This window comes from Hymenobacter metallicola (genome assembly GCF_004745645.1).
Classification (GTDB): Bacteria; Bacteroidota; Bacteroidia; order Cytophagales; family Hymenobacteraceae; genus Hymenobacter; species Hymenobacter metallicola.
In genome coordinates this window covers 1,376,490-1,607,175 of record NZ_SRMB01000001.1, presented here as the reverse complement: position 1 = coordinate 1,607,175, position 230,686 = coordinate 1,376,490, and the positions used below count along the sequence as shown (strand labels likewise).

The 230,686-nt window shown below is 60.1% G+C and carries 183 protein-coding genes, 3 tRNA genes, 2 other RNA genes and 1 riboswitch (2 of these 189 only partly in view); of the genes, 89 read left to right on the top strand and 99 right to left on the bottom strand.

What is annotated here, in order from left to right:
• Nucleotides 1-672, bottom strand: the start of a protein-coding gene (tkt, locus tag E5K02_RS06795) for a transketolase (RefSeq protein WP_262709835.1). The gene continues 1,380 nt to the left of window position 1, outside the view; the window shows 672 of its 2,052 coding nt (coding positions 1-672); it begins with the start codon at nucleotides 670-672; its stop codon lies off the left edge, out of view.
• Between the two features lie 141 nt (nucleotides 673-813).
• Nucleotides 814-1,797 (bottom strand): arabinan endo-1,5-alpha-L-arabinosidase, encoded by a 984-nt coding sequence (locus tag E5K02_RS06790; RefSeq protein WP_135393327.1) that lies wholly within the window; start codon nucleotides 1,795-1,797, stop codon nucleotides 814-816.
• Nucleotides 1,798-2,097: 300 nt separating this feature from the next.
• On the opposite strand from E5K02_RS06790, the gene E5K02_RS06785 reads away from it, so the two are divergent.
• Nucleotides 2,098-2,970 carry an RICIN domain-containing protein gene (locus E5K02_RS06785; RefSeq protein ID WP_135393325.1) on the top strand — a complete coding sequence of 291 codons (873 nt, stop codon included), beginning with the start codon at nucleotides 2,098-2,100 and terminating at the stop codon, nucleotides 2,968-2,970.
• Between the two features lie 88 nt (nucleotides 2,971-3,058).
• Here the strand turns inward: E5K02_RS06785 and E5K02_RS06780 are convergent, their stop codons facing one another.
• The 3 genes from E5K02_RS06780 to E5K02_RS06770 form a co-directional block, all read right to left on the bottom strand.
• The gene (locus tag E5K02_RS06780) at nucleotides 3,059-5,215 is read right to left on the bottom strand and encodes an alpha-galactosidase (protein WP_135393323.1); all 2,157 of its coding nucleotides are present in this window, start codon (nucleotides 5,213-5,215) and stop codon (nucleotides 3,059-3,061) included.
• Between the two features lie 96 nt (nucleotides 5,216-5,311).
• The gene (locus E5K02_RS06775) at nucleotides 5,312-6,304 is read right to left on the bottom strand and encodes a glycoside hydrolase family 43 protein (RefSeq protein ID WP_135393321.1); all 993 of its coding nucleotides are present in this window, start codon (nucleotides 6,302-6,304) and stop codon (nucleotides 5,312-5,314) included.
• Between the two features lie 18 nt (nucleotides 6,305-6,322).
• Complete coding sequence (locus E5K02_RS06770) at nucleotides 6,323-8,434, bottom strand: alpha-L-arabinofuranosidase C-terminal domain-containing protein (protein ID WP_135393319.1); 2,112 nt, start codon at nucleotides 8,432-8,434, stop codon at nucleotides 6,323-6,325.
• Between the two features lie 333 nt (nucleotides 8,435-8,767).
• Here E5K02_RS06770 and E5K02_RS06765 point away from each other — a divergent pair, with 333 nt between their 5' ends.
• Together E5K02_RS06765 and E5K02_RS06760 are read left to right on the top strand one after the other, a co-directional pair.
• On the top strand, nucleotides 8,768-9,871 hold the full coding sequence (locus E5K02_RS06765; RefSeq protein ID WP_135393317.1) for a LacI family DNA-binding transcriptional regulator: 1,104 nt from the start codon (nucleotides 8,768-8,770) through the stop codon (nucleotides 9,869-9,871).
• 230 nt (nucleotides 9,872-10,101) lie between these two features.
• Nucleotides 10,102-11,607, top strand: coding sequence for an NCS1 family nucleobase:cation symporter-1 (locus E5K02_RS06760; protein WP_240737174.1), 1,506 nt, complete (start codon nucleotides 10,102-10,104; stop codon nucleotides 11,605-11,607).
• Nucleotides 11,608-13,161: 1,554 nt separating this feature from the next.
• Here E5K02_RS06760 and E5K02_RS26225 read toward each other — a convergent pair.
• The gene (locus E5K02_RS26225; RefSeq protein WP_135393313.1) at nucleotides 13,162-13,401 is read right to left on the bottom strand and encodes a DUF551 domain-containing protein; all 240 of its coding nucleotides are present in this window, start codon (nucleotides 13,399-13,401) and stop codon (nucleotides 13,162-13,164) included.
• Nucleotides 13,402-14,148: 747 nt separating this feature from the next.
• Between E5K02_RS26225 and E5K02_RS06750 the strand changes: the two genes are divergently transcribed.
• From E5K02_RS06750 to E5K02_RS06695, 12 genes are all read left to right on the top strand, one after another.
• Entirely contained in the window at nucleotides 14,149-14,544 is a 396-nt protein-coding gene (locus E5K02_RS06750; protein WP_135393311.1) for a hypothetical protein, read from the top strand.
• Nucleotides 14,545-14,869: 325 nt separating this feature from the next.
• Nucleotides 14,870-17,179: a TonB-dependent receptor gene (locus E5K02_RS06745; RefSeq protein ID WP_167856308.1), complete on the top strand. Its 2,310-nt coding sequence runs from the start codon at nucleotides 14,870-14,872 to the stop codon at nucleotides 17,177-17,179.
• A 144-nt stretch (nucleotides 17,180-17,323) separates the two neighbouring features.
• Complete coding sequence (locus tag E5K02_RS06740; RefSeq protein WP_135393307.1) at nucleotides 17,324-18,208, top strand: heme/hemin ABC transporter substrate-binding protein; 885 nt, start codon at nucleotides 17,324-17,326, stop codon at nucleotides 18,206-18,208.
• Nucleotides 18,205-19,281, top strand: a complete 1,077-nt coding sequence (locus tag E5K02_RS06735) for a FecCD family ABC transporter permease (protein WP_135393305.1) — start codon at nucleotides 18,205-18,207, stop codon at nucleotides 19,279-19,281. The genes E5K02_RS06740 and E5K02_RS06735 overlap by 4 nt, the downstream gene beginning before the upstream one ends.
• Nucleotides 19,274-20,068: a heme ABC transporter ATP-binding protein gene (locus tag E5K02_RS06730; protein ID WP_135393303.1), complete on the top strand. Its 795-nt coding sequence runs from the start codon at nucleotides 19,274-19,276 to the stop codon at nucleotides 20,066-20,068. Before E5K02_RS06735 ends, E5K02_RS06730 begins: the two co-directional genes overlap by 8 nt.
• Nucleotides 20,069-20,364: 296 nt before the next feature.
• Nucleotides 20,365-21,000: a (2Fe-2S)-binding protein gene (locus E5K02_RS06725; RefSeq protein WP_135393301.1), complete on the top strand. Its 636-nt coding sequence runs from the start codon at nucleotides 20,365-20,367 to the stop codon at nucleotides 20,998-21,000.
• 114 nt (nucleotides 21,001-21,114) lie between these two features.
• Entirely contained in the window at nucleotides 21,115-22,098 is a 984-nt protein-coding gene (locus E5K02_RS06720; protein ID WP_135393299.1) for an FAD binding domain-containing protein, read from the top strand.
• Between the two features lie 108 nt (nucleotides 22,099-22,206).
• The gene (locus E5K02_RS06715; protein ID WP_135393297.1) at nucleotides 22,207-24,543 is read left to right on the top strand and encodes a xanthine dehydrogenase family protein molybdopterin-binding subunit; all 2,337 of its coding nucleotides are present in this window, start codon (nucleotides 22,207-22,209) and stop codon (nucleotides 24,541-24,543) included.
• A 293-nt stretch (nucleotides 24,544-24,836) separates the two neighbouring features.
• A complete protein-coding gene (locus E5K02_RS06710) occupies nucleotides 24,837-26,024 on the top strand; it encodes an XdhC family protein (RefSeq protein WP_135393295.1) in 1,188 nt (395 codons plus the stop codon).
• Complete coding sequence (locus E5K02_RS06705; protein WP_135393293.1) at nucleotides 26,024-26,647, top strand: nucleotidyltransferase family protein; 624 nt, start codon at nucleotides 26,024-26,026, stop codon at nucleotides 26,645-26,647. The genes E5K02_RS06710 and E5K02_RS06705 overlap by 1 nt, the downstream gene beginning before the upstream one ends.
• A gap of 229 nt (nucleotides 26,648-26,876) precedes the next feature.
• Nucleotides 26,877-28,313: an MFS transporter gene (locus E5K02_RS06700; RefSeq protein ID WP_135393291.1), complete on the top strand. Its 1,437-nt coding sequence runs from the start codon at nucleotides 26,877-26,879 to the stop codon at nucleotides 28,311-28,313.
• Nucleotides 28,314-28,443: 130 nt separating this feature from the next.
• Entirely contained in the window at nucleotides 28,444-28,965 is a 522-nt protein-coding gene (locus E5K02_RS06695; protein ID WP_135393289.1) for a DinB family protein, read from the top strand.
• Between the two features lie 315 nt (nucleotides 28,966-29,280).
• Here E5K02_RS06695 and E5K02_RS06690 read toward each other — a convergent pair whose 3' ends face one another.
• The 3 genes from E5K02_RS06690 to E5K02_RS06680 all read right to left on the bottom strand — a co-directional run bounded on the left by E5K02_RS06690 (nucleotide 29,281) and on the right by E5K02_RS06680 (nucleotide 32,325).
• On the bottom strand, nucleotides 29,281-30,930 hold the full coding sequence (locus tag E5K02_RS06690) for an amidohydrolase (RefSeq protein ID WP_135393287.1): 1,650 nt from the start codon (nucleotides 30,928-30,930) through the stop codon (nucleotides 29,281-29,283).
• 40 nt (nucleotides 30,931-30,970) lie between these two features.
• Nucleotides 30,971-31,402, bottom strand: coding sequence for a hypothetical protein (locus E5K02_RS06685; protein ID WP_135393285.1), 432 nt, complete (start codon nucleotides 31,400-31,402; stop codon nucleotides 30,971-30,973).
• A gap of 149 nt (nucleotides 31,403-31,551) precedes the next feature.
• Nucleotides 31,552-32,325: an AMP nucleosidase gene (locus E5K02_RS06680; RefSeq protein ID WP_100335335.1), complete on the bottom strand. Its 774-nt coding sequence runs from the start codon at nucleotides 32,323-32,325 to the stop codon at nucleotides 31,552-31,554.
• A 185-nt stretch (nucleotides 32,326-32,510) separates the two neighbouring features.
• Between E5K02_RS06680 and E5K02_RS06675 the strand changes: the two genes are divergently transcribed.
• Complete coding sequence (locus E5K02_RS06675; RefSeq protein WP_135393283.1) at nucleotides 32,511-32,990, top strand: type I restriction enzyme HsdR N-terminal domain-containing protein; 480 nt, start codon at nucleotides 32,511-32,513, stop codon at nucleotides 32,988-32,990.
• A 32-nt stretch (nucleotides 32,991-33,022) separates the two neighbouring features.
• Here E5K02_RS06675 and E5K02_RS06670 read toward each other — a convergent pair whose 3' ends face one another.
• From E5K02_RS06670 to E5K02_RS06655, 4 genes are all read right to left on the bottom strand, one after another.
• The gene (locus tag E5K02_RS06670; protein WP_135393281.1) at nucleotides 33,023-34,936 is read right to left on the bottom strand and encodes an LTA synthase family protein; all 1,914 of its coding nucleotides are present in this window, start codon (nucleotides 34,934-34,936) and stop codon (nucleotides 33,023-33,025) included.
• Nucleotides 34,937-34,939: 3 nt separating this feature from the next.
• Nucleotides 34,940-35,542: an SMI1/KNR4 family protein gene (locus tag E5K02_RS06665; RefSeq protein WP_135393280.1), complete on the bottom strand. Its 603-nt coding sequence runs from the start codon at nucleotides 35,540-35,542 to the stop codon at nucleotides 34,940-34,942.
• A 67-nt stretch (nucleotides 35,543-35,609) separates the two neighbouring features.
• Complete coding sequence (gene ald / locus E5K02_RS06660) at nucleotides 35,610-36,737, bottom strand: alanine dehydrogenase (protein ID WP_135393279.1); 1,128 nt, start codon at nucleotides 36,735-36,737, stop codon at nucleotides 35,610-35,612.
• A gap of 343 nt (nucleotides 36,738-37,080) precedes the next feature.
• Nucleotides 37,081-37,863 (bottom strand): DUF1573 domain-containing protein, encoded by a 783-nt coding sequence (locus E5K02_RS06655; RefSeq protein ID WP_135393278.1) that lies wholly within the window; start codon nucleotides 37,861-37,863, stop codon nucleotides 37,081-37,083.
• A gap of 212 nt (nucleotides 37,864-38,075) precedes the next feature.
• Here E5K02_RS06655 and E5K02_RS06650 point away from each other — a divergent pair, with 212 nt between their 5' ends.
• The gene (locus E5K02_RS06650; protein WP_135393276.1) at nucleotides 38,076-40,490 is read left to right on the top strand and encodes an alpha-ketoacid dehydrogenase subunit alpha/beta; all 2,415 of its coding nucleotides are present in this window, start codon (nucleotides 38,076-38,078) and stop codon (nucleotides 40,488-40,490) included.
• Between the two features lie 80 nt (nucleotides 40,491-40,570).
• Here the strand turns inward: E5K02_RS06650 and E5K02_RS06645 are convergent, their stop codons facing one another.
• Complete coding sequence (locus tag E5K02_RS06645; RefSeq protein WP_135393274.1) at nucleotides 40,571-41,146, bottom strand: hypothetical protein; 576 nt, start codon at nucleotides 41,144-41,146, stop codon at nucleotides 40,571-40,573.
• 115 nt (nucleotides 41,147-41,261) lie between these two features.
• On the opposite strand from E5K02_RS06645, the gene E5K02_RS06640 reads away from it, so the two are divergent.
• On the top strand, nucleotides 41,262-42,269 hold the full coding sequence (locus E5K02_RS06640; RefSeq protein WP_135393272.1) for a long-chain-fatty-acid--protein ligase: 1,008 nt from the start codon (nucleotides 41,262-41,264) through the stop codon (nucleotides 42,267-42,269).
• Nucleotides 42,270-42,505: 236 nt separating this feature from the next.
• On the opposite strand, the gene E5K02_RS06635 is transcribed toward E5K02_RS06640, so the two are convergent.
• Nucleotides 42,506-43,663, bottom strand: a complete 1,158-nt coding sequence (locus E5K02_RS06635; protein ID WP_135393270.1) for a sigma-54-dependent transcriptional regulator — start codon at nucleotides 43,661-43,663, stop codon at nucleotides 42,506-42,508.
• Between the two features lie 273 nt (nucleotides 43,664-43,936).
• An RNA gene (gene rnpB, locus E5K02_RS06630) (RNase P RNA component class A) lies at nucleotides 43,937-44,339 on the bottom strand.
• A 519-nt stretch (nucleotides 44,340-44,858) separates the two neighbouring features.
• On the opposite strand from rnpB, the gene E5K02_RS06625 reads away from it, so the two are divergent.
• A complete protein-coding gene (locus tag E5K02_RS06625; protein WP_135393268.1) occupies nucleotides 44,859-46,082 on the top strand; it encodes a S8 family serine peptidase in 1,224 nt (407 codons plus the stop codon).
• Between the two features lie 79 nt (nucleotides 46,083-46,161).
• On the opposite strand, the gene E5K02_RS06620 is transcribed toward E5K02_RS06625, so the two are convergent.
• The 5 genes from E5K02_RS06620 to E5K02_RS06600 form a co-directional block, all read right to left on the bottom strand.
• Nucleotides 46,162-48,027, bottom strand: a complete 1,866-nt coding sequence (locus E5K02_RS06620; RefSeq protein ID WP_167856307.1) for a M1 family metallopeptidase — start codon at nucleotides 48,025-48,027, stop codon at nucleotides 46,162-46,164.
• Nucleotides 48,028-48,225: 198 nt separating this feature from the next.
• Nucleotides 48,226-49,140 carry a metallophosphoesterase gene (locus tag E5K02_RS06615; protein ID WP_135393266.1) on the bottom strand — a complete coding sequence of 305 codons (915 nt, stop codon included), beginning with the start codon at nucleotides 49,138-49,140 and terminating at the stop codon, nucleotides 48,226-48,228.
• A 242-nt stretch (nucleotides 49,141-49,382) separates the two neighbouring features.
• Nucleotides 49,383-50,273 carry an alpha/beta fold hydrolase gene (locus E5K02_RS06610; RefSeq protein ID WP_135393264.1) on the bottom strand — a complete coding sequence of 297 codons (891 nt, stop codon included), beginning with the start codon at nucleotides 50,271-50,273 and terminating at the stop codon, nucleotides 49,383-49,385.
• 81 nt (nucleotides 50,274-50,354) lie between these two features.
• A complete protein-coding gene (locus E5K02_RS06605; protein ID WP_135393262.1) occupies nucleotides 50,355-51,467 on the bottom strand; it encodes a Smr/MutS family protein in 1,113 nt (370 codons plus the stop codon).
• A 188-nt stretch (nucleotides 51,468-51,655) separates the two neighbouring features.
• Nucleotides 51,656-52,639, bottom strand: a complete 984-nt coding sequence (locus E5K02_RS06600; RefSeq protein WP_135393260.1) for a DUF2279 domain-containing protein — start codon at nucleotides 52,637-52,639, stop codon at nucleotides 51,656-51,658.
• A 187-nt stretch (nucleotides 52,640-52,826) separates the two neighbouring features.
• Here E5K02_RS06600 and E5K02_RS06595 point away from each other — a divergent pair, with 187 nt between their 5' ends.
• A complete protein-coding gene (locus E5K02_RS06595; RefSeq protein ID WP_135393258.1) occupies nucleotides 52,827-55,649 on the top strand; it encodes a DUF4961 domain-containing protein in 2,823 nt (940 codons plus the stop codon).
• Between the two features lie 147 nt (nucleotides 55,650-55,796).
• On the opposite strand, the gene E5K02_RS06590 is transcribed toward E5K02_RS06595, so the two are convergent.
• From E5K02_RS06590 to E5K02_RS06575, 4 genes are all read right to left on the bottom strand, one after another.
• Nucleotides 55,797-56,648 carry an N-acetylglucosamine kinase gene (locus E5K02_RS06590; RefSeq protein ID WP_135393256.1) on the bottom strand — a complete coding sequence of 284 codons (852 nt, stop codon included), beginning with the start codon at nucleotides 56,646-56,648 and terminating at the stop codon, nucleotides 55,797-55,799.
• A gap of 500 nt (nucleotides 56,649-57,148) precedes the next feature.
• Nucleotides 57,149-57,919, bottom strand: coding sequence for a SusE domain-containing protein (locus E5K02_RS06585; protein ID WP_135393254.1), 771 nt, complete (start codon nucleotides 57,917-57,919; stop codon nucleotides 57,149-57,151).
• Nucleotides 57,920-58,004: 85 nt separating this feature from the next.
• Complete coding sequence (locus E5K02_RS06580) at nucleotides 58,005-59,618, bottom strand: RagB/SusD family nutrient uptake outer membrane protein (RefSeq protein ID WP_135393252.1); 1,614 nt, start codon at nucleotides 59,616-59,618, stop codon at nucleotides 58,005-58,007.
• Nucleotides 59,619-59,641: 23 nt separating this feature from the next.
• Nucleotides 59,642-62,614 (bottom strand): SusC/RagA family TonB-linked outer membrane protein, encoded by a 2,973-nt coding sequence (locus E5K02_RS06575; protein ID WP_135393250.1) that lies wholly within the window; start codon nucleotides 62,612-62,614, stop codon nucleotides 59,642-59,644.
• 632 nt (nucleotides 62,615-63,246) lie between these two features.
• Between E5K02_RS06575 and E5K02_RS06570 the strand changes: the two genes are divergently transcribed.
• From E5K02_RS06570 to E5K02_RS06510, 13 genes are all read left to right on the top strand, one after another.
• Complete coding sequence (locus E5K02_RS06570; RefSeq protein WP_135393248.1) at nucleotides 63,247-64,662, top strand: alpha/beta hydrolase-fold protein; 1,416 nt, start codon at nucleotides 63,247-63,249, stop codon at nucleotides 64,660-64,662.
• A 377-nt stretch (nucleotides 64,663-65,039) separates the two neighbouring features.
• Nucleotides 65,040-66,479, top strand: coding sequence for an anthranilate synthase component I family protein (locus E5K02_RS06565; protein WP_135393246.1), 1,440 nt, complete (start codon nucleotides 65,040-65,042; stop codon nucleotides 66,477-66,479).
• A gap of 21 nt (nucleotides 66,480-66,500) precedes the next feature.
• Nucleotides 66,501-67,073 carry an anthranilate synthase component II gene (locus E5K02_RS06560; protein ID WP_135393244.1) on the top strand — a complete coding sequence of 191 codons (573 nt, stop codon included), beginning with the start codon at nucleotides 66,501-66,503 and terminating at the stop codon, nucleotides 67,071-67,073.
• A 166-nt stretch (nucleotides 67,074-67,239) separates the two neighbouring features.
• Complete coding sequence (gene trpD, locus E5K02_RS06555) at nucleotides 67,240-68,226, top strand: anthranilate phosphoribosyltransferase (protein ID WP_135393242.1); 987 nt, start codon at nucleotides 67,240-67,242, stop codon at nucleotides 68,224-68,226.
• Nucleotides 68,227-68,385: 159 nt separating this feature from the next.
• On the top strand, nucleotides 68,386-69,219 hold the full coding sequence (gene trpC / locus E5K02_RS06550; RefSeq protein ID WP_135393240.1) for an indole-3-glycerol phosphate synthase TrpC: 834 nt from the start codon (nucleotides 68,386-68,388) through the stop codon (nucleotides 69,217-69,219).
• 64 nt (nucleotides 69,220-69,283) lie between these two features.
• Entirely contained in the window at nucleotides 69,284-69,946 is a 663-nt protein-coding gene (locus E5K02_RS06545; protein WP_135393238.1) for a phosphoribosylanthranilate isomerase, read from the top strand.
• A 56-nt stretch (nucleotides 69,947-70,002) separates the two neighbouring features.
• Nucleotides 70,003-71,208 carry a tryptophan synthase subunit beta gene (trpB, locus tag E5K02_RS06540; protein WP_135393236.1) on the top strand — a complete coding sequence of 402 codons (1,206 nt, stop codon included), beginning with the start codon at nucleotides 70,003-70,005 and terminating at the stop codon, nucleotides 71,206-71,208.
• A 2-nt stretch (nucleotides 71,209-71,210) separates the two neighbouring features.
• Nucleotides 71,211-71,993 carry a tryptophan synthase subunit alpha gene (trpA, locus tag E5K02_RS06535; RefSeq protein ID WP_135393234.1) on the top strand — a complete coding sequence of 261 codons (783 nt, stop codon included), beginning with the start codon at nucleotides 71,211-71,213 and terminating at the stop codon, nucleotides 71,991-71,993.
• 75 nt (nucleotides 71,994-72,068) lie between these two features.
• Entirely contained in the window at nucleotides 72,069-73,082 is a 1,014-nt protein-coding gene (gene aroF / locus E5K02_RS06530; protein ID WP_135393232.1) for a 3-deoxy-7-phosphoheptulonate synthase, read from the top strand.
• A 159-nt stretch (nucleotides 73,083-73,241) separates the two neighbouring features.
• Nucleotides 73,242-74,543 carry a helix-turn-helix domain-containing protein gene (locus tag E5K02_RS06525; protein WP_135393230.1) on the top strand — a complete coding sequence of 434 codons (1,302 nt, stop codon included), beginning with the start codon at nucleotides 73,242-73,244 and terminating at the stop codon, nucleotides 74,541-74,543.
• A gap of 114 nt (nucleotides 74,544-74,657) precedes the next feature.
• Complete coding sequence (locus E5K02_RS06520; protein WP_135393228.1) at nucleotides 74,658-75,047, top strand: hypothetical protein; 390 nt, start codon at nucleotides 74,658-74,660, stop codon at nucleotides 75,045-75,047.
• A 514-nt stretch (nucleotides 75,048-75,561) separates the two neighbouring features.
• Nucleotides 75,562-75,876 carry a hypothetical protein gene (locus tag E5K02_RS06515; protein ID WP_135393226.1) on the top strand — a complete coding sequence of 105 codons (315 nt, stop codon included), beginning with the start codon at nucleotides 75,562-75,564 and terminating at the stop codon, nucleotides 75,874-75,876.
• Nucleotides 75,877-76,477: 601 nt separating this feature from the next.
• The gene (locus tag E5K02_RS06510; protein ID WP_240737173.1) at nucleotides 76,478-77,209 is read left to right on the top strand and encodes a phenylalanine 4-monooxygenase; all 732 of its coding nucleotides are present in this window, start codon (nucleotides 76,478-76,480) and stop codon (nucleotides 77,207-77,209) included.
• 103 nt (nucleotides 77,210-77,312) lie between these two features.
• On the opposite strand, the gene E5K02_RS06505 is transcribed toward E5K02_RS06510, so the two are convergent.
• The 6 genes from E5K02_RS06505 to E5K02_RS06480 form a co-directional block, all read right to left on the bottom strand.
• Nucleotides 77,313-80,564 carry a T9SS type A sorting domain-containing protein gene (locus E5K02_RS06505; protein ID WP_135393222.1) on the bottom strand — a complete coding sequence of 1,084 codons (3,252 nt, stop codon included), beginning with the start codon at nucleotides 80,562-80,564 and terminating at the stop codon, nucleotides 77,313-77,315.
• Nucleotides 80,565-81,057: 493 nt separating this feature from the next.
• The gene (locus E5K02_RS06500; RefSeq protein ID WP_135393220.1) at nucleotides 81,058-81,939 is read right to left on the bottom strand and encodes a dienelactone hydrolase family protein; all 882 of its coding nucleotides are present in this window, start codon (nucleotides 81,937-81,939) and stop codon (nucleotides 81,058-81,060) included.
• A gap of 111 nt (nucleotides 81,940-82,050) precedes the next feature.
• A complete protein-coding gene (locus E5K02_RS06495; protein WP_240737172.1) occupies nucleotides 82,051-83,412 on the bottom strand; it encodes an ABC1 kinase family protein in 1,362 nt (453 codons plus the stop codon).
• Nucleotides 83,412-84,044, bottom strand: a complete 633-nt coding sequence (locus tag E5K02_RS06490) for a TetR/AcrR family transcriptional regulator (protein WP_135393218.1) — start codon at nucleotides 84,042-84,044, stop codon at nucleotides 83,412-83,414. The genes E5K02_RS06495 and E5K02_RS06490 overlap by 1 nt, the downstream gene beginning before the upstream one ends.
• Nucleotides 84,045-84,113: 69 nt before the next feature.
• The gene (locus tag E5K02_RS06485) at nucleotides 84,114-85,433 is read right to left on the bottom strand and encodes a cryptochrome/photolyase family protein (RefSeq protein WP_135393216.1); all 1,320 of its coding nucleotides are present in this window, start codon (nucleotides 85,431-85,433) and stop codon (nucleotides 84,114-84,116) included.
• Nucleotides 85,434-85,522: 89 nt separating this feature from the next.
• Nucleotides 85,523-86,239, bottom strand: a complete 717-nt coding sequence (locus E5K02_RS06480) for an SDR family NAD(P)-dependent oxidoreductase (RefSeq protein ID WP_135393214.1) — start codon at nucleotides 86,237-86,239, stop codon at nucleotides 85,523-85,525.
• Nucleotides 86,240-86,450: 211 nt separating this feature from the next.
• On the opposite strand from E5K02_RS06480, the gene E5K02_RS06475 reads away from it, so the two are divergent.
• Nucleotides 86,451-89,900 carry a pyruvate carboxylase gene (locus E5K02_RS06475; protein ID WP_135393212.1) on the top strand — a complete coding sequence of 1,150 codons (3,450 nt, stop codon included), beginning with the start codon at nucleotides 86,451-86,453 and terminating at the stop codon, nucleotides 89,898-89,900.
• 78 nt (nucleotides 89,901-89,978) lie between these two features.
• Here the strand turns inward: E5K02_RS06475 and E5K02_RS06470 are convergent, their stop codons facing one another.
• A complete protein-coding gene (locus tag E5K02_RS06470; protein WP_135393210.1) occupies nucleotides 89,979-90,455 on the bottom strand; it encodes an META domain-containing protein in 477 nt (158 codons plus the stop codon).
• Nucleotides 90,456-90,561: 106 nt separating this feature from the next.
• Here E5K02_RS06470 and E5K02_RS06465 point away from each other — a divergent pair, with 106 nt between their 5' ends.
• Together E5K02_RS06465 and E5K02_RS06460 are read left to right on the top strand one after the other, a co-directional pair.
• A complete protein-coding gene (locus E5K02_RS06465) occupies nucleotides 90,562-91,908 on the top strand; it encodes a M20/M25/M40 family metallo-hydrolase (protein WP_135393208.1) in 1,347 nt (448 codons plus the stop codon).
• A gap of 334 nt (nucleotides 91,909-92,242) precedes the next feature.
• Nucleotides 92,243-92,764 carry a hypothetical protein gene (locus E5K02_RS06460; protein ID WP_167856306.1) on the top strand — a complete coding sequence of 174 codons (522 nt, stop codon included), beginning with the start codon at nucleotides 92,243-92,245 and terminating at the stop codon, nucleotides 92,762-92,764.
• A 201-nt stretch (nucleotides 92,765-92,965) separates the two neighbouring features.
• On the opposite strand, the gene E5K02_RS06455 is transcribed toward E5K02_RS06460, so the two are convergent.
• The 3 genes from E5K02_RS06455 to E5K02_RS06445 all read right to left on the bottom strand — a co-directional run bounded on the left by E5K02_RS06455 (nucleotide 92,966) and on the right by E5K02_RS06445 (nucleotide 94,873).
• A complete protein-coding gene (locus tag E5K02_RS06455) occupies nucleotides 92,966-93,295 on the bottom strand; it encodes a hypothetical protein (protein WP_135393204.1) in 330 nt (109 codons plus the stop codon).
• Between the two features lie 119 nt (nucleotides 93,296-93,414).
• Nucleotides 93,415-94,257 (bottom strand): transporter, encoded by an 843-nt coding sequence (locus E5K02_RS06450; protein ID WP_135393202.1) that lies wholly within the window; start codon nucleotides 94,255-94,257, stop codon nucleotides 93,415-93,417.
• 277 nt (nucleotides 94,258-94,534) lie between these two features.
• A complete protein-coding gene (locus E5K02_RS06445; RefSeq protein ID WP_135393200.1) occupies nucleotides 94,535-94,873 on the bottom strand; it encodes a tetratricopeptide repeat protein in 339 nt (112 codons plus the stop codon).
• A gap of 78 nt (nucleotides 94,874-94,951) precedes the next feature.
• Here E5K02_RS06445 and E5K02_RS06440 point away from each other — a divergent pair, with 78 nt between their 5' ends.
• From E5K02_RS06440 to E5K02_RS06425, 4 genes are all read left to right on the top strand, one after another.
• Nucleotides 94,952-95,692, top strand: coding sequence for an electron transfer flavoprotein subunit beta/FixA family protein (locus E5K02_RS06440; RefSeq protein ID WP_135393198.1), 741 nt, complete (start codon nucleotides 94,952-94,954; stop codon nucleotides 95,690-95,692).
• Between the two features lie 106 nt (nucleotides 95,693-95,798).
• Nucleotides 95,799-96,776, top strand: a complete 978-nt coding sequence (locus E5K02_RS06435) for an electron transfer flavoprotein subunit alpha/FixB family protein (protein ID WP_135393196.1) — start codon at nucleotides 95,799-95,801, stop codon at nucleotides 96,774-96,776.
• A gap of 99 nt (nucleotides 96,777-96,875) precedes the next feature.
• Entirely contained in the window at nucleotides 96,876-97,496 is a 621-nt protein-coding gene (locus E5K02_RS06430; RefSeq protein WP_135393194.1) for a bifunctional nuclease family protein, read from the top strand.
• A gap of 612 nt (nucleotides 97,497-98,108) precedes the next feature.
• Entirely contained in the window at nucleotides 98,109-98,660 is a 552-nt protein-coding gene (locus E5K02_RS06425) for a YfiT family bacillithiol transferase (protein ID WP_135393192.1), read from the top strand.
• A gap of 72 nt (nucleotides 98,661-98,732) precedes the next feature.
• Here E5K02_RS06425 and E5K02_RS06420 read toward each other — a convergent pair whose 3' ends face one another.
• Both E5K02_RS06420 and E5K02_RS06415 read right to left on the bottom strand, forming a co-directional pair.
• Complete coding sequence (locus tag E5K02_RS06420) at nucleotides 98,733-99,542, bottom strand: ABC transporter ATP-binding protein (RefSeq protein WP_135393190.1); 810 nt, start codon at nucleotides 99,540-99,542, stop codon at nucleotides 98,733-98,735.
• Between the two features lie 118 nt (nucleotides 99,543-99,660).
• The gene (locus tag E5K02_RS06415) at nucleotides 99,661-100,392 is read right to left on the bottom strand and encodes an MlaE family ABC transporter permease (protein ID WP_135393188.1); all 732 of its coding nucleotides are present in this window, start codon (nucleotides 100,390-100,392) and stop codon (nucleotides 99,661-99,663) included.
• A gap of 116 nt (nucleotides 100,393-100,508) precedes the next feature.
• Between E5K02_RS06415 and E5K02_RS06410 the strand changes: the two genes are divergently transcribed.
• Nucleotides 100,509-101,222: an SDR family oxidoreductase gene (locus E5K02_RS06410; protein ID WP_135393186.1), complete on the top strand. Its 714-nt coding sequence runs from the start codon at nucleotides 100,509-100,511 to the stop codon at nucleotides 101,220-101,222.
• On the opposite strand, the gene E5K02_RS06405 is transcribed toward E5K02_RS06410, so the two are convergent.
• On the bottom strand, nucleotides 101,217-101,669 hold the full coding sequence (locus tag E5K02_RS06405; protein WP_135393184.1) for a hypothetical protein: 453 nt from the start codon (nucleotides 101,667-101,669) through the stop codon (nucleotides 101,217-101,219). The genes E5K02_RS06410 and E5K02_RS06405 overlap by 6 nt on opposite strands.
• 9 nt (nucleotides 101,670-101,678) lie before the next feature.
• Entirely contained in the window at nucleotides 101,679-102,461 is a 783-nt protein-coding gene (locus E5K02_RS06400) for a head GIN domain-containing protein (RefSeq protein WP_135393182.1), read from the bottom strand.
• Between the two features lie 9 nt (nucleotides 102,462-102,470).
• Between E5K02_RS06400 and E5K02_RS06395 the strand changes: the two genes are divergently transcribed.
• The 5 genes from E5K02_RS06395 to gldG all read left to right on the top strand — a co-directional run bounded on the left by E5K02_RS06395 (nucleotide 102,471) and on the right by gldG (nucleotide 107,197).
• Nucleotides 102,471-103,166: an SDR family oxidoreductase gene (locus tag E5K02_RS06395; RefSeq protein ID WP_135393180.1), complete on the top strand. Its 696-nt coding sequence runs from the start codon at nucleotides 102,471-102,473 to the stop codon at nucleotides 103,164-103,166.
• 165 nt (nucleotides 103,167-103,331) lie between these two features.
• Entirely contained in the window at nucleotides 103,332-104,240 is a 909-nt protein-coding gene (gene gldA, locus E5K02_RS06390) for a gliding motility-associated ABC transporter ATP-binding subunit GldA (protein WP_135393178.1), read from the top strand.
• Between the two features lie 6 nt (nucleotides 104,241-104,246).
• Complete coding sequence (locus E5K02_RS06385) at nucleotides 104,247-104,555, top strand: hypothetical protein (RefSeq protein WP_135393176.1); 309 nt, start codon at nucleotides 104,247-104,249, stop codon at nucleotides 104,553-104,555.
• Between the two features lie 13 nt (nucleotides 104,556-104,568).
• A complete protein-coding gene (gldF, locus tag E5K02_RS06380) occupies nucleotides 104,569-105,294 on the top strand; it encodes a gliding motility-associated ABC transporter permease subunit GldF (protein ID WP_135393174.1) in 726 nt (241 codons plus the stop codon).
• 178 nt (nucleotides 105,295-105,472) lie between these two features.
• On the top strand, nucleotides 105,473-107,197 hold the full coding sequence (gene gldG / locus E5K02_RS06375) for a gliding motility-associated ABC transporter substrate-binding protein GldG (protein ID WP_135393172.1): 1,725 nt from the start codon (nucleotides 105,473-105,475) through the stop codon (nucleotides 107,195-107,197).
• Nucleotides 107,198-107,285: 88 nt separating this feature from the next.
• Here the strand turns inward: gldG and E5K02_RS06370 are convergent, their stop codons facing one another.
• Nucleotides 107,286-108,152, bottom strand: a complete 867-nt coding sequence (locus tag E5K02_RS06370; protein ID WP_135393170.1) for a DUF7003 family protein — start codon at nucleotides 108,150-108,152, stop codon at nucleotides 107,286-107,288.
• 87 nt (nucleotides 108,153-108,239) lie between these two features.
• Nucleotides 108,240-108,809, bottom strand: a complete 570-nt coding sequence (locus tag E5K02_RS06365) for a hypothetical protein (protein ID WP_135393168.1) — start codon at nucleotides 108,807-108,809, stop codon at nucleotides 108,240-108,242.
• 145 nt (nucleotides 108,810-108,954) lie between these two features.
• Between E5K02_RS06365 and E5K02_RS06360 the strand changes: the two genes are divergently transcribed.
• From E5K02_RS06360 to E5K02_RS06350, 3 genes are all read left to right on the top strand, one after another.
• Nucleotides 108,955-110,070 carry a radical SAM family protein gene (locus E5K02_RS06360; RefSeq protein ID WP_135393166.1) on the top strand — a complete coding sequence of 372 codons (1,116 nt, stop codon included), beginning with the start codon at nucleotides 108,955-108,957 and terminating at the stop codon, nucleotides 110,068-110,070.
• Nucleotides 110,067-110,552: a hypothetical protein gene (locus tag E5K02_RS06355; protein WP_135393164.1), complete on the top strand. Its 486-nt coding sequence runs from the start codon at nucleotides 110,067-110,069 to the stop codon at nucleotides 110,550-110,552. The genes E5K02_RS06360 and E5K02_RS06355 overlap by 4 nt, the downstream gene beginning before the upstream one ends.
• Nucleotides 110,553-110,647: 95 nt before the next feature.
• The gene (locus E5K02_RS06350) at nucleotides 110,648-112,165 is read left to right on the top strand and encodes an FAD-binding oxidoreductase (protein WP_135393162.1); all 1,518 of its coding nucleotides are present in this window, start codon (nucleotides 110,648-110,650) and stop codon (nucleotides 112,163-112,165) included.
• Here the strand turns inward: E5K02_RS06350 and E5K02_RS06345 are convergent.
• A complete protein-coding gene (locus E5K02_RS06345) occupies nucleotides 112,162-112,605 on the bottom strand; it encodes a BLUF domain-containing protein (protein ID WP_167856305.1) in 444 nt (147 codons plus the stop codon). The two genes, E5K02_RS06350 and E5K02_RS06345, sit on opposite strands and share 4 nt — an antisense overlap.
• A gap of 107 nt (nucleotides 112,606-112,712) precedes the next feature.
• Entirely contained in the window at nucleotides 112,713-113,165 is a 453-nt protein-coding gene (locus E5K02_RS06340; protein ID WP_135393158.1) for a BLUF domain-containing protein, read from the bottom strand.
• Nucleotides 113,166-113,381: 216 nt separating this feature from the next.
• Between E5K02_RS06340 and dnaN the strand changes: the two genes are divergently transcribed.
• Together dnaN and gldC are read left to right on the top strand one after the other, a co-directional pair.
• On the top strand, nucleotides 113,382-114,506 hold the full coding sequence (gene dnaN, locus E5K02_RS06335; protein ID WP_135393156.1) for a DNA polymerase III subunit beta: 1,125 nt from the start codon (nucleotides 113,382-113,384) through the stop codon (nucleotides 114,504-114,506).
• Nucleotides 114,507-114,679: 173 nt separating this feature from the next.
• On the top strand, nucleotides 114,680-115,018 hold the full coding sequence (gene gldC / locus E5K02_RS06330; RefSeq protein ID WP_135393154.1) for a gliding motility protein GldC: 339 nt from the start codon (nucleotides 114,680-114,682) through the stop codon (nucleotides 115,016-115,018).
• Nucleotides 115,019-115,181: 163 nt separating this feature from the next.
• Here the strand turns inward: gldC and E5K02_RS06325 are convergent, their stop codons facing one another.
• The 5 genes from E5K02_RS06325 to E5K02_RS06305 form a co-directional block, all read right to left on the bottom strand.
• Entirely contained in the window at nucleotides 115,182-115,694 is a 513-nt protein-coding gene (locus E5K02_RS06325; RefSeq protein ID WP_135393152.1) for a hypothetical protein, read from the bottom strand.
• 368 nt (nucleotides 115,695-116,062) lie between these two features.
• Nucleotides 116,063-116,602 carry a dCTP deaminase gene (gene dcd, locus E5K02_RS06320; protein WP_135393150.1) on the bottom strand — a complete coding sequence of 180 codons (540 nt, stop codon included), beginning with the start codon at nucleotides 116,600-116,602 and terminating at the stop codon, nucleotides 116,063-116,065.
• Nucleotides 116,603-116,701: 99 nt separating this feature from the next.
• Nucleotides 116,702-117,565: a hypothetical protein gene (locus tag E5K02_RS06315; RefSeq protein ID WP_135393148.1), complete on the bottom strand. Its 864-nt coding sequence runs from the start codon at nucleotides 117,563-117,565 to the stop codon at nucleotides 116,702-116,704.
• Nucleotides 117,566-117,978: 413 nt separating this feature from the next.
• Nucleotides 117,979-119,301 (bottom strand): glutamate-1-semialdehyde 2,1-aminomutase, encoded by a 1,323-nt coding sequence (gene hemL, locus E5K02_RS06310; RefSeq protein ID WP_135393146.1) that lies wholly within the window; start codon nucleotides 119,299-119,301, stop codon nucleotides 117,979-117,981.
• Nucleotides 119,302-119,373: 72 nt separating this feature from the next.
• Complete coding sequence (locus tag E5K02_RS06305) at nucleotides 119,374-121,311, bottom strand: ABC transporter substrate-binding protein (RefSeq protein WP_135393144.1); 1,938 nt, start codon at nucleotides 121,309-121,311, stop codon at nucleotides 119,374-119,376.
• Between the two features lie 339 nt (nucleotides 121,312-121,650).
• Here E5K02_RS06305 and E5K02_RS06300 point away from each other — a divergent pair, with 339 nt between their 5' ends.
• The 6 genes from E5K02_RS06300 (at nucleotide 121,651) to dgt (ending at nucleotide 129,388) form a co-directional block, all read left to right on the top strand.
• A complete protein-coding gene (locus E5K02_RS06300) occupies nucleotides 121,651-122,325 on the top strand; it encodes a TetR/AcrR family transcriptional regulator (protein WP_135393142.1) in 675 nt (224 codons plus the stop codon).
• Nucleotides 122,326-122,418: 93 nt separating this feature from the next.
• On the top strand, nucleotides 122,419-124,146 hold the full coding sequence (locus tag E5K02_RS06295; protein ID WP_135393140.1) for a peptidase domain-containing ABC transporter: 1,728 nt from the start codon (nucleotides 122,419-122,421) through the stop codon (nucleotides 124,144-124,146).
• Between the two features lie 55 nt (nucleotides 124,147-124,201).
• Nucleotides 124,202-125,614, top strand: coding sequence for an HlyD family secretion protein (locus E5K02_RS06290; protein WP_135393138.1), 1,413 nt, complete (start codon nucleotides 124,202-124,204; stop codon nucleotides 125,612-125,614).
• On the top strand, nucleotides 125,611-127,083 hold the full coding sequence (locus tag E5K02_RS06285) for a TolC family protein (protein WP_135393136.1): 1,473 nt from the start codon (nucleotides 125,611-125,613) through the stop codon (nucleotides 127,081-127,083). The genes E5K02_RS06290 and E5K02_RS06285 overlap by 4 nt, the downstream gene beginning before the upstream one ends.
• Nucleotides 127,084-127,196: 113 nt before the next feature.
• Nucleotides 127,197-127,889: a DUF1361 domain-containing protein gene (locus tag E5K02_RS06280; protein ID WP_135393134.1), complete on the top strand. Its 693-nt coding sequence runs from the start codon at nucleotides 127,197-127,199 to the stop codon at nucleotides 127,887-127,889.
• 83 nt (nucleotides 127,890-127,972) lie between these two features.
• Complete coding sequence (dgt, locus tag E5K02_RS06275) at nucleotides 127,973-129,388, top strand: dGTP triphosphohydrolase (protein ID WP_240737171.1); 1,416 nt, start codon at nucleotides 127,973-127,975, stop codon at nucleotides 129,386-129,388.
• Here dgt and E5K02_RS06270 read toward each other — a convergent pair.
• Nucleotides 129,382-130,092, bottom strand: coding sequence for a type 1 glutamine amidotransferase (locus E5K02_RS06270; RefSeq protein ID WP_135393132.1), 711 nt, complete (start codon nucleotides 130,090-130,092; stop codon nucleotides 129,382-129,384). The two genes, dgt and E5K02_RS06270, sit on opposite strands and share 7 nt — an antisense overlap.
• A 2-nt stretch (nucleotides 130,093-130,094) precedes the next feature.
• A complete protein-coding gene (locus tag E5K02_RS06265; protein ID WP_135393130.1) occupies nucleotides 130,095-130,796 on the bottom strand; it encodes a hypothetical protein in 702 nt (233 codons plus the stop codon).
• A gap of 214 nt (nucleotides 130,797-131,010) precedes the next feature.
• Between E5K02_RS06265 and E5K02_RS06260 the strand changes: the two genes are divergently transcribed.
• Nucleotides 131,011-132,909, top strand: coding sequence for a DUF4153 domain-containing protein (locus tag E5K02_RS06260; RefSeq protein ID WP_135393128.1), 1,899 nt, complete (start codon nucleotides 131,011-131,013; stop codon nucleotides 132,907-132,909).
• Between the two features lie 59 nt (nucleotides 132,910-132,968).
• Here E5K02_RS06260 and E5K02_RS06255 read toward each other — a convergent pair whose 3' ends face one another.
• Together E5K02_RS06255 and guaA are read right to left on the bottom strand one after the other, a co-directional pair.
• Nucleotides 132,969-133,151, bottom strand: coding sequence for a hypothetical protein (locus tag E5K02_RS06255; RefSeq protein ID WP_135393126.1), 183 nt, complete (start codon nucleotides 133,149-133,151; stop codon nucleotides 132,969-132,971).
• Between the two features lie 163 nt (nucleotides 133,152-133,314).
• Nucleotides 133,315-134,847, bottom strand: a complete 1,533-nt coding sequence (gene guaA / locus E5K02_RS06250; RefSeq protein ID WP_135393124.1) for a glutamine-hydrolyzing GMP synthase — start codon at nucleotides 134,845-134,847, stop codon at nucleotides 133,315-133,317.
• 274 nt (nucleotides 134,848-135,121) lie between these two features.
• On the opposite strand from guaA, the gene E5K02_RS06245 reads away from it, so the two are divergent.
• The 7 genes from E5K02_RS06245 (at nucleotide 135,122) to E5K02_RS06215 (ending at nucleotide 139,342) form a co-directional block, all read left to right on the top strand.
• Nucleotides 135,122-135,616 carry a carboxypeptidase-like regulatory domain-containing protein gene (locus E5K02_RS06245; RefSeq protein WP_135393122.1) on the top strand — a complete coding sequence of 165 codons (495 nt, stop codon included), beginning with the start codon at nucleotides 135,122-135,124 and terminating at the stop codon, nucleotides 135,614-135,616.
• A gap of 240 nt (nucleotides 135,617-135,856) precedes the next feature.
• Nucleotides 135,857-136,333: a carboxypeptidase-like regulatory domain-containing protein gene (locus E5K02_RS06240; RefSeq protein ID WP_135393120.1), complete on the top strand. Its 477-nt coding sequence runs from the start codon at nucleotides 135,857-135,859 to the stop codon at nucleotides 136,331-136,333.
• Between the two features lie 112 nt (nucleotides 136,334-136,445).
• Nucleotides 136,446-136,542, top strand: an RNA gene (gene ffs / locus E5K02_RS06235) — signal recognition particle sRNA small type.
• Nucleotides 136,543-136,627: 85 nt separating this feature from the next.
• Complete coding sequence (gene fsa, locus E5K02_RS06230; RefSeq protein WP_135393118.1) at nucleotides 136,628-137,284, top strand: fructose-6-phosphate aldolase; 657 nt, start codon at nucleotides 136,628-136,630, stop codon at nucleotides 137,282-137,284.
• A gap of 138 nt (nucleotides 137,285-137,422) precedes the next feature.
• On the top strand, nucleotides 137,423-137,629 hold the full coding sequence (locus E5K02_RS06225; RefSeq protein WP_135393116.1) for a fructose-6-phosphate aldolase: 207 nt from the start codon (nucleotides 137,423-137,425) through the stop codon (nucleotides 137,627-137,629).
• 93 nt (nucleotides 137,630-137,722) lie between these two features.
• Nucleotides 137,723-138,427, top strand: coding sequence for a cell division ATP-binding protein FtsE (locus E5K02_RS06220; protein ID WP_135393114.1), 705 nt, complete (start codon nucleotides 137,723-137,725; stop codon nucleotides 138,425-138,427).
• A gap of 3 nt (nucleotides 138,428-138,430) precedes the next feature.
• On the top strand, nucleotides 138,431-139,342 hold the full coding sequence (locus E5K02_RS06215; RefSeq protein ID WP_135393112.1) for a glycosyltransferase: 912 nt from the start codon (nucleotides 138,431-138,433) through the stop codon (nucleotides 139,340-139,342).
• 58 nt (nucleotides 139,343-139,400) lie between these two features.
• Here the strand turns inward: E5K02_RS06215 and E5K02_RS06210 are convergent, their stop codons facing one another.
• Complete coding sequence (locus E5K02_RS06210) at nucleotides 139,401-140,309, bottom strand: hypothetical protein (RefSeq protein ID WP_135393110.1); 909 nt, start codon at nucleotides 140,307-140,309, stop codon at nucleotides 139,401-139,403.
• A gap of 159 nt (nucleotides 140,310-140,468) precedes the next feature.
• On the opposite strand from E5K02_RS06210, the gene E5K02_RS06205 reads away from it, so the two are divergent.
• The 3 genes from E5K02_RS06205 to E5K02_RS25465 all read left to right on the top strand — a co-directional run bounded on the left by E5K02_RS06205 (nucleotide 140,469) and on the right by E5K02_RS25465 (nucleotide 143,250).
• Nucleotides 140,469-141,632 (top strand): DegT/DnrJ/EryC1/StrS family aminotransferase, encoded by a 1,164-nt coding sequence (locus E5K02_RS06205; RefSeq protein WP_240737170.1) that lies wholly within the window; start codon nucleotides 140,469-140,471, stop codon nucleotides 141,630-141,632.
• A 360-nt stretch (nucleotides 141,633-141,992) separates the two neighbouring features.
• The gene (locus tag E5K02_RS06200) at nucleotides 141,993-143,018 is read left to right on the top strand and encodes a Gfo/Idh/MocA family protein (RefSeq protein WP_135393108.1); all 1,026 of its coding nucleotides are present in this window, start codon (nucleotides 141,993-141,995) and stop codon (nucleotides 143,016-143,018) included.
• Nucleotides 143,019-143,073: 55 nt separating this feature from the next.
• Nucleotides 143,074-143,250, top strand: a complete 177-nt coding sequence (locus tag E5K02_RS25465; protein ID WP_167856303.1) for a hypothetical protein — start codon at nucleotides 143,074-143,076, stop codon at nucleotides 143,248-143,250.
• Nucleotides 143,251-143,337: 87 nt separating this feature from the next.
• Here the strand turns inward: E5K02_RS25465 and E5K02_RS06195 are convergent, their stop codons facing one another.
• Nucleotides 143,338-144,930, bottom strand: a complete 1,593-nt coding sequence (locus E5K02_RS06195) for a serine aminopeptidase domain-containing protein (protein ID WP_135393106.1) — start codon at nucleotides 144,928-144,930, stop codon at nucleotides 143,338-143,340.
• A 163-nt stretch (nucleotides 144,931-145,093) separates the two neighbouring features.
• Nucleotides 145,094-146,104, bottom strand: coding sequence for a fasciclin domain-containing protein (locus E5K02_RS06190; protein WP_135393105.1), 1,011 nt, complete (start codon nucleotides 146,102-146,104; stop codon nucleotides 145,094-145,096).
• A 252-nt stretch (nucleotides 146,105-146,356) separates the two neighbouring features.
• On the opposite strand from E5K02_RS06190, the gene E5K02_RS06185 reads away from it, so the two are divergent.
• Together E5K02_RS06185 and E5K02_RS06180 are read left to right on the top strand one after the other, a co-directional pair.
• Complete coding sequence (locus tag E5K02_RS06185) at nucleotides 146,357-147,235, top strand: hypothetical protein (RefSeq protein ID WP_135393103.1); 879 nt, start codon at nucleotides 146,357-146,359, stop codon at nucleotides 147,233-147,235.
• A 53-nt stretch (nucleotides 147,236-147,288) separates the two neighbouring features.
• Complete coding sequence (locus tag E5K02_RS06180; protein ID WP_135393101.1) at nucleotides 147,289-148,017, top strand: EcsC family protein; 729 nt, start codon at nucleotides 147,289-147,291, stop codon at nucleotides 148,015-148,017.
• Here E5K02_RS06180 and E5K02_RS06175 read toward each other — a convergent pair.
• Entirely contained in the window at nucleotides 147,981-148,754 is a 774-nt protein-coding gene (locus E5K02_RS06175) for a TIGR02117 family protein (protein WP_135393099.1), read from the bottom strand. The genes E5K02_RS06180 and E5K02_RS06175 overlap by 37 nt on opposite strands.
• Nucleotides 148,755-148,812: 58 nt before the next feature.
• On the bottom strand, nucleotides 148,813-150,654 hold the full coding sequence (locus E5K02_RS06170; RefSeq protein ID WP_135393097.1) for a glycoside hydrolase family 13 protein: 1,842 nt from the start codon (nucleotides 150,652-150,654) through the stop codon (nucleotides 148,813-148,815).
• A 193-nt stretch (nucleotides 150,655-150,847) separates the two neighbouring features.
• Nucleotides 150,848-150,941, top strand: a riboswitch (SAM riboswitch).
• Between the two features lie 326 nt (nucleotides 150,942-151,267).
• Here E5K02_RS06170 and E5K02_RS06165 point away from each other — a divergent pair.
• Nucleotides 151,268-152,737 (top strand): amino acid permease, encoded by a 1,470-nt coding sequence (locus E5K02_RS06165; RefSeq protein ID WP_135393095.1) that lies wholly within the window; start codon nucleotides 151,268-151,270, stop codon nucleotides 152,735-152,737.
• 77 nt (nucleotides 152,738-152,814) lie between these two features.
• On the opposite strand, the gene E5K02_RS06160 is transcribed toward E5K02_RS06165, so the two are convergent.
• Genes E5K02_RS06160 through pseC form a run of 8 tightly spaced genes read right to left on the bottom strand, consistent with a single transcriptional unit; the run spans nucleotide 152,815 to nucleotide 161,717 of the window.
• Complete coding sequence (locus E5K02_RS06160; protein ID WP_167856302.1) at nucleotides 152,815-154,293, bottom strand: lipopolysaccharide biosynthesis protein; 1,479 nt, start codon at nucleotides 154,291-154,293, stop codon at nucleotides 152,815-152,817.
• Nucleotides 154,294-154,345: 52 nt separating this feature from the next.
• Complete coding sequence (locus tag E5K02_RS06155; RefSeq protein WP_135393091.1) at nucleotides 154,346-155,707, bottom strand: DUF7033 domain-containing protein; 1,362 nt, start codon at nucleotides 155,705-155,707, stop codon at nucleotides 154,346-154,348.
• A 58-nt stretch (nucleotides 155,708-155,765) separates the two neighbouring features.
• Nucleotides 155,766-157,073: a glycosyltransferase family protein gene (locus tag E5K02_RS06150; protein WP_240737169.1), complete on the bottom strand. Its 1,308-nt coding sequence runs from the start codon at nucleotides 157,071-157,073 to the stop codon at nucleotides 155,766-155,768.
• A gap of 10 nt (nucleotides 157,074-157,083) precedes the next feature.
• On the bottom strand, nucleotides 157,084-158,127 hold the full coding sequence (pseI, locus tag E5K02_RS06145; RefSeq protein ID WP_135393089.1) for a pseudaminic acid synthase: 1,044 nt from the start codon (nucleotides 158,125-158,127) through the stop codon (nucleotides 157,084-157,086).
• Nucleotides 158,128-158,153: 26 nt separating this feature from the next.
• Nucleotides 158,154-158,726, bottom strand: coding sequence for a GNAT family N-acetyltransferase (locus E5K02_RS06140; protein WP_135393087.1), 573 nt, complete (start codon nucleotides 158,724-158,726; stop codon nucleotides 158,154-158,156).
• Nucleotides 158,727-158,752: 26 nt separating this feature from the next.
• On the bottom strand, nucleotides 158,753-159,781 hold the full coding sequence (gene pseG / locus E5K02_RS06135; protein ID WP_135393085.1) for a UDP-2,4-diacetamido-2,4,6-trideoxy-beta-L-altropyranose hydrolase: 1,029 nt from the start codon (nucleotides 159,779-159,781) through the stop codon (nucleotides 158,753-158,755).
• A 38-nt stretch (nucleotides 159,782-159,819) separates the two neighbouring features.
• Nucleotides 159,820-160,557 (bottom strand): cytidylyltransferase domain-containing protein, encoded by a 738-nt coding sequence (locus E5K02_RS06130; protein ID WP_135393083.1) that lies wholly within the window; start codon nucleotides 160,555-160,557, stop codon nucleotides 159,820-159,822.
• A complete protein-coding gene (pseC, locus tag E5K02_RS06125) occupies nucleotides 160,554-161,717 on the bottom strand; it encodes a UDP-4-amino-4,6-dideoxy-N-acetyl-beta-L-altrosamine transaminase (RefSeq protein WP_135393081.1) in 1,164 nt (387 codons plus the stop codon). The genes E5K02_RS06130 and pseC overlap by 4 nt, the downstream gene beginning before the upstream one ends.
• A gap of 371 nt (nucleotides 161,718-162,088) precedes the next feature.
• Between pseC and E5K02_RS06120 the strand changes: the two genes are divergently transcribed.
• Entirely contained in the window at nucleotides 162,089-164,941 is a 2,853-nt protein-coding gene (locus E5K02_RS06120) for a T9SS type A sorting domain-containing protein (protein WP_167856301.1), read from the top strand.
• Between the two features lie 85 nt (nucleotides 164,942-165,026).
• Here E5K02_RS06120 and pseB read toward each other — a convergent pair whose 3' ends face one another.
• The gene (pseB, locus tag E5K02_RS06115; protein ID WP_135393077.1) at nucleotides 165,027-166,046 is read right to left on the bottom strand and encodes a UDP-N-acetylglucosamine 4,6-dehydratase (inverting); all 1,020 of its coding nucleotides are present in this window, start codon (nucleotides 166,044-166,046) and stop codon (nucleotides 165,027-165,029) included.
• A gap of 210 nt (nucleotides 166,047-166,256) precedes the next feature.
• On the opposite strand from pseB, the gene E5K02_RS06110 reads away from it, so the two are divergent.
• Nucleotides 166,257-168,101, top strand: coding sequence for a hypothetical protein (locus tag E5K02_RS06110; protein ID WP_135393075.1), 1,845 nt, complete (start codon nucleotides 166,257-166,259; stop codon nucleotides 168,099-168,101).
• Between the two features lie 28 nt (nucleotides 168,102-168,129).
• Here the strand turns inward: E5K02_RS06110 and E5K02_RS06105 are convergent, their stop codons facing one another.
• Complete coding sequence (locus E5K02_RS06105; protein WP_240737167.1) at nucleotides 168,130-169,428, bottom strand: glycosyltransferase family 4 protein; 1,299 nt, start codon at nucleotides 169,426-169,428, stop codon at nucleotides 168,130-168,132.
• Between the two features lie 281 nt (nucleotides 169,429-169,709).
• Between E5K02_RS06105 and ffh the strand changes: the two genes are divergently transcribed.
• The gene (gene ffh / locus E5K02_RS06100; RefSeq protein ID WP_135393073.1) at nucleotides 169,710-171,053 is read left to right on the top strand and encodes a signal recognition particle protein; all 1,344 of its coding nucleotides are present in this window, start codon (nucleotides 169,710-169,712) and stop codon (nucleotides 171,051-171,053) included.
• 80 nt (nucleotides 171,054-171,133) lie between these two features.
• On the opposite strand, the gene E5K02_RS06095 is transcribed toward ffh, so the two are convergent.
• The 6 genes from E5K02_RS06095 to E5K02_RS06070 form a co-directional block, all read right to left on the bottom strand.
• Nucleotides 171,134-173,995: a heparinase II/III domain-containing protein gene (locus E5K02_RS06095; RefSeq protein WP_135393071.1), complete on the bottom strand. Its 2,862-nt coding sequence runs from the start codon at nucleotides 173,993-173,995 to the stop codon at nucleotides 171,134-171,136.
• 296 nt (nucleotides 173,996-174,291) lie between these two features.
• Nucleotides 174,292-174,594, bottom strand: a complete 303-nt coding sequence (locus E5K02_RS06090; RefSeq protein WP_135393069.1) for a hypothetical protein — start codon at nucleotides 174,592-174,594, stop codon at nucleotides 174,292-174,294.
• 78 nt (nucleotides 174,595-174,672) lie between these two features.
• Entirely contained in the window at nucleotides 174,673-175,149 is a 477-nt protein-coding gene (locus tag E5K02_RS06085; RefSeq protein WP_135393067.1) for a nucleoside deaminase, read from the bottom strand.
• 642 nt (nucleotides 175,150-175,791) lie between these two features.
• On the bottom strand, nucleotides 175,792-176,328 hold the full coding sequence (locus E5K02_RS06080) for a GNAT family N-acetyltransferase (protein ID WP_135393057.1): 537 nt from the start codon (nucleotides 176,326-176,328) through the stop codon (nucleotides 175,792-175,794).
• Nucleotides 176,329-176,475: 147 nt separating this feature from the next.
• Nucleotides 176,476-178,200: an ArnT family glycosyltransferase gene (locus E5K02_RS06075; protein ID WP_135393055.1), complete on the bottom strand. Its 1,725-nt coding sequence runs from the start codon at nucleotides 178,198-178,200 to the stop codon at nucleotides 176,476-176,478.
• Nucleotides 178,201-178,279: 79 nt separating this feature from the next.
• Nucleotides 178,280-179,029, bottom strand: coding sequence for a glycosyltransferase (locus E5K02_RS06070; RefSeq protein WP_135393053.1), 750 nt, complete (start codon nucleotides 179,027-179,029; stop codon nucleotides 178,280-178,282).
• A 243-nt stretch (nucleotides 179,030-179,272) separates the two neighbouring features.
• On the opposite strand from E5K02_RS06070, the gene E5K02_RS06065 reads away from it, so the two are divergent.
• Nucleotides 179,273-180,253: a GDP-mannose 4,6-dehydratase gene (locus E5K02_RS06065; RefSeq protein WP_135393051.1), complete on the top strand. Its 981-nt coding sequence runs from the start codon at nucleotides 179,273-179,275 to the stop codon at nucleotides 180,251-180,253.
• Between the two features lie 79 nt (nucleotides 180,254-180,332).
• On the opposite strand, the gene E5K02_RS06060 is transcribed toward E5K02_RS06065, so the two are convergent.
• Together E5K02_RS06060 and E5K02_RS06055 are read right to left on the bottom strand one after the other, a co-directional pair.
• Nucleotides 180,333-182,477 carry a glycoside hydrolase family 97 protein gene (locus E5K02_RS06060; RefSeq protein WP_135393049.1) on the bottom strand — a complete coding sequence of 715 codons (2,145 nt, stop codon included), beginning with the start codon at nucleotides 182,475-182,477 and terminating at the stop codon, nucleotides 180,333-180,335.
• 169 nt (nucleotides 182,478-182,646) lie between these two features.
• Nucleotides 182,647-183,045 (bottom strand): hypothetical protein, encoded by a 399-nt coding sequence (locus E5K02_RS06055; protein ID WP_135393047.1) that lies wholly within the window; start codon nucleotides 183,043-183,045, stop codon nucleotides 182,647-182,649.
• A 162-nt stretch (nucleotides 183,046-183,207) separates the two neighbouring features.
• On the opposite strand from E5K02_RS06055, the gene E5K02_RS06050 reads away from it, so the two are divergent.
• Both E5K02_RS06050 and E5K02_RS06045 read left to right on the top strand, forming a co-directional pair.
• A complete protein-coding gene (locus tag E5K02_RS06050) occupies nucleotides 183,208-183,951 on the top strand; it encodes a class I SAM-dependent methyltransferase (RefSeq protein WP_135393045.1) in 744 nt (247 codons plus the stop codon).
• Nucleotides 183,952-183,965: 14 nt separating this feature from the next.
• On the top strand, nucleotides 183,966-184,412 hold the full coding sequence (locus E5K02_RS06045) for a thioesterase family protein (RefSeq protein WP_135393043.1): 447 nt from the start codon (nucleotides 183,966-183,968) through the stop codon (nucleotides 184,410-184,412).
• A 251-nt stretch (nucleotides 184,413-184,663) separates the two neighbouring features.
• Here the strand turns inward: E5K02_RS06045 and E5K02_RS06040 are convergent, their stop codons facing one another.
• Nucleotides 184,664-185,203: a DinB family protein gene (locus E5K02_RS06040; protein WP_135393041.1), complete on the bottom strand. Its 540-nt coding sequence runs from the start codon at nucleotides 185,201-185,203 to the stop codon at nucleotides 184,664-184,666.
• Between the two features lie 218 nt (nucleotides 185,204-185,421).
• Here E5K02_RS06040 and E5K02_RS06035 point away from each other — a divergent pair, with 218 nt between their 5' ends.
• A complete protein-coding gene (locus E5K02_RS06035) occupies nucleotides 185,422-186,855 on the top strand; it encodes a hypothetical protein (protein WP_135393039.1) in 1,434 nt (477 codons plus the stop codon).
• Between the two features lie 53 nt (nucleotides 186,856-186,908).
• On the opposite strand, the gene E5K02_RS06030 is transcribed toward E5K02_RS06035, so the two are convergent.
• The 4 genes from E5K02_RS06030 to E5K02_RS06015 form a co-directional block, all read right to left on the bottom strand.
• Nucleotides 186,909-187,892 (bottom strand): pyruvate dehydrogenase complex E1 component subunit beta, encoded by a 984-nt coding sequence (locus tag E5K02_RS06030; protein WP_135393037.1) that lies wholly within the window; start codon nucleotides 187,890-187,892, stop codon nucleotides 186,909-186,911.
• Nucleotides 187,893-187,987: 95 nt separating this feature from the next.
• A complete protein-coding gene (locus E5K02_RS06025; protein ID WP_135393035.1) occupies nucleotides 187,988-188,416 on the bottom strand; it encodes a hypothetical protein in 429 nt (142 codons plus the stop codon).
• A 249-nt stretch (nucleotides 188,417-188,665) separates the two neighbouring features.
• The gene (locus E5K02_RS06020) at nucleotides 188,666-188,974 is read right to left on the bottom strand and encodes a hypothetical protein (RefSeq protein WP_135393033.1); all 309 of its coding nucleotides are present in this window, start codon (nucleotides 188,972-188,974) and stop codon (nucleotides 188,666-188,668) included.
• Nucleotides 188,975-189,021: 47 nt separating this feature from the next.
• Nucleotides 189,022-190,830: a tetratricopeptide repeat protein gene (locus E5K02_RS06015; RefSeq protein ID WP_135393031.1), complete on the bottom strand. Its 1,809-nt coding sequence runs from the start codon at nucleotides 190,828-190,830 to the stop codon at nucleotides 189,022-189,024.
• Between the two features lie 173 nt (nucleotides 190,831-191,003).
• Between E5K02_RS06015 and E5K02_RS06010 the strand changes: the two genes are divergently transcribed.
• Nucleotides 191,004-191,222, top strand: a complete 219-nt coding sequence (locus E5K02_RS06010; RefSeq protein ID WP_135393029.1) for a PspC domain-containing protein — start codon at nucleotides 191,004-191,006, stop codon at nucleotides 191,220-191,222.
• A gap of 13 nt (nucleotides 191,223-191,235) precedes the next feature.
• On the opposite strand, the gene E5K02_RS06005 is transcribed toward E5K02_RS06010, so the two are convergent.
• The 3 genes from E5K02_RS06005 to E5K02_RS05995 all read right to left on the bottom strand — a co-directional run bounded on the left by E5K02_RS06005 (nucleotide 191,236) and on the right by E5K02_RS05995 (nucleotide 197,451).
• The gene (locus tag E5K02_RS06005) at nucleotides 191,236-192,378 is read right to left on the bottom strand and encodes a glycosyltransferase family 2 protein (RefSeq protein ID WP_240737164.1); all 1,143 of its coding nucleotides are present in this window, start codon (nucleotides 192,376-192,378) and stop codon (nucleotides 191,236-191,238) included.
• The gene (locus E5K02_RS06000; RefSeq protein ID WP_135393026.1) at nucleotides 192,368-192,703 is read right to left on the bottom strand and encodes a YbaB/EbfC family nucleoid-associated protein; all 336 of its coding nucleotides are present in this window, start codon (nucleotides 192,701-192,703) and stop codon (nucleotides 192,368-192,370) included. The genes E5K02_RS06005 and E5K02_RS06000 overlap by 11 nt, the downstream gene beginning before the upstream one ends.
• Nucleotides 192,704-192,993: 290 nt before the next feature.
• Nucleotides 192,994-197,451, bottom strand: coding sequence for a DUF7619 domain-containing protein (locus tag E5K02_RS05995; RefSeq protein WP_135393024.1), 4,458 nt, complete (start codon nucleotides 197,449-197,451; stop codon nucleotides 192,994-192,996).
• 155 nt (nucleotides 197,452-197,606) lie between these two features.
• Between E5K02_RS05995 and pta the strand changes: the two genes are divergently transcribed.
• Together pta and E5K02_RS05985 are read left to right on the top strand one after the other, a co-directional pair.
• Nucleotides 197,607-199,697, top strand: a complete 2,091-nt coding sequence (pta, locus tag E5K02_RS05990; protein WP_135393022.1) for a phosphate acetyltransferase — start codon at nucleotides 197,607-197,609, stop codon at nucleotides 199,695-199,697.
• A gap of 86 nt (nucleotides 199,698-199,783) precedes the next feature.
• Nucleotides 199,784-200,992 (top strand): acetate/propionate family kinase, encoded by a 1,209-nt coding sequence (locus E5K02_RS05985; protein ID WP_135393020.1) that lies wholly within the window; start codon nucleotides 199,784-199,786, stop codon nucleotides 200,990-200,992.
• Nucleotides 200,993-201,082: 90 nt separating this feature from the next.
• Here the strand turns inward: E5K02_RS05985 and mgrA are convergent, their stop codons facing one another.
• Nucleotides 201,083-202,084 (bottom strand): L-glyceraldehyde 3-phosphate reductase, encoded by a 1,002-nt coding sequence (gene mgrA, locus E5K02_RS05980; protein WP_135393018.1) that lies wholly within the window; start codon nucleotides 202,082-202,084, stop codon nucleotides 201,083-201,085.
• A gap of 286 nt (nucleotides 202,085-202,370) precedes the next feature.
• Between mgrA and E5K02_RS05975 the strand changes: the two genes are divergently transcribed.
• Nucleotides 202,371-203,522, top strand: a complete 1,152-nt coding sequence (locus E5K02_RS05975; RefSeq protein WP_135393016.1) for a glycoside hydrolase family 88/105 protein — start codon at nucleotides 202,371-202,373, stop codon at nucleotides 203,520-203,522.
• A gap of 396 nt (nucleotides 203,523-203,918) precedes the next feature.
• Here the strand turns inward: E5K02_RS05975 and E5K02_RS05970 are convergent, their stop codons facing one another.
• From E5K02_RS05970 to E5K02_RS05905, 14 genes are all read right to left on the bottom strand, one after another.
• A complete protein-coding gene (locus E5K02_RS05970) occupies nucleotides 203,919-205,892 on the bottom strand; it encodes a T9SS type B sorting domain-containing protein (RefSeq protein WP_135393014.1) in 1,974 nt (657 codons plus the stop codon).
• A gap of 70 nt (nucleotides 205,893-205,962) precedes the next feature.
• Nucleotides 205,963-207,462, bottom strand: coding sequence for a histidine ammonia-lyase (gene hutH / locus E5K02_RS05965; protein WP_135393012.1), 1,500 nt, complete (start codon nucleotides 207,460-207,462; stop codon nucleotides 205,963-205,965).
• Between the two features lie 220 nt (nucleotides 207,463-207,682).
• The gene (gene hisS / locus E5K02_RS05960; RefSeq protein WP_135393010.1) at nucleotides 207,683-209,086 is read right to left on the bottom strand and encodes a histidine--tRNA ligase; all 1,404 of its coding nucleotides are present in this window, start codon (nucleotides 209,084-209,086) and stop codon (nucleotides 207,683-207,685) included.
• 112 nt (nucleotides 209,087-209,198) lie between these two features.
• Nucleotides 209,199-209,564: a hypothetical protein gene (locus E5K02_RS05955; protein ID WP_135393008.1), complete on the bottom strand. Its 366-nt coding sequence runs from the start codon at nucleotides 209,562-209,564 to the stop codon at nucleotides 209,199-209,201.
• A 125-nt stretch (nucleotides 209,565-209,689) separates the two neighbouring features.
• Nucleotides 209,690-210,355, bottom strand: coding sequence for a TIGR02117 family protein (locus tag E5K02_RS05950; RefSeq protein WP_135393006.1), 666 nt, complete (start codon nucleotides 210,353-210,355; stop codon nucleotides 209,690-209,692).
• Between the two features lie 70 nt (nucleotides 210,356-210,425).
• A complete protein-coding gene (locus E5K02_RS05945) occupies nucleotides 210,426-211,562 on the bottom strand; it encodes a PHB depolymerase family esterase (RefSeq protein ID WP_167856300.1) in 1,137 nt (378 codons plus the stop codon).
• A 51-nt stretch (nucleotides 211,563-211,613) separates the two neighbouring features.
• Nucleotides 211,614-213,095, bottom strand: a complete 1,482-nt coding sequence (locus tag E5K02_RS05940; RefSeq protein WP_135393002.1) for a serine hydrolase — start codon at nucleotides 213,093-213,095, stop codon at nucleotides 211,614-211,616.
• Nucleotides 213,096-213,235: 140 nt separating this feature from the next.
• A complete protein-coding gene (locus E5K02_RS05935) occupies nucleotides 213,236-215,695 on the bottom strand; it encodes an outer membrane beta-barrel family protein (RefSeq protein WP_135393000.1) in 2,460 nt (819 codons plus the stop codon).
• Between the two features lie 496 nt (nucleotides 215,696-216,191).
• A complete protein-coding gene (locus E5K02_RS05930) occupies nucleotides 216,192-216,569 on the bottom strand; it encodes a hypothetical protein (RefSeq protein ID WP_135392998.1) in 378 nt (125 codons plus the stop codon).
• Nucleotides 216,570-216,665: 96 nt separating this feature from the next.
• Complete coding sequence (locus tag E5K02_RS05925; RefSeq protein WP_135392996.1) at nucleotides 216,666-217,058, bottom strand: carboxypeptidase-like regulatory domain-containing protein; 393 nt, start codon at nucleotides 217,056-217,058, stop codon at nucleotides 216,666-216,668.
• A 574-nt stretch (nucleotides 217,059-217,632) separates the two neighbouring features.
• Nucleotides 217,633-219,054 (bottom strand): toxin-antitoxin system YwqK family antitoxin, encoded by a 1,422-nt coding sequence (locus tag E5K02_RS05920; protein WP_167856299.1) that lies wholly within the window; start codon nucleotides 219,052-219,054, stop codon nucleotides 217,633-217,635.
• A gap of 192 nt (nucleotides 219,055-219,246) precedes the next feature.
• Nucleotides 219,247-220,428, bottom strand: coding sequence for an acetyl-CoA C-acyltransferase (locus E5K02_RS05915; protein WP_135392992.1), 1,182 nt, complete (start codon nucleotides 220,426-220,428; stop codon nucleotides 219,247-219,249).
• 151 nt (nucleotides 220,429-220,579) lie between these two features.
• On the bottom strand, nucleotides 220,580-221,554 hold the full coding sequence (locus tag E5K02_RS05910; RefSeq protein WP_135392990.1) for a tetratricopeptide repeat protein: 975 nt from the start codon (nucleotides 221,552-221,554) through the stop codon (nucleotides 220,580-220,582).
• On the bottom strand, nucleotides 221,551-222,360 hold the full coding sequence (locus tag E5K02_RS05905) for a VWA domain-containing protein (protein ID WP_167856298.1): 810 nt from the start codon (nucleotides 222,358-222,360) through the stop codon (nucleotides 221,551-221,553). Before E5K02_RS05905 ends, E5K02_RS05910 begins: the two co-directional genes overlap by 4 nt.
• Before the next feature lie 358 nt (nucleotides 222,361-222,718).
• On the opposite strand from E5K02_RS05905, the gene E5K02_RS05900 reads away from it, so the two are divergent.
• The 7 genes from E5K02_RS05900 to ppk1 all read left to right on the top strand — a co-directional run bounded on the left by E5K02_RS05900 (nucleotide 222,719) and on the right by ppk1 (nucleotide 230,523).
• Nucleotides 222,719-222,809 (top strand) — tRNA-Ser (locus tag E5K02_RS05900).
• Between the two features lie 88 nt (nucleotides 222,810-222,897).
• Nucleotides 222,898-222,971, top strand: a tRNA-Pro gene (locus E5K02_RS05895).
• 115 nt (nucleotides 222,972-223,086) lie between these two features.
• Nucleotides 223,087-223,160: transfer RNA gene (locus E5K02_RS05890), tRNA-Arg, on the top strand.
• A gap of 675 nt (nucleotides 223,161-223,835) precedes the next feature.
• Nucleotides 223,836-225,206, top strand: coding sequence for a T9SS type A sorting domain-containing protein (locus E5K02_RS05885; RefSeq protein ID WP_135392987.1), 1,371 nt, complete (start codon nucleotides 223,836-223,838; stop codon nucleotides 225,204-225,206).
• 352 nt (nucleotides 225,207-225,558) lie between these two features.
• A complete protein-coding gene (gyrB, locus tag E5K02_RS05880) occupies nucleotides 225,559-227,535 on the top strand; it encodes a DNA topoisomerase (ATP-hydrolyzing) subunit B (RefSeq protein ID WP_135392985.1) in 1,977 nt (658 codons plus the stop codon).
• 213 nt (nucleotides 227,536-227,748) lie between these two features.
• Nucleotides 227,749-228,132: a RidA family protein gene (locus E5K02_RS05875; RefSeq protein ID WP_135392983.1), complete on the top strand. Its 384-nt coding sequence runs from the start codon at nucleotides 227,749-227,751 to the stop codon at nucleotides 228,130-228,132.
• Between the two features lie 54 nt (nucleotides 228,133-228,186).
• Nucleotides 228,187-230,523: a polyphosphate kinase 1 gene (ppk1, locus tag E5K02_RS05870; RefSeq protein WP_240737162.1), complete on the top strand. Its 2,337-nt coding sequence runs from the start codon at nucleotides 228,187-228,189 to the stop codon at nucleotides 230,521-230,523.
• Between the two features lie 55 nt (nucleotides 230,524-230,578).
• On the opposite strand, the gene E5K02_RS05865 is transcribed toward ppk1, so the two are convergent.
• On the bottom strand, nucleotides 230,579-230,686 hold the 3' portion of the coding sequence (locus E5K02_RS05865; protein ID WP_206025924.1) for a Ppx/GppA phosphatase family protein. Its footprint extends 879 nt past the window's final position; the window shows 108 of its 987 coding nt (coding positions 880-987); its start codon lies off the right edge, out of view — the gene reads right to left on this strand; its stop codon occupies nucleotides 230,579-230,581.

The following is a 230,686-nucleotide window of genomic DNA, read 5'->3' as shown; positions in this document are numbered from 1 at the left end:
GTTGCCGTCGGCCACGCGCTGGGTGTGCCAGCCGTAGGCCTTGAAACGGGCCAGGGCATCTTCCGTGTAGGAAAGGTTGGTGGGCCCGTCGAGGCTGATGTCGTTGTCGTCGTAGAGATAGATGAGCTTGCCCAGCTTCAGGTGCCCAGCCAGCGAAGCGGCTTCGGCCGCAATGCCCTCCATCAGGTCGCCGTCGCTGACAATGGCGTAGGTGTAGTGGTCCTGCAGTACGTGGCCTTCTTTGTTGTAAACGGCAGCCAGGTGCGCTTCGGCCATGGCCATGCCTACGCCGTTGGCAAAGCCCTGCCCGAGCGGGCCCGTGGTTACTTCCACGCCAGGCGTCAGGTTCGATTCGGGGTGGCCGGGCGTCTTAGAGTGCATCTGGCGAAACGCCTTCAGATCGTCGAGCGACACGTCGTAGCCGTAGAGGTGAAGCAGGCTGTAGAGCAGGGCCGAGCCGTGGCCGGCCGACAGCACGAACCGGTCCCGGTTGGGCCACTTGGGGTCCTGGGGATTAAAGCGCAGAAAGCGCGAAAACAGCACGTAGGCCATCGGCGCGGCGCCCAGGGGCAGGCCGGGGTGGCCGGAGTTGGCTGCCTGCACCATGTCTACCGAGAGCAGGCGAATGGTGTTGACACTGAGTTCGGCGGGGGCAGTGGTTGGCGTGTTCACAGAATAGGAGGAAAGGTGAAAGGAAAGACGTCTTGAAAAGGAAGCTACGCAGGGCGCAGGAAAGTATCTGAGTAGGAGGGCCGGCTGCCTGAGAAAAAGGCGGCTCTTCGTTGCCGCGCTAAGCAACTTGCTCCTAACTGCTTAAGGCTGTACTACGGGCCAGCCGGCCGGGTTCCAGCTGAGCTTTTCCAGGCGCAGCTTGGAGTGGCCCTTGTCGGCGGCGTCGTAGCCGTGGAAGACCAGGTAATCCTGGTTGTCGAAGGTGTAGACGGAGTTGTGGCCCAGGCCAAACCAGTTTTTGTCGCCGGCCAGCACCAGGGTGCCGCCGCCCTGGTCGAGGGGTACGCCGGCCTGGTCGAGGTAGGGGCCCGTCACGGTTTTGGCCCGGCCCACCATGATTTTATAGGTGCTTTGGGGGCCCCGGCAGCAGTAGTCAAACGAGGTAAACAGATAATAGTAAGCGCCTTTGCGAAAAATAAAGGGGGCTTCAATGGCGCCGTCGCCGGGCAGCGAATCGTTGAGCTTCGGGTCGCGGGGGCGCCGGGCCAGGGTACGCCAGTGTTCGGGCTGGGCCGGGGCCGTCAGGTCGGCACGCAGCTTGACCAGCTTGATGCCGTCCCAGAACGAGCCGAACGACAGCCAGGGCGTGCCGGCCTCGTCCCGAATCAGATTGGGGTCAATGGCATTCCACATGTCGCGCCCCGGCACCGACTGCACCACCCGGCCGTGGTCGACCCACTTATAGTTCGGCGACTTGGGATTCAGGGTTGTATTGGTAGCCAGCCCGATGCAGGAGGTGTTTTTGCCAAAGGCCGACACTGAATAAAACAAGGAGTATACCCCGTTGTGGTAGGAGATATCGGGGGCCCAGATGTGGTTTTTGAAGCCCGGAACCGCCTGCGTGGCCCAGGCCGGGGCGGTAGCAAACACGGGCTTCTCCCGGGTCCACGTCTGCCGGTCCTTCGACGACCACACTGCAATGCCCGGGCCGGTGCAATACATATAATACGTGCCATCCTGCCGCATCATGACCGGGTCGTGGGCGGCAATAAGGGCTGGGGCAGTCTGGGCCCGGAGCAACAGCGGCCAGCTGGCCAGCAGCAGAACAAGCGTACAGATCTTCATGCGATGCAAATGCGTAAACGATTGTGTATTCATAGTGTCAGATTGCAACGGAGTCTACCCTAGCTATAGAGGCCAACACTGCCTGCGAAGGCGGGTATACCACTTCCCACAGCCCATTAGGGAGCTGTAGCTGAAAGCAATTAAGCGTGTTCCGAGAAATAAAGTTAGCACAATCGTTTGTGTTAATTGCAAATTACTTTATCATTACTCAACAAATCTGTTGGGCCCCGGCCCCCGGCTCTTCGTCTCCAGAGCCGATCCTAATCATACGCTTCATTCACACTCATCCCAACAATTCCCATGCAAAAACCACTACTCACCCGATTCGCCACTGCTCTTGGCTTACTGGGCCTCAGCCTGGGCGCCCACGCCCAAGGGCCCATCACCAACGGAGGCACCTACAAAATAACCCACTACGGGGTCGTGGCCGATAATTCGGCCGAGGCTTTCGGGGTACCAGCCGGCACGCCCTTGTGCCTGGATGTCAACTTGAATTCTCCCGACGCTGGCGCCACGGTGGGCCAGTGGGGCGACAATGGGTTGGATGCCCAGCGCTTTATTTTCGAGCTGCAAGCCGACGGTTCCTACAAGCTGCGCCACAAAGGCACGGTGATGTACCTGCAGCCGGTGGGGCTGAGCAAAGTAGCCGGCACCCGCATCGAGCAAAACGTGCTGCTGGCGGCCAACGACGACGCCCAGCGGTGGTTTATTACCGACCCCAACAGCAATGGGCGCTACAAGTTCACGCTTAAGAATTCGGCCAATGCGCAGGGCGTTTCGCAGGTGCTGGAAGTTGGCTTTGGCAGCCCCGCCCCGGGTGCGCCGGTCAACTTATGGGACGACAACGGCTTTGAGCCCGCCCAGCGCTGGGTGTTGTCGCGCATTGTGCTGTCGAACAAAAACAAGGCGGAGACGGAGCTGTGGCTAAGGGCTTTCCCGAACCCCGTAGCCCAGGGCCAGCAGGTGAGCCTGCAGGTAGAAGCCCAGCACCGCGGGCCCGCCCAGGTGCAGCTGCTCGATATGCTGGGCCGGCCGGTGCACAGCCAGGCGGCGGAACTGGCCGCGGGCGGCAACCCATTGACGCTGAACACGGCCGCCCTGGCCCCGGGCCTCTACCTGGTGCGCCTCACGCAGGGCGAGATGGTGCAGCAAACCCGGGTGGTGGTGCACTAAACCACGGAACAATGTTACGGGTAACCAAAAAAGCCTGCTCAACTAGAGCAGGCTTTTTTGGTGGTAACTTTCAACCTGTAGCAGGCTTTTACTCAGCCGTCAGCTCCAGCATATGACTGGTCAGGGCCGGGGCATTATAGCGGCCCACGGCAATACCGACCTGCATCAGGTAGTCGCCGGAATACGTGTGCCCGTTGGCGGCCAGTTCGGATTTGGTATCCGGCATCAGACCTATTTCCGTTACCCGGTAACGCCGGGCCGGGTCGAGCCCCTGCAGGCGGACGGGCAGGACTTGCTCGTTGCTGCGGGTGTGCAGGTTGTAGCCGAACAGGACGGCCTTGGCTTTGGCTTCATCTACGTAGAGCACCGCGGCCTGATTGCCTTCGTACGGGGAGCGGAGGCGGTACTGGTCGCCCTGCCAGATAACCGGGCTCAGGCGCTTGTAGTCCCGCACGGCCTGCTGGCTGTAGAGCAGTTCCTGGGGCGTCATTTTGCTGACCTCAAGGTCGTAGCCCAGCTTGCCCATCATGGCCACATCGGTGCGGAACTTGATGGAGTGCTGCCGGTTCCAGTTGGTCACGTGGCTGGCCAGTGTGTTGGCGGGGAAGAAGTTGGAAAAGCCCCACTGGATATAGATTCGCTCCACGGCGTCGGTGTTGTCGGAAGGCCAGAACTCGGTGAAGTACCGAAGGCCGCCGTAGTCGGCCCGGGCCCCGCCGCCCGAACAAAGCATCATGGGCACATGGGGGTACTTCTGGCGCACCCGATCCAATACTTGGTAGAGCCCCAGCACGTAGTCGATGTAGAGGTGGGACTGGTCTTTGCCCAGGTACTTGGAATACCCGTTGGTAATCATGCGGTTACAGTCCCACTTAATATAAGCCACGTTCTGCCGGAGCTGCTCATCTACCACCGAAAAGACAAAGTCCTGCACGCGGGGGTTGGTCAGGTCCAGCACGAGCTGCTGGCGGCTGTAGTCCTCGGGCCGGTTGGGCAGCTTCAGAATCCAGTCGGGGTGCTTTTCATACAGCTCACTCTTCGGGTTCACCATTTCGGGCTCTATCCAGAGGCCAAACTGGATGCCTTCTTTGCCGGCCGTTTGCACCAGGTGACCCACGCCGTTGGGTAGCTTGCTGTGGGTCGGCTGCCAGTCGCCCAGGCCCTGGGTATCGTCTTTGCGCGGGTACTTATTGCCAAACCAGCCGTCGTCGAGTAGAAATAAGTCTACGCCCAGCTTGGCCGCGTCGCCCATGAGGCGGTCCAGCTTGGCCTCGTCGAAATCGAAGTACGTGGCCTCCCAGTTGTTGAGCAGCGTCAGGCGGGGTTGGGTGCCGTCGAGCACGCCGTAGCGGCGGGCCCAGCGGTGCAGGTTCCGTGAGGCTTGCCCTTTGCCCTGGGTGCTGTAGGTGTAAATAAACGCGGGCGTGGTAAAGGTCTGCTTGGCGGGCAGCGTGTACTCGGAAGCGTAGGGGTTGATGCCCGCCGACAGGCGCAGGGTATTGACGGAGCTCACCTCAAAAGCAAACCGGAAATTGCCCGTCCAGGCCAGGGTGCCGGCCAGTACCTCGCCGCTGGTTTCAGTAGCCGGCCGGTTGAGACCCAGAAAGAAAACGGGCGTTTGGGTCCAGGCGGCGCGGGTGCCCAGCTTGGTATCCATCACCTTGATGCCGCTGGTGAGCTGACTTTCCTCCTGGCCGGCTTCCCGGGTCCAGTCGCCCGCAAACTGGGTGAGCCAGTACTGCCGGGCATTCAGGTGCAGCATAGACGAGGCGTAGGCCGTTAGCACCACGGGCTTTTTTTCCTGGTGCCGGATTTCCGTCCAGGTCTTCAGAACATCTTCCTCGTAGTAGGCCGCCACGTGCAGCAGCACTTCCACGGGGTACTGCGGGTCGCGCAGCCGAACCACGGTTTCGGTAACGTCGGCGCTGATTTTAGCGGATTGTTGCTCGACAAACGCCAGGCTCAGGGACGGGTTTCCGTCGGCGTGGACGACCCGCAGGGCGGGCTCCAGCAGGTTGTCGGTACCCGCCGGCACGTAGGCCTCGTTGCGCTGCGGCAGCTGCTGGTACTCCTGGGCATTGGCCAGCCGGGTACCCAAATACGTCTGGTACAGCCGCTGATTATTGCCCACGGCCAGCACCAGGCTCACGTGCTGCGTCTCGATGACGATGGGAGCAGGCTGCTGGCCCATAACCGGCGCCAGGATGCCCAGGAGCAGTGCGCAACTGAGGGCGAATTTTAACATGAGGAAGGGAAACAAAGTAAGAGTACCCGCAAAAATAGAGCGTCGCGCTTCAGCACTGCTGCGCACGACGCTCTATTTTCTGCTGGCCCTAGCTGGCTACCTGGCGGCTTTCACGCCTTCGGTGGTCATCACGACGCGCTTCATGGTGCCGTCCTTGTTGTACTCGAGCTTGTCGATGCACACCGAGCGGCGGAACGAGCCCCCGTCGGTCGGTATGCTGCCGTTGTGGTAGATGAAGTAGCTCTGGCCTTTGAAGTCGATAATGGACTGGTGGTTGGTGTTGGAATTGCCGGCCACCTCGTTCAGAATGCCCTTGAACTCCCACGGCCCCTCGATGCTGCGGCTCATGGCGTAGGCAATCTTCTCGGGAAACTGATACGCGTAGCTCAGGTAATACCAGTTGCCCCGCTTGTGCACCCAGGGCGCCTCCGTGAACCGCGGCAGGGTGGTCACCTTGTTGATGGGCCCGTCCAGCTCGGTCATGTTGGCCTTGAGCTTGGCCCAGTAGCAGATCGTGTTGCCCCAGTAGAGGTAGGCCTGGCCCTTGTCGTCCACAATAACCGTTGGGTCGATGTCGTCCCAGCTGATTTTGGCCTCGGTGGTCATGTCGTTGGTAATCAGGGCCGAGCCCCGGGCATCGACGAAGGGGCCGGTGGGGCTGTCGGATACGGCCACGCCAATGGCTTTGCCCGGAATACTGCCGTGCTCCACGGCCGCGTACCAGTAGAACTTGCCGCCCCGCTCCACCACCTGCGAGGCCCAGGCGTCGTCCTTGGCCCAGGCAAAGGCCTTCACGTGCAGCGGTGAGGGGTGTTCTTGCCAATGCACCATGTCCTGGGAAGAGTAGCACAGCCAGTCGTGCATCACGTAGCGGTCCTGCCGGGCCGGGGCTTCGTCGTGGCCGGTGTAGAGGTACACGGTGCCCTTGTGCACCAGGGCAGCCGGGTCGGCCGTGTACTTGTCTTTAATAATAGGGTTGCCCGCCACGGGTTCGGGCAAGGCCTGGGCCACCGCCCCGAAGGGCACCAGCAGCAGGGTAGTGGCGGCCAGCCGGCGCAGGCTGGCCGCAGATGGTAGTACGGTTTTCATACAAACGAAGCCCATAGCTTAGCGCTTGCCCGGAATGCGCAGCACCGTGAAAGAGTGCGGGGCCAGGGTATACGTCACGTTGGCCGCGCCTACCTTGAACGACTCCTCCTTGGGCGCCACGTTCAGGGGCTGGTCCAGGGAGTTGACGGCGTTCAGGTCATTGCTGGTCAGCACGGTGGCTTTGCCGGTTTTGCCCAGCTTCTTGGCGCCCTGCAGGTTGATGGCCACGGGGCGGGCGGTAGGGGAGTAGTTGACCAGCTTCACCACGATTTCGCCGGTCTTGTCGTCGGCCACGGCACTGCTGAACAGGTTGTCCTGACCATTTTTGCCGTTGTCGGCGCGCTGCACGGGCAGCATGGTGGTGCCTTTGTTCAGGGCGTAGAGCTTTTGCACGTAGTAGTTGGGCGTGCCGTAGGAGCGCAGGTTGTCAAACCAAATCATGTTGGGCGTCCACTGCCAGGCATCTACGTGGGCCAGCATGGGCGCGTAGGAGGCCATGACCACCTTGTCGGCGTTGCGCTCCAGCCCGGTCATGAAGGCGGCTTCGGAAATGGCCGTGTCCCAGCTGTTCTTGTTGTCGGGGCTGGCAATGCCCACCGTCTGGGCGGCATACTCGCCCGCAAAAATCTTGGAGCCCGTGGTTGGGTAGTTGTCGTAGCGGCCCGCGTTGTTGCGGAACCACTCCGGGCTGGCGTAATAGTGCTCGTCGATTACCTCGGCCTTGAGTTCGCGCAGGCGGTTGGTGGCTTTGTCGAACAAGTCGCCCTCGGGGGCCGGTCCGGCGCTGCTCACGATGTTGATACCCGGGTATTTGGCTTTCACGGCCTTGGCGAAGGGCTCGTAACGCTCCAGGTACTGGGGGCCCCACTGCTCGTTGCCGATGCCAATGTACTTCAGGTTGAACGGCGCGGGGTGGCCCATAGCCACGCGCTTAGCGCCCCAGGGGCTGCTGGCCGGGCCGTTGGCAAATTCCACCAGGTCCAGCGCGTCCTGAATAAAGGTTTCCAGCGTGGGGTCGTCGGCGTGGTTGTGGCCCGTGGCCTCACTGGCACTGGGGCCGCCGGCGGCCGTGGTCAGCGGGGCCAATTCCGAGGAGTTGAACTGGCAGGCCATGCCCACGTTCAGAATCGGTACGGGCTCGGCGCCGATGTCTTCCGAAAGCTGGAAGTACTCGAAGAAGCCCAGGCCGAACGACTGGTAGTAGTCGGGGGTCGAGCGGTGGCGGAACTCCATGTTCCAGCGGTTGATCAGCGGTACGCGCGAGTTTACCTCCCCGATGGTTTCCTTCCACTGGTAGCGCTCCGCGAGGGTGCGGCCCTCCACAATGCAGCCCCCGGGAAAGCGTAAAAAGCCCGGCTGCATATCCTTGAGCAGCTGAACCAGGTCGGTGCGCAGCCCGTTCGCGCGCTTGTTCCAGGTGTCTTTCGGAAACAAGGACACCACGTCGATATCCACGGTGCCCGTGCCGTTCACGGTCAGCTTCAGGCGGGCTTTATTCGCCATGCCCGACGACTTGAGCACGGCCGTATACTTTTTCCATTCCCCGGTGAGGCCCGTAAGCTGGGTCTGGGCCAGCATGCGGCCCGAGGAGCCGACTTCCGGACCCGGGCCGCGCGGGCCTTCCTCTTCCAGAGTCACGGTCAGTCCGCTTACATTGCCCGCGCCGCGCCGCAGGTACACCGAGAAAGTATACTCCGCATCCTGCTTCACGCCCATGCCGCGGAAACCCTCGTTGGTAATGCCCGCGTCGGGGCTGGCCGTGGCCACTGTCAGGCGGGCAAAATGATTATTGGTCGCGCTGATGGGCTTGTCGCTGCTGACGGTGTAGGCCTGCAGGGCCGCCGCGCCGCGAATAGCGTTCCAGCCAATGAAGTGCTGGCCCTGAATTTCAAACGACTTGTTCTTAACCAGCTCGGGGTAGAGGCCTCCGTCAGCGGCAAAGTTGATGTCCTCGAAAAACAGCCCGTACATGTTCTTAGATACGGGTGCGCCGGGCTTGTTTACCTGCACGGTAAGGGTATTGGCCGCCGTGGGCTTGGTTTGGGCCAGGGCCGAAGTCAGCCCCAGCGTGCTGCATAGGGCGAGGCCGGAGGCCAGCTGTACCAATCGGGTGGGAGAAGTTGGGAGCATACGGGTAGATGAAATGAAAAGGCAGAACAGGTAGGAATCGTGGCTGAGGAGGGCCAAAACCCCAAAACGGTTTCGTTGCTACCGTAAAGTGGCGGGGAAATCAGTTTACAAGTGGCACAATCGATTGTGTAAAGTAATAAGAAAAACTCAACATGCTCAGCTTGTCAAGTAAAATTTCCTTGTATTCGCCGGGAGTAGCCCCGTTGAGTAGCCGTTGCGCCAGCGGGTTTTAAAATCCTCAACAGCCACTAAATAATACTTATTCGGGCAAAATCATCAGAAATACGATATCCTGCTATCTTTACACAAAGCATTGTGTAGTCTATCCCCTCTATGGCTCCCCGAAAAAAGCAAGTCCCGGCCCAACTTACTACTACTCCCGTTTCTATGGCCGACCTGGCCCGGGAGCTGGGCGTGTCGATGACGACTATCTCCCGGGCTCTGAGTGACCATCATAGCATCGGGCCGGCCATGAAGCAGAAAGTGTTGAAGCTGGCCAAAAAATACAATTACCAGCCCAACCGCCTGGCCTCTGCCTTGCGCAAAGGCAAAAGCCAGCTAATTGGCATTATTGTGCCCTACATTGAGGGGCGCTTTTTCCCCTCCGTCGTGCACGGCATTGAAACTGCGGCCAGCAAGGCCGGCTACAATGTGATTATTTGCCAGTCGAACGAGGACGTGGCCCAGGAGCGGCGCAACCTGGAAATTCTGCTGAGCGCCCAGGTAGCGGGCATTCTGGTGTCGTTGTCGCGCACTACGCTCGATGTGCGCCACTTCGAGAAGGTCCGTAGCCGGGGCCTGCCCCTGGTGTTTTTCGACCGGATTGTGGAAGGCGACAATGTGAATGCCGTGGTCCTCAACGACCAGGAAGGCGGCTACGTGTCTACCCGCCACCTGCTCGGGCAGGGCTGCCGCCGCATTGCCCACCTAGCGGGGCCGCAGCACCTGAATATTTATAAGAACCGCCGGCAAGGCTACCTCGATGCCCTGCGCGAGGCCGGCCTCGCCGAAGATGAGTCCTTGGTCATCTACACCGACATGAGTCAGGACCAGGGGGTAGCGGCCATGCGCCAGCTGCTGGCGTTGCCCGAGCCCCCCGACGCCGTGTTTGCCGCCGGCGACTACAGCGCCCTGGGAGCTATGCAGGAGGCCCGGCGCCAAGGCCTGCAGGTGCCCAACGATATGGCCGTCAGCGGGTTCAGCAACGAGGCCTTTACCGTTATTACCGAACCTGCCATGACGACCATCGACCAGCGCTGCGAGGAAATGGGGCAGGCGGCCGTACGCCTGCTGCTGGAAGTAATAGATGCCGACGGCGCGCCCTTCACGCCCCGGCAGGTGGCCTTGCGCCCCGAGCTGCTGGTGCGCAATTCCTCGGTGCGGCAGGCCGAAACCGAGTTGTCGAGTGCAAATCTGGTGCGCTCCTTCGTGCCTTAACAGGGAGCGGGCACAGGGTAGATGGCTGCACGCCGGCCACTGGGAGTACCGCAGAAATTACGAGCCTGAGGTGGAGCGCAACTGCTGAATTCTTCTAGCTTTAAGGAACAAATAGAGGCGTCGGCCCCTCGATAACCCGTTGGGTCGATGCGCTTTTGAGGAAGCAGTGCGCTGCCTGCTCCTGCAGCACCCGCCGTTTCCTCTCGTCACGTTCTTCGAAAAGCCCGAATATGACTGCGCCCCTGCCCCCCGCAATGCCCCCCGCCGACCCTGGTCTGAGCAGTGACGATCTGGCCCCGATTGCGCCGGCCCAGCGCACCTGGGGCACGGGCAACTACGCCGCCCTCTGGATCAGCATGAGTTTGTGCATCCCGACCTACATGCTGGCCAGCTCCCTGATTGAGGGTGGCATGAACTGGTGGCAGGCGCTGCTGACTATTTTTCTGGGCAACAGTATCGTGCTCATTCCCATGCTGCTCAACGGGCGGGCCGGGGCTAAATACGGAATTCCGTTTCCGGTGCTGGCCCGGGCTAGCTTTGGGGTGCGCGGGGCCAATATTCCGGCCTTGCTGCGCGCCCTGATTGCCTGCGGCTGGTTTGGTATTCAAACCTGGATTGGGGGCTATGCCCTTTACCAGATGGCCGTGCTCTGGCTGCCGGGCCTAGCTACGCTACCCGCCGTGTTTCCCGCTTCCTGGGCGCTGGCAACGGGCCCGGCCATTACTTTTCTACTGTTCTGGGTGCTCAATATGTACGTGGTGCACCTGGGCGTAGAAAGTATTCGGAAGCTATTAGTCTTCAAAGCTTTTTTCCTGCCCGTGGCCGCCCTGGCGCTGTTGTGGTGGGCCATTTCGGCCGGTAACGGCCTGGGTCCGATTCTGGCCCAGCCGTCCAAGTTCACCAGTAGCGCAGCGTTCTGGTCCTTCTTTTTCCCATCTCTCACCGGCATGGTGGGTTTTTGGGCCACGCTCTCGCTCAATATCCCCGACTTCACCCGTTACGCTACCAGCCAGCGGGCCCAGCTGATGGGGCAGGCCCTGGGGCTGCCCTCCTCGATGACGGTATTTTCGTTTGTTGGGGTGGTGGTCACCTCCGCTACATTCGTGATTTACGGCAAAACCATCTGGGACCCAGTGGTGCTGGCCGGCAAGTTCGACAGCAAGCTGCTGGTAAGCGTCGCCATGCTGGCCGTGGCCCTCTCGACGCTGGCTACCAATATTGCGGCCAATATCGTGAGTCCGGCCAACGACTTTGCCAACGTGGCGCCGGAGCGCATTTCGTTTAAAACGGGCGGCTACATTACCGGCGTATTGGGGCTGCTGATCTTTCCCTGGAAGCTCATTGCCGACCCTTCGGGCTATATTTTTACCTGGCTGGTAGGCTACTCGGGGTTGCTGGGCCCCATTGGTGGCATCATGCTGGCCGACTATTACCTGCTTCGCAAAGAATACCTCGACGTGCCCGAACTCTACCAGTACCAGGGACGCTACGCCTACCGCCAAGGCTACAACCTGCGGGCTGTTGTAGCTCTCATCTTCGGAATACTGCCCAACGTGCCCGGCTTTCTGGCCGCCATCGGCTTGCTCGACCAACAAACGCTGTGGCCGGCTCTGGTAGCCCTTTACGATTACGCTTGGTTTGTCGGCTTCTTCGTTTCCGGCGGAATTTACTTGCTGCTAATGGCACAAGAACAGCGGGTACCTGCGTGGGAAAGTAGCCAGATGGTGCGGCATTAACGCGCTGAGAAGCTACTATCCTAGCTGTGCCTGGGCGAGACGTAAGCCGAAGCCAGCCGTCCGCTGAAATGCGCAGAGTGCCCTAAATCAGAAAGTTCTTTCCTACACGCCGGCAGGGAGGAGGCTTTCTAGTAAATGGGCATTTACCAGAAAGCAAGGACGAATGGCACACTTCGCTTGTACTGACAAGCTGAAGAACTTCCTCCCAGAAGGCATTCCTCCTTGCCAACGTCGAAGTTTGTTTCTCGCATTCCTTCTCTATTAGCATGGCGGTACATTATGACAACTGCCGCCCCGACGTATGAATAGTGCCTGCGGGAGAGGCGTTGCGAAAGATTTTCGCAAGATGTTTAAGCACGGGGCTCTGGCTTTGCAACTCAGCGCTACCTAGTATAATTGGTATACGGCAAGTGTTTGCCATGCCGGATTACTTCTTCTGATTAATAGCTGACGCTAGCTAGGAGAAGGAGGTTGTGCCTTGAGGAACGTGAGTAGGCACTGTTTTTCATCCTGTTTAAACAGATCAGCCAGTCCGCAGGCATTCTTGGAAAGAATGCTCCCTACATACTGTAGCATTCATTACTAAATAAAGCACCTTGCCATGGCATTATTTGATGACAGATAGTAATTATCTGTAAATCAAGAAGCTGAACAAAAGGTGAGTAAGGACTTACTAAAAATTTTCAGGAGTATAGTGTCGGTATAAAATCCATTTCTTAATATTGTCTCAGTAATCAGTCGGCTAATCCCCCCGGCCGACTGATTACTACTAAAATTCCCACATCCCGCTGACCAGATGAACCCCACCCCATCTGGAGTACTACTGAGAAATCAACCGGCTCTCCCACTCAGCATGTTGACGTATCGGTATCCCAAAATCTAAAGTCGGCCGAACTGGTACCTCCCAGTTCGGCCGGTTTGTTTTCAGGCAGTTCTTGCTTGCGGCTTACTTTCTGCCGCCCCGTTCTTGGGTATTAGCATCCGATGATGCGGTACCGGTCGTACAACCGGGTTTGGGCGCAACTTTCTTCCCTGCAGATGCGTGGGCCTTAGCTGAGTAAGAGCCAAAGCAGGAGGGAAGTTCTGGAGTAGGGACCAACAAAAAAGGCGCCCCACCCGGAACGCCCTTTCAATGAATCGTGACCGGCGAAAATTCCCACCCAACGCCGGACCGATTCTTTATCATATACCTGCTGCTACGGTTACAACACCCGTTAAAGCAAGGTTTTTACTTTTCAAATCTTGCTAAGTAGCGGCTTCGACTAAGCCTAGCTGCGCAGCAAGTTTACTTGCTAGAAGGAGAGCTTTTCTGTGCCTCATTCTATAATACTAAGGTAGAGGCTGCCAGAGCTATATTCCACTACTATTTTTACCAGTTCTGATACTATATTGACTATGTTGGGAAAGTGCGCTGGCAGTATCTTGATATCGTAGTATTGGTTGTTGGTAAAAGTTTAATTCTCTATTCAATCCGTTGTCGCCGGCTTGCCAACCCAATAGGCCGTTAGGCCATCGGGCGCAGTAAGAGAGAAGCCACTAACGGCATCGGGTGACCTAAAAAAACTCGGGTGGACTTGGCAAGGGCATCCAATGCGTAACTCCTTTCACGTAACGATCAACGCCGTGCGGATCGGGGCTAACAAACATGTGGACTGATTTTGCCGCGTTCGAAGGTTTGTAGGTGGCAACGGTTATTTCGAGCCAGGAAGAAGGAACGTATACCAGAACCTGCTGATTTGGCTGAGGCAGTTGCTGCGCACGGGCAATCCAGATAGAGCTACCAGCAGTTGACATAAGATTTCTGAAAAGATGAGCTGCAAATTAGCTAAGCTCCCGCAGAATCGGGCCCTTTAGGAGCATACATCAAGATCATATTCCCTGTACCAAGGAATGCCACGCTTAAGTTGGGCAATCAATAAGCCAGGACGCGTCCTGCACTACTTCATGCCCGGCCGCGCGGAAGCAAAGTGGTTACTCACTTAATAGAGGGTGCTTAAAACCGGTCGTCGTCCAGGCAAAAGAGCCAGTATTACCCAGGAGCCAGTAAGGCAGCGAGGATAATATAGTATCAGAGGCCGGTAAAGAGTTTGGTTTGCCGTTGCGTTACGTTTGCAGTGTGTAGTCACTTTCGGGGCTAGCTGACGCAGCAGATTGGTCTAAAGGCTTGCTTAGGATTGACTGCTTTTAACCGGCAACTGCTTTAAGCAACATGGGCTGATAGAGCCTGTAGGTGCAACTCGCTTAGCTAGGGCTGGGATGCAACCTCGTAAGAAGGCAGGTAGCTTCAATCAGACCGACACTGATATATTAAAATAAGGTTAAAAACGCTAGGTTGAGAGCCTGGTTTTGCGGTATTTTTGCTTTGCACCCTGCCGTATCAGCTCCTTGAAGCAGCTTACTTCTTTTCTTCTCCTTCTTTTGTTTCTCTACAATCTGGTGGGATATTACCCAACCTATACGTGGCGGCAACAGCACTTTCGGAAAGAAGCGGAGAAAAAGCGCCGGGCCCAGTTGCCCGATGGAGCCCTTATCCGAGTCAGGATGGCTCGTACCCAGCGCGCGGCAGAAGCCCTGCAATGGCAGGATAGCCAGGAATTCCGCTGGCACGGCCGCCTCTACGACGTAGTGCGCCAGCAAGCCACGGCCGACAGCATCACGTATTTCTGCTGGCACGACCAAGGCGAGGAAAAGCTTCTGGCGGGTTTGCAGGAACACCTGGAGCAGTTGTCGCACCCCGATCCTGAGGCCGGCAAAGCAGCTAAGAAGCTGCTCGACCATCTGGCCAAGCTGACGTGGCTAGGAGCGGCTCCCGGTGAACCGGCAGGCGTGGTGAAGGCGCCCCGGCGGCAGTACGTGCTGCTGGCATTGCGGGCCTGGGCCCCGGTAGCCGGAATAGTAAGTCAGCCTCCGCCCGAAGCAGCGCAGGCAACAACCTGAGCCTTGGATTTTGTGCATGCTGCCGGGCCCTGCCACTCAGTAGGCCAAGTACTCGGCTGCACCTAAAATGGTTCTGGACGGCGGCCATGTGCCCAGGCGTTAGTCGGCTTACCGCTCCGGCCAGTACCACCGGTAAATCCAGCGGACGGGTGCCGTTGCCACGGCCCCAGTACTCTTCTTCCTTCCAAAATTCACGCTGATGCCTCCTGGGCAAAAATCAGCGCGGGGCAATGTGTTGCCTCTTCTTCCCAAAAAACTACCCGCCGGCTTGGGCCGGACTGGGGGCTACCTCATAGGCCTACGGGCTCTAACCGCATTGCATTTCATGAAATTACTTGTATTCCGAGTGCTCCTTTGCTGGAGTTTACTCCTTGTGTGCACCGGCGCTTATGCCCAGTACACCACTTCTGGTATTGTCGTAGACCAGCAGACGCGCCAGCCGCTGGTTGGGGCGGTGGTAGCGGCCAATACGGCTACTGCCGCCACGACCGACAAGGATGGCCGCTTTCAGCTTTCTTCCAGCGAGGAACTGCGCACTCTGAAGGTGCAGTACCTGGGCTATGTAGCGCAGAACGTAACGATTAAGGCCACTACTGCCGCGGCCCTGACTATTGCCCTGGAGCCTTCCAATACCGGTCTGAGCGAGGTGCAGGTGGTAGGCTATGCCACCGAGAAAAAGCTGCTCGAAACCCCCGTGGCCCTGAGCATTGTGACGGAAAAAGACCTGCAGCGCAACAACACCATCTTTCTGCAAAACACCCTGAACCAGGTGCCGGGCGTGCGCATGAATGTCCGGAGCGCGGCTTCGCAGTCGAATCTGGTGCTACGCGGTATCGGCAGCACCTACGGGCGCTTCAGCATCCGCGGCATCAAGCTCTACCAGAACGGCATTCCGCTGTCGGAAGCCGATGGCACGACCTCGCTCGACGATCTGGATTACACCACCATTGGCCGTATCGACGTGATTAAAGGCCCGGCTTCGAGTATTTACGGGGCGACGCTGGGCGGCGTGGTGTCTTTCCAGACCCGCAAGGCCGCGCCCGGCACCAGCGTGCTGCTGGGCACTACCGTGGGCAAATACGGCTTGTTCCGCACCAACACCGGCATTGGCATCGGCACCGATAAAGTGAACTTGCTGGTCAACTACGGCCACCAGGAAACCCGCGGCTTCCGCGACGCCCACTCCAACAGTCGTAAGGATTTTGTGACCGTGGCCGGCGACTTTTACGTGAGCGAGAAGCAAACTGTGAGCGTGCTGGGCACCTACACCAACCAGCACGACAACTACGCCGGCGAACTGGATAGCACCGATTTCTTCACGAGCTACACCAAAACGGCCCCGGCCTATGTGCTGAAGGACGTGGGCGTGGATGCCGAAATCACCCGCCTGGGCCTGACGCACACCTACCGCTTTACCGGCAACCTGGTGAATACCACGAGCTTGTTCACGGGGTCGTCGTACTCGCTGAGCCCCGTGGAGCCCAACTTTGCCCACACCCAGCGCAGCAAGCGCGGCGTGCGCAGCGTCTTTACGTATGCGCCCGCGCTGGGCAGCGTGCAGACGCGCTTTGCCCTGGGCACCGAGTATCTTTCGAACCAGGATAACAACAAGCGCTACGGCATCACAGCCAACGGCGCTTCGACGGCCATTACTTCCGATCAGGAAATCCGCTCAACCCAGGTAAACGTGTTTGCCCAGGCCGAAGCCTCCATTACCGAGCACACAACCCTGACCCTGGGCGCCAGCTACAACGTGGTGAGCTACGATATTCAGGACCTGATTCCCAAGACGGCCCCGGCCCTGAGCCTGACCGGCTACCGGCAGTTTGACCCGGCTATTACCCCGCGCGTGGCCCTGCTGCATACTTTCAACGACCATGTTTCGGTGTACGCCCAGTACAGCAAAGGTTTCTCGCCGCCCGTGAGCAGCCAGATTTCCTTATCGACCGGCCCGATAAACCCCGACCTAGACCCCGAAACCAACGACAACTTCGAGCTGGGCTCCCGTGGTACCATCCTGGGCACCAAGCTCAACTACGACGTGACAGGCTTCTGGATGAATGTCAAAAACGGCCTGATCTCGCAAACCAACGCCGACAGAGTGACCTATTTCGTGAACAGCGGGGCCTCGGAGTACAAGGGCGTGGAAGTGGCCGTGTCGGGCAACCTCGTGGATACCGAAAAAGACGGGCTACTGACCCAGGTGCGGCCTTTCGTGAGCTACAGCTACACCGATGCCGAATTTAAGTCCTACCAGCTGGGCACAAACGATTACAGCGGCCAGCAAGTGACGGGCTCGTTCAAGAACCTCTTTACCGGTGGCCTCGACGTGGAAACCCGCCTGGGGCTGTACCTGAATTTGACCTCCCAGTTCACGGACCGCACACCGATGTCGGATAACAACAAGCGTTTTGCGGCGTCATACTGGCTGTTTAACAGCAAGGTAGGGGCCCGCGGTAACATTGCCGGCCACCTGGGCTACGACGTGTTTGCCGGCCTCGACAATATCACCGACCAGCGCTATGCGGCCTCTATTGCCCTGAATCAGGCTACGCCGGTAAAGGCCCCCACCTTTTACAACCCCGGCATGCCCCGCAACTGGTACGCCGGCGCCAACCTGAGCTACACATTTTAGCCCTGAGGCTGTAGCACGTCCTGCTGAGCTGGCCGAAGCATCTCTCCGCTTCGGCCAGCTCAGCAGGACAATACTCTTGCCCCGTCAGCCCGCGAGGGGGGCCCTTGCTGCTCGACAGGACGTTCTACCAATCTCCAGCAAACCATGAAAAAAATCCTGTACGCAACCCTGTTGCTGGCCTGTGTGGCCTGTAACCGGTTTCGCAACGAAGATAAAACGGCCAACGCCGCGCCCGGCCAGGAGCGGATTGTGTCGGTATCCAAACAGCTTACCGAAATGATTTTCGCCCTCGGCGCGGGCCATAAGCTCGTGGGCGTCGACCTGAGTAGCACCTATCCGGCCGCGGCCAAAAAGCTGCCCACCGTGGGCTACCACCGCCTGCTCAACTCCGAAGGCATCGTGTCGTTGAAGCCCACCGTGGTGTATTCGGACGGCAACGTGGCGCCCGTAGCCGTCATGACCCAGCTGCAACAGGTAGGCATTCCGGTAAAGGAGTTCAAGCAGACCAAGACCATTGAGGAGGCGTGCCAACTGCTCCAGCAGCTCGGCGACGGGTTTGGCAAGCGCCCACAGGCCGACAGCCTGGCCCGGCAACTCACGGCCGACATGGCTACGGCCGCCGAAAAGCGCCAGCAGTTTGGCGGCAAGCCCGTGAAGGTGGTTATCATTCACTACGGCCTGCAAAAGAACATCTACCTGGCGATGGGCCAGAAAAGCACCGGCACCCAGATGCTGGAATGGGCCGGGGGCGTGAACTCCCTTGACGCCACCGAAGGCATGAAGCCCATCAGCCCCGAGCTGATTGCCGCCGCCCAGCCCGACGTCATTCTGGCCACCGACTTTGGGTACGACCGGATGGGCGGGCTGGAAAAGTTCAAGACCCTGCCCGGGGTGGCCCTCACGCCCGCGGCCAAAAACAACCGCATCTACCGGGTCGAGGAGCACGACATGGTGTACCTGGGGCCCCGCACGGGGCAAAACGTGCTCAAGCTGATGGAACTGATCCACCAAGCGGGGCCTAAGTCGTGAGGCTGACGACGGGCCGGGTGCGGCTGTATTTTGGTCTCTTGCTGGCCGCCCTGCTCGTCAGTATCATCGTCTCGGCCCGGCTGGGGGCGGTGGTGCTGACCTTCGGAGAAATCGGGGGCTACGTGGCGCAGCGCCTGGGCTTGGCGGCCCTCAGCCCCGACCCGGTAGCCAGGCTGCACGAGGGCGTGTTTTTCCAGATTCGGCTGCCGCGGGTGCTGCTCTGCGCCGTGGTAGGAGCCGCCTTGTCGGTGTCGGGCACATTGATGCAGGCCCTGTTCCGCAACCCTATTGTGGAGCCAGGGCTGATTGGTACCTCGGCCGGGGCAGCCTTGGGCGCGGCCTGCATCTTTGTGCTGGGCGCTTCCATGAGCTGGGTGAATTCCACTTTTCTGGGCGCTTTCGTGCTGCCGGCGGCGGCCTTTGTGGGGGCCCTTGCGGCTACCGGGCTGGTATATCGGCTCTCGAGAGTGCAGGGACGCGTGACGGTGGCGTCGATGCTGCTGGCGGGTATTGCCGTCAATGCGTTGGCCGCCGGCGGTACGGGCTTTCTGGCCTACATTGCCCGCGACCCGCAGGCCCGTTCCATTACTTTCTGGAGCCTGGGTAGCTTTTCCAGCGCCGACTGGCCTTCGTTCTACCTGGTGCTCACCGTCACGGTAGTGGGCGTGGGGCTGGCGCTGCGCTTTGCCAAGGCCCTGAATGCCCTGCAGCTGGGCGAAGATGAGGCCCACTACCTGGGCGTGAACACCCGGCAGCTGCAAACCCGTATCCTGCTGCTCAATACCCTGCTGGTGGCCGTGGCCACGGCCACGGTGGGCGTTATTGGCTTTGTGGGCCTGGTGGTGCCGCACGTGCTGCGGCTGCTGCGCCTGGCCGACAACCGCCTGCTGATTCTGGGCTCTAGCCTGCTGGGCGCCATGCTGATGATACTTTCCGACACCGTGGCCCGCACCATCATTGCCCCGGCCGAGCTGCCCATTGGGGTGCTCACGGCTTTTATCGGGGCGCCGGTGTTTCTGTGGATGTTGTCGCGCTACCAGCAACTCAATCAGCGGGGCGGTTTTTATGCTTAGAGCCGAGAATGTCAGCTTCCGGGTGGCGGGCAAAACCCTGTTGCACTCTGCCTCGGTGACCTGCCGGCCCGGCGAGTTTACGGTGCTGATGGGACCCAACGGGGCCGGCAAAACCACGCTGCTGCGGTTGCTGGCCGGCCTGTACCAGCCCGCCGAAGGACAGGTGTATTACGACGAAAAGCCGCTGACCAAGATTCCAGTGGCTGAGCTGGCCAAAACCCGGGCCGTGTTGTCGCAGCAAACTCAGCTGGCGTTTCCGCTGAGCGTGGCCGATGTGGTGCTCATGGGCCGCTACCCGCACTTTCAGCGCAGCCCCACGGCCCAGGACCGCGCCATTGCCCAGCGCACCCTGGCCCAGCTGGGCATGAGCGACTTTGCCGACCGGGACTATTCCACCTTATCGGGCGGCGAGGCCCAGAAAGTGCAGATGGCCCGGGTGCTGGCCCAAATCTGGGAGGCCCCGGCCCAGGGTACGCGCGTGCTGCTGCTCGACGAGCCCGTATCCAGCCTCGATTTGCGCTACCAGCACCAGCTGCTGCACATAGCCCGCGACTTTGCCCGGCAGCACACCATCGTGGTGGCCGTGCTGCACGACATCAACCTGGCCCTGACCTATGCCGACAACCTCGTGTTTATCCGGCAGGGCCGGGTGAACTGCGCCTTGCAGCACCCCACTGCGCTGCAGGAGCAAACCCTGGAAGAAGTATTTGATGTGCCCCTGCGCATCATGGCCAACCCGCTGACTGGGAAGCCCTTGGTGATGTATGCCGGGCAGGGCCTAGGGTAGCGGACCTATCCGCAGCGGATGGGCAACCAAGGGACGTGGCTTTGCGCTGCGTCCCTTTTTTGGTGTTTGCTGGGGGTGTTACGGTTCAGCCGGCAACCTCCACCGTAGCCACTCGTAGAGCTTACGCTACGGTAGCGGCAGCTTATAAAATTTGGGCTAGGCATAACCTGAAGCAGTGTGGCCGGTTAGTGTGTTGTAGCCTAGGTTGTGGTGAGCCGTTGATTATGAGTGTCTTGCTCGGGCATGGCCCTGGCCGCACCGCTGTGTTTCGTTGGTTGATTGTAAGTATTCCCGCTATGAATTTAGATACAAAGGGCGATGCCGCCGGCACCCCGCACAACTCGGCTCCGGAAGACGGCACCCGCCGCTCCTTCATCAAGCAAGCCGGCGGCATTCTGGGGTTGGCCCTGGCCCCGCCCCTGATCAGCCAGGCCGAGCGGCTGACGGCCTTCTCCAAAACAGTGGAAGGCGTGAGCACCATGACCCTGAAGGTGAACGGCACCGCCCGGACGATTCAGGCCGAGCCCCGGGTCAGCCTGCTCGATGCCCTGCGCGAGTACCTCGACCTGACCGGCACCAAGAAAGGCTGTGACCATGGGCAGTGCGGGGCCTGTACGGTGTTGGTCGAGGGCCGGCGCATCAATTCCTGCCTCACGCTGGCCGTCATGAACCAGGGCAAGGAAATAACCACCATCGAAGGCCTGGCGAAAGGGGAGGAGCTGCACCCCATGCAGCAAGCCTTTCTCAAGCACGACGGGTTGCAGTGCGGCTACTGCACCCCGGGTCAGATCCTGTCGGGCGTGGCCTGCGTGCAGGAGGGCCACGCCACCACCGACGACCAGGTGCGCGAATGGATGAGCGGCAACCTCTGTCGCTGCGGCGCCTACCCCAACATTGTAGCCGCCGTGCGGGAAGTAGCCGGCAAAGCGTAGGTGCTCAGGTGAGAGGGTAGACGGGGAGTTGTCGTGCACGTTGCGCGAAACAGCACCACCCCGACACCCCGCTCACTGGCTCACCATCTCACCATCTCACCACCCACTACCGGGATGAACAATTTCAGCTACACACCGGCCGCCACGGCCAAAGAAGCCCTTGGCCTGCGCAAGGATACAAAGGAGGCGGCCTTTATTGCTGGCGGCACCACGCTGCTGGATCTGATGAAAGCCAACGTGGAAGCGCATCCGCAGTTGATTGATATCAACCAGCTACCCTTCAAGGGAATTCAGGAAACCGCCGACGGATTGCGCATCGGGGCCCTGGAGCGCATGAGCGACGTGGGCGAAAACGCGCTGGTGATGCAGCAGTACCCGGTTATTGCCGAGGCCTTGCTGCTGAGCGCCTCGCCCCAGCTGCGCAACATGGCCAGCATTGGGGGCAACCTGCTGCAGCGCACCCGCTGCGGCTACTTCCGCGACCCGGCCTTTCCCTGCAACAAGCGCAACCCCGGCTCGGGCTGCCCGGCCCAGGTGGGCGACAACCGCAACCTGGCCATTCTGGGCACCAGTGAAGCCTGCATTGCCACCAACCCCGGCGACCTGGCCGTGGCCCTGGTAGCTCTGGATGCGGTAGTGGTGCTGGAAAACGCCAAGGGCAAGCAGCGCCGCGTGCCGCTGCTCGACTTTCACCTGCTGCCCGGCACCACGCCCCAGCGTGAAACTATTCTGGAGCCCGATGAGCTGATTGTGGCCGTGACGGTACCGGCCGCAGCCCACGCCCGCAAGTCGCACTACGTGAAGGTGCGCGACCGGGCTTCCTATGCCTTTGCTCTGGTATCGGCAGCGGTGGGCCTGGAAGTGCAGGGCGGGCAGATTCGCTCGGCCCGCCTTGCCCTGGGCGGCGTGGGCACCAAGCCCTGGCGGGCCCTGGAAGCTGAAAAGATGCTGGTAGGCCGAGCTGCTACGGAGGAAACTTTCCGGACCGCCGCGGCAGCGGCCGTGCGCGGGGCCCAGCCCCGGGAGCACAACCGCTTTAAAGTAGAAATGGCGCAGAAAACCCTGGTGCAGGCCTTGCAGGAGCTAATGGCCAGCTAAAGACACTTGCAGAGGTGCGCCATTAAATAGTCCGCCGCCGCATTGAACCCGGTTGGCAACAGCAGCAAGAAGTAAGACGCGAATACGCGCTTCTATTATACCCTACTTATGGATAACGAACCCGCTTTCTTCGAAACCAACGGCCCTGGCACGGGCGGCATAGTCGGGCAGCCCCTCGACCGGGTCGATGGCTTTGCCAAAGTAACCGGGCAGGCTAAATACTCGGCCGAGTACAAGCTGCCCGGGCTGACGTATGGCGTGTTGCGAACCAGCGAAATTGCCCGGGGCAAAATTCAGAGTATCGATACGTCGGTAGCAGCGAAGGAGCCTGGCGTCCTGGCCATTCTGACCCACCTGAACCTGCCCAAGCTAGCCAAAACGCCCAACGACCCCGACAGCAAAAAGGCCATCGGCGCGCCCATGGGCTTCTTGCCGCTCACCTCCGACCAAGTGCACTATGCCGGCCAGCCGGTGGCCCTGGTCGTGGCCGACACCTACGACCGGGCTGTGCACGCCGCCTCGCTGGTCAAGGTGAATTATGCCGTGGAAAAGCCCGTGGTGTCGTTTCTGGACCCCAAGGCCCAGGTGTTTGACCCCGAAAAGGTGCAGGATGGCAAAACGCCCGGCCACACCCGGCGCGGCAACCCCCAGGAAGCCTTTGCCGCTTCGCCCATTCAGCTCACGGCTACCTACGAGCACGCCATCAACCACCACAACCCTATGGAGCCCGGGGCTACCACGGCCGTGTGGGAAGGGCCCGACCGGGTGACGGTCTACGAGTCGACCCAGGGCGTGACGCGCACCCAAAAGGCGTTGTCGGCCATGCTGGGGCTGCCTACCGAACAGGTGCGGGTCGTGACCAAGTACCTGGGCGGGGGCTTTGGCTGCAAGGGCTCGACTTGGCCCCACACCATTCTGACGGTGCAGGCGGCCAAAGCCGTGGGCCGGCCCGTGCGCCTGTCGCTCACCCGGCCCCAGCAGTTTACCAGCATGGGCCACCGCGAAGACCAGCACCAGACCCTGAAGCTGGGCGCTACCCGGGAAGGCAGGCTCACGGCCCTGATTCACGAGAAAACTTCCACCACCTCGCCCTGGGACAACTACGCCGAGCCCAACAGCCGCATCATCAACCTGCTCTACAACTGTCCCGCGTTCGAATCGACCTACCAGCTGGGCCGGGCCAACGTGATGACGTCCACCTTTACCCGGGCCCCCGGCGAGGCGCCCGGCTCGTTCGCCATTGAGTGCAGCATGGACGATTTGGCCGCCCAGCTCGGCATCGACCCGCTACAGATCCGGTTGCTGAACTACGCCGACAAGGACCCTACCAACGGCAAACCCTGGAGCAGCAAGAGCCTGAAGCAATGCTACGCCCGCGGGGCCGAGCTCTTTGGCTGGAGCAAGCGTAATCCCAAGAACGGGGCTACCCGCCAGGGGCGCTACCTGATGGGCATGGGCATGGCCACGGCTTCTTACCCGGTGCACAACAACCAGGGTACGGCCCGCATCCGCCTCTACGCCGACGGCCACGCCCTGGTGCAGACCGGCGCCACCGACCTCGGAACCGGTACTTACACCGTAATGACGCAGGTAGCGGCCGATTCGCTGGGCATCGCGCCCGATAAAGTGCGCTTCGAGCTGGGCGACACCCGCCTGCCCACGGCCCCCAACTCGGGCGGCTCGGTGGCGGCCGGCACCGTGTCGTCGTCTATCTACATGGCGGCCCAGGATGTGTGGCAAAAGCTGACCAAGCTGGCTATTCAGGATAAAAAGTCGCCCCTGTACCGGGCCAAGGCGGCCGACGTGGTGGCTGAGAAAGGCCGGCTGGTGCTCAAAACCGACAAAACGAAAGGGGAAGACTTCATGGCTCTGATGAAGCGGGCCGACATGCCCGACATCGAGGGCAGCGGCCAGGGCAAGTACGGGGCCGGCTACGAAACCGGCCGCGCCCCCGGCCCCGCCGACTCGGGCCACGAGGACGATAAGGGCGGCCACTCCATGCACTCGTTCGGGGTGCACTTCTGCGAGGTGCGCGTCGACCCGGAGGTAGGCACCGTGCGCGTCACGCGCTGGGTGAGCGTACACGGGGCCGGCCGCATCCTGAACGCCAAAACGGCCCGCTCCCAGATTATCGGCGGCAGCATCTTCGGCATTGGCAATGCTCTGATGGAGGAAACCTTCCGGGACCCCAACCTGGCCCGCTACACCAACGCCAGCCTGGGCGAGTACCACATTCCCGTCAACGCCGACATTCCCGACATGACCGTGGAATTCATCGACGAGCACGACCCCTACATCAATGCAATGGGCGTGAAAGGCATTGGAGAAATCTCGATGGTGGGTGTAGCGGCGGCGGTGGCTAACGCTGTATTTCATGCCACCGGCAAGCGAATTCGCAGCCTGCCCATTACGCCCGATAAAGTGATGAACAGCCTAGCCGTGTAGCTCAGAACAGTACCTGGAAAGGAGGCCATGTTGAGCGCAGGGCGGCATCTCGCGTGCTGAAGCAGTTGTAAAAAAGTCCTGCTGAGCATCGCCAGCGCATCTCTGCCGCTTGGCCTGCCGTCGTTGGCCCGGTACCCGACGCAGGTCAGTGGGCTGTCGGCTGCTGGACGCTGTAAAACGACTTTAACAACCCTTTCCGGCCTTTTTTGTCCCCAAGTCCGTAACTGCAAGCGGCCAAAACCTGTTATAAAAAGCCAACCCACTGCCCCGCAGAGCTTAGGAGTACGAGTAAGATGACTGAATTACAACGCCTTATCATTGCCTACGACGAACACCGCACCGCGGGCCGGGCTTGCGCTCTGGCCTCGGTGGTCGACGTGGCCGGCTCGGCCTACCGCCGGCCCGGGGCCCGCATGCTCGTCACGGTTGAAGGCCAGCTTACCGGAGCCATCAGCGGCGGCTGCCTCGAGGGCGACGCCCGCCGCCGGGCCCGCCAAACCATCTTGCAGGGGCGCCCCACCGTGGTGACCTACGACTCGACCGACCCGGACGATGATCTGCAGTTTGGCGCAGCTCTGGGCTGCCAGGGTGTCGTCCAGATTCTGCTCGAACCCCTGGATTTTCACAACCCCGATAATCCCCTGGAGCTGCTGCGGCGCTGGGCGGGTGGGGTAGAGGCCCTGGCCGTGGTAGCCACCGTATTCGGTATGGCCGGCACGGGTGCGGCGGCCCAGATGGGGCAGCGGCTGCTACTAACGGCCGACGGCAACACCCAGGGCAACTTGCTGGCCGGTACTGAGCTCTACCGCGCTATTCTGACCGATGCCCACGCCGCCCTAGCGGCCGGGCAGCCGGCGACGCGCCACTACGCCGCCGGCAGTAGCACGGTGCGGGTGTGTCTGGAGTTGCTGCGGCCCCCGGTGCGCCTGACCGTGTATGGGGCCGGCAACGACGTGCAGCCCGTGGTGCGCTTGGCGGCCGGTTTGGGCTGGCGGGTGCAGGTGGTGGACGGGCGCCCGGCTCAAGCCCAGGCCCAGCGGTTTCCCGAGGCCGAAGCGGTGCGCGTACTGCCCCTGGGCCAAGTGGAGCAGGAGCCGCACGACCGTAGCTTTGCCCTGCTCATGACCCACAACTACTACTACGACCTGGCCGTGCTGCGTCACCTGTTGGCGGCGCCTACCCGCTATATTGGGCTGCTGGGGCCGCGCAAAAAGTACGAGCGGCTGCTGGCCGATTTGCAGCAGGAAGTACCCGAGGCAGCCCAGCAGCTCGAAGGCCGGCTCTACAGCCCGATTGGCCTGAACCTGGGCGGCGAAACCCCCGAGGAAATTGCCCTGTCTATTGTGGCTGAAATACAGGCGGTGCTGGCCGGCCGGCCCGCGGGCTTTCTGCGCGACTCGCCCCACCCGATTCATCCGCCCCTGCATTCCAACGGGGCATTGGTCGTGGAAGGTCAGGCCGACGCGGCCTGCAGTCTGTAATGCGGCCGGTAGGACCCGGGCCTGCTGTTCTCTTGCTGGCCGCTGGCTCATCGTCCCGTTTAGGCCAACCCAAACAGCTGTTGATGTACCAGGGCCAGACCTTGCTGCGGCGCGCGGCGGAAACAGCGGTAGCGGCGGCGGGCGGCGGGGCTATTGTTGTCGTAACCGGGGCCCTGCACGATGAGCTGCTGCCCGAGCTAACCGGGCTGCCGCTGCAAACGGTGCGCTGCCCGGAATGGGCGCGGGGCATGGGTGCTTCGCTGAAATGGGGCCTACGTGCCCTCGAGGCCACCGGCCCGTTGTCAGCACTTACTATTATGCTCTGCGACCAACCCTACGTGACGCCCGCCCTGCTGCGCCAGCTCCACGAAACCCAAGCCACTACCGGCCGGCCCATCGTGGCCAGTGAGTACGACGGCGTGCGGGGTGTGCCGGTGCTGTTCGCGGCCAAGGCCTTGGGCTTGCTGCGGGCGCTGCCCGATGCGGCCGGGGCAGCCCTGGTACTGCGCCAGCATCCGGAACTGGTAGCAGCCATACCCTTCGCCGGCGGGGCGGTAGATGTAGATACGCCCGCGCAGTACCAGCAGCTCATAGCCAGCCAGCCCGATACCGAAACGGCCTAGAGGCGCGTATCCGCGTTGCATGGCTGATTCTATTTTACAGAATATAGAGCAGTCCTTTCTTGCCGGTAGGGCAACCAGTATTCAATGTGAAAGGCGTTTTGCTTGCTGGACTGCTTACCACGACCGAGCATTTCTGCGAACTCCCAGCCCGGTAAGCCTACAAGCTCGGCAACGGCAACGCGGAAATCCCGTTATCTTGCCCAGCACCACACTGCCAACCTCTGCCTCCATGACCACCGCCTCTTCTGCTCCAGCCGCCGCGCCGGATGCTTCTTTCAGTGATATCCCCAAGGACGACAAGCGCATTACCCGCGGCTGGACGTTCTACGACTGGGCCAATTCGGTGTATCCGCTGGTAATCACCAGCTCCATTTTTCCGATTTACTGGGGGGCAATGGTGAAGCAAGTAACCCAGACCGACAGCGGCAAAAGCCCGGTCGACTTTCTGGGCTTCCAGGTGCCGGGCTCGTCGCTGCTAACCTACGCCATATCGGCTGCCTTCCTGCTTATTGCCTTGATTAGCCCCTTCCTGACCTCGCTGGCCGACTTTTCGGGCCGCAAGAAGCTGTTCATGCAGATCTTCTGCTACCTGGGGGCCCTTTCCTGCGCCGCCTTGTTCTTTTTTACCCCCGATACCTTTACGGCCAGCACCTTTATTTTCATTTCGGCTACGGTGGGCTTCTCGGGTTCCATCGTGTTTTACAACTCCTACCTACCCCTGATTTCCTCCGAGGAAAAGTACGACTCCCTCTCGGCAAGGGGCTTTTCCATGGGCTACATCGGCTCGGTGCTCTTGCTCGTTATCTGCCTGGGCCTGATTATGGGGCACGACAAGCTTGGTCTGGAAGAGGGGTTTGCCACCCGCCTGGCCTTTTTGCTGACCGGCATCTGGTGGGCCGGGTTTGCCCAGATTCCTTTCCTAACTCTGCCCGCCGACCCGGGCCGGGCCGCCAGCAGCTCCGACGACTCAGGCTGGCTGCTCAACGGTTTCCGCGAACTAGGCAAGGTCTGGAATCAACTCAAGCACCTACCCAACCTGAAACGCTTTCTGCTGGCTTACTTCACCTACAATATGGGTGTACAGACGGTGATGTACGTGGCCACGATTTTTGGTGATGAGGAGCTGAAACTCGAAAGCTCGGCCCTGATTCTGACTATCCTACTCTTGCAACTGGTGGGTATTCTGGGGGCCTGGCTGTTTTCCAAGCTCTCGGAGCGTATCGGCAACACGCGGGCCCTGAGTTGGTCGGTGTTTATCTGGATGCTGATCTGCGTAGCGGGCTACTACGTGCAGGCCGGTTGGAGCTTCTATGCCCTGGCTTCGGTTATTGGCCTGACTATGGGCGCTATTCAAAGCCTGTCGCGTAGTACCTACTCTAAGATTATGCCCGAAAATACGCCGAATACGGCGGCTTTCTTTAGCTTTTTCGACGTAACCGAGAAATTGAGCATTGTAATCGGCACGGCCGTGTTCGGCGTTATTGCCCAGATTACGGGCTCCATGCGCAACAGCATTTTGTCGCTCATCGTGTTTTTTGTGCTGGGCCTGCTGTTTCTGCTCACGCTACGCGGCAAGAAGCTGCGCGACGAGCCGACTCCCAGCAATGCCGCTGTCGGGCCGCCGCCCGCTACGCCCAATGTGGGCATGCCAGCTTCCGTGAAATAAGACGAAGTACTTACCCCAAAAGCCCTGCTCACGAGCGGGGCTTTTGGGTATTTCTGGCCGCCGACGAACATTTTGGAAGTGGGCTGCTTGTCACTCTGTTCCGGCCTCCTTCACTTTTCTTTTTTGTTCTATGTCGACAGCTACCACCCAATCTTCCCTGCAAACAGCGCTGAGCCAAGAGCTCAAGCGTGAATTGATGCTTACCCGCCGAATGCTGGAGCGGGTACCGACCGAACAGTTCAGCTGGCAGCCCCACACGAAGTCGATGAAGCTGGGGACGCTGGCTTCGCACATGGCCAACCTGGTAGGTTTTCTGGAAATGTCGTTGCAAGGCCCCGAAACCGACATGGCCGTGCTGAAAATGCCGGACTCGCCCACGACGACCGACGAAGTGCTGCGCCGCTTCGACATCAACGCCGAGAACATCCACAAGGCGCTGGCCGGCGTCGACGATGCCACCTTTCACGCCCTCTGGACCATGCGCCGTGGCGAACAGGTTATCATGAGCGTGCCCCGGGCCACCGTGGCCCGCACCCTGGTCCTCAACCACCTGATTCATCACCGCGGCCAGCTGAGCGTCTACCTGCGTCTGCTCGATATTCCCGTGCCCGCCATCTACGGCGGCTCCGCCGACGAAGCACCCGTGCGGTAGACGGTGTCCTTGCGAGGCGGAAGGCCGAAGCCATCCGTTCCCTCCGCAGTAGCCCCGGCCTTTCACTAGAAAGCCTTTCAGTGTTGCCCGCTGTAGAGACACGTAGTAGCATCTCCTTGTCAGCGCCGCACCAACGGTTGTTGTTCAACGACAAGACGCGAGTATGCGTCTCTACAGCCAATTGAAAAGCCCTGACGTTTGCTAACGTCAGGGCTTTTCAATAAAGGAAGCTCAGCACATTGCAGCGGACGGATGGCTTCTTGCCTCGCAAGGACACGTGCTGCTTAAGGTTTCAGCACATGCCCCTCCTTTACCTTAACGCTTGTAGACCTGCTCGCCGGCAATCCAGGTCTGCTGCACCTGGGCTCCGCGCAACTCGGCGGCGGGGGCTTTGAGCAAATCTTTGTTGAGCACTACGAAGTCGGCGGCCATACCGGGCTTGATGCTGCCTTTCTGCTGGTCCTCGAAAGCAGCGTGGGCGGCCCAGGTGGTCATGCCGCGCAGGGCGTCGGGGCGGCTCAGGGCATTTTCCATCTGGAAGCCGCCGTTAGGGTAGTTCTTGGCGTCCTGCCGGGCCACGGCCGAGTGGAAGCCAAACATGGGGTTGATATCCTCCACCGGGAAATCGGAACCAATAGCTACCTGGCCGTATTGCTTGCGCAGCTCTTCGTAGGCATAAGCCGTTTTCAGACGCTGGGCTCCCAGCCGCTCGCCGGCCCAGTACATATCGGAGGTGGCGTGGGTGGGCTGCACGGAAGGTACGATGCCGAACTGCCCGAACTTGGGCATGTCGGCGGGGGTAATAACCTGGGCGTGCTCAATGCGCCAGCGCCGGTCTTTCTGCCCTTGCAAGGCCTCGCCGTAGATGTTGAGAATGATGCGGTTGGCCGAGTCGCCGATGGCGTGGGTGTTCATCTGAAACTTGCTGGCCGCAATTTCCTTAGCCAGCTGTCGGTATTCCTTCTCGGTCGAGAGCAGGAAGCCGGTTTCCTTGGGCCGGTCGTGGTAGGGCTCCACTAAACACGCGCCGCGGGAGCCCAGGGCGCCGTCGGCATATACTTTAAAGGAAGAAACCGTCAGCCGGTCCTGGAACACGGGGCCGTTCTTGAAATAGAAGTCCTTGTTGGCCGCCGTCGGGTTGAGCATGGCGTAGAGGCGCAGCTTGAGCTTGTTCTGCTTTTGCAGGGCTGCCATCCGGTCGATGTTCGCCTTATCGAGGCCCGCGTCGGCGAGGCTGGTCAGGCCTACGGCCAGGCACAGCTGCTGAGCCTGCAAGAGCAGGGTGTTGGCCTCGGTGGCCGTTGGCTCGGGTATCTTCACCGATACCAAATCCACGGCATTGTCGACCAGCAGCCCCGTGAGCCGGCCCTGGGCATCGCGCGTAATGGTGCCCCCGCTAATCGGGGTGCGGGCCGTGACGCCCGCCAAATCCAGGGCCTTCTGGTTGACCAACGCCGCATGCCCATCGACCCGGATAATAAATACCGGCACGTCGGGAAAGCGCTTATCGAGTTCCTCCTTGGTCGGAAACTGCTTACTGTCCCAGTCGTTCTGGTCCCAGCCCCGGCCCGTGAGCCAGGCGGCTTGCGGATACTGCTCGCGGTGCTGCTGCAGCTTTTGCAGCACGGCCTCCCAGGAGGTAGTGCCCACCAGGTCGGCGTCGCGCAGGCCCAGGGCGTAGCGGTAGAAGTGGCAGTGGGCATCGTAGAAGCCCGGATACACAAATTGGCCCTGCGCATCTACTTCCTGCTTGGCCTCAAACTTCTGGCGCAGCTCAGCGGCCGAGCCCACGGCCACAAACTTGCCGTCCTGCACGGCAAAGGCCTGGGCCTGGGAGAAGGTGGAATCTACGGTGTACACCGTGGCATTGTAGACGAGCAGGTCGGCGGGCTGGCGGGAAGAAGAAGTACACGCCGCAAAGCCCAGCAGGGGCAGTAACAGGAAGGGACGTAAGGTCGAGGTCATGGGGCGAAGGTACGCACCGGCGCCCGTTCCCCGGTAGTGGTTAGCGCGCTACCGTTTCGAGCTGCTGGCAGTGCTGCAGCCACGCCAGGGCCGCTTCTGTATCCGTGAACCGCTCGTTGCGGTAGGGCCGCTCATCGTAGTAGGTAGAGTCGGGTACTTTGCCGTCGGCCAGGTCGCCGGCCAGGTGGTGGGGCGCCATCAAAAAAGCCAGGTAGGTCGTGCGCTTTAGGCGGGGCTGCACCAGGGGCAAGAACTCGTTCAGCGTCCAGAGCACATCGGAGGAGTCGATGCAGGCGCGGCGCCGGATGTCGAGCAGCCAAAAGCGGCAGTCGTATACCACTGCCTGGTCGAGCAGGGCGTGATAGCCCCGGTGCAGCTCGAAGGGCATGACGCCGCGAAGCCATTTGGCCGTGAGAATCTGGAGTTGGGCGTCGTGGTAGATTTCCAGATAAGGAGTAGAAAACACAGGCATAGTAGAAAGAATAGGAGGCGGTTGCGAAAGGACGGAATTCAGGTTTGAAGCCGCAGATTACGAAAAATCCCCGGCACCACAGAAAGGAGCCGGGGATTTTTACTGGGGGTCAGAACCGGCTGTCTGGCGGTAGCTGAACCGTAGAGGTACTACTCGAAGCGCATGTGTTTTACCGATTCGCCCGAGTTCTGCAGCTCAATCAGCGAGTCGATGCCGATTTGCAGGTGAGAGGTCACGTAGTCGGAGGTTACCTTTTTGTCGCTCTCCGAAGTTTTCACACCTTCGGGCGTCATGGGGTTGTCGCTGACCAGCAGCAGGGCGCCGTGCGGAATCTCATTCACAAAGCCCACGGTGAAGATGGTCGCCGTTTCCATGTCCACGGCCATGGCCCGGATCTGGCGCAGATAATCCTTGAAGTTTTCGTCGTGCTCCCACACGCGGCGGTTGGTCGTGTACACCGTGCCGGTCCAGTAGTCTTTCTCGTGCTTCTTAATCATCGACGACACAGCCCGCTGCAGGCGGAAGGAGGGCAGGGCCGGAATCTCGGCTGGCAGGTAGTCGTCGGAAGTACCTTCGCCGCGAATGGCGGCGATGGGCAGAATCAAATCCCCGAGCTTGGTCTTGTTTTTCAGGCCGCCGCACTTGCCCAAAAACAGCGCCGCCTTGGGCTTAATGGCTCCCAGCAGGTCCATCACCGTGGCCGCCATGGGGGAACCCATGCCGAAGTTGATAATGGTGATGTTATTGGCCGTAGCCGTTTGCATGGGCTTGTCGATACCCCGGATTTCGACGCCGAACTGCTCGGCGAACATGGTGACGTAGTTGATAAAGTTGGTCAGCAGAATGTACTGGCCAAACTCGTTCAGCGGCACGCCGGTGTAGCGGGGCAGCCAGTTCTCGACAATGTCGGCTTTGGTTTTCATACGGTGGAATAGTGAAATGGAGAGATGGTGAGTTGTCGTTCGGAATGCGCGGATGGAATAGGAAACTCACCATTTCACTATTTCACCACCTCACCGCCCGGGTACAAAAAAACCGTCGAACAAGTGTACGACGGTACCCGGATGAAAAGCTGTAGCAGAGGCTCCGGGCCGTACCTTTGTAGGTGATGCAAGAACTGAGTCTGCCGCCTTTCGACTACAAAGTTACCCAATCCGGCGAAAATTTGCTAATCTGGGATATTCTGCGCCGCAAACAAGTGGTGCTCACGCCCGAGGAGTGGGTGCGCCAGCACGTGGTGCACTACCTGATTGACCACCTGGGCTATCCTAAAAGTTTGCTTAGCCTGGAGCGGGGCCACGCCTACAACAAGCGCCAGAAGCGCACCGACCTTTGCGCCTTCGATGCCGCCGGCAAACCCCTGCTGCTGGTGGAGTGCAAGCGGCCGTCGGTACCCCTGACCTCGGCCGTGGCCATGCAGATTGGCACGTACAACCAAACCATCGGCGCGCCGCTGCTGCTCGTGACCAACGGCGTGCAGCACTTCTGCTGGCGGGTGCATACCCTGAGCCGTACCAACCAAGCTCTGTCGTTTATCCCGACTTACGCCGAGGCCCTGGAGCTGCTGGCCGTAGCCCGCCCCGAGTAGAGAACGTCCGCCGGGTAAGCCGGGCTTGACAACTAGCGCGGGTACAGGGAATTGTCGAGCAGGCCGTTGGTGAAAAACTGCAGGCAGGCCTTCAGCTCGTCGCCGTACTGCTGCAGCTTCTGCGGGTCCGGGTTCGGGAGCGGCTCGGCCGGCATGTTGTGGGTCTGGTAGGGGTAGAGCCGCACCTGGTTGGTGGCCGTTAGCTCCGTCACAAAGTCGCGGTGCACCAGAAAGTGGGAGTTGTCGCGCAGGAAAATTGCCCGACCGGTAGTTGTGGAGTCAAACACCGAGTAGCCGAAGGGCAGCAGCTGCTGGTCGGCCCGGATGCCCAGGTAGTCGATAACCGAAGGCGTCACGTCGGCCTGCTGGGTGATGCGGTGCACGTCGGCGGCGGGCAGCTGGCCGCCGGGGTGGTAGAGCAGCAAGGGCGTTTTAAAGGAGCCCAGCACGTTCTGGTATTCGGGCCGCAACGTCTGGGAGGTGTGGTCGGCCAGCAGGATGAACAGAGTATTCGCAAACCAGGGCTGCCGGGCCGCTTCCTTGAAAAACTGGCGCAGAGCAAAGTCGGTGTAGCCGATGGAGGCGTGGATAGGCAGCTCGCCGGGCGCAAATTTGCCCTTGTACTTGGCCGGCACCGGAAATGGCTCGTGCGAGGTCAGGGTGAAGACCGTCGACAGAAAGGGTTGGGGCTGCTTGCTTAGTTCCCGGGCAAAATACTGCAGATAAGGTTCGTCGAAGATGCCCCAGTGGCCGTCGTAGTCGGGACTTTGGGCGCCCCCGGGGTACTCGTGCAGGCCGTAGTAGCGCTGCATGCCCGCAATACCGCTGAAGGTGTTAAAGCCCATCGTGCCGTTTTCGGCCCCGTGAAACACCGACGTAGCGTAGCCGTGGCGGCCCAGCAGTTCGCCCAGGCCGTGCAGCTCGTCGGTCTGAAAGTTGGAGGTAATAAAGGGGCTTTCCATCAGGCCCGGCAGGCCCGCCAGCACCGCCGGCAACGACTCGATGGAGCGGCGGCCATTGGCGTAATGCTCCCGGAAAAACAGCCCCTTCGTAGCCAGCGAATCAAAGAACGGGGTGTAACCCTTGCCGCCGTTTTCGATGCCGTTGTACTCGGAGGCAAAGCTTTCAAGGAGCAGAATGACCACGTTGTCGCGCCGGGCCCCGGGCCGGGGAGCGGGCTTGTGCACGGCCAGGGCTTGCTGCAACGCCTGGGGCGAGCTAAAATATTGGCGCCGCTCGATGGGTTGGTAGCCGAAGCTTTTCTGGAAGGTAAAGGTGCTGTTCAGCGTAACGTGGCCCAGAATCGGCGGGGTCGTCATGAAGGCGTGGCCCGTGCGCAGGGGCTTGAGCTGCAGCCCGCCCCGAATGCCGAGCACAGTCAGAGCGGCCAGCACCACTACTTCCAGGGCGGGGCGGGCAAAGCGCCGGATGGTGCGGGTCTCCCGGGCGTAGTACTCGGCGTCGGGAGCGGTGGGCAGGGGGTAGAAATACCACAGCAAGCCGAAGAGCAGGCAAAACGGAATCAGCAGAAACCAGTAGTGGCCCACGAGTTGCCCGGCCTGCCGCTGAATGTCGCCGGTGATGGTGAACAGCTCGTTGCTGGTGCGCCGCCCGATGAACTTGAAATAGATGCTGTCAATCAGGTTGATGGCCAGCCCCAGGGCATTGAGCACCAGATACACCCCGCGCAGGCCCCGTTGCCAGCCCCGGCTGAAATTCGGCACCAGGGAGAGCAGCAGAAAGGGAATATTCAGCAGTAGAATGGCCGAAATATCGAACCGGAAGCCGTGCAGAAACGCCCACAGAACCTGGGTGGTGCTGGCTTCCCGGAAAGCGGCGTGGTTGGCCAGATAAAAGCCCAGGCGCAGCAACAGGTAAGCGCCCATCAGCAGCCACAGGCGGCGCGCCAGCAAACGCATCAGCGGGGGAATCAGGCGGGCAAACACGGGCTAGTCCTGGCTGGGCTTGAGGTGAATCCGCTGGCCGCTGGGGAGGTCCTTGATCTGCCGGTAGAAGTCGGCCAGCCACGCCAGGCGCTCGGCCGCCGGCAGGGGCTTCAGGCGCGACTTATTCTCGGCCGAGGCAATGCACACGGGCGGGTAGAGACTTAGCAGCTGGCCCGGCTGCAAGGCCCCGCCGCGCTGCTGAAACCCCCGCAGGGGCTCCATGCCCAGGGCATCGAGCGGAAACTTCTCGACCCCGAACAAAAAGTGTTTGAAGTCGACTTCCAGGTCGGCCAGTTCCCCGGTTTCGGTGTCCAGAAACAGCACCGCGTCGCCGCGCAGCAGAAACTGGTTGCCCACGCAGTCCTGGGCGAAGGGAATGTCAGTTTCAAGCACCGCGTCGTAGGTGCGCCAGAAAGCCCCATCACTGTGCCAGGCCGTGTGTAGCGAATGCCAAGCGGGTTCGGCCACGCAGCCCCGGATGTGCAGCCCGCCGAAGTAGGCCACCACGCCGTTTTGCTCGCGCAGAAAAGCCTGCAGGTAGGAGGGTAGGCGGGCAAAGCTCACGAGGTCGGTCAGCTCGCCGCCGGTATACAGAATTCCTTTCATGGAGTACGTTACAAAAAAGCCTTCCCGACGGCTACGTCAGGAAGGCTTTTTTTAGCTAAAAAGAGGCTTAGGCAGTAGCACCTTCCAGCACGGAATCCACGCTTACCAGCGGCAGGTTCCAGGCTTCGGCTACGCCGGGGTATACCACTTCGCCGTGCACCACGTTCAGGCCCAGGCGCAGCGAGGCGTCGCGGCGGCAGGCTTCCTGCCAGCCCAGGTTGGCCAGCTTCACGGCGTAGGGCAGCGTCGCATTGGTCAGGGCCAGGGTCGAGGTGTAGGGCACCGCGCCGGGCATGTTGGCCACGCAGTAGTGCACCACGTCGTCGATGATGAAGGTCGGGTTTTCGTGGGTCGTGGGCTTGCAGGTCTCGATGCAGCCACCCTGGTCCACGGCTACGTCAACGACCACCGTGCCGGGGCGCATGGTCTTGAGCATGTCGCGGGTGATGAGGTGGGGCGCCTTGGCCCCGGGAATCAGCACCGCGCCCACAATCAGGTCGGCCGTTTTGATGGCTTCGCGGATGTTGTATTCGTTCGAGTACTGGGTTACCACGTTCTTGGGCATGAAGTCGTCCAGCTCCCGCAGACGGTTCAGGCTGATGTCCATAATAGTTACCTGAGCACCGAGGCCGGCGGCTACTTTAGCCGCCTGCGTGCCCACGATGCCACCACCCAGAACGAGCACATGGGCGGGCTTTACGCCGGGTACGCCGCCGAGCAGAATGCCGCGGCCTTTCAGGGGTTTCTCCAGATACTTAGCGCCTTCCTGGGGTGCCATGCGGCCGGCTACTTCGCTCATTGGAATGAGCAGGGGCAGGGCGCGGGAAGGCAACTCCACGGTTTCGTAGGCCAGGCACACGGCCTTGCGCTCAATCATGGCGTGGGTCAGCTCCTCGCCCGAGGCAAAGTGGAAGTAGGTGAACAGCAGCTGGCCTTCCTTAATCAGGTTGTATTCCTCTTGGATCGGCTCTTTTACCTTCACAATCATTTCGGCCTTTTCGTAGACAGCCGCAATGGTGGGCAGAATAGTCGCGCCGGCCTGCTCATACTCAGCGTCCTGAAAACCGCTGCCTTCACCGGCCGAGGCTTGTACATACACGTCGTGGCCGTGCTTGCGGAATTCAGCCACGCCAGCTGGGGTGAGGCCGACGCGGTTTTCGTTGTTTTTGATTTCTTTCGGTACGCCGATGATCATGGCAGGAGCTGAAGAGTGGGTGGTGGAGAAATACTGTCTGAAAACGGCCGCAAAGATAGGAAAGAAGCCGGCTTCGTGGGTGTAAAATGCGGCTATTGACAAGGAAGGTTCCGCCGGGTTGCATTTGTGGCAAACCAGCCCCGCATCGGAAGCTCCAAACCGCAGAGGGCAGCCTTAAGCAGATTCGCGCTTGCCAACGCTTTTTTCTCCTGACGCCAGGCCGATTCCTGACTAAAGCAAAAAGCCCTTGCCAGTAATTGGTAAGGGCTTTTTGCTTTGGGGTGTTGCGCCAATGCTAGAACGAATGTGGCCCTGCTACCGGCCACTGGAGGCTGCCCAGGGCTTACTTAAACGGCACCGCCACGCCGCTTTCCTTCACCATGCTGGCACCGTTCAGGTCACGCACCACGTTGGCCGTCAGCGTGAGCTTGGTGTCGCCGTGCAGGTCGTTGGAGCCGATGGTTACCGCGTCGCTCATCTTGCCCACCGTACGCTGGGCGTAAATCAACTCGACCGTCGCGCTCTGGCCGGGCTTGATGGGGGCAGGCGACGCCTTATAGCCTACGCAGTTACACGACGAGCTGAGCGTGCCCAGCACCAGATCCTGCTTGCCGGTGTTTTTCACCGTGAAGCGCGCCACGGGCTGCTGCCCGGCTTCCATCTTGCCGAAGTCGTGGGTGGCGCGGTCCAGCACCAGGCGCGGCGACTGGGCCAGCTGGGCCGGCGTCAGGGTGGCCTTCACCTCGTCCTTGCTCAGTACGTTGCCCTTAATGGTGAGCACCGAGCTGGGCGTGGTGGCGTTGCTGGTTACGGTTACGGTTTTGTTAAAAATTCCGGGCCGGCCGGCGCTGCTGTACATGGCTTTGATAATGCCGCTTTTGCCGGGCAATACCGGGGTTTTGGTCCAGTCCGGGGTGGTGCAGCCGCAGGACGCCTGCACGTTGGCAATGATAATGGGCTGGTTGCCGGTGTTTTTGAATTTGAACTCGTGGGTTGCCATGGTGCCCTCCGCCACGTTGCCGAAGTCGTGCAGTTCCTTCTCAAACGTCATAACGCCCTGGGCGCGGGCGCCGAATTGGAGCAGGCCCAGAGCCAGAGCCAGAAACAGGGAGGCAAGGTTTTTCATAGTCGGTAGATACGTAAGAGTCAAGACAGAAACGGCAGCCTGGCCGGCCGCTCTACCCCAAAGATAGACAAAAACCTCCCTCCTGCGTAGGGGTGGCAAATGCTTGGCTCGTGAAAGCTCGCGCCCAAATCCGTACTTTTGGGCGTCTGCTTCGGCGGGCCTCAGTTCCCACCCTGATTTTTTGCCCTCCATTCCCGCCACTTCCTGTTGATATGCCCACTGCTGAACCCCTCGTAGCGGCCGCTGCCGCCCTAAGCAAAGAAGAATTGCTCCGCGACTACCGGCTGGCCTGGGAAAGTCGCCAGGCCTCGCTGGCCGGCCGCAAGGAAGTATTCATGGGCAAAGCCAAGTTCGGCATCTTCGGCGACGGCAAAGAGCTGCCCCAGCTGGCCATGGCCCGCGCCTTCCAGCCCGGCGACTTCCGCTCCGGCTACTACCGCGACCAGACCTTCATGCTGGCCGCCGGCGAGCTGACCCTGCAGCAGTATTTTGCCCAGCTCTACGCCACCCCCGACGCCGAAGCCGAGCCCGCCACCGCCGGCCGCGCCATGAACGGCCACTTCGCCACCCGCCTGCTCGACGAAGACGGCAACTTCAAAAACCTGGCGGAGCGCAAAAACTCCTCGGCCGATATTTCGCCCACGGCCGGTCAGATGCCCCGCCTCGTGGGCCTGGCCTACGCCTCCAAGCTCTACCGCCAAAACCCCGAGCTGCGCGAGCTGACGCAGTTTTCGGTGAACGGCAACGAAGTAGCCTTCGGCACCATCGGCAACGCCAGTACCTCGGAAGGCATGTTCTTCGAGGCCATCAATGCCGCCGGCGTCCTGCAGATTCCGATGCTGATTTCGGTCTGGGACGACCACTACGGCATCTCGGTGCCCGCCGAATACCAGACCACCAAGCAAAGCATCAGCGAGATTCTGGCCGGCTTCCAGCGCAATGCGCCGGGCGAGCAGGGCTTCGAGATTTTCGTGGTAAAGGGCTGGGATTACCCGGCCCTGGTCGATACTTACCTCCGGGCCGCCGAGGTGTGCCGCCGCGAGCATGTGCCCGTGCTGATTCACGTCACGGAAGTAACCCAGCCCCAGGGGCACTCTACTTCCGGCTCCCACGAGCGGTATAAGAGCAAGGACCGCCTGAGCTGGGAAGAAGAGCACGACTGCCTGCGCAAAATGCGCGAGTGGATGCTCAGCGAAGGCCACGCCACCGCCGAGGAACTCGACCGGATCGAGAACGAAGCCAAAGACGTGGTGAAAAAAGCCCGCGTGGCGGCCTGGGACGCTTTCTTTAACCCCATCAAGCAGGAGCGCGACGAAGCTGTGGCCCTGCTCGAAAAGCTGGTAGCCGAAACCGGTAAGGAAAACAGCCTGCACGACATGGTGGAGCTGTTGCGCCATAACCCGACGCCCATCCGGGCCGACATCGTGCGCACCGTGAAGCGGGCCCTGCGTCTGGTACGCGAGACGCGCAGTGGTGCCCGCCGCAACCTGCAGAACTACCTGGAGCAGGCCCTGGCCGAAAACGCCGACCGCTACAACTCCTACCTCTACAGCCAGAGCGAGCAAGCCGCCCTCAATATTGAGGTGGTGCCCGCCGAGTTTGCGCCCAATACTCCCCAGGTTGATGCCCGGGAGGTATTGCAGGCTTGCTTTGAGGCCAACTTCCGCCGCGACCCGACCATCTTTGCCATCGGCGAGGACGTGGGTAAAATCGGGGATGTAAACCAGGCCTTTGCCGGCCTGCAGGATAAATTCGGCGAGTTGCGCGTGACCGACACCGGAATTCGGGAGTGCACCATCGTGGGGCAGGGCATCGGGGCGGCTTTGCGCGGTCTGCGGCCCATTACCGAAATTCAGTACCTGGATTACCTGCTCTACGCCATCCAGATCCTGAGTGATGATGTGGCCTGCTTACAGTACCGGACCAAGGGTGGGCAGAAAGCTCCCCTGATTGTGCGCACCCGCGGCCACCGCCTGGAAGGCATCTGGCACTCGGGTTCCCCCATCGGCATGATTCTGAGCAGCATCCGGGGCATGCACGTGCTCGTGCCCCGCGACATGACCCAGGCCGCCGGCTTCTATAACACCTTGCTGCGCTCCGACGAGCCAGCCCTGGTCATTGAGTGCCTGAACGGCTACCGTCTCAAGGAGCGGATTCCCCGGAACGTGGGCGAATTCACCGTGCCCCTGGGCGTGCCCGAAATTCTGCAGCAAGGCTCCGACGTCACCGTCGTGACCTACGGCTCGATGTGCCGCATTGTGCAGGACGCCGCCCGGCAGCTGGCCGAAGTTGGTATTTCGGTGGAAATCATCGACGTTCAGTCGCTGCTGCCCTTCGATATCGACCACGTCATTGTCGACAGCCTGCAGAAAACCAACCGGGTGCTGTTTGCCGACGAGGACGTACCCGGCGGCGCCACGGCCTACATGATGCAGCACGTGCTCGACGAGCAGCAGGGCTACCGCTTCCTCGACTCCCAGCCCCGCTGCCTCTCGGCCCAGGCCCACCGCCCGCCCTACGGCTCCGACGGCGACTATTTCTCCAAGCCCAACGCCGAAGATGTGTTCGACGCCGTGTACGAACTCATGCACGAGGCTGACCCCAAGCGTTTCCCGGCCATCTACTAGGCGGCAGAAAGGCAAAAGCCGGCCGGATGTCAGGGCATCCGGCCGGCTTTTTCGTGAAGGTCTGTCTGGAAAGCCGGCTGCTACGGTTTCTCTACGATGTAGCTGGATGTGGTGATTTTGTTGCTCTCGTTCAGGGCCCGGTCCATGATGGTGACTTCAAACCGCACCTCGTCGCCGGGGCGGAAGGGCGTACCCAGAAAGAAGGGTGTAGTCAGCGTCAGGGTGCCTTTCAGCGGGCCCGGCTTGGCATCGGCACTGAACAGGGGGGGAAAGCGGCTGTTGTATTCCCCGGTGCTGCTGGTGGCCACGGCTTCAAACGGCGAGTTGGGGTTGGTACGCTTATAGGGAGTTATAAAATAGTTGTGCGTGGTGCGGTTGTAGGTTCCGTCCGGCTTGGTGGGGTTGTAGGGTGCTTCCTGGTCGCCGGTAATGGAGAGGCCCAGGTCACCGTCGCCGTCGGTAAAGTCGATGGTCAACCGCACCGAATCAACCGGGGTGTAGCCAATGCCGAAGTTGTAACGGTCTACCTTCAGTTCCTTAAAATTAATCTGGGGCGCTGTAGGATAGTCCGGGGCCTGCAGGCAGGAAGTCAGCAGCCCGGCGGTAGCCGCCAAGGCAGTAGTAATTCCGATTTTCAGCGTACGAAACATGGTCATAGAAAGCAGCAATAGAGGTCGTAAGAAAGGGCTGCACCCAGAGTCGGAAGGTACAACTTCTCAACGAAGTGCCGCCGCAATTGTTATACTAATTCGCTAACCACGCCGCTTGCCAATGAGTTTCCGCGCCGAGTTTCTGTCCGAGCTTTTCAGCGTTTCCGCCGCCACCTTCGAGCCCCTGGCCTTGCGCCTGTTTCGCCACCAGGCCCGGCATTGCCCGCCCTACCGGCAGTGGCTGCAGCTACTGGGCTGCCCGCCCGAATCAGTTACCCGCCTAACGGACATTCCCTTTCTGCCCATCGAGTTCTTCAAAACCCACGAGGTGCGCACCGACCCCGAAGCCTGGCAGCCCCAGGAGGTGTTTTTGAGCAGCGGGACCACCCAGCAGCAGCGCAGCCGCCACCTGATCCGGGACCCGCAGCTCTACCGCCAGAATGCCGCCCGCATCTTCGAGCAGGTCTACGGCAGCTCACTCCGCGAGTGGACCTTCCTGGCCTTGTTGCCTTCTTACCTGGAGCAGGGCCAGTCGTCGTTGGTTGCTATGGTCGATTATTTCGTCCGGGAATCGGGGCAGGAGCAGTCGGCTTTTTTCCTGCACGACCACGCCGCGCTGTTGCAGGCCCTACGCCAAGCCAAGCAGGACCCGGCGCGGCGCGTCATGCTCATTGGGGTGTCGTATGCCCTGCTGGATGTGGTGGCTGAGTACGGCCCGGCCCCGGAGCTGCAGAACCTGACGGTGCTCGAAACCGGGGGCATGAAAGGGCGGCGGCGCGAAATGATTCGCGAAGAGCTGCACGCCGAATTGCAACAGGCCTTCGGGCCGGCCGGCATTCACTCCGAATACGGCATGACCGAGCTGCTGTCCCAGGCCTATAGCCTCGGCGACGGCCGTTTTCACTGCCCCGCCCCGCTACGGGTGCTGCTGCGCGACCCCGCCGACCCGTTCTCGGTATCAACTTCGCGCCCCGACGGCGCTATCAACATCATCGACCTGGCCAACATCGACTCCTGTGCCTTCATCGAAACCAAGGACCTGGCCCGTATGCATCCCGACGGCTCTTTCGAAGTGCTGGGAAGAATGGATAATTCGGATGTGCGCGGCTGTAATCAGATGGCGGGGTAGGGGCTTTCTGTTAAAGGCAAGCGTTCCAAATCCCGTGTCCTTGCCAGGAGGCACGACAAAGCCATCCGTCCTCTGCGTAGGTAGTCACGACCTTTTACCACAAAGCCCTTTCCCGTACGCAACGAGAAAGGGCTTTTCATTTTAGAGGGCTCGGCCTATTTCAGCGGACGGGTTGCGTCGTCCGGCGTCCTGGCAAGGACAGGGGTATTGCGAGGACTCTTGGCTAGAACAATGGCTTACTTGCCGGCAAAGGCCCGGGCGTCGGCTTCGGTAATCGTGTCGTCGCTCATGATGATGAGGCGCTCCACCACGTTGCGCAGCTCCCGGATGTTGCCACGCCAGTCCAGACTGCGCAGGTAGTCGAGGGCGGCCTGGTCGATTTTCTTGGGCTTGTCGCCGTAGTCGCGGGCAATATCCTGCAGGAAGCGCTGCACGAGGTCGGCGATATCGTCGCGGCGGTCGTTCAGGGCCGGCACTTTGATCAGGATAACCGAGAGGCGGTGGTAGAGGTCTTCGCGGAAGTTGCGGTCGGCAATTTCCTGCTGCAGGTCCTTGTTGGTGGCCGCAATAACGCGCACGTTCACGGAAATCTCCTTTTCGCCGCCCACGCGGGTAATCTTGTTTTCCTGCAGGGCCCGCAGCACCTTGGCCTGGGCCGAGAGGCTCATATCGCCGATTTCGTCCAGAAACAGGGTGCCGCCATCGGCCTGCTCAAACTTGCCGATGCGCTGCTTCACGGCCGAAGTAAACGAGCCCTTCTCGTGCCCAAACAACTCGGATTCAATCAGCTCGGAGGGAATAGCGGCGCAGTTTACTTCCACCATGGGCCCGTTGGCGCGGTTGCTAAGCTCATGCAGGTTGCGGGCTACCATTTCCTTACCGGCCCCGTTAGGGCCCGTAATCAGCACGCGGGCATCGGTAGGCGCTACTTTGGCAATCTGCTTGCGCACGGCTTCGAGCTCAGGCGAAGAGCCAATCATTTCCGAGCTCTTGGCAATCTTCTTCTTGAGCGTCTTAGTCTCGGTTACCAGCTTGGTGCGGTCCAGGGCGTTGCGCACCGTTACGAGCAAGCGGTTTAGGTCTGGCGGCTTCTGGATGAAGTCGAACGCGCCTTTCTTGGTGGCATCCACGGCCGTATCGATGTTGCCGTGGGCCGACACCATGATGAAGGCCGCGTCGGGGGCCGCAATCTGGGCGCGCTCCAGCACCTCAATGCCATCCATCTTGGGCATCTTGATGTCGCAAAGCACCACGTCGTACTTGTTCTTGATGAGCATGTCGAGGCCGGTGGGGCCATCCTCGGCCTGGTCGACGGTGTAGCTCTCGTACTCCAGAATCTCCTTCAGGGTGTTCCGGATGGCTTTCTCGTCGTCAATTATCAGAATTCTGGGCATACGGTTGAAAGGGGTGTGGGCAGCGAATGTAACGAAAAGAGTGAGCCGCGCAGTGCAGGTCCCCGCGAAAAACGCGCGGGGCGCCGTAGCTGCCTGCCGTTGAGAGCTGTATCCGCGTCGGGCGCAATGCTCGCCAGTACGCTACGGCTCAACGACACGACCAAGCCTTTCGATACATCTTGTCTCCAAGCAGGGATTCAGCAGCAGGGCTACCGGCAGTAGCCTCAGGCTAAAACGGCCGCCGCACCCGAAGCTGCGGCGGCCGTTTTGCGTGCCGGTGATGAGTCTGTAAGCCGGGTTTTGTCCGTGTTGCCACGGCCCCACCATTTATCTAGGCCAGTCCTCGCGGAAAGGCTCCATCAACCTACCCGCTGGCGCCGGACGAGCCGCCCGGTGCAGGGCCTTGCGGCCTTGCCTACCAGCTTATTTGGTCTTTCAACCCCTGAGGTTTACCCAGCCGGCGTGGTTGCCCAGCCGCTGGTGCGCTCTTACCGCACCTTTTCACCCTTACCGGCCGCCCAAAGGCGACGTAGGCGGTAATTTTCTGTGGCACTGGCTGTCCTGGTTCACTTTACGCTTGCCAGTCCTTCCCGTTAGGAAGCAGGGTGCTCTGCGTTGCCCGGACTTTCCTCGTCGCCGGAGTTGCCTCCCTTGCCGCGGTGGGGCGACCCATCACTGCGGGCAAAGGTAGGGCTTCTCGGGCTGGTAGCCTAACTCCGGCGCCGACTCGGTTGCGTAGAGCAGCGACCGGCAAGTGCTGGGGAGCGTTGGGAGTGTAGGGTACTACGGCATGGCGCATAAATGCGTGGCCTCTTGAATTGACTCCCAAGTGCTGGACACGAGCTGATAAGCAGTAGGACTAAGCCGTGGTGTTATGTGACATGTTCAAGGAGTATATTGTATTATAATATATAATTAAACCTATTAGCATAATTCTATACAAATAACCCTTGCGCTGCCTTTATACCAGGTTATCAGTGTTTTTATTGATATGTGTACCTACTTATGTGGTTATTCATTGAAGTTATTTCAATAACAGAAGGAATTCTTTGTGACGAAAACAAGTTGGCTCCGTACACAGCACAAGCAGTCGGCGCGAAGAGGGAATTGAACTTCCCGGAGTTGTGCCTGCCAGCTGCACAGCTTGACTGTAACAGCTTCACCTTCTTTCTTTTTCACCATTACCCCCAGTAGAATGCAGAAGAAACAACACAATGCCCGGTTTGCTTGGTTATTGAGTGCTTCGGCAATTGCGGCCAGCACCCTGTTCACCGCTTGCTCACAAGAGAATGTGCAGCCAGCCGAGCCGGGGGTAACCCAGAGTAGCAGCGACGCTAAGTCGGAAGAAGGCACAATTCCCGGGCAGTACATTGTCGTGCTCAAGGATGGCGCCGTGGAACTGAGCGCCGGTGAAGCCTACTCGGAAAAAGTAAAGAAGGTAAAAGAAGTAGGCCAGGGCATTCTGAAGTCGCGGGGCGCCCGTGCCGAAGCCCTGGGTCATGCCTACGGCCACGCGCTGAAAGGCTTCTCGGCGGCCCTAACGGCGGCCGAAGCCAACGACCTGCGGACCGATGCCCGGGTAGCGTACGTGGAGCAGGACCGGATTATTTCACTGGGCAAGCCCGGCGGCGGTAGCGGCACGGCGCAGCCCGCCCAGGTGACTCCCTACGGCATTACCCGCGTAGGCTCGGCCGACGGTACCGGCCGCACGGCCTGGGTTATTGATACCGGCATCGACTTGACCCACCCCGACCTGAACGTGGACGCGGGCCGTAGCAAGTCGTTCCTGACGAGCGGCGCCAACTACGCTTCACCCAACGACGGCAATGGGCACGGCACCCACGTAGCGGGCACCATTGCCGCCAAAAACAACACCATTGGAGTTGTAGGCGTAGCCGCCAATGCTACGGTAGTAGCGGTGCGCGTACTGGACTCCCGGGGCAGTGGCTCCAACTCGGGCGTTATTGCCGGGGTAGACTACGTAGGCGCCAATGGCAAGGCCGGCGACGTGGCTAATATGAGCCTGGGCGGCGGCGTGTCGCAGGCCCTGGATGATGCCGTGCTGCGGGCTTCGGCCGGGGGCGTACTTTTCGCCCTGGCTGCCGGCAACGAAACCGACGATGCCAACAACCACTCGCCGGCCCGGGTGAATGGTGCCAACATCTATACCATTTCGGCCATGAACAACACCGACAGCTGGGCATCCTTCTCCAACTTCGGTACTCCGGTAGATTACTGCATGCCCGGCGTCAGCATTCAGTCGACTTGGCTGAGCGGGGGCTACAACACCATTAGCGGCACCTCCATGGCCACGCCCCACATGGCCGGTGTCCTGCTGCTCAAAGGCAAAGCCTTTACCACGAGCGGCACCGTGAAAAACGACCCGGATGGCAAAGCCGACCTCATTGCTCATCTGTAAGCGGTAAGTGACTCAACAGAAAAGGCCCGCCGGATATCCGGCGGGCCTTTTTGGGTCTGGATTTATTGCCCAGCAAGGCTTACTTGGCCTCCCATACATTATTTCCCTTGCTGTTATCGGGCGTGTAAAGATGACCCAGCACCACTTTCTTCACGGCTTTTTTACCATCGAGCGGCACCGTGACGGTTTTGCTGCCGTCCTGCCACACGGCAATGGTGCGGTGCAGCTTCTGGGTCGAGTTGTCGGCGTAGGTCACGGTCAGGTCTACGGGCATGGGCTTGGTTCCCTTCGACTCCACGATGATGCTTTGCTGGGTTACGCTTTGCAGGGCCTGGTCGGGGTAGCCGCCGTCGATAAACCAGCGCTGCCAGAACCAGTTCAGGTTTTGGCCGGCGCCCTCGTTCATCGAGTTGAAGAAGTCGTAGGGCATGGGGTGCTTGCCGTTCCAGTTGCGGATGTAGGTGTGCAGGGCCTTGGTGAACAGCTCGTCACCGAGCAGGTCGCGCACGTAGTAGTAGCCCATAGCGGGCTTGGGGTAGGAGTTCAGGAAGAAAGGCGTGCCGTTCTGCTGGGTGGTGAGGGTAATGATGGGCAGGTCGTTTTCCGAGTCGGCGGCGCGGGCGTAGGGCTCCACGCCGTAGTCGTCCTGGAGCTTGGGGTCGATGATGTTGCTGATGATCCACTCGCCGATGGTGGCCCAGCCCTCATCCATCCAGGCGTACTTGGTTTCGTTCACGCCCATGTAGAACGGGAACATGGTGTGGAAAATCTCGTGGTCGGTGAGCGTAATGGCGTCCTCGCGGGTGGCCACGGGGTTGTCGTTCACCATCATCGGGTATTCCATCTGGTCGAGGCCGTCGAAGATGGTTTCGTGGGCGTAGGGGAAGGGCCACTTGGGGAAAGTGTAGCTCATGGCCTCCACCGTACGGCGGGCAAAGTGCACCACCTCCTTGTAATCGGCGTGCTTGGTATTGTAGACGGCATCCACGCGGGTGCGGCGCTTGGTGGCGGGGTCGACGACCAGGCTGGTGGATTCCCACACGTAGTGGTCGGCGGTGGCGAAGACGAAGTCCGTCACGTTCTGGGCCTCGAAGCGCCAGGTATTCTGGGCGTTGGCGGCGGTAATATCCTGGCGCTTCAGGTCACTTTCGTCGATGATGTGCACCACAGCATCGTTCTTTTCGGCGTCGGCCAGGCGCTTGGCGTACTTTTTCGTGAGTACTTGGTCGGCATTCTTCAAGTCGCCGGTGGCCCACACCACAAAGTTGCGGGGCACGGTGATGGCCGCCTTGAAGTTGCAGAAGTCGTTGTAGAACTCCTGCGAGCCGTTGTAGACAAAGCGGTTCCAGCCGTCGATGTCGTCGTAGACGGCAATGCGGGGGAAAAAGTAGGCCACAAAATCGGCGCCGGGCTCAATTTCGCCGGTGCGCATGTGGGAGCCTTTGTTCAGGGTGTAGGCGTAGGTAACAACGACTTTGGCCGTCTGCTTGGGCCCAATGGCCTTCACGGGCACCGGCATATTGGTGGCATCGATGCGGAGCTTCTTCACGTCCAGCACCTGCCCGTTGATGCTCATGGCCGAAATCTTGACTCCGTCGTGAATGTCTTCGGGCGAGAAGGTGGAGGAGCGGGGGGCACCCTTCTGGTAGAGGTTGGGGTAGAGCTTAAACCAGAGCTGCCGCAGCGAGTCGGGGCTGTTGTTGAGGTAGCTGATGCTGACGGTGCCGGCCACGAGGCGGGTTTTGGGGTCGAAGCTGACCTTGAGGTCGTAGTCGGCCGTATTCTGCCAGTACTTGGGGCCGGGCTGCCCGTTCTGGGCGCGGGTACCCTGGGCGTAGGTCTTTTGCAGACTCAGCGGAACGGGCAAGGTGGTTTGGGCCGCGGCGAAGGTGTAGACTAAAAACAAGCAGGCCGTAGCCAGGAAGCGGGGAAAGGTGGGGGGCATATACAAGCAATAGGTTACTGCAAAGTAACGAGGTTCGGGCCGGGGCTGCGTACGGCCCCAAGAAAGGCCGTGCTTTCCGGCCCTATTCCAGTCAGTAAAGGGGGCGCGTCGGCCAGAAGCCGCGGACCTGGTAACAAAGCAGTGGAGAGAAGGTAAGGGTAATGGGGTTACTGCTGGCTGACACTGACAAGCAAGCTCTCAGGTCGTTACCAGATTTTCGGCCCGCAACTCCTGTTCGCCGCTCCAGCGGTAAGCCACCAGCTCCCCGCCGCGGGCCACGCTGTAGTCGAGGCAGACGGCGTGGGGGCGCAGAATCTGGGGGGTGCCGCGCAGCCAGTAGTGCCCAAAGAAAACGGGCGTTTCCTCGGCGTAGTGGTAGGCGTCAGGCAGGCTGGCGTGGTCGACGGGCAGCGGGTCGAGGTCCGGAATGCTTTCCAGGTAGTAGTCGGCGTAGGTACAGCTTTGGGGGTTGCACCACCAGCGGATGCGCATTTTGGTGCGCTCATTCCGGTCCTTGTCGTAGAAGCTCAGCCCCGGGGGCAGGGTAATTTCCTTGCCTTTCAGGGTTTCTTCAATGGCGTGGTACTCGGGGGTGCTGCGGTCGGTGGCGCGCAGCAGCACCGCGTCCGTCAGGCAGTCATTGGTCAGCACCGAGCGGAGGAACTCAATGTGGCGTGGGTCCCAGCAGGCGTGCACGACGCGCAGCTGGCCCAGATCCAGGAACAGGGGCAGGGTTTTGAACCACTGAATGTAGCCCTGCCACTCCTCGAATAATTCGCGGCTGTTGAACTCCTCGATGGTGCGCAGGTGCTGCAGAATGTTGCGCGGCATGTGGGGCCGCAGGTGGCCGCCGCGGGGGTGCTTTTCATGAAACGCAACGGCGTTATACTCGTGGTTGCCCATCACGGCCCGGGCCGCGCCCCCGTCCACCATAGCCCGCACGATGTGCAGGGTTTCCCGGATTTTGGGGCCGCGGTCCACAAAGTCGCCCAGGAAAATAACCTGGCGGGTCGGGTGGCGGTACACGCCGTGTTGCTCGGTATAGTCTAGCTTGAAAAGCAGCTGGCGCAGCTCGTCGGCATGGCCGTGAATGTCGCCGATAAGGTCGTACATGGGCAAGGGTAATGGGGCTAAATAAACGTCAGGTCGAGCACCGCGAGGCAGTTCGCGTGCAATAGTAAGGCTCCCGCGTAATCTGACGGCCGCGCAGCCAATGGCATTGCTGCGTGCTCTGGCATAGGAGTACCATTGCCGTAGAGCCAATTCGACCCGCTCAGCAGGAGGTTCTTTTGCCAACCGAGTCAGCACGCGTGATTCCGTGGCAGGCTCGGCACGAGGTTCTGCTGTGCCGCTTTTCAATCACCCATTTCCTGGCTCACCTGTTCCAGAATCTGCCGCCAGTACTTCAGAAACAGCATATGGCCTTCGCCGGGCAGCATGCGCAGCGTGGCGTGGGGCAGACGGGAGCCCAGGTAGTAAATGGGCGCCGGATGCCAGATAAAGTCGTCGGTGCCGTGCCAAATGGTGGTCGGGGCCTGAATGGCCGACAGGTGAAACCGGGGCGGCCGGCACAGGGCCCGGCCGTCGTCATACACGCCCTGGCCGCGGTGGCTGAAGCCGTGCTGGGCCGCGTCGCGCAGCACAATGCGCGACACGGGGTTGCCCGCTTCTTCCTGTTCGGCCGGGCCCAGCAGGTTCATAAACCGGTCGATCATGCGGTCCGGTTCCCGGGTCCACTGCCGGCTGAGGCGCAGGAACAGCGGGCGGGCCAGCGGGGCGGTGTAGTCGTTGAGAAACTTGATGGTTTTCCAGCGGGGCGGCAGGTGGCGGTAGGTGGCGGGCTCCCCCAGCGGCAGGCAGGTGCTGAGCAGGTGCAGGGTAGTTGTTTGGGCCGAATACAAAGCCGCCTGGGCCTGGGCATACAGTCCACCCGCCGACCAGCCCAGCAAACCCACCGGCCCCGCAATCAGCAGCGCCTCCAGGCCAAACAGAACATCGTCCGCAAACGACTCCAGCGTCAGGGCCGTGTGCACATCGGAGAGGCCGACACCGGGCCGGTTGGGCGCCAGAATCTGGAGCTGGAGCTGTTCCAGCAGCTCGGCGTGGGGCGGTATGCTCAGGCCCGAAGAAGCGTAGCCGTGGTGAAACACCACCGGCCGGTGCGTCGGGTTACCGTAGCGGATTATTTCCAAGCGGCGCTGGTCGGGCAACGTGACGAGCGTGGATTGGGCAAAAACGCTGGGCATTGGAAAGCGGGAAAGAACTGGCCGTCATTCCGTGCGAAGGCGCAGAATGACGGCCGGATAGTGAAAACTACAGGGTGAAAACTACTTCAGCCGAACCAGCGTGGCGCCGTAGCCGAACTTCTCCTTCTGAGAGTCTTCGAAGAACTTGATGTCCTTGTTGCGGCTCAGCAGCTTGTGCAGCTCCTTGCGCAGGGTGCCGTTGCCCGAGCCGTGGATGTAGATGATTTCGTGCATGTTGGTAGCCAGAGCCCGGCTCAGCGTATCCTCGAAGGCTTCGAGCTGCAGCTTGAGAATGGCCGTGTTGCTGAGCGGGGGCTCGGCTTTGGCAGCTTCGGGGTCCAGGGCTTCCAGGTGCAGGTCTACCTCGTGGGGCGGGGCTACCAGGGCCTTGGCCGGCTCGGGGGCCGGGGCTACGGCGGCCGGTTTGGCCGGGGCATTGCCGCTGAGCTGCTGCTGCAGGGTTTCGGCCAGCTTCTCGGGGGCTACGGCCACGGGAGCGGCGGGCTTCTCGTCGAGCTGGAACAAATAGGCCTCGCGCTGCAGCACCGGCACGTTGGCCTGCCGGCTGGTGTAGAAGCTGTTGGCTTTGAACTGCACCCGCTTGGTGAGCAGCTCGTAGGCCGTGGCGTCGTTCAGCAGGTGGGGCAGCAGCTGAATCACCGGGGCGGGCCACTTGTCGAAGTCCCTCAGGTGCCAGTGGCCCAGGGCCTGGCTCACCGACTTGGCCTTGAGCTTGTCGGCGGCCAGGGCCCGGTACTGGCCCTGCAGCTCCTCGCCGTAGGTGAAGAGCACGTCGCGGTCGGTGTGGTTGATGATGTGCAGGGCCAGCAGCTCCGGCGACTGGTGCACCAGGGCCAGGTACAGGCCTTTCTGCACCGGAGCAGCTTTGGCGGCCGGCGGCCCCGCCGGTCCTTCCGACTTGCCGGCGGTTGGTACGGCTGGGGCAGATACGCCCGCGGCCTTGGCGGCCCGGGAGGCGCCGCTGGAGGCCGCCTTCTTTTCAGCGGCTACGGCGCTGGCACTTTGCCCGAAGGCTTTGGTTTCTTCGGCGGCTACGACCACTACTTCGCGGCGTAGCACCGGAATGGTAAAGTCATTGTCGATGGCTACTTCTACCAGCTCGTTGTCGAGCAAGCGGGTGATGATGCCTTCTTCGCGGCCGGTAAGTAAACGGACCCGGTCTCCTACGTTCATATCGGAAAGGTTGAGTGCTAGGTGTTGAGGGCAGAATCAGGCCGGTGTTGAGCTAGTAGTAGCCGCTACAGCCGGGGTATTCTGCCGGAGCAGGGGCGCAAGGTACGCAGAATTGCCCCGCAGCCTTGTACGGCGGTAAGGGCCGGGCAGGCAAACCAGAGCAACAAACACCAGCCAGCTAGCAGTTCCTAATAGTAGAGCCCGTGCATCACCAGGCCGCGGCGGGAGTTGTATTCCAGGGCCGGGGCCGGCAAATGGAAAATACTGGCCACGTAGAATACTTTCTTCAGCAGCTTGCTGCGGGTCGGGATGCGGCGCAGGTTCACATCCAGGCTCAGGTAGTACTGGCGGTAGGAGCGCAGGCCCAGGGCGGCGTTGGCATCGGGGTCGTTGAAGACCATTTCCTGGGCCCCGTAGCCCACGGCCGGCTGCAGCCACTTGGGCCACTTGCTTTCGGGTTTCAGCCAGGCGGCCACATCGGCGCAAAGCCAGTAGGTCTGGCCGTTGTAGTCCTTCAAATGCTGCTCGGCCAAGGACTTGCCCAGCACGTTGGGCCGCAGCGGGGCATAGCGGGTGGTGTGAAACGAGTACTTGGGCATGAGGCGCACTTCGTTCCAGGCCAGCTGCTGCCCCATGAGGGCAGCCGAGCCCAGAAAGTTGGCCGCCAAGTCGGTGGCCGAAGCCCCGTAGGCCGGGTCGCGCCCGTCGAGCAGCTCAATGGGGCTTTGCAGCAGAAACCCCACGAAGCCCCCGTACCAGGTGGCCGTGCGGTCGGGCAGGCCCGCCCAGCGTAGCATGTCCACCGCGCCCCGGCTTTCGTGAAACGCGCCCCAGAAATGCCCGGCTTTGTCCATCTGCCGCCACTCCGATGCATCATCAAACCAGTGAAAGGCGCTGCGCTGCCCCGTGTACCAGCCCTGGCTCAGCAGATACAGGGCCCCGGTATAGCTCACGACCAAGCCCCCGGCCAGAATAGGCAGCCGGCGCCCCGGGCGAGTAGAATCGGGCGGGGCCGCCAGCGGCAGGGAAGTGGGCCGAGGCCGGGCCGGACGGGCAATGGTATCGGGCCGGCTGGCGGGCTGGGCACGGGCAGCCAGTCCGCCCAGGAGCAAGCTGCCCGCCAGCAGGGCAGAGCGAACAAGACCAGCACGCGAGCAAAGCAAAAACGTCATTCGGAAGGGGAGGGCGGCGCGAAAAGCAAGGCGTCAAAGCTACGGATAAATGCGGCGGCCGGATGGTTGGCCCTGGACGTCAGGGTATAATTTTTACCCGCTTTGCCCGCATCATTATCCTGTTTAACTTGCGTAATATTTTCATGTTTGCCCGACTCTCCATCTTTCACCAATTCCCACATTTTCAATGAGAAAACTTCGACTGTTGTTGGGGCTTCTGTTGCTGCTGGCTGGCGTCGTTTCGACGGCTCAAGCCCAGGTCGTGACCACCCAGCCTACCTTCTTCCGCGACACCGACCCGGTTACGCTCACCTTCGATGCCACCCAGGGCAATGCCGCCCTGGCGGGCTTCACCGGCCCGGTGTACATCTGGACCGGCGTGATTACCGATAAGAGCACCAGCAACTCCGACTGGAAGTACGTGAAGAGCTCCTCGTTCAGCCAGCCCGACCCGGCCGCTCTGATGACGCGCAGCACCACCAACCCCAACCTGTACACTATCAGCTTCACGCCCCGCACGTTCTACAATGTGCCCGCGGCCGACAAGATTCTGAAGCTGGCCATGATTTTCAAAAGCGGCGACGGCTCGGTGGTAGGCCGGGGCGCGGGTGGCAGCGACATTTTCGTGGACGTGGCCCAGGGGGCCTTATCGGTCCGCATCACGGCTCCGGTGGCTCCCGGCGGCAACAACCCGCTCTTCGTCAACGCCAACACCCAGATCAGCGTGAGCGGCACGGCGTCGTCGGCGGCTACGCTGGCTCTGTATCTGAACAAAAACCTGGTGACCCAGCAAGCCAATGCTACCACGCTCAGCGGCACGGTAACGGCCACCCAGCCCGGCCGCAACGTTATCAAGCTGACGGCTACCAGCGGGACTACTTCCGTATCCGACTCCATCGTGTTTGTCATTCGGCCCGCGGTAACCGTAGCGGCCCTGCCCGCCGGTGCCAAAGACGGGATTACCTACCTGAACGGCGGCACTTCGGTGATTCTGAAGCTGACGGCCCCGGGCAAGCAGTTTGCCTACGTGCTGGGCGAGTTCAACAACTTCCAGCCCACCGACGCGGGCTACATGAACAAGACGCCCGACGGCAACGACTGGTGGATTCAGCTCAACGGCCTGACCCCCGGCCGGGAATATGCCTACCAGTATCTGGTCGACGGCAACCTGCGCGTGGCCGACCCCTACTCGGAAAAGGTGCTGGACCCCAACAACGACCGGTTTATTCCGGCCGCTACCTACCCCAACCTGAAAGCCTACCCCACGGGCCTGACCACGGGCATCGTGTCGGTGCTGCAAACCAACCAGCAGGCCTACCAGTGGCAGACTACCTCGTTCAGCCGGCCGGCCCGCACCGACATGGTGATTTACGAGCTGCACCTGCGCGACTTCCTGCGCGACCACGACTACAAAAACCTGCGCGATACGCTCAACTACCTGAACCGCCTGGGCGTAAATACCATCGAGCTGATGCCCATCAACGAGTTTGAGGGCAACGAAAGCTGGGGCTATAACCCCTCGTTTTACTTCGCGCCCGACAAGTACTACGGCACGAAAGACGAACTCAAGCGCCTCATCGACGAGTGCCACCGCCGCGGTATTGCCGTCGTAATCGACATGGTACTGAACCACTCGTTTGGCCAGTCGCCGATGGTGCAGCTCTACTTCCAGGGCGACAAGCCCGCCGCCAACAGCCCCTGGTTTAACCCCGACGCTACCCACCCCTTCAACGTAGGCTACGACTTCAACCACGAAAGCCCCTTCACCAAGTACTTCTCGAAGCGGGTAATGGAGTTCTGGCTGCAGGAATACAAGATTGACGGCTACCGCTTCGACTTGTCCAAGGGCTTTACCCAGCGCAACAACCCGACGAACGTGGGCGCCTGGGGCAACTACGACCAGTCGCGCATCGACATCTGGAAAGACTACTACGACTTCATGAAGACCGTAGACCCGAATGTGTACTGCATCCTGGAGCACTTCGCTGATAACTCCGAAGAGAAAGTGCTGGCCGACTACGGCATGATGCTGTGGGGCAACCTGAACCACGCCTACAACGAGGCCACCATGGGCTACGTGAGCAGCTCCAACTTCAGCGGCGGCTACTTCGGGGCCCGCAACTGGAACAGCCCCAACCTGGTAACCTACATGGAAAGCCACGACGAGGAGCGCCTCATGTTTAAGAACCTCACCTACGGCAACCAGGCCAACCCCGCCCACAACGTGCGCGACCTGAACACGGCCCTGGCCCGTAACGAAGCCGCTGCGGCCTTCTTCTTCACCGTGCCCGGCCCCAAGATGATCTGGCAGTTTGGCGAAGTAGGCTACGACGTGAGCATCGATGAAAACGGCCGCGTGGGCAACAAGCCGATTCGCTGGGAGTACTACCAGAACGCGAACCGCCGCAAGCTCTACAACACCTACCGGGAGCTGATTGCCCTGAAGAAAACCCAGCCCGTGTTCAAAACCGGGACCTACACCCAGCAGCTGGCCGGCGCTACCAAGTCCATTCACCTTTCGGATGCCAACCTGAAAGTGACGGTTATCGGCAACTTCGACGTGACGGCCCAGCCCATCAACCCCGAATTCCAGCAAACCGGCAAGTGGTACAACTATATGACCGGCGACTCCATCACCGTGACCAACGCCTCGGCGCCCCTCACGCTGCAGCCCGGCCAGTACGCCGTATATACCTCGCGCCTGCTCAAGAAAGCCACCGTGCTAAGCAACAAGCTGCGCACCACCGACGCGCTACGCCTGACGGCCGCCCCGAACCCGGCTGCTAGCAGCGCCCAGCTGCGCTACGAACTGACCACCCCGGCTGCGGTAACTGTTACGGTACAGAACCTGCTGGGCGCTACCGTGCGCACCGTGAAGTCGGGTACGAAGCAGCCCGCCGGGGCCTACCAGCTCGGTCTGCCCGTACAGGATCTGGCCAACGGAGTATACCTCGTGCGCCTGAGCACCGGCGAACAGGTGCAAACTACCCGCCTGGTGGTACAGCACTAGAGAGTAGCGTTTAGAACTCAGAAATTAGAGCTCAGAACTGAGCCTGAGTTCGTAAAATAAAAAAGGGCCGATTCTCTTCAGAATCGGCCTTTTTTTATAACCTAAGCCTAAAGGCTCAACATACTTCTAAGCTCTAAGCTCTAAGCGCTAAGCTTTCATGGCTTCCTCGTGGTAGCTTACCAGGTCGTCGATAGGGGAGCGGATGATTTTACCGACTTCCATACCGTGCTTGCGGGCTACCTGCGTCAAGGCGTCGCGGAAGTTGTAGGCCACCGAGCCCACGCAGTTGAAGGTGTAGTCCTGGTAGTTGGGGTAGTGCAACACGATGTTCTCGAAGAACGTCTCGAAGCCCTGCAGCACAATCTCGCGGCAGTAGCTGATGTTGTTGTGGTCGTAGGCAAACTTGCCGAAGCTGGCCAGAAACCGGTTGGGCAGGGGCTGGTTGTAGAGCCGGTCCAGAATGTCTTCGCGGGTGAGGTTGAACTCGGCGCGGAAAATGTCTTGCAGGCCGTCGGGCAGCAGGCCGCGTAGGTAGTCGCGCATCAGGCGCTTGCCGATGAAGGAACCACTGCCTTCGTCGCCCAGGAAATAGCCCAGGGAATCGACGTTGTAGATGATTTTCTCGCCATCGTAGAGGCAGGAGTTGGTACCAGTACCCAAAATGGCCGCAAAGCCCGGCTTACGGCCCAGCAGGGCCCGGGCCGAGGCCAGCAGGTCGTGGTCGACGGTGACGTTGGCGTTGGGGAAAATCTGCCGCATGGCCTGGGCAATAACGTCGGCTTTCTTCGAGGACGACACGCCCGCGCCGTAGTAGAATACTTCCCGAACTTCTTCCCGCGCCAGGGTTTCCGGCAGGTTTTTGTCGAGCGAAGCGGCTACGGCCGGCGTCTGCATGAAGTCAGGGTTATAGCCCTCAGTGTTGAAGTACACCCGGTTGCCAGTCTCGTCGAGCTGACACCAGCTGCTCTTGGTTGAGCCGCCGTCGGCAATGAGAATCATACGGTGAAGTATAAGTAGTGAAAGGACAGGTCGAAAGCCGGCCCCAGCTCCGATGCCGTCCGCAAGGATTGCACCGGGGCTAATACGGCCGGTTCTCAACGCACAGCCCGCCCGAAGCGCAGCTATTTGGTTGCGAAGCTAGCAGGTTCCCCGAAACGAAGTGCATTGGAACCCTACTTTGTAGCCCTTTTCACTGACTCAATTAAGCTAAAGGGTAGCTTGTAGAGTAAATAAAGGGCTGTTAGCTAAGTTGTTATTGGTGTTTGGGCTGATTGTAGCGCATGACAGTAAGTAGTAACTCACCGAGAGCTGGTTTTATAAGTTGCGTAGTTTATTTCTGCCAAAGTATCTATACCTGCGCCCGGTGCTGTCGGATTCAGCAGCTCGGGGGTATGCCTTCTAAAGTCGCTTTGCTATCCGGCCGGCAAGCCACTAAAAGTAAAAGGGCCGCTGAACTTCAGCGGCCCTTTTGGGTAGGGGAGGAGCTTGGTAGCAAGGCCCTAGTTTTTCTTCAGGGTGTACACCGGCTTGGGGCTGGCGTTTGTATCGAGGGTGACGGTGTAGTTGCCCGCTTCCGCAATTTTCAAGTTAGCACCGTCCTGCTTCAGCGAACCATCCGTACCATCGGCGCCCAGGTTGTTGGTCCAGGCTTTATTGGCCCGGAACTTAAACTCGTCGGCTTTCAGGTTGGTCGTCACCGTCCACACTTTCTTGTCGAAGTCGTAATTCATATCCAGGTCGCTGTCCCAGCTGTTGCCGGCCGGGCCGATGATGCGCCATACCAACGCGGGCAAGTCACGCGACTCGTAGGGCGTGCCGCTCAGCGAGGTCAGGGCCGTCAGGTAGGGGTCTACGTTGGCAGAGTACGACGACTTCAGGCGCACATCCAGTTGGCCGGGCTGCCCTACGGCTATTCCCAAGTCTTTAAACAGGGTGTTCACCTCAGCTACAGTGAAAGTTTTTTTGCCGGTCGTACCGCCGTCCACTTCCTTCATTGCTGCGAAGTTGGTGCCTTTTTTGGCAAACTGCAGCGTGTAGGAGCCCGTCACGGGGTAGCCCGATTCGCTGAAGCTCAGCGAAACCGGCGTCCAGGTATAGGTTACGCCTTCTTTGTCAGCATTTGCACGCTGCAAATCCACGGCCGTAGCGGAGGCCGTCAGCACAGGAGCCGCGCCGGGCTGGGCCGTGATTTTGGTCTCATCCTTCTCGCAGGAAGTCATGAGCATCACGGCAGCACACATCCCGATGATTCGGGTAAGCCAGTTTTTCATGGGAATTTTTTTGTGGAGTGAATGTCCGGGGCGGAAGCCACAGCAACCAAAGACTTCCGTGCCCTCCGCCCGTAGACAGCTTGATTTAATAACCAGGATTTTGCTTCAGGCCGGGGTTGGCTACCAGGTCCGTCGACGGAATCGGGAATACATTCAGGTTGTCCGATACCGCGCGTCCTTCCTTCACGCCACCTTTCCAGGGCCACAGGTACGATGCGGTCGTAAACTTCTTGAAGCGGATCAGGTCAGTACGGCGGTGACCTTCCCAGTGCAGCTCACGGCCCCGCTCATCCAGGATAAAATCCAGGGTCAGCTGCGAGGCGCTGATGTTGCCAGCAGTGGAATTGCCGTAAGCCCGGGTCCGGAGTTCATTCACGTAAGTCAGGGCCTGGCCGGCGTTGCCACCCGTGCCACCGCGCAGCACTGCTTCCGCGTAGGTCAGATAGGCATCCGACAAACGGAACATGGGGAAGTCAGTATCCGGGAACGTCAGGTTCTTGCCAGCGGCCCCGGTCGACGTGATGTTCTTAAACTTCACTACACCCAGGCCATTGGTAGCCTCGGTCAGGTTGTCGATTTCCAGGGTCTGGCCCTTGGTGTAGAAACGACCCCGCCGGTCAGCTGCCGTATCGGGGAACAGCTTAAAGAAGGCGCTTGTGGTACGCGTACCGCCCCAGCCACCGTCCATGCCGAAGGCTGCAGCGGGCATGGAGCCCACGATACCGGCGTGAATGATGAAGGTCGTGCCGCCGTAGCCTTTGGTGAACTCACCGTCGAAAGCTACCGGGAAAATAACCTCGGGAGAAGTATTGTTATCGGCCAGGAAGTTGCGGCCGTAAGCTGACGAAACGGGCGTAGCCGTTTTCTGCAGCATATAGCCGGCGTTGATAACCTTGCTGGAGTACGTAATTGCGTCGGTGTAGCGGGGCGTGCCCGTGTACACTTCGGCGTTCAGGTACATCTTGGAGAGCAGCATCCAGGCCGCCGCTTTGTCGGCGCGGGCGTACTGGTTGGCGCGGGCATCCACCAGGTCATTCTCAATAGCCTTGAGCTCTGACTCGATATAGCTGAACAACTCGGCGCGGGGAATCTGGCGGGGCTGGAACGAGCCAACTTGGTCATTTTCGGTGGCGAACGGCGGGTTGCCAAACAGGTCCATCGAGTGGAAGTAGCTCAACGCACGCAGGAAGCGGGCTTCGGCGCGGTATTTCCGGATGTTATCGGCATTGACACCCGTGATGCCACGGCCGCTGAGCTTCTCGTCGGTTGATTCCCGGATGAACTCGTTGCAGGCCGAAATCTGGTAGGCAATGCGGTTGTACATAGCCCGGATGAAGGGGTTGTTCGACGTCCAGTTCATCAGGTGGTAGTCCTGCAGGCCGTCGTCGCCCCAGGCAATAACGGCCTCGTCGGTGGGCAGCTCCTGAATCGACCAGTACTGCCGTACATAGTTCGAAAAGCCTTCATCCACCCCGGACAGGTCGGGCTTGCCCGAGGGGCCGGTCTGCCCGCTCAGGGCCAGGCCGGCGTAGAGCTTGGCCAATACCATCTTGTAGTTCGCCGGGTCGGCGTACACTACGTCAGAGGTTACTTCATTAAAGGGCTCACGGTCGAGGTCTCCTACGCAGGAGGTGGCTGCGGTGAGTAGAGAGGCGGCCACCGACAGGGTAGCAAAGCCTCGTACAAACGTCTTTTTCATGTTTTGCAGTACCTACGTACGATTTAGAAACCTAGATTTAGACCCAGCGTGAACGTGCGCGGACGGGGGTAGAAGTTGTTGTCGATACCGCTCGAAATCTCTGGGTCGAGACCCGAGTACTTCGTGATGGTAAACACATTCTGAACCGCGGCCGTTACCCGGATGTTCGATTTGTTTTCAGCAAACGTGCGCAGGTTGTAACCTACCGTAATGTTGTCCATGCGCAGGAACGAGGCATTCTCCACGTAGTAGTCGGAGAACAGCTGGTAGCCGCGGAAATTGGTGTTATAGAAATCAGGCGTCAGGTTCTGCAGGAAGCCGTTGGTCGAGATGCCCGACAGGGCGGCCTGCTGCGAATTGATGTTGTTGTACACGTAGTTGCCCAGGTTGGCACGCATCGTGAAAGCCAGATCAATTTTCTTGTAAGTAGCATTCGAACCGAAGCCCAGTGTCACCTTCGGAACGGGCGACTTGTAGCGGTACCGGTCGTCGATGGTGCTCTTGCCGTCGCCGTTCAGGTCAGCGTACAGGCCCTCGATTGGCCGGCCGTTGGCGTCGTATACCTGCTTCTGCACGTAGAACGAGTTGGCCGTGTAGCCTACCGAGTTCACCTGGATGTTGCTGCCCACACCGCCACCAATACCACCGACAGCGTAGCCCTGGAAGTCAGGCAGGGTGTTACCCAGGCTGGTGATTTTGTTTTCGTTGTAGGTGGCGTTGAAGTTCAGGTTCAGGTTCAGGTCGTTGGTCCGCACGGGGTTGGTGTTCAGCGAGAATTCAATCCCCTTGTTTTCAAGGCTACCGATGTTGGTGATAATCTCGTTGGTCAGGTTCGTCAGGGCCTGGGGCGCTACTTTCGCCAGCAGGTCGTCGGTGCGACGCACGTACACGTCGATAGCACCGCTGATGCGGCCGTCAAGGAAGCCGTAGTCCAGACCGGCGTTGTAGGTCGTGGTTTCTTCCCACTTCAGGCCAGTATTGTAGCCTTCCGAACGCAGGGTCATCACGTATTCGTTACCGAACTGGTACGAAGCCGAAGCTTCGCCGTAGGTGTAGCGGGCCAGGAAGGGATAGTTGCCAGCGGCCCCTTCAATGTCCTGCTGACCCGTAACACCGTAGCCTACGCGCAGTTTCAGGTCGGAAAGCAGGTTGGTGTTCTTCAGGAAGGATTCTTCCTTCACGCGCCAGGCCAAGCCAACGGCTGGAAACAAGCCAAACTTGTTGCCGGTCGGGAAGCGCGACGAACCATCGTTCCGCAGGGTAGCCGTCAGCGAGTAGCGGTCCTTGAAGTTGTAGGTCGTCCGGCCGAAGAAAGATACCAGGGTGTTCTGGGTCTTGAAGGGGAAAGCGGCCTTAATAATGGTTCCGTCTGCCGAAGCCTGGTACGAATCCAGGGGCTGGTCGCGGATAAAGTCCTGGTAGGAGTAGCCGCCCAGAACCGTGAAGCGGTGCTCGCCCACCTGCTTGGCGTACTCCAAGTAGAAGTCCAGCAGCTTGTTGTCTTTCTTCTGCGAGTAGATGTTGTTGGCGCCCCGGTTCGAGAATTCGATGGCGGCAAAGGCCGGAACGGCCGTTGTACCGTTGCTGCGCAACAGGTCGTAGCCCAGGTTCAGGTTGGCCCGCAGCTCGGGCAGGAAGTGGAATTTGTAGTCGAACTGAATGTTACCGATGGCCCGCTTGGCGGTGCTGCGGTCACGCTTCTGGTTCAGCTGAGCCAGGGGGTTGCGGGTGCCGTTCACGTTCAGGGTCCGGTCGCCGTTCAGCCACTCGTAGTAGCCGCCGAAACGGGCGTCGTCGCCGGTGAAGATGGGCTGGGTCGGGTCGAAGCGAGCAGCGTTGCCGATGGCGCCGGCGTCGGCGAAGGTGTTGTCGACCCAGCTGCCTTTGGCGTTAATGTCGATGCGCAGGTGGTTGTCAAGCAGCATCGGGTTGATGCTGATCGAGCCGGTGTTACGAACCAGCTTGTTGGTCAGCAGGATACCTTGCTGGGACGTGTTGCCCACCGAGGCCCGAATCGGCAGCTTGCCCACCGAGCCAATCAGGCTCAGGTTGTTGTCGAAAGTGTAGGCTTTGCGGAAGATTTCTTCCTGCCAGTTGGTGTTGCTGGTGCCCAGCAGAGCCTTCTGCGAGGCGTTGCCGTAGCTGTTTACCACGCTGCGGTACTCATCGGCCGACAATACCTTGATGGTTTTGGTCTTCTCCGAAATCGACGCCTGGGAGTTCAGCGTCACGCGCAGCTTCTCGCCCGACAGTCCCTTTTTGGTGGTAATGAGAATAACGCCGTTCGAAGCGCGCGAACCGTAGATGGCGGTGGCCGAAGCGTCCTTCAGGACGGTGAAGGTCTCAATGTCGTTAGGGTTCACCAGCGTCAGGGGGTTGGAAACGCCCTTGTTCTCGGAGTTGTCAACCGGTACGCCGTCGATTACGATCAGCGGGTCATTGTTGGCGTTCAGCGAGGAGCCGCCGCGGATGCGGATCTGGGAGGCAGATCCGGGAGCACCACCACCAGAGGTGATTTGCACCCCGGCTACCTTGCCCTGAATCAGCTGCTCGGGGTTGATTACCTGCCCCTGCACAAACTGCTTTTCCGATACAGTAGCAATGGAGCCCGTCACGTCTTGCCGACGCTGGGTGCCGTAACCGACCACTACCGCTTCACTTAGCAAGGTTGTATTTTCAGCCAGGGAAATGTCGGGCAGCGCGGTGGTCTGACCGGCCGTTACCGTGACGGGCTGGCGCTTGGCGTTGTATCCCACAAAGGAGGTAACCAGCGTTTGCGCACCGGCCGGTACATTCTGAATCAGATACGTACCATCGGCATTGGTCGAGCTACCCAGCGTCGTGCCTTCAATTAGCACAGTAGCACCTGGTACCCCTTGGCTCTTTTCGTCCAGGACCCGGCCACTCACAGCGCCGGTTTGGGCGAATGCGCTGGTGAATCCAGCACAAACGAACAGTAGCAGAAACAGTAGTTTCGCTAGGTAAGTGTGTTTCATTGAAAATGGGTTAGGAGAGGGAATTTTTTAACTGGGCAAGCCAGCGGCGGGATGAGGCAGTGCAAGGAAGGGAGAGTAGAAGCTCGTGCCTGTACAACACGGTTTCGTCTACTTTTATCTCTGCACAACATCATCCTTCTCGTTAATAAACTACGCAAGATAAAGTTTTGAAAACTATAAATACAAGGCACACTCACCTCCCATAAAAAATAGTTTTCACCCTATTTTCAGTGCAAAGGTTTGCACAGACCTAAAACCCTTCTTTAAACAAGGTTTTAGGTCCCCAATTGGGCGGAATCAGGGTAATTCTTTTTGCTTGGACCTGAAAAAAAGCTGAGTCTCAGTGAGTGCGTATTCACCAACTGCCTGAGTACAGCTCAATTTAAGATAATCAATTGTCTTAGATTTGTTATAAAAACTGCTGGCCTTCATTGGGATGTGCAAGCACCTATTGAGTAGTCGGCTTTCACTCTTTGCCTGAAAAGGGTGAATCCAATTCAGTGGTCATAAGTTCTGCGTCTTTTATTGTAACCCTCTATTTACTAAGAAGAAGGCATGCTTAGTTGGCTGCTGGCAGGGCATGGAGACATCCTAAAACTGGTTTGGGGCAGGAATTCTGATACTTTTAGACGATGAAACATACGCTTTCCCTCCTTCTGCTGCTGGCAACTTTGGGGGCCCATGCTCAGGTAACGCTCAAGCTTGCCAGCGTACCCGCTAACACCCCGGCTACGGCGACTCTCTACGTGGCAGGCTCTTTCAACAGTTGGAACCCCGGCAGTGCGGCGCACGCGCTTACCAAAAATGCTGACGGAAGCTACCAGATCACGCTGCCCCACAGCACTGGCACCATCGAGTACAAGTTTACCCGGGGGGCCTGGGCTTCGGTTGAAACCAATGCTGCTAACGGCTCGGTGCCCAACCGCAGTTATACCTTTGGCGCCGGGCCCGCCACGGTGGCGCACACCGTGCTGAACTGGGAAGACCTGGCCGGGGGGAGCAGCTGCACTTCGTCGGCGCTAAACCCCAACGTGCGGGTAATGGCCACCGCGTTCCAGATTCCGCAGCTGGGTCGTACTAGGCGGGTGTGGCTGTACTTGCCCAACGACTACGCTACCAATACCGCCAAGCGCTACCCCGTGCTCTACCTGCACGACGGGCAGAACGTGTTCGACAACTGCACCAGCTTTTCGGGGGAGTGGGGCGTGGATGAAACCCTGAGCCAGCTCCAGCAGCAGGGCCTCGACGCTACGGGCAGCATCGTAGTTGCCGTCGACAATGACGGGCAGCAGCGGCTAAACGAGTATTCGCCCTGGAACAACCCGCAGTACGGCGGCGGGCAAGGCGACCAGTACGTGGATTTCCTGGTTCAGACCCTGAAGCCCTACATCGACTCGAACTACCGCACCCTGACCGGGCGGGAGTACACCGGTATTGCCGGCTCCAGCATGGGCGGGCTGATTTCGGTGTATGCTGCCCTGAAATATCCCCAGGTGTACAGCAAGGTAGGCGTGTTTTCGCCGGCCTTCTGGTTTGCCGAGCAGCCTTTATTTCAGTATGTGCAGCAACACCCGGCCAACCCGGCCACCCGGTTTTATTTTGTGAGCGGCACCCAGGAAAGCCAAACGATGGTACCGCTGATGCAGCAGATGCGTGACGCGCTACAGAGTGGGGGAGTGCCCGCCGCCAACCTGAGCTTCCAGGCCCGGCCCGACGGGCAACACGCCGAGTGGTTCTGGAAGCGGGAGTTCGGAGCTGCCTACCAATGGCTTTCAGCCCCGGCTACCGTAACCGCAGCTAGCCCAGCCCAAACGGCCCTGGCGTTTAGTGTGTACCCAGTGCCCGCCCGAGATGCCGTGACGGTGCAGCTGCCCGAAACAGTAAAGGAAGCCCGGCTGGAAGTACTGGATTCGACGGGCCGGATCATGCTGAAAAGTAAAGTCCGCAGCGGGCAGGCCGTGGACGTGCGCAAGCTGAGCAAGGGAGCCTATTTCCTGCGGCTGACGGCGGGCAAGCAAGCTGGCAGTCAGGCCCTGATCAAGGAGTAAACATTGTAAGAACTAGCTTGCTTTGCTGCAGATTTGGCGTAGGAGTAGCAAAAGAATTACTGATTCTCTAAGAGAAAAAGCAAAAACTTATTGCGCAAGTCCCGGTTGTAGGTCTATATTTGCGGCATCAACAGCCCTCCGACTGGGCCAGTACTCTGACAATGACCTTTCACGTAACCCAGCAAGCATGGTGGTGGCCTCTCCGAAACTCCGGACGGGAAAACCTGTGCGTGCGGTAAGGTCGTAGTCAACTCAACCTCGCATCAAGCATATCAAAGGAAAGCCCGGCCACCCGCCGGGCTTTTTTTATTTCCGCCCCGCGTCAGCCGCTTCTGTTTTACTTCTCAAACCCAGCCCGCCCCGAGCGGGAACCGCTGATGAAACCAGTTCACCTCAAAACCCGCCACGTCCGCCTGCTTGCCGATACCGTGACGCCCGTGGGCCTGTATCTGCGCCTGCGCGACCAGTACACCAACTGCCTGCTGCTGGAAAGCTCCGACTACCATGGCCAGCAGAACGCCTTCAGCTACCTGGCCTTCGAGCCCCTGGCCCGCTTCGAGGTGAGCCGCGGCGAGCTGCGCCAGACCCTGGTGGATGGCTCGGTGACCACCGAAACCCTGGCCCAGCCCCGCCTGGCGCTGACCCGCCTGCAGGAGTTTGCCGACTCGTTTCAGGCCGAGAAGCTGGAGTTCGACTTCATCACCGGCGGCCTGTTTGGCTACATCGGCTACGAGGGCGTGCAGTACTTCGAGGATCTGACCCTGAACGAGGAGAAAGTAGCCGCCGGCCAGATTCCGGACATCATCTACGGCACCTACCGCTACGTCATTGCCATCAACCACTTCCGCAACGAGCTGTTCGTCTTCGAGCACACGCTCGCCGGGGAGCCCACCGACCACGACGGCCTGACTAAGCTGGTGAATCTGATCCGCAACCCTAGTTTGCCCGAGTTTGGCTTCGGGCTGGTGGGCGCGGAGCAAACGAACCAGACGGACGAGGAATTTCTAACCCGGCTGGCGGCCGGCCAGCAGCACTGCCGCCGCGGCGACGTGTTCCAGATTGTGTTGTCGCGCCGCTTCCAGCAGGGTTTTGTGGGCGACGAGTTCAACGTGTACCGCGCTTTGCGCTCGGTAAATCCTTCGCCTTATTTATTCTACTTCGATTACGGCAACTTCAAGATCTTCGGCTCCTCGCCCGAAACCCAGCTTCTGATTAAAGGGCGCCAGGCCAGCCTGTTTCCCATTGCCGGCACCTTCCGCCGCACCGGCCACGATGCCCAGGATGCCGAGCTGGCCCAGAAGCTGGCCGCCGACCCCAAGGAAAACGCCGAACACGTGATGCTGGTCGACCTGGCCCGCAACGACCTGGCCCGCCACGGCGACGAGGTGAAAGTGAAGGTGTTCCGCGAAATCCAGTTCTACTCCCACGTTATTCACTTGGTGAGTGAGGTCAACGCCAAGCTGGCGCCCAACGCGGCGTCGCTGCAAGTGGTGGCCGATACCTTCCCGGCCGGCACGCTCTCCGGGGCACCCAAGCACCGGGCCATGCAGCTCATCGACCAGCTCGAACCCACCGGCCGGGGCTACTACGGCGGCTGCCTGGGTCACCTGGGCTTCAACGGCGACTTCAACCACGCCATCATGATTCGCTCCTTCCTGAGCACCGGCAACCAGCTCTACTACCAGGCTGGGGCCGGCGTGGTGGCCGCTTCCGATATCAACTCCGAACTCAACGAGGTGCACCACAAGCTGGCCGCCCTGCGCAAAGCCCTGGAAGCCGCCGAAGCAGTAGGAGAGAAGCTTACGGCCACGGTTTAATCGACACAACAGCAGAACGCCATGAAAATCCTGGTTCTCGATAACTACGACTCCTTTACCTACAACCTCGTGCAGCTATTGCGCGAGCTGGGCTACGGGGACAGCACCGACGTGGTGCGCAACGACAAAATCAACCTCGACGACATCGAGCAGTACGACGCCATCATGTTGTCGCCGGGGCCGGGGGTGCCTTCGGAAGCGGGACTGATGCCGGAGGTAATTCGGCGCTATGCTTCCACGAAGCGGATGCTGGGCGTGTGCCTGGGGCACCAGGGCATTGCCGAATCCTTTGGGGGGCAGCTCTACAACCTGCCGGCCGTGCTCCACGGCATTGCCACCGACGCCGACATCGTGGCGGGCGAAGACCGGTTGTTCAACGGTCTGCCCGAGCGGTTCAAAGTGGGCCGCTACCACTCCTGGGTCGTGACGCCGGAGGGTTTTCCCGAAGAGCTGGAAATAACGGCCCGCGACACCAACGGCCAGATTCTGGCTTTTCGCCACCGGCAGTACGACGTGCGCGGCGTGCAGTTCCACCCCGAGTCTATCTTGACCGAGCACGGCCACCAGATGCTCAAAAACTGGCTCGAAGGGTAGAACGTTAATTTCCCTCCTCAGATGAGGAGGGGTGCCCGAAGGGCGGGGTGGTTGATTCGTTGTTTATCCAGAACGCCCGACAAACAACATCAGCAACAAGTCAACCACCCCCAACCCCTCCTCATCTAAGGAGGGGAGTTGCCCCACTTCATTCAAAATTTCTCCCTTGAAAAAGTTTCTCACCACCCTGTTCGAGCAGCAGACCCTGAGCCGGGACGAAGCCCACGAGGCCTTGTCGCAGCTGGGGCAGGGGGCCGCCAACCCCGCCGAAACCGCGGCCTTCATGACCGTGTACCGCATGCGGCCCATTACGGTGCCCGAGCTGGCCGGCTTCCGCGACGCGTTGCTCGACCTCTGCCGCGACCCGCAGCTGGGTACCCGCGAGGTGCTCGACATCGTGGGCACCGGCGGCGACGGCAAGGACACGTTCAACATCTCCACGCTGGCCTGTTTTGTGGTGGCTGGGGCTGGCTACAAGGTGGCCAAGCACGGCAACATCGGCGTGTCGAGCATCTGCGGCTCGTCCAACATTCTGGCCCACTTCGGCTATGATTTCGACGCTTCGTCTGATACCTTACGGCGGCAGCTGGAGGAAGCTAACATCTGCTTTCTGCACGCCCCGGCCTTTCACCCGGCCATGCGCCACGCCGGACCGGTGCGCCGGGAGCTGGGCGTCCGCACCTTCTTTAATATTCTGGGCCCGCTGGTAAACCCGGCCCGGCCCGCGGCCCAGCTGGCGGGCGTATTCAGCCTGGAGCTGCTGCGCCTCTACAATTATCTGTTTCAGCAGACCGGCACCAGCTACGCCGTGGTCCACGCCCTGGACGGCTACGACGAGCTTAGCCTAACTGGCGCCGCCAAGCTGAGCTCGGTCCGCGGGGAGCAGTTTGTGACAGCTGAAGACCTGGGCCTGAACACCTACGACCCGCGCGAATTGGCCGGCGGCCGTACCGTTGCCGAGTCGGCGGCGCTGTTCCGGGGTATCCTCGAAGGCCAAGCCACCAGCGCCCAGCGCGACGTGGTGACGGCCAACGCCGCCCTGGGCATTCAGTGCCTGCGGCCCGAACTTACGTTTGCTGATGCCCTGGCGGCGGCCCGCGAGTCATTGGATTCGGGCCGCGCCCGGCAGGCGTTTGGCCAGCTGCTGGGGTGAGCCGGAGTGCGAACCATAACCCAAGATCGGCCTAGCCAACATTCGAGTTACAGTCAAAACCATTAAACCACTGCCGCCGGGTACCTTTTTACCTGCTCAGCGGTTCTACTTCCTCTGATTCACTTTTGGCCGCGTAATCATCGGCGCCCTTCATCTAATATGAGTACTTCCCCCACGACCGGTACCATTCTCGACAAAATTGTGGCCCACAAGCGCCGCGAGGTGGCTGAGCGCCAAAGCCTGGTGCCTGCCACACTGCTCGAGCGCAGCGTCTACTTCCCCAACCAGCCCGTGTCGCTGCGTAAATACCTGCTGCGCGACGACCTGAGCGGCATTATCGCCGAGTTCAAGCGCAAGTCGCCGAGCAAGGGCTGGATCAACCAGCACGCGCCGGTGGAACGCACCACGCTGGGCTACATGCAGGCCGGCGCCTCGGCCTTGTCGGTACTGACGGACGCGGAGTTTTTCGGCGGCAAAAATGAGGACCTGACCATAGCCCGGCGCTTCAACTACTGCCCCATTCTGCGCAAGGATTTTGTGGTCGACGAGTATCAGATTCTGGAAGCCAAGAGCATCGGCGCCGATGCCATTCTGCTGATTGCGGCCGTGCTGACGGCGGAGGAAGTGCTGCGCTTTGGGCAGCTGGCCCGCAGCCTGGGCCTGGAAGTGCTGCTCGAAGTGCACAACGCCGAGGAGCTGGCCCGCACCCTGCACCCCGACGCGGTGAGCCTGGTGGGCGTGAACAACCGCAACCTGCACGACTTCAGCCTCAGCCTCGACACCTCCCGGGAGCTAGCCGAGCAGATTCCCAATGAGTTTGTGAAAGTCACGGAAAGCGGCCTGCACTCGGCCGCCGATATTCAGATGCTGCGCGCGGCCGGCTACCGGGGCTTCCTCATCGGCGAAGCTTTTATGCGCAGCAGCCGCCCCGAAAAAGCCTGCTATAGCTTGGTGCAGGAGCTGCATGCCACCGAGCCAATTACGCTGATTTAAGTTGTACCGCGAAGGTTCACTGCACGCCCCGTCCGCGCCGCCGCAACGAGTATCGTTCCACGCTATGAGCCACTCCCCAACCTCATCCGAAACTACCACGGCGCTGCGCATCAAGGTGTGCGGCATGCGGGAGGCGGCCAACGTGGCAGCCGTGGCGGCGCTGCACCCAGACTTTCTGGGCTTTATCTTTTACCCAAAGTCGAAGCGCTTCGTAGCCGATACCCTGGATGCGGAGTTGCTTGGGCAGCTGCCTGAAGGCTGCCAGAAAGTGGGCGTGTTCGTGGATGAAGGTACGGCGGTAATTCAGCAGCAGGTAGCCCGCTACGGCCTAGATTTGGTGCAGCTGCACGGCCACGAAACGCCGGCGCAATGTGCTGAACTGCAAGCCGCCGGCGTACCCGTTGTCAAGGCGTTTGCCTTTGAGGCGGGCTTTGACTTCGATACGCTCCGGCCCTACGCGCCCTACTGCGCCTACTTTCTCTTCGATACGAAAGGGGAGCAGCCGGGCGGCAACGGCACCACGTTTGATTGGCAGCTGCTGCAAGGCTACCCGCTCGAGGTGCCCTACTTCCTGGCCGGTGGCCTCGACGAGCAGCATGCCGCCACCTTAGCCAAGCTGCAGCTGCCCGGCCTCTACGCCGTGGACTTAAACAGCCGGTTTGAGCTGCAGCCCGGCCTGAAAGACGACTCCAAGCTGGCCCGCATGTTCACTAGCCTGCGTGCCTGACCTTTTCTCCTTAGTCTCACCGGCAGCCCAATAGCTGCCCGATACCGCGAAATCCTGTGAGTACATCCACCACTTCTGCTTTTCAACCCAACGCCCGGGGCTACTACGGCGAGTTCGGCGGGGCTTTTATTCCCGAAATGCTCTACCCCAACGTGGAGGAGCTGCGCGAACAATACCTGCAGATCCTGGCCGAGCCCGAGTTTCAGGCCGAGTACCAGCTGCTGCTGCGCGACTACGTAGGCCGGCCCACACCCCTATTTGAGGCCAAACGGCTGTCGGCACGCTACAACACGCGCATCTACCTCAAGCGCGAGGACCTCTGCCACACCGGCGCCCACAAGGTGAATAACACCGTGGGGCAGATTTTGCTGGCCAAGCGTTTGGGCAAGACCCGCATCATTGCCGAAACCGGGGCCGGGCAGCACGGCGTGGCCACGGCTACCGTTTGCGCCCTGATGGGCCTGGAGTGCATCGTGTACATGGGCAAAACCGACACCGAGCGGCAAAAGCCGAACGTGGAGCGCATGCGCCTGCTGGGCGCCAAAGTCGTGGCCGTGACCAGTGGCAGCCAAACCCTGAAAGACGCTACCAACGAGGCCATCCGCGACTGGATCAGCAACCCCGTGGACACGCACTACATCATCGGCTCGGTGGTGGGCCCGCACCCGTACCCCGACCTGGTGGCCCGGCTGCAGTCGGTTATCAGCGAGGAGATGCGCAAGCAGCTGCTGGAGAAAGTCGGCCGGGAGCTGCCCGACTACGTGGTAGCCTGCGTGGGCGGGGGCTCCAACGCGGCCGGGGCCTTTTACCACTTCCTCGATGAGCCCTCGGTGCAACTGGTGGCCGTGGAAGCGGCCGGCCACGGCATTCACTCGGGCCATTCGGCGGCTACGTCGGTGCTGGGTACGCCGGGCATTATTCACGGCTCCCGCACCTTGCTGATGCAGGATGAGCACGGGCAGATTACCGAGCCCTACTCCATTTCCGCCGGCCTCGATTATCCCGGTATCGGACCCCTGCACGCCTACCTGGGTTCTTCCGGGCGGGCCCGGTTTATCAGCATCGAGGACGAGGATGCGCTGACGGCCGTGGCCGAGTGCAGCCGGTTGGAAGGCATCATTCCGGCCCTGGAAACCGCCCACGCCCTGGCCGCCCTGGGGCAGCTCGGCGCCGGCCCCGAAGACGTGGTAGTCATCAACCTTTCCGGCCGCGGCGACAAAGACCTGGAAACCTACATGAAGTACGCCGATAAGCTTAAGTAATCATGCCCAACCGTATCCAAGAAGCTTTTGCCAAGAAAGGCCAGAACCTGCTCAACGTCTACTTCACGGCGGGCTACCCCAAGCTGCACGACACCATTCCGCTGATTGAAGCCCTGACCGAAGCCGGCGCCGACCTTATCGAAATCGGCATGCCCTTCTCCGACCCGCTGGCCGATGGCCCCGTGATTCAGCAAAGTAGTTCGGTGGCGTTGGCCAACGGCATGAACCTTTATGTGCTGTTTGAGCAGCTCCAGGAAGTACGGGCCAAAGTACCTGATACCCCCTTGCTGCTGATGGGCTACCTGAACCCGATTATGCAGTTCGGCATGGAGAAATTCTGCCAGGCTGCGGCCGAAGCCGGCGTGGATGGTCTTATCCTGCCCGACCTGCCGCTGGTGGAGTACGAGGAGGAGTATCAGGCCATTTTCAAGAAGTACAACCTGCAGCCCGTCTTTCTGATTACGCCCCAGACCGCGCCGGAGCGAATTCGGCACATGGACACGCTCACCGATGCCTTTCTATACTTGGTATCGGGCCCCGGCACCACGGGTGGGGCCAACACCCAGGCTGAAGGCGTGCAGGAAGCCTACTTCGAGCGAATTGCGGACATGAAGCTGCGCAACCCCCGCCTCATCGGTTTCGGCATCGGCGACAAAGCTTCCTTTCAGCGGGCGGCCAGCCACGCCCACGGCGCCATCATCGGCTCGGCCTTTATCCGGGCCCTAGAAGATACGCCCGACGCGCCAGCCGCCGCCAAGCGCTTCGTTTCCTCTATTCTCAACTGATTTTTCCCATCCACACATTCCGTCTGTTCTCCCGAGCGTGCGAAGGATGACAGGATAAAAGCAGGGCAGCCCCTCATGATAATTCAACTCGAAAAGAACATTTCGGCCGAGCAGAAAGCCGACATCATTGCCCGCGTTAAAGACGCCAAGTTTAAAGTCACGGAAGTCGACACCCAGCGCGCCAGCTACCTGGTGGGCACCGGCAAGGCCGAGGTCGACCTGCGCACGTTGGGCCAGCTGCCCGGCATTCTGGATATTCACCGCGTATCGGATGAGTACAAGCTGGTGAGCCGCAAGTGGCGGGTGCGCCCCACCGTGCTCGACCTCGGCGACGGAGTCCGCATCGGGGAGGGCAACCTGAGCATTGCCGCCGGCCCTTGCAGCATCGAGAGCGAGGCCCAGATGGAGAAAATCATGCAGCACCTCGTCGACAATGACGTGCGCCTGATGCGCGGCGGAGTGTTTAAGCCCCGCTCGTCGCCCTACTCGTTTCGCGGCCTGGGCATGGACGGCCTGAAGCTGTTTCACCAGATGGCCCGGGCCCGCGGCATCAAAATCGTGACCGAGGTCATGCAGGTGTCGCAGGTGGAGGAGATGCACGACTACGTGGACGTGTTCCAGGTAGGCGCACGCAATACCCAGAACTTCAACCTGCTCGATGCCCTAGGCGGCGTGGATAAGCCCGTGCTCATCAAGCGCGGCATCTCGGGCACGATTGAGGAGCTCTTGTCGTCGGCCGAGTACGTGTTTTCGGGCGGCAACGAGAAGCTGATTCTCTGCGAGCGGGGCATCCGCACGTTCGAAACAGCCTCGCGCAATACGCTTGACCTCAACGCTGTACCGATTCTGAAGGAGAAAACCCACCTGCCGGTGGTAGTCGACCCCTCGCACGGCATCGGCATCCGCGACTATGTGCCCACTATGGCTCTGGCCGGCGTGATGGCCGGGGCCGACGGCATCCTCTACGAAGCCCACGAGAAGCCCGAAGAAGCCGCCTCCGACGGGGCCCAAACCCTGAACTTCCAGGAGTCGGAGCGTCTGATCCGCAATTTGCGCAAAGTCTACGCCCTGCGCCAGGAGCTCGAGTAGGGTTAGTTGTTCGTGGTCAGGTGTATAGGTGTGGGGGTGTACTTAGATGCTTTCCTGCCTTCTTTGCATAGCTGACGGAAGTGCCTGGAGCCGCTACCTTTGGTACGCGGCTCCAGTGCTTTCTGACAACTGACAACCAATAACGAACAACTAGCTTCCATGCCCTTCACCTTCAGCGTCTACAGTAGCTTGCTGCTGCCGTTTTTCGTGCAGGGCCTAGTAGTAAGTGCGGTGCTGCTGGAGCGCCGCCGCCGCTACGGCAGCACGGCCGACAGTTGGCTGGCCCTGCTGCTGGTGCTGCACACCCTGCGACTGGCCCAGTGGATGCTGGGCTTCGCGGGCTGGTACGACTCGCACGACGCCTTTTCGACCTTCATGTTCTACTTCCCGTTCAGCAACTGGCTGGCGGTGGGGCCGGCGCTGTATTTCTATTTCCGCAGCCTGACCAACCAGGAGTTCCGGTTTGGGCGGCGGCACTGGTGGCACCTGGCGCCGGCCGTAGCCTACCTGGGTTTCCGGCTCGGCGTGTTTGTCTACGATATAGGGTGGTGGCACGGCCTGCGGGGCCAGCCGCTGCCAGCGCACTTCGGCACCAAAGGCCCGCTGGCCCAGCAGCTCGACGAAATGCCGCTGGAGTATGTTCTCGGCGTTGTTACCTACCTGCTACTCGGTGGCTATGCCCTGCGGACGCTGCGCGAGTACCGCGCTTACGCCCACTACCTCAACGACAACTTCTCCGACACCGACCAGATTCGATTCCGCTGGCTGCGCAACGTGTTGGTGGCCGTGCTGGTCGGTAGCGGCGTGACCTTGGTCTTTGGAATTATCAACAGCTTCGTAACTCCACTGAGCTATTATGAGGCCTGGTACGACTATTTCTTCACCGGCCTGCTGATTTATTACCTGAGCATAGCCGGCCTGCTGACGGGCCACCAGCTGGCCGGCCTGCGGTTTCAGCCTGCTGCCGAAAGCTTGCCGGAAGAACTGCTGCCGGAGCTCAAATCAGAACCGGCCGCCGAGTCAGGGCTGATTTCAGGGCCCGCTCTTCTGACCCACGGCGCGCCCCAACAAGCCGAACCAGCTACTGTTACCAGCGCATCCGTTGCTCCGGAAACCGATACCGAGCTGGCGCGCTGGACGACCCGCCTGCTGGCGCACATGGCAGCCGCCCAGCCGTATCTGGCGCCCGAGCTGACGCTTGGCGAACTGGCCGCCCAACTGCGTACCAACACTTCCTGGTTGTCGCGGGTAATAAATGCGGGCTGCGGCCAGAATTTCAACGACTTCATTAACGAGTACCGGGTGCGGGAGGCCGAAACTCGGCTGCAGGACCCGCGCTTCCGGCATTATACCCTGCTGGCCGTGGCCCTGGAAGCCGGGTTCAACTCGAAGTCGACCTTTAACCGTGTCTTTAAGAAGCTGCGCGGCATTACCCCGGGCGAAGTGGGGCGGCCGCAGTAGCGCAGTAGGGGGTGCCAAACTATGTATTGGGACGTCCCAAGCCGTAAATCGGGGCGTTTGGGGCCGATAAGGCAGGTTGTTTTGGAACATCGTTTCACCTCAACCCCCCCGACTATGCGTCTTTCTCTTATCCCGCGGCCCCTGCCGGTACTGGTTCTGCTCCTCGCCTTGAGTAGCGCTTTCTCCCTGTGCTGGGCCAGCCTCAACTCCGACTTATTTATTCAGCCCGGCAAACAATTCGTCCTGGGTGGCGGGCAGCCCGGGGCCTTTCGAGTAGCGGCTCGCAATGTGGGCAAGGTGGCCGTCGAGTTCAAGGAGCGGCCCCGCGGTGGTGGCATCTTCGGACGAGCCACCCTGCAGCCCGGGCAAGCCGCCACTCTGCGCTACATGGCCGGGTCTACCGCCGTGCTGCTCAATGGGTCGGCCCAAACTGCTAATGTGAAGCTGCGCGTCACCGGCGACACCAACCTGCGCATGAACTACGAGCCCAACGGCCAGCAGTAACTCATTAAGCTATCTTGGTATGAAAATGCTCCTGTTTGGTACGTCAGCCTTGCCCACGCGCGCCGCTGATACGGTTTGGCTTTTGTTGCGGGTCCATCTGGGTTTATCTATTGCTATTGGTGCCGGCTAGTCAAAATGGGTAGATTTATACACCACCGAGGGCGCTAAGCTCGCCGCCGCGGCCGTGGCTACTCCCACCTGGTTTGTGCAACAAGTAGCCGGCCTGGGCTTTACCTTTCCTTCGCCCTACTTCTGGGCTACGCTGGCTGTGTGGGGGGAGTTTTGGGGGCGGCCTGCTATTGGCGCTAGGGCTGCTAACCCGGCTGACCGCCCTGCAGCTAGCCTTCCAGTTTTTCGTGGTGGCCTTCCTCTGGTACGACACGCCCGAGCCCTTACTAGGGATGTATTACCAACAGCTTTTGTTCTGGGCCTTTCTTTTGGTAACAGCCATTGGGGGCGGCCGCTATTCCCTGGATTATGGTCTGGCCCGGTTTGCCCAGCACCGCGGCCTTGGATGGCCCCTGGCTACCACAGCCCTAACTACCAGGTTGGTCCTGGCCACTTGCTGCCCCGTATCGGCGCAGGGCCCGCCTCCGACACCGTAATGTGGGCCCACCTACAGCCCTTCACCCGCGCCCCCTGGCAGGGCACTCTGACCTACCTCGACTACCGCTCCCAGCAGCCCGTCACGCTCGTTACCAAGCTGAGCGGCCGCGAATCAGCTCCATTGGCCCTTATTCTTGACTTCACCTACCCGGAACCCAATGGCCAGCAGGTGCGAAGCTCCGAGAAGCTGCTGTTGACGGCCGACGGGCAGACGCTTACCTAGGACGCGTTGGTAGTGCGGGGACGGCAGAATATTGTCCTACCCAATCAAAGTCGGCAGTTGGTGATGGAGGCGCTGGGGCAAGATGACGGCAAAAACTGCCTGATTCGCAAAATTCTGGTGGTAAGTAATAAGCAACCCCCTGTTAAGAAAGAAGTTAAGTTTCAGGATGAAGAAACCCTTGTGACCAGTTTTGAATCAAAAGCAACAACCCCTTGCAGCAAAGGCTATGAGTTAGCCTGAGTTACTACGTGTAGTTGATATGGGTGTTATTTTTAGGGTGTGTATTCTAAAATTTTATTATTATCTGGCGTATAGACCTAAAAATTTATGGGGGTAGTCAAAGGAGCTGACGTAGCTTAGTAAAAATGGGTTGAAAAATTATAGGGTGTTTTATGTACAAGTTATTTTCATTCTTCTATATATTTGCATTCAGTATGATGAACCAAACCGCGAAATGCTTCTGCCTAAATATTCGTCCCGTGGTGGACGAAGTCGGGCCATTTTGCCGGTACGGAAGCTAGAAGCTCATGCTACTAACCCTCTGAAAATCGCAAAAGCCCGACTCCGCCCCAGGAGCCGGGCTTTTTTTATGCCTCTTGTCATGGTAACACAGCACTACGACCAGTACACCACCCAAGACCACCTGGTTTGGAAGGTATTGTTTGACCGCCAAACGGCTCTGCTGCACAAGCGCGCCGCCAAGGTGTTCGAGCAGGGCCTAAGCAAAGCTGGGCTGCACCGCTCGGCCTTGCCCCGGTTCGAGGAAGTAAGTAAGCGACTGCAGAAGGCCACGGGCTGGCAACTCGAGCCAGTCAACGGTATGCTCGACGATGCGACCTTCTTTGGGTTACTGGCCGAGCGGAAGTTTCCGGCCACGGTCTGGATTCGCTCCATGGCGCAGTTCGACTTTGTGCAGGAGCCCGATCTGTTCCACGGGGTCTTCGGCCACGTGCCCCTGCTGATGGACCAGGCCTTCGCCGATTTTCTGCACTTCTTGGGCCGGGTAGCCGCCCAGCACCTGCACGACCCCGTGGCCCTGACCCGCCTGGAGCGCCTGTATGGGTTCACGGTGCAGTTTGGCTTGGTGCTCGAAGATGGAGCTACCCGCATGTACGGAGCGGGCTTGTTGTCTTCTTCCGGTGAAATTCATCATTGCATTGCCGACGAGAGCAACCGTCGCGCTTTCGATCTGGCCACCGTGCTGCATACGCCCTATAGCGAGGCGCAACTGCAGGAACACTACTTCGTGCTCAACAGGTGGGACCAGCTGACGGAAAGCGTAGCCGAGTTGGCGGCTATCCTCTCGAGTGGCTGGGAATTGCAGCCGGTCTAGGGCTGGGCAGCTGGCTTCGTGTATCGGAGTTTGTAACTGCTATAAGAGCATAAAAAAGCCCGCCTACCACACTGGTAGGCGGGCTTTTTTTGTATAAGGGTTCTTAACGAATAACTACTTGATGGGTAGACACTTGCTGGCCATTCGTCAGGCGCAACGTGTAAACCCCCGAGCTCAGATCCTGGGTCGGCAGGCTGCCGTCTACGGCTCCCGCCTGGCTGGTGTACGCCTGCTGGCGTACGACCTGCCCCAGCGTGTTGTAAAGCTGGACATGCACTTTCTGCGCAGCCGAGGGTAATCCGCTGACCTGAATCTGCAACTGACCATTCGTTACCGGGTTGGGATAGAGGCTAACCGTTGCGGCGCCGAGCCCTTTCTGGCTGCCCAGCACCCGGTTTTGACCGAAGTGCAGCACAAATCGGGAGTTGAGTGTGGTATTAGCCGTCGGGGTGGTAAAGGAGTAGGAAGGCTGTTGACGCAGATCCTGCCAGGTGCCGGTTGCCTTGTCTTCCAAGAGCACGGGCGTTGCCGGGTCGAAGTTCAGCAACTGGCCGGCCGAGAACGTATACGTACCGGCTGTGCTAGTCGAAAGCGTAAGGGCTACGCTGCTGCCTTGACTGGTAAGCAGGGGCAAGCCATTGATAGCCAGTTTATCGGCGCCGGCCACGGTGCTAAGCTGGGCTGGGCCAGTGCCGGGCAGCTTGTAGGCGTCAAACTGGGCATCGGTCAGGGCTGTGGCGCCTTGTTGGAAGTACACGTACGCGGCATCCGCAGGCTGGCTCTGGCCGGGGGCCGTCACGTCGAGGCGCAGGAGGGGCCGGCTTTCGGCAGCAGGGCGGAAGAAAGCCGGATCCGCGTAGATAGTCAGGCGGGCGGCGTTGGTAAACTGCAGCGTCACGCTCGGAGCCGTAGCCCGCACGAAGAAGCCCTGCATGGCGGGAATGATGTTGCTCGGGCCGACGCCATTCACGTAGCTCACGTACGAGCCGGTGTAGTCGCCTGTGCTACGGAAGACGTAGGCAGCTCCGCTCATGCCGGTCGGAATAGTTACCAGATTCCAGTCGATGGGCGCGGGATAGGGGTTGCCCACGAAGTTCCAACCCGACTCGTTCTGGCTGCCCGCCGTGAGCGTACGCGAAATCGTACCGTTGTTCAGCGTGCCCACAAAGGTGATAGGCGAGGCGCCACCGGGAAAGGAATACGTGTTCAGTGTATAGCCTTTGCCTACCTCCAACGCATCAGCGGGCACCTGCCAGCCCTGGTCAAAGGAGTTGGGAGCCGTTACCCGGGCTTCGTTGTATTCGAAGATGTTGGGGAAGGGCGACACAGTACCCGGGTCAGCAGCCGTGTTGTAGGCCTCGTTGCGCACGGGCACAAAGCCGTTGTAGGCCAGGGTGCTGAATTTGGCGTTGCTCACGGGAGAAGAGTAATGCCGGTAACCCTGCCCCAGATTGAACAGCGGACTCACGCTGCGTTCCACCGTTACGGTACCATTTACGACGGCCGAAGGCGCGTTGTTGACAACCATGGCGGTGCCCGTGCTGCCCGACGACATGAGGCGGAGCGTCTGGCCGTTCGTAGCCAAGGAGCCGTTCAGGATCAGGCGCTGGGTAATCTTCAGTGGACCGGCTAGTTGGGCCCCAGCCGGGCCAATGTCGAGGGTAGCCGTGCGCGACTCGCTGGCGCCGCCGCCGGCAATGCGCTGTACGCTCGTGCCGCGGGTGCGCAGCAGGCCCTCACCGACCACTAGGCCGTTGAGGGTTACGCTACCCATCGTGGTCAGCGTGCCGGCGGCGGCCAGGGTGAGCGTAGCCCCTTCTTCCACCGTGAGGTTGCGGCCACTGGCGGCCGTGCTCAGGGTGGGGTAGCGGGTGGCCGCCTTGGGAATCAGGATGTTGACCGTGTCGCTGGGCAGCAGGTTATTGCTCCAGTTCTGGGCGTTGTCAAAAGCGGTGCTCACACTGCCATTCCACACCCCATTGGGCAAGTTGTTAGAAACCACGGCCGCGTAGCGGGCCAAGGCAAACATGGTGGAGCTGTTCGAGTTGTCAGTGATGCTTTTCTGGCGACTAACGCTACCACCAGCCACGATTTTACCATCGGCCTGAATTAGTACCGATCTAACCCCAGCAACAAAGTAGTTCGCGTTAGGAGTAGGGGTGGAAAAGTCCGTCGCGATGCTCTGGTCGAAGTTGCTGCCGAATGAGCTGTCCTTGGTGCCGTCCGTATTGATGCGCAGCAGCCCAAACCGGGTGCCGTTAAAGCCACCTACTACAATTTTGCCGTCGGCCTGTAAGGCTAGCTCACCATTGTTATACCCCCCGGCAACATGGTAAGGGCCATCGTATCGGGAAGCGTTGTCGTGTTGAAACGTAGCAACTCCGTTCACGCCAAACGAGGTGTCAAGGGCACCGGAAGGCAGGAACCGGCCGAAGGTGCCGTTAAAGTCGCCGTTCATGTTTACCACAAACTTGCCGGAGGGCAACAGCAGGATTTGGCTGCTCATTAGCCTGCAGTCGAGGCCCGTATACAGGCGCCCCGCCGTGCCAAAAGAATTGTCGGGGCTGCCGTCGGCCAACAAGCGAACGAAGGCTAGCTTCGACGCACTTTGTTGAAGAGTAGCCCGGGCTGAGACCAGCAGTTTGCCATCGGGCTGGATAGCTAGGCCGTAGCCATCCGTGTCATCATAACCAAACGTACTGATAACAAAAGCTGTGGTGTATTCCATATCCGGCGTACCGTCGCTGTTGTAGCGCTTCACCAACAGGTAGTTATAAACGCGCGTGCCGGTGACGGCCCGCTGGTAGCGGGTGCCCACTGCCACTATCTTGCCATCGGGCTGCAGTTGGGCCGTGCGGAACGTGCTGCTCGTCTCATTGGTAGCGGTGGGCCGCACCAGCAAGCCATTGGAGCCAAAGCCCGAGTCGATGGTCCCATCGGCATTGAAGCGCAGCAGGGCGCCCTGGGAGCCGGAAACCCCCACGGCCAGCAGCTTGCCGTCGGGCAGCAGCTGGAGCTGGTTCAGGGTGAAGGTGGTGCCGGGCCGCTGCGTGGCCAGATCGTAGCCAATTACGCCGTTGGTGCCGTAGGAGGTATCCACGGAGCCATCGGTGTTGTAGCGTACGGTTACCCACCCGCCCAGGCGGCTGCGACCCAGGGCAATAATTTTGCCGTCGGCCTGCGGGTAGATCTTGGTCAGGTTGTCGTTGGACGAAGGCGGGGTAAGCTCGGTGGTAACCTTGCCATCCGAGTCAAAGGAGGCGTCCAGCTCGAAGCGTTGGGCCTGCGCCGTGAAAATGGTACCCGTAGAGAGTAGCAGCCCGAGTGCAAAGGGCCAATAGTAATGATGTTGCATGCAGGGTAAAATAGGAGTGTGAGAAATAAAACGGCAAACTGTTCAGGTCCGGGCCTGACCGAGGTTCGTAACGGCACTTATAGACAGGAAGTTGACGAATCAGCATTCAACTTTTTCTGGGTTTGCTAAGCTCAGCAGTATTCTGGAAAAAATCGGTAGGTAGCACGTAAAAAAAGTGAGCGAATGTAGCTGGTAAAGCGTTTTTGCAAATGACCGTAAAGCCGCCCCCATAGGGCATGCTGATGAACCCGCGAAGTAGGAGGCCGTGGTCACCCAAAAGGTTGCATTCGTCGTTGGCGAAGTAAATCTAATTGAAAACGATATTAGAATAATGAAATTGTTACCAATGACTATATATGCTTGCCCGGGGCGCACTTATATGGCTAACCTTGGATCGGTGTAAGCTGGATACAGCAGAACTTCAAAACAAAAAGCTACCCTAGACAGGGTAGCTTTTCTGAGCAGAAGATCGGCAAGACGGCCTCCGGTCAGGCTACCCTTTCAACTTAAAGTTCTTGCGTAGGTACTCCACGGCCACGGCGTGAGCCTGAGCGGCAAACTCCTTGCTATACTTCGGATTAGAGGGGTTGGCAAAGGCATGGTCAGCATCATAGCTCTTGATGGTCACTTTTTTCTTCGCCGCGGCCATGTCTTTCTGAAACTGGGCCGCTACTTCAGGATTGATCCACTTGTCCTGGCTGGCAAAAATGGCCAGCACGTCGGTGTTCAGGGTTTTGAGCTTGGCCACGTTTTTCTCGGGCATGCCGTAGTACATCACACAGCCCACGGCCTTGGGGCCGGCCAGCAGGGCCGTCTGCAACGACCAGCCCCCGCCGAAGCACCAGCCAATAGACGATACCTTGGCCATAGGACCGGCGTAGAGCAGGGCGCCTTTGATAATGGCCTCGGCCCGCTCGGTTGTAACGCCTTGCATCAGCTTGCCGGCGTCCTCGGCCGTAGTGGCCACCTGCCCGTCGTAGAGGTCAAGGGCAATAACATTGACGCCTTTCAACTCGTTGGCGTAGGTAGCGGCTTCCTTTTTGATATAGTCGTTCAGGCCCCACCACTCGTGAATTACGAACAGGTACTTGTCGGAGCGTACGTTGCTCTTGATTTCGAAGGCTTTGGCGGTCTGGCCATCGGTGGTTTTGAACTCAATGATTTCCCCCTGACCCTCGTAGGTGTAGGGCAGGGGCGCGTCGTGGCCGCCGGAGAAATCTTCGTTGGTGGCCAGCATGGCAAAGGCTTCGGTGGCATTGGTGCCAGTCGTAGGCCGCGCGCAGCACGTAAGCTTAGCCGGGCTGGTGCCCACCTGAGCCGAGGCCACGGATGCTACGCTGAGCAAGGCAGCGCACAGGGTCCATAGTTTTTTCATGGAGCGGAACGGTAGAGAAAGTGTGGAGAATAAAAAACGACTTCCCGGCAGATGCAGGCCGAAAAGTCGTGTTGGGAGCTAAGAACTACGGAGTCGGCGAATGGTTTGGGTCTACCCAAAAGAGCCCGAGGCGGTGCGTACGGAGGCCCGCAGTTCGGTAAGCAAAGCATAGAGACCCACGTAAGTACGGTTCAGGTAGATAAAATGCGCTGAGCCCCGGGGCTCCCGCTGCTGGCGCAGCTCAGGCTGCTGCATCAGCTCGTCGCCGAGTTGGTATAACGCGGCCATGTACTGCGGGTCGCCGAAGTCGAAAGTCGGTTGGCGGAAGGGGCGGCCTACCAGTTCCAAAGAAGCCTGCATGGTTTGCAGGTAAAACGTCCGCCGAGACGGCGCATCTTCGGGGCGCAACACGCCGGCCTGGGTTAGCAAATCGGCCAAGCGGGCTTCGTCGGCCAGCGTTTCGGGTGTGAGCAGGGCCGTAAACAAGGCATACACATCGGCCGGAATTTCCTTGACGCAGCCAAAGTCCAGTACGCCCACCATGCCGCCGTGGTCGGCCCGCAGCAGGAAGTTGCCGGGGTGGGGGTCGGCGTGGACGCGGTGCAGGGTATGGAGTTGGAAGGCGTAGAAGTCCCACAGGGCCTGGCCGAGCTGGTTGCGCACCTCTTGGCTGGGGTTCGTCGCCAAAAATTCCTTAAGGTGCTCACCGGCCAGCCAGTCCATGGTCAGCACCCGGTTAGTCGACAGCGCGGGATAATAGCGCGGAAACTCCAGGTGCGGCACATGGGCACACTCGGCGGCTATTTCGGTGCCACGCTGCAACTCCAGCGCGTAGTTGGTTTCCTCCAGCAGCCGGGTTTCCACCTCTTCCAGATAAGGCCGCACCTGGGCTTCGTCGAGGCCCAACACCCGCAGGGCAATGGGCTTCACCAGCCGGATATCCGAGCGGATGCTGTCGGCCACGCCCGGGTATTGCACCTTTACGGCCAGCGTGAGGCCATCCTTGCGGGCCCGGTGCACCTGCCCGATGCTAGCCGCCTGCCGGGCATTGATGTCAAACTCGTCGAATACCTCAAAGGGTGAGCGGCCGAAAGCGTCGCGCAGCACCTTGGTTACCAGCGGCCCCGATAAGGGTGGGCTCTGGTACTGGGCTTGGGCAAACAGGTCGGAATAGGCCGTGGGGAGCATGTTTTTCTCCATGGCCAGCATCTGAGCCACCTTCAGCACCGAGCCTTTCATCTCGCTCAATGCCCCGTAGAGCTCAGCCGCGTTGGCCGCGTGCAGGTCCTCGGTTTCACTCGTGACGCCCGCTGCCCGCTTGGCGTAGTGTTTAACATAATTGGCTCCCACTTTCAGGCCGGTTTTAGCAAAGCGGGCAGCCCGGGCCACTTTCGTGGTGGGAAGGGAGGCCAGCTGCCGGGCATCGGGCGCGTCGGGTGTACCCGATTCGGGCATCACAGTGTCGTCACTCATCAGCGGCGGGTTACCAGAAAACGGGCCAGATCCAGGGCCGAGTCCAGGGTGTTGCGGCCTACCAAGTCGAAGCTCAGGGTCACGGCTTTTTCGATGGCCGCGTCGGTGCGCTCAAAGTTCAGGGAGTCATCTTTGGCGAAGAAGCCCAGCACGAACAGGGCCTGCTGCCAGAACAGGCGCGGGTACTGATCCTGCACCAAGGGCCGCACGGCTACTTCCTCGGTGCGCTTGCCTTCCTGCAGCAGGTCCTGCACGAATTGCTCGAAATCCTGGCGGAAGTCGTCGAGCACCCGTGGCGTCAGGCCGGGCATGCGGTGCAAGGAGCGGTGCAGCGAATTCAGGGCGTAGCTACGGTTCTGCTTCAGAATTTCCAGCAGAGTGTAATAAAACCCCAGCAGCTTTTCGCGGGCTCCGTACTGCTCCCACACCGGCTCAGTGGCCGCGCGCTGCCGGGCCTGGCGGGCAAAGTCGGCCCAGATTTCCCGGTCAATGGCGTCGAAATTGGCGTAGTAACGGTAGAAGTCGGCCTCTGGAATGCCCAGCTTGCTGGTGAGCTTGTACACCGATGCGGGCGGCGTGCCCTTGCGGAGCACATAGTCGAGGTAAGCCTGTTTGATGCGGTCCTTATCCATGTTCTTATAACCGGTTCCAAGCCGGTAAGTTGCTTTTGTCGAGGATTAATTGCCCGGTTTCAGGTGCCGCTACTCCTTGGCCTGATACGCCGCCCGAAACGTGGCAATAGCCCGCTCCCGGGCAAACTTATGCTCGACCATTGGCTTGGGATACTCGCAGGTGCCGAACTCGGGAACCCACTGCCAGACGTACGCAAACGTGGGGTCGTACTGCTCCTGCTGACTCTGGGGGCTGTAGACCCTGAACCAAGGGGCGGCCACGGCCCCGGTGCCGGCCATCCACTGCCAGTTGCCCACGTTCTGGGCCATGTCGTAGTCGAGCAGCTTGTCGGCAAAGTACCGGTCGCCCCAGCGCCAGTCGATGAGCAGGTGCTTGACCAGAAAGCCCGCCGCCGCAATTCGGGCGCGGTTGGGCATATAACCCGTCTGGTTCAGCTCCCGCATACCGGCGTCCACGAGCGGGTAGCCGGTGCGGCCCTCGCACCAGGCCTTAAATTCGTCTTCATTGTTGCGGTAGGGCACCTGGCGCAGGCGTGGGTCGTAGCTCTCGGTGGCCGTGTAGGGGAAGTGCCAGAGCAGCATCATGAAAAAGTCCCGCCAGATCAGTTCATTCAGCAGCTTGGGATTCAGGGCCCGGGCCTGCCGCATCAGCTCCCGCACGCTCAGCGTCCCGAAGCGCAGATGCACCGAGCGGCGGGTGCTGCTGTTCACCAGGCCGGGTTTGTCGCGGGTGTTGTGGTAGTTGCGCACCAGCTCCTCGGCCGGCAATTCGGCGGCGGGCACCTCTTGCTCCAGCCGCTCGAAGTTCATCTGTTCCAGCGTCGGGCGCGGTGCGGCCTTGGGCAGCTGGGTTAGATTGGCCGCGGTAAACAGCTCCCGGGAAGGGTAGGGGGCCAGGTGTTCGTCGCGCAAGGCCGCCAACCAGGCTTTGCTGTAGGCCCCAAACACCTTGGGCGGCGTCCCGGACTTGCTCAGGATTTCGTTTTTGGCAAAGATGACCTGGTCCTTATAGGCTCGCAACTCTGCCCCGGCCTGGTGCAGGAGCCCCGCTACGGCCGCGTCGCGCACCGTGGCATAGGGCTCGTAGTCCTCGTTGGTGTAGACGGCCGCTACTTCATATTGCTGCACGAGTTGAGCAAAAACCTCCAGCGGCTTGCCGTAAAATGCCAGAAACGTGCCGCCGGCTTGCTCGGTCTGCCGAGCCAGGCGCTCCACCTCGTCGTAAATAAAGGTCACGCGGGCGTCGCGGCGGCTGGGCAGCAAATCCAGGATTTCCCGGTCGTAGATAAAGAGCGGCACCACCGGATAGCCGCTTTGCAGGGCTGCCGCCAAGCCCGCATTATCGTGCTGCCGCAAGTCGCGCCGGTGCCAGAACAGAACAATTTTCATCTAGTTGTTAGTTGGTCGTTGTCCGTTGTTAGTTCGTTCTGCTGCCGGCTGCTGCTAGCAACGGACAACGACCAACTAACAACTAAAGATTACTTGAGCCGGCCCAGGCCGCCATCTACGGGCATGACCTGCCCGGTGATGAAACTGCTGTGGTCGGAGAGCAGGAAGGAGGCCATGTAGGCCAAATCCTCGGGCTCCCCAACGCGCTGCAAGGGGTGGCGCTTGGCTCCGGCTTCGGCTTTTTCGGGCGTGTTCAGCAGCGGGGCGGCCAGGGGCGTGTTGGTCAGGGACGGGGCAATGGCGTTGACGCGGATGTTGCTGCCGGCATACTCGGCGGCCAGGGCCCGGGTCAGGCCTTCCACGGCGGCTTTGGCCGTGGCAATGCTGGTGTGGAAGCTCATGCCGGTGGTGGCTGCCACCGTGCTAAAGAGCACCACCGACGCGCCTTCGGCCTTTTTTAGCTTCTTCATCGTGGCCTGCAGCACTTGCACCGCGCCCAGCACATTGAGCTCGAAGTCGGAGCGGAAGTCGTCCAGCGGAATTCGCTCGAAGGGCCGGAGCTTAATGCTGCCGGGGCAATACAGGACGCCGTGCAGGGTTTCCGGTAGCTGGGCCAGCAGCTCGGCTGCAAGCGGCAAAGTGGCATCGGCCTCCAGGTGAGTCGTGCCCAGCTCGGCCAGCTCGGGCGAAAGGTGGCGGGAAATAGTAAAGAGCTTAGCTTCAAGCGTGTGCAGAAGTTGAGCGGTAGCTAAGCCAATGCCAGAAGAGGCACCGACGAGCAGGATATTCTTTTCGGAGAAGTTCATGGGTGGAGCAGTGTCGAGGTTGTGGTTTGACAACTGAGCCGGCTGCCCAAGGTTTATATCTTGTAACCTTAGTGCAGAAAATAACGAATGTTTGTTTGCGAATTATTGCATTTAGCAAAAATTCGCTGCAAAATTCTGGGTTTCGTCTGCCTTTTTCCTAGCTTTCCGACCTCAACGCTCTTTCCACTGCCAAATACGTCTACCGTAGTCTATGAACATCCGCAAACTGCTGGTCGCCAACCGGGGCGAAATTGCCATTCGTGTGTTACGGGCCGCCACCGAGCTGGGCATTCCCACCGTGGCCATCTACACCTACGAGGACCGCTACTCCCTGCACCGCTACAAAGCCGATGAAGCCTACCAGATTGGCCGCGACGACGACCCATTGAAGCCGTATCTGGACATCGAAGGCATTTTGCGCATCGCCAAAGCCAACGGTGTCGACGCCATTCACCCTGGCTACGGCTTCCTGTCGGAAAATGCCACCCTGGCCCGGCGCTGCGGGGAGGAAGGCATCATCTTCGTCGGCCCCCGCCCGGAAGTCATGGAAGCCCTCGGCGACAAGGTAGCGGCCAAGCGCGTGGCCGTGCAGTGCCAGGTGCCCATTATCGAAAGCAGCCAGGAGGACCTCAACGACTTCGAAACCGCTCAGCGCGAGGCGGGCCGCATCGGCTACCCGGTGATGCTGAAAGCGGCCAGCGGCGGTGGCGGCCGGGGCATGCGCGTCATCCGCGACGACGAGCAATTGGAGCGCGGCTTTTTCGAGGCCCGCAACGAGGCCCTGAAAGCTTTCGGCGACGACACCGTATTTCTGGAAAAGTTCGTCGAGAACCCCAAGCACATCGAGGTGCAGCTCGTGGCCGACACCCACGGCAACATCGTGCACCTCTACGAGCGGGACTGCTCGGTGCAGCGCCGCTACCAGAAAGTGGTAGAAGTAGCGCCCTCGCTCAATTTGCCCGACCACATGCGCCACTTATTATATGAGTACGCGCTGCGCCTGGGCCGGGCCGTGAACTACAACAACGTGGGCACCGTCGAATTTCTGGTCAACCCGGAAATGGACCGGATTTACTTTATCGAGGTCAACCCCCGCATCCAGGTCGAGCACACCGTCACGGAAATGATAACCGGCATCGACCTGATTAAAACCCAGATCTACATTGCCGACGGCGCCAAGCTCTCCGACCCCGAAATTGGGCTGGAAGTGGGTGGCAAGCCCATGAAAAACGGCTACGCCATTCAGTGCCGCATCACCACCGAAGACCCCGAAAACGACTTCAAGCCCGACTACGGCACCATCGTGGCCTACCGCTCGGCCGGCGGCTTCGGCATTCGTCTGGACCAGGGTTCGGTGTACCAAGGGGCCAAGATTTCGCCCTTCTTCGACTCGCTGCTGGTGAAAGTATCGGCCCACGCGCCCACGCTGGAAGGGGCCGCCTCCAAGATGGCCCGCACCCTGGACGAGTTCCGCATCCGCGGGGTGCGCACCAACATCCAGTTCCTGCAAAACATCATTGCCAACCCGACCTTCGTCAGCGGGCAGGCCAATGTAGACTTCATCAAAGACCACCAGGAGCTTTTCAAGTTCAAGCCCCGGCAGGACCGCGGCACCAAGATTCTAGGCTTCGTCGGCGACATTATCGTCAACGGCAACCCCGACGTGAAAGGGCTGATTGACCCCAAGAAGGAGCTGCGCAAGCCCCTGCTACCCAAGGTCGAGCCCGACGCGGCCTACCAGCCCGGCACCAAAGACAAGCTCACCGAGCTGGGCCCCGAAGGCTTTGCTAAATGGCTGCGCGAAGACCCGCTGGTGCACTACACCGACACCACCTTCCGCGACGCCCACCAGAGCCTGCTGGCCACCCGCATGCGCACCTTCGACATGCTCAAGGTGGCTGAGCGCTACGCCAAACTGCACCCCCAGACGTTTTCGATGGAAGTCTGGGGCGGGGCGACGTTCGACGTGGCCCTACGCTTTCTGCACGAAGACCCCTGGGAACGGCTGGCTAAAATCCGGGAGGCCGTGCCCAACATCCTGCTCCAGATGCTGATCCGCGGGGCCAACGGTGTAGGTTACAAGGCCTATCCGGATAACCTGACCGAGCGGTTTGTACAGCAGGCCTGGGAAACCGGCGTCGACGTGTTCCGCATCTTCGACTCGCTCAACTGGATGCCGGGCATGGAGTCCTGCATCAACTTTGTGCGCAAGAAAACCAAGGGCCTGGCCGAAGCCGCTATCTGCTACACCGGCGACATTCTGGACCCCAAGCGCAACCAGAAATACTCCCTGGATTACTACCTGCGCCTGGCCAAGCAGATTGAGGACGCCGGGGCTCACATCCTCTGCATCAAGGACATGGCCGGCCTGCTCAAGCCCTACGCGGCCACCGAGCTCATTACGGCCCTGCGCGACACGGTCCAGATTCCGATTCACCTCCACACCCACGACACCTCGTCGTTGCAGCCCGCCACCTACCTCAAGGCCGTCGAAGCCGGCGTCGACGTTATCGACGTGGCCATGGGCTCCTTGTCGGGCCTCACGTCCCAGCCCAACTTCAACTCGGTGGTGGAAATGTTCCGCGGCACGCCGCGCCACCGCGAATTCGACCAGGACAGCCTCAACGACTTCTCCAACTACTGGGAAACCGTGCGCGAATACTATTATCCGTTCGAGTCGGGCCTCAAGGCTGGTACTTCGGAAGTGTTCCAGCACGAAATTCCCGGCGGGCAGTATTCCAACCTGCGCCCCCAGGCCGCGGCCCTGGGTTTGGGCGACAAGTTCGAGCAGGTGAAAAAGACCTTCGCCGAGGTCAACGAGCTGTTCGGCGACATCGTGAAGGTGACGCCCTCCTCGAAGGTGGTCGGCGACATGGCCCTGTTCCTGGTGTCGAACAACCTGACTACTAACGATGTGCTCGAAAAAGGTCACTCATTGAGCTTCCCCGAGTCGGTGCAGAGCTTGTTCCGCGGTGACATCGGGCAACCCGAGGGTGGCTGGCCCCAGGAGCTGCAAAAGGTGATTCTCAAGGACGAAAAGCCCTTCACCGACCGGCCCAACGAGCACCTCAAGCCCATCGACTTCAAAAAGGAGTGGAAGAAGTTTGAGGAGAAGTTCGGGGAAGGCGGCAAGTTCACCGACCTGCTCAGCTACCTGCTCTACCCCAAGGTGTTCGAGCAGTACTGGGCCCACTACCAGCAGTACGGCGACGTGTCGCTGGTGCCCACGCGGGTGTTTTTCTACGGCCTCAAGCCCGGCGAGGAAACCATCATCGACATTGCCCGCGGCAAGTCGGTCATTGTCAAGCTTCGCTCGGTCGGGGAGGTCAACGACGAGGGATGCCGCACGGTGTTCTTCTCCTTCAACGGCCAGACCCGCAACCTGGAAGTGCGCGACAAGTCGGTGGAGGTCAAAACGGTGCGCAATCAGAAAATCGACAAGGGCAACCCCCGGCAAGTGGGCGCCCCGCTGCAAGGCATGCTCTCCAAAGTGCTGGTTGAAAGCGGACAGCAGGTCAAGCGCAACACCCCATTGTTCATCATCGAGGCCATGAAGATGGAAACTACCATCACCGCCCCCGAGGATACCACGGTGCAGGGCGTGCAGCTCCCGGAAGGCACCCTGGTCAACGCCGACGACTTGGTACTGACGTTGGGGTAAAGCCCACGCAACAAAGCACAAAGGCCCGAATGAGCAGCATTCGGGCCTTTGTGCTTTATAAAGTTTACCAATGATGAATCAACGCAGATACACGGCGTGCAATAGAGCAAGGGGCTGAGCGGCCTGGTCGGCATACAGCCGGAGCGTATCACCCTGAACCCGGTAGGTGCGGGTAGCGGCCAGGGCCGCTAGAAACGTTGTTTCGGTGTTCGTTCCGGCCGAATCCGGGCAAGCCATGCGCGTCGTAAGCAAGGGGCCAAACTGCAGCCCGTTGGCGGCGGGTTGCGAAAAAGTGCCGCGAAACCGGTTGCAGCCGGCGTAGCCTTCCGCCCGGAAATCCTCCTGTCGCAGCAGGAGGTAGATTTCCCCACCGGCCGGCGTCGATATGGCACGATTGTGTAAGGAGCGCACCACCCAGCGCGTGTTGCGTAGGCTGGCATCGGAAACCGCAGGATGGCTCTCAGGCGCTGGGCCATGACCGGCCTGCTGCGGAGTTGCCCGACAAGACGCGAGCAGTAGGGCAGTGCCTAAAGTCACCAAAAAGGCGCGAATCATAAAAGAAAGAAATTGAACTGGAAGGAAAGCTGCCAGATCGGTGGAAAAATTACCTGAACACTAACAAAAGCTTACTCAAGACTGCCCAAAAGGCTTAATTTGCGTTATGCAAAAATTCCCTCCCATCGTCTTATTTTTCATTCTGGTTTCTTCCGGGTTGTTTGCCCAGAAAAAAGCGGCCCCAACAACTACCACGCCAGCCGTTTCGGCCGCTACGGTAGAGCGGGTGGCCCGGGCGCTGGCTTCGGATGATATGCAGGGCCGGGCTTCCACCCAGCCGGGTGGCCTCAAGGCAGCCCAGTTTCTGGCCGCCGAGTTTCAGCGCATCGGCCTGCAGCCCTTGCCTGGGCTAACCAGCTACGAGCAGGTTTTTCCGGTTTACGAAACCAAAACGGCGGCCTTGTACGTCACCATCAACGGTACTACCGTTCCCCAAGACAAATCGTTGCTGGTATCGGGCCAGTCCCATTTAAACTGGACTGATACGGACGAGCCGGCGGCGCGCGTGATGGTTATTGGCCCTCAGACGCTGCCCAACCAAATCTACCGCCAGATTCTGGAGCCAACCGAGAACCTAATCGTTATCCTGGATCCGGCGCATGCCGAGGCGTTTCAGCGGCTGGCTAACCGTACCAAAAAAGGGAAAATTCAGGTCGAAAAGCCCGGCCCCTTTTCCTGCGTCGTGGTGCTTACTCCCACTCCCAACGGCGCCATTAAGTATCAGGTAGCCGCTAATACTACCGTGCGGCCCATTGATATTCGGAACGTAGTGGGCGTATTACCCGGGCAAGATAACGCCAAAGCTGCCGAAATGGTGGTCTTTTCGGCGCATTACGACCATCTGGGGCAAATTGAGCCTGTGGCTGGCGACAACATTGCCAACGGTGCCGACGACGATGCCAGTGGAACTACGGCCGTGGTAGCCCTGGCCGAGTATTTCAAGCAGAAGAATGACAACGCCCGGACCCTAGTATTTGCCGCCTTCACCGCCGAGGAAATAGGGGGCTTCGGCTCTCAGCACTTTTCGCGTCAGCTCGATGCCAAGCAGATCATGGCCATGTTCAATATCGAGATGATCGGCAAGCAGGCTAAGTTTGGGCCAAACACGGCCTTTATCACGGGCTTCGATAAATCGGACTTCGGTAAGCTGTTACAACGCAACCTCACGGGCTCGTCCTTCCGCTTCGAGCCCGACCCGTATCCTGAACAAAATCTGTTCTACCGTTCCGACAACGCCACTCTGGCGCGCTTGGGGGTGCCCGCTCACACCATCAGCACCGACCAGATTCCTACTGACAAGCGCTACCACAGCGTCGATGACGAAATTGAAAGCCTGGACCTGGCCAATATGACGGCCGTTATCAATGCTATAGCCCGCAGTTCGGCTGGCATCGTGTCGGGCCAGCAGACCCCCACACGAATCAATCCCGAAGCGGTTGGTCAGCGGCCCTAAACCTCGGCTAAATCACCAGCCGTTCCGTGGCCGGCATATCTGCTGATAATTTGGCGCTGACGTTGCGTTGGGCTACCTTCCAAAAACCTCCTGATCAACACAAAACTTTCTCATCTGTCATATGCTAACCCGCATCAGCGCCCTGCTTTTCTTTTCAACGGCTAGTTTTATGGCTCTCGCGCAGCAGGCGCCACTGGAGCAAAACGGGGCGGCAGCTCGGGCCAACCTCAATGCCCTGGTTAACGGCGCGGCTACGGTAGTGCCCCGAGGATCGGCTGAGACGACCAAAGGCTCTCTCTATGCCGATCCTCGGTGGCTTCCAGCCAAGCTGCAAATGACTAACAAAGTGCCTTTAGCAGCAGTGCCGTTGAAGTATGATGTACTAAATCGCCGGTTGCTGATGCGGCCCGTAAGCCGGCCGAATGACTCCCTGCAACTGGATGATAAACTGGTTGCCGGTTTTGAGATTGAAGAGCCTGCGGATGGTCTGTCTCCCGCCCGGCGCCGGCTGTTCCGGCGGTTCAGCGAGGCGGCTACACCCGCTCAACGCGCTGATTACGTAGAGGTGTTGCACGAGGGGAATTATGTGCTGCTAAAGCATTATGATAAGACGTTACGTAAGGCTAATTTCCAGGGAGCTTATAGCAGCGGGCAACGCTACGACGAGATAGAGGATAAACTGACCTACTACCTGCGACGGCCTGATGGCTCCCTGACTCCGGTTAAATTGGTGGCCAAAGCTATGCAGACAGCTGCTCCAGCTCTGGCCGCTACGCTAAAAAGTACTCCGGACGCTGAGAAAGCCAAGACGGAAGCCGATTGGGTGAAGCTATGGGCCACAATAGATAAGAAGTAGATGAATGCCTGTTTCAAACCAAGAAGGAGGTACCTGATATAGGTACCTCCTTCTTGGTTTGAAACAGGGTAGTAAAGTACTTAAAATAGAAATCAAGTAATTGTATTACAGGATATTAAGGACTTGCGACAGGGTGCGGAGCAGGTTCATTGGTGGGAGCAGGCCCCGCAGAAAGCAGGGATGCAACCAGTGATATTCAGCCTAAAGCTTGCGAATCGATAAGGTAGAATTGGGCAGCGGGCGAGCGGGTGGGGGCCCAACTGAGCGCACTAAGCGTTCTAGTGTCTGCAAGCGGTCAGTTTGCAGGTTATGCTGCTCAACTAGCCGGCTGTAGGCTTCAGTCAGGGCCTGCACCTGTTCTTTTAGCTCCCCGACCTCTACAGCCCCAGCGTAGCGGGGATCAGGCAGTTCCGGGTCACTCAGGCCCTGTACCGGCCGGTACTGCACCGTCACTGCCGACTGGGCCAGCGCTTCAGTGCCGCTGGCAGCAACTGCGGCAAAGGCAAAAAAGAGCGTATAGTAGTTTTTCATGATCCAGATACTAAAGTTTTTTTATAGAACAAGTATAAATAATTCTTGCATAAGTACCAAATAAAAAACTAGGTGCTCATTCACTGAGCACCTGGTTTTTTATTTGGTTCAGAAGGTAGTTAGCGAGGCAACCGTAGGCTCAGGCCAGCACCCACAGTAGAACCACTGGTGACCCCCGAAAAGGTTCGCCCCGCGGTTACGTCAAGCCGTAGCCCGGACCAGGGCCGCCAGTACAGGCCCGAAGTAAGCCCCGGGGCCAGCTTCGCTTGCTGCTGCCAGGTAGCGTAGGTTTCGGCGAAAAAGCCGAAAGAATTGCCTAAGGGACCGTTCAAAGCCAGCGTGCCCAGGTAGGTGCCTAGCTTCGTGTCGGCCGCCTTAAAGCCGCGCTGGCGGAAACCCAGGTTGGCTTCCAACCCAAACCGCTCCCCAAGCTGCTGAGAAATCAGCAAGCGGGCCGCCGGTTCGTATACCTGATTTTGAAACGATTTGTCGCCATTGCGCAGCGTCATTTCGGCCAGCACCACTACCTGAGAACGAGCGTTGGGAGTAGTGGAAGCCAGAAACTTGGCGCCAACCGTCATCGGCGTACGCCCAAAAGGCACGGCCACTCCACTGCCGGGCTCAGCCGCGGCGGTGCTGGTGGGTAGGGGAGAAAGGTAGCCCTGCGAAACACGCAGCTCTATATTGTTGAAAAAGCCTACCCGAAGTAAACCAGTAGTCAGGCGCCGGTTGGCTGTACTACCCGGGGTAAACGGGTCGGGCTGACTCAGGCCAGCTTCTAGCTGAAACTGGCCGGGGTTGAGCATGTTGGTGGTGATGGTCTGCCCGGGCCGGTCGGGGCGAATATTGCGCACAAAAGGCGTGTTTTCGTTCCCGAGGTTTGGGTCAGTGGTCTGGGCCAGGGTGCGGGCGGAGCCGACGAGCAGTAGCCCGGCGGTAGTCAGCAGAGTGGTCTTACGCATGCCTTCTGACACGAGCCTACAACTTATAGTTCGGCCAGAAGTGCAAAAGCCTAGTTTAAACGCAATTTCTCTTTACAGGTTGCAATTTATTTTACATTTCGCTTGAAAAATACTCGGCATGCAGCGTATTTTGCAAGACGTTTGGTGGCGGTCAGCCTTGCAAAAGCTGACCGTGGCCGAGCGGCTTCTTTTGTTTCCCACCAGCTTCGCTTACTCCGCCTTCAATGTCCAACACCGTTCCCTGAGAGTTTTTTTCCGGTGTCCGGCCGTGCTGGGCTTACTCGTCTTCGTAGTCGAGGCCCAGCAGTTGATTCAGGGCCTGCTGGATTTCGCTGGCCGCGTGCATCTGCCCGGCCCGGCGGCTTACCTGCAGCCCGCGGCGGTAAACTTTTTCCGCTTCTTCCGGATTTTGTAAGTGCTCCAGCATCTTGCCCGCGTGGTAATACGTACCCACGTAATCAGGGTGTTCATCCAAGAGCTTTTGATAGTACTCCATTGCCCGTTGGGGCTCCGTCGTCCGATATTCAGTGGCTAGGGCGTAGATGATGAACGGGTCGTTCGGGTCTTCGTTGTAAAAGGTCAGCAGCTGCTGCAGGCGGGTCGGCGTGGTATCCATCGGGAGGGAGTTTTCTGTATCTTCGCCCGAAATTAGGGGCTTTCCCGTAGTTTATCTCCCATCCACAAGCAGCCGTAGATGAAGTTTCTCGTTTGCATCAGCAACGTTCCCGACACGACCACCAAAATCACCTTCACGCCCGATAACAAGGAGTTCAACAAGGCCGGGGTGCAGTTCGTGATTAATCCCTGGGACGAATATGCCCTGACCCGCGCCATTGAGCTCAAAGAAGCCCAGGGCAGCGGTACCGTAACCGTCCTCAACGTTGGCGAAGCCGACACCGAGCCCAACATTCGTAAAGCCCTGGCCATCGGCGCCGATGACGCTATCCGCGTCAACGCCGCGCCCAAGGATGCCTACTTCGTGGCCGAGCAAATTGCCGCTATTGCCAAGGAAGGCGCCTACGACGTGATTCTGATGGGCAAGGAAAGCATTGACTACAACGGCTTCCAGGTGCATGGCATGGTGGGCGAACTGCTCGGCATCCCGACCGTAGCCCCGGCTATGAAGCTGGATATGAGCGGTAATACCGCTACGCTGGAGCGCGAAATCGAAGGCGGCAAGGAAATCGTGGAGGTGAATACGCCTTTCGTGGCTTCCTGCCAGCAGCCCATGTGCGAGCCCCGCATCCCGAACATGCGCGGCATTATGACGGCCCGTACCAAGCCGCTGAAAGTGGTAGAACCCACTGGCGAAGGGGCCCGCACTTCGGTAGCCGAGTACGCACTGCCCCCCAAGAAGCAGGGCGTGAAGCTAATTCCTGCCGAGTCGGCCGGTGAATTGATCAAGCTGCTCCGCAACGAAGCCAAGGTGATTTAATTGGTTTTTGGTTGTTGGTTTTTTGTTTTTGGCTTAAGCCGAATTAGCAAGAAACCAGCTCGTTGAACACCAAAAAACCAAAAACCAAACTCAAAAAACCAAAGAAATGTCCGTTCTAGTAGTAGTTGAATGTGATGGCGGCGAGGTGAAAAAATCGTCGTTGGAAGTGGCTTCCTACGGGAGCCAGGTAGCCCAGATGCTCGGCACCACGGCCACAGCCGTAGCCGTAGGTGAGGCTACCGAAGCCAACTTGGCCCAGCTCGGCGAGCAGGGTATCAGCAAGGTGCTCTACGACGCCGAGCCCCGCCTGAAGGACTTCGTCAACGGCGCGTATACCAAGCTGATTGCCGCCGCCGCCGAGAAGGAAGGTGCTCAGGTAATCGTGCTGGCTAACTCCAACATCGGCGCCGCCGTGGGCTCGCGCCTGTCGGTGCGCCTCAAGGCCAGCCTGGCGACCAACGTGGTGGAGCTGCCCAAGAATGAAGGTGGCAGCTTCACGGTGAAGCGCGGCGCCTTCTCGGGCAAAGCCTTTGCCGACGTGGTGCTGACCGGCGACCGGAAGATTCTGGCCGTCAAGAAAAACTCGATTGAAGCCCTGCACGAGGCTGGCAAAACCGCTACGGTAGAGTCGTTCTCGGCCAGCCTCTCGGATGCTGACTTTGCTGATGCGCCCAAGCAGGTGGTGATGCAGGATCAGGCTGGCGGCGTACTGCTGCCCGAAGCCGACCGCGTCGTATCGGGTGGCCGCGGCATGAAAGGCCCGGAGAACTGGCACCTAATTGAGGACTTGGCCAAGGCGCTGGGTGCGGCTACGGCCTGCTCCAAGCCCGTGTCGGACGTCGACTGGCGCCCGCACCACGAACACGTGGGGCAAACCGGCATCACCGTATCGCCAAACCTGTATATTGCCTGCGGTATTTCGGGCGCTATTCAGCACTTGGCGGGGGTGAACTCGTCGAAAGTTATTGTCGTAATCAACAAAGATCCGGAAGCGCCGTTCTTCAAGGCTGCTGATTATGGCATCGTAGGCGACGTGTTCGAAATTCTGCCCAAGCTCACCCAGGCCGTTAAGGAATTGAATTAGGGTCTTGGGGTCTTGGGTTTCAGAAACGGGAAAGCCTAGCTTTGCCGCCCTGATGCGTCCAAGACCCCAAGCTCCCAAGACCCTAAGCTCCTAAATACCTTGAAAAAAATACAGCTCGAAATTCTGGGCCTCTCGTCCAGCCAGTCACAGTCCGGCTCTTTTGCTCTGATTCTGGGCGAAAAGACTGGTAATCGTCGTTTGCCCATTATCATCGGCATGTTTGAAGCCCAGAGCATTGCCATTCAGATTGAGAAAATCAATCCGAACCGGCCGCTCACCCACGACTTATTCAAGTCGTTTGCCGAACATGTGCACGTGGCCGTACTGGAAGTATTGATTTCCGATCTGAAGGAAGGCGTGTTCTACTCCAAAATCGTGTGTACCGACGGGGCCACGACGTTTGAACTGGATGCCCGCCCCAGCGACGCCATTGCCATTGGTCTGCGCTTTGGCGTTCCAATTTTCACCGTAGAAAGCGTGCTGAGCGAGGCCGGTATCATCCTCAGTGATTTGGATGAAAACGCCGATGATGACGCCGACGAGGATGACGAGGACGAGGATGATGATACCGGCGGAACGAAGCCTGAGCCTACCCCCCGCGACCCCAGCGGACAGGTTTCGTTGGAGGAGCTGGGCAAGATGCTGAGCCAAGCCCTGCTGAATGAAGACTACGAGAAAGCAGCCAAAATCCGGGACGAGTTGAATAAGCGCAACGGATAAAGCGGCTTACTGCCCTAACAAACGGCTTCTCTGCGTAAGGGAAGCCGTTTTTGTTGTGTAAGATGTCCAGACAAGCTGCTTGGCGGAAAGAGCCCAAGACAAGCTACCTGATCCTAGTCCGTGTTTTTTGCCGAGCCGTTTATGAACGGCCTGCTCACATCCGTTTTCACCGCGACGGTTGCGTAATTGTAGCAGAACCATTCCAGTAAATACGCATTTTAGCTATTCAGAGACGGTTTTTTTGTCCGAGGTTGAGGCGGATGCGTTTGAATATTCTACCAGATCTTCCACCCAAGCTGATCGGGCCTTATTCCTTTCCACCTTAATTGAACTGTCTTATGAAAGCCCAAAACACTGCCCGGCCGACCGGGTCCCACCTGGATGCCAACGCTGGGGAACGGACGAAGTATAATAACTTCTCGATTGAAAATAACCCGCTGCCTGGCGAGCAAAATCAGGACTATTTGCCCGTACGCCCGCACGGACCAGGACCTCAGCGGCCGCTGCCTTTCGATAGATTAAGGGGGTGAGGTAGGGTTGAGAACAGGGTGTAAGGATGGTGGTTGAGCCCCGGCTTTTAGTACCTTGCCGGCCTCAACCAATCATTCCTCTATGCAAGCTCAAGCTACATCTGCCCCCGACCTCCGCTACCCCATTGGCCCCGCCGTGCTGCCGGAGCAACCACTGAACTCGGGCAAGCGGTTGGGGCTGATAGCCAACATTGCGGTACTACCCGACCAGTTGCGGGCAGCTGTAACGGGGCTGATCCCTGCGCAGTTGGACACGCCCTACCGCCCCGGAGGATGGACCGTGCGCCAGGTAATTCACCACTTACCCGATTCGCATTTGAATTCTTACTCGCGAATGCGGCTGGCGCTGACTGATGAAAACCCCACCATCAGCCCCTACGACGAAGAAGCCTGGGCTGAGCTGCCCGACGTGAAAGCCACCCCCGTTGCGGTGTCGCTGGCCCTGCTGGAGGCTTTGCACATCCGCTGGACAATTCTGCTACGCCAGCTTACGGATGCCCAATGGCAGCGCACGTTCTACCATCCCGGGTCGAAGCGCAGCTTCACCCTGGATCAGGCCTTGGCCATGTACGCCTGGCACGGCCAGCACCATTTGACCCACATCACGGAGTTGCGCCGTCGGGAAGGCTTTTAATTCTTGCAATCGGGGCGTAAAAAAGGCCGGCTCACGGAAGTGAGCCGGCCTTTGCGCATTTAGAAGCGTTGGCTAGATGTTGATAGCCTCGTCGGAGGTGGCAGCTGCCAGGCCCCCTTCGGTTTCCTCGTCTACTTTCTTGGCGGCGCGCACTAAGCTGCTGCTGAAGATAAACTCTTTAAGCTCCGGCACGGTTGTATTCAGAATCTCGTCTTTGTTGCCGTCCCAGAGCTTCTGGCCTTTGTGCAGGTAGATGATGTGGTCCCCGATTTCAACCACGGAGTTCATGTCGTGGGTGATAACCACGGTGGTGATTTTATACTCGTGGGTGATTTCGTAGATCAGCTCGTCGATCTTGATGCTGGTAGCCGGGTCGAGGCCGGAGTTGGGTTCGTCGCAGAACAGGTAGGTGCAGTTGGGGGCAATGGCGCGGGCAATACCCACGCGTTTTTTCATGCCGCCCGATATTTCGGAGGGCATTTTGGTGCCCGCATTTTCCAGTCCCACGCGCTTGAGGCAGAACTCGACCCGGTCGCGCCGCTCTTCCTTGCTCATTTCTGGGGTGAGCATCTTGAGCGGAAACTCCGTGTTTTCGAACACCGTCATGGAGTCGAACAACGCCGAGCCTTGGAACAGCATTCCGATTTTGCGGCGGATTTCCTGCTTGATGTCCACTTTGTTATTGGTGAATACCAGCCCGTCGAAGGTAATGCTCCCCAAGTCGGGCTTCATCAAGCCCACGATGCACTGCAGCAGCACGCTTTTGCCCGTGCCCGAGCCGCCGAGCAACAGGTTGCACTTGCCCGTTTCGAAGGTGCAGGTAATGCCTTTCAGCACGGGGTTGCCGTTGAAAGACTTTTGAACGTTGTGAACTTCTATCATGGAGGGTAACAAGCTAATTAGTAATGTGCTGGCGTGGAAATACGCTAAGAGGCCAACGCAGTAGTTTGCCGTCCGAAGGCGTTATCTTCAGCACATTAGCACAGTAATGGGCCGCACATTATAAAAGAACAGCTGCCAGCACGTAGTCGGCTAGCAGGATGGCAATAATGGAGTTGGTAACAGCTCCCGTACTGGCGGCTCCCACTTCGAGGGCCCCGCCCCGGGTGTAATAGCCCTTGTACGAGGAAATTGCCGATACCAGAAAGGCAAAAACCACTGATTTAATCAGGGCAAACAAAATATTGTAAGGCACAAAGTCGCTGCGGATACCCTCTACGTACTCCTGAGCCGACATAGCGCCCGATAAGGTACCGGCCAGGTAGCCGCCCGTAATCGAGAGGACCATGGCCAAAATAACCAGCAGCGGAAACATGAGCATGGCCGCCACAATCTTGGGCAGTACCAGGTAAGAAGCCGAGTTAATTCCCATTACTTCCAAGGCATCAACCTGTTCGGTGATGCGCATGGTGCCCAGGCCGCCGGCAATGCTGGAACCGACTTTGCCGGCCAGCACGATGCTGGTAATGGTAGGGGCCAGTTCCAGAATGGTCATTTCGCGCACCATAAAGCCGATGGTTGACTTGGGAATGAGCGGGTTGACCAGGTTATAGGCAATCTGGACGCAGGTAACGGCCCCGATAAAGGCACTGACGATGGAAACGATAAAGACCGAGTCGATGCCGATGAGGATGGCTTCGTCGAGGGTGCGCTGCCAGAGCACCGCCAAACGCTCCTTCCGAACCAGCATGCTTTGCATGAAGATTAGAAATTCACCGAAGGTTTTGACCATAAAAAAAGAGGAGGGAAGGAAGAAAAGCTCAAACTTGCGGAGGGCAGGAGAAGGGGCTAATAGCTCAGCTCGGGGCCTGCCTCCCATACGTAAAAACCGAAACGCTAATCAAAGGAATGCAAAAATATATCGTTGTCACGGGTGGTACGAAAGGAATTGGCCGGGCCATCGTGCTGCGCTTCGTCCGGGCCGGCTTTGGCGTCATCACCTGCGCCCGTTCCGTTCAGGACCTGACAGCTCTTACAACCGCTGTGCAGCAGGATGTTCCCGGCGCCGTGCTCCACACCGTTGCCGCCGACCTGAGCCAGGCCGAGCAGACCCGGCGCTTCACCGAATTTGTGCTGGGCCTGGGCGTGGCCATCGAGGTGCTGGTCAATAATACGGGGGCCTTTATTCCGGGCCGTCTGCAGGATGAACCGGCCGACGGCTCCCAGCTGCGCCAGATGATAGACGTGAACCTCTACAGCGCCTACGACGTGACCCGGGCCCTGCTGCCGGGGATGATAGCGCGCCGCCAGGGCCATATTTTCAACATGTGCTCTACGGCCAGCATCATGGCCTACCCCAACGGAGGCTCCTACAGCATTGCTAAGTTTGCCCTGCTGGGCCTGACCAAAGGCCTGCGCGAGGAGCTGAAGGAACACAACCTGCGCGTAACGGCTATTCTACCCGGGGCCACGCTGACGGCCAGCTGGGAGGGCGTTGATTTGCCCGCCGAGCGGTTTATTCGGGCCGAAGATGTGGCGGAGGCCGTGTTCGGCGCCTATTCTCTCTCGCCCCAGGCTGTGATTGAAGAGCTCTTGATTCGCCCGCAGCTGGGTGATTTATAGCTCGGGCGGCGTTTGCACATTTTCCCGGCGGCGAATAAACGTGACGTAGCCAAAGTCGAGTAGCAGCGCCCAGAAGGTTACGGTCAGGGCACTGCTGATCCAGGGCAGGGCCGGGCGGGCGTATAGTCCTTGCGCAATGCCCCAGGCAGAGAGGCAAATGATAAAGGCCAGCTTGATACCATCGAGGCGGATTTTAGCGGGTTTGCGCGCAAACCAACTAGCATAGCCGGCTACCAGTACCGCGCTGCTGCCGATTAGTACGGCCGAGGTGCCTGCCCAATGCATGATTTTGAACAGCAGACCCAGCACTAACCCGGCCACTGCTGCCAGGACCAGCGCAAAGAAGCCCAGGTGCCGCCGCAGCGTACCGTACCAGACCACCACGGCCAGCAGCACCAGGGGGACGAACTGCGCGGCCAGTACGGCCGGCGACCTGAACTCATCCATCGGTAGAAACTACGGTTGCTGTACGATTTTGCCCTTACCGCTAACTTTTAGGTCGGTTCGGGGCGGGTTGCCTTGGTAAAAAAGCGTGCCGGTGCCCGCGTTGGTGCCGCCCAGAAACTCACCGGCCCGCACGTACGCATTGCCGTTGCTGTCGTGGTTGAATTTGAAATTGCAGACCTTCGCTTGCAGGCCGCTGGCGTAGAGGCTGCCGCTGCCGCCCACCAGCATCGTGAATTCGTCGACCTGCCCGCGCAGGTGGATGTCACCGATTTCGTACATGTCCAGGTTCACGTAGGGGCTGATGATGTCGAGGTCCATATTGCCGGCACCCACGAGGTGACAGAAAAACCGGTCGGCGCGGAAGGTGCGGGCCGTGCGGATATTGCCCTGGCCGCGCAAAAACAGGTCTTGCAGGCGGGGCAGGTGCAGGGTTACTTCCCGGGGCGTATCGTAGGTGCGCACCCAGTTGCAGCGGCTGGTGTTATGAATAATCAGAGCGCCGTTTTCTACGGTCAGCTCAATATCTTCCTGCAGATTCTTCCCCGCCCGCACTTCGGCGTAGGTTTCCGCATCTTGCACCAACGTTACGTCTACGTTATCGTAGGCCATTATTACCTGAAATTCCGCGAGGGCGCGCCGCTCGGTTACCACCTTGCCGGTGCTTTTCAGGCAGTCCAACTCGTGCCCATCGCCGCAGCCGGCAAACAGGGTAGCGGTAGCGGCTAGTATGACCCCAACACGAAAAACCCGCGAGGTGCGCTTAACTTGCGGCCAAATGGCAGTTCGAAACATCTTTACTCTATGGACCTGACAGGCAAGATAGCTATTCTGACGGGCGTCAGCAAAGGAATAGGCCGGGCTACGGCCGAGGCCTTGCTGGCCAAAGGCGCCTTGGTAGCTGGTTGGGGCCGCAGCGCGCCCGAAGGCTTACAGCACGAGCGGTTCCAATTTTTCGAGTGCGACGTGCGCGACGAAGTGGCCGTGCAGGAAGCCTACGTGAATACCCGGCGGGAGCTGGGAGAAGAAATCCACGTGCTGGTCAACAATGCCGGCCTGGGCATAGCGGGCGAAGTCGACGGGTTTTCGACGGACGACTGGAAGCTGATGTTCGACACCAACGTGCACGGCCTGTTTCACTGCACCAAGGCCGTGCTGCCCCAGATGAAACAGCAGCAGCTGGGCCACATCATCAATATTTCCTCTATTGCCGGCACTACGGGCATTGAGAAAATGGCGGGCTACTGCGCTACCAAGTTTGCCGTGCGGGGCTTCTCGCAGTCGTTATATAAGGAGGTGCGGAACGATGGTATCAAGGTCACGTGTTTTTACCCCGGCTCGACGCAGACCAACTTCTTCGACGACATTCCCGGCACCGAGGCCAACGCCTCGATGATGCAGCCCCAGGATATTGCCGACACCATCATCTACGCTCTGGAAACGCCCTTCAACTTCCACCTCGTGGACATTGAAATGCGGCCCTTGCAGCCGAAAAAATAAACACTTGTCATTGCGAGGAGGCACGACGAAGCAATCCGTCCTCTGCGCAGTACGACCCGGCCTTTACCCACAAAGCTTCACCCGTTAAAGCTTGTCAAGGTGGAAGGCTGAGCACATTTCAGAGGACGGATTGCTTCGCGTTGCTCGCAATGACACGCTTATTCTATGGTTGAAGTACAACAGCTCAGCAAAATCTTCGGGACCCAGGCCGCGGTGAATGCTATTTCCTTTTCCGTGGGCAAGGGCGAAATCCTGGGCTTTTTGGGGCCCAACGGGGCGGGCAAGTCCACCACGATGAAGATTGCCACGGGCTACTTGCCGCCCAGCCAGGGCACGGTGAAGCTGGAAGGCTACGACGTGCAGACCGACGCCCTGGAAGTGCGCCGCCGGGTGGGCTATTTGCCCGAGCACAACCCGCTCTACCTGGACATGTACGTGCACGAGTACCTCGAATTCATCGGCTCGGTGCACGGGCTCAAGGGGCAGCCGCGCCGCACCCGGGTGCAGCAGATGGTAGACCGCGTGGGCCTGGGCCGGGAGCAGAACAAGCTCATCGGGGCCTTGTCGAAAGGCTACCGGCAGCGCGTGGGTCTAGCCCAGGCCCTGATTCACGACCCCGGCGTACTGATCCTCGACGAGCCCACAACCGGCCTCGACCCCAACCAGATTGGCGAAATCCGCACCCTGATCCGGGAACTGGGCCAGGACAAGACCGTTATTTTCAGCACCCACATCCTGCCCGAAGTCACGGCCCTGTGCAGCCGCGTGGTCATCATCAACCGCGGGCAGCTCGTGGCCGACTCACCCGTAGCGGACCTGGGCGCCAAGGCCGCTGGCGAAACCATCATCCGCGCCGAGTTCGAGCAGCCCATCGACGTGGCCCCGCTGCGGGCGTTGCCCGGCATTCTGGGCGTGGATGCTGAGGCGGGCAACCGTTACCGGATCCGGGCCGCCGGTGGCGCCGATATGCGCGGGGCTATTTCCCGCTTGGCTGCCCAGCAGGATTGGATACTGCTCGGCCTGCGCCAGGAAGAACAGTCCTTGGAGCAGGTGTTTCAGTCGTTGACCAAGTGACCTTATATGGACAGTTTGACCAGGGTCGAAACTTGGCTGGAAGCTGGTAAACAGATCGGTAAATCTGCACCTGTTAAAGAGAATGGCAACATTGTTTGGTGGTCAGTCGGTGTTCAGAAATGGCAAGGAATATATAAACTCTATACTGATAGTTTCATTGAGTCTAAACCACTCGACTATGATTCTGACTCAGAAGAAATAGTGGAGGCTGCTGATTTCGAAACGCTTTCAAACTTGGTAAGTAGCAAATCGCCCTTCAAAATTGAAGAGTTGGCTCCCTTAAAGGGACAAAAAATATTTAATCCTCGCTTTTGACTTGTAAAGTAGAATGCTAGCCATCCTTCGCAAAGAATTCAATGCCTTCCTGAACTCCCCGGTGGCCTACGTGGTAATCGGGGTGTTTCTGGTGGCTACCGGCCTGTTCGTGTGGGTGTTTCCCGACAGCTCGGTGCTGGACTACGGCTACGCCGACCTGCAGACGCTCTTCAACATGGCCCCCTGGATTTTCCTGTTTCTGATTCCGGCCATTACCATGCGCACCTTCGCCGAGGAGAAAAAGGCCGGCACTATTGAGCTGCTGCTCACCCGCCCGCTCACCGACGGGCAGATAATAGGGGGGAAGTACCTGGCCTGCCTGCTGCTGGCCTTGCTGGCGCTGGTGCCTACGCTGCTCTACTACTACTCGGTGTACCAGCTCGGCAACCCCGCAGGCAACATCGACTCGGCCGCTACGGTGGGCTCGTATATCGGGCTGGCCTTGCTGGCGGCGGTGTTTGCGGCCATCGGCATTTTTGCCTCGGCCATTACCCGGGACCAAATCATTGCCTTCCTGGTGGCCGTGGTAGGCTGCTTTCTGGTGTACTCCGGCTTCGACTCCCTGGCCTCGGTCTTCGACGGGGCCCCGGCCTACTACATCAGCCAGCTCGGCATTGCCGCCCACTACCGCGACATCAGCAAGGGCCTCATCGACTCCCGCGACCTGACCTACTTCCTCAGCCTGATTGCCGGCCTGCTCGTCGCCACCCGCCTGGTGCTGCAAAGCCGCAACTGGTAACCAACTACAAACTAGTTCCCCTCCTTATTTTCAAGGAGGGGTGCCCGAAGGGCGGGGTGGTTTCGTCGTTGAACGATTACTAGTTCTAATGTTCTAGCTCTAGTCAACCACCCCGGCCTTCGGCCACCCCTCCTTTCAACAAGGAGGGGAGCTTTTAGCTCTAACTTAGCCGCCTCTTATGGCTTCTGATACGCCCGCAACTGCTGCTCCCGCCACGTCCCGCCGCCGCCGCGACCTGCTCCGCTTCTCGGCGGTAGTGGGTGCCTTGCTGCTGCTCAACTTCCTGGGTCAGCAGTTCTTTTTCCGCCTCGACCTGACTCAGGAAAAGCGCTACACCATGGCCCCGGCCACCAAAACGCTGCTCGAGAACCTCAAGCAGCCCGTGACGGTGACCGTGTACTTGGACGGCGACTTTCCGCCCGGCTTCCGCCGCTTGCAGCAGGCCGTGCGCGAAACCCTGAACGAAATGCAGGTCTACGGCGGCACCAACCTGCACTACGTCTTCGTCGACCCCTCGGCGGCCGGCACCGAAAAGGCCCGCAACGAGTACTATGCTTCTTTGCTCAAGAAAGGCCTGCGCCCCACCAACCTCGGGGCCAACGAGAACGGCAAGCGGGTCGAGAAAATCATCTTTCCCTGGGCCACGGTAGCGGCCGGGGGCAAGGAAGAACAGGTGCTGCTGCTGCGCGGCAACCAGGCCGCCCCCTCCGACGTGCGCCTCAACCAAAGCATCGAAGGCCTGGAATATGAATTGGCCAGTGCCGTGCGCAAGCTCAACCCCGGCCAGCGTAAGCGCATCGGGGTGCTCGAAGGCCACGGGGAACTCTCCAACGCCGAAGCCGGCGACATCATCGGCTCGTTGCAGCAATACTACGACGTGTTCCGCGTCGATTTGCGCAAGACCCGCCCCCAGGATTTGCGCACCCTCAGCGCCATCATCGTGGCCAAGCCCAGCACGGCCTACACCGAGCCCGAGAAGTTCAAGCTCGACCAGTTTATCACCCAGGGTGGCAACGCGCTGTTCTTCGTGGATGCCATGCGGGTGAATATGGACAGCGCCAACCGCGGCGGTATGCTGTCCTTTCCCTTGCAGCTCAACCTGGAAGACCAGCTCTTCAAGTACGGCGTGCGCGTCAACCCCGACCTGCTGCTCGACCTCAACTCGGGCGTGATTCCCTTGGTAACCGGCATGGAGGGCGACAAGCCCAAGGTCGAGCCCATGCCCTGGCAGTTTTACCCGCTCATCAACTCCTTCAGCAAGCACCCCATCACCCGCAACCTCGACGCGGTCTACACCAAGTTCATCAGCACGATTGATACCGTGAAGGCCGCGGGTATCCGCAAGACCCCGCTGCTGTTTACCTCGCGCTACACCCGCGTGCTGCCCGCGCCCGTGCCCATCAACTTCAACGACGCCCGCCTGGAGCCCAACCAGAAGCTCTACAAGGAAAGCTTCAAGCCCGTGGGCTACCTGCTCGAAGGCCAGTTTCCGTCGCTCTATGCCAACCGCGCCGAGCCTGGCACCAGCAACTTCCTGCCCGCCACCTCACCCAACGCCAAGCCTTCGAAGGTGCTGGTCATCTCCGATGGCGACTTTATCCGCTCCGAGCTGGACCCCAAAACCGGCAACCCCTACCGCCTGGGCTTCGACCGCCTGGCCAACACCGAATTCGCCAACCGCGAGCTGGTCCTCAACGCCGTCGACTACATGCTCGACGAAAGCGGCCTGATTTCGGTGCGCGGCAAGCAAATCACCCTCCGCCCCCTGGACAAGCTCAAAGTCATCGAGCAGAAAAGCCGCTGGCAGCTGCTGAATCTGGCCGCCCCGCTGGTGCTGCTGGGCGGGTTCGGGGCCGTGCGGGCTTGGCGGCGCAAGCGGCGCTACGCGTCGTTTGGCCAGTAGCGCGAACTGTGTAGTTCGCGTGCCTGAACGATAATCGTCGCTACGGCGCGGGGCACGCAGACTACACAGTTCGCGCTACTGTTTCGCGCTATAAGGCCCCGGATTCCGGCCAGTTCGACCAGTGCGTATTCGGCGGCAGTGTCGGTTGGTAGTGCCGCACGTCGCCGGTAGCCAGCACTTTGGCCAGCTGCTGCCAGGTCTCGTAGCTGCCCGGGCGGCTACTGTTCCATTCCTGTTGGGCCTGCTGAGCTAAACGCCCCTCTTGCTCACAAATAAGAGCCGCTAGGTCTTCACAACTTATACCGTGTAGGCCACCGATGTTGGTGTTGAGTTCATAGGCCCCCACAATTTCCTGATCGGTCAATACCTTGGGCGGACTCACGGTAAAGTCCTTGTGGTGCCATTCATCGAGCACGAGAACTTTGCTCAAATGGGCCGGAATGAACTTATACAGCTCCGCATCCGTGGCCCGAAATAAATCGGGGTGCTTGGTAATCAGCAAGCGGGCCAGCTCTTCCAACTCGATGCGGTCCGGTTCCAATTCTGTTAGCTCAATACCGGCCTGAGCATATTCCTCCTTATTATATTGCACCGGTACGTTCACGTCGCGTATTAACATGGTAGCGGCTGTGGGGTTCAAGAATTCCTCCGGGGCAGTTTTCTGGAAGGAGGCCTCGTCAATTGGATATACTGTGTAAGTGTTCGTAGGGCGGTTGTTGTACTGCTCCAGATTAACAAGGCAGTTGCCGTAGTAATAAATGTTGAGTTCGATAAAGCCGCCGCGGGGAGGAAAGCCTAGTATCTCCGCAGCAATAGCCCATTCATCCCCGCTGCGGAAAAGGCTTAGCCGGGTGTCAATCAGGTAGACGTAGGGGTGATTCAGAGAAATGAAATGGCAGTAGTAGCCATCATTGGCGTGGTCGAGGGCGGTGAGTACATCTTGCTCTGAAATCATAATTTGCTTGAAATACAGTCCAGCCCGTTTGCTGGCCCACAAGTCTAGTTGATTGGTTGATATGACCGGTTGCGTGGTGATGGAGATTTAACTTTCTCCTGGACCAGCATTCGAGCTTAATTCCGGAGTCTCCAGCAACTCCCGCAGCACCTGGGCCTCCCGTTCCAGCCCTGCAATTCTTGCCTCCAGCAGCTTATGGGGCCCCTGGCCGCAGTCGTAGCGCAGGCCACTGCTGGCTTCATGCTCGATCAAGGCCAGCCAGCTTTCTTCCAGAGAGGGGTTGCGTACGGCCCCGGTCCAGGTACGCAGGGCGGGCAGGGTGGCTAAGCGGGCTTCGAGGGGAGCCGCTTGTGCCCGAAGTCGCTCCAGGGCCCGGCGCAGGTTGCGGCTGCGGTGCTGGCAATAATCCAGGCGCGCTACCAGTGGATCAAGGTCCGGGGCGGGTAGGGGCAACGCGGGTGGGGCAGGAGTATTACCCTCTGGGTTGTAGACCAAGCCCTGCGTCGCCAGTACTAGGCGGGCCATTTGGAGTCCGGCCCCGTACGGCAGGTGCGGATGGCCCTGTTCAGCCAGGGCCACGCTGACGCGGGAAACGCCCAGCCAGCCGGCCAGCATTTCTTGCGTGAAGCCAAGGTGGGTACGGATAGAATCAGCCATAGCGGAAGAAAGGCAAAAGGTTGAAACAATTAGAGGCCAAACATTTTAAAATGTTTGGCCTCTAATTGTTTCAACCAGAAAGTTACGGGGGATGCCCCCGGCTTTCAGGCCGCTTCTGCCCAAAAAAGCTAGCTTAGCTAACTCTATGGCACCTACCCTGCGCAACCAGTACCAGACCGCCACGAGCTCCGCCGAGCTAGCCCAGTTCCGAGCCGCGGCCTGGCAGTTTTACCAGCCCGTGGCTCCGGTGGCAGTGGCCGCCTTTGGGCGCACCCACCAGCTGCGGCCCGGCCTCACCTTCACGCCCTTTGCCAACGCGGTGCGCTGCAACGCCCACTGCGCGTTTTGCTCGGAAGAGCTGCTGCGCCACGAGGGCCACCAGCTCACGGCCAAGCGCCTGATTAACGACTACCCGGCCTACTTCCAGCGCCTGCGCCAGGTGCTGCTCCCATTTCGGGGCTTTCCGCTGGGGCTGAGCTTGTCGGGGCTGGAAGCCACGGCCGAGCCGGTGTGGCTGCGCGAGCTGCTGGCCTGCCTCACGGGGCTGGAAGGGGAAGGCGTGGTGTTCAATGAGAAAGTGCTTTATACCAACGGCAGCGGCCTGGCCACCCAGCCTGATTTGGGTTTGGCTCTGGAAGACTTCGGCCTGAGCCGGCTCGAACTCTCGCGCTGCCACGACGACGAGGCCGTGAACCAGCAGATCATGCGCTTCAACCGCAACCAGCCCATTCGTCACAACGCCGTGTACGCGGCCACCGTGGGCTGGCTGCACCGGCATTTGTCCGTCAAAAATTCCTGCATCCTGACCCGCCTGGGCATTGCCACCCTGCCCGACGTGGAGCGTTACCTCCGGTGGGCCGCCGGGCTGGGCGTGCGGCAGGTGGTGTTTCGGGAGCTGAGCCGGCTGGAAGGCAGCTATTTGCCCAACGTCTTTACCGAGTGGATTGAGCAGAACCGCGTCCCCATCGAGCCCCTACTGACGGCCGTGGCGCCCACGCTCGAAGCCACCCGGCCCGGTTGGGAGTACGCGGGCAGCACCTTCGGCTACTATTACTACAACGAGCATTACCGCTGGCAGGAGCTGGAAGTCATTTTCGAAACCAGCAGCTACCCGGCCCTGCAGGCGGCCAATGCTACCGGCGTGCTGCAAAAGCTCATCCTGCACTCCGACGGTACCCTGTCCGGCGACTGGGACCCCGACAGCCGGGTGCTGAGCCGGGTGCCCAAACCCTCTCTCGACTACTATTACCCCTCGGCATGAGCCCCGAGCACGAGCAGCTCTACCGCCGCACCCTGCATGCGCTGGTCGAAGCCGGCCTGGAATTCTGCGTTATCGGTTCCCTGGCCTTGCGCTGGCAGTGCCCCACCCTGGCCCACTGGCCCGCCCACGATTGTGACCTGCTCGTGCCCTTCGACGTGGCGCAGTTGAACCGGCTCGTGCAGCTGTTGCAGGCAACGGGCTGGGAACTAACGCTGTGGCAGAAGCCGGTGCCGGTGCCGCTCACCGAGGCCCAGCTACGCGGCAAGTACTACCTGCGGGCCCGCTGGCAGGGCGCCATCCTCGACCTTTCCTACGAGAATGCCTTTATGCGTTGGGAAGAGTTTGCTCCGGAACGGCACTGGCAAGCGGGCCTGCCACTGGCGTCGGTACCCCATTTACTCTACCAGTGCATCCGCCGCAATACTCCGGCCGACCGGGAAATCCTGCGCCTGTGCCAGGCGGCAGGGGAGGCATCCAGCTAAAATATGGGTAGGCTCAGGCATTGAATTGTTGAGTTGGCCGGTCTGCGTATTTTGCGGGTACTAACCTTTTATGCAGTAGTTGTTCTCTATTCATTATGAAGCGGAAACAGGTCATTCTGGCCAGCCTGCTGGTCGTCGTATGCGTGCTATTGGGGGTGTTGATACGGCCGGCCTCCCACCTCTGGAAAACCCACCGCCACGATGCCAGCACCCTGGCCCGGCTGCCCCGTGGCCAAGCCGATGACATCAGCCACTTAAACAAGACCCCCGTCCGGGCCGAAATAGCCGTGGCCGCCGACACGGCCGCGGCTCTGCGCCAGTTGCGCGAATTACTGCGCTATGCCGACCAGCAGCACCTGCCCATCGCCATTGCCGGGGCCAAGCACAGCATGGGCGGCCACACCCTGGCCCCCGACGGTATCCGCCTGAACATGCTGCCCTTCCGCCACCTGCACCTCGATACGACCACCCAAGTCCTGACCGTGGGCAGCGGTGCCCTCTGGGCCGACGTCATCCCTTACCTGAACCGCTACGGCCGGGCCGTGGCCACCATGCAGTCCGACAACGCCTTTTCCGTAGGGGGTTCCCTGAGCGTGAACTGCCACGGCTGGCAGCCCAACCAGCCACCCATTGCCGGCTCGGTGGAAGCCATACGGGTACTGCTGGCCGATGGCCGGGTACTGACCTGCAGCCGCCGCCAAAACCAGCAGCTGTTTTCCCTGGTCCTGGGCGGCTACGGGCTGCTGGGTATTATCCTGGAAGCCCAGCTGCGCACGGTGCCCAACGAGCAGTATTCCTACCACCGCGTGTACGCCCCGGCCGCTACCTATCTGGAGCAATACGCGAAGCATGTGGACCGCAACCCGCGCGTGGGCCTGGCCTACGGGCGCCTCAACGTGACGCCGGACAACTTTCTGGAAGGCGTGATGCTCAACTACTTTGAGCGCGAAGGGCCGGCCCCGCGCGGTGGCTCCTTGCAGGAGCCCGGCCTGACGGACCTGAAACGGGCCATTTTTCTGGGCTCCAAGCGGGATGGGTACGGCAAACAGCTGCGCTGGAACATGGAGCGCACCTTTACCCGCACCCAGGTCGGCAATGAGTTTACCCGCAACCAGATCATGAACGAAAGCCCGGCGCTGTACCTGAACCGCACGGCTGGGCAAACCGACGTGCTGCACGAGTACTTTATTCCGCGCCGCAATTTCGACGCGTTTCGGCGGGCGTTGCAGCGCATCGTGCCCCGCCACCAGGCCGATTTGCTCAACATCACCCTGCGCAACGTTTACCCCGATAAGGATACCTTCCTGCCCTACGCCCGGGAGGAAGTGTTCGGGTTCGTCATGTTCTTCAATCAGGACATAACGCCCCAAGCCGAGCAGGATATGCAGCAACTCACTCAGGAGCTGATTGAGGCGGCCACCCGGCTGGACGGGGTTTATTATTTGCCCTACCGCCTGCACGCCACAGACACCCAACTCGAAAATGCCTACCCCATGATGCCGGAGTTTCTGCGCCTAAAGCGGCAGTACGACCCCCGCGGGCTGTTCCAGAATACGTTTTATCAGCAGTACCAGCACTTGGCGCCCGCTGCCAATGTGGCTGCTAGAAACTAGTACCGAATCGGTTCGTCGGTAACGAAGGCGGCCAGCAACTCGTGCAGCGACGAGACGTTGGTTTCGGCAATAGCGGCGGAATATGTTGGGGCAGCCGGGTTCAGGTAGCCAGCCAGGTAGGTCAAGTCCCCCGGGTGCACCGATTTAAAGCCCATGGACCACTGCGAGAAGTTGCGGCGCGGAATGGGCCCGTCGGCCAGCTTGGTCACGTCGTAGTGGCGCAGGTCCTGCTCGATGCGGGCGAAGATGTATTCTACCTCCTCTTCGGGGCCCTCCAGCACCTGAATAATGTTCGAGTCACAGTAGAGTAGCACGCCGGTCAGGTCGTGGCTGTGGTTCCAGGCGCGCGACTGCACCAGCAGCGCTTCGAGTTCGGGTTGGCTTAGGGGGGCAGTTACGTTGCTCTGGTAAACCAGGTGGTAGTGGGACGCGGCAGGCATGCGGTGCAAATACATATAGGATATCTACAAGTAAAAAGATTTGCCGCATCTGCGCAATGGTCGGGTCAATTTAAATACAACCTGGCCGCCGGGCTAGTGAAAAAAGCTTAGTACCGGATGGATTCGTCGGTTAGAAAAGAGGCCAGCAGCGCGTGCAGGGTGCTGGTATCGGTTTCGGGCACGGTAGGCGGAAAGGAGGGGGCGGCCGGGTTCAGATAGCATGCCAGGTGCTGAAAGTCCTCGGGATGGACGGCCTTAAAGCCCATCGACCAAGTAGAGAAGCTCCGCCGGCGGATGGGGCCATCCGTGAACTTGATGACGTTGTGATGCCGCAGGTCACGCTCAATGCGGGCGTAGATACCCTGCACGGCTTCTTCCGACCCCTCAAGCACCTGCATAAACCGCCCTTCACAATAAAGCAGCACGCCGGTCAGGCCGTGTTGTTGATTCGTGGCGCGGGCCTGCACCAGCAGTTCCTCCAGGTCTTGCTCAGTAGGCATACCGGTTGCTGTGCTCTGGTACGCTAAGTGGTATAGGGAAGCAGGAGGTGATAAAAGCATAGTGCAGAACCAATAACCCTTCTTAAAGAACCACTATTTCGGCAAGAACTCAATGGTTGAGTTGAATGAATAGGCTGAACTGGGCCGGGCCGCCCACTTTGGCCCTGCGGGCCTGGTCCCGCAATGACGATAACCCGCCCGCTCGGTCACTAGAAAACCCGGTTGCGGTTTCCTATCTTTGTCCTCTACTTTACACCGCCAGCCAACCCCGCCTATATGAAGTTTATCGTATCGTCTTCCGCCTTGCTCAAGCAGCTGCAGAGCATCAATGGCGTGGTGACCAACAACCCCGTGGTGCCGATTCTGGAGAACTTTCTCTTTGAAATCGAGGATGGCAAACTGACGATTACGGCCTCCGACCTGGAGACCAGCATGATTACCGAGCTGCCCGTGGAAGCCCGCGAGAGTGGCCGCATTGCCGCCCCGGCCCGCATCCTGCTCGACACCCTGAAGAACCTGCCCGACCAGCCCGTGACTTTCACCCTGGACGAGGAAACCTATACCATTGAAATTGCCTCGGCCAACGGCCGCTACAAGCTGGCCGGCGAAAACGCTACCGACTTCCCCCGCGTGCCCGTGGTAAAAGGTTCGGCCCCGATTGAGATTCCCTCTTCGTCGCTGCAGCGCGCCATCAACAAGACCATCTTCGCTGTTAGCACCGACGAGCTGCGCCCGGCCATGACCGGCATTCTGGTGCAGCTGGCCGACGCCCAGGTAACCTTTGTGGCCACCGACGGCCACCGCCTGCTGCGCTACCGCCGCTCCGACGTGGGTGCCGGCCAGACGGCCAACCTGATTATTCCCCGCAAGGCTTTTAATCTCTTGAAAGGTGCCCTGCCCTCCGAGGCAACTACCGTGCGCGTCGAGTTCAACAATTCCAATGCCTTCTTCAGCTTCAACCAGATGCGCCTCGTGTGCCGCCTGATTGACGAGCGCTACCCCGATTACGAAAACGTAATTCCGGTCAGCAACCCCAACAAGCTCATCATCAGCCGCTCGGAGTTCCTCAACTCGGTGAAGCGCATCATGATTTACTCGAACAAGACCACCCACCAGGTGCGCCTACGCCTGGCCGGCTCCGAGCTGACCATTTCGGCCGAAGACCTCGACTTCAGCAACGAGGCCAATGAGCGCCTGGCCTGCCAGTACGAGGGCGAGGACATGGAAATCGGCTTCAATGCCCGCTTCCTGTCCGAGATGCTTTCTAACATCGACTCCGAGGAAATCACCCTGGAGCTGAGCACCCCCAACCGCGCCGGCCTGCTCATGCCCACCGTCGCCGACGACAACGAAAGCATCCTGATGCTGGTCATGCCGGTGATGCTGAACAACTACGTGTAAGCTCGGTTTACTGGGCTCAGTAGCACATTCGCAAAACAAAAACCATCTGTCATCCTGAGCTTGCGAAGGACCTTATCACGAAAGGACGAGTCGTAACAACGGCTTATGTTCAACTGAAATAAGGTCCTTCGCAAGCTCAGGATGACACACTTTTTTACAAGAACATCCTTCCGATGAAAAAATCTGAAATCCGCTTCAGCATTGCCCTCGATGACCAGAAAGTACCCGAGGCCATCAGCTGGACGGCTACCGACGCGGGGCCCGATATTCACTTTGCCAAGGCCATCAACATTGCCCTCTGGGACCGGGACGAGCGCGGCACGATGAAAATTGACCTGTGGACCAAGGAAATGCCCGTCGACGAGATGAAGCGCTTCTACGTGGACACCATGGGTGCCATGGCCGAAAGCCTGATTACGGCTACCAACGACACGGAAATGGCCACCAAAATGCGCAACCTCTGCCGCGAGCTGACCGACTACCTCAACAAGCAGGAAGCCGAGCAGCGCTAAGGGCGCAGCGACGCGTACTAGCGTCTGGCCGTTGAGCACCATTCGTTCAACCGGCGCAAAGGACAAGACGCCAGTATGCGTCTCTACCCCGTTCTGACTCAACAGAAAAGCCCCGCCGGAGCAATCCAGCGGGGCTTTTTCTATACCTGGGAACCAGCAGAATCTAGCGGCCGGTTTCGGCGCCCGATGTACGGGCCGGGCCAATGGTGGCACCGCGACTGCTGGCGGGCAGCGGGTTCTGCACCGACTTTACAAACACTGCATTAGTTTGCTTGGCGTAGTCCTTGTCGTATTTGTAGAAATCCTCGCGGGAGTCGTAGTAGGCGCTATACTGGGAATTGCTCAGTACTCCGCGCAACTCTTGGTCCCGCTCGCGGCACACCAAGCCGCACTGCTCATCGATCAGCCGAGGGTTACCGGCATTCTTCTGCTCAATAGCCGCCATTTTAGCTACCTTATCTTCGTTAATGGCGCGCAGACGAGTGGACTGGTAGCCATTGAGCCGCAGGTCGCGGGCCATCTGGTCGGAGAGGCGCTTGGCGCGCTCCTGTACCGCGCTTAGGCGAGGCGTGGTCTTGGTTTTGTCCTGAGGCTGAACTATAGCGGGCTTCTGCTGAGCCTGCGCGCCCAGCGTTGCGGCCAGAATCAGCGCGGCGGTGGCAAGTTGATTTCGCATGGTCTAGAAGCGTTTGATTGATAAATAAAAAGCTGCCATTCAGCCGAAAAGAGTGCCTCAGCGCCTGGCAGGTATGTAAGGCTAACGAAAAACTGTGCCAGCGAGTTCGGGTAAGATAAGGTGCTCAAGCGCTAAGGTAGAAAGCCAAGAGCAATGCGGCAGCTGCGAGAAATGAGTCAGGGCGAGCAGTGCAAAGCCAGCGTCCTCGGAAATGAGCGCAGCCTTCCAAGCTAAAAAGCCCTTTGCTACACGCGGTAGCAAAGGGCTTTCTGGTAAAAAATCGTGTCGCAGGACGCAGCGGACGTGTGCCCGCGCTTCGTTCGCAGGGATAAGTCTGGGGCGTTAGCACATTCCCCCGCTTCCGCACCTTAAAAGGTGTTTTTCCACATCATAGACTCGACGGGCTTGTCGGTGCGGTCGTTGTATTTGGCGTTGGCTTTACGGTTGTAGAAGGTTTGCACATCACCCTGCACGGCGAAGTAAATGAGCTGGCCGATGGGCATGCCTGCGTATACGCGCACCTGTTGGGTTACGGAAATTTCCAGGGTCCAGGTATTGCAGAAACCAACGTCGCCCTTGCCGGCAGTTGCATGGATATCGATACCCAGGCGACCTACGCTCGACTTCCCTTCCAGGAAGGGAACCTGCGCGTGGCTTTCGGTATATTCCTCCGTGACGCCGAGGTACAGTACGCCGGGCTGCAGCACGAAGCCCTCTTCAGCGGGTATTTCAAACACGTCAATTTGGTTGTGTTTGCGCGCATCCAGCACGTTGTCGCGGTAGGTGGCTAGGTAGCGGCCTAGGTGCACATCATAAGAATTCGTACCCAGGCAGCTGGGGTCGTAGGGTTCAATGACGATGTTGCCGCGCTCAATTTCGGCCAGGATCTGCTGATCGGTAAGAATCATGGAAAGGGGGAGTGATTAATGCGGAGGGGTGAATGCCGTGCTGGGATACCTGCCGACAGCGCAGGAGTTGCTATGTGATGCAACATTCAACCATAGAGGTTACTCGGGGTCATCTTCGTCGCCGTAGCGGTCCTGGGGCAGCGAGCCAGCAGGGCGCTTGCGGGGGCGGCCGCCGTCCGACTGCCGCTCTTCCAGTTCCTCGGCTAGGCCATCGAGACGGGCCCGCAGATCGGGCAACACGGTGGTGATGAGGTAGAACAGGAGCAGCGCCGAGGTGGCCGACAAGATCAGGGCCAGGTAGTCGACCCAGTCGTGACGGACGGAGATATCCAACGGTCGTACGGCCCCGGAAGGAGCTGGGCGGGAGCTGCTTAACGTCTCCGGCTGGGGCTCGGGGTCTTCCACAGGAGCCGAGGTGGCAGGTACCGCGTCGATATCGGCGGGCGGTACGGCGGCTTCATCCACGGCTACGTCTTCCGGGTTGGGGTCTTCTGAGGCGTTGAATTGGGCCGAGGCCTGCTTGATGGCCCGCTGCAGGGAGCGAATCAGGGCGACCCGCTCGTCGCGGGGCAGGACGCGGATAAAGAACTCGAAGTTCTTGTCGACTAGTAGGGAATTGAGTTGCTTCTCGAACTCCGCCAAATCGGTGCGGCCCTTGCCGAAGCGGCCTTTGAATCGCTCCGACACGTCGTTATAGTTCAAGAACAGCTTCTTCAGGCTGGCATTGCCGCCGTACCCGTCAAACTCCTTGCGGGCCTTGTGGCTACGCAACGTGACCGGAAACTTATTGCGGGTAAACGACTTGTCGTACACCGTTTCCATAGTCCGGAAGTTGAGTTCGTCTACGGTACGGTTGAACAGACGTTTGTTGGCAACGGCCGGCGCTTCTACCTGGGCATGCAAGGGGCCCAGGGAGGCGACAAGCAGGAAAACAAGGGAGAAAAGAACTCGGAAATGGCGCATGGCAGCAAAGCAGATTGGGCGCAAAGGTAACCGGTTGCCGGCGTGGTTCGGAAAAGCAGCGAAAAAACTGTGCATTTCGCCAAATGGCCTCGACTCGTTCGGCTGAATTTCGAAGGGTAGGCAGCGGAATCAAGGATATGCTACTGAGCTGTTTGAAAGAAAAAGCGTCATTGCGAGCGAAGCGCGGCAATCCGTCCTCTGAAATGTGCTGAGCTTCCTAAAGTGAAAAACCCTTTCCTGCTCATGCGGGAAAGGGCTTTCTGGTAAAAGAACGAGTCGTACTGCGCAGAGGACGGATTGCCGCGCTTCGCTCGCAATGACAGGCTATGGGGGGGTGCAGGTAGAAGCAGGGGAGCGTAGTCGAGTTGTTTGGCAATGCCTACGCGACTATGCCTCTTTGCCTCCCGAAATACTTACAGCCCGTGCGCCTCGCGCATCGACTCGCGGCAGGCCGTCAGGTACTGGTCGACCAGCTCGTCGGTAATAGCTGTGGACACGAACAGGGCCTCGTACTGGGCCGGGGCCAGGTAGATGCCGCGGTGCAACATGGCGCGGAAGTAGCGGCCGAAAGCTTCGGTATCGGAAGTTTTGGCGTCTTCCAGGTTGTTGACGGGTGAGCTGGTAAAGAACACGCTAAACATCGAGCCCACCTGGTTGACGGTGTAGTTCAGGCCCAGGTCGGCGGCAATCTGGCGGGTGCCGTCGGCAATGCGGGTAGTGATGCGCTCCAGCTCGGGGTAGAGCTCGGGGTGTTCCTGCAGGTACGTGAGCTGGGCAATGCCGGCAGCGGTGGCAATCGGGTTGCCGGAAAGCGTACCAGCCTGGTACACCTTGCCAGCAGGGGCCACGCAGTCCATAATGTCCTGGCGGCCACCGTAGGCACCCACGGGCATGCCGCCCCCGATGATTTTACCCAGAGTCGTCATATCGGGCGTGATGCCGTAAAGCTCCTGCGCCCCGCCGCGGGCCAGGCGGAAACCCGTCATCACTTCGTCGAAAATCAGGACAACACCATGCCGGGTGCACAGCTCACGCAGGCCCTGCAGGTAGCCTTCGGCGGGTGCTACCAGGCCCATGTTGCCGACCACTGGCTCCAGAATCAGGGCGGCTACCTGGTCTTGGTTGACTTCAAGAGCCTGACGAGCTGCTGCCAGGTCGTTGTAGGGAACCGTGATGGTGTCCTGGGCCACGCCTTCGGTGACGCCGGGCGAATCGGGAGTGCCCAGGGTGAGGGCGCCGCTGCCGGCGGCAATCAGAAAGGAGTCGCCGTGGCCGTGGTAACAGCCCTCAAACTTGATGATCTTGTTGCGGCCGGTGTAGCCCCGAGCCACGCGGATGGCCGACATGGTAGCTTCCGTGCCCGAATTTACCAGCCGAACCTTTTCGATGCTGGGCACCATTTTCTTGATCAGCTCGGCCATTTCAACTTCGCGGCGCGTGGGGGCGCCAAACGACAACGAACCCTGAATAGCCTCCTGCACGGCATTGAGCACAACTTCCGGTGCGTGGCCCAGAATCATGGGGCCCCAGGAGTTGATAAAGTCCAGGTAGCGGTTGCCATCCACGTCGGTGAGCCAGGCACCCTTGGCCGACTTCATGAATACGGGGTGGCCACCCACGGCCCGGAAGGCGCGCACGGGCGAATTGACGCCGCCGGGGATATGGTCTTTGGCCCGCGTGAACAGAGCGTCGGAAGTGGAGAGGTTGAGCGTGGCCGCGGGAGCAGAAGAATTCATAGGAAAAAGCAGGTAAAAGCGGGCAGCAAGTCCGCTACTAGAGGTATTGAAGAAGAGTGTCCGTACTATAACCTAGCGGAGGCCCACGGGGTTCTGTACTTCTACTTCCAGTCGTTCGAGCTTGGTAAAAGGCACGTACTGGTTGTCGTGGGCCCCGCTGGGGTAGCCGATTCCCTGGAAGATGGAGCCAGAAACCGGCCCCGAGGAAGCCAGATTCTGCTGGAAACCGGGCCCGTGCAGGTGGAGCTGAGAGCCAAAATAGTACAGCAACTCGAAGCCGGTGAAGGCAAACACCGACGGCGGCAGGTTTTGGCGCTGCAGGTAGAGCTGGCGGAAGCGGCGCACGCCGTAGGCCGTTTTATCCAAGTACTTCGGGTGCACAAAAAAGACGTCGCGCGAGTCGAGTTGGCCCAGGCTCACGCGCGAGTTGTCAAGCCAGGATGCGTAGGTGAGCAGGGGCAGCCGGGCCCCCTGGGCCTGCATGATGCCCAAGGTATAGGGACCCGCCTTGCGGTGGTCGGAGGCTACGACCAGATGCCCGACGGTTTTTAAGTCAATGCCCGCAAAGCCCGCGTTGAGGGACTCTTCCACGTCGGAGTTGATGCGGCGCAGCTGCAGGACCTTGCCGCCCAGCGCTTCGTAGGCCGTTTTGTAGGCCTGCCCGAAAGCGGCTTCGTCTTTGGTGTCTTCGTAGAGTACTACGGCCGTGCGGCTGGTGAAGCGCGACATGGCAAACTGGGCCGCCTGCTTGGCCTGGGTCACGGTACTGGGCTCAAACAAATAGTGCCACCCGTTATCCTGCACCAAGTCCGCGTCCTGCGACAAGGGGTTGATGCAGATAATCTGCTTTTGCTGGGCGTAGCGGGCCAGAATCTTACTGCCCGACTTGTACACAGGGCCGATAATCAGGTCCATGGAGGCCAGTTCGGGCAGGGCCAGTACTTGCTTGAGTTGAAGCGTGTCGGCGCCGGTATCGTAGGAAAACAGTTGAATCGGGCGGCCCTCCCGCTGCAAGGAATCCTGGGCCAGCCGCATCCCCGCGTACAGGTCCGTTACAAACTGGTTTTTGCGCTGCTTCTCCCAGCTAGGGTCGTTAAACTCGAAGGGTAGGAGCACGGCCACATTGTAGCTGCTTTTCTTCTGGGCTTTGGGCCGGGGCGTGTAACGGGTCCGGTCGAGGCCCAGCTGGGTCACGAGCTGGTCGAGGGTGGCTTTGTCGGCGTCGGTATACCAGCCCCCGGCCACCAGCTTATCGGCGTAGGCCCGGGCCACGGCCGCGTCCTGAGGGTAATTTTGCAACAGGGTTTGCAACTGTACTTTGTCCTTGACCCGGGGCAGGTACACGGCTTTCATAGCCTCCCGCTCCGCGCTCAGCTTATCGGCCGGTATCTGGGCCAGAATCTTCAGGGCGTTGTCGGCTTCTCCCAACTCGAAAGAAACCTGCCCCTGCAGAAAAAAGGCTTCGGCCAGATTCGGCCAGGTGGGGTACTCGTTGCGCAGCAGATTCAGCATTTGCTCGGCCTCGGCCCACTTCTTGGCCCGGGTAGCGGCTACGGCATATAGGTAGGCCGCCTCCGGCCCCCGCTCAAATCTGGCCGCGGGGGGCGTGAGCGGCTCCAGCTCCTGCATGGCCAAATCGTAGCGGGCTTGGGTAATCAGGGTTTTGCCGTTCTGGTAGCGCACCGCTGGGTTGCTCGAGCCCATGTTGGCTGGCAGGGGCGGGCCGGTCGGCTTGGCCGGAGCAGGTTTGGCCGCCGACGGGGAAGCCGTAGGAACGGCTTTGGCAGGAGCGGCTGTAGAACTCGTCGCAGGCTTGGTTGTGGCGGGCGTGGAGGTAGCTTTGGCAGGCGCAGTGGTCGTGCTGGCCTTGGGTGCGGGAGTGCTACGCGGGGGCACTGAGCCAGGCTTAGCAGGAGCGGGGGCCGAAGCAGCCGGGGTTTTCTTGGGTGGCGCTTGGGTTGAAGTAGCCGGGCGGGAGGTAGGCTGCTGAGCCTGAGTGGGAAAACCCATGGCCAACCCAGAACACAACGCAAACAATCGCAGGGCGCAAAAATGCCTCATACCAGAGGAACCAAAGAGTAAAAAGAAAAAAAGCCGCTACCGGTTGCGCCAGGGCAACTCGGGTCACGGTGACAAAGGTACGCAGGAAGCGCAAGGAAGATCTTGGTGGTGGATTTAGATATTAAAGCTATTTAATGTGATATTAAAACTATTTAATGTAATAGTAAAGCTATTATTTGCGTTCCAGGTTTTATCTTTGCGCCGCTGGACGAGAGTAAGTGGGCATTTGGCCGGTGCGCTTGCTTGGTTTGCCGGCCTGCCGAGTCAGCCGCCTTTATTTCGTTTCCGATGACTACTTCCCTGCGCATTGACCTCAACGAGAACATCTACCTGCGGGACCCCCAGGTGACGGATCTGGGCCGCCGCTTGGTGGCGGAGAGCGTGAAGCTGATCGACGAGATTGGGTTCGAGCAGTTCACCTTCAAAAAGCTGGCGCAGCGCATCGATTCTACCGAGGCCTCGCTCTACCGCTATTTCGAAAATAAGCACCGCCTGCTGGTGTATCTGGTGTCGTGGTACTGGGCTTCCCTGCGCTTTCAGATTCGCTTTCATACCCACAACCTGGCCGAGCCCCGCCAGCGCCTGCGCCTGGTGCTGCAGATTCTGACCCGGGCCCACTACGACGACCCAACGACGCCCCTGCTGGACGAAGCGGCCCTGTACCGGGTGGTGGTCAATGAGGCGTCCAAGTCGTACCTGACCCGGGAGGTAGACGAGGACAACAAGGCCGGCTTATTTCGGGAGCACAAGGGCTTGGTGGCCGATGTGGCCGCTATTGTGGAGCAGATCAAGCCCGACTATGCCTACCCGCACGCCCTGGCAAGCACCCTGCTGGAGGCGGCGCGCAAGCAGCTGTTCTACGCGCAGCACCTGCCTTCGCTCACCGACGCTAAAGCCCAGGAAACCACCGAAACTGATATCCTGGCCTTTCTGGAAGGGTTGGCTTTCGGGGCACTGTGCTGAGGCTGCCCGCCCACCTAGCCCGTTTGTACATGGGCGCCGCTTGCTTCACAAAGACCCGTATTTCCCCTCCTGCTTACTTTACTTTCCGTCGTTATGGCTGAGCATTCGTCTTCCCTAACCCCGAGCCAGCGCCTGTTCCGGCTGCTGGCCTCCGAGCGTCGCGACATTACCTATTTATATGTGTACGCGGCCCTGGCCGGCCTCATCAGCCTTACGCTCCCGTTGGGTGTGCAGTCCGTTATTGGGTTCGTGAGCAGCGGCGCCATCAGCACTTCCCTGATAGTGCTTATTGGTTTTATCGTGCTGGGGACTTTGCTGGTGGGGGGCTTGCAGGTAATGCAGATCTATCTGGTAGAGTTTATGCAGCAGCGGCTGTTTGCTCGTATGGCCCTGGATTTTGCCGTGCGTTTGCCCCGGGTCCGCACCGAGTCGCTGAACGGGCAGTACCTGCCCGAGCTGATGAACCGCCTGCTCGACGTGCCTACCCTGCAAAAAGGCTTGGCAACGCTGCTGGTCGAGTTTTCGGCTGCGGCCCTGCAAATCCTGTTCGGCCTGCTGCTGCTCTCGTTTTACCACCCCATTTTCATTGCCTTTGGCGGCCTGCTGGTGCTGCTGCTGGCTTTGCTGCTGCGCTTTAGCGGCCCCAAGGGACTGAGTACCAGCTTGGCCGAGTCGAAGTACAAATACCGGGTCGTGGCCTGGCTGGAAGACGTGGCCCGCACGGTGTACACGTTCCGGCACTCGCCACGGCAGGAACTGGCCCACACCCGCACCGACGAGCTGGTGGAAGGCTACATTACCGCCCGCCAAAGCCACTTTCGGGTGCTGCTTACCCAATACCTGGGCTTTGTCGGCTTCAAAACGTTTATCACCGCCACCCTGCTGATTCTGGGCTGCTGGCTGCTAATCAACAAGCAAATTAACATTGGCCAGTTCGTAGCCGCCGAAATCATCATCATCATGACGATTTCTGCCGTCGAAAAAGTCTTGCTCAAGCTCGACGTCGTCTACGATGCGTTGACTTCCATCGACAAAATCGGGCATGTGCTCGACTTGCCGGTGCTGACGCCTACTCCCGGCGCCGGCCTGAAGCTGCCCGAGTCGCAGGCGGGCCTGAGTGTGGAGCTGCGCCACTTGACGTACGAATACCCGGGCGGCCAAAAGCAGCCGCTGCGGGGCGTGTCGCTGGAGCTGGCCCCGGGTGAGCACCTGGGCCTGGCCGGCTTCGATGGCTCGGGCAAAACTACCTTGCTGCGCGTGATGGCCGGGCTGCTGCACGGCTACACCGGGGTGGTGGCCTACGATGGGCTGGCTCTGCAGGATATTCAGGCCGAAACCCTGGGCCGTGTGGTGGGCGACAATATCTCGCACCAGAACCTGTTTGAGGGCACTCTGCTCGAAAACCTGACCCTGCGGCAGCCCACCATCAGTGCCGGGGACGTCACCTGGGCCCTGGAGCTGGTGGGCCTGCGTGACGATATCTACGCCCGGCCCCTGGGCCTGAATACCCCGCTGGGCATTGGCACCCCCCTGGCCGACAGCATGCGGCAAAAGCTGCTGCTGGCCCGGGCCCTGGTGCGCCGCCCTCGCCTGTTGCTGCTCGACCATTTTCTGCCCGGGGTGGAGCCAGCCGAGGCCCTACGGATTCTCAAGCGCCTGCTGGAGCCGGCCCAGGCCTGGACGGTGGTACTGGCCTCCAACGACCTGCGCCTGTTGGTGCACTGCCCCCGCCTAGCCCTGCTCCGGGAAGGCGAGCTGGTTGCCGACGGGCCCTACGCCTCTATTGTGAAGCAAGCGGAGTTCCAGGAGCTACTGGCCTAAGTCAGGCCACACGCTTCTCGCTTTTCGCTGATTCCCAACGCTAACTTCCCTTTACATGCCTTTTGCAGAAAAACCTCTTGACGAAACCAGTCCGTTTACGAGCCGCTTCCGCTCGTATCAGCGGGTGCAGACCCCGCAGGCGGGCCGCACACTGGCACGCTGGGCGGCCGGGTTAGGCGCATTGGTATTCCTGGCCGGCTTTATGCCCTGGACCCAAAATATTCGCTCGGCCGGGGCCCTAACTACCCTGCGGCCCCAGGACCGACCCCAGACGGTGCCCAGCACCATTGCGGGCCGCATCGAGCGGTGGCAGGTGCAGGAGGGCCAGGCGGTCAAGAAGGGCGACACGCTGGTTGCCATTGCCGAAATCAAGGACAAGTACTTCGACCCCGAGCTGCTGCAGCGGACCCGCGAACAGCTGGAAGCTAAAATAGCCTCTCTGCGTGAAAACAAAGCCAAGGGCGCGGCCCTCGAAGCGCAGCAGGTAGCCCTGCGCAGCGGCCTGCAGGTAAGCCTGGAAAAAGCCCGTAATAAGGTTACGCAGACCCGGTTGAAAGTGAATTCGGATGAGGCGGAGCTCCGAGCCGCTACCAACGACTTCGACATTGCCCGCCAGCAGCTGACCCGCCAGGAAAACCTGTACCAACAGGGGCTCAAGTCGCTGACCGAGCTGGAGCAGCGCCGCCTGAAGTTCCAGGAAAGCACGGCCAAGCGCCAGGCCGTGGAAAACAAGCTGGCCGCCAGCCGGCAGGAGCTGCAGAATGCCCAGCTCGAGCTCTCGTCGCTGCAGGCCGAGTACCAGGACAAGCTGGCTAAATCCGAGTCGGACCGCCGCTCCACGACCGGCTACCAGTTCGACACGGAAGGCCAGATTGCCAAGATGCGCAATGAGCTGGCCAGCCTCAGCATCCGGGCGGGGTACTACCATATTACGGCTCCGCAGGATGGGTTCGTGGTGCGTGCCCTAAAGGAAGGTCTGGGCGAAATCGTGAAGGAAGGCGAGCCGGTCGTGACGGTAATGCCCAAGGCCCCGGCCCTGGCGGCCGAACTCTACGTGCAGCCCATGGATATTCCCCTGCTGAGCGTGGGCCGCAAGGTGCGTCTGCAGTTCGACGGCTGGCCGGCCCTGGTGTTTAGCGGCTGGCCCGGCACCAGCTACGGTACGTTTGGTGGGGTCGTGGCCGTCATCGACAACATTGATTCCCAGGGGCAATACCGCATCCTGGTGACACCCGACCCCGAGCTGGAGCCCTGGCCCCGGCCGCTGCGCGTGGGCTCGGGTGTGTACGGCTGGGCTCTGCTCGACGACGTGCCCATCTGGTACGAACTGTGGCGGCAGCTCAACGGCTTCCCGCCCAACTTTGTGGGTGGCCCCGCCAAGGACGACAAAGCGGGCAAAACCGCCAAAACCGCCAAAACCGACAAGGCTTCGAAAGCCGGTGGGAGTGAGGAGGACGAAGCCAAATGAGGATGCTTGTCTTCGTGCTGCTGGGCAGCCTGTTGCTGGGCAACAAGGTGGCCGCCCAGCCCCTGGCCCGCCCGGTGCAGCCAGGAGCCGCGCCCGACTCGGCCGGCCTGATCTTCTCCCTGGCCGATTTGCTCACCTTCGTGACGCTACGCCACCCAGTAGCCCGGCAAGCGGCCTTGCTGCCCGAACGGGCCCAGCAGGAAGTACGCTACGCCCGGGGCCTGTTCGACCCCAATGCCACCAGTAAATACTATGGTAAAACCTTCGGCGGCAAGGAGTACTTTCACGACTGGGACACCCAGCTGCGGGTGCCGCTGTGGTTTGGGGCCGATATTAAAGCGGGCTTTGAACGGGGCACCGGCACGTACGTGAACCCGGAAAACTATACGTCGCCGGCCGGGCTGAGCTACGTGGGCTTGTCGGTGCCGCTGGCGCAAGGCTTGCTCATCGATGAGCGGCGGGCGGCGGTGCGCCAGGCGCAGGCCTTGCGCGGGCTGGCCGAGGCCGAGCGGCGCGGGGCGCTGAATAAACTCGTGTTGCAGGCCGCGAAAGACTACTGGGACTGGAGCCTGAACCACCAGCGCCTGACGTTGCTGAGCTACAACGCCGACCTGGCTCAGGTGCGTTTTCGGGCCGTGCGGGAGCGGGTGCGGCAGGGCGACCTGGCCGCTATCGACTCGGTGGAGGCCCTGACGGAGCTGCAAAACCGGCAGGCGACGCTGGCCCAGGCCCGGGTTCAGTGGCGCAACGCCACGCTGCTGCTCAGCAACTACCTCTGGAATGAGCAAAACCAGCCCGTGGAGCTGCCCGCTACCGTGCGGCCCCAGCCTCTGCTTACCCGTTGGCCCACGCTGCCGCCCGATTCGGTGGCCGCGCTCAGCGAGCTGGCCCGCCGGATTCATCCTGACTTGCAGAAAAGCCGGGCCAAGCTCAGCCAACTCACCGTGGAGCGGCGCCTGCTGACCAACAAGCTGCTGCCCAAACTCTCCCTCGATTACAACCTGCTGCAGGCCGGTCAGCCGTTTAGTGCCGAAAAGCCGGCCAGCTTGAATGGGAGCTACCTGCAAAACAACTACAAGCTCGGCGTCAGCTTTGCCTACCCGCTGCTGCTGCGCCAGGAACGCAGTAAGCTGCAGCTCAACCGGTTTAAGCTCCAGGAAACCGAGCTGAGCTTGCAGCAGGATACACGCGCAGTGGAAACAACGGTGCGCACCGTGGCCAACGACTGGGAGGCCCTGCGCGAGCAGCTGGCCCTGCAGGAGCAAATCGTGGCGAATGCCGAGCGGATGCGCCTAGGGGAGCAGATCCGGTTTGAAAACGGGGAAAGCTCCGTGTTTTTGCTGAACACCCGGGAATCTTCGCTGGTAAGTGCGCGCCTGAAACTGGCCGAGCTGCAAGCCAAGTACGCCCAGACCCAGGCTACGCTGCGCTGGGCCGCGGGCGGAGTGCCACCCGCCGATAATGAGTAATGTACCTGGCAGAGTTGCTCTGCCAACTTTACAAAAGAAGCCTGGGTAGGAGTATAGTATACCCCGAATTGGGGTAGAATTACGTACTTGCCCGTAGTTCTCAAGTAGTACCTATGTTAACTGCAGCTGCCTTTTCCCGGCTCGAATTGCGTCAGCGCCTGCACCTGCTGCTGGTACTGGGGGCTTGCCTGGCATTGAGCGTGGGGCTGGTGGCCTTCCGGGTTTTTCTGACCCAACAAATCTACTTTGTCTTCTTGCTCTGGAACCTGCTGCTGGCGCTTATTCCCTTCGGTCTGAGCACTATGCTGGGCTTGGCGGCCGGGCCGGTGCGGGCCCGGGTGCTGGTGCCGGTCGGGGCGGTGTGGCTGCTTTTTTTTCCGAATGCGCCCTACCTGCTCACCGACCTGTTTCACCTCGAGCCCCGCAGTGGGGTGCCCTATTGGTACGACCTGATTTTGCTGCTAACCTGCGCCTGGACCGGGCTGCTACTCGCCTACGCTTCCCTGCTGGATATGCAAACCCTGGTACAGCGCCGCCTGGGCACGGCCATCAGCTGGGGCTTTGTGGTCGTGGCTCTGCTGCTCAGTAGCTTTGGGATATACCTGGGGCGGTTTCTGCGGCTCAACAGCTGGCACGTAGTAACCAATCCGCTGACTTTTTTCTACGATATTCTGACCCGGGTGCTGCACCCGGCGGCCCACCCGCGTACCTGGGGCGTAACGCTGCTGTTCGGGGTGTTTCTGGTGTTGGGCTACAGCACCGTGCGTCTGCTGGGGCGCCTGCGGCCGGCTCCGGCCGAGGCTTAGGCGGTGGTAAAGAGAATGGTGAGAAGAAGCGCGGGCCGTACCAGCCAGCAAAGAACCTGTATTTTGCAGCCTTAGCCCTCTGTATGCTCTCTATCGTACCGCCTACTCCCGCCGGCCCCGCCATGTCGTGGCGCCAGCTGCTCTCGCGCCGCCGTTACCCCGACCAGCCCCAACTGCATATCGTCGGCGACACACCCGCGGTGCGCGGGGCCTTCGTGGCCGACTACGACCGGGTGGTGTTCAGCTCTGCCTTTCGGCGCCTGCAGCGCAAAACCCAGGTGATGCCGCTGCCCGAAACCGACTTTGTGCATACCCGCCTTACGCATTCGCTCGAAACAGCCTGCGTGGGCCGTTCTCTGGGGCGCCTAGGGGGCCGCAAGCTGCTGGAAGCCGACCCCGAGCTGGCCCAGGAGCTGCCCACCCTCGACCATGACTTCGGCGATATTGTGGCCGCCGCCTGCCTAACCCACGATATTGGCAATCCGCCCTTTGGTTACTCGGGCGAGCATGCTATTTCCGCCTACTTTGCCAGCCCCGAAGCCGCCGCCTACGTGCGGACCATCTCGGAGGCCGAGCGGGCCGATTTGCAGCAGTTTGAAGGGAATGCCGCCGGCTTTCGGATGCTTACCCACACCTACGCCGCCCACAGTACCGGCACGGCCGGCCTGGGCCTGACGTATGCCACGCTCGGCGCTTTTTCCAAGTATCCGCGGGCGTCAGTGCTGGATGCGGAGGCGCAAACGGGTGGGGTCAGTGAAAAGCGCTACGGGTATTTTCAAAGTGAAAAGGCCCGGTTTCGGCACGTGGCTACTGAGCTGGGCCTGCTGCCGAAAGGAAACCCGGGCAGCGGGCTGTACCACCGCCACCCGCTGGCATTTTTGGTCGAAGCCGCCGACGACCTCTGCTACCGCATCATTGATTTTGAAGATGGCCTCAAGCTCGGCTTGATTGACCCGCAGTTGGGGCTCAGTCTGTTGCGCTCCATGCTCAATGACCCGCCCGGCCGCCCGGCCAGCATTCAGTGGCACGATTGGCGCGAGGAGCTGGGCTACGTGCGGGCCCGTCTGATTGGCCGGCTGGTTGCGGAAATTGCCGACCTCTTTGCCCTGCACGCCCCGGCCATGCTCACGGGCCAGTACGACCAGCCCCTGATCAAGGAGCTGGACTGCTGGCACGAGCTGCACGAAGTCGAGATGCTGTCGGTGGAGAAGCTCTACCGGAGCCGGCCCGTGCTCGAAATCGAGGCCGCCGGTTTTGAAGTACTCGGGGGCCTACTCGACGCCTTTTTGCACGCCACCTTCGACCCGCAGCGCAGCCACCGCTCCCGCAAGTTGCTCGACCTGCTGCCCGCGCAGTTTCGCGCCGTGGGCCCGCAGCAGGAGGCCACGGCCTACGAGCAGATTATGCTCCTCACCGATTTTGTGGGCAGCATGACCGACCAGAACGCCCTGAGCCTGTACCGTACCATTAAAGGCATTGCGTTGCCCAAAGGCTATTGAGGCGCGGAATGAATGCTGGCCAGCTGATCCAAGAGCTGAAATAAAAAGACTCGCCCGGCGGCCAGCTCGGTCACGCGCCAGCGCAGGTCGGGGGCTGGTTGTACCCAGGGCCCCGGCTCTAGCTCGTGTCCATCGTGGTGCAGCATGTCGAGCAGAATGGCCGGTGTGAGCTCGGGGTGAAACTGCAGGCCCACCAGCCGGTCGGCCACGGAAAAAGCCTGCAACTCGCAGGCGGCTGACGAAGCCAGGTGTGCCGCCCCGGGCGGTAGGTCGAAGGTGTCGCCGTGCCAGTGCAACACGGTCAGGGGTGTGCTCAGGTGGCTGAAAAGGGGACTGGTTGCCGCGGCCGGGCTGGGCTGAAGGGGCCAAAAACCAATTTCCAATGCCTTGTTCCGGTATACCCGGGCGCCGAGGGCATCGGCCAGGAGCTGAGCACCCATGCAAATGCCCAGCACCACTTTACCGGCCGCAATGGCCGCCCGGATGAACTGCTTTTCCGGTTTCAGCCACGGATACTGCCCTTCTTCGTGCACTCCCATAGCCCCGCCCAACATCACCAGCCAGTCAAAATCGGCCAGGGCCGGAAAGCGGGGCTCCGGTTCGTGCAGGTGGGTGTAGCTCCAGGAGTAGCCATAGGAAGCGGCCCACTCCATCATGGAGCCGGGCGTTTCAAAGGCTGCGTGCTGTAGGCAATGAAGGCGCATACTTACCGCAAATCGTCGTATTCGAGGTAAAGACTGTGGCTTACCGTAAGCGGCCGGACGGAGTTGCCCGCATCAGACTGCACCCGTAATTCCTGCCCGGCTGTGCAGGGCGTTTTGGCCGCGGCACTGGGCAGCACCCGCACGGGCGGCTCCGTTGTGCTTACTGCTTTAGCGTCACCTCGGGCCACCACCGCTGCTACTTGGTCGAAATCGGGCTGCGCCGCAATGCGGTGCACCACAAATTGCTCTGGGTACTGGCCAATCAGGAGCAAAGCCGGTTGTGGGTGAACAGTTGGGCTGAGGTGTTGAAAATACAGCACCTGTTTGATCCGCACCGTAAGCTGCCGGGCAATGGCGGTACCGCCCCGCTCGAAATGCCCCCGGTAGAGCGTGGCCCGAAACGGGCGGGGCTGCTGCACCATCTGCGGCAGCACGAACTGCTCGGGCTCCAGCGTGTACACTGTTTCGGTGGGGAACTGCTGCTGGCTGGCCCGGTAGGCCGTTTGGGCGGAGTCGCTCAAGTCCAGCTCCAGCACCACTTGGTAGTCGTGTGGGCTGTGGAACATGGGCAAGTGGGAGGCATACACGTGCTGGGTCCCAAAAATCAGCATGCCGTGGGTGCTGGGCCGGTCAGTGGGGGTGGAGGAGTGGGGATGCTGGGCTTGGGCAGCAAGCCGGCCTAGCAGCAATAGGGCAGGAAGCAAGGCGGAAAGCCAAACCCGGAGCGGGTTAATAAACATTTGTCAGAAGGGACAAAGGGGGGATTGCCAATACGCGGCACCGGGGCAAAGATACACCCCTGGTTTGATTCGACGTTGGTGCAGTTGAGTACGGACCCGGCAACCCTGCCGAATTGGCACCTAGCGCCAGTTTACTCGGCAGAAAGCCGTTTCTTGGCCCCTATATTCCATTCCTACTATGAAGCTACCTTCCCTGCAACACGTGGTGGCCGAGGCCACTCGGGTCGTGCGTCGTTTTCCGCTTACCCTGCTTTGCGCTGTAGTGCTATGTGTAGTAGGTATTTATACAATTGGCTTGGACTATCAAGAGGAGCAAAAGCTCGACTGGCTATTTCCGGTACTCTCCACGGCCGGAGTGGGCCTGACGCTGACCTTAAACACGGCCTTGGCCGCCGAACGATACCGCTGGTCAGTGGGGGGCAAGCTGGCCGCAACGCTGGGCGCGGCCGGTTTGCTCGGGCTGTGGTACGTAGCCGCCCCTGCCTTGCCCGACCTGGTTTGGGTGCTGCGGCTGCTGGTATTGCTCGTGGCGCTGCACCTAGTAGTAGCCGTGGTGCCCTACCTGCCCGAGCTGCGCCGCGAGGCCGATACGCCCGGTTTTTGGCGCTACAACGAAACCTTGTTTTTGCGCATTCTCACGGCGGGGCTGTATTCGGGCGTGCTGTTTGCCGGCTGCGCCCTGGCCCTGGTTGCCATCGAAAACCTATTCGACGTCAGGCTCGACCGCAACATCTACGGCTACCTGTTTACGGTGCTGGCTACGGTATTCAACACCTGGTTTTTTCTGGCCGGAGTGCCCCTGGACTTTGCTGCCCTGGAACAGGAGGCACCGTATCCCAAGGGACTGAAGGTTTTCACCCAGTTTGTGCTGCTGCCGCTGGTGGTGCTGTACCTGGCCATTCTGTACGCCTACCTGGGCCGGATTGTAATGCAGTGGGAATTGCCTAAAGGCTGGGTGTCGCTGCTGATTCTGGTATTTTCGGTGGCCGGGGTCTTTGCCCTGTTGCTCATTCACCCCATCCGCGAGGCGGCCGAAAACACCTGGATTCGGACTTTCGGGCGCTGGTTTTACCGGGCCCTGCTGCCGTTGCTAGGGCTGCTGGTCGTGGCCATCAACACCCGGATTCAGGCCTACGGCATTACCGAGGAGCGGTACTACGTGCTGGTGCTGGCCTTGTGGCTGGCTGTCATGCTGGTTTACTTTCTTTGGCAACAGGGGCGCGGCATTATCTGGATTCCTGCCTCCCTGGCCCTGGTGGCCCTGCTCACGCTCGTCGGCCCCTGGAGTGCGTCGGCCGTGGCCGAGCGTAGCCAACAACGCGAGCTGGTGCAGCTGGCCAACGCCTACAAGCTGCTCCGCAACGGAAAGCTGGATTCGGCCGGGGTGCGGGTGCCCCGGCTGCCGCTGGCTGCGCGCCGCCGCATTACGTCCATCTTCGAGTTCTTTGTCGACCGGAATGCTGTGGCGCAACTACAGCCGCTTTTCGCGGCTTCCCTGCAATTGCCCGACTCCGTGCTCCGGCAGCCCCAGCACGAGCAGGAGAGGTGGCAGACGGACCGCTTATTCACCGCCAGCCATATTGTGCGCGCCAGCCGCTACTATTATGAATCAGAGCAGGATACCGAAACAATAGCCTCCTTTCGCACCGAGCCGGCCGCCGCGCAACCCCTGGGCGAAGGACGGTATTGGCTGTATAGTGTGTCGCTGGCGCACTACCGTAAAGCGGATGACGATACCCTGGAGGCGTTTGCGCTGCGAGAGGGCACGTTTCGGTTGCGCAGCAGCGGCCGCCGCCGCAAGCTGCACCTCGAACAGCTCCGCGCGGATAAGAGCTGGCAACTGGTACTCACGGCCGAGCCCGGCGCCCTGACCGATTCGCTGGTGCAGGGGCACGTGTTTACCGGTGCCGACCAAGATTGGGAAGGGGTGCAACTGCCAACCACTCGCCTCATTCTGCGGGCCCGGGGCCGCAACGCTACGCTGCACTTGTACCTGCGCGACTTATCCCGCCGCACCCGTCAAGATACCGTGCGCTACGACTACACCGGCAGCGCTTTACTGGAGCTGAAGAACTAGCCGGGCCGCGTCGGACTAGGCATGATGCAACCGGGCTATACGGTGCTCGGGAGCCGGAATTAGCTAGCGTACAGTAATAAACCAACCAGCCGATTCACCAAGAACAAGGTGCTGCCCAGTAGCAACCCAAACAGCACCCACCGCAGCGCGTAGCCCACCGGCGAAGTGCCGGCCGGCCGCTGCAAGCCCGGCCACGCCATCCACAAACTTACCAAAGCAACCAGCAGGGCAACAAACAACATGGGCATCCGACTAAAAGGAGAAGCGCAAAAGTAAGCTACCCGCCAGACTTGCAAACTTAACGCCCCCATAACCAAAAAGGCCGCTCCGGAATCCCGAAGCGGCCTTTTCGCAGTTTAGGTAGTTGTCAGCCAGTCGGCCACAAAATCGGGTCAAGTCCGCGGGCTATTCCCACTCAATCGTGGCTGGGGGCTTGGAGCTGATGTCATACACCACGCGGTTGATGCCGCGCACCTGGTTGATGATTTTGTTGGATACGTGGGCCAGAAAGTCGTAGGGGAGGTGGGCCCAGTCGGCCGTCATGCCGTCTACGCTGGTCACGGCGCGCAGGGCTACTACCTGCTCGTAGGTTCGCTCGTCGCCCATCACGCCCACGCTCTGAATCGGCAGCAGCATCACGCCGGCCTGCCATACCTGCTCATAGAGGCCAAATTCGCGCAGGCCGTCGATGAAAATAGCGTCGGCGCGCTGCAGCAGGTCTACTTTGTGCGGGGTTACGTCGCCCAGGATGCGGATGCCCAGGCCGGGGCCGGGGAAGGGGTGGCGGTGCAAAATGTTGTGGGGCAGCTCCAGCGCGTCGCCTACCTGCCGCACTTCGTCCTTGAAGAGGGCCCGCAACGGCTCCACGATTTTCAGGTTCATCTTCTCCGGCAGCCCGCCCACGTTGTGGTGACTTTTGATGGTCACGGCCGGCCCTTTCACCGACACCGACTCAATCACATCCGGATAAATCGTGCCTTGGGCCAGCCACCGGGCGCCTGCTACCTTCTGGGCTTCCTGGTCGAAGATTTCCACGAAGGTGCGGCCAATGGCCTTGCGCTTGCCCTCCGGGTCGGAAATGCCGGCCAGCGCCGCGTAGAATTCCTGCGAAGCATCCACGCCGCGTACGTTCAGGCCAAGGTCCTTATAGGAGTGCAGTACGCTCTCAAACTCGTCCTTGCGCAGTAGCCCGTTGTTCACGAAAATACCGTGCAGACGGGGCCCAATGGCGCGGTGCAGCAGCAGGGCCGCCACGGAGGAGTCCACGCCACCGGAGAGGCCCAGAATAACCTTGTCGTCGGGGCCGATGGTGTGTTGCAGGGCCAGTACCATGCTATCGACGAAGTGCTCGGGCGTCCAGCTTTGGTCGCAGCCGCAAATATCCACCACGAAGTTGCGCATCAGCAGTTTGCCCTCGGTCGAGTGGGTCACCTCGGGGTGAAACTGGATGCCGTAGGTCGGCTGGCCCTGCACGTGGTAGGCGGCCACATCGACTTCCGGGGTGCTGGCAATAATGTCGAAGCCCGCGGGTAGGGTCTTTATCGTGTCGCCGTGCGACATCCACACCTGCGAATCCACGGTCAGCTCCCGCATCAGCGGGTTGCTTTGGTCGATGCTGGCTAGGCGAGCCCGGCCGTACTCGCGAATGGTGGCCGGCAGCACGTCGCCGCCGTTCTGGCTGGCCAGCAGCTGCGCCCCGTAGCACACGCCCAGCACGGGCACTTTGCCCAGGTAGCGGCTCAAGTCGGGGTTAGGCGCTTCCGGGTCGCGCACCGAGCAGGGCGAGCCCGAAAGCACAACGCCCCGGATATCCTCAGTGAGGTCCGGGGCGTGCGTAAACGGATGAATCTCGCAGTAAACGTTCAATTCCCGAATGCGTCGGGCAATGAGCTGCGTGTACTGGGAGCCGAAATCGAGAATTAAAATCTGTTGAGGCATGGGCAAAGGTACTAACCGCCGCCACGTGCGCAAAATGGATGGGTGTTATCATTTTGGCCCAGCCCCCGCCCTGCGGTCTGGTAAAATGGATGTCACAAACGGGGGGTTATATGGGCGGTCAAACCCGAAGAGAGCCGCAATAGTCTGCCTTAAATAGGTTTTTTACTATATGAAATCCGTATTGTTAAGTTCACAGGTGCAAGCAGGTTAGCCTTTCCCAGCGCCGGTGATACCGCCATATTTGGTGAAATATTCGGTTCCAAAAACTGCTCTTATGTCCTACGTTCTACGAGTATGTGCCTTTTTTTGCCTGCTGAGCCCCGTATGCGAACTGCAGGCCCAAACCAGTGCCAGCTCTGGCTTGATTGCGGTGCAAGTGGAAAAAGCTGCCGCCGAGCAAGGAGTAGGTACCACCGATGTTAGCCGGGAAGCTTCTGTCACAACGGAAGCAGAACCGGTTGCTACTGCCGCGGCTGCCGAAGCGCCGGCCGCGGCCAAGGAAATGGTAACCACCAAGGGCCGGGTGCTGAATGAGCTTAACAAGCCCCTGGCCGGCGTGGTCGTTTTTGCCAAAGATGTTGCCGCTATTGCCAGCACCAACGCCGATGGGGAATACAGCCTTCTGGTGCCCGCCGGGGTAAACACCCTGAGCTTCAGCTACGCCGGCTACGAAGAGCAGCAGCTCCGGGCCAGTAACTTTCTGCCGACCACCGTGCAGCTGCTGCCGGTCCAGGGTAAAAAGAAACTCGCCAAAGCCTCCCGGCGCTAGCCGTATTCGGCTGGCCAAGCGCCTGTACGCAGGGTAGCGCACTCCCGCCCATGGAGTAAAGTTAACGTGTAAAAGCCTATGAATGTATTAGTTCGGGGGCTTTTTGCGTTAATTGGTATATCGGCTGGAAATGAATTTTTGCTACTGCGTGTATATATAATTCAAATCGGCCCGTATAACTGCCACAATTTGCCCGACGGAGTGTCCCGACGGCCAGCTTTTCACCTCACTCAAGTTTGAATGAAGCACCTGATCCATTCTGTCTGCAGCGTAGCATGCGTACTGTTTCCACTGGTAGGAGTAGCCCAATCAGCTTCTAAACCAGCAACTGCCCGGGCCAAGTCCGGGGCTGAGTCGTTGGCCGTCCTGGAAGCCGCACCCAAAACGGAGGCCGTTGTCAAAAAAGCACCCGTACCCGCCAAAAACGTCGTAAAGGTGCTAACCGGGACCGTTCTGAATGAGGAAGGCGAGCCACTGGCTGGCGCCACAATCATTTCTGAAAAGGGCGAGGTCATCACCACCAATGCCGAAGGACAGTTTGTAATTCAGTCGACGGCCGCCACGCCGGTGCTGAAGGCAAGCTACGCCGGCTACCAGGAAATGCAGTTGCCCATCAACACCCTGCAGCCGACAACCTTCCGCCTCGACCCGATTGAAAACTATGAGCGGCAGCTCAAGAAGCAAAGCAAGGCCGCTAATAAGGCCTGGAAGCACTAAAGCCAGGGTTTGCAAAAAAATAAACCCGCTGATACTCTGCGGGTAAGTGGCGCCGAGTTAAAAATCTTGGCGCCACTTGTGCTTTCGGCTGAAAAAGCCTCGTATATTTGCACCGGCGAGTCAGAACGACCAGCTCCTGCTGAACTCCCCCAGGACCGGAAGGTAGCAAGGGTAGGTGGTTGAGCGGTGCGATTTTGGCTCGCTATTTTTTTGTCCTGTCCCCAACGCTTCCCCTCGCCGCATTTGCCGGCAAACGGTTAGCTTTGGGGCATTCTTTTTTAACGCAATTCCCGCATGAAGTTCTTCATTGACACCGCCAACCTCAAAGACATTCAGGAAGCCGTTGACCTCGGCGTACTCGACGGCGTAACGACTAATCCTTCCCTGATGGCGAAGGAGGGCATCAAGGGCACCGACAACGTAATGGCGCACTACAAGCAGATCTGCGAAATCGTGGATGGCGACGTATCGGCCGAGGTAATTGCGGTGGAGTTTGAGGAAATGGTGCGGGAAGGGGAGATGCTGGCCGATTTGCACCCGAACATCGTCGTGAAAGTGCCCATGACCCGCGACGGGGTGAAGGCCATCAAGTACTTCTCGGAAAAAGGCATTAAAACGAACTGCACCCTGATTTTCTCGGCCGGGCAGGCCCTGCTGGCCGCTAAGGCCGGGGCTACCTACGTGTCGCCCTTCGTCGGCCGCCTCGATGATATCGGGCACGACGGCCTGCTGCTGGTGCAGCAAATCGTGGACATTTTCAGCAACTACGGCTATCCTACCCAGGTGCTGGCCGCCTCCGTGCGCCACGTGCCCCACCTGATTCAGTGCGCCGAAATCGGGGCCGACGTTGTAACCTGCCCGCTCAACGTCATTACCGGCCTGCTGAAGCACCCGCTGACCGACAACGGCCTGGCAACCTTCCTGGCCGACCATAAGCGCGTTAATTCCTAGATAATGCTTTCAGGTGCTACCGGGAACCATGAGCTGCTAAGGCTAGCCTTTTAAGTAACAACTACTTGCGCGGCTTGCCCTACCTCGTTCTGACCCAGTGGCACCTGAGTACATTTTTCTCTTTAGCACACTGAACCGATGTACATCATCAAGGTAAAAGGCAAGGCCAAGATTCCGGACTACATTCAGCTGCGGGACGAGAACTTTGTGCTGATTGCGTACTTCCGCGCCGACCGGCCCCTGAAGGATTTGCACCGGTATGGTCTGGAGGGCAAGGAAATCGAGCTGGCATCCGTCATCGAAGGCCTCACGTTCGGTAAATTGCAGAAGCTGGAGCTGGTATAAGATGTCGGGCTACGGGCAAGAGCGGCCCGGGCCTTGCGGCCGACAGTTCAGCCGCTAACTTCTCACTTCTTCTTTCTTCGTTCTATTTCCCGAATGCCCACTTCCTCCGCGCCAGTAATTGAGCTCCACGACGTGTACGTGATGCAGGATGTTAACACCATTCTGCAGAAAGTCTCCTTTACGCTCGAAAAAGGGGAGTTTGCGTACTTGGTAGGCCGCACCGGCTCGGGTAAAAGCTCGTTGCTCAAAACCCTCTACGCAGACTTGCCCATGGGCGGAGGCGTGGGAACCGTGGCGGGCTACGGGCTCCAAAAGCTGGGCCTCGATAAAGTACCCTACCTGCGGCGCAAGCTGGGCATTATCTTTCAGGATTTTCAACTGCTGTTTGACCGCACGGTAGCGGAGAACCTCTTATTCGTGCTCAAAGCCACGGGCTGGAGTGGTAAGGCCAAGATTCAGCAGCGGATTTCCGAGGTGCTTATGCGGGTGGGGCTAGCCGGGGCCGCCAGCAAAATGCCCCACCAGCTTTCCGGCGGGGAGCAGCAGCGCGTAGTCATTGCCCGGGCCCTGCTCAATGAGCCGGTATTGCTGTTGGCCGACGAGCCCACCGGTAACCTTGACCCGGACGTGGCCGACAGCATTATGCGTCTGTTTGTGGAAATCAACAATGCTGGGACAGCCGTCCTGATGGCCACGCACAACTACCAGATTATCCGGCAGTACCCCAAGCGGATTCTGAAGTGCGAAAATGGCCAGCTGCTCGACTCGGCCCGTACTGCCGTAGCCCTGCCCGAATAGGTTATGCTTGCTGCGCCCGGCCTTTCGGTGCTAATACCCGTCTTCAACCGCGACGTCACGACGCTGGTCTGCGACCTGTTGGAACAGCTGCCCGACTGGGGCGGCCCCGTCGAAATCGTGTGCCTGGACGATGCCTCCGCGCCCGAGTTTCAGGAGCTGAACCGCTTGGTACGGGCTTGGCCGGAGGTGCGCTACGGCGAACTGCCGTGCAATGTAGGCCGCTCGGCCATTCGTAACAAGTTGGCGGCCCTGGCCCGGCACCCCTGGCTGTTGCTGCTCGACAACGACAGCCTGTTGCCCGACGACCAGTTTCTGGCCCGTTATGCCCAGGCCCGCGCCCTGGCGCCCGTCTTGGTGGGCGGTACTACCTATGATCCTACCCCGCCTCCGGAGCCAGAGTTGCGTTTGCGCTGGCACTACGGCCGTAAGCGGGAGGCCCGCCGGGGTCGGCAGCGGCAGCAGCAGCCCTACGCCCAGCTGACGCTCAACAATATGCTGATCCAAACCTCGGTGTTTCGGCAATTTGGGCTCGATGAAAAGCTGACCCGCTACGGCCACGAAGACACCAAATTTGGCTGGCTCCTGGAGCAGGCCCAGGTGCCGGTGCGCCACCTCGATAATCCGGTACTGCACGACGGGCTGGAGCCGGCGGCCGTGTTTCTGGAAAAAACGCACCAGGCCGTTCGTAACCTGGCCTTGTTATACCGCCACGAACAGCTCGGCACTAACACCAAACTGCTGCGGTTGGCCCTGCAGGTGCGCCGTACCAAGCTGTGCAAATCGGTGCAGGCGGTGGTAAGCGTGTGGGAGCCGGCTCTGCGCCGCAACCTGCTCTCGGCCTCGCCCGACCTGCGCAAGCTGGACCTACTCAAACTGTATTGGCTGCTGCGGGAGTTGAGCCGCCCTAGCCGATAGAACGCAAAAAAGCCCGCCGGTATCATCCGAACGGGCTTTTTTGGGAAAGCAGGCTACCTTAATCGTTGTCGGTGTTCTTGACCTCCGACTTCACTTCCTTGTAGCCCTCTTTGGTTTTTTCGCCGACCTTTTTGGCCGCGTTGCCAATTTTCTGACCAACGGTCTTGCCCGCGTCTTTCACGTCGGAAGCAGTGTTGGCCGCGGCCGTGCCCACGGCCTGCCGCTCGTCACGGGTTTCTACTTCCGCATTCTGAGCGCCGCCTTGCACCGCATCGGCACCCTGGGCTACGCGGGCTTCGGCTTTATCGTACGACTTGAAGGCGGCGTATTTAAGCTTCTCCTTGGCAATTTCGGTCCGGTCGGCGGTGCTGACGTCCTTTTTAATTTGGTCGTACCGCTCGTCCAGGGCCTTCCAGTCGGCATTCACGGCGCGCCAGTCTTCGATACCGTAGCGGTTTTCGTTTTCCTTGATCTGGGCCGTGAAGGCTTCGTAAGTGCCGCGAATATTGGCCGCTGTGAGCCCGCCAAACTTGCCAGCTTCCGACTGATACAGGCGCGTCGTCGTGCCCCCGCCAGTGGTGGTGCCTGCTACGGCGTTAGGCCGGTTTTTCCAGGCCATGTCGCGCTTGTCGTAGGCGGTAGTATAGCGCGTGCGGAGCTGCTCGATTTCCTGGCGACGGGCATCGTCGTACTGGTCGGCATACCGGTCGACGGCGGCTACCTTGGAGTCGAAGTCGTTCTTCAGTTGCGTCGTCTCCTCGTTGTAGTCGGCCTCGGCTTGGTCAGCCACGTTGTCGGCCTTGGTTTCGGCGCTGGTCACGAAGCTCTTAAAGTCTTCGTAGGCTTGGTCGCTTTCCTGGGAAACTTCCTTCTTATCGGCCTGCGAGCAGCTGGTCTGGGTGAAGGTAGTGCCGCCGAGCAGCAGGAAAGCGGCCAGCGTGTGTATGGTGAGGGTTTTCTTAAGCATGGTGTGAACGGTTGGGGGGAGAACAATATAGCAGGCCTTTAATACAGCCGCTTGGCCCGCTTAACGCAAGCTTTTCCGTTCAGGTTACGCGCTTGGCTTTCCGGGGGCGGTTTGCATCCGCCTTTTATCTTTGACCCAAACCTGCCTGCTTTTCTACCAGTGCCACATTCTGCTTCCCCTGTCGCGCCCATTCAGCTGCTGGATCTGGCCGCCCAACACGCTCCTATTCACGCACAGCTGGACGCGGCCCTGCAGGAGGTGCTCCAGGAGGCGGCCTTTATTCAGGGGCCGGCCGTGGAGCAGTTTGCCCGGGAACTGGGCGACTACCTCGGCCAAGCCCACGTGATTCCGTGCGGCAACGGTACCGATGCCCTGCAACTGGCTCTGATGAGCCTGCAGCTGCCCGCCGGGGCGGAGGTTATCGTGCCGGCTTTTACGTATGTGGCTACCATGGAAGCCGTGGCTATTCTGGGCCTGCGGCCCGTGTGCGCCGATGTACAGCCCGACACCTTTAGCCTCGACCCCGCGGCTGTGGAAGCGGCTATTACGCCGCGCACCGGGGCCATTATTGCCGTGCATTTGTTTGGGCAATGTGCCGATTTAGTGGCCCTGCAGCGTATGGCCCACCGCTATAGGTTAGCTCTCATTGAAGACAACGCCCAGGCCATTGGTGCTACCTACGCCATGGCGGAAGGAGTAACCGCGGTAGCGGGCACGGTGGGCGAGGTCGGAACTACTTCGTTTTTCCCATCCAAGAATCTGGGCGCTTTGGGCGACGGTGGGGCGCTGTTCACCCGCGACGAAGCCCGGGCTGCTTACTTGCGGCAGCTGGCCAACCACGGGCAGACTCGCAAGTACTACCACGAGCATATTGGCCTGAACTCCCGCCTGGATACGATGCAAGCCGCCGTGCTGCGGGTGAAGCTACGCCACCTGCCCGCCTGGACCCAGGCCCGGCAGCAGGTAGCCGCCTGCTACGACGTGAGCTTGGCCGGGCTACCCACCCTGCAAATTCCGGTGCGGGACGTGCGCAGCACCCACGTGTTTCATCAATACACGGTGCGGGTGGCCGCCGGGCAGCGGGATGCCCTGCAGACGTTTCTGCGGGAGCAAGGCGTGCCCAGCGTTGTGTATTACCCTATTCCAACGCATCAGCAACCCGCTTACCACTACCTGGGCTACCAGGCCGGGCAGTTTCCGGTGGCGGAGGAGCTATGCCGTACGGTGCTGTCTTTACCCATTCATCCCTGCCTGAGCCACGACCAGCAGCAGCGGGTAGTCCAAGCCGTACAGTCCTTCTACCAGACCAACGGTGCAGCGTAGCTTGCCGGGCTACTTCTGAACAGCCACCCCGGCCGCATAACGCAAGGCCACGGTGCGCGGGAAATGAGCTGGGTGCGGCCGGTGGGTAAAGCAGTAAGCGCTACCCAGGCATATGAGGGCCAACAGCAAAAACTGGAGTACGGCAACTGCTTGTCGGGCGGGCATACGAGGGGAGGGGAAAAGGGTGGCGTGGCAACCAAGGAATACTGTGCAAACATATTGGGCCGGTGGGCGCTGTGCTGGGCTAGTATGCGAAGCCAGCTTCAACCTGGCCGAATGGACCAAATTCGTGGCTAAGCGGACCAGGGTTTTTCGGCGCCGCTGCGCAGGAAGCGCGCTATTCCGCTACATTCGCAGTCTGTGAGTACTACCACTTCCCCAGTTCGTTTTGCTATTTGCGGAGTTGGCCATATCGGTCGTCGACACGCTACTTTCGTTTATCAGCATCCGGCGGCCCAGCTCGTCGCCCTAATCGACATTCGGGGGGAGCTGCAAGCCCAGCTCGCCGCCGAGTTTCCCGGGGTGCCCTTCTTTCCCTCGTTGCCGGAGTACCTAGCCCAGGGCCCCGCCGCCGAGGTGCTAACCGTGGCCACGCCGAATCACCAGCACGCCCCCCAGGCCATGGCTGGGCTGCGCCACGGCCTGCACGTAGTAGTCGAAAAGCCGCTGGCCCTGCGCAAAGCCGATGCCGAAGCCATTGTGCACACGGCCCTGCAAACCGGCCGGCTAGTGTTTGGCGTGATGCAGAACCGGTATTCCCCGCCCGCTGCCTGGCTCAAGCAAGTATACGAAGAAGGCCGCCTGGGGCGGATTTACCTGGTTCAAATCAACTGCTTCTGGAACCGGGATGCCCGCTACTACCGGCCCGGGGGCTGGAAAGGCACCCAGGAGCAGGACGGCGGCACGCTCTTCACCCAGTTCAGCCACTTCGTCGACCTCTTGTACTGGGTGTTTGGCGACCTGACCAACCTCACGGCCCGGTTCCGCGACTTCAACCACCAGGGCATTACCGAGTTTGAGGACAGCGGCCTGGTCACCTTTGACCTGGTGCGGGGCGGCAGCGGTACGCTGCAGTACAGCACGGCCGTGTGGGACCGAAATCTGGAAAGCTCCCTGACCGTAGTGGCCGAGCATGGTAGCCTGCGCATAGGCGGGCAGTACATGGACAAAGTCGAGTACTGTCATCTGCGTGATTATACCTTGCCGCAGCTGCCGCCCACCAACCCGGCCAACGACTACGGCCCGTACCAGGGCAGTGCCGCCAATCATGTGCAGGTCATTGAAAACGTGGTGGACACCGTACAAAAGAGGGGCTTTGCCACTACCAATGCGCTGGAGGGAATGAAGGTGGTCGAAATTATCGAGCGGATCTACAGTCTCAAGTAGCCTCGCGCTGCTACGGGGCGAGGCTGTGCTTTTGTCATCAGGTTTGAAAACAACTATGCCTCGGAGCCACCGCTCAACCCCAGCCGAATATCCGGCCGAAGGTTTCCTTACCCATACCCTGACCGACGGCTCACTCAAGCCTTCCGCGCTGCATCGTCAGCAACAGCTGAATCTGGAAGTGCAGCGCCTGCTGGCCAATAGCAACACCTGCCTGGGCAACGCCAACTGGTAGGGCCAGCACCCACAAAAAAGCGTCTGGCCATGCCCTGTGTTCAGGAGGCCAGACGCTTTTGTTTTTACAAGCTCAAGGTGCGGCAGCTTACTCGGCCAGCTTCAGCTTGATCCAGTCGTAGATGGTTTGCTGAACCAGGGGAGACAATACGGGTTTGGGTTCACCACCAATCAGGGGCCATTCCGTCACCGGACCCTGGAACAGGTGGTTGATGCCGCTCATGCGGCGCACATCCACCCGCTTGTTGTCTTTCAAGCCCTTCTTGAGCAAATCCAGGTTGCTCACGTTCACCTTGTCGTCATCAACCCCGTGCAGCAAAAGCACGGCGCCTTTCACCTTGGCCAGGTCGGGCTGGGGGTCGAAGCCCAGGTAGTAGCGGTACCAGCGGCTGGTCATCAAGGCCGTGCGGGCCTGCACCATGGCCGGGTCGATACCCGGGTTCGACTGGGTTAGCATGTTGGTCACAATGGCCTGGGCCTGGGCATTGTCGGCCGTCTGGCGAATAACCTCCAGCAAAGCTTTTTGCTGCTTGACAATCGCCTCCTGCCGTTTTTTGTCTTCCGCCCGCTGCCGCATTTGCTGCTGGGCAACAAAGGTTTCGATTTGGGCGGCATTGGCTCCTTTGGCGCGCATCTCGTCAATTTTCACGCTGAGTTCCTGTTGGAGCTGAAACTGGCGCTTCACATTGGCCTGCTGGGCGGTGTCTATTTCGCCGGCCTTCAAAAAGCCCGCGGTTTGCTGGCTAAGCACTTCATTGCCCCCGGCGCCCGAGGCGGCCATGGTAATAATAAACGCGGGAGGCAGGGGCTGAGCCGCCGCTAGCAAGGCTACGTTGCCGCCTTCGCCGTGCCCAATCAGGCCCAGCTTGCCGAAGTCGATCAGCGGGCGGGTGCGCAGAAAGTTCAGGCTGATCTGGGCGTCGCGCACCCGGTCGGCGGTGGTGGCGGTGGTCCCGTCGCCACCCGATTGGCCCACGCCCCGGTCGTCGAGGCGCAACACGGCAATGCCGTGGCGGGTCAGGTAGTCGGCCAGGGCCCCAAACATCTTGTAGTCGCCCTGGGTCGCGTCGCGGTCCTGGGGGCCCATGTCGGAGAGCAGCACCACCCCGGGGAAGGGGCCTTCGCCGGGGGGCACGGTAAGCGTGCCGCTCAGGCGCACGTTATCCTGGGAGTTCGAGAAAGCCACCTCTTCGACGCGGTAGGGCGGCGGAAACTTGAAGTTTTTGGATGGGGCCGGTTTGGCCGAAAACTTCAGCGTAAGCGGGGTCTTGAAGGTCTGCAACTGCCACTGGCCCGTCAGCTGCTGCTTATCAACCGAGAGTTGGCTGGTAAAGCGGCACCCTAGCTCGTCCGAGAGGAAGAGCAGCGTATCGCTGTGCTGCTCCACGTTCAGCATGGCGTGGCTGATGCGCTGGGCCGGTACGTCGAGCACGGCAAAATGCCCACCGCCCGCCAGGTCCGTCACGGTAATCGTAACGGGCAGGCTGCCGCCGGGCATGGGCAATTCGCCTTTCCACTGACCATCGAGCACCACCTTAGCCGACGCCGCGACGATGGCCGGGGCCGGGGTGGCGGGCGGAGTGGCGGCCGGAGTTGCCGGCTGATCCTGGGCGCGGGTCGGTAGGGCGGCCAGCGGTAGAAGAAGCCAGCTCCACAGCAAACCGGCGTACATATTCTTCATGCAGAGTAAATAAGCAGGGACAAAACGCCGGTGGAAAGGCGCCGTCCGGGTGACAATAGGAGGGCAGGCAGAGCGGAGTAGCTGAAGCAAAACAGGCTGGCCAACAAACCTAGGAGGCTATACCTGTGAAATTTAGCCCCAAAAGTAATGATTTTAGCTCATTCTATAACGTCGGAAGTAGAACCCGGTCGACGAGGTGCACAATACCGTTAGTGCACTGAATATCGGGGATAACCATGTTGGCCGAATTGGTGCCATTTCCGGCTCCTTTCACCGTCAGCAGCCCGTTGGTGAAAACGCCGAAAGTGAGGTTGCCGCCGCCCAGGGAAGGCAGCACGGCATTGTCGGGAATCTCGGTGGTGAACTGCGTCAGCTTGCCCCCTTGGGTACCTACCAGCACGTGGTTCAGTAGCACCTTGGTCAGCGTTTCTTTGGCATTGGGCAGCTTTTCCAGGTCCTTGGGCTCGTTGAGCGTAATGCCAAACTGCTGGTAGAGGTCCTTGAAAGCCTGGTCGGTAGGGGCAAACACGGTGAGTTGCGGGCTGCCCTCCGACAACGGACCCGTCAGGCCACAGTAGACGACGGCGTAGACCAAGTACTGCAAGTCGGGCTTGACGAACACCTTACCCTGGCTTAGGGCCACGGCCGACTGGACGACATCGGCCCCGGTGGCCAGCAGCACCTTGTCGATGACGTGCACCGTGCCGTTGGAAGCTTTGACGTCCGTAGCCACAATGCGGGAGCCGTTGACGTAGCGGCTGTTGTTGCGCACGACAATGCGCCGCGGTGGCCCCAGCGCCGACGCCGACGCCGCTCCCGCCACCAGGGAGCTACCCGCTACGCTGCCACCCGTGACGTGGTAAAGCAAGGTGCTGGTCAGGAAGCTGGTTTGCAAGGCTTGCAAATCGGTAGCCTGCCGCAGCCCCAGGCGGGCAAAGGCAAAATTGTTTGGGGCAAACACCGTGTAGTTACCTGCCGGGTCGTTAGGATTTTTATTAGACAGGGTTTCAACTACGCCCCCGCGGATAGCGGCATCCTCGAGCACGCTGAAGTCGTCATTGGCCACGGCGATACCGGCAATGGAGGGGTCGGCTGCGGTGTCTTTGGAGCAGGCCGACAGCAGCAGCAAACTGAGCGGCAGAGCGGTAAAGAAGGAGTGTAAAAAGTGTTTCATGGGCTGCAACAAGTGAAAAATGCCTACAGGACGCGGCGCACGGTTTGTGCAAGTGCCAAACCTACGGCCCGGCTTTAAAAGTGGATTTCTCAAATTGGGACTCTTTGAACAAATTTCTCAGTTAGAGAAATCCGACCTCAAAGCTGAGCCGTAGGTTTGGCGCTTCAGGAGGCTGAACAATAGAAAGATGGCATTGTTTTTCTAAGTCTCCAGAGCTTTTTCGTCGCTCCATTTTTGCCTTTTTCTGCCCGTATGCAACACTCTTACGCATTTTCATTTTTTCTTTCCGCCGCCCTACTGACGGGCAGCACCCAGGTAGCCGAGGCGCAAAGCCTAGTCAGTGGCTTCATGGTGGGCAAAGGCCACGGTTCGGTGTCCTTCACGGGCACGGCGGAGCGCTATAGAAGTGTGTATCTGGTACCGGAGAAAGTTAGCGAAGTGCCGATTTTCCGGGAAATACGGGTTTCTTCCGTAAGCGTGTACGCGGCTTACGGCCTGAGCGACAAAGTAGAAGCGGTGGTTAGCCTGCCCTACATCAAATCGGAAGGCCAAGGCAACGGGCAGGGCTACACCAACAGCCGCAGCGGTTTCCAGGATATTTCCGGCCTGCTCAAGTTCAAGGCGTATTCCACTACCGTAGGCAACAACGTGCTGGATTTGCTGGGCGTAGTGGGCGTAACGACACCGGCCAGCAACTATCAGTCGAACAAAGGCTTGGAGTACATTATTGCCATTGGCAACCGAGCCACCAAATACAATACGTTGGGCATTGCCCATCTGAAAACCCCTTCGGGCGTGTTCGTAACCGGACAGGCTGGCTACAGCCTGCGTACCAACCGCGTGCCCAACGCCTTTATTGCCGACGCCAAGGTGGGCTACGCCGGTTTGAAGCTCTACGCCGAAGCCTGGGCCTCCTTTCAGCGTTCCAGCAGCAAGGGCACCGATATCCTGCAGCCTGGCTTCGACCTGTTCTTTCCTGCCACCCGCGTGAATTACTCCCGTCTTGGAATCAGCTTGTTCCGGCCCGTGGCCAAAGGGCTCGGAGTGGTGTTGGGCGCCAGCCAGTACGTGTCGGGCCGCAACCTGGGTAAGTCGACGGGGCTTTCGGCGGGCGTTTCCTACAACTACTAGGACTAGGCCCTGGCGCCACGCCAGACTTCTCGCCGCGTTAATTACCTTCGGGCATGACGCCCTACGAACAGCAGGCCCAGCAGGAACTTCGGGCTTGGCAGCAGCAAATGCAGCGCCAGCCCTCGTATCTGAACCGCTTCACGCGCCAAGTGCAGATCCGGCTCAATAACCTGCTGCCCGAAAAGGTGCACCGGGTTCTTACCGGGGCCATTAAGCAGATGGTGCAGGGCGTGCTCTTTGGCTCGCGCTATATCTCGCGGCGGCCCCTGGAGCACGCCACCCTGCCGGAACGGGAAACGGCCGTAGTGGCCAGTCTGAAATACTACCGCACCACGGCCGCGGCCGAGGGCGCCGTCACGGGGGCCGGCGGTATCCTGCTCGGGCTGGCCGATTTTCCGCTGCTGCTCGGGCTCAAGCTCAAGTTCCTTTTCGATGTAGCGGCGCTCTACGGCTTCGATGCCCACGACTATACCGAGCGGCTGTACCTGCTGCACGTCTTTCAGCTGGCTTTTTCCAGTCAGCACAGCCGCAACGAGGAGTACCGGCGCGTGGCGCAGTGGGAGGAGTACCGGCAAACCCTGCCCACCGACTCAGCGGCCTTCGACTGGCGCACCTTTCAGCAGGAGTACCGCGACTATATCGACCTAGCCAAGCTGGCCCAGCTCGTACCCGTTATCGGGGCGGCGGTAGGGGCAGTAGCCAACTACCAGCTGCTCAAGCAGCTCGGCGACACGGCCATGAACTGCTACCGGATGCGTTTGGGCTTGGCCACGACCGAGTAGCTCTGCACGGCCACGGCCTTGGCTGCGTTGCGTACCACGTTGGGCCCTTTGCGGCGGTATTGGTAGAAGATGCCCGAGTCCATGGCCGTCCAGAAGCAGGCTCTCTGCCCGCAGTACTTCAGGCCGTTATTGGCCCAGGTGTTGCACGTGTACAGAAAGCTGTAGGTGCGCTTGGCTTCGTAAAATGCGTCGTGCTGCCCATAGCTGTGCCCTTGAATATGAATGGGTTGGCCCTGGGTGTCGTAATCGAAGCTGGCCTTGATGTAGTCGATCAGGCGGGCGTACTCGGCCTGGCTGATGCGGATTTTTACGCAGCTTTCCGACTCGCGCATCGCCTGGTGAAACGTGACGTGCATGGCCGAAGTGCTCAGGTGAAACATGGCCTTGAAAGCCGTGCTGGCCTTGAGCTCGGCCCAGGTGGGCGTGTCCAGGTAAAAGCCCTTGTCGCCCCAGCCGAAGCCCACGTACTGAGCCGCGGCGTCCCGGGCCGGCGTGTTGGCGAAGGGCACCAGCTCGCTCCAGTCGATGTACTGGTTGCGCACCGGCGTGACGATGTCGGTATGCACGCCGTTGGAGAGAATGTAAATGTCGACGTCTTCGGCTAAGTCCGAGTCTTCCTCATTCACCGGAATACGCGACAGGGCAAACGACGAAGCCACGTACAGGCCCACGATTCCTACTAAAGTCCCGGCCGTGTAGCCGGTAATCTGCAACGTCTTTTTTAGGGCTGGATGCATGCAAGTTGGGTTGACCGGGGCCGGGCTGCCGCAAGACTGTGGGCAGCCCGGCCCCGGCCTAGTTTACTTTTTTGAGCACCATACCCGTCAGGGTGGGCAAGGTGGTCGTCGAGGCAACTACTGGTTTTCCGGTCAATAAGTTGAGCCATTTGCCTTTTTCGGGCAGGGTAAATTCCTGCTTGGTGGCTTCCATGTTGAACAGCACCACGATACGGTCGGTCGGGTTAGTGCGCACGTAGGCCAGGGTCCGGCCTTTGGTGGGCAGAAACGTCAGCTCCCCGGTTTGCAGCACCGGGTTGTCGCGGCGAAGGTGGGCCAGCTGCTGGTAGTAAGCGTGGTGGGCGGCGTTGTAGCCCACCGGGTCGAAGGAGGGAGGTACGGGCTGGAAGTTGGTGCGGGTTTCGGGCTCAAACTTGAGGCCCGGCCACCAGAGCGGCTTGCGGCAGTCGGGGTCGTCGGCGCCCCACATGCCCAGCTCGTCGCCGTTCCAGATCTGGGGGGCGCCGATGCTGGTGAACTGGTGCAGCAGGTACAGCTTCACGCGCTGGTACGTGGCCGGGTCGGGCTTACCGGTTTGGTAAGTCGGGTCGTCGCCGGCATTGGCTTTGTACTTGTACTTGCCCGGGTTGTAGAAGCAGGTCAGCAGGCGGGGCGAGTCGTGGGTCGACGACACGCTCATCATGGCGTAGCGAAAGGGCTTGCCCAGCCGGTTCCACTCCGCCTGCAGCCTGTCGGCCAGCTGCGGACCGGTCAGGGGCTGGTCGACGGCGGCAAAGAAACTGCGGGCCGGCCGGTACGCCTGATAGAACATGACTCCGTCGAAGATGTCGCCTTTGGTGTAGGGGGCCGGGTTCATCAGTTTGTCGGGCCACTCTTCCCACCAGATTTCGCCTACCAGATAGGCCTCCGGCTTCACCGACTTGACGAAGGTGCGGTAGCTCCGCCAAAAGCCCATTGGCAGCTGGTCGGCCACGTCGAGGCGGTAGCCGTCGATGCCCCGTTTGGGGTCGCCGTAGGGGGTCAGCCAGCGTATGGTCACGGCCAGGATGTGGGCCTGGGCGCCGGGGTTCAGCTCACCCTCGTAGGGGCGGCCGGCTTTGCGGATGGTTGTAATGTTGATTTTCTTGAGTTCGGGCAGGCTTTTCAACCCCACCCAGCCATTGTAGGCAAACTCGCTCTGGGGCGTTTGCGGGTCGTCGAACTTGACCACGTCGTACCAGTCCCGGAAGGCCGATTGCTGCTGGTTTTTGACGATATCCTGCCAGGCCCAGAACTCGACGCCGGTGTGGTTCCAGGAGTAGTCGAGCACCACTTTCATGTTGCGCTTGTGGGCTTCGGCCACCAGCTTAAGAAAGAGCTTGTCGGCGCTGGTCCACTGCCAGGTGGCCGGGTCAGTGGGGTTTTCCTGGGCTATCAGCTTGGCGTCGCCCGCGGGGTCGGGCCCGAAGGTCACGTCGACGTGGTGGTAGCTGCGCGCGTCGTACTTGTGCAGGGAAGGCGCGTCGTTGATCGGGTTGAGGTAGAGGGCCGTAACGCCCAGCTCCTGCAGGTAGCCGAGCTTGTCGAGGACGCCCTGCAAATCGCCGCCGAAGCGGCGCAAGGAGCGGGTATCGTTGAAGTTGAGCTTGGCCGCCTGGGCCCAGGGCTCGGGCTGGTACCAGTTGTGGGTCCAGGGCGTGATGCTCCAGCCGGCGGGCACGGTGAAGGAGCCCTGCATGTTTTCCGGCCGCGGGTCGTTCCTGGGGTCGCCATTGGCAAAGCGCTCCACAAAAATCTGGTACCACACCACCTTCTGCGCCCAGGCGGGCGGCAGGGCCGTAGCGGCGGGCGGGGCCGGCTGGGCCAGGGCGGCAACTTGGGCAGCAGAAGCCAGTAGCAGGGGCAGGAAGTTCTTTTTCATGGCAAAGGCACAGGGTGGGCGGGCAGTCAAAATAACACAATCCGGTTGGAAGCAACATGAAAAAACTCCGCAAGTAATTCGGGCGCAGCCCGCCCGTTTCGGCCCACGTCCAAGCTGATTTAGGGGCGGCGTTGCAAATACGGTGCGCCCGGTTCTACCTTTGCGCCACCAATTCTTTACCCCCAAAGGATTGTTTTTATACAGAGGCGCTGAGAGACAGGCTCTTTGACGCGCCGGCAACCCCCCGCTACCCCGCGGAACGGTGCCAATTCCTGCTCATATAAAAACAAGTTGCCGTGGATTGCTTCCCCAACCTCCCCATCCGAGTCGTATTTGCTACCGTGCCCAGTGCGTCCTTGTCCGGGGCTGCGGGCATGATGGGCTGTTGTTGCTGTTGTTGAAGCGCCGGGCGCTAGCCCATTTCCCGCTGTCGGGCCTGTGCGCCCAGCGTCCCTGACCAGTACTGGTCCTCCCTGTTTCTTGCTTTTTTCTATTTCTGGTCGCCGCGGAGTCCGAGGTTTTCGGGCCGGCGGCTGTTGCAGCGGCTGCCTGGCAGCGGCCAGAACCCTTTTCTCACGCCTGAGCGCGCTACGGCGGGTTCTTACTACGTTTTATGCTTAAAAAATCACTGGAGCTGCTTCGCCTCGAAGCGGCCGAAACGGGGGCTAACACCCTGAAACGAAGCCTGAACGGCTTTAGCCTGATTGCCATCGGCATCGGGGTTATTATTGGCGCCGGCCTGTTTTCCCTTACCGGTATTGCCGCCGCCAACAACGCCGGTCCGGCCGTTACCCTGTCGTTTCTGGTGGCGGCCGTGGGCTGCGCCTTCTCGGCCTTGTGCTACGCCGAATTTGCCTCTATGGTGCCCGTGGCCGGCTCGGCCTACACCTATTCCTACGCGACCATGGGCGAGCTATTTGCCTGGATTATCGGCTGGGACCTGATTCTGGAATACTCGGTCGGGGCTGCTACGGTCGCCATCAGCTGGTCGCAGTACCTGGTGCGCTTTCTGAGCAAGTACAACCTGCATATTCCGGCCCAGCTGGTGATGTCGCCGTTTGAAACGGCGACGCTGGCCGACGGCTCGGTGGTATCGGGCTTTGTGAACGTGCCGGCCATGCTGATTGTGCTGGCTATAACGGGCATCATCATTCGCGGCACCCAGGGCTCGGCCTGGTTTAATGCCTTGGTCGTGAGCCTGAAGGTGCTGGTCGTGCTCGTCTTTATTGCCCTGGGCTGGCAGTACATCGACCCGGCCAACTACCAACCCTATATTCCGCAGAACACCGGCACGTTCGGCGAGTTTGGCTGGAGCGGCATTCTGCGCGGAGCCGGCGTGGTATTCTTTGTCTTTATCGGCTTCGACATTGTGGCTACCATGGCCCAGGAAACCAAGAATCCGCAGAAAAACATGCCCATCGGCATCATCGGCTCCCTGCTGGTGTGCACCGTGCTGTTCATGCTTTTCGGCCACGTGATGACCGGGCTGGCCAACTACACCGAGTTCAAGAACAGCGCCGCGCCCGTGGCCATTGCCATCGAAAAAACGCCTTACGCCTGGCTGAGCTCGGCCATCATCCTGGCTATTCTCATCGGCTACACTTCCGTGATTTTGGTGGATTTGATGGGGCAGAGCCGGGTGTTTTTCTCGATGTCCAAGGACGGATTGCTGCCGAAAGTTTTCTCCCGGGTACACCCCACGTTCCGCACGCCGCTGCAGTCCAACCTGCTGCTGGGCTTGTTTATCAGCTTGTTTGCCGGCTTTGTGCCGATTGATGTAGTGGGCGAAATGACCAGCATCGGCACGCTGCTGGCCTTTGTGATGGTGTGCCTGGGCGTGCTGATTATGCGCAAAAAAGAACCCAACGCCCCGCGCGGCTTCCGTACTCCCTGGGTGCCCGTGGTACCCATCCTGGGCATCCTGACCTGCGTACTGATGATGGTTTCGCTGCCCGCCGACACCTGGATCCGGCTGTTTGTGTGGCTGGCTATTGGCTTGGCTATCTACTACGGCTACGGCAAAAAGCACAGCAAGCTGGGGCAGGAGCAGCGGGCCGGGGCAGCGCCCTTGCCAGCGGAGTAAGTACGGTTGAGAATATAAAAAAGCCCTGCCGCGCCGAAGCGTAGCAGGGCTTTTGGATTTGGCCACGGCCTCAAAACTTAGCCGCGTCGTAGCACTTTGCGCAGCAGCGGCTGCGCTTCGGGTACCAGCCCGAGCAGGAGCAGGGCGCCGCCGTAGAGCGCCGTGAGCAAGGTGCCGCGCAGCAGCATGGTCAGCAGCTTGGAAGGCAGCGCGGGTAGCAGCCACACGAGTAGGCCCGAGCCGGCGGCCACGAGTAAAATAAGCGGGATGCGCCAGGTGAAGGGCTGCAGTCGGTAGCTATACCACACAAACCAGGTCCGGACCGTATTGATGCTCACAATGGCTACCAGCGTAGCCAGCGCCGAGCCCGTAATACCCAGCCGGGCAATCAGCAGGCGGTTGAGCAGCACCGTGCAGCCGGCCAGCGACAGGTTGAAAACCAAGTCGTAGCGGTAGCGCGGCGACGTGACGACGATGAGTCCATTGACGCCCGTAATGCCGTCGAACAGGCGGCCGGCCAGCAGCAGGAGCACCGCCGTAGTACCCGTGGCATAGACCGGGTTTTTGATCAGCGAATAAATAAAGTCCAGGTTCAGGCCAATGCCCAGGGCCAAGTAGCAGCCCAGAATCGTGTTGAGCCGGGTGGTGTCGCGGTAGAAGTCGGCCATGCGCGGCAGGTCCTGGTCTTTCCAGTACTGGGCCAGCAGGGGGAAGGCAATCTTGTTGAGGGAGCGGGCCGGAATTGTCAGGGCCGTGCTGATGTTGTAGGCAATGCCATAAACACCCGCCGCAGCCAGGCTAATCTGGGCGCCCACCATCCAGGAGTCGATAAACCCCAGGATGCTGCCCGACAGGCTGGAAAGCAGGGCAAACCCGCCGAAGCGCACAATCTCGCCGACGGGGCGCACTCGCAGCGCCGCCCGCGTAGGCCGCAGATGCAACTCGCCGATGTAGGCCAGATAGCCCGTCAGCAGCAGGGAAATAGCGCCGTAGAGGCCAATGTAGCCGAGCACAAACTCGTGAAATTCGACCACGCCTTTGCCATAAAGCAGGGCCAGCCCCGCAATAAGCACGCGCAGCACGATGTCTTGTAAAAACGAGGAGAAAGCCGTGTGATACAGGCCTTTCAGGTAGGCGTCCTGCAAGGAATACAGCAGCGTAAACAGCGCCAGCAGGCTAACCCAGCCGTAGAAAGGGGTGAGCATCGCCACGTCTTGCGGCTCGTACTGGGCCAGAATCAGCGGCTTGCCCAGCAGGTACAGGGCCGTGCTCAGCACCAGGCCCACCATGGGCAGCCCCAGCAGAAAGGGTAGAAAGCCGTGGTGCCCGGCTGCGGGGTTGCGGAAATAGGGAAAGAATCGAATACCCACGCTGGCAAAGCCAAAGGCCGAAAACTGCGCGTAGATCGTGGCAATGGACACCAGCAGGGTGGTCAGGCCGAGTTGGGCCGGGGCCAGCAGCGAAGGCAGCAGAAAGGCCGTGTTAACAAAGCCCAGCGCCAGTCCGCAGTAGGAAATGATGGTGTTACGCAGCCCTTGCCGCTGAACGATACCCAAGAGTCGATGTGCTAGTGTGTAGAAGGGTGCTTGAGTGAGCCCGTGGGCTCTGCTACTGCACCGTCGCGCAAATATCCGCCCCGTTGACAAAGGTCACGTTGCGGCTGCGAAGGTAGGTCATGATGGTGTGGAACTCACGCGGGCCATTCTGCTCGTTGGCTGGGTCGAAGTTCTCATTATGCCACAGCACCGTGCAGACCCCACCAAACCGCTCAATCTCCTCGAGCATCGGCTGCAGTGCCGGCAGGACTTGGTTGGGCGCCAGCTGCAGGTAGTGGGGGTGAAAAAGCGTGGCGTCCATCACGTTGAGCGGAATTTCGAGAAAATCATACGCCCGGCCCGCGGTGAAATCGAACAGGTGAAAGGGCAGGCAGTAGGAGTGGCGAAATCCGAAGTGCTCGGCAAAGCCCAGGGTCGTGTCGTAATCGAAATCCAGTGTGTGCACGATGCCGGGCGTGATGCGCGGCTCCCAGCCCAGGTAATGAAACCGAATGCCCTTAACCGGCCCCTGGCTGCAGCGCTGCAGTCGGTGCTCCTCCGCTTTCAGGTTACTGCCTTCCCGGGCCCGACCGATGCTGCCGTGCAGCCCGACTTCCGCCTCGCCAATGGCCGGTCCAATCCGGGCCCATACTTTTTCCACGGCATAATCGGCATTGGGAGTGCCATTGGCCCCGGGCCGATGCTCAGGCAAAATGAAAAACGTGCTTTTGGCTCCATAGTCAGCCACCGTTTGCCGCACCAGGGCCAGATTGTCCCAGGCATCGGGCTGGGTGAAATGCTGCCACACCTGCCGGCCCAGGCCCAGCCAGTCGCGGCCCTGCAGGGCGGCTTTGGCCGGATTTTTCCAGGCGCTGTACAGGTTGTCGATATCGTGGGTGATAAAGGCTGCCCAAGGGGTGTCATTGGGCCAGCGGCGGGGTTGCAGCACCGCGCCCGTCGTGTGTTCTACCGCCGTTTTCAGTATGTCGAAGTAGTAGTTCACCACGGGCACATCCACAAACCCGTAGCGGTGCTGTACGCTGGCCGCGTACGGAAAGCGCCCGTGCCGGTCCCGTTCGTCGGAAAAAAACTCCTGCCAGCCGCTCAGCAAATAGAAAGCGGCGGAAATAATATCAGCGCCAATCAGGGCCCGGTTATCGGGCAGCACTTCCAGCAAAGGCTTTGCGGGCTCCACATCGAAAAAGAACGGCAGGCGGCGGCCCCGCCATTGGCGGTAAGTAGGCAGGGCCGGGTAGGGCAGTAGCTGCGTGAAAAATTCCCCACCCCCTTCGGTTACTTCTACCTGGGGGCGGGAGTCAGCATAGCCTACGGTTACCGCCGGCGCCGTCGGATACGCCAGCCGAAAGTGGTGTAGCACGTACGCCAAGCGGGCTTCGACCGGCACGGAAACAGAGGAAGGAAGGGGTGGCAGCATAGGAGCGCAAAGTACGAGAAAGGGGCCCGGCCCACCACCCAGCCTTTGCCAAGAAGTATCAGGCCGGCTGCTGGGGCGACTGAGCATCCAGCCACTGGCTCAGCCGCCGCAACGCCCGCTGCTGACTGTGGCCTTCCTCGGCGGTGCCCAGCGTGGCGTTGTAGTAGGCGGCCCGCCGGTACAGGTCGGCGGGCTTGTGCTGTTGGTAGCGCCGAAGAGCCTCCCCCAACTCTGGCAATGTCCGGGCCCGCTCGGCAAGGCCATGGGCCACGTAGCCGTAATAGTCGTCGGCCACACCGTGGGTGCCAAACCGAAAGTAAATACTGGCCACATTTAACAGCACGGCCTCGAGGTGGGTGCTGGTGTCGGCCGCAATCAGGGAATCCTGCTGGCTTAAAAACTCGAAAACGTTTTGCTGGCGGGCATCGGAGAAGAGTAGCTGCGGATGCTGCTGGCGCAAAAAGTCGAAGTCTCGCCGGTCGCCCGGGTGAGGCCGAAAGGTAAACGTCAGGTCGGGAAACATCGGCACCACGTACGCCAGCGCGGCCGTTACGGCCTCCGTTTCATCCAAGGTATTAATGGCTATGCCCACGCGCTGCGCGGTGGGGCGCTGGTTTCTCCTGGCCAAAAAGGCATCGGCCTTGGGCATGCCGACTAGTGCTACTTGGCCGCGCACGGGGCCGCACTGCCGGTACTTATCCAGGGCATCCTGGCCTTCCAGCAAGTTTAAGTCAAAGCCCAGGGGCGGGAAGTTGGTGCTCACGCTGGCGTGCTGCACGTAGGCCGTTGGCACCCCGCAGGCTCGGGCGGCCAGCAGTAGGGCCCGGGCGTCGTCGTTGTGGTCGTTGGCAAACACAATGGCCCGGGGCCGGTAGTGGCGCAGGGCCCGCACATACACCTCGTAGTAGCCTACCGCATTGAAAATCAAATCAAAAAAACGCCAGGCCCGCCGGCCCTCCGTGTGCCATAAGCCGAGTAATACCGCGGGAAACTGCCAGTAATACAGCAGCTTACGGCGTAAGGAAAGCCGGTTTACCACGGCGTTATAGCGCCCGATTTCCTTGCTCTGCCCGGCCACGAGTACGCTGTCCTCCCGGGCCGCCCGGATAAAGTGCAAGGCTTCGTAGTTGTTCTGGCTCACCGCGTAGAGCCACACCTTGCCATGGAGCTCCTCCCGGTTACGAATAGGCTGGAACACGTTGCCCACCAGCCGCAAAGCCGCGTAGCCGGCTACTTTGGCCAGGCGGCGGAATGGGCTGGGGGGGGAGATAGAGGCAAGCGTACGAGACGGCAGCGACGCAAATAACTCAGTAAAGCGAAGCTGCAAAATATCGCGGGTGCGCACTACCACGGAAGCCAGAAGCACAGTAGTATCGTTAGAGTGCGTCCCAGGTAAGGGGTGTACCTGCTTTAAGATCTTGGCGAGCCGGCTTACCTAGTAATTGATCATAATAACGCGGAGGCAGGCCATCACCGGGACGTACGACACGTAAATTTTCCTTAGTGAAGACCTCGCCCGCCTTAATAGGCTGGGCTATATATAAGGAGCGCTTGTAGAGACGACTGTTTTGCTCAGCCCGCTGTACGCCATATTGGATTTGCCCCAATGCCTGCCAGGCACGCTCTGTTTCAGTTACTAACAGGGCAACTTCTTCCGGCTCCAGAGAGAAGGCCGAATCAACGCCACCGTCGGCCCGGCGCAGGGTTACGTGCTTTTCCACTACACTCGCGCCAAGTGCTACAGCCGCTACTGCGGCCCCTACGCCCATCGTATGGTCGGAAAGTCCAATGGGGTAGGAGGGAAACAATTGGGTAAGATGGGCAATAGTACGCAGGTTGGTATTTTGCGGAGTAGCCGGGTACGTGCTAGTGCATTTCAGCAACACTAGTTCGCCACAGCCGGCTTCCTGTAGCACTGCTACCCCTTCGGCCACTTCGGCCAGCGTGCTAGCTCCCGTGCTCATGATAACGGGTTTGCCCGTAGCGGCCACCCGTCGAAGCAGGGGCCAGTCAGTATTCTCGAAGGAGGCAATCTTGTAGGCTGGCACGTCAAGCGTCTCCAGAAAGTCGACGGCAGTTTCGTCGAAAGGCGAGCTGAAGGCTAACATTCCGTGCGCTTTAGCGCGGTCAAATAAAGGCTTGTGCCATTCCCAGGGCGTATGGGCTTCCTGGTACAACTCGTGCAGTTCACGGCCATACCACAGAGAGTTTGGGTCTTCAATCCGGTGCACGCCGGGCAGCGTCATGGTATCAGCTGTGTACGTCTGGAGCTTAATGGCGTGGGCACCGGCAGCCGCCATAGCATCCACAATAGCTAGCCCCCGTTCCAAGGAATGGTTGTGGTTGCCACTGAGCTCGGCAATAATAAATGGGGGCTGGTCGGGGCCGACGAGGCGGCCTCCTATTGAAACAGTAGACATGGGTTGCAAAACAAGAGAATTCCCGCTTAGGCGGAAGCCGGGAAAAATGCGGGGTTGAAGCAGGCCACCAGAATCCGGTCAATGGGCTCGTTATCCACTAAGTAATGGCCTTTGAGGCGGCCTTCCTCGACCCAGCCGGCCCGGGTGTAGGCTTTGTAAGAGCTTTGGTTGGTTTCAAACATACCCCCGAATAGCTTGCGAATGCCAAACTCCTCGAAGGCAATGGCGTTGCCCAACCGAATGGCTTCGATAGCCAAACCCTTACCGTGGAAGCGCCGGTCACCGATGAGCACCACTAAATCTGAAATCTTGTGGTCGCGATTGATGGGCCCCACTTTAATGGTGCCGATGCAGGCATTCGTTTCCCGGTCGATGATGGCAAAAACGTAGACCGTGCCGGAGGCAACGCCCTGCTCTATGCTCTGTAGCAGCGACTCGCGGGTGTGAGTCTGACGGGAATTGGTGTAAAACCGCATCAGGTCCTCATCCTGAAACCAGCTCAGGAAAGCATCGTCGATATCCGACGGCCTGAGGCTGCGCAACAGCAGGCGCTCCGAAACATAGGGCTTGCTTAGGTGGATCAGGGCTGTTTCTTCCATTGGGTAAAGATAACCGACTTTGGATTCTACGGCACTACTTTGGGGCCAGTAGGTAGCAAACGGCGAAACGCTGCCTCTAACCGTTGCTGGCCAGGCTTTAGCACGTAGGGTTGGCGAGGATGATGCTCTAGGTAGTAAAGGGCCTGGGTGAGAAAGCCTTGTAAGTCGTCGGCTGCGATATTGGTTAAATCACCCAAAGAAAAAGCCTGTTCGTGCTGCTGTACATACGTAGCCAAATGCTGCTGATTTTCCACGTAATAGCCGGTCACCGCAGCTTTGCCCAAAAATAGGCTTTCAATAAGAATCGTGCTAGCCGGGCACACCACAGTATCATGGTTCTGGAGCAGGGCCACCATTGCTGAAGCGGAAGCATTTTGGTAGAAATTTACCTGCTTCTGCGGGTACCCGGTAGCCAGATAGGTCAGTTGTGGGGTATTGGAGAAGGCACTGCCGGTAACGACGCCTACTTCCTGTACCGTTTCTAGGGGTAATAGTGCAGCCAGAAACCGGCTTGTGAATTGCTGTGGATCGGCGCCACCGAAGCACACGAGAACTTTGGCAATGGGAACTGGCGGCGTGGGCAAGCGGAAGTTCCTTAGAAATGGAGCACGCAGCAGAGAATACTCCGGGCCCAGGCAAAACTGCGCTTCGGGCCTAGACTGGTACATAAGAGGCGTCACACCCGGTGAATGGTTAATAATCAAATCTGCTGGCGTGGGCCAGGCTCGCAGGTCGTCGATGACTGCCAGCCGACAGCCGCTGCGCCGGAGCGTGTGCTGGTAGGCCGTATCAAAGGAGTAGCCATCTAGTACCACCACGTCGGTTGGTTGCACTTGAGCGGCAAAATAAGCCGCTTCCTGAGCAATGGGTTGGGCTGGCAGCTCTAGCAGCGTAACCTGAGCCTGACGCAACAATTCTCGGATGGCCGCCGACGGATTCTGGATAGCAAACCAGCACGGCGCCACCGTCCGGACCATGTCGGCCAGGGCCAGGGAGCGAACTACGTGCCCCAGCCCAATTGTGGCGTTCCCGTCGGCGCGAAAAAGCAGACGCATACAATTAGAAGTTGCCGTGACAGAAGTAACAAAAGGCTCTACTTCGTGAAATCGTATTTTTTCTGCTCGATAGCCGCATTTAAGGCCACCAACTCAGGGTGTTCTTCCAGCAGCCTTATCAGGGCTTCGGTGGATAATAAGTCGGCCTGATACTGCTCCAACAGCACTCGAATGAGCTCCCAGTCTTCGGGCGTGTCCAGCGTAATGCGGAAGCGGCTGGCATCAGTGGTGTGCACCACATGCGCAAACTCTACCTTCCCCGACCGATTCTGGTGAATATAAGGCGTGACATGTTCCCGGTCCGATTCACTCTGCGCATTTTGCTGGGCCTGGCGGAGCAGGTGATACGAAAAAACCTCAAAGTCGAGCCCTCGCGGAAAGGTGCGCTGTAGGCCATTGCTCAGGTAAAGCAGCGGATTGGCAGCGGATATGTAACGTTGGACGGCCTGGCCAATCAGTTGCCCGTCAATCAAGGGGCAATCGGAGGTCACGCGCACAATGGTGTCGAGGCCAAACTGCGTGGCTGTTTCGTAGTAGCGGCTCAACACGTCGGCCGAGTCGCCGCGGTAGCAGGGCACCTGGTGCTGCTGGGCCCATTGTTCCAGAACGTCGTCCTCCGGGCAGGTGGTAGTGGCTAAGAAAATAGGTAGTCCACTAGCTTGCAGGCGGGTAATGTGAAAGTCCAGCATGCTGCGGCCCCGGGCCGTTAGCAGGACTTTTCCCGCCAGCCGGGTGCTGCCCATACGGGCCTGGGATACGATACCGACCTTGCTCATGCGACAAACTCCCGAATACAGGCTATAACATACTGCTGCTCTTCATCAGTCAGGGTTGGGAACATCGGGATGCTCAGGCAGTGGGCGTAATACTGCTCAGCCAGCGGGAAGTCGCCTTCATTCCAGCCCAGTTCCTGATAATACGGCATAGTATGCACCGGAATGTAGTGCACCTGGGCAAAAATCTGCTTAGTGCGCAAGAAGTCGTACAGACCTTTACGGTCCTCTACCTGAATGATGTACAGGTGATAGGCGTGCCCCGGCGCAGTAGCCAAACACCGAATGGCGGGCACGTTGGCAAAGGCTTGGTTGTAGCGGGCCGCCAACTCGCGGCGGCGGGCCAAGCCCGCATCAGCTCGTCCCAATTGATTGATACCCAAGGCGCAGAGCATATCCGGGATGCGGTAGTTGTAGCCTAGCGTCTGCATTTCCATGTACCAGCCCCCATCGTGGCGGTGCATTCTGGCGGGGTCCTTCGTGATGCCGTGCGTGCGCAGCGTCAGTAGCTTTTCGTAGAGCTCTGGGTTATTGGTGGTAACCATGCCCCCTTCACCAGTAGCAATGTGCTTGACGGGGTGAAAAGAGAAAATAGCTAAATCAGCCAATTGCCCGTTGCCACAGCGCTGCTCTAGGCCCTGGCTGTCGGTGAAAAAGCCGCCCGGGGCGTGGCAGGCATCCTCAATGATCCAGAGGCCAAACTCGTCGGCCAGTTGCCGAGCTGCTTCCAGGTTTACTGGCAAGCCAGCAAAGTCGACCGGGATAAGACCGTGAAAATAGCCTTTAGGATGAGCCGCCAGTAGCGCCCGAACCTTCTTTAAATCAATTAATGCTGTGGCCGGGTCAATATCGGCAAAGTGTACTTCCCCACCGCAGTAACGCACACAGTTGGCCGAAGCGGCAAAGGTGATAGGTGTGGTAATCACCCGGTGACCTGGCTGCACGCCCAGCGCCAGCGTGCACAAGTGCAGGGCTGCCGTGCCATTGCTGACAGCCACGGCGTAGCGAGCCCCGATATAGGCAGCAAACTTTTCCTCGAACTCGCCTACTTTCGGTCCTTGCGTTAGAAAATCGGACTGCAGAGTTTGCGTGACGACCTGAATGTCAGAGTCAGTGATATGTTGACGCCCATAAGGAATAGGGTGATTGGGCTGGAAGGGCATGGAACGGGAAGGTCTTGAATGAAAGGGCGACGCTGTACGGTTTTAACAGGATAGGCCGCAAATATAGCCAGCTGTTAAATGTTCCCGCGGCCTTCCTTACGGCAAATAACTTCAGGGAGGCGGAACTACGATTAGCTGTGCTTTATCTTTACCTGAAATAGGATACGATTCAGTGTAAGTTATCCTATGTGTCGCATTTATTTTCGAACATTTAACAACCTATGAAAAGACTTTTTACTGGGTTACTCATGTTTTTTTGCCTGGGGCATAGCTCCGCCTATGCCCAGAAAGAAACCCAAAACTGGTTTTTTGGAAACAATGCCGCGCTAAGCTTTGCAACTGGTACACCTGCGGCTGTAACTACCAGCGGCATGGTGACTTATGAGGCCACGGCCACGGTTTCGGACCCGACGGGCAATTTGCTCTTCTACACGAACAGCGTCAATGTCTGGAATCGTAACCATCAGCTAATGCCTAACGGGCAGAACTTGGGTGGGCACGAATCGGCTTCGCAGGGGGCTGTGATTGTGCGCAACCCCGCCAATCCGGCTAAATACTACCTGTTTGTAGTCGACGGTTGTGATAACCAACTTGTAGGGGGGCTAAAGTACTCGGTTATTGACATGACCCAGGAAGGCGGGCTTGGCGGTGTCACGGCCAAGGCTACTCAGCTTTCGACAATTTCCGTTACGGAAAAACTGACTGCCGTGCGGCATGCTAACGGCAAGGATACCTGGGTTATCGTTCATGGCTGGCAGACGAATAACTTCTATGCCTACCTTGTATCGGCTTCTGGCATTGCCTCCACGCCGGTAGTGACGGCCATTGGCTCGGTACACAGTGGCGGCGGTGGTTCTTTTGGCAATGCCAACGCAGTAGGGTACATGAAAGCTTCGCCAGCTGGCAACAAGCTGGCACTGGCCAAGCGGGACAGTAACTTTGAGCTATTTGATTTCAATAACGCCACTGGGCAGTTGTCGAATTATATACCGCTGAGCCAGAGTTATCGGAGCTATGGCGTTGAGTTTTCGCCCGATGGTTCGCGTCTCTACGGAACAACCCTTGATGGCAATGATATTTATCAGTTCAATTTGCTGGCCGGTTCTGCCTCGGCTATTGCGGCCTCTTTCACGTTGGTAGGCAGTTCTCCTTCCTTTACGGCGTATGCTGGGGCGTTGCAGCTAGCATCCGACGGGAAAATCTATGTTGCGCTCTATAACAACACCAGATTGGGGGTAATTAATAACCCGAATACACTGGGACTTAACTGTAACTACAGCAATTCTGGTCCCGCCTTGGGTGGGCGGTTAAGCCAGCTAGGCCTGCCTAACTTCCCCAACGCCTTTGCTCCGCTCGCCAATGAATGGACGGGTGCTGTGAGCACAGTGTATACCGACGCGGCCAACTGGAGTGCGGGCTACGTGCCCGGCAGCACCGACGACGTAACTATCAAGGCCACGGCTACCCGCATGCCGGTGCTGAGCACCAGCGCCGCGGCCCACACGTTTACGGTAGAAGCAGGGGCCTCCATGACTGTGAATGGCACGTTTCAGCTGAGCGGGGACCTCGTGAATCAGGGGACTTTCGAGGGGGCCGGCGAGTTGCAAATCGGCCAAGCTGGTCCGCACAGCATTGGCGGGCGTCTGCTCAGCGTCCGCAGCCTGACCCTGGCCACCGGCGCCACAACCACGCTCACGGGCCCCGTGCAGATTCGCGGAATCCTGACCCTGAACGACAACTTGGTCACCAACGGCAACACCCTGACACTGGTGTCGGATGCGGCCGGTACGGCAATGGTTGTCAACAACGGCAACGCCGTGGTGAGTGGCAGCGTGACGGTGCAGCGCTACATTGCTCCCGGTCTCAACGGCGGCCTGGGCTACCGGCATTATTCGGCTCCGGTGAGCAACGCTACCTTCGCCGACCTGGTTACCGGTACTTTTTCGCCCGTCTTCAATACGGCTTACAACTCGGCGGCCAACCCCGCCCTGGTAACGCCTTTCCCAACGGTATACGGCTACGAACAGCAGCGGCTGGTGACGGCCGCAACACCAAGCAACACTGGTTTCAACGCCGGCTGGTATTCGCCCGCCGCTGCCACGGAGCGCATGCTCCCCGGCACGGGCTACACCGTCAACCTGGATGCGGCCAGCGTGGTAGATTTCGTCGGGACGCTCAACAACGGTCCCATCACCCGCGGCGGCCTGACCCGTAACCAAGAACCCGATGGTGGCTGGCACCTGTTGGGCAACCCCTATCCGGCGCCAATCGACTGGAGGCAAATGGTGGCCAACACGACCAGCCTGCTCAACTCGGTGTACGTGTTCAAGTCCTCGGGACAGTACGACGGCAGCTACGCCAGCTACGTGAACGGGGTGGGGGATGCCCGCTACATTGCCGCCGGGCAAGGCTTCTTCGTGCGCGTCAGCGACCCGAGCGCCACCGGCAGCCTGGACTTCACCAACTCCGCCCGGCTCACGACCTATCTGAGTCCCGATTTCAACCGCCCCGCTGCCCCCGAAACCCGGCCGCTGGTGCAGCTCGACCTGGTGAGCGGAACCCGGCGCGATGCAGCCTATGTGTACTTTGAGCAAGGTGCCACCGCCGGCTTCGATGCGGCCTACGACGCCTACAAAATCACGACCGGTGAGGTGCCGGCCCTAGCGGTACAAACGGGGGGAGAGCCACTCTCCATCAGCGGGCTGCCCAATACGCTAACGGCGGGCCCGGTTACAGTGCCCTTGTTTCTCTCCGCTCCCAAAGCCGGCAGCTATACGATAACGGCTGCGCAACTGCTTAACCTGCCCGCTGGGGTAGCGGCTTACCTGCGCGATGCGCAAACCGGGGCTGTTACCAATTTGCAGCAGGCTTCCTACACCTTTAGCACCAGCGCGCCCCTGCAGACGGCCACCCGATTCGCACTGGTTTTCAGCGCCCAGCAAGTATTGGCCACTTCTTCGGCTCAGCTCAGCGCTCAGCTTACCCTGTATCCAAATCCTGCCCAAGGCGAGGTGATAGTGACTTTGCCGGCCAGCCTGCGTCAGCCCGGCAGCGTGTGGAGCCTGGTTAATACGCTCGGCCAGACCGTGCTCCAGCAAGCCGTGCCCGCCCCGAATCAGCAGGGTGCGGTGCATCTCGCTCTGACCGGTATTGCGCAAGGCGTATACTCCTTGCGCATCAGCGGCCCGGCCGGGGTGGCCAGCCAGAAGCTAGTAGTGAAATAACCAGCTCAAGTAGCTTGCTATAACATGCATAAAAAAGGCTCTGCAGTACTGCAGAGCCTTTTTCAGTTATGGGTGGTTCTGGGGCTTACGCCTCAAAATCGGCATCCACGTGCAGGCGGATTTCTTCCCGAATCTGTTCGGCGGTGAGCCACTCCTCGTTATTGGCCGAGTCGTAGTGGAAGCCGTCGGGGACGCGCTTTCCGCCGAAGTGTTTGATGAACTCCTCCACGTCCCAGCGCGGGGTGAAGGGAAGTATCACGTAGTATTTGGCCAGCTCGACGGTACTCAGGGCATCGGTTTCCGTAATCATTGCTTCGTGCAGCTTCTCCCCGGGCCGGATGCCGACAATTTCCTGCTTGCACTCGGGGCCAATGGCCTGGGCTACCTCCGTAATTTTGTAGGACGGAATTTTGGGCACGAAGATTTCACCCCCCCAGGCGTGTTCCAGCGCATACAGTACCAGATCCACGCCCTGCTCGAGCGAGATGTTGAAGCGGGTCATGTCGGGGTGCGTGATGGGCAACACTCCGGTGTGGCGCCGCTGCAAAAAGAAGGGTACCACCGAGCCCCGGGAGCCGATAACGTTGCCGTAGCGCACCACCGAGAAGCGCAGGTCGCGGGAGCCTTTCATGTTGTTGGCTGCCACAAAGAGCTTGTCCGAGCACAGCTTGGTAGCCCCGTACAGGTTGATGGGAGCCGCCGCCTTATCGGTACTTAGGGCCACAACGTGCTGCACGCCGCAGTCGAGGGCCGCGTTGATGACGTTTTCGGCGCCGAAGATGTTGGTCTTGATGCACTCCATCGGGTTGTACTCGGCGGCGGGCACCTGCTTGAGGGCCGCGGCGTGCACTAGCACGTCGATGCCTTCGCAGGCGCGCTTCAGCCGCTCCCCGTCGCGCACGTCGCCGATAAAGTAGCGGATGGCCGGGTACTTCGCGTGCGGAAATACCTGCGACATTTCGTACTGCTTCAACTCGTCGCGGGAGTAGACGACCAGGCGCTTGACCTGCGGAAACTTCTCGAAAACGGTCTGGACGAATTTTTTACCGAAAGAACCGGTGCCACCCGTCACCAGAATGGATTTATGATTTAAGTCGAGGCTCATAAGTAAGGGAAAGCCGTTGCCGCCCGGCGGGCGAAAGGAGGGCAAAAGTAGGCATTCCGAACCTAGCTTCCGTACTTTTGTATTCTATACCGCCGTGCGCCCCGGTCAGTAGCAGTACCTGGTTTGCTTCTAGCCAAGATCCAGCCGACCTGCGGCCCGGCCCAAACCCGCTACCAGTAGGGGGCCGTACCTCCAAACTCCTTGTCTATCATGTCCGATTTCGCTTTTCCCGAACCCGTCAAAGTCGTTATCTGGGACCTGGATGACACCTTCTGGCGGGGCACGCTTTCGGAAGGAGCGGTTGAAGCATTGGAAGACAATCTGGCGCTGGTGCGCGAAACCGCTGCCCGGGGCATTGTCCACACCATCGTTTCCAAAAATGACTTTGCCCCGGCCGAGGCCAAACTAGTCGAGCTCGGTATCCGCGACCTGTTCGTCTTCCCCCAGATCAGCTGGCAGCCCAAGGGACCCATTATTAAGGACCTGCTGGAAAAAATGCAGCTGCGGGCCCCCAATGCCCTGTTCTTGGACGATAACCCCATCAACCGGGCCGAAGCGCAGTACTACAACCCCCAGCTGCAGGTAGCCGACCCCACCGACCTGCCGCACCTGGCCCCGTTGCTGCGCGCCAGCGGCAAGCCCGACCCTGCCTTCAGCCGCCTCGAGCAGTACAAGCTGCTGGAGCGCCAGCAGCAGGCCCGCTCCGGCTACCAGGATAATCTGGCCTTTCTGCGCGACTCCCAGGTGCAGATTCAGTTCCGGGAGGGCGCGCAGGTGCTGCCCGACCTGGCCCGGATCGAAGAGCTGATTAACCGCTCCAATCAACTGAATTTCACCAAGCAGCGCGTCAGTCAGGACAGCGTGGGGGCCGAACTGCTCAACCCACAGAAGCGCTGGGGCACGGTGCGGGTCCAGGACCGCTTCGGCGACTACGGCCTGGTGGGCGTGTACTGCCTGAATCGGGCCGAAAACCGCCTGGAGCAACTGGTCTTTTCCTGCCGCATTCTGCACCTGGGCGTCGAGCAGTTTACCTACGCCTGGCTGGGCTTTCCCGCGCTGCAAGTACAGGGCGAAGTGGCTACCGAGCTCAATACCACCGATACCCCCGACTGGATTACGGTTCAGACCCTGCCGCTGGAGGGTGCGGCCGAGGCCGAATCGGCGGCTAAGCCCACGGCTGACAAGCTGCGGGTGTTGCTCAAGGGCGGCTGCGACCTGGGCCAGCTCACGCCGTTTCTGCAGGCCTACGAGCTGACGGTAGCGGAGGAGTTCAACTTCAATAATGAAAACCAGATTCCGGTGCACGTGGAGCATACCGTGCTGCTGCGCCAGGGCCGGGAGCTGCCCGCCGCCGAGAAAGAACGGCTAGCGGCGGGCCTGCCTTTTCTGGGCCGCGAGGCGTTTGACACTCGGCTCTGGGCGGCCGACTACAATGTGCTGGTCTACAGTCCCCTGATGGACTATACCCAGGAAATCTACCGGGAAACCGCTACCGGCCGGGAAATTCCCTTTGGCGGCTACCAGAACCTGATGGCCGCCGACCCGGCTACGCAGGCCGCCAAGTACGCGCAGCGCCGCTTCCGCGGCATGGACGAAGCCTTTCTGCGCCGCTTTCAGCAGGACTATACATTTCAGGGGCAGATTTCGCCGGCTCGTTTTCAGGAAAACCTGCAGTGGCTGCGCCAGCAGATTCCGGCTGCCGTCCCGATTTTCTTTCTCAATGGGGCCGAAATTGAAGTGCCCGGCTCGGGCGAAACCGGCGCCCTGAACCGACACAAGGTTATGAACCAGGCCCTGGCCGACTTTGTGGCGACGGCCGCCAACTGCTTCCTGATCGACGTACGCGGCTTTGTGCAGACCCCGGCCGACGTGACCAACAACCTGCGCCACTACCAGCGCCAGCACTACCGCACCCTGGCGCAGCGCACGGCCGAGGCCATCGGCCAGTGGCAGGGCCAGCAGCTCGGCCGCTCAGCCTGGGTTGATCTGCGCGCCGAAGTAGCCAGCCGGGTCCCCGGCAAGCTGAAAGGCTTCTTGGGCAAGCTGCTGAAATAGGCCATTGCAGGGCTGGTTCGGGAACTGATTAGGATTTGGTAATCAGCTCGGCAAGCCGTGCCGTCAACGCCCGGCGCGAGTAGCGGGCGTGGTTCAGGACCGGCAAATCCAGGTTGGAGTTCTGCTGCCAGTGCCGGGCCAGCTCTTCCAGATAGGCCAGCATCGTGTCGTAGGCCTCGTAGGCGTAGGCGCGGCCGGCACTGCATTCCTGCAGCAAATTGTCAGCATCCGAGCCCACCGGGCCAATGCAGATAATGGGCTTGTTGGCGGCTAGATATTCGAACACCTTGCCCGGCAGAATCCCGAAGTTGTGGTCTACGTCCGGAATGGCCATCAGCAGCACCGAGGCCCGCAGCAAGTAGCGCACCGACTCGTCGTGGGGCACGAAGGCTACGAATTCGGTCCGCTCGGCCAGGCCCGCGGCGGCAATCTGGGCCTGTACGCCCACCGAAACTTTGCCCACGAAGCGCAGCCGCAGCGGCACCGCAGGATGACGCCGGGCGCACTCGGCACAGGCCCGCAGAAACTCCTCGATGTGGTAGGTTTCCGAAATCGTGCCGGTGTGGGTAATCAGCAGCGCGTCCTGGGGCGGGGTGGAAGGCGCGCGAAAGTCACTCTCGTCGTAGCCGTTGGGGATGACATGAAACTTGGCGGCCGTCAGCTGGGGCGACTTGCCCAGAAACAGGCGTTTGGTATCGGGGCTGGTGACCAGCACCTCATCGGCCTGCTCCAGTACCTGCCGCTCGTAGCGGGCATCGAGCCAGCGGGCCAGGCGGGTTTTGTTCAGCTCCTTGGTGTAGTAAATATCGGTCCACGGGTCGCGCATGTCGGCCAGCCAGCGCAGGCCGTAGCGTTGTTTCAGGGCCAGCCCGATAAGCTGGGTAGAGTGGGGCGGCGAGCTGGTCAGGACCGCGTCGAAGGTTTCGCCCTGGGCTAGTAGCTCGGCTACGGCCCGTAGCACGTGCCCGTTCCAGCCCCGGCGTGGGTCCGGGATGAACACGTTGCCGCGCACAAACTTGAAAAACTGCTGCTGCAGACTGGTCTTGCTTTCGTTGGCAAAGCCCCCGTAGGGAATCTGCTGGCGGCCGGTAAGCTTTTTGTACGAGCCAAACGGCTCGGACGTGCCCGTGCGAATAACCCGCACCCCGGCCGGTACCTCGGCCGCTAACGACGCATCGAGCACCGGGTAAGCCCCCTTTTCGGGGTCGACGGTCACCACGGTGCACTGCACGCCGAAGCTGGGCAGGTGCTTTACAAACTTCAACGTCCGCTGCACGCCGGCGCCCCCGGAGGGTGGCCAGTAATAAGTAATAACGAGCAGACGCATGGGGCAGACGAAGGATTTTAAGCAGTTTCGGAGCGCGAAGGTAAGCAGCGGCTGGCTTTTGGGGTTTTCTGGCTAATTTTGGGCGCGGAACGGCGACGTTTCGCGTATCTTGTCTGTTATGGCAGAAGGAAATTTTAACCCGGAGGCTGGCCTGTATCGGGGCTGGTGCTGGTTGAAAGGCGCTTTTGCCGTCTTCTTCTTTCTGCCAAACAGTCGGCTGCCGGGGCCTTATAGCGTTGCGGCCGTCCTATTCCCCACGAAACTAAGCAGCACATCTACCGATGTTCGATAATTTAAGTACCAAGCTCGACAAAGCCTTTAAAACCCTTAAAGGCCAGGGCAGCATCACCGAAATCAACGTTGCGGCTACCATCAAGGAAATCCGCCGGGCACTGGTCGATGCCGACGTAAACTACAAGGTGGCCAAGGAAGTCACCGACAAGATTAAGGACGAGGCCATGGGCCGCGACGTGCTCACGACCGTGTCGCCGGGCCAGCTGATGACCAAAATCGTGTACGACGAGCTCACCCTGCTCATGGGCGGCTCGAAGGAAGATGTGGTGCTTAAGGGCGACCCGGCCGTGATTCTGCTCTCGGGCTTGCAGGGCTCGGGCAAAACCACCTTCGCCGGCAAGCTGGCGACCTTTATCAAGAAGCAAAACCGCACGGTGCTGCTCGTGGCCTGCGACATCTACCGCCCCGCCGCTATCGACCAGCTGAAAGTGCTGGGCGAGCAAGTGGGCGTGGAAGTGTACTCGGAGCCGGAAAACAAGAATCCGGTCGAGATTTCGCAGAACGCCATTGCCTACGCTAAGAAGAATAACAAGAAAGTAGTCATCATTGACACCGCCGGCCGCCTGGCCGTCGACGAGCAGATGATGCGCGAAATCGAGTTGGTAAAACGCTCGATTAACCCGTCGGAAACCCTGTTTGTGGTAGATGCCATGACGGGTCAGGACGCGGTAAACACGGCCAAGACCTTCAACGACCGGCTGAACTTCGACGGCGTGGTTTTGACCAAGCTCGACGGTGACGCCCGCGGTGGTGCCGCCCTCTCGATTCGGGCCGTGGTGGAAAAACCCATCAAGTTCATCTCCACGGGGGAGAAGATGGAAGCCCTGGACATGTTCTATCCCGACCGGATGGCGCAGCGGATTCTGGGCATGGGCGACGTTATCTCGCTCGTGGAGCGCGCCCAGCAGCAGTTCGACGAGGACGAGGCCAAGCGCATCAACCAGAAGATCCGCAAAAACCAGTTCAACTTCGACGACTTCCTCTCCCAGCTCGAGCAGATCAAGAAGATGGGTAACCTCAAGGACCTGGTGGGCATGATTCCGGGCATGAGCAAGGCCATCAAGGACGTGGACATCGACGACGACGCCTTCAAGCCAATCGAGGCCATCATCAAGAGCATGACCCCACAGGAGCGCGCCCAGCCCGAGCTGCTCAACGGTTCGCGCCGCCGCCGCCTGGCCAAGGGCTCCGGCACCGATATTCAGCAGGTCAACAACCTGATGAAGCAGTTCGAGGACATGCGCAAGGTGATGCGCACCATGAACAAGATGAGCAGCACTAAAGGCGGCATGCAGCAAATGGCCAAAATGATGGGCATGCGCGGCAAGTAAGCCTTTTGAGCACAGATAAAAGCCCCGGGCCAGCTAACTGGTCCGGGGCTTTTTGTTGGGCCTTGAATTTGCCAGATGGGTTACCGCGCAATCAGCACCTTCTGAGTAGTACCAATCAGGTTGCCGGCGGCATCGGTAGCACGCAGGAAGTAGAGGCCGGGCGCCAGGTTGCTGACCGCCAGTCGCGCCTGCTGCTGAAAACCTTGCCGCAGCACCACGCGGCCCTGCTGATCCAGCAGCGTAAGTTGCAGGGGCTGCGCGGAGCCCGTGTACGAAATCTGCACGAAATCCTGGGCTGGTACGGGCGAAACGCTGAGCTGAGCGGCTGGTTCAGCCGCTGCCAGCGCCATAACCGGGGAATAGGCCGATTGGCCGTCGGCATCCACCTGCTTCAGGCGGTAGTATACCTGGCCTGTGGGCGCAGGCGTATCCCGATACTGGTATTGCTGGGCTGTGGTCGAATTGCCCCGGCCCGGCACGAACCCAATTTCCTGGAACTCACTTTCGGCGGTGCTCCGGCGCTCCACGGCAAAGCCGCGGTTATTGTGTTCCGAAGCTGTCTTCCAAGCCAGATGCACCGCGTTGCCCGAGCGGGTCGCCCGGAAGCTGGCCAGTTCCACGGGCAACACGTTGCCGGGAGCAGTGGCGGTAGTCACGCGAAAATCGGAGGCCTGCTGCAGGGTAATGCGGAGTTGCTGGGTGGCCGCGTCGTAGGTGGAGCTGCTGACGCCGGGGCCCGTTACGGCCGTGGGCGCGTTGGCTAGCAGGATGGTCAGCGTGGTGGGCCGGTTCACGTAGCCGGCATAAGCCGGGCCGGTGCGCTGCCAGCTGATGGTGGCCCGCTTGGTCGATTGGAGCACGGGAGTTGTGCCATAGTACAGCCGCGTGCCCTGTTCCAGAAACAGCTGGGCGAAACCATTCGCTGCATCCGTGGAATAGAAATTGACTAGTCCATCGGCCTGCACGGGCTGGGGCAGCAGCGGGCTACTGCTGCTGGTCAGCAGCGTATCGGCCTGGGTAAAAGCCACATCCTTGAACTCGGAGCTGGCCGTCAGCGCGGCGGTGGTGGGGGTACTGATGGTCGTTAGGGTAAGCGGCGTAGTCGTGAAAGGGGCCAGAGCCGCCAGAAACTGAGTTTGGGCCGCACCGCTTTTCTGCACCAGCAGCGTGGTATGCTTCTCCGACTGGTTGTAGGTTAGCTCGTGGCGGTTGGTGGCTTTCGTGTAGCTTGTAGCGCCGCCGGTGGCCGTAACGTGCGCCAGCAGGCCCGCTCCGTTCTTTTGCCAGATACCTTCGCCCGCCGCCAGCTTATCGGTGAAAGTACCCGTCGCGGCCGAGCCGTTTTCCAGGCCGTAGCCGTGCAGCTGCCAGGTGTAGGTATGGGCCGCGGCGGCCTGCACAAAGTCGGCCAACAGGTAATAGCTGTTGCGAATAAAGAGGGTTTTGCGGGTAATGGTAGCGCCCTGGTAGGTGGTCTGCACTTCGCCGTAGGCCAGCTTATCGGTCTGAAAGGTGTTGCGAATCGTGGCTGGGGCATCGTTGGGGGTGCTGGGTGCGCCAATAGCCGGGCCGGCATTATCCACCAGGATCAGGTTATGATTGGGAGCCTTGCCCAGGGAGTCGCGGCGGCCGTAGCTGAGGTAACCGGGGTCCAGGGCCAGTAGCTGGCCGTAGGCGTGCAGCAGAAAGCTGCTGGCATCAGCCTGGCTGTGGCCGCCCGAGTTGGTTTGGGCCAGGCCGCTTTTGCCGTACACGTGCAGGTAGCTGGCCAGCGAGTCGTTGCCGGAGCGGAAAATCAGGTTGCCGCTGTGGGGCAGGGCCGTCAGGGTGGGGTTGGTAGGCGGCGTGGGCGTCAGGTTAGCCGCCAGATACGCCGCGCGCATGTCCACGGTGGCGTCGCGCAGCTGCGCGGTCAGGGAGTTCAGCTGCTTGCTCGATAAGGCGCTCAAGTGCAGAGGCTTCACGTACTTGCTTTTACCCGCCAGGGCCAATTCCGGCATGCCCATATCCACGTAAGAGTCTTCCAGGGCCGGCAGGCGGCCGTCAGGTAGCAGAATAGCCGTTACCCAGTCGTAGAGCTGGTCGTAGCGCGGGTCGTAATAGGGGTTGCGGATGGCGCGGGTGGTACTGCCGAAGGAGTAGGGCAGTGTGTTATCGGGCAGGAAGTTGCCCATGGCCCGGAAAAAGGGCAGGCAGTTCAAAAAGGCGTATTTAAAGTAATAAGGTCCTTCGGCGTACCCCGCCACCACCGCCGGGTCCGACTGCCGTTGCGCATCCTGCCAGAGCACGTTGTCGATATTGAACAGGCCGTGGTTGATCCAGGCCGTGGGGCGGCGGCTGGCGTGGGTGGCGCTGCCCACGTCGTTGAGGACCACGGCCGCCATACCCAGGGCCGCGGCCGTCATCAGCGTGTGGTTGTTCTTGACCTGTTTGTAAAAGTCCAGGCTGATAAACGACACGGGCCGGAACGGCTTTACCGACTGCGAATCAAGGTTGCCGGCAAACTCCTGCAGCTTGCGTTTACCTAGTACCAGCGTTTCGTCGGTTTCGCCGGTCCCACGCAGCAAATCGTAGGCTATCAGATAGTCAATCAGCTCTTTGGAACGCCACTGCCACTCGTTATAAGAAGAGGTAGTGCTCAGCGTGGCGTAGGCTTCCACGTTGGTGTTCATGGTTTCGAGCAGGTTCCTGGAGCTGGCAACCAGCGCTGCTCTTTCCTGCTGGGATAAGCTGCCAAGCGTATTGTGGCTGACTTTACGGTCGAGCAGGGCCACAAAGGCCGCATTTTTAGCCAGCGTGGCCCGGCTGCGGCGCCCATCCGAGGAGGTATTATCGACGGTAGGCGAAGCCAGTGCGCTTTGGTACACCCCCGCGTACAGGTGCTGGGCTTCGGGGCGGGCTAGTGCGGCCTGCACCTGCGGAATGGCGGCCGTTTTCAGCAACGTGCGCGGATACGCAAGGTCGGCGCCGGGTGGGTGCCAGCTACCTGTTTGGGCAAGTAGCGGCTGAAGTAGAAAAAATAAGAGAAATAAGGTAGAAGTTAATCGTTTCAAGAGCTACGTCAAATTATAGTTATCCCAATCAGTATGCCCTGCATGGGCCTTGAATTACTGGTTTGATAAGACTTTGACGCAGCGAATAGTTTCGTATTGTTAAGGTAAAAAATAGGATATATCTGATACTATGCTTAGCCTTGATTTAGCTGACTGCCAACCGAAACGGAATAGAGCAGAACCGGCTATTTGGTGGAAGGCATTACATTGCCCGCCGAGTCGGCAAAGTATACGGCTGTCACCTCCTCCTTGCGGCCCGGTGTCGGCTCCATTTCAAAGGTGTATTCCACCGTGTAGCCGCTGCGGCTGCGGCCCTGCGCATCGTCCTGATGGCCACTATGCGCTTCAGAGTGAATAGGAGTGATGGTGCCGCCCACCTGCTGCTGCACATATTTCTCGACGGCTCCAATGGCTGCTTGCTCTTCGGGAGTCGTGCCGCAGGCGGCAACCAGAAAACCGAGTGCCACTAGTTGAATAGGGTATTTCATAGGCCTGAATATAGCAAAAGGCCCCCAAGGAGGCCCTTTGCAGAATCAAGCATGTGGGGAAAAGCGGGCCGACAGATTTTAATACTCAGTTTTGCCCTCTTTGCTTTCCCAGGCCCGGAAGCCAGCCAGCGCCTCGTCGCGCAGCAGCTGGGTCATGGGAATCTGACGGTCGTTCAGAGGTTTCTCGATTTCGTCGTAGATAAACTGGTCGTCGAAGCCAATGGCGGCGGCATCCTGCTTGGTGTTGCCATAAAACACGCGGCGCGGCCGGGCCCAGTAAATAGCTCCCAGGCACATGGGGCAGGGCTCGCAGCTGGTATACAGGTCACAGTCGTCGAGCTGGAAGGTGCCCAGCTCGCGGCAGGCCTTGCGAATGGCGTCCACTTCCGCGTGGCAGGTCGGGTCGTTGGTGCTGGTAACCTGGTTGAAGCCATGAGCGATAATGCGGCCATCTTTTACCACAACGGCACCAAACGGACCACCGTGGCCGGCTTGCATTTTTTCGATGGAGAGGCGAATGGCTTCGCGCATGAATTCGTCGCGGGGAGCTTCCATAAGACAGAAAAGTAGGAGGGAAAAGCCCGCAAGGTACGTCAAGCCCCGGGCTCCCCCAAATGCCTGGAACCAGGAGGCTAGCTGAAAAAAACTAGGCCAAAAAGCCGTCGGGTATCTGAGGCACTGCTTTTGCCGGCAACTATTTCATCTGAGCCATCGAGTAAGAGGATAAAAGTTTCTCAGTACTGGGAGCCTGCTTACAAGCCATTGGGTGCGTCCAAAGCAAAATTGGTAAGAATGTTGCCGCTCCTTTCGGTAGGAGCAACGGCCATAATAAAGCGGAGCGGCTCTGTCGAGCTTGTGCCTTGAAGTCCAAATGGTTGGTGGAAAAGCATAAAAGGTTACGCTTTGTCAAAAATAAGTTATGAACAGAACCCTCTTTGGCCCAGTGAAAACACTTTTTGGCACAGAACTTGTAAAAAGAAAATTTGAAAGAATAGTTTTTTAGGTGTTTTGGTTGTGGAAAAGGGGACGTCGTATCGGCGTCCTTTTTTTATGCTTTCTTACCAAGATATAGGGCCCTTGTGTACTGCCCCAGCGTTGGTAGGAGGATAGGCTCAGGTCGTCTCGCTCCAGGGCTAGGAGTCCGCAGCACCGGGCAGCAGGTTACGAACCATCTGGCCGGATTGGCCTAAAGGTCAGTCAGGGCCGCTGGCGCCACTGTTCCGCGCGTATTCTATAGACAAAGTTCAGCTTGGGGGCTTCGCCAAAATACGCTACCTCCTCTTCGGCAATTTTTTCCGCGCCCAGTCGGCCAATGGCAATCTGCGAACGGACATTGCCTGCCCCAATGTGAAAGTATACCTGCGAGACGTGGGCGAAGATGTAATCCAGCATCAAAGCCTTTACCATCTGATTCAGGCCCTTGCCCCAGTACCGGGTGGCGTAAAACGTGTAGCCGATCAGAATACTGTCGGCCTGCTCGTCGTAACCATAGAAGCGGGTGCTGCCGGCCACCTCGTTGGTAGCTTTGTCGATAATTTTGAAGGCCCCCTGGCTTTGCAGGGCGCCTTCAAAAAATGTTCGAAATACCTCTGGTCTCCACCGGTCCTGGTTGGGGTGCTGCTCCCAGATGTTGGGGTCGGCGGCGGCGGCGTACAAGGCGGCAAAATCATCCGCTTGTAGCGGCAAAAGCAAGACGTGCTGGTTTTCCAGGGTTGGTTGAATCGTAAACGGCATGAGCGGGACGAGTCGGAAAGAATAGGTCTTGTGAGGCGACTAAAATAGTTTCCTTTCCCAACAACCAGCATCAGTGGCAGGAACAGCAGCGCAGACCAGCCGGGAGCTTGCGTTACTTTTCTGCTTGGGCCACGGGCCTTGAGTAGCCTATTTGGCAACTTGGTTTAAGGCCGTCCGGGAACCGGCCAGCACTGGTACTAACAAGGCCGTATAAAACTGCCCGTCCTCACGCCGGTGGCCCAGGTAAAAACTGTCGGTAGCGGCTACCTGCACCCGGCCTTGCCAGGCAGCGGGTAGGCGCCGAGGCAGGGGAGTGGCGGCAAATACGAGGGTTGGGTGCACGGGCACGCTGTCGGTGGGTGAAGCCCAGGTGGGCACGGCCCGGCCAGCTGCCCACACCTGCTCTATGTGCATTTCATCGAGGGCTCGCCAGGGCAGGTGTTGCCAGCTCGGGGTAGTACGCAGCTGGGCCAGGCGTCGGAGGCTGGCATCAATGCGGCGCTGCTTGGAAACCGAATACGCTGGCAGCAGCAACAGCATAAGGGCGCTCATACTAAGGATGGAAATGCTGATAAGTGGCGTGGGTTGCGGCTGAGGCCAGCCCCCGCGGGCCAGGCCGGCGGCCAGCACCCCAAAGACCAGGATAATACCCACAAACGCGGCCGACATAGGACTAAAGCCCGGCAGGCCCGCTACGGCCACCCAGATAGGCGTGGCCAGGCAGGCCAGCAGCAACAGCCCCGCCCAGCCTCGCAGTAGCCAAAAATCGGGGCCGGCGGCTACCGGGCGGGCGGCGTAGATTTGCTCCCAGTAGCGTAGCAGGCCCGTGAGCAGCACGACCAGGGGCGGCAGCAGCGGCAGCATGTACCGCTCCTTTTTCTCCGGAACCAGGCTCAGCAGCACCAGCGTGGCCAGAAGCCAGATAAGGGAGAACGTGTAGGGCACAAAGCGCGCCGCGCGCTGCCGAGCATAAGGCACTAGCAGCGCGGCCAGGGCTACCAGGGCCCACACGCCGGTGAATACGGCGAAGTTGAAGTAGTACCAGAAGGGCTCCACGTGCCGCTCGCCCCAGGAAGCGGCTTCGAGGCGGGCTACGGCCCCGGCCGCGGCCGGTACGTGCCGCCACACGTACACGGGCCACGCCCCGCCGGCTACCGCGGCTACGAGCAGGGCTGCCAAAGTCCCGTGCCAGTGCCTTCGCAGGTTGCGGCGGTTTGTGGGCTGGCCACTCAGTGCATAGGCCCCAACAAACGGCAGCACTACGGTATACAAACTCACCGGGCCTTTGCTGAGAATGGTGCCGCCCAGCAGTAGCCCAGCTCCCACGAAAGAAGGATAGTGTGGGGAAGGCCGGTTCCAGCCCCGGGCCAGCAGCCAGAGGCTGCCCACGGCAAGACTGTTGGAGAAAATATCCCAGTGTCCTTCGCGCCCCACCGTAATAACGAGCAGACTGCTGCTCAAGACCAAGGCGGCTAACCAGGCCGTCCGGCCTGGGGCCAGCTCTTCGCTGGGCGCGGCGCGGGTTAGCTCTTTAGTGAGCCCCCAAAAGAAAAGTACCAGCAGCAGGGCCATGCTAGCTGCCGGTAAGCGCAATAGCGCCGGGTTGGTGGTGCCCCCGCTGAGTTGCAGCACCGCCGCCACGGCCCAAGTTGGTAAGGGCGGCTTGGCTAGGCGGAGTTGGCCGTTCATGGTGGGGAGCAGCCAGGACCCGCCACTGGCCATTTCGCGCGCCGCTACGAAGTTGCGGGCTTCCATCAAGCCCACCTCCAGCGCCCCCAGATGAGCAAAAAAGTTGGCCCCGCTCACCGCCAGTACAGCCAGCCAGCGGAGCCAGGTTTGGGAGAACAAAGAAGCGGAGGCCGTAGCTGCCATCAAGAAGCGGTAAACAAGCTGAAAAGTCCCTTTCCCCGACCAACCTTACAATCGGGTAACGAGTACGCTGGGTGCTGTTTTAAGCCGAACGGGCCGCCTGATGTTCGGCTATTTCGTAGTTTTTCCAGCGGCTGCGAATCCAGCGGAAGCCGAAGGTATCGACCAGGGGCTTCCAGGCCCGATTCAGGAGGGTGTATTTCGCCGTGCCGGCGTAGCGCGGATAGTGGGGCACGGGCAGTTGCTGCACGGTGCCGCCCTGCAGTTGCACCAGGGCGCCCAGGAAGCGGTGCATGCCGTGAAACAGGGGCAGACGGCGGGCATACTCCATCTTGAGAATCTTCAGGGGGCAGCCCGTATCCTGAATGCCGTCATTAATCAGGCGGCGGCGCACGGCGTTGGCCAGCTTGGAGGAAAGTTTTTTAACCAGCGTATCCTGACGCTTGGCCCGGATGCCGGTAACCATGTCGTAGGCGGGAAAAAAGGGCAGCAGCTGGAGAAAATCCAGCGGACTAGTTTGAATATCGGCATCGATGTAGCCCACCAGGGTGGTCTGGCAATGGTCGATGCCGGCTTTCAGGGCCGTGCTCAGGCCCCGGTTGCGGGCCAAGGACAGGTAGGCGTAGTGCAGGTCCTGGGCGCAGATCTGGCGCATCAACGCCAAGGAGTTATCCGTGCTGCCGTCATTCACGAACAGGACCGTCGTGGGCACGGGCGTCTGGGCCAGAAACTTATTCATCTCGGCCACAAACTGCGGCAGGCTTTCTTCCTCGTTGTATACCGGCACCAGCACCGTCAGGCTCTGGGTCGAGAGGTAAGCGGGGTTTATCATAAGTACTGGTAAGTAAAAAGATACGCGCCGAGCCTAGAAGCAGCCCATGCTACTAAACTATACTACGGCTGAGAGGTTGCTTAACGGAGGCACCCAAACACGGCGTTTCCCAGTTCGTGGCACAGCCTGGCTGGCCGGGGCTGCTCCTTCGATGACGTAAGGTAGTCGGCTAGAATAGAACTGAATCGATATTTTGCCGATGTTTCTGCTTCTGTCCGTTAGTTTCCATCTATCCTACCAGCCTTGCGACCTTCTACTGTTCTCGTCACCGGCTGCGCCGGTTTTATCGGCTCCCACCTGTGCGAGCGGCTGTTGCACGATGGCTACCACGTGGTCGGCCTCGACAACTTCGACCCGTTCTACGCCCGGGAAGTGAAGGAAGCGAATCTGGCGGGCTTTGCCGAGCATCCGCATTTCTCGTTTTACGAAGCCGATCTGCGTGACGGCCCGGCGGCCCTGCCACCCGTAGCCGCCGATATAGTGGTGCACCTGGCCGCCAAAGCCGGGGTGGGCCCCTCGGTGCTGGAACCGGCCGCCTACCTGGAAAGCAACGTGATGGGCACCATGCATTTGCTGGAGTGGATGCGGCAGCACGGCGTCCGTAAGCTGTTTTTTGCCTCGTCTTCGTCGGTGTACGGCAACGCTACGGAAAAGCCCTTCCGGGAGGATCTGAACACGCTGGCCACCTGCATTTCGCCCTACGCTGCCAGCAAGCTGGCCGGGGAGGAGCTGGTGCATACCTACCACCACCTCTACCAGGTTGATGCCCTAAATGCGCGCTTTTTCACGGTGTATGGCCCCCGGCAGCGTCCCGATCTGGCCATTCACAAGTTTGTGCGCCTGCTCCGGGCCGGGCAGCCCATTCCGGTATTCGGCAACGGCAGCACCTCGCGCGACTACACCTTTGTGGCCGACACGGTCGATGGAATTGCGCGCGGGGTGCACTACTTATTGACCCACACCGGCGTGTTCGAAACCGTAAACCTGGGCAATAACCGGCCCGTGCCGCTGCTAAAGCTGATTGAGGCCGTAGGGCAGGTCGTCGGTGTCGTGCCTGAACTCTCCTTTCAGCCCCTGCAGGCCGGCGACGTCGATACCACGTTTGCCGACATCAGCAAGGCCCAGGCCCTGCTCGGCTACCGGCCCCGCACCAGCCTGGCGGAAGGGCTGCGCCAGTTTGTGGCCTGGCTGCCGGTAGGGCAGGTAGCACCGGCCGGCGTATAAAGCCAAAGAAGAAAGCCCCGCCGGACTAGGTGTCCGGCGGGGCTTTTTCGTGCAACCAATCGGGTAAGACTGGCTCGGCTTAGCGGCCGGCTTCCACGAGGCTGATGGCGTAGCCGCCCCCGGGGGCGCAGTACTGCGTCAGCTTCGACTTGCTGGTCACGTTGAGTTTGCGGATCTGGTAGGCCATGGGGTTTTTCTCGTAGTGCGCGTCCTTGGCATCGGCGTAGATGGTGGCCACGTACTTTTTGCCGGGCTCCAGGAAGCTCAGGTTGATCTTGGAAGTGCGGCCCTGCTCGTCGCAGGTGCTGCCCACAAACCAGCTGCTCTTGCCCTTGGCCTTGCGGGCGTAGGTGATATAGTCGCCGGGCTCGGCCTCGAGCACCTTCGTGTCGTCCCAATCCACGGCTACGTCCTTGATAAACTGGAAGGCGTCGAGGTACTTGTTGTAGGTTTCGGGCAAATCGGCGGCCATCTGCAGGGGCGAGTACATCGTCACGTACAGGGCCAGCTGCCGCACCAGGGTGCTGTGCACGAAAGAATTGTTCTGCGGGTTGTAGGCGCTGATACGGGTCTGGAAAATGCCGGGCGTGTAGTCCATCGGGCCGCCAATGAGGCGGGTGAAGGGTAGAATGGTGGTGTGGTCGGCGTTGTTGCCCCCGAACGACTCGTACTCCGTGCCGCGGGCGGCTTCATTGCCAATCAGGTTGGGGTAGGTGCGCGACAGGCCGGTGGGGCGCACGGCCTCGTGGCCGTTCACCATGATTTTATGCTGGGCGGCCTTCTCCAGCACGAAGTTGTAGTGATTCACCATCCACTGGTCGTAGTGGCGGTGACCCAGGGGCACGATGTCGCCCACGTAGCCGGTCTTGACGGCGTTGTAGCCGTACTTGTTCATGAACTGGAAGGCCGAGTCCAGGTGCCGCTCGTAGTTGCGCACCGAGCCCGAGGTTTCGTGGTGCATGATGATTTTCACGTTTTTGCCGGCCGCGTACTGCTGCAGCTCCGGCACGTTGAAATCAGGATACGGCGTCACGAAGTCGAACACGTAGTCTTTGTGCTTGCCGAACCAGTCTTCCCAGCCCGTGTTCCAGCCTTCCACCAGCACCGCGTCGAAGCCATGCTTGGCGGCAAAGTCGATGTACTCCTTCACGTGGGCCGTGTTGGCGGCGTGGGTGCCGTTGGGCTTTACTGTCTTATAATCAACGGAATCGAGCTTGATGTTGTCCATGTTGGTGTACGACCAGGTGCTCTTGCCCGTAATCATTTCCCACCACACGCCCACGTACTTTACGGGCTTGATCCAGGATACGTCCTTGAACTTGGTGGGCTCGTTCAGGTTCAGCACCAGCTTGGAGGTAAGGATGTCGGCCGCTTTGTCGCTCACAATCACCGTGCGCCAGGGCGACTGGCAGGGCGTCTGCAGGTTGCCTTTGTCGCCGACGGCGTCGGGCGTCAGGTGCGACTCCAGCACGAAGTTCTTGTCGTCCAGCTCCAGGTGCATGGTGGAGTAGTCCATCAGGGCCGCCTCGTGAATGTTGAGGTAGAGGCCGTCCTGGTTGCGCTTAAGCATGAGCGGAGTTTGCACGCCCGTGTCCGAAAACGTCTTCTGCGAGGCATTGGGCGTCACGGCGGCCTTCATCCGGCCCCGCACCTCCGACAGGTTCGACGTGACGGTGCTGTACTCCTGGGTGTCGTAGTCGCCGGGCAGCCAGAAGGCTTTATGGTCGCCGGTGAGGGCAAACTGGGTTTTCTCCTCTTTTACCGTGAAGTAGTCGAGGTCTTTCTGGCGCGGAAACTCGTAGCGGAAGCCCAGGCCGTCGTCGAAAAGGCGGAAGCGCACCAGCATCGTGCGGTTGGTCTGGGCCTGGGTCAGGGTCAGGGCCAGCTCGTTGTAGTGGTTGCGAATCGTTTTGACCTCGCCCCACACCGGCTGCCAGCTCTCATCGAACGTGCGGCGCTGGGTGTTGGCTACGCTAAAGCCGCTGGTGAGCGAGGTCGTGTTTTTCAGCTCCAGGCCCAGCTTGCCGGGCTTCAGCACGGGCTTGCCTTTGTAGGTAAGACTGTACGTAGGTACACCGCCTTCCTGCAAGACCACGCTGAGCGTCAGCTGCTTATTGGGTGACTGAATTTCCTCGGCGCGGGCGGCGCTCCAGACCAGGCAGCAGAAGAGCAGCACGCCGTGGCGGCCACTCCAGCCCAGTAATAAGTTGCGTAGTTTATTCATGTTACAAAGGTGACATTTTCGGTCAAAAAACCGCGTGTCGCCCCTCATTTCCCGGAAATAGACGCGCGGCGTACAGCAAGGTCGTTTGGCCTATAGGATCGGGGCTAAATGCCGGAAGGCCGCCCTGCCAAAGCAGAGCGGCCTTCCGGAACGGAGTGGGGGATAATCCTTAGTGCACGATGCGCAGCTCGTACTGCGGCTCGGCCGCGGCCTGGCCGCCGTGGTCCACGGCAAAAGCGCCCACGCGGCTGGGGCCGTAGCCCAGGTTCACTTTCACAAACTCGTTGCGGGTCGGCAGCAGGCCGATGATTTCCTGGCGCAGCAGCTGCAAATCGTCCTGTAGGTTCTGAATGCGCTGCTCCACCTCGTCGGCGTGCTGGTCGAAGCTGCCGGTGGCCGGGCGGTGGTCGAAAGCCTGGTTGGCCTGGGCCTCACTAGCGGCCGTGTTGGGCAAGGATTTGGCTTCGACAATGGCCTTGCGCAGGTCTTCTTCGGCCTCCAGGTAGGCTTTTACTTTGTCTTCGAGCGGAATCAGAGCGGGGTCGAGGTAGTCTAGGTTGCTGGACATTGCAGAAGGGCGAAAGGGAAGAAGTTGTCTTGCCCGAAACAACGCAGATCCGGCCTGGAAGGATACAGCCTCGGCCATAAAACCCGCCCGGCGGCATCCGCCCGACAACGCTTGGCCCCCCGGCTTCCGTACCCTTCTGGCAACTCCTCTTACCTTTGCCCCATGTCCCGAACCCCTGCTTCCGACCCGGTTGGCCATGCTATGCTGGCGTATTTACAAGGTAACCAGCACGCTGAGCTAACGGTGCACAGCAACGTAGCGGAGGAAGAGCCGCTGCCGGCCAGCTACTTTTTTCGCACGCTCTGGGAAATGCCCGAGTTGGAGCGCACGGCCCTGGAAGAATGCCGCGGCCGAATTCTGGATGCCGGGGCCGGGGCCGGCTGCCACAGCCTGGAACTGCAGAACCGGGGCTTTCCGGTCAAGGCCATCGACGCCTCGCCCGGGGCCGTGCAGGTGCTGCAGGCCCGGGGCGTGCAGGAAGCCGCCTGCCACAACCTGTTTGAGCTGCCCACCGGCGAGCATTACGACACCATTCTGATGCTGATGAACGGGCTGGGCCTGGTCGGCACCCTGGAAGGCCTGGAAAAGTTTCTGCAGCAGGCCAAGCACCTGCTGGCCCCCGGCGGCCAGATTCTGGCTACCTCCTCCGACATCAGCTACCTCTACGAAGACGAGGAAGGAGCCCTGGTTATCAACCTCAACGGCCCCTACTACGGTGAAGTGGAGTACTCCATGACCTATGGCGACGAAACCGGTGCCTCCTTCGACTGGCTCTTTATCGATGCCGGCCTGCTGCAGGACTACGCCGAGGAAGCGGGCTACGAAGTGGAGTTCCTGGGAGAAGACGACCAGCAGCAGTACCTGGTGCGCCTCACGCTCAAGCAGCAGAATATCGATAACAACTAAGCCGGGCTTTTTTTATGGAATACGCTAAAACCTACACCGCGCGCTGGGCCGATATGGACCCCAACGTGCACATGCGCCACTCGGCCTACACCGACTACGCCGCTCAGCTCCGCCTGGAGTTTCTGGCCGACCAGGGCTTCCCGATGAAGCGTTTTGCCGAGCTCGGCATCGGGCCTATCCTGTTTCGGGAAGACACCCGGTTTCTCAAAGAAATCGGCCTGAGCGAAGCCATTAAGGTGACAGCCGAGCTCAGCGGCCTCAATGCCGACGCCTCCCGCTGGCGCATCATCCATACCATCTACAAAGCCGATGGCCGCGTGGCCGCTACCGTTGCCGTCGACGGCGCCTGGCTCGACCTGCGCCTGCGCAAGCTCACGGTGCCTCCCACCGAAATGGCCGAGGCCATGCGTCAGCTCGACAAGCACGAAACCTACGCCGACATCGAGCGAGGCCAGAAATAAAGCGAAGTGGTGGCCCCGACGGCAAAGCAGCAACCTTTACCCTGTCATGGCGAGGAACGAAGCAATCCGTCCGTTGAACTGTACTGAGCCTTCTAAGTTGACAAGCCCCTTCTCACACGCGGTAAGAAGGGGCTTTCTGGTAAAAGGCCATTGGGCACTAGCAGAGGACGGATTGCTTCGTTCCTCGCCATGACACGTCTTGAGCACACAGCATATTTCAACCCACTAGCACCTTAGATTTACATTCCGATCTACGCCTTTACGGCTTTGCTGATCCGCTCCAGCTGCTTTTGGTGGTGCAGCACATGGTCGACCATAAAGTCCAGAGTCTGGTAGATGTTGAGCATGCCTGAGCGGGGGTGCTTGAAAATGTCCCGATTCAGTAGCGGGCTGGGAAACTCGTTGAGGGTGCGCTCTAGTTGCCGCCGTATCCGTGCCCACTCGGTGCGCAGCTCGGGTAGCGGGGGGGCAGTTTCGGGCGTCAGGGACGCTAAGTATTTAGGAGCCTTGAAACGCAGGAAGGGCAGCCGCAACGCCGCCCGCAAAACTCGGGAGCGGACAAAGGTGAGAAACCCGGATTTGCCCAGCTCTTCTTCCTGCATAATCTTCTTGTCGATGTATTGCCCGATGCCGGTTTCGGCCACCACTAGGTGCTGCACTACCTGGGCCGCCGACCATTGGCCTGGTCCCGGCTGCTGGTGAGCTTTGTCGCCCAGGGCCTGGGCCTGATCGAGCAGGCGGGTGGTGGCGTGTTCCAGTTGTTCGAAGCGCAGGTGCAGACGATGATTCATGGGAGCCGGGGGCGGGGAGAAGTGAGTAGCTTTGCGGCAAAAGGTACGTAAAATACCTAGGCCAAGCCCGGCGCTAGGCCAGCTGGCTTTCCACTCTACTTGCGTTTCGAGTTGCTTTCTCAACCTCCCTGTGTTTTGCGTTGGCCCGCGGCCCTGCCCCACGACCAGCTGCTGCTGGCAACCCGGAAGTGTGTTGGTCCGCTGAGCCGGGTTGCCTCATGAGCAGCAAGGCCGTGGTAGTACCCGAGCCCGCCCCGGCGCGGTTGCTAAGCTGGTGGGTAACGGGCGGGATTTTTCTGCTCTATTGCCTGTATCTACCCGTTTCGGGCTACACCGAAATGGTGTACGACGCGCTGAATTACTGGACCCTGACCGAGCGGTTCTTTCAGCACGGCAGCTTCCACTTGTTGGCCTACAACGATGCGCTGCGCGGTTATTTTCTGCCCCTGCTGAATCTGCCGGCCAAGGCGGTTACCCATTTCACCGGCGCCGATCCGCTGGTGCTTACCCGCCTGATGGGGGCCGCCTACGCGGCCCTGCTGTTTGGCTGGGCTGCGCCGGGCCTCTGGCTGGCCTTGTTTCCAACGCACCGGCTGGGGTGGGGACCCCGCCTGGCCGTGGCAGCAGTAGGCTTCCTGTTTTGGCGCGACTATTTCAACTTCGTGCTGTCTGACTTTCCGGCCCTGCTGGCCCTGCTGCTGGGCTTGCGGCTGGCCGTGCAGCATCCGGGGGGGCGGCAGGCGGTGCTCATTGGCTGCTGCGCGGCGGCGGCCAGCAATATCCGGCCCGTGTACTTGCTGGCCGCCCCAATGGTAGGGCTTCTTGCCTGCGTGGCCAGTACCGAGCCACGCCGCTGGGGAACTGTGCCGGCCGGCCTGCTACTGGGTTTTGCCTTGCTCAGCGGCCCGCAGCTGCTGCTCAATGGCCGCCACCACGGTGTCTGGACGCCGCTGGTGCTTTCGCGCGATGCCCGCCTGCCCACGGCCAACCTGTATCTGGCCCAACTGGGGTGGGGCTTGGTGGTGCAGAAGTACGAAACCAGCCTCGACCCGGAGTTTCCCTCCCCGCGCATGCTCTACACCGACCCCGCCGGGCAGGCCTTGCTGCAGCGCCAGGCCATCCGGCACTTTACCGATTATCCAGCCTATATAAGAGCCGTCCTGCGGGAGCCCCTGGCTTTTGCCGCTCTTTACGGCCGGCATTTATTCAACGGGCTGGATGTGCAGTATCCCACGCTGTTTGTCCGGCAGGTGGCGCAGCGGTCCGGTGGGCTTTCGTGGCTGCACTACACGCTCTGGTTTGGGGCCGGGGTGGTAGCCGCCCAGTGGCGGGCCTTGTCCCGCCGGCAGATGCTGCTGGTGAGCCTGGTGGTGGGGGCGCTGCTGCTGCCGTGCCTGGCCTCCCTGCCCATTGCCATTGAGTGCCGCTTTTTGCTGCCCCTGCATTTGCTCCTGTACGCCACCGCGTGTTTTGGGGGAGCGCAAGGGCGTCGCCCAGCGCAGTGGTCGAAGCCCCGGGTGGGACTGCTACTCGTGGGCTACGGACTTTTTCTGCTGCTCTGCTTCACCCTCTCGGCCCAAACGCGGAGCCACCTCACGCCCGACGTGCGGGTGCTGGCTCCGCTGGGTGGAGCCGAAGCTCAGGCCAACTAAAAAGCCCTGACTACCACCGGTAGTCAGGGCTTTTTCGAAACCAGTGGGCGAAACTACGCTTTCTGGTAAGTTACTTCTTTCACCGCCTGCACCGTGCGGGCCACGTTGGGCAGCGAAGCCTCAATCAGGGTCGGGGCGTAGGGCAGGGGCACGTCCATGCAGGTTACGCGCACCACGGGGGCGTCGAGGTAATCGAAGGCGCGGCGCTGCACGGTGTAGGCCAGCTCCGAGCTGATGCTGGCCAGGGGCCAGGCTTCTTCCACGACCACCATGCGGTTGGTTTTCTTCACCGATTCCACCAGCGTATCGTAGTCAATCGGGCGCACCGAGCGCAGGTCGATTACTTCGGCTTCGATGCCGTCCTTGGCCAGCTCATCGGCGGCGGCCAGGGCCACTTTCATCATTTTGCCGAAGCTCACCAGCGTTACCGACTTACCCTGGCGCACCACGTTGGCCTTGCCGATTTCGAGCAGGTACTCTTCCTCGGGCACTTCGCCCTTGTCGCCGTACATCAGCTCCGACTCCATGAAAATCACCGGGTCTGGGTCGCGGATGGCGCTTTTCAGCAGGCCCTTGGCGTCGTAGGGAGTCGAGGGAACGACTACTTTCAGGCCGGGCGTGTTGGCGTACCAGTTCTCGAAGTTCTGGGAGTGCTGCGAGGAGAGCATGCCGGCGTTGCCGGTCGGGCCGCGGAACACGATGGGGCAGGAGTACTGCCCGCCCGACATGGAGTAAATCTTGGCGGCCGAGTTAATCACCTGGTCAATGGCGACCAGCGAGAAGTTGAAGGTCATGAACTCGATGATGGGCAGCAGGCCGTTGATGGCCGCGCCCACGCCGATACCGGCGAAGCCCAGCTCGGCAATCGGCGTATCAATCACGCGCTCAGGGCCAAACTCGTCGAGCATGCCTTGGCTTACTTTGTAGGCGCCGTTGTACTCAGCTACTTCTTCGCCCATCAGAAACACGCGCGGGTCGCGCCGCATTTCTTCAGACATGGCCTCGCGCAGGGCTTCCCGGAATTGGATGGTCCGCATAATCAGATTGCAGGAATTCGAAACGTCAGAAACAAAATGCCGGAAATTTTCCGGCCCGTAAAGCTACAACCCGCAGCCGGGACGGGCAAGCACGATTACGATTCAAGTTGCAGGCGCACCGTGACGGCGTTGACCTTGATTCCCCACTCGCTCTGGAAGACCAATTGCAAGTCGTACTCGGCAGGCCAGTTGCGACCGGTATAGCAATTGTCAAAGTCATCCCGCATTTCACTTGGCGTACAGCAAATGTCACGCAGGCAATCATCCTCACTGATTGGAAAATCCGGGTCCCGCTCTTTCACGCGGAAATAGGTCACGCCCTCAAAAACCAGATGCAAGCCTTGCCACGGCACATTTTTAGCCCAGTCACCCGTTGATTTTTGCCAGCGCAGACGGAGCGTAGCAGCGGCTGGTGCGTATTGTAGGTCTACAAATTTGAAGCTGTTGTGCAGGTCGGCGTAGCCACCGTTGGACCATTCCAGGCCGATATTTTGCCCGTCGAGGGTGAAGTTTAGAAATTCCATAGGCCGGTAAGGTAGCAGTTGACCCTAACTCCTGAACGGTGTAGAGACGCATACTTGCGTCTCAATCGTTGAACAACCATCGGTGGCACGGCGCGGCCGCCGAGACGCAAATATGCGTCTCTACAGTGTTGCCGTTGTAATGAAGCTCATTACCGGCCCTTAGTAGGTCATTGCCGCCGCTTCGCCGCTGGTTCACGGCAGTAAAACGAGCAGGAACCGATGCGCATTATAGCGGCAGATAGCCGAAAATCAGGCCATAGGCAGCAGCCTTCCCGCACGCCATTCGCTTAGCATGGTGGCAGCGGTAAATCCGTGAATAGAAGTTGAGGAAGCCAAAGCTGTCAGGGTTTCTTCGGCTTGGGCAGTGCCATAGGGCAGTAGCACGGTTGCGGCCCACAGCCGAATGCCGCCATCTTCAGCCTGAAGCAGGGGCTGAAGAGCGTCTATAGCCTGATTAGCGGTCAGCCATTGTACGGCTGCCAGAATCTGGTCGTAAGCCTTATTGCCCGCGCGGTAGTCACCAGTTTTTGTTGCTTCGGCCTGCTTGGTGGCCGCCAAGCAAAACAGCCCTAGCGCCTCGTTCTGATTGTGTACAAGCATAAATGCTACCGTAGGGCTTCCAGGAACATCTTGCCCGCCGCGTAATCCCGGAACTCCAGGTCTTCGACGGCCCGATTGGCGTAGGCGCGGTCGAGCTGCACGGCGCGGCGCAGGAACTGGCCCATCTGGGCTTCGTCCTGGCGGCGGGCCGCTACCACAGCCAGGCAGTAGTAGGCCATCGGGTCGCTGGGCTTCAGGTCCAGGGCTTCGCGGTAAATGCCGGCCGCGCCGTCGTAGTTGCCTTTGAGCAGGTAGATCAGGGCCCGGTTCATGGTGTTCTGGTAGCTTTTGCCGCTGTAGCTGATGCTGCCCAGGGCATCATCGAGCTGGCCGACTTCGATTTCCAGGGCTGCTTTGTCGGCAAATACTTTTTCCAGCACCGGCCGCGGCCCGCCGAGCTTGATGGCGTAGTCGTAGTTCTGCAGAGCTTCGAGCCGGTCGCCGGCCCGGTGGTAGGCCGTGGCTACGCGGTAGAACAAGTCGGCGGTAGGGTTGCGGTGGGCCGCCAGGGTGAAGTTGGTAGCCGCCCGGCGCAAGTAGGCTTTGCGCACCTTGTCGCTCGCCTCTTTTTCCGAGCGCTGCAGGAGCACCACGGCCAGGTTGTGGTAGGCTTCCCAGCGGCCGGTGGTTGCCACGGCGGTTTCGTAGATGCGCTGCTTTTCGGCCAGCAACGGGGTGAGCGTAGCGGAGTAGCGTAGCTCCTCGGGCGTAAGGGCATCGGCCTCCATTTCCTTCTCCACAATCTTTTTGGAGAGCAGGTAGATTTCCGAGTCGTAGCGCTTGGGGGCGGTGTACTCCACGGCCACCGTACCAAAGCGCATTACGGGGTAAATGTACTGGTCGAGGTAATCGTAGAAGGAGAGGGCCCGCAGGCGGCGCTCCTTTTGGGCAAAGGTGCCCTGCGAGTCGTTGATCAGCAGTACCACCGAGTCAATCTGGGCCGGCTTGAGGGCCGAGTTCTGCACCTTGTTCAGGAACAGGTCCCAGCGGCGGTGGTAGGCCACGGTTTCAAACTGGATGTTGCTGACCTTATTCAGATACGAATCCGTGTCGACGCGCTTTTTGTAGTAGCGCAGCAGGCCCTGCACCCGACGGTCGGCCAGGCGGGCGTCGCGCGAGTCGATTGAGTCGGGCGAGTGGCCGGCGGCTATCATCACCTTTTTGGTGTGCTGGTTGGCCTCAATGAAGTCTTCCAGGGCCTGCACGTTGGTGCCCAGATAATTGCGGATAGCCGCGCTGCCCTGGTCGAAGAAGAACGGCAGGATGCGGGTACCACTCATGTTATTATCGGCCGTTTCGGGCAGCAGGTTGATGGCCGTGTCCTGGCGTACCACCAGGCGGCCCGTCGTGACGATGCCGCGGGCCACCCGAAACGACTGGCCTTTCACCCGTTTGCCGTTTGGTTTTAACTGGTGGGCATCGGGCAGGGCCAGCAGTTCGCCGGGGCTTTTGCGGGGCGAGTAGGGAAAGGAAAACTGTTTGGTAATGACCAGCTGGTCCTTTTTCTCCGTGTCGTAGGTATACTCGCCCGACACGAAGGTGAGGCGGCCCACGGTGTCTTCGCGCAGGCCGTTGTCGTAGCGGTAGCTCAGGGCCAGGTTGTAGGCATTGCCGGATTTGAGGTGCTTGGCCGGCACCCGGGCCGTTACTTCAAACAGGACGTTCTCGCCGTTGCTTTCCAGCACCGACGGCTGCACCGTAACTTGTTGACCTTCTTGCGCAACCTTTAGCATCCGGGGCAACGTACAACCCGGCAACGCGGAGGCGGCCAGCACAACCCACACAGACGGAAACAGGCGCAAATAAACTCTCATAGGCAAAAAAGCTAAGCAGCGAAGACAGGGCCGAAAGGTTGGCCTACAAACGTAAAAACTGCTGAGGAGGGTCAGAAATTGTGCTCAATTGTCGAAGCTGAGCTTGCCGTACGGCGGTTTTCTTGTTATTTTGAAGTGCGTTAACCGGTTCAATCGGTTATAAATGAGGAGCTATGAAACGATTAACCGACTTCATCGAACAGCAGAGCTTTGGCGTCTGCAATGCTTTGGGGCAGCGTTTGGGCTTCTCCAGCAGTAGCGTCCGGCTGTCTTTTGTGTACGCCTCGTTCTTCACCTTTGGCTCGCCCATCGTGCTGTATTTCGCCCTGGCTTTCTGGATGAATGTGCGCCGGGCCATGCGCCGGCAGCGCAGCACCGTCTGGGACCTGTAGGCGAGCGGGTGAATTAGTGAAAGGGTGAGTTTGTGGGGTGGGCGCTTTCCGGAGTGGCCGGGTCGTTTGTGCCTTGATCCCCGCCAAAATTCTCCGGGTCGAGCTGAGAAAAGGCGCGGATTTCTTGGCCGAAGTAGGCCCACACCAAGCTTCCTTGGTACACGCCCGGCCGCTGACTGGTGGGCCGTTTCTGCGGATTTTCCCGCCGCTTCCGTTTCCAGTAAGCCCGCTTAGTGAAAAAGTCGCGGTGGGCGCGCAGAATGGCTGTAAAGTCGCCCGTGTTGCCTTGCAGCAGAAAGCGCAGGGCCGCTACCCAGTCGAGCACCAGCCGGGTGGCCAGCACGCCGGCCAGCTCCTGGTCGGCCACATTCTTATACACCAACGCCAGGCCGTTGCGGAAGTTGAGGTAGGTTTTGCGCGGGTTCGACTTATGCAGTGTGCCGCCGCCCACGTGAAACACCGTGCTGCCCCCGTGGTACCACACTTCCTGCCCCGTATTCCAAAGGCGCCAGCAGAGGTCAATTTCCTCCATGTGGGCAAAAAAGGCCGGTTCCAGGCCGCCTATCTGGTGCCAGCAAGCCGCGCGTACAAACATACAGGCCCCCGTCGCCCAGGCCACTGGGCGCGGGTCGTCGTACTGACCCAGGTCTTGCTCCAGGGTGTCGAAGAGCCGGCCGCGGCAGAAAGGGTAGCCCAGCCGGTCGAGGTAGCCCCCGCCCGCGCCGGCATACTCAAACATTTCCCGTTGGGCCGGGTCTGGGCTATACTGCCGGATTTTGGGCTGACAAGCGGCAATCTGCGGGCGGGTTTCCAGTAGTTCGCGCAAGGGCCGCAGCCAACCCGGCGTCACCTCCACGTCGGAGTTGAGCAGCATGTAGTACTGCGCCTCTACTTGTTGCAGGGCGTGGTTGTAGCCGTCGCAAAAACCCAGATTGCCGGGGTTCTGAATAACTTCCACCGTCGGAAACTCCCGGCCCAGCAACGCTACCGAGTCGTCGGTGCTGGCGTTGTCGGCCACGATGATGCGGGCTCCGTCGGAGTACGCCAGAACGGCAGGCAGAAACTGCCGGAGAAATTTCTGCCCGTTCCAGTTCAGAATAACCACGGCCACATCGGCGCAGAGGCCGGTGGGTGCGGCCGAATCCTTAGAGGCCAAAGTTGCTCAAGTCGAGGCCGGGCAGGTTGGGCATCAGGCCGGAGGTTTTGTTTTTGAGTTCTTCTTTGGCTTTGTCGCCCACTTCGCTCAGGGCCTTGTTCACGGCGGCCACGACCAGGTCGGCCAGCATTTCGCGGTCCTGGGGCGTGAGCAATGATTCGTCGATGTCGAGCTTGAGTACTTGACGGTGGCCGTTGGCCGTGGCCTTCACCAAGCCGCCACCCGACTCGGCCGTGACGGTCAGGTACTGCAGTTCGTGTTGGGCCTGCTTCATTTTCTCCTGAAGCTCCTTGACCTTGCCCATCATGCCCATCATGTCAAACATATGCTCTGTGTTTTTATTTCCAGTTGGCTGGAAGAGGTTATCGAATAAGGTGGCTTGGGCTGCGCGACTAAGTTTCTGAATCAGCGCTTCAAAAGTAGAAGCTGCTGCGTGTTGAAGGCCCCAAACGGTGTTTGGCGGGCAATTTACGCAAAACAACAGCATGCCGGGTCGCCACCCAACGTCTGGTAGCATACGAGTGGGACAGAAAAAGAAGCGCCCTCTTGGCACCCAGCCTTTCCCCGGGGAGGAGGACTGGGACCAACAGGGCGCAGCAAGCTTGGGCAAGAGCTTTAGAGCAGGCTGATGCGTTTCAGGACCGGCCCGGCGCTGGTTTGCAGGCGCAGCAGGTACATCCCGGGCCGGTAGCCCATGAGCCGCAACTGCACGTGCTCGGGTTCCCGGGCCAGATTGCCTTGCTGGTATACTACCCGGCCCAGAGCGTCGTAAAGCGACAATTCCAGGACCTCGAATTCTGCCTTCGACCAGTTGATGTTCAGCTCGCCCGAGGTGGGGTTAGGGTAGGCCGCAATGGCCTCGTCGGGGGAGAGGGCCACCACTTCAAAGTCGAGCGGACTGTTGGAGCGGCCCCCGGCGCCGGCCACCGTCAGTGGGGCCGTCCGGACGCCTTTGGGCACCACCACCTGCAATTCGGAACCGGTGGCGCTCAGCACCCGGGCCGGAATACCGCCAAAGAATACGGTGTCCGTTTGCGCATCGACCTGGAAGTTTCGTCCGCTCACCGTTACCACGCTTCCCACGCTGCCCCGCGGCGGGTTGAGCGTTGTTAGGACCGGGGCGGGCAGCAGGGTGAAGCCGGGCAGGGTGGTGGTGCCACCGGGCGTTTCTACCCGCACCAGCCCCGACTCGGCCGCCGCGGGTACCTGCACCTGCAAGGTGCCCGCGGTGGCCTGTAGTACCGTAGCGGGGCCCGCGCCGAAGGAAACTTTGTTGCGCGCGGTGGCTTCGGCGAAGTTGGTGCCGGTAATCGTGACCTTGGCACCCACGCGGGCTTTGGCCGGGCTCACCTGTACCAAAGTCGGGGGATACCAAATCACGAAGGGTTGCGGGCTTGTCACCGACCCGCCCAGGGTGCTGAGCTTGATGAGACTGCGAGTGGGCGCGGCCGGCACTTCTACCTGTAGGGAAGTGGCCGTAGCCGTCAGCACCCGGGCCGCTACCGGGCCAAACCAGACGGTATCCTGGGCGGCCAGCGGGGCGAAGTGCGTGCCGGTCAGGCTAACAATGCTGCCCGGTATGCCTTCCGCCGGAGTCATGCTCAGCAGGGTAGGAGCTTGGTATACCGTGAAAGCCTGGCTGCGGGCCGACCCATCGGGGGTGACGACCTGCACCGCGCCGCTGGTAGCACCGGCGGGTACGCGCACCGTCAGGGTAGTGGCCGTGGCACTCAGCACTGGCGTGCTGACCCCGTTGAAGCTCACGTTGTTGCCCGGGCTGGTAGTAGCGAAACGCTGGCCGGTGAGCGTGACCAAGGTGCCGGCGCGCCCCTGGGCCGGGGCCAGACTGGTCACGGCGGGCGAGGCGATAATGGCCGAGTAGGAAAGGGCCACGTCGCTCGACACTACCAGCGGTAGGTCGTAAATGCGGTTGACGGTCGTATTCGTCCGAATCGGCGGGTTGTAGTCGAAGTAGATATCGGCGTTGTTTTCAACCAGCGCCCGGGCCGGCAGGCCGGCTTTGGGCTGAATGCTGAACTGTACAAAGCCGTTGCTGCCCGCGTCGTTGCGGCTGCTGGGAGGCAGGTTGATGTTGTCCAGGGTGAAGGTGAGCACCAGCCGCCCGTGGCCCGTCACGGAGAAGCGGTACGGGTGGGAGGCGCTTTCCACCCGCAAGGTGCGCGGGTCCAGGTCGGCGGCCAGCGTATCCACGACCACCACGCGGTAGGCATCATCGTTGCCCGTATTCTGGAAGCGGATCCGGTAGCGCAGCGGGGTGCCGGTTGGCGTGTAGTGCTGTTGGGTTACGCCGGTGGGCTCTACCAGCTTGTCGTTGGGGTCGTAGGAGTCTAGAATGGGCTGGCAGTCGGTAGCCGTTTCGGGGCCCGGACTACCAGAAAACATGGAATTCATGTCCGGGTTCGGCTCGCCCGAGTTACTCAGGCCGCGCAGCTCCACGGTGGCGCTGGCCACGCGCTGGGTGGGATGCCCCGCGGGCTGGTTGGCTTCCAGGCGCACTACGGGGCGGCTGGCGGGCACGCGCAACACGAGGCTGTCGGTGGCGGCCAGCCAGTAGCGGTGCTGCAAGGCCAGCTCACTGTTCTGGTAGATGCGGAAGGTCAGACTGTCGCTCATGTTGCCCTGGCCGGTATTGCGCAGCACAAACCGCACCTGATTGCCGGCTTGGGGGCGGCCCTGCGCCACGACCGAGGCCCGGGTCCAGACCGGCGGGGGCGGGTAGGCATTGCCGGGAAATATCGTGGCCTTGGTGCAGACGGTGCGGCCCCGCAGCTCGGGGTTGCCGCAGACCACGGAATCCTGAATAAGGATGCTGCCTTTGTCGTTGGCAGCCACGGTGCCAATCTGAAACACGTAGTTGCCGTCCGCATCCACGGTGTGGGCCGCGTTGGCCGAAATAAATTTCACCTCGGCGGGCAAGGCTACTTTCACCACCACGTTGCTGGCCGCCGCGTAGCCGTCGTTGGCGTACGTCACGGTCGTTGTGTTGCGGAAGCAGCGGCGGCGGCGGTTGGAGGCTACGCCTACCCGCAGGAAGGGGCTGGTGCTGACCTGGTTGCCAAAGTCGACGCCGGGTACCGTATTGCCATAGTCGCGGAATACGACAGTAGGGTTAGCGGCGCAGGTTTGCTGTATCGTGCGGCCTACCTCGTTTTCGGGCAGCAGCTGCCGCACTTCGTAGCGGCCGGTATCGGTAGCCAGCTGGTAGCTGCCGTTTTCGTCGGATATACCGTAATAGTTGCCCGGTTCGGCCACCACCACTATGCCAGCCAGGGGCAGCTCGGAGGCTTCCTTAATGCAGTTGCCGTTGACATCGTGAAAAATCTGTCCGCTGATCTGGTTGGTCGGAGCTTGCTGGCCCGAGACGTAGAAGCGGATCAGGTCGTTGTTGGTGCTCATCACCAGCAGTCGGCTGCCGCTGCGGTTTATCGATACCCGGCTGCCGCCAATGGGCATGGGCGTTTCGCGGCCATCGGCCGTGAATATCTTGCCCGCGTGCACCGAGCTGACCAGGTAAATCGTGCCGGCCCCGTCTACCTCCATATCAAAGTCGCAGACCGTCGAGCCCATGTAAGAGGTGGATGGTCCGAATTGCTTGAGCAACTGGCCGCTGGCGCTGAATTTCTGCACCCGGCGCCCGTCGAAATCAGCCGCGTAGATATTACCGCGCACGTCGACGGCCACGGCCTGGGGCACAAAGAGCTGGCCGCTGCCGATACCCCAGGTGCCAACGGTGCCCAGAAAGGCGCCTTGGGCACTGAGTTTGCGCACGCAGCCCCCGTAATAGTCGGTGACAAACATGTTGCCCCCGGCGTCGACGGCCAAGGACGACAGGCGTTTGTAGCCCTGGGTAATGCCAAACGATTCAAATTTGGCTAGAAGCTGCCCGCGGCGGGTGTATTTCAGAATGCGCGAGCCATCATCCGACGTTTCCAGCACGTAGATATTGCCGCTGCCGTCGAGGGCCAGGCCGGTAACCGCTAGGTTGGTGGAGCCGGTGAGGCCGAAGGACAAGATGAGCTGGCCGGCCGGGTTGTGTATGCGCACTTGCTGCGCCGTCTTATCATAGGTGTACACGTTGCCGATTTCGTCCTGGCGCACGTGGGAGAGGCCGGTCAGGTTGCCGAAGCGCTGAATCAGGGCGTGGCTGCTGCTATACTTGTAGAGGTGGTTGGAAAACGTCTGGTGGGTGTTGTCGGTGGCAAAGAAGCTGCCGCCCCGCCCGTGGGCCAGGGCCGTACGCGTGCTGCCGCTGAAGACGTAGGCATTGGTGCCAACCACACTCAGAAAAGCCCCCTGGGCACTGAAGCGCATCAGCGGCTTCTGGGAGCCCGAAACAATCAGGGTCCCGGACGCTTCGACGAGCAGGGAGGAGCTCTTGTCGTAGGGAGCCCAGGTTGTGTTATTGTCCCGCCGCAAAGGAATGGAAGCCAGCAGCTGCCCGCTGGGGCTGAGCTTGGTCACCACGAAGTTTTCTTCCAACAGGTAGATGTTGCCGGCCGCGTCCAGGTCCACATCCACCAGGTGGGTGCTGTAGGGAGTGCCGGGCACGCGGTATTCAAACAGGCGGTTGCCCTGGTTGTCGAAGCACTGCAGGCGGGCCGTGCTGTAGTCGGCAATAAACATGGTGCCCGCCGCATTAACGCACATGCCATGCACTTCCTGAAACTGCCCGGGCCCGGTGCCCGCCGAGCCAAACTGCAGCAGCAGCTGGCCGTCGGGGTTGTACTTGCGGACAAAGTTGTTGCCCCCGCTGTTGTTGGAGGCGTAGCTGGCCACGTACAGGTTGCCCACCGCGTCGAGGCCCATGGCCCAGCTGCCGCCGTTGGTGCCCGACGTGGGCTTGACGTCGATAGTTTTCAAATACCGGCCCGTGGAATCGAGCTTGATAACGTCGCCGTCTTTCAGGTAAATATTGCCGGCGCGGTCCACGGCTATGTCGTAGGGCCAGTCGACGGGGGTACACATCATCTTATCCAGCCGGTACGTGGGGTTTTGGGCAAATCCCAGGGCCGAATACACCAGTAAGATCGTTGTTAGTAAACGTTTAAGCATGCAATAGCGGAATGATAAGACCGAGGAGGAACTCTTGCTAAAATCAAATCCTGCAAAGCTACGGTTCAGCAGTAGCCAACAAGGAGTTAGCTCCGAATTTATTTCACGCCCGGGGTCCAGCCAACGCCTACTGCTGCCCTTACGTTAGCATAGCCATGACGAAAGCCGTTTTTATTGCTACCGCCGAGCCCTACAGCGGCAAGTCCCTGGTTTCTTTGGGCCTCGTAAACATGCTGCTGGGCCAGGCCCGCAAGGTGGGTTACTTCAAGCCCATCATCGACTACGACCCCGCCCAGCAGCGCGACCCCCACATCGACACGGTGCTGAGCCACTTCAAGCTGCCGCTGAGCTACGCCGACACCTACGCCTACACCCGGCCCGAAGCCCTGCGCCTGATGGAAGCCGACGCCCAGGGCGACCTGATTGACACCGTGATTCACAAGTTCAAGCAGTGGGAAGACAACTACGACTTTACCGTGGTGGAAGGCAGCGACTTTCTGGGGGCCGGTACCGCGTTTGAATTCGACGCCAACGTTTCAATTGCCAAAAACCTCGGCGTGCCGGTTATTCTGGTCGTGTCGGGGGCCGATAAGAGTACGGCCCAGATGGTGAGCTCGGCCCTGACGCTGCTGCGCAACTTTGAAGCCCGCGAGGTGCCTGTGCTCATGATTATGGCCAACCGCATTCCGCCGGCCCAGGCCGACGACGTGCGGGAGCTGCTGCGCAGCCAGCTGCCCGCGGAGGTGCTGCTGAGCGTAATTCCTGAAGATCAGGACCTCTCGCACCCTACGATGCGGGAAATTCACGCCGGACTGGGCGGCAAGCTGCTCTTTGGCGAAGCCGGGCTCGGCAACCAGGTCGACAACTACGTCATCGGGGCCATGCAGGTGCCCAACTTCCTGAACTACCTCAAGGACAACGTGCTGATTGTAACCCCCGGTGACCGGGGCGACATTATCATCTGCGCCTTGCAGGCCAATATGTCGGCCAGCTACCCGCGGGTGGCGGGCATTGTGCTGTCGGCCGGGTCCGAGCCCGATGCGCCCATCGTGCGCCTGCTCGAGGGTCTGCCCAGCGTGGTGCCCATTCTGGCCGTTGGCACCGGCACCTTCGAAACTTCGACCCGAATCGGGGCCATTCGCTCCCGCATCACCCCCGACAATCCCAAGAAAATCCAGCTGGCCATCAGCACCTTCGAGCGGTACGTGGAAATTCGGGCCCTGGAGGAAAAGCTTGTCAGCTTCCAGCCCGAGGGCATCACGCCCCACATGTTTCAGTACCGGCTGCTACAGTGGGCCAAGCGGCAGCGCCGCCACATTGTGCTGCCCGAAGGCAACGACGACCGGATCCTGCGGGCCGCCGCCCTGCTGCTGCACCAGGATATTGTCGATCTGACCATTCTGGGCAAGCCCGACGAAGTACTGGCCTCCGTGAAGCGCCTGGGCCTCAACTTCCCCGCCGGCCACGTGCGCATCCTCGACCCGGTAAACTCGGAGTACTACGCCGACTACGTGCAGACGTTTTATGAGCTGCGCAAAGACAAGGGCGTCAACGAGGATATGGCCCGCGACCTGCTGCGCGACGTGTCGTACTTCGGCTCGATGATGGTGTGGAAGGGCCACGCCGACGGCATGGTGTCGGGGGCGGTACATACCACCCAGCACACGATTCGGCCGGCGCTGCAGTTTATCAAAACCAAGCCCGGCGTGTCGGTCGTGTCGTCGGTATTCTTCATGTGCCTGCCCGACCGGGTGGCCGTCTTTGGCGACTGCGCCGTGAATCCCAACCCCACGGCCGAGCAGCTGGCCGAAATTGCCATTTCCTCGGCCGAAAGCAGCCGGGCCTTCGGCATCGAGCCCCGGGTGGCCATGCTCTCATACTCCTCGGGTACCTCCGGGGCGGGGGCCGACGTGGACAAGGTGCGCCAGGCCACGGAGTTGGTGCGGCAGAAGCGGCCCGATCTGAAGGTAGAAGGCCCCATTCAGTATGATGCCGCCGTCGACCCGCTGGTGGGCCGGCAGAAGCTGCCCGACTCGGAAGTGGCCGGGCAGGCCAGCGTGCTGATTTTTCCGGACTTGAACACGGGCAACAACACCTACAAAGCCGTGCAGCGCGAAACCGGCGCCCTGGCCATTGGCCCCGTGCTGCAAGGCCTGAACAAGCCCGTCAACGACCTCAGCCGCGGCTGCACCGTGGACGACGTGTTCAATACGGTGGTCATTACCGCTATTCAAAGCCAGCAATAGTAGCTTCCAGGCAGTAGCTTGCCGCGCCTACGTATGTCGGCAGCTGCTTTTTTCTTCACCTCCGAGCCCCGCGCTTTTATCCAGGCATGAATATTTTCGTCGTCAACTCCGGTAGTAGCTCCATCAAGTACCAACTTTTCCGCTGGCCCACTGAGCAGCCCGTGTGCACGGGCTTGGTGGAGCGCATTGGGCAGGAGCAGGCCACCATTACCCACAAGGTTTTCGACGGACAGCAGCCGGCTGCCGATGCCACCGAGCAGAAGCGCACCCTGCCCCTGGCCGACCACGAAGCCGGGCTGCGCGAGGTGGTGCGCCTGCTGACCGAAGGCGAGGGCCGCGTAATTCAGAACCCGGCCGATATTGACGTGGTGGGCCACCGGGTGGTCCACGGGGGCGAGGCCTTTGCCGCTACCACCTTGATTACGGGAGAGGTAAAGGCCGAAATTCGGCGCCTGTTTGCCCTGGCTCCCCTGCACAACCCGGCTAATTCCCTGGGCATTGAGGTGGCCGAGCGGCTGTTTCCGCAGGCGCGGCAAGTAGCCGTCTTCGACACGGCCTTTCACCAGACCCTGCCCGAACACGCCTTCCGCTACGCCCTGCCCGAGGCTCTGTATACCGAGCAGCGCATCCGCAAGTACGGCTTTCACGGTACTAGTCACCAGTACGTAGCGGCCCAGGCCGCGGCCTACCTCCACAACCCCGATGCCCGTCTCATTACTATTCACCTCGGCAACGGCTGCAGCATGGCGGCCGTGCGCGGGGGGCGGGCCCTGGATACCACCATGGGCTTCGGGCCCCTGGCCGGGCTGGTAATGGGCACCCGCTCCGGCGACCTGGACCCCTCGGTGCTGCTGCATCTGCTCGGGCCCTTGGGATATTCGGCCGAGCAGGTCAGCACTTTGCTTAATAAGGAAAGCGGCATGCTGGGCCTCACGGGTTTTAGCGACATGCGGGACATTGGCCGGGCCCTGGCCGCCGGTGATACCCGGGCCGAGCTGGCCTACATGCTCTACGCCTACCGCATTCGGCAGTACATCGGGGCCTATACGGCGGTGCTGGGCGGCCTCGACGCCATCGTGTTTACGGCCGGGGTAGGGGAAAACGACGTGCTGGTGCGCAGCCGGGTCTGTCAGGATATGGACTTCTTCGGCCTGCAGCTCGACGAGGAGCTGAACCAGCAGCGGCGCCCGGGCCTGCGCGACGTGAGCGGGCCCGATTCCCGCGCCCGCATCCTGATTATTCCCACCAACGAGGAGCTGGAAATAGCCCGCCAGTGTGCCGAGCTGCTGGCGTAGGCCCCAAACGAGCCTGAGTGGCGTAAAAAGGCCGGGCCCGAACTGTCGCTAGTTCGGGCCCGGCCTTTTTTATTGGAAACAACTACCCAATCAGGCGTATTCGTCCCGCAGAATCTGCTCAATGGCCGCAAGCTCGTCGGGGCTGAAGGCTAGGTTCTGCAGGCAGTGGAGCGAGTCGGTGAGCTGCTCGGGGCGGCTGGCTCCGATTAGTACCGACGTAACGCGCTCATCTTTCAAGAGCCAGGCCAGGGCCATCTGGGCCAGGCTCTGGTTGCGCTGCTGGGCCAGCTCGTTCAGGCGGCGTACCTGGCCCAGGCGCTCCGGGGTAAGCTGCTGTTCGGTCAGGAAGCCCACGCCCTTGGCGACGCGCGAATCGTCGGGGACGCCGTGCAGGTATTTGTTGGTCAGCAGGCCTTGGGCCAGGGGCGAGAAGGGAATGCAGCCCACGCCTTCTGCTGCGAGCAAGTCGAGCAGGCCGTCTTCCACCCACCGCTCCAACATCGAGTACTTGGGCTGGTGAATCAGGCAGGGCGTGCCCAGCTCCCGCAGCATCCGGAAAGCTTCGCGGGCTTCGGCGGGCTGGTAGTTGCTGATGCCTACGTACAAGGCCTTGCCCTGGCGCACCAGCAGGTCGAGGGCCGACATGGTTTCCTCCAGGGGCGTGTCGGGGTCGGGGCGGTGGTGGTAAAAAATATCCACGTACTCCAGCCCCATGCGCTTGAGGCTCTGGTCGAGGCTGCTGACCAGGTATTTCTTGGACCCCCATTCGCCGTAGGGGCCTTCCCACATGTGGTAGCCCGCCTTGGTAGAAATGATCAGCTCGTCGCGGTAGCTGGCAAAGTCTTCGCGCAGCACGCGGCCAAAGTTGAGCTCGGCCGAGCCGGGTGGCGGGCCGTAGTTGTTGGCCAGGTCGAAGTGGGTCACGCCCGAGTCGAAGGCGCGGCGCAGCGTACTGCGGCCCACCGAGAGCTGGTCAACGTCGCCGAAGTTGTGCCACAGGCCCAGCGACAAGGCCGGCAGTTTCAGGCCGCTGCGCCCGCAGCGGCGGTAGGTCATGTCCTGGTAGCGGGCTTGGTTGGGTAAGTAGTGCATTGGTTGGGAAGAAGTAAGGCAGATAACGAGCGGGCAAGATTGTTTTTCGCGCCCGTTTCTCCTTACAACTTGCGCAAATACTTGCGCAGGGGCGTGCGATTTCTCGCTTATTCGGCTGCGCCCCTGAGTCCTGGCCACGGCCTGGGTACGAGGAAAAGAGGTTATTTTTCGGGCTGATTCAGAGAGGACAGCGTCAGGGCGGGCCGCCGAAGTGGCGAATTTCGCTTCCTAGCACTACATTCCGGGTCTGTTGCCGTTCTTTCCCTGATTCTCCTTTCCGTTCCTCATGAAGCTTCCTTCCCTGCTTACCCATTCCCTGGCTGGCCTGAGTTTCCTGGGCCTGGTGCTGACGGCCGCCCCAGCCCCGGCCCAGAAGCTGCCCAAGAAGCAAAAGGTGCTCAGGGCTATGACCCTGACCAACGACTACTTCATGCAGAAGTGGCCCGACCCGGGCAAGGATATCATGACCAACAAGCCGCGGCCCAGTCACATCTGGACGCGCAGCGTCTACTACGAAGGCTTGCTGGCCCTCCACCAGATCGACAAGCAGAAGCGGTATTATGACTACGCCGTCGACTGGGCCGAAAAGCACCAGTGGGGCATCCGCAACGGCGTGACCGACCGGGACGCCGACAACCAGTGCGCCGGCCAGACCTACATCGAACTCTACCAGATTGACCGCAAGCCCGAGCGGATTCGCGACATCAAAGCCTGCATCGACCACATGGTCAACAGCCCGAAAGTAGACGACTGGAGCTGGATTGACGCCTTGCAAATGGCTATGCCAGTGTATGCCAAGCTGGGGGCCGAGTACAACGACAGCCGCTACTTCGAGAAGATGTACCAGCTCTATAATCACTCCAAAACCCAGCAGGGCGGCAAGGGCCTGTATAACCCGCAGGACGGGCTGTGGTGGCGCGACAAGGACTTTGTGCCGCCTTATAAGGAGCCCAACGGGGAGGACTGCTACTGGAGCCGGGGCAACGGCTGGGTGGTAGCCGCCATGGTGCGCGTGCTCGACGTGCTGCCCCGCAGCGCCCCGCACCGCGACGAATACGTGCAGATGTACATGCAAATGATGAAGGTATTGCCGGCCCAGCAGCGCCCCGATGGTTTTTGGAACGTGAGCTTGCACGATGCCAACCACTACGGCGGTAAAGAGCTGACGGGTACGGCGTTGTTTGTGTACGGCATGGCCTGGGGCATCAACCGGGGCCTGCTGGACCGCAAGCAGTACCAGCCCATTATTGCCAAGGCCTGGCAGGCCATGATTAAGGATGCCCTGCACCCCGACGGCTTTCTGGGCTACGTGCAGGGCACCGGTAAGGAGCCCAAGGACGGGCAGCCGGTGAGCTACACCAGCAAACCCGATTTCGAGGACTACGGCCTGGGCTGCTTCCTGCTGGCGGGCAGTGAAGTTTACAAGCTCCAACCCTAAACGGCTACAGGCAGCGGGCATGGCCACCTAAATTCTTGCCATTCTTCGCCTTGCGGAGGGGGCAGGATTAATTCACGGCTGCTTTTCTACAAAAGAGTGCCTGTCCTGGCCTTGTTTCTGGCCGCACCAATCCGCCAAGGCGCAAGTGCTGAAGTGGCCCGAAATTATCCTGTAGGCCAAGCCCTGGACGCGGTGGAGGCGGGGCAGCGCCGTAAATGCCCAGAACGTGATACGTTTACGGGCTCACTATCAGCAAGCTGGGCCGGTGTACGAAATGCCCCTGGATAGTACGAATCTGCCTGCTGGGTCCTAGGCCTTTTACCCGTGTTTTCTTGCAAAAAAGACCACCCTCAGACTAAGAGCAACCTTTTTTGTGAGCATTGATTGAGGCAGTCCTTACCGCAAAATGGTGATAGTGCCGTGCTGTACCACGCGCTGGCCGGTTTCATCAGCCGCTTCGAAGCGCCACACGTAGGCCCCCGGCACGGGTTGCGCAGTGCCCACCCGCCCATCCCAGACCTGGGTGCGGTCGGTGCCACGGAACACCTGCTGGCCGTTGCGGTCAACTACGGTGAAGATAAAGGTGGACAGAAAACGGCCTTTTACTTCCAGCACATCATTCAGTCCGTCGCCGTTGGGCGTGAAGGCCGTGGGTAGCACGGCCCGCATTTCCCGGGCTACGGTGGCTACATTGGAATAGCTGGGCTGGCTCAGGCCGGGGCTGCTGGCCGCAATGCGGTAGCGCAGCACTTGCTGGTTGTCGGGTGGGGTCTGGTCGAGGTAGGAGCCGGCGCTGCTCACCGCAACCTGCCGGAGCACCGCCCCCCGGATATCGACCAGCTGCAAGCTGTATTGCACGCTGCCGGCCGGGTCGGGGCCGCCCAGGGCACTCCAGGTTAGCTGCACCGTGGTGCCGTCCAGGTTGGCCGCTTTGGCCTGTAAGATAACCGGGCAGAAGGGCGCGCTCAGGGCCGAGCTGTTGCCACAGTCATCGACAAACTGGGCCTGGTAGCACAGGCCCTGACTGGGCGTGAAGGCCAGGGTGGAGTCGCGCAGGGTGCGGCGGGCGGTGAGGGCAACCTGGGTCGGGGTTCCCTGGGCGTTGGCCCGCAGATACCGCACCCGCCCGCCGCTGGGCAAGCCCGGTACCGTCGCGGTGAGCTCCACCTGGTTGGTCAACGTGAAGCTAGCAACAAGCTGGGGCACGGGCAGCACCGGGCTGGGCGTGGTGGTGGTACAGGCCTCGTTGGAGACCAGGGTAGTTCGGGCCGCCGCGGGGCCGCTGCTGGCTTCGAGCTGGTAGCAGTAGGGCACTCCGCAGGTCACGGCGGCATCGGTGTAGCTGGTGCTGCCGGCGGGCAGAGTGGCCAGGGGCTGCCCGTCGCGCTTCACGGTGTAGCTGGCCGCGCTGCCGGCAAAGGCCAGCGTGTTCTGCCCGTTGGCAGAGCTTACCGTCAGAAAAAGGGTGCAGGCCGCCGGCGAGGCGGGCAGCGTAGCGCTAGCGCACACATCCTGCACCCGCACCCGGTAGCAGGCCGGGCCCGTTACCCCGCTCAGCGTGGCCCCAGTACTGCTAAATACGGCCTGGGGCAGGGTGCGGTAGCCCCCGGGGCTGCTGGCATCGGCTTCCTGCAGCACGTACTGGTAGCCGGTCGGCAGGGCGTCGAGCTGAAACTGCGCCTGGGTTCCGCTCAGCGTCAGGCGGCGAATAACCGGCGAGGGGGCCGCCGCCAGGGTCGAGTAGGTAGTGCTGTCGGCGCCCACGCACAAGCCCCCCACGGCGTAGAAGCCCTTCACCACAATTTTACCGGTAGTAGTGGCCACGGCGTAGGTTTGGGGCCCGGCCCCTTTGGCCACCGGCTGCACCGGCCCGTCGTTGATGCGGACGGTGTAGGCATCGTAGGCCTGGTCAGTTACGTTTACGCGCACCGAGCCGGGGGCGCAGGCTTCCACCTGGAAAGTCGGCTTGCTGGTGGCGTATACATCGTATACCCGCAGGAAAATAGTGCCCGCCCCGGCCCCGGCCTGGGCGTTTTCGGCCACCGTCAGCTTGCCGGCCTGGGTGGGCGTGAAGGTGTTGGTGCGGCTGGTGTAGCCGGTGCAGGGCGCCGTAGCAGCCGCCCCGGGCACAAACTGGTAGTACAGCGCGTTGCGGTCTACGCCGGCCCGGCCGGGGCAGGTAATGGTGATGCGGACGGCCCGGCCCACGCAGAAGCTTTGCACCGGCAGGCCGGTCTGCAAGTCAAAAGCCTCGAAAGGCTGGTCGCAGTTGGCCGGCAGCTGATCCAGGCACTGGGCGCGGGCCGACGCCTGCCCCAGCCCCAGACTCAGCAGCAAAAGTAGAAGGCGGAAGTAGTTCACAGATTTCATAACGTACGACATCCGCATTTGCGTTTTGGCTGCGCTAAAAATAGGAACTCGGCCCAGATTGCCCGGTGGCTTACGGCCACTCGTAGCCCCGCACAAAGGCCGCGGCGGCGTGCAGGTCGGGGTAGAGCACCCGGTCCCGGCTCACGAACTTAACCTGCTCGCGGAAGGCTTCCACCACTTGCTCCAGCACGGCCGAGGTGCGGGCCGGGCGGCGGAAGGCCAGGGCCTGGGTGGCGTTCATGAGCTCAATGCCCAGAATCTGCTCCACGTTGTCGAGCACCCGCCGGGCCTTGGTAGCGGCGTTGGCGCCCATGCTCACGTGGTCTTCCTGCCCGTTGCTGCTCACAATGCTGTCTACCGAAGCCGGGGTGCAGAGCTGCTTGTTCTGGCTTACAATGCCGGCGGCGGTGTACTGCGGAATCATAAAGCCCGAGTTTAACCCCGGCTCGGCCACCAAGAAGGGCGGCAGGCCGCGCTGCCCGCCGATGAGCTGGTAGGTGCGGCGCTCCGAAATGCTGCCTAGCTCGGCCAGGGCTATAGCCAGAAAATCCAGGGCCAGGGCCAGGGGCTGGCCGTGAAAGTTGCCGCCCGACAGGATCTGGTCGTCGGCGGGGAAGATGTTGGGGTTGTCGGTTACGGCGTTGCACTCAGTTTCGAGCACCTGGGCCACGTAGGCCAGCGCGTCGCGGGAGGCCCCGTGCACCTGGGGCTGGCAGCGGAAGGAGTAGGGGTCCTGCACGGCCACTTTTTCCTGCTGCTGCAACTCGCTGCCGTGCAAGAAGCCGCGAATCCGCTCGGCTACTTTCAGCTGCCCGGCGTGGGGCCGGATCTGGTGCAACCGGACGTCAAACGGCTCGGCCCGCCCATCAAACGCTTCCAAGGACAGGGCCCCAATCACGTCGGCGGCCTGGGCCAGGCGCTCGGCCCGGAGCTGGCAGTGCACCCCGTAGGCCAGCATAAACTGGGTGCCGTTGAGCAAGGCCAGACCTTCCTTGGCTTCCAGGGTAATCGGCTGCCAGCTGAAGAGGTGCAGGGCATCGGCGGCCTGCAGGCGGTAGCCTTCGTAGTTTACTTCTCCCAAGCCCAGCAACGGCAAGCACAAGTGGGCCAAAGGCGCCAAATCGCCGCTGGCCCCCAAGGAGCCCTGCTGGTAAACCACCGGCAGGATGCCGCGGTTGTAGAAGTCGAGCAGGCGCTGCACAGTGGCCACCTGCACGCCGCTGTGGCCGTAGCTCAGGCTCTGGGCCTTGAGCAGCAGCATCAGGCGCACCAGTTCGGCCGGCACTTCCTCGCCCGTACCGCAGGCGTGCGACATCATCAGGTTCACCTGCAGCTGCTGCCGTTCTTCGGGGGCAATACCGGTGTTGCACAAGGCCCCGAAGCCGGTGTTGATGCCGTACACCGGCGCATCGGACTGGGCCAGGCGGTTGTGCAGGTAGTCGTAGCAGGCCTGAATCCGCTGGGTGGCGGCGGGGCTGAGCTTGACTGTTTGCTTGCTGGCCAGCAACTGGCGCAGGGTGGGTAAGTCGAGGTGGGTGGTGGGGTCGAGGTAAAAAACGTCGGCGGACATGCGGGTGGTGAAAAAGGAAAAATCGGGTGAGCGGCAAGTTCCTCAAATCTTTTGGAACCGGCTACGGTCGGTTCTGCCACCTCGACTAAGGGGGCGAAAACGAAAGCAGCCTGCATTTTCCAGATAGGAAAGCAGGCTGCGTATTTCAGCGTAACCTAGTAAGAATTCCCGGTAATTGCTGCCAATTTTAAACTTGCAGCCCCGGTTTTGTCGCCAGATACTACGCCGTGAGTACTCCCAAAACTTCTTCCAGGGTGAGCGTTTTTTCCTCGCCGGTGCGCAGCTCCTTCAGCTTGAACTGACCCGCGGCCCGCTCCTCGGACCCCTGTATCAGCACGTAGGGAATGCCCTTGGCGTCGGCGTACTTAAACTGCTGGGCCAATTTCTTGCTTTCCGGGTACAGCTCGCTCGGTACGCCGGCCGCCCGTAGCTCCCGCAGCACCGGCAGGAGCTGGCGCATGCCTTCGGCGTCGAAGTTAGTCACCAGGCAGCGGGTGGTGGTAGCGGCGTTTTCCGGAAACAGGTTCAGCTCGTCGAGGCAGTCGTAGAGTCGGTCCACCCCGAAGCTGAAGCCCACGCCCGACACGCCCGGCAACCCGAAGGCGCCGGTCAGGTTGTCGTAGCGGCCCCCGCCACTCACGCTGCCCATGTTCACGTTGTTGATCTTGATTTCGAAGATGCAGCCCGTGTAGTAGGAGAGGCCCCGGGCCAGCGTCGGGTCAAATTCGAGGTGGTCGAACTGCGCGAAGCCGAAGCTGGTGAGAAAGTCCATTACCTGGCCCAACTCCTGCAGGCCCTTGTAGCTTTCCGGGGCATCGGTGGGCACGTTGGCGTTGGCAAAAGCAGTGCGCAGCTTCTCCAGCTTGTCCGTAAACGAGCCTTCCACGGCCAGCAGGTCGAACAGCTGCCCGGCGGCCACTTCCGAGAAGCCCCGCTCCAGCAGCTCCTTGGTCACCCCGTCGCGCCCGATCTTGTCCAGCTTATCAATAGCCACAAACAGGTCGGTTTCGCGCGCCTCACTGTTCAGGGCCTGGTAAATGTTGCGCAGCACCCCGCGGTGGTTGATTTTGATGGTAAAGTCCTTCAGGCCCAGCGTGTTGAGTACCTCGCTCATCATCAGCACGATTTCGGCCTCGCAGAGCAGCGAATCGGTACCTACCACGTCGGCGTCGCACTGGTAAAACTCGCGGTAACGGCCGCGCTGGGGCCGGTCGGCGCGCCATACGGGCTGAATCTGGTAGCGCTTGAAGGGAAAGGTCAACGTGCCCCGGTTCATGACCACGTAGCGGGCGAAGGGCACGGTCAGGTCGTAGCGCAAGCCTTTTTCGGCCACCTTGGGCAGCACCCGGCGGGTGGCCTTGCCGTCCTCGTTTTGCAGGTCTTCGGCGGTTACGTCCTTGAGGAAGTCGCCCGAGTTCAGAACTTTAAACAAGAGCTGGTCGCCCTCGTCGCCGTACTTGCCGGTCAGCACCGAGAGGTTTTCCAGGGTGGGGGTTTCGAGCGGAGCGTAGCCGAATTTCTCGAAGGTGCGGCGAATAATGCCGAAGATGTAATTGCGGCGGGCCACCACGGCCGGGCCAAAGTCGCGGGTGCCTTTCGGGATGCTGGGTTTCTGGGCGCTCATCGGGTTGAATGCGGAATAATGGCGCGAAGGTACAACCGCCCGCCCGACTTCCCCCAGCCCTTACGCAAATGCATCCGGGCTTTAGCACAGGCAGGTAGCGCCGCCCAGCCGGCTAGGCGGCCGACTGGTTGCGGGGAAAATCGGTACTGAGGGATTCGGCGTCCAGCAACGAGGGCACGACCAACGGCTGGGATTCGGCGTCGAGGTCCAGGAAGTGGTGGCGCACGTTGTCGGGCACGTGGCAGAGCACGAGGCGGCGTTCCTGGCAGTGCAGCAGGTAGGCGTAGGCCAGCAGCAGGTCAATGGCTTCGCTGGAGAGGTGGTCCAGCAGGCTGCAGTCCACCCAGATAGCCTTTTTGGGGCTGCGGCTGGCTCGGTGCAGGGCCCGGGTCAGCTTGATTTCGTCCGTGTCATTGGTAGAGGGAGCCAGCACCAGCAGGTAGCTTTGAGGCAATTCCTCACGATGAACATCAAGCATAGCAACAAAGACAGGAGCATCACGAACCGGTAGCCGGTCGGCTACTCGGGTGGTAATACGTGTGGTATTCTGCCTTTGACTTGGTATTAAACAAGGAAATATACGCTGCTGGAAAGAAAATACGCTTACTGGGCAGCAGCATGGAAACGGCTTCGGCGCACCTGATGAAGCACCGAACCCGCCAACGGGGCTTTCAGGGCCGCCCGTAGTCCGGCTTTCCGCAGCGTGGCATTGGTCCAGTCGTTGCAGGTGCGCAGGGCGTGGTAGCGGCCCCGTCCCCGAAAGAAAAAGTCCTCGGGCGTATAGCCCGCCGCGTTGCGCAGCACCGTGGCCCCGGTGCTGTCGGGCCGGAAGGAGGCCCGAATCAGCTGGGTTAGCTGCTGGTACTGGGCACGGGAAATCTGCAGGGCCACGACCCGCTTGCCGGGCCGCGGGGCCTGCTGGTAGAAGTCGACATGCATCAGCGTGGGGCCCGGCAGCAGGGCCCGCAGCACGGTGCCCGGTTTGGGGAAGTTGCCCCCGTAGGAGGCCAGGTAGAACTGCTCACTGCCCCAGCCGAAGCCCACGTAGCCATAGCTCCCGAACCGGGCTGTGAGCTGGGGTTGCTGCAGCTGCTCCAGCCAGTCGGTGCCGGTTTGGGGTTCGCGCAGGGGCACTACCACATCCGTATGCACCCCATTCGACACGACAAACACCGGAATGCCGCCGGGCGTTTGGCGAAAGTGGCGGTTGACGGGCACGATGGTACCGGCCATGAGGAAGAGCAGAAGAAAGGTAAGCGCTGCGTGCATCAGCTCCCCTTAACGTAGGAAATGGCGCCGAAGGTATCCTGCCCTGACTTGCCGGCCAAGTAGTTTCCCGTCAGGGAGCGGGCTGCATAAGCTGGTTGAGTAAGGTTTGCAGGGCAGCAAGGCCTTTCGGGCCGTACAGAAACGCGTGGCCGCCCGCCGGGGCCGGTACCAGGTGCCAGTGCCGGACCTGTCCACCTTGTTGCGCGTACAGAGCCTGCAACTCGTGATAAGGGGCTACCTGATCGTCTGGAGCATGAAGCGAATAAAGCGGCGCACCGCGGTTCAGCTGCTTAAAGTTTAGCGGACCCAGAGACATGGCGGGCAGGGCCGAGACGGCAAAGAACCCCGCAAAGCCCGTTGGTGATTGGCACGCATACCACAAAGCTGCGCTGCCCCCGTTCGACATGCCACCCAGATATACCCGGCGGCTGTCGATGTTATAACGCTGCTTTACTTGCTCCACCATGGTCCGCACGTTCTCCAGGGCTGCCCGCTGCTCGAGCCACCCAAACGATTGGCGGCCGAAGGGGTAAAGTACCAGGGTCTGGAGGGCGGCGGCGGCCGCAAAAATCGGTTCCTGGACCACACCCGGGTCGGCCGCCTGAAACTGCGTGGTGTTTACGACACCGCCGTGCAGATACACGAGCAGCGCCGTCCGGCGGCCGGGTTGATACGTCTTGGGAACGTATACCAAGTAGGGTACCCGCACGGTATCGACGGGCGCGTAATACAGCGCAAACCCGGACTGAGCCGGCGCATGGCGGCCGGGCTTGGCAGGCAATGGCAGCGCTTGGCGCAGTGCCCCGCTCTGCCATTCCGCTGCCGCGCGTTGGGCCTCCGCCACACGCTGGGCCGCCGTTTGACGCAAGCTGGCCAGGAAGTGGCTCCACTCCGGAAAGTTATGCAGGGTGCTGAAAGCAGCGTCCTGCGCCATCTGGTCCACGTCGCGGCTCGTGATAGGCAAGTTGGCTGCGCGGGTTATGCGTAGTAGCCAGCGTAAGGCCTGCGTTTGTTGGCCCGGACAATTGGCGGCTGCCCCTGCCCCCGCATACAGGTCGAACGGGCCCGCCTGGGTGGTGTCGGCAAAGGCTTGAGCAAAGGATGCAGTAGCCGCGCAGTAGTTTTTTTGACCAAGTTGGCGAGCCGCGCTTTCCAGTAGTTGGTCATACGCTTGGGCGTGGGCCTGCGGGCCAGTCAGCAGCCCCATCAGTAGTAGGATTATAGACCACAATCGGTTCATACAGCAGGCGTTTGGGGGTTACTGCAACCTTTTGAGCTGTTCGGCCGCGTTTTCACTCTTGGGGTCGAGGCGGAGCACCTGTTTGTAATTCTTAACGGCCAGGGACTTGTTGCCCAGTTCCTGGTAGGTTTCGGCCAGACTGTCGTAGCAGTTGGCGCTCTGCGGGTACAGGCTCACGTTCAGCTTGAAGATTTCTAGGGCCTGCTGCGGCTGTTGCTGGCGCAGTAGATTGTAGCCCCAGGCGTTTACCTCGTCTTCGGGCAGGCGGAAACTGGCATTTTTCTTCTGTTCCTGCCGCACCAGCTTCAGGGCCTGGTCGAAGCCCCGCTTGCGCAGCTCGTTGTGCAAGGCCCGCAGCTGCGGGGGCAAGCCAAACCCGGAGGCTACCCGCATATCGGGCACGTAAAAGCTGGCTAGCTCATCCACAAACCGGTCGGGGTTGGCCCCAATCAGGTTGGTAAGCACGATGATGGCCAGGTCGTCTTCGGGGTACACAAACACCGCCGACCGGCCCCCACCCACCGCGGCCACGGCCCGGTGCTCGGGGCGCAGCACGGTCGGCCAGCCCAGGGCATAGCCATTGAGCTGCTTGCTGAAGCCGCGCGGGGTGCCGTTGTTCAGTAGAGCCGGGGTCCAGAGAGTAGGCAGGCTGCTGGGTTGCAGTAGCTTGCCTTGCTGCAGGGCCTGCACCCAGTGGGCCATGTCCTCGGCCGTCGAGTTCAGGCCGGCCGCGGTGCGCAGGGTGGGAGCAAACACTTCAAACACGTTGTGCAGCTCGTTGGTGCGGCGCAGCTGCCCGTCTTCGGCATACATAAAGGTGTAGCCCCGGGCGCTGCCCCGCACAACGTCGTGGGCGTCGCCAAAAACGGTGCGGGGCATGCCGGCCACCTGCAGCTGCTTCTGCTGAATCATTTGGGCAAACGGCTGGCCGCTGAGCTGGTCAATAATTTTGCCGAGCAGCAAGTAGTTGGTTTGGTTGTAGCTGAATTTCTCACCGGGCTGGAACTGCATCGGGAGCTTCTGCACTGCTGCCCAGGCGGTTTGCTGCTCCTCAGCCGTTACCTGCTGGTCGTTGGGCATGATTTCGGGCAGGCCCGAGGTGTGCGAAAGTAGCTGCCGGATGGTGGCGGGCCGCCAGGCGGCGGGTAGGTCTTGCAGGTACTGGCTCACCGGGGCGGCCAGGTCCAGCTTGCCGGCCTCCACTAGCTGCATGATGGCCACGCCGGTAAAGGCTTTGGTAATGGAATTAATTGGGAACAACGTGCGGCCCGTAACCGGAACCGAGTCCTGCAGATTGGCCAGGCCGTAGTGTCCCAGCTTCACAATTTTGCCGTGGTGCACCACCGCCAGCTGCAGGCCCGGAATGCGCAGCTGCCGCATCTTGGTTTGCACATACGCGTCGAGGCTGTCGGGGGCCGGAGCCGATTGGGCCTGCGCCAGGGGGCTGGTAGCCAGCCCGAGTACAGTGCAAATACCGGCAATCCAGTGGGTAGTTTTCATACAAGTAGGGTCGAATAACGGTGGTAGAGGTTGGGAAGGAAGAAAGCAGTACTGGAAGGAAGTAGCCGGCTTCAGGCTTTGCGCGTAGGGTTCCGGCCGAAAAAGGCCCTGCCAAGTCGGCCTCGGCAGGGCCTTCCGGCTTAGCCGCCGAAGCCCCCGCCGCCGCCCTGGGGCGCAGATTCAATTTTCTTCGGGGGCTTGTTCGAGCCGAAGTACCAGGAGAAGCCCAGGTAGCCGACGCGCGTTTCGTACTTATTCACGTAGGAAGCCCGGAAGCCATTGTCGCCGAAAGCCTCAATGCGCTGGCGCTGGGTATTGAAAATGTCACTTACCCGCAAGGTCAGGGCGCCCCGATCGGCAAATAGTTTCTGGCGCAGGGCTACGTCGACGCCGCCCTGGGGCAGCAGCCGGCCCTGGGGCGTGATAACGGCGGCGCGGTACGTGCCCGTTACCTGCACGTCGAGCTTGGGCGTGGGTGTGAAGCTATTCATCAGGCGGGCCGTGCCGGTCAGGTTGCTGCGGCTGGCTTCGGTATTGGCCAGGGCCGTTACGGTGTTGCGGAAAAGCGAGCCGCTGGCCGTCAGGCGCCACCACTTGGCCAGGGGCTGGTTCAGGCTCAGCTCGGCGCCGTAGCTCTGGGTGCGGCCGAAGTTGCGGTTCAGCTCGGCCGTTACCACGCCCGCCGACCCGTTTTCGGCCGTGGCTTCCTCGTCGATTTCGCGGAGGCGCTGAATGGCGTTGTTGGTCTGGCGGTAGAATACCGTAGTGCTCAGGCTGGCCCCGCCCATCGACACCTGGTGGCCTATTTCGAAGGCATTAATGTACTCGGGGCGGAGGCTGGGGTCGCCGAGGCGGTAGCTGCGCTGGTCCTGGTAGAGCGGGAAGGCCAGCAGCTGCATAAAGTTGGGCCGGTTCAGCCGGCGGGCGTAGCTCAGCTGCAGGCGCTGGTCGCCGGGCAGGGTGCGGACCACCGTGGCCGAGGGAAAGAGGTTCAGGTAGTTGAGCGAGAAAGCGCCCTGGCCGCCCTGCACATTGCCCTGGGTGTGGGTGTATTCGGCGCGTACGCCGCCCTGGTAGCTCCACTTACCGCGCTGCAGCTGGTAGGTGGCGTAGCCGGCCTGCAGGTATTCCTGGAAGGTGTAGGCTACCGAGCGGTCCGCAATGCGCAAGTATTCGTCGGGGCGGTCCGTATTCTGGCGCAGGAAGTCGTCGGTGCCGTGGTTGGTTTGCCACTGGCCTTTCAGGCCCAGGTCCAAGCGGCTGGTCGAATCGAGCGGGTGGGTGTAGTCAATCTGATTATACACCACATCCATCTTTACTCCCAAATCCTGTTTCCACTCGGGCTCGACTACGGCGTTGCTGGTGAGCTGTTGGCCGATTACCACGTTGGCCCACAGGTTGGTGTAGCCCAGGGAGGCGTTCAGCTCACGGCCTTTGTGAGCCTGCCACGTGCGGCGGTAGTCGGTCGACACATCCACGTTGTTCACATTTTCGCTCACGCGCTGGGTGTTTACCTGGGGCGTATTGTTCAGCAGGGCGTTCTGGGTGCCGGTATTCAGGCCGCGGTTCATGTGGGGCTCCACCGTGAAGGTCAGGCTGTGCTCGGGGCTGAGGGCGTAGTCGAGGCCGAGGCGGCCGTCGTGGGAGGAGCTGTGACGCTGGCTGCGGCCGTCCTGGGTTACCACGAAGGTCTGGCCTTCTACCACGGCCGTCTGGTCGACGGTGTTGCGGTTGCGGTACCGGTCGTCGCGCATATTATAGCTGCCAAACAGGTTAATTTTCCCCTGGCGACGGTTTAGGCTCAGCGAGGAGTTGTACTTGTCGGCAGTGCCCACGTTGCCGGTGGCCTGCCCGTTCCAGCCGTCTTTGCGCTGCTTTTTCAGGATGATATTGATAACCCCGCCCGAGCCGGCCGCATCGTAGCGGGCCGAGGGGTTGGTTACCACTTCTACTTTCTCAATGGCGCTGGCCGGAATCTGCTCCAGGCGGGTGCCGGTGCCGCCGTTGGTAGCGCCCGAGGGTTTGCCATCAATCAGCACCGTGATGTTGCTACTGCCGCGCATGCTCACCGTACCATTCTGGTCGACCGATACGGAGGGCACGTTTTGTAGCACGTTTACTGCCGTACCGCCTACGCTGGTCAGGTCTTTCTCCACATTAATCACCTTTTTGTCCAGGTTGTCGACTACCGCGGCCCGCTCGCCCTGCACCGTTACGCCCGCCAACTGCGTGGCCGTCGAAATCAGCTTCAACGAGCCCAGCTGCACGTTCGGAGTAGCGCTGGTAAGAGCCACGGTGCGGCGCAGGGGTTTGTAGCCCAGCACCGTGGCCCGTACCAGATACGTGCCCGCCGCCACTTTTTCGAGGGCAAAAGCCCCGGTTTCAGTCGTTTGCACCCCATGTACGAAGCTGGAGTCCTGGGCCCGCAGCAGCACTACATTAGCAAAGGGCAGGGGCTGGCTGTTGGTGTTATCCAGCAGTACCCCGGATACGGAGCCCGCGCCCCCGGTGGTGTTTTGGGCTTGCAAACCCAGCGGAGCGAGCGTAACGAGCAACCCCAGGCACCGCAGTGCCCGGCAAAAAGTAGACGAGAAGTTCATGACGAAGAGGGTAGTGAGTGAAAAAACCGGGCAAAGGGGAGCCGTTCCAGGCGGCCGCGGATCCGCTGGGGTTCCCTTGCGCAGGGATTCAAGCAAAAGAGAAGAAGCCTTTCCGAAGCAAATTTTCACCCCGGCTACCTGCCTGGCTTAGCGTCTCGGCTAAGCTTTTGGTAAGCTGCTGCACGCAGCAGGTGGCGCGGTAGGTGACCCGGCACCCCGGTTGGGTGCGCAAGGCGGGAAGGATTTCTAAGTAATGATACAAATATAATAGAAGGTACTATGTGACGCAAGGTACCTTGATAAAAAAATAATTGTCGACACTTGGGTTTGGTAGTAACCAATTGCCAAACAATTAATTAGCTCGGCTATTGATGGCCGGCTGGAGCAGCTGAGGAAGTAAATTGACATGGCTGCCGTACTCTTGGTTTTCCACCCGGCTGCAGAAACCCTGCCTGGGTGTTCTGCAGCCGGTCGAAAAAGGAGGCGCTAATAAGGCTTAGCGGGAGGCGTACACTTTCGTGTCGCGGCGGTGCAGGCTCAGGCCATTCGTAACCATGGAGTTGTTGCGGGCCCGCTGCACCTGTACCACGGCATTGCTGAGCATGCGGGCCGTGCGGCGGCAGGCCGCGGTGCCCCGACTAGGATCCAGGCACACGTCGTCGAGGCGTTCCTCGTAGATTTTCTCGTGGCTGGCGTTATAGAAGCGCACAATGCTGTAGTCGCGGCGCGCCAGGTCGGTTTCAATGCTCCAGTAGCCGGTGCCGGGCTGCTTGGCATCTTCGGTATAGATGGAGGTTTGGGCATTAGCCATCGTGATGGACAAACCAAACAGGGCAGCTACTAGGCTCAGGCGGGAAATCAGGGAAGTTTTCATAACACAGAAAGTGAAGGAGTTGAGAAGAGAAAGAGAAGATGAAAAGGGGCCGCAGCATGGGCCGCCGTTGAAATGGAAGGGAAAAAGCCGTCGGGCTTAGCGGTTGGCCAAGGCCAGCAATTCTGAACTCATGGGTTGCAGGCTCAGCGTGCCCATTACCACGTGGGGCTGTTTGGCACTAAAGACCAGTTTGGGCTGTAGCGGCTGGTAGCCCAGTACCGTGGCCCGGAAGCTATACTGGCCGTAGGGGACTTTATCCAGGCGGAAGGTGCCGTCAGGACGGGTTTTGGTGCTGCAAATCAGGGTGTTACCGCGGGTGTTGAGCAATACTACATTCGTGCCCGGAATCGGCTCGTGGGTAACTGCATCCCGCAGAACACCGGTCAGGGTGCCGTAGCTGGCAGTGGGGGTAGAGCCCTGCACGCCGGAAAACAGCAGGGCAGCAAACAGGAAAGCGGCGAGAGTACGGAAGAAAAAGGAGGTTTTCATAGCTCAGGAAGGAAAGTGAGGTCAAAGGCCAGCCTATGCGCGTCCAAACAGCCGCGGTTCTGTTCCGGACGAAGAAGCCGGTTAGCGCATTAAAGGGGAGGGGCAAGCCCAGCTGGCGGTGGTTAGCTAACCAGCTGTAGGTCAGAGGCCCCAGGGTAGGGGCAGGCAACTCTAGGGGGCGGTTGGCCCGGAACCAGGTTTTAAGTGGTTCCCCGCTCTGGTAGAGTAGAAGAACATGACAAAGGTAGTATATGGTACTATGTGATGCAAGGTAGTTTTAAAATTTATTTTCATTTCACTGAAAATCCTTGCATTTACAAGGGAAAAGAAAGACTGAATTGGAGTATGGGGTCCTACTTCTGCACTATTACCTGCATCACACCAATAAGATGGGAACCGGATACAAAGGGCTGCCTATGGGTTAGAAATTTTTTTAAAACACCTATATATTTAGAGATATATACTTGATTCATAAGTTGATAGAATAATAAAAAAAGTAGCCCCTCCCTCGTGCAATGTACACGATAGAGGGGCTAGACCATGGGTGGGGTAGGCAGCCGAGCGGCTGACGGCTCTATTTGCCCGAACTTACTTGCTGACCGTTGCGGAACGTAACTTTCTTAGCCACCGTCTTGCCATCAGGTCCAAAGTAGGTCCAGATACCTGTTTCGCGGTTATTGCGGAAGGCCCCACTGATTTCCACCGTACCATCTTCCCGGAGCTGCTTGAAGCTGCCCGCTTTGAGCCCTTTCAGGTAGGTTGTTTCCGATTTGGGCTTGCCGGAGCTATAAAACTCCCGGCCTGTGCCCACCGGACGCCCGTTTTCGTACAGCAGCTTGCTTTGCACGGTACCAGTATCATAATAGGTTAGCTTCTCGCCGTTGAGCTTGCCGTTCACATAGGTTTCCTGGGTTTGCACCTGCTTGCCACCGGGGAAAAATGTGCGCCAGGTGCCGCTGGGCTGTCCGTTCTTGAACTGCTGCTCACCACGGGCCATGCCGTCCTCGAAGTAAAGCGTGATTTTCCGGTCCCGGCCCTGGTTGGCGTGCTCAATGGTCTGCTCGGGCTTCCCCGATTCGTAGAAGTCCTGCTGCGTGCCGTTCAGAATGCCGTTGCGGTAGGTCATCCGGCTTTTGATAGCGCCGCTTTCGTAGTACGCCTTGGCGGGGCCTTCGAGGTTAGCCGTACCGCCGGTCATCTGGCGGGCCTGCTTGGTCAAGTCGTCGCCCAGCGGGTTCTTCACGGCCCGGCCGTTGAGGGTAGAGGCCACGTAGGTGCCCTCGGTGCGGAGCTTGCCCGAGCGGTAGTAGCTGTGGTAGGTGCCCCGGCCGGTGCGGTCGGCCAGTACCTCCGTTTCCACCTGCCCGTTGTCGTAGTACGTTTTATAGGGTCCCGCCAGCAGGCCGCGGCTAAAGGTTGCCTCGCTCTGCAGCTTGCCGTTGGGGAAGTAGGTTTTCACCGGCCCGTTGGCCTGCCCGTTTTCGTAGGTTATTTCGGCTTTGGGCTTGCCGTCGGCGTACAGCTCCCGCACCACGCCGGCGGGCTGGCCGTTATTGAGGCTGGTTTCCAGCTTTATTTCGCCGCTGGGGTGGTAGTAGCGCAGCGTACCGGTCGGCTGGTCGTTTTCATACGTGCCTTCCTGCGCTACTTTGCCCGTCTCATAATAAGTCTTGAACGGCCCCTGGCGCACGCCCTGGCTGTAAGTCACTTCCACCCGCCGCTTGCCGCTGGGGTGAAACTCGACGTAGGCACTGTCGCGCTTGCCGCCGGCGTAGCGGGTTTGGGCTTCGAGCTTGCCCGAACGATAAAACCGTTTGTAAGGGCCTTCCAGCACCGTATCACCGGCTACCAGGGCCGAGTATACTTCGCGCTTCTGGGTGTTAGTCGAGTCGTAGTACGAAATCAAACGCCGCAGCTTCTGGGCCTGAGTTGCCTGGCTGCTGAGGAGCAGGCCAGCAGCCAGCAAAGCGAATCGAAAAGAGAGCAACTTGTTCACTGTCATCAAAAATGAAAATAGAAAAGCGAAACCACTAAGGAGTTGTTGCGCCCTCGTCTGCAAACGCCAAGCCAGCTGGCTTTAGTTTGCCAAATCGAAATAGCAAAGAAAAAGCCGCTCTTGGTAGAGCGGCTTTTTGACAAAGGTAAAAGCAGGGCAGCAGCAAATCTGAGAAAACTGCTGCGTTGGGGCCTACAGCCGCTCGACCACAAGGCTGGAAGCCCCGCCGCCGCCGTTGCAGATACCGGTAACCCCGATTTTGCCGCCCTCATTCTTGAGCACGTTCATCAGGGTCGTCACGATACGGGCACCCGAAGCTCCCAGGGGGTGGCCCAGCGACACGGCACCGCCGTACACGTTCACCTTGGTGCCTTCCAGGTTCAGCAGCTTGTTATTGGCCAGCGAAACGACCGAGAAAGCCTCGTTGATTTCGTAGAAGTCCACTTCCTCGGGGCTTACGCCCGCGTGCTTCAGGGCCTTAGGAATGGCCAGGGAGGGCGAGGTCGTGAACCACTCGGGCGCCTGCTCGGCATCGGCGAAGCCGCGGATTTTGCCGATAGGCGTTACGCCCAGGGCCTCGGCCTTCTCCTTGCTCATAAGCAGGATAGCCGCCGCGCCGTCGTTCAAGGTCGAGGCATTGGCCGCGGTTACGGTGCCATCCTTGGTGAAGGCGGGCCGCAGGCCGGCTACCTTGGTGAAATCCACTTTCAGATACTCCTCATCGTCCTCGATAACCGTGGTTTTGCCGCGGCTTTCGATGGTTACGGGAATGATTTCGTCCTTCTTTTTGCCTTCCTTGGCCGCTTTGGCGCTGCGGGTGTATGATTCAATGGCAAACTCGTCCTGCTGCTCGCGGGTAAAGCCCATTTCCTTGGCCGTGTGCTCGGCCGCATTGCCCATGGCGTAGTCGTTATACGGGTCCCAGAGGCCGTCCTTCATGAGGCCGTCAATCATCTGGGAGTGGCCGTATTTGGCTCCGAAGCGGGCTTTGTCGAGGTAATAGGGCACGTTCGACATGCTTTCCATGCCGCCGGCGAGAATCACTTCCGACTGGCCGAGCATGATGGCCTGGGCGGCAAACATAATGGCCTTGGTGCCCGAAGCACAGACTTTATTTACCGTGGTGCACTCTACCGTATCGGGCAAGCCGGCCTTTTTGGCGGCCTGCCGGGCCGGAGCCTGGCCCAGGTTTGCCGAAATAACGTTGCCCATGATAACCTGGTCAACTTCCTTGCCATCGACGCCGGCTTTTTCCAGCGCGCCTTTCAGCGCAATAGCGCCCAGCTCCGTGGCCGACAACGAGGCCAGGCTGCCGCCGAAGCTGCCAATGGGGGTGCGCACGGCCGAAATGATATATACTTCTTTGACTTGCATAAAAGGGAAGGGTGGGAGTTTGGGGTGAATGACGGGCTAAAAGTACGAATTGCGCTGCTTGCAGGTAGTATCCGGCGGTGGAGGCTCACAACAAGCGCCTTGGCCGCCTGGGCAAACCCCAAAAAGCAGCGGGTTGTTTCCGGCCTGGCAATTACCAGGTCGGTTTTTTCGGGTCTGGTTTCTGAGTGCTACGGTGCGGCATTTGCTGCAGGTATTGTTGCTCGGCTGTGCGCAAGGCATCGAGCAGTTGCCGGGCCTGCCCCGCGCTTAGGTTCATCTGCTGCAGCCGTTCGCGTTGCGTTTGCAGCTGGGTTTCATCCAAGGAGGCTTGCTCAGTACCCGGCTGGCGGCTGGCGGCACCGGAGTTGTTGTCTCCGGCAGTGCCCGTATCGAGGCCCCGCGTGTTGCCAGGCTGGTTGCCTTGGGCTATCCGTTGCTGAGTACCCGCCCCCGGCTGAAAGCTGTCGGTGGGCTGCGTGCCGCCGCCGGGGCCGTTCTGGTTGGGGTCGGGCTGCCCATTAGGACTGGCTTGCCGCTCCGGGGCGTTGCGCGGATCGTTGGGCTGGGTAGGGTCGTTGAGCTGTCCGCTGCGCTCGTTGCCGGCCTTGGGCTGGGGCTGGTTGGGCGCCTTTTCCGATTTATTGGCCGCGCCTGGAGCGTTGGCCGCCGGCGGAATCCGGGGTTCATTAGGGTGCCGGGTCAGATAATCGCGCAGCACCTCGTAATTGTAGCGCGCGGCGGCATTGGTGGGGTCGGCCAGCAAGGATTGCCGGAGCAGGGCCACCGCCTGAGCATATTCGCCTTGCTGCGCGGCCAATACCGCTAGTTGCTGCCGGGCTACGCTGCGTACCGCGGCGGTTTTGCTGGTGAGCAGGCGCCCATAATAAGCGCGGGCTTGGGCCGAGCGCCCGGTCTGGGCGTAGGCATGACCCAGATTTAGCACAATGGCTTCATCCTGGGCGCCGAGCTTTTCTACCGCCTGCCGGTACAGGTCGGCGGCGCGGCCAAAATTACCCCGGCGGTAAGCCTGCTGGGCTTGCTCTACCACCTCATTCCGGTCCCGAATGCGGGTCAGGCTGGTCCAGGTGGGCAGGGCCAGCAGCAACAGGAACAGCAAAGGTTTCACGGGCGAATCACTTTTATAGTTAGTAGAATATCCAGCGCCAACAGCAAAAGCGCCAGGGCCAGTGGGTAGCGGTACCGGTTGTCGGCCACCGATACCGTCCGGACTTGCTCGGCCTGCCCTTCAATGCGGTTAAGGGCATTGACCAGCAGCGGAAATTCATTGCGACGGTTGGTTAGTTCAAAGTACTGCCCGTTGGTTTGCTCGGCCAAGCGGCGTAAGCTTGTGGGGTTTAGCCGGCTCACTATTTCCCGGCCCCGGTCATCCCGCAGATAGCCACCCGTCGGGCGGGGCACCCGTGCGCCTTCTAGGGTGCCAACCCCCATGCTGAACAAGCGCACCCCAGCCCGCGTCAAAACCCGCAAGGTCGGCTCCAGGTTTTCGCCGAAATCTTCCCCGTCGCTTACTAATACCAACGCTGCCACTCTGGGCGGGCTGCCCGCCACTTGGGGCGTGGCGCTGATGCGGCTGAGGGCCAGTTCCAGCGCCGGGGTAAGGTCGGTTCCCGTTGCGGTGACCAGGTTTGTTTGTAGCGTATTCAGGAACAGCTGCAGCGCACTCTGGTCGTAGGTAAGCGGGCAGTGCACAAAGGCATCACCGGCAAAGACTATCAACCCCAGTCGGTCGGCCTGGAAGCGGTTAATCAGCGTGCTCAGCTCGGCCTTGACCTTTTGCAGCCGCGAAGGAGCCACGTCGGGGGCATCCATGGAGCGGGATAGGTCGACAAGCAGCCATACGTCTTTGCCCGCCGTACGCACGGGCTGCTGGGTTACTCCGTAGGCGGGGCCCAGCAGGGCAAGGAGCAGCAACGGAAAATACAGGAGCCGCAACCCCAGTTTCCACCCGATACGCCACCCCTTTTGTCCTAGCGGAGCGGCCAAACGCTGAGTGCGCAAGGCATAGCCCACGTACAAAACAAAAAAAAGTAGGGCCCCCAGCAGTTCGGCCCATGTGAGTGGATGAGCCCAGTTCATGATGTTACTTCAAAACTCAACTGATTAGAATTCATGCACAAGCGCTGGTCAGGGGCGAGGGTAGGAGGCAAAGATAGGGGTCCGGCGCCCGTACGCTGATGTATGGAAATGAAGATATTTTTTTTCAGAAGGGTTTGTTTTTGCGTTCTACTCGTATATTTGCACACCCTTTCAGCAAAAAGGGACTTGTCTAGGAGAGATGGGTGAGTGGCTGAAACCAGTAGTTTGCTAAACTGCCGTAGCTCTAAAGGCTACCGGGGGTTCGAATCCCCCTCTCTCCGCCACGGGTTTTTTCAGAGCCTTGGACCACCAGAATCTGAAAGTTTCCCTTCATCGGGTTGTTCTCCTCACCGAGGGCACCTCCGAATGTTTCGGGGTGTAGCGTAGCCCGGTATCGCGCCTGCTTTGGGAGCAGGAGGCCGCAGGTTCGAATCCTGCCACCCCGACGTTGCTTGTTCCCCGTTAACTGGAACTGAAAAGGCCTTCTGAAGAACTCAGAAGGCCTTTTTTTGTAAGCACCAAGTTCTCGCGTACCTTTGGCGAGCCTTCCGCCCCTCACTTGCCTCGTTAGCTCAGTTGGATAGAGCGGCTGCCTTCTAAGCAGTAGGTCAGGAGTTCGAATCTCTTACGGGGTACTTTGTAAATGAGCTACTTAGCCTTTGGGTTGGGTGGCTCATTTGCGTTTGGTTCCTACAGAAGGACAGGCAAGGATTTCTTTACACTAGTCGGAGGAGGCTTGCTATCAGGTCGTCAGACCAACTTAGCAAGAAATCTTAGGGAGCTTAGAAGAAAAAGCTTGAACACCAGGCTGCCGAACGTAGCCGGCTGCTGGTAACGTACACGCCCCGAGAGCTAGCGGTTACGGTATAGCTACCACCGCTGCCGCCACGGCCACATGTTCGAGGCCGTACCTATTTGGCCAGGAGTACGTCGGTGCCGCCCGTGCCGATAAGTAGCGTGGTGGCAAAAAGGCTGCCTACCCGGTGAAAGTGCTTGCCACCTGCACTTCGCCGCTGGAGTTGAGGGCAGTGAACCGCCCTACAGTCGTGCCGTTGAGGCTGGCCTGCGAAAACCGCAATGTCGCCGCACCGACTGGGCTGGACGCTCGGCCAGCGCGGTCAGGCCTAGCAAGCGGGTCGTAATTCATCGTCGCATGAGTTGTCGTCAGCCGGCACTAACCGCCCATATAGCGCATTTTTCTTCACGAAAACTTTATATTGGCCGACGAATGCTCCTCGAACTCCGTAGTGAGGAAGCTCCTCCACTTTAGAGCTCCCCTACTTACTTATTCCTGTCAATTCCTCCTTCCAATGAAAAAACAATTACTTACCCTGGCGTTGCTATCCGGACTAGGCATTGCCCCGCAAGCCCAGGCGCAGTGGGTTCTCCAAAATACTGCAACACCCTCTACGCCAGGAAACCTTATTTCGGACCTGATGCACACCGTCAGTGAACAGGTTGCCTGGCAGCTCATGAGCCCCAATACAACCAACTCCCCTAGTCGCGCCTTATCTAAAACGGCCAATGGGGGAGCTACCTGGGAATACAAAGCCATCCGGGGCAATTCGAGCTTTCAGGCGGCTGGTATTCACGCCTTGGATGAAAACACGGCCTTCGTGAGTCAGTTTGGTAGTCCGGGTGGCGAAATTCTGAAAACAACGGATGGGGGCACCACCTGGACCAAGGTTACCCTCGGCGGCGAATTCACTTCGGCCAGCAGCTTCGCCAACTGGGTGTATTTTTTCGATGCCAACAACGGTGTGACCCTGGGTGACCCGACTCCCGATGGGGTTTTTGAGGTGTACACCACCAGCAACGGGGGGCGCAACTGGACGCGCGTACCGGCGGCCAACTTGCCCACTCCCCTGGATGAACTCGAATATGGTCTCACCGGTTCGTACTGTGCCCTTGGCAATACCATCTGGGCGGGTACCTCAAACGGGGATAATGGCGTGCCCGTGCGGGTTCTGAAGTCGACTGACCGCGGCCTGACGTGGACGGCCTCCGAGCTTACGCCCCTGGTAGGCGCCATCACCAAAATTGCCATGTCGGATGCCAACAACGGCATTGCATTCAACGACTCCGACCTGATTTACACAACGGACGGCGGCAACACGTGGCAGTCCCAATTCTACACCGGCAACTTCAACCATAATGATTTGGCCCATGTGCCCGGTACCAACATCATTGTCAGCGTAGGGACTTCGGTGCCAACGCCTTCGGGGCCGAATGACTACGGTTCTTCCTACACCACCGATAACGGGGCTACTTGGATCGACATTGACCGTGGCCGTGAGCACAGAACGGTTGATTTCGCCAGCCGCACGGCCGGCTACACCGGCGCCGTAACCAGTGCCAGTGGCACGGGCGGGGTCTATAAGGCCAGCGCGACAATTCTGAGCACGGCCCGTAACTCGGAGCTGCAGAAAGCCCTGGCCGTATATCCCAACCCAAGCTCGTCCGGGGTATTTGAGCTGCAACTGCGGTCGGGTATCAAGGCCGGTACTTCGGTGCGGGTGTTCGACGCCCTGGGCCGTCAGGTGCTCAACCAGCACCTGAATGCTACGGCTGTTGCTTCTCAGGTGGCCCCTATCGACTTGAGCAAGCAGAAAGCCGGGCTCTATACGCTGGAATTGCGCACCAGCGCCGGTGTCGCACAGCAGAAACTGGTTATTCAATAAATCTTTTGACTTTCCGATAACAAGCCCTTTTCACGTTGGTGGAAAGGGCTTGTTGTTTCTGGTGGGTGCGGGCTGTGCTCTAAATTCGTTATCGATTTTTGCGCCGCAACTATTTTTCATTACGGCCCTGACAAGCGTATTTTCATTACGGCCCTGACAAGCGTAAAAAACTGTGCTACAAAGCCCGCGGGCCAGGGGCATACCGCTGAGGTCAGAACGATGGCTAAATCAGGGAGAAACTTAGCCTAAGGCAGTGCGGGCAAACCCGCTCAAATCATATAAAAACTGGCAAAAACCGGATAAAATCGGTATCTTTGTATGTTAGTAGAAAGCTGAAATAATAGCGTCTTACATGAGCGAAACGAAAGAAGTAAAAGGCGGTGCCGAGTATTCCGCGGATAGTATCCAGGTACTCGAAGGCCTTGAGGCGGTGCGTAAGCGCCCCTCCATGTATATCGGCGACACGGGCATCAAAGGACTGCACCATTTGGTGTGGGAAGTAGTCGACAACTCCATCGACGAAGCCCTGGCCGGTCACTGCGACCAGATTGAAGTAACCATCAACGAAAATAACTCGATTACCGTCAAGGACAACGGCCGCGGCATCCCCGTGGACTTCCACCAGAAAGAGGGCCGCTCGGCCCTGGAGGTGGTTTTGACGGTGCTGCACGCCGGCGGTAAGTTCGACAAGGACTCCTACAAGGTATCTGGCGGCCTGCACGGGGTGGGCGTAAGCTGCGTGAATGCGCTAAGCCAGGACCTAAAAGTAACCGTGCGCCGTAATGGCCACATCTACCAGCAGGAGTACAAAATCGGCGTGCCGCAGTACCCGGTAAAGGAAATCGGTGACACCGACGAACACGGCACCCAGGTCGAATTCCTGCCCGACAACACGATTTTCACCGAGTCGGTGTACAAGTACGAAACGGTGGCCAACCGCCTGCGGGAGCTGGCTTACCTGAACAAGGGCATCCGTATTCAGCTCACTGACCGGCGGGAAAAAAACGACGACGGCACCTTCCTGGGCGAAGTATTCTTCTCCGAAGGCGGCCTGAGCGAGTTTGTGCAGTACCTCGACAGCGGCCGGCAGGTGCTCATGCCCAACCCCATTCACGTTATCAGCGAGAAGGGCGGCACGCCGGTAGAAGTGGCCCTGCAATACAACGACTCGTACCAGGAGCACATCTTCAGCTACGTCAATAACATCAACACCATCGAGGGCGGCACGCACGTAGCGGGCTTCCGTTCGGCCCTGACCCGCACGCTGAAGGCCTACGCCGACAAGTCGGGCATGCTGGAGAAGGCCAAGGTGGAGATTCAGGGCGATGACTTCCGCGAAGGCCTCACCGCCGTTATTTCGGTGAAGGTGCAGGAGCCGCAGTTTGAAGGCCAGACCAAAACCAAGCTGGGCAACTCCGACGTGAGCGGCGCGGTGAATACGGTAGTAGGGGAAATTCTGAACCAGTACCTGGAGGAAAACCCCAAGGAAGCCCGTATCATCATCGAAAAGGTGATTCTGGCAGCCCGCGCCCGGATTGCGGCCCGCAAGGCCCGCGAAATGGTGCAGCGCAAAACCGTGCTGGGCTCCAACTCCCTGCCCGGCAAGCTGGCCGACTGCTCGGAATCGGACCCCGAAATCTGCGAGCTGTACTTGGTCGAAGGGGACTCGGCCGGTGGCACGGCCAAGCAGGGCCGCAACCGTGCCTTCCAGGCTATTCTGCCGCTTCGGGGGAAGATCCTGAACGTGGAGAAGGCCCAGGAGCACCGCATCTACGAAAACGAGGAAATCCGGAACATGATTACGGCCCTCGGCGTGAGCTTCGAGAAGAAGACCGACGAGGACGATGGCAGCAGCACCCGGTCGTTGAACCTGGACAAGCTCCGCTACCACAAGGTCATCATCATGACCGACGCCGACATCGACGGCTCGCACATCCGGACCCTGATTTTGACCTTCTTCTTCCGCTACATGCGCGAACTGGTCGACAAAGGCTATATCTACATTGCCCTGCCGCCGCTGTATCTCGTGAAGCGCGGCAAGGAGGAGCGCTACTGCTGGACCGAGCAGGAGCGGATGGATGCCCAGGAGGAAATGGGCCGCGGCAAGCCCGAAACGGTGAACGTGCAGCGCTACAAAGGCTTGGGCGAGATGAACGCCGAGCAGCTCTGGACCACCACCATGCAGCCCGACACCCGCTCCCTGAAGCGCGTGGACGTGGAGTCGGCCGCCGAGGCTGACCACCTGTTCGCCATGCTGATGGGCGACGAAGTAGCGCCCCGCCGCGACTTTATCGAGAAAAACGCCAAGTACGCCAAGCTGGACGTATAAGCGCCAAGTAGTAAAAAAGCCCGCTCGATGCGGGCTTTTTTATTGTGCTTGCCTAACAAATGGCAGAGCTCCACGTGGGCCATATTGGTCATCATGCTTCAACTACGCTCAGCATAACAGGTACCATTGTAACGTCAGCAGGCAAGATTCCTCGACTCCGCTTTGCTGCGCTCGGAATGTTGGTCTGATTTAAGAACGAATTAAACAACACGCATGCGGCAGAATATTGCCTCTGGGGCACCCTGGGAAAGTATTGTGGGTTATTCCCGGGCCGTACGGATTGGCAACGTGGTGGAAGTGGCCGGCACGACGGCCCAGGACGGCGACACTATTACGGGCCGCACGGCCTACGAGCAGACCCGCCGGGCGCTGGAGAAGATAACGGCTGCCCTAACTCAGGCGGGGGCCTCGCTAACCGACGTGGTGCGCACCCGCATCTTCACCACCGACATCAGCCAGTGGGAAGAAATTGGGCGGGCCCACGGGGAGTTTTTTGCCCAGATTCGCCCTGCAGCCACAATGGTTGAGGTCCGAGCGTTGATAGATGCCCGGCTGCTGGTCGAAATTGAAGCCACGGCCGTTATTTCTTACCCGTAAAATACGCCTTTGCGCAGCCCAGCTGCGTATCTTAGCCCGCATTACTGCCTAGCCATGAAATTATTCAAATCCGCCGACCTCATTCGCAAAAGCAAATACATCAGCCGCGACCTAAGCTGGCTGCGGTTTAATTATCGGGTGCTGGACATGGCCAAGGATACGGGCCGCACGCTGTTTGACCGGCTGCGGTTTCTGGCCATTACCTCGTCCAACCTCGACGAGTTTTTTATGATTCGGGTTGGCTCGCTCTATAACTACCTCGACTACGGCAAGGAGCGGGTGGACTATTCCGGGCTGCGGGAACTGCCTTTTCGGCGCAAGCTGCTCGACTTTGCCCACCGGTTTACCAACGACCAGTCGCTGACGTACCAGAACGAGCTGAAGCCCCAATTCGAGAAGGCCGGCTTCAACATCCTGCGGATGGATGAGCTCACGGAACTGGAGCTGAAGAAAGCCGACGGCTACTTCAAGAACACCATTTTCCCGCTGCTCACGCCGATGGTCTACGACTCCTACCACGGCTTCCCGCTGATGATGAACCAGATGCTCATCTTCGGGGTCGTGACGCGCACCGGCCCCGACAGCGTGATGGACAACGGCCATGAGCGGCTCACCTTCGTGCAGATTCCGCAGAACCTGTCGCGCTTTTTTGAGCTTACCCGCAAGGACAAGGTCATTTTTGTGCCCATCGAGGAAATCGTGCGGGCCAATTTGCCCAAGCTGTTCCGCAACGTGGAAATCGTGTCGGCCGATCTGTTCCGCATCACCCGCAACGGCGACTTTACCCTAGAAGAGTCGGACGACATCGACGTGGACTTTATCAAGGAAATCCAGGTGGGCCTCAAAACCCGCAAGAAAGGACGCGTGGTGCGGCTGGAAGTCGAACACGACGCCTCGCCGGTGATGATGGCCGTGCTCAAGGAGCGGTGGAAGATTGACAACGGCAATGTGTTCGTCATCAACTCGCTAATTGACATGAAGGGCCTGCTGCAGATTCTGAAGCACCCCAACTTCCGGGGCAAGTCGACGCGGATGCCGGCCCCGGTAGTACCGCTGAGCCTGCCCGAAGGCGCGGAGGAAAACCTGTTCGAGTTTCTCAAGCACCACGACGTGCTGCTGCACCATCCCTACAACAGCATCGAGCCGGTGGTGCGCCTGCTGGAGCAGGCCGCCGAAGACCCGCACGTGCTGGGTATCAAGCAGACCATCTACCGCCTGGCCGACGACTCGCGCGTGACGGCGGCGCTGCTGAAGGCGGCTGAAAACGGCAAGCACGTATCGGTGCTGTTTGAGGTGAAAGCCCGTTTCGATGAGGAGCGTAATATTCGGGAGGGCTCCAAGCTGGAAAAAGCCGGCTGCTTCGTGATTTATGGGGTGAGCAAGTACAAGACGCACACCAAAATGCTCATGATCATCCGCAAGGAAGGGGAGAAGGTGACGCGCTACGTACACATCGGCTCGGGCAACTACAACGAGCAAACCAGCAAAATTTACACCGACGTGAGCATGCTCACGACCAACGACGTGTATGGCCACGATGTGTCGGAATTCTTCAATGTTATTACCGGCCACTCCCAGCCCGACGACTACGAATACCTGATAACGGCGCCCAAGGACATGCGCCAGCAGATCATCCACCTGATTCGGGAGGAAGTGCGCAATGCCAAAAAAGGCCTGCCCAGCGGCATTGTGATGAAAATGAACTCGTTGGAAGACAAGGAGCTCATCGACGAGTTTTACAAGGCTTCCAAGGCCGGGGTGCCGATTCGGTTTGTGGTGCGTGGCATCTGCTGCCTGCGCCCCGGCCGGCCCGGCCTGAGCGAGAACATCGAGGTGCGCAGCATCGTGGGAGACCTGCTGGAGCACTCCCGCCTGTTTTATTTTCACCAGGCCGGTAACCCGAAAGTGTACGCCGGCTCGGCCGACATCATGGTGCGCTCTTTCGACCGGCGCATTGAGGCGCTGTTCCTGATTGTCAACCCCCAGCTTAAGCGCGAGGCCATCAGCATCCTGATGCTTAATCTGCTCGACAATCAGAACTCCTACCTCATGCGCGAAGACGGGGCTTACGTGCGCAACCGCCCGGCTGAAAACGAGCCCAGCGTGAACGTACACCGCGACTTTTACCGCCGCGACGAGGAACGGCTGGCTGCGGCGACTCCCGAGGGGCTGTTGCACCTGCTCTTCCAGCAAACCCGCCGGAATAAGCAGGAAGCCGATGAAGCGGCAGCTCTGGCAGAGGAGGAAGCCAACGAACTGGCCGAAGCCTGCGCCGAGGCCCAAGAGGATGAGCTGGAGGAACTAACGGAGCAGGCGGTACAAGAAATTTCGGTAGTGCAGGCCCTGGTAGAGGGGGAACCCGACGAGAAAGCCGACTTCGCCAATTCGTGAGTTGACGTACTTCCGTTAAAAAAGCCCGTTGCGAGCAATGCAGCGGGCTTTTTTATTATTCCATGCCGTTGGTACGACTCGGAACGGTGGCCAGGAGCAGATGGTCGGCACCGTGGTTGAGCGGATCGATTTCGTCGAAGTGCTGCTCAAACAGGGTCTGGAG

Excerpts from the sequence above, each read along its gene's own strand:
- E5K02_RS06790 (WP_135393327.1), bottom strand. The coding sequence starts at position 1,797 with ATGAAGATCTGTACGCTTGTTCTGCTGCTGGCCAGCTGGCCGCTGTTG.
- E5K02_RS06785 (WP_135393325.1), top strand. The coding sequence starts at position 2,098 with ATGCAAAAACCACTACTCACCCGATTCGCCACTGCTCTTGGCTTACTG.
- E5K02_RS06780 (WP_135393323.1), bottom strand. The coding sequence starts at position 5,215 with ATGTTAAAATTCGCCCTCAGTTGCGCACTGCTCCTGGGCATCCTGGCG.
- E5K02_RS06775 (WP_135393321.1), bottom strand. The coding sequence starts at position 6,304 with ATGAAAACCGTACTACCATCTGCGGCCAGCCTGCGCCGGCTGGCCGCC.
- E5K02_RS06770 (WP_135393319.1), bottom strand. The coding sequence starts at position 8,434 with ATGCTCCCAACTTCTCCCACCCGATTGGTACAGCTGGCCTCCGGCCTC.
- E5K02_RS06765 (WP_135393317.1), top strand. The coding sequence starts at position 8,768 with ATGGCTCCCCGAAAAAAGCAAGTCCCGGCCCAACTTACTACTACTCCC.
- E5K02_RS06760 (WP_240737174.1), top strand. The coding sequence starts at position 10,102 with ATGACTGCGCCCCTGCCCCCCGCAATGCCCCCCGCCGACCCTGGTCTG.
- E5K02_RS26225 (WP_135393313.1), bottom strand. The coding sequence starts at position 13,401 with ATGTCAACTGCTGGTAGCTCTATCTGGATTGCCCGTGCGCAGCAACTG.
- E5K02_RS06750 (WP_135393311.1), top strand. The coding sequence starts at position 14,149 with ATGGCTCGTACCCAGCGCGCGGCAGAAGCCCTGCAATGGCAGGATAGC.
- E5K02_RS06745 (WP_167856308.1), top strand. The coding sequence starts at position 14,870 with ATGAAATTACTTGTATTCCGAGTGCTCCTTTGCTGGAGTTTACTCCTT.
- E5K02_RS06740 (WP_135393307.1), top strand. The coding sequence starts at position 17,324 with ATGAAAAAAATCCTGTACGCAACCCTGTTGCTGGCCTGTGTGGCCTGT.
- E5K02_RS06730 (WP_135393303.1), top strand. The coding sequence starts at position 19,274 with ATGCTTAGAGCCGAGAATGTCAGCTTCCGGGTGGCGGGCAAAACCCTG.
- E5K02_RS06725 (WP_135393301.1), top strand. The coding sequence starts at position 20,365 with ATGAATTTAGATACAAAGGGCGATGCCGCCGGCACCCCGCACAACTCG.
- E5K02_RS06720 (WP_135393299.1), top strand. The coding sequence starts at position 21,115 with ATGAACAATTTCAGCTACACACCGGCCGCCACGGCCAAAGAAGCCCTT.
- E5K02_RS06715 (WP_135393297.1), top strand. The coding sequence starts at position 22,207 with ATGGATAACGAACCCGCTTTCTTCGAAACCAACGGCCCTGGCACGGGC.
- E5K02_RS06710 (WP_135393295.1), top strand. The coding sequence starts at position 24,837 with ATGACTGAATTACAACGCCTTATCATTGCCTACGACGAACACCGCACC.
- E5K02_RS06705 (WP_135393293.1), top strand. The coding sequence starts at position 26,024 with ATGCGGCCGGTAGGACCCGGGCCTGCTGTTCTCTTGCTGGCCGCTGGC.
- E5K02_RS06700 (WP_135393291.1), top strand. The coding sequence starts at position 26,877 with ATGACCACCGCCTCTTCTGCTCCAGCCGCCGCGCCGGATGCTTCTTTC.
- E5K02_RS06695 (WP_135393289.1), top strand. The coding sequence starts at position 28,444 with ATGTCGACAGCTACCACCCAATCTTCCCTGCAAACAGCGCTGAGCCAA.
- E5K02_RS06690 (WP_135393287.1), bottom strand. The coding sequence starts at position 30,930 with ATGACCTCGACCTTACGTCCCTTCCTGTTACTGCCCCTGCTGGGCTTT.
- E5K02_RS06685 (WP_135393285.1), bottom strand. The coding sequence starts at position 31,402 with ATGCCTGTGTTTTCTACTCCTTATCTGGAAATCTACCACGACGCCCAA.
- E5K02_RS06680 (WP_100335335.1), bottom strand. The coding sequence starts at position 32,325 with ATGAAAACCAAAGCCGACATTGTCGAGAACTGGCTGCCCCGCTACACC.
- E5K02_RS06675 (WP_135393283.1), top strand. The coding sequence starts at position 32,511 with ATGCAAGAACTGAGTCTGCCGCCTTTCGACTACAAAGTTACCCAATCC.
- E5K02_RS06665 (WP_135393280.1), bottom strand. The coding sequence starts at position 35,542 with ATGAAAGGAATTCTGTATACCGGCGGCGAGCTGACCGACCTCGTGAGC.
- ald (WP_135393279.1), bottom strand. The coding sequence starts at position 36,737 with ATGATCATCGGCGTACCGAAAGAAATCAAAAACAACGAAAACCGCGTC.
- E5K02_RS06655 (WP_135393278.1), bottom strand. The coding sequence starts at position 37,863 with ATGAAAAACCTTGCCTCCCTGTTTCTGGCTCTGGCTCTGGGCCTGCTC.
- E5K02_RS06650 (WP_135393276.1), top strand. The coding sequence starts at position 38,076 with ATGCCCACTGCTGAACCCCTCGTAGCGGCCGCTGCCGCCCTAAGCAAA.
- E5K02_RS06645 (WP_135393274.1), bottom strand. The coding sequence starts at position 41,146 with ATGACCATGTTTCGTACGCTGAAAATCGGAATTACTACTGCCTTGGCG.
- E5K02_RS06640 (WP_135393272.1), top strand. The coding sequence starts at position 41,262 with ATGAGTTTCCGCGCCGAGTTTCTGTCCGAGCTTTTCAGCGTTTCCGCC.
- E5K02_RS06635 (WP_135393270.1), bottom strand. The coding sequence starts at position 43,663 with ATGCCCAGAATTCTGATAATTGACGACGAGAAAGCCATCCGGAACACC.
- E5K02_RS06625 (WP_135393268.1), top strand. The coding sequence starts at position 44,859 with ATGCAGAAGAAACAACACAATGCCCGGTTTGCTTGGTTATTGAGTGCT.
- E5K02_RS06620 (WP_167856307.1), bottom strand. The coding sequence starts at position 48,027 with ATGCCCCCCACCTTTCCCCGCTTCCTGGCTACGGCCTGCTTGTTTTTA.
- E5K02_RS06615 (WP_135393266.1), bottom strand. The coding sequence starts at position 49,140 with ATGTACGACCTTATCGGCGACATTCACGGCCATGCCGACGAGCTGCGC.
- E5K02_RS06610 (WP_135393264.1), bottom strand. The coding sequence starts at position 50,273 with ATGCCCAGCGTTTTTGCCCAATCCACGCTCGTCACGTTGCCCGACCAG.
- E5K02_RS06605 (WP_135393262.1), bottom strand. The coding sequence starts at position 51,467 with ATGAACGTAGGAGACCGGGTCCGTTTACTTACCGGCCGCGAAGAAGGC.
- E5K02_RS06600 (WP_135393260.1), bottom strand. The coding sequence starts at position 52,639 with ATGACGTTTTTGCTTTGCTCGCGTGCTGGTCTTGTTCGCTCTGCCCTG.
- E5K02_RS06595 (WP_135393258.1), top strand. The coding sequence starts at position 52,827 with ATGAGAAAACTTCGACTGTTGTTGGGGCTTCTGTTGCTGCTGGCTGGC.
- E5K02_RS06590 (WP_135393256.1), bottom strand. The coding sequence starts at position 56,648 with ATGATTCTCATTGCCGACGGCGGCTCAACCAAGAGCAGCTGGTGTCAG.
- E5K02_RS06585 (WP_135393254.1), bottom strand. The coding sequence starts at position 57,919 with ATGAAAAACTGGCTTACCCGAATCATCGGGATGTGTGCTGCCGTGATG.
- E5K02_RS06580 (WP_135393252.1), bottom strand. The coding sequence starts at position 59,618 with ATGAAAAAGACGTTTGTACGAGGCTTTGCTACCCTGTCGGTGGCCGCC.
- E5K02_RS06575 (WP_135393250.1), bottom strand. The coding sequence starts at position 62,614 with ATGAAACACACTTACCTAGCGAAACTACTGTTTCTGCTACTGTTCGTT.
- E5K02_RS06570 (WP_135393248.1), top strand. The coding sequence starts at position 63,247 with ATGAAACATACGCTTTCCCTCCTTCTGCTGCTGGCAACTTTGGGGGCC.
- E5K02_RS06565 (WP_135393246.1), top strand. The coding sequence starts at position 65,040 with ATGAAACCAGTTCACCTCAAAACCCGCCACGTCCGCCTGCTTGCCGAT.
- E5K02_RS06560 (WP_135393244.1), top strand. The coding sequence starts at position 66,501 with ATGAAAATCCTGGTTCTCGATAACTACGACTCCTTTACCTACAACCTC.
- trpC (WP_135393240.1), top strand. The coding sequence starts at position 68,386 with ATGAGTACTTCCCCCACGACCGGTACCATTCTCGACAAAATTGTGGCC.
- E5K02_RS06545 (WP_135393238.1), top strand. The coding sequence starts at position 69,284 with ATGAGCCACTCCCCAACCTCATCCGAAACTACCACGGCGCTGCGCATC.
- trpA (WP_135393234.1), top strand. The coding sequence starts at position 71,211 with ATGCCCAACCGTATCCAAGAAGCTTTTGCCAAGAAAGGCCAGAACCTG.
- aroF (WP_135393232.1), top strand. The coding sequence starts at position 72,069 with ATGATAATTCAACTCGAAAAGAACATTTCGGCCGAGCAGAAAGCCGAC.
- E5K02_RS06525 (WP_135393230.1), top strand. The coding sequence starts at position 73,242 with ATGCCCTTCACCTTCAGCGTCTACAGTAGCTTGCTGCTGCCGTTTTTC.
- E5K02_RS06520 (WP_135393228.1), top strand. The coding sequence starts at position 74,658 with ATGCGTCTTTCTCTTATCCCGCGGCCCCTGCCGGTACTGGTTCTGCTC.
- E5K02_RS06515 (WP_135393226.1), top strand. The coding sequence starts at position 75,562 with ATGGCCCCTGGCTACCACAGCCCTAACTACCAGGTTGGTCCTGGCCAC.
- E5K02_RS06510 (WP_240737173.1), top strand. The coding sequence starts at position 76,478 with ATGGTAACACAGCACTACGACCAGTACACCACCCAAGACCACCTGGTT.
- E5K02_RS06505 (WP_135393222.1), bottom strand. The coding sequence starts at position 80,564 with ATGCAACATCATTACTATTGGCCCTTTGCACTCGGGCTGCTACTCTCT.
- E5K02_RS06500 (WP_135393220.1), bottom strand. The coding sequence starts at position 81,939 with ATGAAAAAACTATGGACCCTGTGCGCTGCCTTGCTCAGCGTAGCATCC.
- E5K02_RS06495 (WP_240737172.1), bottom strand. The coding sequence starts at position 83,412 with ATGAGTGACGACACTGTGATGCCCGAATCGGGTACACCCGACGCGCCC.
- E5K02_RS06490 (WP_135393218.1), bottom strand. The coding sequence starts at position 84,044 with ATGGATAAGGACCGCATCAAACAGGCTTACCTCGACTATGTGCTCCGC.
- E5K02_RS06485 (WP_135393216.1), bottom strand. The coding sequence starts at position 85,433 with ATGAAAATTGTTCTGTTCTGGCACCGGCGCGACTTGCGGCAGCACGAT.
- E5K02_RS06480 (WP_135393214.1), bottom strand. The coding sequence starts at position 86,239 with ATGAACTTCTCCGAAAAGAATATCCTGCTCGTCGGTGCCTCTTCTGGC.
- E5K02_RS06475 (WP_135393212.1), top strand. The coding sequence starts at position 86,451 with ATGAACATCCGCAAACTGCTGGTCGCCAACCGGGGCGAAATTGCCATT.
- E5K02_RS06470 (WP_135393210.1), bottom strand. The coding sequence starts at position 90,455 with ATGATTCGCGCCTTTTTGGTGACTTTAGGCACTGCCCTACTGCTCGCG.
- E5K02_RS06465 (WP_135393208.1), top strand. The coding sequence starts at position 90,562 with ATGCAAAAATTCCCTCCCATCGTCTTATTTTTCATTCTGGTTTCTTCC.
- E5K02_RS06460 (WP_167856306.1), top strand. The coding sequence starts at position 92,243 with ATGACTAACAAAGTGCCTTTAGCAGCAGTGCCGTTGAAGTATGATGTA.
- E5K02_RS06455 (WP_135393204.1), bottom strand. The coding sequence starts at position 93,295 with ATGAAAAACTACTATACGCTCTTTTTTGCCTTTGCCGCAGTTGCTGCC.
- E5K02_RS06450 (WP_135393202.1), bottom strand. The coding sequence starts at position 94,257 with ATGCGTAAGACCACTCTGCTGACTACCGCCGGGCTACTGCTCGTCGGC.
- E5K02_RS06445 (WP_135393200.1), bottom strand. The coding sequence starts at position 94,873 with ATGGATACCACGCCGACCCGCCTGCAGCAGCTGCTGACCTTTTACAAC.
- E5K02_RS06440 (WP_135393198.1), top strand. The coding sequence starts at position 94,952 with ATGAAGTTTCTCGTTTGCATCAGCAACGTTCCCGACACGACCACCAAA.
- E5K02_RS06435 (WP_135393196.1), top strand. The coding sequence starts at position 95,799 with ATGTCCGTTCTAGTAGTAGTTGAATGTGATGGCGGCGAGGTGAAAAAA.
- E5K02_RS06425 (WP_135393192.1), top strand. The coding sequence starts at position 98,109 with ATGCAAGCTCAAGCTACATCTGCCCCCGACCTCCGCTACCCCATTGGC.
- E5K02_RS06420 (WP_135393190.1), bottom strand. The coding sequence starts at position 99,542 with ATGATAGAAGTTCACAACGTTCAAAAGTCTTTCAACGGCAACCCCGTG.
- E5K02_RS06415 (WP_135393188.1), bottom strand. The coding sequence starts at position 100,392 with ATGGTCAAAACCTTCGGTGAATTTCTAATCTTCATGCAAAGCATGCTG.
- E5K02_RS06410 (WP_135393186.1), top strand. The coding sequence starts at position 100,509 with ATGCAAAAATATATCGTTGTCACGGGTGGTACGAAAGGAATTGGCCGG.
- E5K02_RS06405 (WP_135393184.1), bottom strand. The coding sequence starts at position 101,669 with ATGGATGAGTTCAGGTCGCCGGCCGTACTGGCCGCGCAGTTCGTCCCC.
- E5K02_RS06400 (WP_135393182.1), bottom strand. The coding sequence starts at position 102,461 with ATGTTTCGAACTGCCATTTGGCCGCAAGTTAAGCGCACCTCGCGGGTT.
- E5K02_RS06395 (WP_135393180.1), top strand. The coding sequence starts at position 102,471 with ATGGACCTGACAGGCAAGATAGCTATTCTGACGGGCGTCAGCAAAGGA.
- gldA (WP_135393178.1), top strand. The coding sequence starts at position 103,332 with ATGGTTGAAGTACAACAGCTCAGCAAAATCTTCGGGACCCAGGCCGCG.
- E5K02_RS06385 (WP_135393176.1), top strand. The coding sequence starts at position 104,247 with ATGGACAGTTTGACCAGGGTCGAAACTTGGCTGGAAGCTGGTAAACAG.
- gldF (WP_135393174.1), top strand. The coding sequence starts at position 104,569 with ATGCTAGCCATCCTTCGCAAAGAATTCAATGCCTTCCTGAACTCCCCG.
- gldG (WP_135393172.1), top strand. The coding sequence starts at position 105,473 with ATGGCTTCTGATACGCCCGCAACTGCTGCTCCCGCCACGTCCCGCCGC.
- E5K02_RS06370 (WP_135393170.1), bottom strand. The coding sequence starts at position 108,152 with ATGATTTCAGAGCAAGATGTACTCACCGCCCTCGACCACGCCAATGAT.
- E5K02_RS06365 (WP_135393168.1), bottom strand. The coding sequence starts at position 108,809 with ATGGCTGATTCTATCCGTACCCACCTTGGCTTCACGCAAGAAATGCTG.
- E5K02_RS06360 (WP_135393166.1), top strand. The coding sequence starts at position 108,955 with ATGGCACCTACCCTGCGCAACCAGTACCAGACCGCCACGAGCTCCGCC.
- E5K02_RS06355 (WP_135393164.1), top strand. The coding sequence starts at position 110,067 with ATGAGCCCCGAGCACGAGCAGCTCTACCGCCGCACCCTGCATGCGCTG.
- E5K02_RS06350 (WP_135393162.1), top strand. The coding sequence starts at position 110,648 with ATGAAGCGGAAACAGGTCATTCTGGCCAGCCTGCTGGTCGTCGTATGC.
- E5K02_RS06345 (WP_167856305.1), bottom strand. The coding sequence starts at position 112,605 with ATGCCTGCCGCGTCCCACTACCACCTGGTTTACCAGAGCAACGTAACT.
- E5K02_RS06340 (WP_135393158.1), bottom strand. The coding sequence starts at position 113,165 with ATGCTTTTATCACCTCCTGCTTCCCTATACCACTTAGCGTACCAGAGC.
- dnaN (WP_135393156.1), top strand. The coding sequence starts at position 113,382 with ATGAAGTTTATCGTATCGTCTTCCGCCTTGCTCAAGCAGCTGCAGAGC.
- gldC (WP_135393154.1), top strand. The coding sequence starts at position 114,680 with ATGAAAAAATCTGAAATCCGCTTCAGCATTGCCCTCGATGACCAGAAA.
- E5K02_RS06325 (WP_135393152.1), bottom strand. The coding sequence starts at position 115,694 with ATGCGAAATCAACTTGCCACCGCCGCGCTGATTCTGGCCGCAACGCTG.
- dcd (WP_135393150.1), bottom strand. The coding sequence starts at position 116,602 with ATGATTCTTACCGATCAGCAGATCCTGGCCGAAATTGAGCGCGGCAAC.
- E5K02_RS06315 (WP_135393148.1), bottom strand. The coding sequence starts at position 117,565 with ATGCGCCATTTCCGAGTTCTTTTCTCCCTTGTTTTCCTGCTTGTCGCC.
- hemL (WP_135393146.1), bottom strand. The coding sequence starts at position 119,301 with ATGAATTCTTCTGCTCCCGCGGCCACGCTCAACCTCTCCACTTCCGAC.
- E5K02_RS06305 (WP_135393144.1), bottom strand. The coding sequence starts at position 121,311 with ATGGGTTTTCCCACTCAGGCTCAGCAGCCTACCTCCCGCCCGGCTACT.
- E5K02_RS06300 (WP_135393142.1), top strand. The coding sequence starts at position 121,651 with ATGACTACTTCCCTGCGCATTGACCTCAACGAGAACATCTACCTGCGG.
- E5K02_RS06295 (WP_135393140.1), top strand. The coding sequence starts at position 122,419 with ATGGCTGAGCATTCGTCTTCCCTAACCCCGAGCCAGCGCCTGTTCCGG.
- E5K02_RS06290 (WP_135393138.1), top strand. The coding sequence starts at position 124,202 with ATGCCTTTTGCAGAAAAACCTCTTGACGAAACCAGTCCGTTTACGAGC.
- E5K02_RS06285 (WP_135393136.1), top strand. The coding sequence starts at position 125,611 with ATGAGGATGCTTGTCTTCGTGCTGCTGGGCAGCCTGTTGCTGGGCAAC.
- E5K02_RS06280 (WP_135393134.1), top strand. The coding sequence starts at position 127,197 with ATGTTAACTGCAGCTGCCTTTTCCCGGCTCGAATTGCGTCAGCGCCTG.
- dgt (WP_240737171.1), top strand. The coding sequence starts at position 127,973 with ATGCTCTCTATCGTACCGCCTACTCCCGCCGGCCCCGCCATGTCGTGG.
- E5K02_RS06270 (WP_135393132.1), bottom strand. The coding sequence starts at position 130,092 with ATGCGCCTTCATTGCCTACAGCACGCAGCCTTTGAAACGCCCGGCTCC.
- E5K02_RS06260 (WP_135393128.1), top strand. The coding sequence starts at position 131,011 with ATGAAGCTACCTTCCCTGCAACACGTGGTGGCCGAGGCCACTCGGGTC.
- E5K02_RS06255 (WP_135393126.1), bottom strand. The coding sequence starts at position 133,151 with ATGTTGTTTGTTGCCCTGCTGGTTGCTTTGGTAAGTTTGTGGATGGCG.
- guaA (WP_135393124.1), bottom strand. The coding sequence starts at position 134,847 with ATGCCTCAACAGATTTTAATTCTCGATTTCGGCTCCCAGTACACGCAG.
- E5K02_RS06245 (WP_135393122.1), top strand. The coding sequence starts at position 135,122 with ATGTCCTACGTTCTACGAGTATGTGCCTTTTTTTGCCTGCTGAGCCCC.
- E5K02_RS06240 (WP_135393120.1), top strand. The coding sequence starts at position 135,857 with ATGAAGCACCTGATCCATTCTGTCTGCAGCGTAGCATGCGTACTGTTT.
- fsa (WP_135393118.1), top strand. The coding sequence starts at position 136,628 with ATGAAGTTCTTCATTGACACCGCCAACCTCAAAGACATTCAGGAAGCC.
- E5K02_RS06225 (WP_135393116.1), top strand. The coding sequence starts at position 137,423 with ATGTACATCATCAAGGTAAAAGGCAAGGCCAAGATTCCGGACTACATT.
- E5K02_RS06220 (WP_135393114.1), top strand. The coding sequence starts at position 137,723 with ATGCCCACTTCCTCCGCGCCAGTAATTGAGCTCCACGACGTGTACGTG.
- E5K02_RS06215 (WP_135393112.1), top strand. The coding sequence starts at position 138,431 with ATGCTTGCTGCGCCCGGCCTTTCGGTGCTAATACCCGTCTTCAACCGC.
- E5K02_RS06210 (WP_135393110.1), bottom strand. The coding sequence starts at position 140,309 with ATGCTTAAGAAAACCCTCACCATACACACGCTGGCCGCTTTCCTGCTG.
- E5K02_RS25465 (WP_167856303.1), top strand. The coding sequence starts at position 143,074 with ATGCCTCGGAGCCACCGCTCAACCCCAGCCGAATATCCGGCCGAAGGT.
- E5K02_RS06195 (WP_135393106.1), bottom strand. The coding sequence starts at position 144,930 with ATGAAGAATATGTACGCCGGTTTGCTGTGGAGCTGGCTTCTTCTACCG.
- E5K02_RS06190 (WP_135393105.1), bottom strand. The coding sequence starts at position 146,104 with ATGAAACACTTTTTACACTCCTTCTTTACCGCTCTGCCGCTCAGTTTG.
- E5K02_RS06185 (WP_135393103.1), top strand. The coding sequence starts at position 146,357 with ATGCAACACTCTTACGCATTTTCATTTTTTCTTTCCGCCGCCCTACTG.
- E5K02_RS06180 (WP_135393101.1), top strand. The coding sequence starts at position 147,289 with ATGACGCCCTACGAACAGCAGGCCCAGCAGGAACTTCGGGCTTGGCAG.
- E5K02_RS06175 (WP_135393099.1), bottom strand. The coding sequence starts at position 148,754 with ATGCATCCAGCCCTAAAAAAGACGTTGCAGATTACCGGCTACACGGCC.
- E5K02_RS06170 (WP_135393097.1), bottom strand. The coding sequence starts at position 150,654 with ATGAAAAAGAACTTCCTGCCCCTGCTACTGGCTTCTGCTGCCCAAGTT.
- E5K02_RS06165 (WP_135393095.1), top strand. The coding sequence starts at position 151,268 with ATGCTTAAAAAATCACTGGAGCTGCTTCGCCTCGAAGCGGCCGAAACG.
- E5K02_RS06155 (WP_135393091.1), bottom strand. The coding sequence starts at position 155,707 with ATGCTGCCACCCCTTCCTTCCTCTGTTTCCGTGCCGGTCGAAGCCCGC.
- pseI (WP_135393089.1), bottom strand. The coding sequence starts at position 158,127 with ATGTCTACTGTTTCAATAGGAGGCCGCCTCGTCGGCCCCGACCAGCCC.
- E5K02_RS06140 (WP_135393087.1), bottom strand. The coding sequence starts at position 158,726 with ATGGAAGAAACAGCCCTGATCCACCTAAGCAAGCCCTATGTTTCGGAG.
- pseG (WP_135393085.1), bottom strand. The coding sequence starts at position 159,781 with ATGCGTCTGCTTTTTCGCGCCGACGGGAACGCCACAATTGGGCTGGGG.
- E5K02_RS06130 (WP_135393083.1), bottom strand. The coding sequence starts at position 160,557 with ATGAGCAAGGTCGGTATCGTATCCCAGGCCCGTATGGGCAGCACCCGG.
- pseC (WP_135393081.1), bottom strand. The coding sequence starts at position 161,717 with ATGCCCTTCCAGCCCAATCACCCTATTCCTTATGGGCGTCAACATATC.
- E5K02_RS06120 (WP_167856301.1), top strand. The coding sequence starts at position 162,089 with ATGGTGACTTATGAGGCCACGGCCACGGTTTCGGACCCGACGGGCAAT.
- pseB (WP_135393077.1), bottom strand. The coding sequence starts at position 166,046 with ATGAGCCTCGACTTAAATCATAAATCCATTCTGGTGACGGGTGGCACC.
- E5K02_RS06110 (WP_135393075.1), top strand. The coding sequence starts at position 166,257 with ATGTCCGATTTCGCTTTTCCCGAACCCGTCAAAGTCGTTATCTGGGAC.
- E5K02_RS06105 (WP_240737167.1), bottom strand. The coding sequence starts at position 169,428 with ATGCGTCTGCTCGTTATTACTTATTACTGGCCACCCTCCGGGGGCGCC.
- ffh (WP_135393073.1), top strand. The coding sequence starts at position 169,710 with ATGTTCGATAATTTAAGTACCAAGCTCGACAAAGCCTTTAAAACCCTT.
- E5K02_RS06090 (WP_135393069.1), bottom strand. The coding sequence starts at position 174,594 with ATGAAATACCCTATTCAACTAGTGGCACTCGGTTTTCTGGTTGCCGCC.
- E5K02_RS06085 (WP_135393067.1), bottom strand. The coding sequence starts at position 175,149 with ATGGAAGCTCCCCGCGACGAATTCATGCGCGAAGCCATTCGCCTCTCC.
- E5K02_RS06080 (WP_135393057.1), bottom strand. The coding sequence starts at position 176,328 with ATGCCGTTTACGATTCAACCAACCCTGGAAAACCAGCACGTCTTGCTT.
- E5K02_RS06075 (WP_135393055.1), bottom strand. The coding sequence starts at position 178,200 with ATGGCAGCTACGGCCTCCGCTTCTTTGTTCTCCCAAACCTGGCTCCGC.
- E5K02_RS06070 (WP_135393053.1), bottom strand. The coding sequence starts at position 179,029 with ATGATAAACCCCGCTTACCTCTCGACCCAGAGCCTGACGGTGCTGGTG.
- E5K02_RS06060 (WP_135393049.1), bottom strand. The coding sequence starts at position 182,477 with ATGAATAAACTACGCAACTTATTACTGGGCTGGAGTGGCCGCCACGGC.
- E5K02_RS06055 (WP_135393047.1), bottom strand. The coding sequence starts at position 183,045 with ATGTCCAGCAACCTAGACTACCTCGACCCCGCTCTGATTCCGCTCGAA.
- E5K02_RS06050 (WP_135393045.1), top strand. The coding sequence starts at position 183,208 with ATGTCCCGAACCCCTGCTTCCGACCCGGTTGGCCATGCTATGCTGGCG.
- E5K02_RS06045 (WP_135393043.1), top strand. The coding sequence starts at position 183,966 with ATGGAATACGCTAAAACCTACACCGCGCGCTGGGCCGATATGGACCCC.
- E5K02_RS06040 (WP_135393041.1), bottom strand. The coding sequence starts at position 185,203 with ATGAATCATCGTCTGCACCTGCGCTTCGAACAACTGGAACACGCCACC.
- E5K02_RS06035 (WP_135393039.1), top strand. The coding sequence starts at position 185,422 with ATGAGCAGCAAGGCCGTGGTAGTACCCGAGCCCGCCCCGGCGCGGTTG.
- E5K02_RS06030 (WP_135393037.1), bottom strand. The coding sequence starts at position 187,892 with ATGCGGACCATCCAATTCCGGGAAGCCCTGCGCGAGGCCATGTCTGAA.
- E5K02_RS06025 (WP_135393035.1), bottom strand. The coding sequence starts at position 188,416 with ATGGAATTTCTAAACTTCACCCTCGACGGGCAAAATATCGGCCTGGAA.
- E5K02_RS06015 (WP_135393031.1), bottom strand. The coding sequence starts at position 190,830 with ATGAGAGTTTATTTGCGCCTGTTTCCGTCTGTGTGGGTTGTGCTGGCC.
- E5K02_RS06010 (WP_135393029.1), top strand. The coding sequence starts at position 191,004 with ATGAAACGATTAACCGACTTCATCGAACAGCAGAGCTTTGGCGTCTGC.
- E5K02_RS06000 (WP_135393026.1), bottom strand. The coding sequence starts at position 192,703 with ATGTTTGACATGATGGGCATGATGGGCAAGGTCAAGGAGCTTCAGGAG.
- E5K02_RS05995 (WP_135393024.1), bottom strand. The coding sequence starts at position 197,451 with ATGCTTAAACGTTTACTAACAACGATCTTACTGGTGTATTCGGCCCTG.
- pta (WP_135393022.1), top strand. The coding sequence starts at position 197,607 with ATGACGAAAGCCGTTTTTATTGCTACCGCCGAGCCCTACAGCGGCAAG.
- E5K02_RS05985 (WP_135393020.1), top strand. The coding sequence starts at position 199,784 with ATGAATATTTTCGTCGTCAACTCCGGTAGTAGCTCCATCAAGTACCAA.
- mgrA (WP_135393018.1), bottom strand. The coding sequence starts at position 202,084 with ATGCACTACTTACCCAACCAAGCCCGCTACCAGGACATGACCTACCGC.
- E5K02_RS05975 (WP_135393016.1), top strand. The coding sequence starts at position 202,371 with ATGAAGCTTCCTTCCCTGCTTACCCATTCCCTGGCTGGCCTGAGTTTC.
- E5K02_RS05970 (WP_135393014.1), bottom strand. The coding sequence starts at position 205,892 with ATGAAATCTGTGAACTACTTCCGCCTTCTACTTTTGCTGCTGAGTCTG.
- hutH (WP_135393012.1), bottom strand. The coding sequence starts at position 207,462 with ATGTCCGCCGACGTTTTTTACCTCGACCCCACCACCCACCTCGACTTA.
- hisS (WP_135393010.1), bottom strand. The coding sequence starts at position 209,086 with ATGAGCGCCCAGAAACCCAGCATCCCGAAAGGCACCCGCGACTTTGGC.
- E5K02_RS05955 (WP_135393008.1), bottom strand. The coding sequence starts at position 209,564 with ATGCTTGATGTTCATCGTGAGGAATTGCCTCAAAGCTACCTGCTGGTG.
- E5K02_RS05950 (WP_135393006.1), bottom strand. The coding sequence starts at position 210,355 with ATGCACGCAGCGCTTACCTTTCTTCTGCTCTTCCTCATGGCCGGTACC.
- E5K02_RS05945 (WP_167856300.1), bottom strand. The coding sequence starts at position 211,562 with ATGGGGCTGCTGACTGGCCCGCAGGCCCACGCCCAAGCGTATGACCAA.
- E5K02_RS05940 (WP_135393002.1), bottom strand. The coding sequence starts at position 213,095 with ATGAAAACTACCCACTGGATTGCCGGTATTTGCACTGTACTCGGGCTG.
- E5K02_RS05935 (WP_135393000.1), bottom strand. The coding sequence starts at position 215,695 with ATGAACTTCTCGTCTACTTTTTGCCGGGCACTGCGGTGCCTGGGGTTG.
- E5K02_RS05930 (WP_135392998.1), bottom strand. The coding sequence starts at position 216,569 with ATGAAAACTTCCCTGATTTCCCGCCTGAGCCTAGTAGCTGCCCTGTTT.
- E5K02_RS05925 (WP_135392996.1), bottom strand. The coding sequence starts at position 217,058 with ATGAAAACCTCCTTTTTCTTCCGTACTCTCGCCGCTTTCCTGTTTGCT.
- E5K02_RS05915 (WP_135392992.1), bottom strand. The coding sequence starts at position 220,428 with ATGCAAGTCAAAGAAGTATATATCATTTCGGCCGTGCGCACCCCCATT.
- E5K02_RS05885 (WP_135392987.1), top strand. The coding sequence starts at position 223,836 with ATGAAAAAACAATTACTTACCCTGGCGTTGCTATCCGGACTAGGCATT.
- gyrB (WP_135392985.1), top strand. The coding sequence starts at position 225,559 with ATGAGCGAAACGAAAGAAGTAAAAGGCGGTGCCGAGTATTCCGCGGAT.
- E5K02_RS05875 (WP_135392983.1), top strand. The coding sequence starts at position 227,749 with ATGCGGCAGAATATTGCCTCTGGGGCACCCTGGGAAAGTATTGTGGGT.
- ppk1 (WP_240737162.1), top strand. The coding sequence starts at position 228,187 with ATGAAATTATTCAAATCCGCCGACCTCATTCGCAAAAGCAAATACATC.